The 230,686-nt window shown below is 33.3% G+C and carries 192 protein-coding genes, 1 tRNA gene and 3 pseudogenes (1 of these 196 cut by a window edge); 131 read left to right on the plus strand and 65 right to left on the minus strand.

The features are described 5' to 3' along the window. Positions 1–698: 698 nt before the first annotated feature. Positions 699–3,812, plus strand: coding sequence for a DUF7507 domain-containing protein (locus FLACHUCJ7_RS07400; RefSeq protein ID WP_180908455.1), 3,114 nt, complete (start codon positions 699–701; stop codon positions 3,810–3,812). Positions 3,813–4,001: 189 nt separating this feature from the next. Further along, on the plus strand, positions 4,002–7,844 hold the full coding sequence (locus FLACHUCJ7_RS07405) for a calcium-binding protein (RefSeq protein WP_180908456.1): 3,843 nt from the start codon (positions 4,002–4,004) through the stop codon (positions 7,842–7,844). On the opposite strand, the gene FLACHUCJ7_RS07410 is transcribed toward FLACHUCJ7_RS07405, so the two are convergent. Continuing rightward, positions 7,825–8,706, minus strand: a complete 882-nt coding sequence (locus tag FLACHUCJ7_RS07410) for a cupin-like domain-containing protein (RefSeq protein ID WP_180908457.1) — start codon at positions 8,704–8,706, stop codon at positions 7,825–7,827. The two genes, FLACHUCJ7_RS07405 and FLACHUCJ7_RS07410, sit on opposite strands and share 20 nt — an antisense overlap. Before the next feature lie 461 nt (positions 8,707–9,167). On the opposite strand from FLACHUCJ7_RS07410, the gene FLACHUCJ7_RS07415 reads away from it, so the two are divergent. The 8 genes from FLACHUCJ7_RS07415 to FLACHUCJ7_RS07450 all read left to right on the plus strand — a co-directional run bounded on the left by FLACHUCJ7_RS07415 (position 9,168) and on the right by FLACHUCJ7_RS07450 (position 17,393). Next, on the plus strand, positions 9,168–10,970 hold the full coding sequence (locus tag FLACHUCJ7_RS07415) for a type VI secretion system Vgr family protein (RefSeq protein ID WP_180908458.1): 1,803 nt from the start codon (positions 9,168–9,170) through the stop codon (positions 10,968–10,970). Between the two features lie 2 nt (positions 10,971–10,972). Then, entirely contained in the window at positions 10,973–12,880 is a 1,908-nt protein-coding gene (locus tag FLACHUCJ7_RS07420) for a hypothetical protein (RefSeq protein ID WP_180908459.1), read from the plus strand. 12 nt (positions 12,881–12,892) lie between these two features. Next, positions 12,893–13,651 (plus strand): toxin-antitoxin system YwqK family antitoxin, encoded by a 759-nt coding sequence (locus FLACHUCJ7_RS07425; protein WP_180908460.1) that lies wholly within the window; start codon positions 12,893–12,895, stop codon positions 13,649–13,651. A 223-nt stretch (positions 13,652–13,874) separates the two neighbouring features. Beyond that, positions 13,875–14,066 (plus strand): hypothetical protein, encoded by a 192-nt coding sequence (locus tag FLACHUCJ7_RS07430; RefSeq protein WP_180908461.1) that lies wholly within the window; start codon positions 13,875–13,877, stop codon positions 14,064–14,066. Beyond that, the gene (locus FLACHUCJ7_RS07435) at positions 14,063–14,653 is read left to right on the plus strand and encodes a toxin-antitoxin system YwqK family antitoxin (RefSeq protein WP_180908462.1); all 591 of its coding nucleotides are present in this window, start codon (positions 14,063–14,065) and stop codon (positions 14,651–14,653) included. The genes FLACHUCJ7_RS07430 and FLACHUCJ7_RS07435 overlap by 4 nt, the downstream gene beginning before the upstream one ends. 144 nt (positions 14,654–14,797) lie before the next feature. After that, on the plus strand, positions 14,798–15,544 hold the full coding sequence (locus FLACHUCJ7_RS07440; RefSeq protein WP_180908463.1) for a toxin-antitoxin system YwqK family antitoxin: 747 nt from the start codon (positions 14,798–14,800) through the stop codon (positions 15,542–15,544). Between the two features lie 99 nt (positions 15,545–15,643). Further along, positions 15,644–16,576 (plus strand): hypothetical protein, encoded by a 933-nt coding sequence (locus FLACHUCJ7_RS07445; RefSeq protein ID WP_219634072.1) that lies wholly within the window; start codon positions 15,644–15,646, stop codon positions 16,574–16,576. Between the two features lie 73 nt (positions 16,577–16,649). Beyond that, positions 16,650–17,393 carry a toxin-antitoxin system YwqK family antitoxin gene (locus FLACHUCJ7_RS07450; protein WP_219634074.1) on the plus strand — a complete coding sequence of 248 codons (744 nt, stop codon included), beginning with the start codon at positions 16,650–16,652 and terminating at the stop codon, positions 17,391–17,393. Between the two features lie 45 nt (positions 17,394–17,438). Here FLACHUCJ7_RS07450 and FLACHUCJ7_RS07455 read toward each other — a convergent pair whose 3' ends face one another. Further along, on the minus strand, positions 17,439–19,826 hold the full coding sequence (locus FLACHUCJ7_RS07455) for an outer membrane beta-barrel family protein (protein ID WP_180908466.1): 2,388 nt from the start codon (positions 19,824–19,826) through the stop codon (positions 17,439–17,441). A 237-nt stretch (positions 19,827–20,063) separates the two neighbouring features. Between FLACHUCJ7_RS07455 and FLACHUCJ7_RS07460 the strand changes: the two genes are divergently transcribed. From FLACHUCJ7_RS07460 to FLACHUCJ7_RS07470, 3 genes are read left to right on the plus strand one after another with little or no spacing between them, the layout of a single operon-like run. After that, the gene (locus FLACHUCJ7_RS07460; RefSeq protein ID WP_180908467.1) at positions 20,064–21,425 is read left to right on the plus strand and encodes a sensor histidine kinase; all 1,362 of its coding nucleotides are present in this window, start codon (positions 20,064–20,066) and stop codon (positions 21,423–21,425) included. Then, the gene (locus FLACHUCJ7_RS07465) at positions 21,425–22,114 is read left to right on the plus strand and encodes a response regulator transcription factor (RefSeq protein ID WP_180908468.1); all 690 of its coding nucleotides are present in this window, start codon (positions 21,425–21,427) and stop codon (positions 22,112–22,114) included. The genes FLACHUCJ7_RS07460 and FLACHUCJ7_RS07465 overlap by 1 nt, the downstream gene beginning before the upstream one ends. 10 nt (positions 22,115–22,124) lie before the next feature. After that, positions 22,125–22,544: a hypothetical protein gene (locus FLACHUCJ7_RS07470; protein WP_180908469.1), complete on the plus strand. Its 420-nt coding sequence runs from the start codon at positions 22,125–22,127 to the stop codon at positions 22,542–22,544. A 58-nt stretch (positions 22,545–22,602) separates the two neighbouring features. Here the strand turns inward: FLACHUCJ7_RS07470 and bioB are convergent, their stop codons facing one another. The 3 genes from bioB to FLACHUCJ7_RS07485 all read right to left on the minus strand — a co-directional run bounded on the left by bioB (position 22,603) and on the right by FLACHUCJ7_RS07485 (position 25,434). Then, positions 22,603–23,691 carry a biotin synthase BioB gene (gene bioB / locus FLACHUCJ7_RS07475; RefSeq protein ID WP_031455003.1) on the minus strand — a complete coding sequence of 363 codons (1,089 nt, stop codon included), beginning with the start codon at positions 23,689–23,691 and terminating at the stop codon, positions 22,603–22,605. 172 nt (positions 23,692–23,863) lie between these two features. Beyond that, positions 23,864–24,301 carry a hypothetical protein gene (locus tag FLACHUCJ7_RS07480; RefSeq protein WP_180908470.1) on the minus strand — a complete coding sequence of 146 codons (438 nt, stop codon included), beginning with the start codon at positions 24,299–24,301 and terminating at the stop codon, positions 23,864–23,866. A gap of 203 nt (positions 24,302–24,504) precedes the next feature. Then, entirely contained in the window at positions 24,505–25,434 is a 930-nt protein-coding gene (locus FLACHUCJ7_RS07485; protein WP_180908471.1) for a bifunctional riboflavin kinase/FAD synthetase, read from the minus strand. A 197-nt stretch (positions 25,435–25,631) separates the two neighbouring features. Between FLACHUCJ7_RS07485 and FLACHUCJ7_RS07490 the strand changes: the two genes are divergently transcribed. Further along, the gene (locus FLACHUCJ7_RS07490) at positions 25,632–28,301 is read left to right on the plus strand and encodes a zinc-dependent metalloprotease (RefSeq protein WP_180908472.1); all 2,670 of its coding nucleotides are present in this window, start codon (positions 25,632–25,634) and stop codon (positions 28,299–28,301) included. Positions 28,302–28,305: 4 nt separating this feature from the next. Here FLACHUCJ7_RS07490 and FLACHUCJ7_RS07495 read toward each other — a convergent pair whose 3' ends face one another. Next, entirely contained in the window at positions 28,306–28,989 is a 684-nt protein-coding gene (locus tag FLACHUCJ7_RS07495) for a ComF family protein (RefSeq protein ID WP_230408803.1), read from the minus strand. 195 nt (positions 28,990–29,184) lie between these two features. Between FLACHUCJ7_RS07495 and FLACHUCJ7_RS07500 the strand changes: the two genes are divergently transcribed. The 6 genes from FLACHUCJ7_RS07500 (at position 29,185) to FLACHUCJ7_RS07525 (ending at position 36,572) form a co-directional block, all read left to right on the plus strand. Further along, positions 29,185–30,618, plus strand: coding sequence for a T9SS type A sorting domain-containing protein (locus tag FLACHUCJ7_RS07500; RefSeq protein ID WP_180908473.1), 1,434 nt, complete (start codon positions 29,185–29,187; stop codon positions 30,616–30,618). A 172-nt stretch (positions 30,619–30,790) separates the two neighbouring features. Beyond that, a complete protein-coding gene (locus FLACHUCJ7_RS07505) occupies positions 30,791–32,329 on the plus strand; it encodes a glycine--tRNA ligase (protein ID WP_078229022.1) in 1,539 nt (512 codons plus the stop codon). A gap of 187 nt (positions 32,330–32,516) precedes the next feature. Then, positions 32,517–33,326 carry a LytR/AlgR family response regulator transcription factor gene (locus FLACHUCJ7_RS07510; protein WP_078229257.1) on the plus strand — a complete coding sequence of 270 codons (810 nt, stop codon included), beginning with the start codon at positions 32,517–32,519 and terminating at the stop codon, positions 33,324–33,326. A gap of 174 nt (positions 33,327–33,500) precedes the next feature. Continuing rightward, positions 33,501–33,734: a hypothetical protein gene (locus FLACHUCJ7_RS07515; protein ID WP_031455012.1), complete on the plus strand. Its 234-nt coding sequence runs from the start codon at positions 33,501–33,503 to the stop codon at positions 33,732–33,734. A gap of 107 nt (positions 33,735–33,841) precedes the next feature. Beyond that, the gene (locus FLACHUCJ7_RS07520; protein ID WP_180908474.1) at positions 33,842–35,887 is read left to right on the plus strand and encodes an ATP-binding protein; all 2,046 of its coding nucleotides are present in this window, start codon (positions 33,842–33,844) and stop codon (positions 35,885–35,887) included. Beyond that, on the plus strand, positions 35,877–36,572 hold the full coding sequence (locus FLACHUCJ7_RS07525; RefSeq protein WP_180908475.1) for a response regulator: 696 nt from the start codon (positions 35,877–35,879) through the stop codon (positions 36,570–36,572). Before FLACHUCJ7_RS07520 ends, FLACHUCJ7_RS07525 begins: the two co-directional genes overlap by 11 nt. Positions 36,573–36,653: 81 nt before the next feature. Here FLACHUCJ7_RS07525 and thiL read toward each other — a convergent pair whose 3' ends face one another. The 12 genes from thiL to FLACHUCJ7_RS07585 form a co-directional block, all read right to left on the minus strand. After that, complete coding sequence (gene thiL, locus FLACHUCJ7_RS07530) at positions 36,654–37,700, minus strand: thiamine-phosphate kinase (protein ID WP_180908476.1); 1,047 nt, start codon at positions 37,698–37,700, stop codon at positions 36,654–36,656. Between the two features lie 242 nt (positions 37,701–37,942). Then, on the minus strand, positions 37,943–38,488 hold the full coding sequence (locus FLACHUCJ7_RS07535) for a hypothetical protein (protein ID WP_180908477.1): 546 nt from the start codon (positions 38,486–38,488) through the stop codon (positions 37,943–37,945). 203 nt (positions 38,489–38,691) lie between these two features. Then, positions 38,692–39,402, minus strand: coding sequence for a hypothetical protein (locus FLACHUCJ7_RS07540; protein ID WP_180908478.1), 711 nt, complete (start codon positions 39,400–39,402; stop codon positions 38,692–38,694). Positions 39,403–39,578: 176 nt separating this feature from the next. Continuing rightward, the gene (locus FLACHUCJ7_RS07545; protein ID WP_180908479.1) at positions 39,579–39,950 is read right to left on the minus strand and encodes a DUF1801 domain-containing protein; all 372 of its coding nucleotides are present in this window, start codon (positions 39,948–39,950) and stop codon (positions 39,579–39,581) included. Positions 39,951–40,079: 129 nt separating this feature from the next. Beyond that, positions 40,080–40,592, minus strand: a complete 513-nt coding sequence (locus tag FLACHUCJ7_RS07550; RefSeq protein ID WP_180908480.1) for a DUF6210 family protein — start codon at positions 40,590–40,592, stop codon at positions 40,080–40,082. Between the two features lie 81 nt (positions 40,593–40,673). After that, the gene (locus FLACHUCJ7_RS07555) at positions 40,674–41,120 is read right to left on the minus strand and encodes a hypothetical protein (RefSeq protein ID WP_180908481.1); all 447 of its coding nucleotides are present in this window, start codon (positions 41,118–41,120) and stop codon (positions 40,674–40,676) included. Between the two features lie 212 nt (positions 41,121–41,332). After that, complete coding sequence (locus FLACHUCJ7_RS07560; RefSeq protein WP_180908482.1) at positions 41,333–41,908, minus strand: hypothetical protein; 576 nt, start codon at positions 41,906–41,908, stop codon at positions 41,333–41,335. Between the two features lie 201 nt (positions 41,909–42,109). Continuing rightward, a complete protein-coding gene (locus FLACHUCJ7_RS07565) occupies positions 42,110–42,337 on the minus strand; it encodes a hypothetical protein (RefSeq protein ID WP_123922052.1) in 228 nt (75 codons plus the stop codon). A 233-nt stretch (positions 42,338–42,570) separates the two neighbouring features. Next, the gene (locus tag FLACHUCJ7_RS07570; RefSeq protein ID WP_180908483.1) at positions 42,571–42,825 is read right to left on the minus strand and encodes a hypothetical protein; all 255 of its coding nucleotides are present in this window, start codon (positions 42,823–42,825) and stop codon (positions 42,571–42,573) included. Positions 42,826–43,163: 338 nt separating this feature from the next. Further along, positions 43,164–43,820 (minus strand): hypothetical protein, encoded by a 657-nt coding sequence (locus FLACHUCJ7_RS07575; RefSeq protein ID WP_123922054.1) that lies wholly within the window; start codon positions 43,818–43,820, stop codon positions 43,164–43,166. Beyond that, on the minus strand, positions 43,817–44,305 hold the full coding sequence (locus FLACHUCJ7_RS07580) for a hypothetical protein (protein ID WP_078229034.1): 489 nt from the start codon (positions 44,303–44,305) through the stop codon (positions 43,817–43,819). Before FLACHUCJ7_RS07580 ends, FLACHUCJ7_RS07575 begins: the two co-directional genes overlap by 4 nt. A 212-nt stretch (positions 44,306–44,517) precedes the next feature. Beyond that, positions 44,518–48,564, minus strand: coding sequence for a choice-of-anchor L domain-containing protein (locus FLACHUCJ7_RS07585; protein ID WP_180908484.1), 4,047 nt, complete (start codon positions 48,562–48,564; stop codon positions 44,518–44,520). A gap of 170 nt (positions 48,565–48,734) precedes the next feature. On the opposite strand from FLACHUCJ7_RS07585, the gene FLACHUCJ7_RS07590 reads away from it, so the two are divergent. Both FLACHUCJ7_RS07590 and FLACHUCJ7_RS07595 read left to right on the plus strand, forming a co-directional pair. Further along, positions 48,735–49,667: a 1-phosphofructokinase family hexose kinase gene (locus FLACHUCJ7_RS07590; RefSeq protein ID WP_180908485.1), complete on the plus strand. Its 933-nt coding sequence runs from the start codon at positions 48,735–48,737 to the stop codon at positions 49,665–49,667. Between the two features lie 203 nt (positions 49,668–49,870). Beyond that, the gene (locus tag FLACHUCJ7_RS07595) at positions 49,871–50,350 is read left to right on the plus strand and encodes a DinB family protein (RefSeq protein WP_078229037.1); all 480 of its coding nucleotides are present in this window, start codon (positions 49,871–49,873) and stop codon (positions 50,348–50,350) included. 53 nt (positions 50,351–50,403) lie between these two features. Here FLACHUCJ7_RS07595 and FLACHUCJ7_RS07600 read toward each other — a convergent pair whose 3' ends face one another. Next, positions 50,404–51,360 carry a helix-turn-helix transcriptional regulator gene (locus tag FLACHUCJ7_RS07600; protein WP_180908486.1) on the minus strand — a complete coding sequence of 319 codons (957 nt, stop codon included), beginning with the start codon at positions 51,358–51,360 and terminating at the stop codon, positions 50,404–50,406. Between the two features lie 109 nt (positions 51,361–51,469). On the opposite strand from FLACHUCJ7_RS07600, the gene FLACHUCJ7_RS07605 reads away from it, so the two are divergent. The 3 genes from FLACHUCJ7_RS07605 to FLACHUCJ7_RS07615 are packed head-to-tail and all read left to right on the plus strand — an operon-like array spanning position 51,470 to position 53,795. Beyond that, positions 51,470–52,213: a prolipoprotein diacylglyceryl transferase gene (locus FLACHUCJ7_RS07605; RefSeq protein WP_180908487.1), complete on the plus strand. Its 744-nt coding sequence runs from the start codon at positions 51,470–51,472 to the stop codon at positions 52,211–52,213. Further along, entirely contained in the window at positions 52,203–53,594 is a 1,392-nt protein-coding gene (locus tag FLACHUCJ7_RS07610; RefSeq protein ID WP_180908488.1) for a radical SAM protein, read from the plus strand. The genes FLACHUCJ7_RS07605 and FLACHUCJ7_RS07610 overlap by 11 nt, the downstream gene beginning before the upstream one ends. 3 nt (positions 53,595–53,597) lie before the next feature. Beyond that, positions 53,598–53,795 (plus strand): hypothetical protein, encoded by a 198-nt coding sequence (locus FLACHUCJ7_RS07615; RefSeq protein ID WP_180908489.1) that lies wholly within the window; start codon positions 53,598–53,600, stop codon positions 53,793–53,795. A 76-nt stretch (positions 53,796–53,871) separates the two neighbouring features. Here the strand turns inward: FLACHUCJ7_RS07615 and lepA are convergent, their stop codons facing one another. The 3 genes from lepA to FLACHUCJ7_RS07630 form a co-directional block, all read right to left on the minus strand. After that, positions 53,872–55,668: a translation elongation factor 4 gene (gene lepA / locus FLACHUCJ7_RS07620; RefSeq protein WP_078229041.1), complete on the minus strand. Its 1,797-nt coding sequence runs from the start codon at positions 55,666–55,668 to the stop codon at positions 53,872–53,874. 162 nt (positions 55,669–55,830) lie between these two features. Beyond that, positions 55,831–56,568, minus strand: coding sequence for an NUDIX hydrolase (locus FLACHUCJ7_RS07625; RefSeq protein ID WP_031455039.1), 738 nt, complete (start codon positions 56,566–56,568; stop codon positions 55,831–55,833). Positions 56,569–56,590: 22 nt separating this feature from the next. Continuing rightward, the gene (locus tag FLACHUCJ7_RS07630) at positions 56,591–57,307 is read right to left on the minus strand and encodes an NUDIX hydrolase (protein ID WP_031455040.1); all 717 of its coding nucleotides are present in this window, start codon (positions 57,305–57,307) and stop codon (positions 56,591–56,593) included. A gap of 637 nt (positions 57,308–57,944) precedes the next feature. Here FLACHUCJ7_RS07630 and FLACHUCJ7_RS07635 point away from each other — a divergent pair. From FLACHUCJ7_RS07635 to FLACHUCJ7_RS07700, 14 genes are all read left to right on the plus strand, one after another. Beyond that, positions 57,945–61,076: a SusC/RagA family TonB-linked outer membrane protein gene (locus FLACHUCJ7_RS07635; protein ID WP_180908490.1), complete on the plus strand. Its 3,132-nt coding sequence runs from the start codon at positions 57,945–57,947 to the stop codon at positions 61,074–61,076. 11 nt (positions 61,077–61,087) lie between these two features. After that, entirely contained in the window at positions 61,088–62,662 is a 1,575-nt protein-coding gene (locus FLACHUCJ7_RS07640; RefSeq protein ID WP_180908491.1) for a RagB/SusD family nutrient uptake outer membrane protein, read from the plus strand. Positions 62,663–62,684: 22 nt separating this feature from the next. After that, positions 62,685–64,094 carry a hypothetical protein gene (locus tag FLACHUCJ7_RS07645; protein WP_078229046.1) on the plus strand — a complete coding sequence of 470 codons (1,410 nt, stop codon included), beginning with the start codon at positions 62,685–62,687 and terminating at the stop codon, positions 64,092–64,094. Positions 64,095–64,328: 234 nt separating this feature from the next. Further along, entirely contained in the window at positions 64,329–66,803 is a 2,475-nt protein-coding gene (locus FLACHUCJ7_RS07650; RefSeq protein ID WP_180908492.1) for a glycoside hydrolase family 2 TIM barrel-domain containing protein, read from the plus strand. Between the two features lie 123 nt (positions 66,804–66,926). Beyond that, positions 66,927–69,326 carry a glycoside hydrolase family 31 protein gene (locus tag FLACHUCJ7_RS07655; protein WP_180908493.1) on the plus strand — a complete coding sequence of 800 codons (2,400 nt, stop codon included), beginning with the start codon at positions 66,927–66,929 and terminating at the stop codon, positions 69,324–69,326. 78 nt (positions 69,327–69,404) lie between these two features. Further along, the gene (locus FLACHUCJ7_RS07660; RefSeq protein WP_180908494.1) at positions 69,405–71,411 is read left to right on the plus strand and encodes a glycoside hydrolase family 97 protein; all 2,007 of its coding nucleotides are present in this window, start codon (positions 69,405–69,407) and stop codon (positions 71,409–71,411) included. Positions 71,412–71,492: 81 nt separating this feature from the next. Further along, the gene (locus tag FLACHUCJ7_RS07665; protein ID WP_180908495.1) at positions 71,493–73,049 is read left to right on the plus strand and encodes a GH39 family glycosyl hydrolase; all 1,557 of its coding nucleotides are present in this window, start codon (positions 71,493–71,495) and stop codon (positions 73,047–73,049) included. A 102-nt stretch (positions 73,050–73,151) separates the two neighbouring features. Then, positions 73,152–75,380 carry a glycoside hydrolase family 3 C-terminal domain-containing protein gene (locus FLACHUCJ7_RS07670; protein ID WP_180908496.1) on the plus strand — a complete coding sequence of 743 codons (2,229 nt, stop codon included), beginning with the start codon at positions 73,152–73,154 and terminating at the stop codon, positions 75,378–75,380. Positions 75,381–75,427: 47 nt separating this feature from the next. Continuing rightward, positions 75,428–76,924, plus strand: coding sequence for a cellulase family glycosylhydrolase (locus FLACHUCJ7_RS07675; protein ID WP_180908497.1), 1,497 nt, complete (start codon positions 75,428–75,430; stop codon positions 76,922–76,924). Between the two features lie 207 nt (positions 76,925–77,131). Then, positions 77,132–78,385 (plus strand): glycoside hydrolase family 5 protein, encoded by a 1,254-nt coding sequence (locus FLACHUCJ7_RS07680; RefSeq protein WP_219634076.1) that lies wholly within the window; start codon positions 77,132–77,134, stop codon positions 78,383–78,385. 23 nt (positions 78,386–78,408) lie between these two features. Then, positions 78,409–80,355, plus strand: a complete 1,947-nt coding sequence (locus tag FLACHUCJ7_RS07685; protein WP_180908498.1) for a sialate O-acetylesterase — start codon at positions 78,409–78,411, stop codon at positions 80,353–80,355. A 403-nt stretch (positions 80,356–80,758) separates the two neighbouring features. Further along, on the plus strand, positions 80,759–83,170 hold the full coding sequence (locus tag FLACHUCJ7_RS07690) for a glycoside hydrolase family 95 protein (protein WP_180908499.1): 2,412 nt from the start codon (positions 80,759–80,761) through the stop codon (positions 83,168–83,170). 129 nt (positions 83,171–83,299) lie between these two features. After that, on the plus strand, positions 83,300–83,761 hold the full coding sequence (locus tag FLACHUCJ7_RS07695; RefSeq protein WP_078229055.1) for a Panacea domain-containing protein: 462 nt from the start codon (positions 83,300–83,302) through the stop codon (positions 83,759–83,761). A 1-nt stretch (position 83,762) separates the two neighbouring features. Further along, positions 83,763–84,122 (plus strand): hypothetical protein, encoded by a 360-nt coding sequence (locus FLACHUCJ7_RS07700; protein ID WP_031455056.1) that lies wholly within the window; start codon positions 83,763–83,765, stop codon positions 84,120–84,122. A gap of 101 nt (positions 84,123–84,223) precedes the next feature. Here FLACHUCJ7_RS07700 and FLACHUCJ7_RS07705 read toward each other — a convergent pair whose 3' ends face one another. Then, the gene (locus FLACHUCJ7_RS07705; RefSeq protein ID WP_078229056.1) at positions 84,224–84,754 is read right to left on the minus strand and encodes a CvpA family protein; all 531 of its coding nucleotides are present in this window, start codon (positions 84,752–84,754) and stop codon (positions 84,224–84,226) included. A gap of 164 nt (positions 84,755–84,918) precedes the next feature. Here FLACHUCJ7_RS07705 and FLACHUCJ7_RS07710 point away from each other — a divergent pair, with 164 nt between their 5' ends. The 4 genes from FLACHUCJ7_RS07710 (at position 84,919) to FLACHUCJ7_RS07725 (ending at position 87,475) form a co-directional block, all read left to right on the plus strand. Further along, complete coding sequence (locus tag FLACHUCJ7_RS07710) at positions 84,919–85,275, plus strand: hypothetical protein (RefSeq protein ID WP_031455058.1); 357 nt, start codon at positions 84,919–84,921, stop codon at positions 85,273–85,275. A 46-nt stretch (positions 85,276–85,321) separates the two neighbouring features. Then, the gene (locus tag FLACHUCJ7_RS07715) at positions 85,322–85,849 is read left to right on the plus strand and encodes a hypothetical protein (protein ID WP_180908500.1); all 528 of its coding nucleotides are present in this window, start codon (positions 85,322–85,324) and stop codon (positions 85,847–85,849) included. 123 nt (positions 85,850–85,972) lie between these two features. Further along, positions 85,973–86,992, plus strand: coding sequence for a phenylalanine--tRNA ligase subunit alpha (locus tag FLACHUCJ7_RS07720; RefSeq protein WP_180908501.1), 1,020 nt, complete (start codon positions 85,973–85,975; stop codon positions 86,990–86,992). Positions 86,993–87,067: 75 nt separating this feature from the next. After that, positions 87,068–87,475 carry a hypothetical protein gene (locus FLACHUCJ7_RS07725; RefSeq protein ID WP_078229058.1) on the plus strand — a complete coding sequence of 136 codons (408 nt, stop codon included), beginning with the start codon at positions 87,068–87,070 and terminating at the stop codon, positions 87,473–87,475. A gap of 14 nt (positions 87,476–87,489) precedes the next feature. On the opposite strand, the gene FLACHUCJ7_RS07730 is transcribed toward FLACHUCJ7_RS07725, so the two are convergent. Genes FLACHUCJ7_RS07730 through FLACHUCJ7_RS07740 form a run of 3 tightly spaced genes read right to left on the minus strand, consistent with a single transcriptional unit; the run spans position 87,490 to position 89,631 of the window. Continuing rightward, a complete protein-coding gene (locus FLACHUCJ7_RS07730) occupies positions 87,490–88,050 on the minus strand; it encodes a hypothetical protein (RefSeq protein ID WP_180908502.1) in 561 nt (186 codons plus the stop codon). 44 nt (positions 88,051–88,094) lie between these two features. Next, positions 88,095–88,664 (minus strand): 5-formyltetrahydrofolate cyclo-ligase, encoded by a 570-nt coding sequence (locus FLACHUCJ7_RS07735; RefSeq protein ID WP_180908503.1) that lies wholly within the window; start codon positions 88,662–88,664, stop codon positions 88,095–88,097. Continuing rightward, positions 88,651–89,631 carry a succinylglutamate desuccinylase/aspartoacylase family protein gene (locus FLACHUCJ7_RS07740; RefSeq protein WP_031455064.1) on the minus strand — a complete coding sequence of 327 codons (981 nt, stop codon included), beginning with the start codon at positions 89,629–89,631 and terminating at the stop codon, positions 88,651–88,653. Before FLACHUCJ7_RS07740 ends, FLACHUCJ7_RS07735 begins: the two co-directional genes overlap by 14 nt. 134 nt (positions 89,632–89,765) lie before the next feature. On the opposite strand from FLACHUCJ7_RS07740, the gene uvrC reads away from it, so the two are divergent. From uvrC to FLACHUCJ7_RS07810, 14 genes and pseudogenes are all read left to right on the plus strand, one after another. Continuing rightward, the gene (gene uvrC, locus FLACHUCJ7_RS07745; RefSeq protein ID WP_180908504.1) at positions 89,766–91,559 is read left to right on the plus strand and encodes an excinuclease ABC subunit UvrC; all 1,794 of its coding nucleotides are present in this window, start codon (positions 89,766–89,768) and stop codon (positions 91,557–91,559) included. Between the two features lie 9 nt (positions 91,560–91,568). Beyond that, positions 91,569–93,923: a patatin-like phospholipase family protein gene (locus tag FLACHUCJ7_RS07750; protein WP_180908505.1), complete on the plus strand. Its 2,355-nt coding sequence runs from the start codon at positions 91,569–91,571 to the stop codon at positions 93,921–93,923. Between the two features lie 215 nt (positions 93,924–94,138). Continuing rightward, positions 94,139–95,299: a homogentisate 1,2-dioxygenase gene (locus FLACHUCJ7_RS07755; RefSeq protein ID WP_180908506.1), complete on the plus strand. Its 1,161-nt coding sequence runs from the start codon at positions 94,139–94,141 to the stop codon at positions 95,297–95,299. A gap of 139 nt (positions 95,300–95,438) precedes the next feature. Then, positions 95,439–95,749: pseudogene (locus FLACHUCJ7_RS07760) on the plus strand (four helix bundle protein). A gap of 137 nt (positions 95,750–95,886) precedes the next feature. Further along, positions 95,887–97,047 carry a 4-hydroxyphenylpyruvate dioxygenase gene (gene hppD / locus FLACHUCJ7_RS07765; RefSeq protein WP_078229063.1) on the plus strand — a complete coding sequence of 387 codons (1,161 nt, stop codon included), beginning with the start codon at positions 95,887–95,889 and terminating at the stop codon, positions 97,045–97,047. 294 nt (positions 97,048–97,341) lie between these two features. Then, entirely contained in the window at positions 97,342–98,112 is a 771-nt protein-coding gene (locus FLACHUCJ7_RS07770; RefSeq protein WP_031455070.1) for a DUF3108 domain-containing protein, read from the plus strand. Further along, complete coding sequence (locus FLACHUCJ7_RS07775; protein WP_078229064.1) at positions 98,112–99,053, plus strand: tryptophan 2,3-dioxygenase family protein; 942 nt, start codon at positions 98,112–98,114, stop codon at positions 99,051–99,053. Before FLACHUCJ7_RS07770 ends, FLACHUCJ7_RS07775 begins: the two co-directional genes overlap by 1 nt. A 21-nt stretch (positions 99,054–99,074) precedes the next feature. Beyond that, positions 99,075–100,295 carry a M23 family metallopeptidase gene (locus tag FLACHUCJ7_RS07780; RefSeq protein ID WP_180908507.1) on the plus strand — a complete coding sequence of 407 codons (1,221 nt, stop codon included), beginning with the start codon at positions 99,075–99,077 and terminating at the stop codon, positions 100,293–100,295. Positions 100,296–100,319: 24 nt separating this feature from the next. After that, positions 100,320–100,940, plus strand: coding sequence for a hypothetical protein (locus FLACHUCJ7_RS07785; RefSeq protein WP_180908508.1), 621 nt, complete (start codon positions 100,320–100,322; stop codon positions 100,938–100,940). Between the two features lie 37 nt (positions 100,941–100,977). Next, positions 100,978–101,634, plus strand: a complete 657-nt coding sequence (locus FLACHUCJ7_RS07790; RefSeq protein ID WP_180908509.1) for a hypothetical protein — start codon at positions 100,978–100,980, stop codon at positions 101,632–101,634. Positions 101,635–101,725: 91 nt separating this feature from the next. Beyond that, positions 101,726–103,363: a glucose-6-phosphate isomerase gene (gene pgi / locus FLACHUCJ7_RS07795; protein WP_180908510.1), complete on the plus strand. Its 1,638-nt coding sequence runs from the start codon at positions 101,726–101,728 to the stop codon at positions 103,361–103,363. Positions 103,364–103,682: 319 nt separating this feature from the next. Next, positions 103,683–106,940: a TonB-dependent receptor gene (locus FLACHUCJ7_RS07800; RefSeq protein WP_180908511.1), complete on the plus strand. Its 3,258-nt coding sequence runs from the start codon at positions 103,683–103,685 to the stop codon at positions 106,938–106,940. A 103-nt stretch (positions 106,941–107,043) separates the two neighbouring features. Next, the gene (locus tag FLACHUCJ7_RS07805) at positions 107,044–107,466 is read left to right on the plus strand and encodes a hypothetical protein (RefSeq protein ID WP_031455077.1); all 423 of its coding nucleotides are present in this window, start codon (positions 107,044–107,046) and stop codon (positions 107,464–107,466) included. 87 nt (positions 107,467–107,553) lie between these two features. Further along, positions 107,554–108,039 carry a septal ring lytic transglycosylase RlpA family protein gene (locus FLACHUCJ7_RS07810; protein ID WP_078229071.1) on the plus strand — a complete coding sequence of 162 codons (486 nt, stop codon included), beginning with the start codon at positions 107,554–107,556 and terminating at the stop codon, positions 108,037–108,039. A gap of 15 nt (positions 108,040–108,054) precedes the next feature. Here FLACHUCJ7_RS07810 and FLACHUCJ7_RS07815 read toward each other — a convergent pair whose 3' ends face one another. Beyond that, positions 108,055–108,510 (minus strand): DinB family protein, encoded by a 456-nt coding sequence (locus tag FLACHUCJ7_RS07815; protein ID WP_078229072.1) that lies wholly within the window; start codon positions 108,508–108,510, stop codon positions 108,055–108,057. Between the two features lie 73 nt (positions 108,511–108,583). Here FLACHUCJ7_RS07815 and FLACHUCJ7_RS07820 point away from each other — a divergent pair, with 73 nt between their 5' ends. From FLACHUCJ7_RS07820 to nadD, 5 genes and pseudogenes are all read left to right on the plus strand, one after another. Next, positions 108,584–108,940: an arsenate reductase family protein gene (locus tag FLACHUCJ7_RS07820; RefSeq protein ID WP_180908512.1), complete on the plus strand. Its 357-nt coding sequence runs from the start codon at positions 108,584–108,586 to the stop codon at positions 108,938–108,940. A gap of 442 nt (positions 108,941–109,382) precedes the next feature. Beyond that, a complete protein-coding gene (locus FLACHUCJ7_RS07825; RefSeq protein ID WP_078229074.1) occupies positions 109,383–110,243 on the plus strand; it encodes a YicC/YloC family endoribonuclease in 861 nt (286 codons plus the stop codon). Positions 110,244–110,307: 64 nt separating this feature from the next. Beyond that, complete coding sequence (gene gmk / locus FLACHUCJ7_RS07830) at positions 110,308–110,880, plus strand: guanylate kinase (protein ID WP_078229075.1); 573 nt, start codon at positions 110,308–110,310, stop codon at positions 110,878–110,880. A 121-nt stretch (positions 110,881–111,001) separates the two neighbouring features. Further along, positions 111,002–111,367 (plus strand): annotated as a pseudogene (locus FLACHUCJ7_RS07835) (four helix bundle protein). A gap of 92 nt (positions 111,368–111,459) precedes the next feature. Further along, on the plus strand, positions 111,460–112,041 hold the full coding sequence (gene nadD / locus FLACHUCJ7_RS07840; protein WP_180908513.1) for a nicotinate (nicotinamide) nucleotide adenylyltransferase: 582 nt from the start codon (positions 111,460–111,462) through the stop codon (positions 112,039–112,041). A 198-nt stretch (positions 112,042–112,239) separates the two neighbouring features. Here nadD and FLACHUCJ7_RS07845 read toward each other — a convergent pair whose 3' ends face one another. From FLACHUCJ7_RS07845 to FLACHUCJ7_RS07925, 17 genes are all read right to left on the minus strand, one after another. Then, positions 112,240–112,836, minus strand: a complete 597-nt coding sequence (locus tag FLACHUCJ7_RS07845; protein WP_180908514.1) for a rhodanese-like domain-containing protein — start codon at positions 112,834–112,836, stop codon at positions 112,240–112,242. A gap of 47 nt (positions 112,837–112,883) precedes the next feature. Continuing rightward, positions 112,884–114,353 (minus strand): nicotinate phosphoribosyltransferase, encoded by a 1,470-nt coding sequence (locus tag FLACHUCJ7_RS07850; protein ID WP_180908515.1) that lies wholly within the window; start codon positions 114,351–114,353, stop codon positions 112,884–112,886. Positions 114,354–114,358: 5 nt separating this feature from the next. Continuing rightward, the gene (locus FLACHUCJ7_RS07855) at positions 114,359–114,673 is read right to left on the minus strand and encodes a hypothetical protein (protein ID WP_180908516.1); all 315 of its coding nucleotides are present in this window, start codon (positions 114,671–114,673) and stop codon (positions 114,359–114,361) included. A gap of 24 nt (positions 114,674–114,697) precedes the next feature. Then, positions 114,698–115,636, minus strand: a complete 939-nt coding sequence (locus FLACHUCJ7_RS07860; protein WP_180908517.1) for an ADP-ribosylglycohydrolase family protein — start codon at positions 115,634–115,636, stop codon at positions 114,698–114,700. A gap of 1 nt (position 115,637) precedes the next feature. Next, a complete protein-coding gene (locus FLACHUCJ7_RS07865; RefSeq protein WP_180908518.1) occupies positions 115,638–116,369 on the minus strand; it encodes a metallophosphoesterase family protein in 732 nt (243 codons plus the stop codon). Between the two features lie 3 nt (positions 116,370–116,372). Continuing rightward, positions 116,373–116,933, minus strand: a complete 561-nt coding sequence (locus FLACHUCJ7_RS07870; protein WP_180908519.1) for a prolyl hydroxylase family protein — start codon at positions 116,931–116,933, stop codon at positions 116,373–116,375. A gap of 66 nt (positions 116,934–116,999) precedes the next feature. Further along, positions 117,000–117,554, minus strand: coding sequence for an RNA 2'-phosphotransferase (locus FLACHUCJ7_RS07875; protein WP_180908520.1), 555 nt, complete (start codon positions 117,552–117,554; stop codon positions 117,000–117,002). Between the two features lie 23 nt (positions 117,555–117,577). Then, a complete protein-coding gene (locus FLACHUCJ7_RS07880) occupies positions 117,578–118,048 on the minus strand; it encodes a macro domain-containing protein (RefSeq protein WP_180908521.1) in 471 nt (156 codons plus the stop codon). 11 nt (positions 118,049–118,059) lie between these two features. Beyond that, positions 118,060–118,755 (minus strand): DUF2971 domain-containing protein, encoded by a 696-nt coding sequence (locus FLACHUCJ7_RS07885; protein ID WP_180908522.1) that lies wholly within the window; start codon positions 118,753–118,755, stop codon positions 118,060–118,062. 8 nt (positions 118,756–118,763) lie between these two features. Next, complete coding sequence (locus FLACHUCJ7_RS07890; protein ID WP_180908523.1) at positions 118,764–119,291, minus strand: NADAR family protein; 528 nt, start codon at positions 119,289–119,291, stop codon at positions 118,764–118,766. A gap of 11 nt (positions 119,292–119,302) precedes the next feature. Continuing rightward, the gene (locus tag FLACHUCJ7_RS07895; protein ID WP_180908524.1) at positions 119,303–120,385 is read right to left on the minus strand and encodes an adenylosuccinate synthetase; all 1,083 of its coding nucleotides are present in this window, start codon (positions 120,383–120,385) and stop codon (positions 119,303–119,305) included. A gap of 149 nt (positions 120,386–120,534) precedes the next feature. Further along, positions 120,535–121,404 carry a hypothetical protein gene (locus tag FLACHUCJ7_RS07900; protein WP_180908525.1) on the minus strand — a complete coding sequence of 290 codons (870 nt, stop codon included), beginning with the start codon at positions 121,402–121,404 and terminating at the stop codon, positions 120,535–120,537. 2 nt (positions 121,405–121,406) lie between these two features. Beyond that, a complete protein-coding gene (locus tag FLACHUCJ7_RS07905; RefSeq protein ID WP_031455095.1) occupies positions 121,407–121,742 on the minus strand; it encodes a hypothetical protein in 336 nt (111 codons plus the stop codon). Between the two features lie 90 nt (positions 121,743–121,832). Next, positions 121,833–122,651, minus strand: a complete 819-nt coding sequence (locus FLACHUCJ7_RS07910) for a TIGR02452 family protein (protein WP_180908526.1) — start codon at positions 122,649–122,651, stop codon at positions 121,833–121,835. Beyond that, a complete protein-coding gene (gene prs, locus FLACHUCJ7_RS07915) occupies positions 122,648–123,475 on the minus strand; it encodes a ribose-phosphate diphosphokinase (RefSeq protein WP_180908527.1) in 828 nt (275 codons plus the stop codon). Before prs ends, FLACHUCJ7_RS07910 begins: the two co-directional genes overlap by 4 nt. A gap of 75 nt (positions 123,476–123,550) precedes the next feature. Continuing rightward, positions 123,551–124,243 (minus strand): NUDIX hydrolase, encoded by a 693-nt coding sequence (locus tag FLACHUCJ7_RS07920; protein WP_180908528.1) that lies wholly within the window; start codon positions 124,241–124,243, stop codon positions 123,551–123,553. Positions 124,244–124,420: 177 nt separating this feature from the next. Beyond that, positions 124,421–125,320: a LysR family transcriptional regulator gene (locus FLACHUCJ7_RS07925; protein ID WP_180908529.1), complete on the minus strand. Its 900-nt coding sequence runs from the start codon at positions 125,318–125,320 to the stop codon at positions 124,421–124,423. An 84-nt stretch (positions 125,321–125,404) separates the two neighbouring features. Between FLACHUCJ7_RS07925 and FLACHUCJ7_RS07930 the strand changes: the two genes are divergently transcribed. The 3 genes from FLACHUCJ7_RS07930 (at position 125,405) to FLACHUCJ7_RS07940 (ending at position 128,747) form a co-directional block, all read left to right on the plus strand. Then, entirely contained in the window at positions 125,405–126,169 is a 765-nt protein-coding gene (locus FLACHUCJ7_RS07930; protein ID WP_180908530.1) for a type 1 glutamine amidotransferase domain-containing protein, read from the plus strand. Between the two features lie 4 nt (positions 126,170–126,173). Next, entirely contained in the window at positions 126,174–127,331 is a 1,158-nt protein-coding gene (locus FLACHUCJ7_RS07935) for an iron-containing alcohol dehydrogenase (RefSeq protein ID WP_180908531.1), read from the plus strand. 420 nt (positions 127,332–127,751) lie between these two features. After that, complete coding sequence (locus FLACHUCJ7_RS07940) at positions 127,752–128,747, plus strand: NAD(P)H-dependent glycerol-3-phosphate dehydrogenase (protein WP_078229093.1); 996 nt, start codon at positions 127,752–127,754, stop codon at positions 128,745–128,747. A gap of 69 nt (positions 128,748–128,816) precedes the next feature. Here FLACHUCJ7_RS07940 and FLACHUCJ7_RS07945 read toward each other — a convergent pair whose 3' ends face one another. From FLACHUCJ7_RS07945 to FLACHUCJ7_RS07980, 8 genes are all read right to left on the minus strand, one after another. Next, the gene (locus FLACHUCJ7_RS07945; RefSeq protein WP_180908532.1) at positions 128,817–129,563 is read right to left on the minus strand and encodes a tetratricopeptide repeat protein; all 747 of its coding nucleotides are present in this window, start codon (positions 129,561–129,563) and stop codon (positions 128,817–128,819) included. Between the two features lie 84 nt (positions 129,564–129,647). Beyond that, the gene (locus tag FLACHUCJ7_RS07950) at positions 129,648–131,402 is read right to left on the minus strand and encodes a BatD family protein (protein WP_180908533.1); all 1,755 of its coding nucleotides are present in this window, start codon (positions 131,400–131,402) and stop codon (positions 129,648–129,650) included. A 124-nt stretch (positions 131,403–131,526) separates the two neighbouring features. Further along, a complete protein-coding gene (locus tag FLACHUCJ7_RS07955; protein ID WP_180908534.1) occupies positions 131,527–132,291 on the minus strand; it encodes a tetratricopeptide repeat protein in 765 nt (254 codons plus the stop codon). 41 nt (positions 132,292–132,332) lie between these two features. Then, complete coding sequence (locus tag FLACHUCJ7_RS07960; protein WP_078229097.1) at positions 132,333–133,367, minus strand: VWA domain-containing protein; 1,035 nt, start codon at positions 133,365–133,367, stop codon at positions 132,333–132,335. 150 nt (positions 133,368–133,517) lie between these two features. Beyond that, on the minus strand, positions 133,518–134,519 hold the full coding sequence (locus FLACHUCJ7_RS07965) for a vWA domain-containing protein (RefSeq protein WP_180908535.1): 1,002 nt from the start codon (positions 134,517–134,519) through the stop codon (positions 133,518–133,520). After that, on the minus strand, positions 134,519–136,153 hold the full coding sequence (locus tag FLACHUCJ7_RS07970; RefSeq protein ID WP_078229099.1) for a hypothetical protein: 1,635 nt from the start codon (positions 136,151–136,153) through the stop codon (positions 134,519–134,521). Before FLACHUCJ7_RS07970 ends, FLACHUCJ7_RS07965 begins: the two co-directional genes overlap by 1 nt. A gap of 130 nt (positions 136,154–136,283) precedes the next feature. Beyond that, positions 136,284–137,147: a DUF58 domain-containing protein gene (locus FLACHUCJ7_RS07975; RefSeq protein WP_078229100.1), complete on the minus strand. Its 864-nt coding sequence runs from the start codon at positions 137,145–137,147 to the stop codon at positions 136,284–136,286. Between the two features lie 80 nt (positions 137,148–137,227). After that, positions 137,228–138,232 carry an AAA family ATPase gene (locus tag FLACHUCJ7_RS07980; RefSeq protein WP_017497457.1) on the minus strand — a complete coding sequence of 335 codons (1,005 nt, stop codon included), beginning with the start codon at positions 138,230–138,232 and terminating at the stop codon, positions 137,228–137,230. A gap of 224 nt (positions 138,233–138,456) precedes the next feature. On the opposite strand from FLACHUCJ7_RS07980, the gene FLACHUCJ7_RS07985 reads away from it, so the two are divergent. From FLACHUCJ7_RS07985 to FLACHUCJ7_RS07995, 3 genes are all read left to right on the plus strand, one after another. After that, positions 138,457–139,329: an aldo/keto reductase gene (locus FLACHUCJ7_RS07985; RefSeq protein ID WP_180908536.1), complete on the plus strand. Its 873-nt coding sequence runs from the start codon at positions 138,457–138,459 to the stop codon at positions 139,327–139,329. Between the two features lie 128 nt (positions 139,330–139,457). Beyond that, a complete protein-coding gene (locus FLACHUCJ7_RS07990; RefSeq protein WP_180908537.1) occupies positions 139,458–140,210 on the plus strand; it encodes an SDR family NAD(P)-dependent oxidoreductase in 753 nt (250 codons plus the stop codon). 129 nt (positions 140,211–140,339) lie between these two features. Next, complete coding sequence (locus FLACHUCJ7_RS07995) at positions 140,340–141,479, plus strand: ATP-binding protein (protein ID WP_180908538.1); 1,140 nt, start codon at positions 140,340–140,342, stop codon at positions 141,477–141,479. 51 nt (positions 141,480–141,530) lie between these two features. Here the strand turns inward: FLACHUCJ7_RS07995 and FLACHUCJ7_RS08000 are convergent, their stop codons facing one another. Next, positions 141,531–142,274: a DUF3298 and DUF4163 domain-containing protein gene (locus tag FLACHUCJ7_RS08000; RefSeq protein ID WP_031455113.1), complete on the minus strand. Its 744-nt coding sequence runs from the start codon at positions 142,272–142,274 to the stop codon at positions 141,531–141,533. Positions 142,275–142,379: 105 nt separating this feature from the next. Here FLACHUCJ7_RS08000 and FLACHUCJ7_RS08005 point away from each other — a divergent pair, with 105 nt between their 5' ends. Further along, positions 142,380–143,522, plus strand: coding sequence for a cystathionine gamma-synthase (locus FLACHUCJ7_RS08005; RefSeq protein ID WP_078229105.1), 1,143 nt, complete (start codon positions 142,380–142,382; stop codon positions 143,520–143,522). Between the two features lie 46 nt (positions 143,523–143,568). Here FLACHUCJ7_RS08005 and FLACHUCJ7_RS08010 read toward each other — a convergent pair whose 3' ends face one another. Next, positions 143,569–144,354 (minus strand): THC0290_0291 family protein, encoded by a 786-nt coding sequence (locus FLACHUCJ7_RS08010; protein ID WP_180908539.1) that lies wholly within the window; start codon positions 144,352–144,354, stop codon positions 143,569–143,571. 323 nt (positions 144,355–144,677) lie between these two features. On the opposite strand from FLACHUCJ7_RS08010, the gene gdhA reads away from it, so the two are divergent. From gdhA to FLACHUCJ7_RS08070, 11 genes are all read left to right on the plus strand, one after another. Continuing rightward, positions 144,678–146,021, plus strand: a complete 1,344-nt coding sequence (gene gdhA, locus FLACHUCJ7_RS08015) for an NADP-specific glutamate dehydrogenase (RefSeq protein ID WP_031455116.1) — start codon at positions 144,678–144,680, stop codon at positions 146,019–146,021. A 158-nt stretch (positions 146,022–146,179) separates the two neighbouring features. Beyond that, on the plus strand, positions 146,180–148,450 hold the full coding sequence (gene porZ / locus FLACHUCJ7_RS08020; protein WP_180908540.1) for a type IX secretion system anionic LPS delivery protein PorZ: 2,271 nt from the start codon (positions 146,180–146,182) through the stop codon (positions 148,448–148,450). 17 nt (positions 148,451–148,467) lie between these two features. After that, positions 148,468–149,502: an acyltransferase family protein gene (locus tag FLACHUCJ7_RS08025; RefSeq protein WP_180908541.1), complete on the plus strand. Its 1,035-nt coding sequence runs from the start codon at positions 148,468–148,470 to the stop codon at positions 149,500–149,502. Then, positions 149,492–150,205: a DNA repair protein RecO gene (gene recO, locus FLACHUCJ7_RS08030; protein WP_180908542.1), complete on the plus strand. Its 714-nt coding sequence runs from the start codon at positions 149,492–149,494 to the stop codon at positions 150,203–150,205. The genes FLACHUCJ7_RS08025 and recO overlap by 11 nt, the downstream gene beginning before the upstream one ends. Positions 150,206–150,283: 78 nt before the next feature. After that, positions 150,284–153,928: an isoleucine--tRNA ligase gene (gene ileS / locus FLACHUCJ7_RS08040; RefSeq protein WP_230408804.1), complete on the plus strand. Its 3,645-nt coding sequence runs from the start codon at positions 150,284–150,286 to the stop codon at positions 153,926–153,928. A 9-nt stretch (positions 153,929–153,937) separates the two neighbouring features. Then, positions 153,938–154,318 (plus strand): TraR/DksA family transcriptional regulator, encoded by a 381-nt coding sequence (locus tag FLACHUCJ7_RS08045; RefSeq protein WP_031455121.1) that lies wholly within the window; start codon positions 153,938–153,940, stop codon positions 154,316–154,318. An 89-nt stretch (positions 154,319–154,407) separates the two neighbouring features. Beyond that, positions 154,408–155,004: a lipoprotein signal peptidase gene (locus FLACHUCJ7_RS08050; RefSeq protein WP_078229111.1), complete on the plus strand. Its 597-nt coding sequence runs from the start codon at positions 154,408–154,410 to the stop codon at positions 155,002–155,004. Positions 155,005–155,087: 83 nt separating this feature from the next. Beyond that, positions 155,088–158,246, plus strand: a complete 3,159-nt coding sequence (locus FLACHUCJ7_RS08055) for a UvrD-helicase domain-containing protein (RefSeq protein WP_180908543.1) — start codon at positions 155,088–155,090, stop codon at positions 158,244–158,246. A gap of 81 nt (positions 158,247–158,327) precedes the next feature. Continuing rightward, on the plus strand, positions 158,328–159,521 hold the full coding sequence (kbl, locus tag FLACHUCJ7_RS08060) for a glycine C-acetyltransferase (protein WP_078229113.1): 1,194 nt from the start codon (positions 158,328–158,330) through the stop codon (positions 159,519–159,521). Between the two features lie 112 nt (positions 159,522–159,633). Continuing rightward, positions 159,634–161,094: an OmpA family protein gene (locus tag FLACHUCJ7_RS08065; RefSeq protein WP_180908544.1), complete on the plus strand. Its 1,461-nt coding sequence runs from the start codon at positions 159,634–159,636 to the stop codon at positions 161,092–161,094. Between the two features lie 84 nt (positions 161,095–161,178). Further along, positions 161,179–163,944 carry a PD-(D/E)XK nuclease family protein gene (locus tag FLACHUCJ7_RS08070; RefSeq protein WP_180908545.1) on the plus strand — a complete coding sequence of 922 codons (2,766 nt, stop codon included), beginning with the start codon at positions 161,179–161,181 and terminating at the stop codon, positions 163,942–163,944. Positions 163,945–164,490: 546 nt separating this feature from the next. Here FLACHUCJ7_RS08070 and FLACHUCJ7_RS08075 read toward each other — a convergent pair. Further along, complete coding sequence (locus FLACHUCJ7_RS08075; protein ID WP_180908546.1) at positions 164,491–165,270, minus strand: alpha/beta fold hydrolase; 780 nt, start codon at positions 165,268–165,270, stop codon at positions 164,491–164,493. Between the two features lie 524 nt (positions 165,271–165,794). On the opposite strand from FLACHUCJ7_RS08075, the gene FLACHUCJ7_RS08080 reads away from it, so the two are divergent. Both FLACHUCJ7_RS08080 and FLACHUCJ7_RS08085 read left to right on the plus strand, forming a co-directional pair. Further along, positions 165,795–166,151 (plus strand): hypothetical protein, encoded by a 357-nt coding sequence (locus FLACHUCJ7_RS08080; protein WP_031455128.1) that lies wholly within the window; start codon positions 165,795–165,797, stop codon positions 166,149–166,151. An 89-nt stretch (positions 166,152–166,240) separates the two neighbouring features. Next, on the plus strand, positions 166,241–166,759 hold the full coding sequence (locus tag FLACHUCJ7_RS08085) for a ferritin (protein ID WP_180908547.1): 519 nt from the start codon (positions 166,241–166,243) through the stop codon (positions 166,757–166,759). A gap of 63 nt (positions 166,760–166,822) precedes the next feature. Here FLACHUCJ7_RS08085 and FLACHUCJ7_RS08090 read toward each other — a convergent pair. Further along, positions 166,823–167,227: pseudogene (locus FLACHUCJ7_RS08090) on the minus strand (M24 family metallopeptidase); the annotation flags it as partial. A 50-nt stretch (positions 167,228–167,277) separates the two neighbouring features. On the opposite strand from FLACHUCJ7_RS08090, the gene tnpA reads away from it, so the two are divergent. After that, on the plus strand, positions 167,278–167,724 hold the full coding sequence (gene tnpA, locus FLACHUCJ7_RS08095; RefSeq protein WP_180908548.1) for an IS200/IS605 family transposase: 447 nt from the start codon (positions 167,278–167,280) through the stop codon (positions 167,722–167,724). A 152-nt stretch (positions 167,725–167,876) separates the two neighbouring features. Beyond that, positions 167,877–171,392, plus strand: coding sequence for a T9SS type A sorting domain-containing protein (locus tag FLACHUCJ7_RS08100; protein ID WP_180908549.1), 3,516 nt, complete (start codon positions 167,877–167,879; stop codon positions 171,390–171,392). Positions 171,393–171,472: 80 nt separating this feature from the next. Here the strand turns inward: FLACHUCJ7_RS08100 and FLACHUCJ7_RS08105 are convergent, their stop codons facing one another. The 3 genes from FLACHUCJ7_RS08105 to FLACHUCJ7_RS08115 form a co-directional block, all read right to left on the minus strand. Then, positions 171,473–172,765 carry an aminopeptidase P family protein gene (locus FLACHUCJ7_RS08105; protein WP_180908550.1) on the minus strand — a complete coding sequence of 431 codons (1,293 nt, stop codon included), beginning with the start codon at positions 172,763–172,765 and terminating at the stop codon, positions 171,473–171,475. A gap of 97 nt (positions 172,766–172,862) precedes the next feature. After that, positions 172,863–173,261 (minus strand): hypothetical protein, encoded by a 399-nt coding sequence (locus FLACHUCJ7_RS08110; RefSeq protein WP_180908551.1) that lies wholly within the window; start codon positions 173,259–173,261, stop codon positions 172,863–172,865. A 6-nt stretch (positions 173,262–173,267) separates the two neighbouring features. Next, positions 173,268–174,164, minus strand: coding sequence for a hypothetical protein (locus FLACHUCJ7_RS08115; RefSeq protein WP_180908552.1), 897 nt, complete (start codon positions 174,162–174,164; stop codon positions 173,268–173,270). A 386-nt stretch (positions 174,165–174,550) separates the two neighbouring features. Between FLACHUCJ7_RS08115 and FLACHUCJ7_RS08120 the strand changes: the two genes are divergently transcribed. From FLACHUCJ7_RS08120 to FLACHUCJ7_RS08150, 7 genes are all read left to right on the plus strand, one after another. Beyond that, positions 174,551–175,075, plus strand: coding sequence for a hypothetical protein (locus FLACHUCJ7_RS08120; RefSeq protein ID WP_180908553.1), 525 nt, complete (start codon positions 174,551–174,553; stop codon positions 175,073–175,075). A 395-nt stretch (positions 175,076–175,470) separates the two neighbouring features. After that, complete coding sequence (locus FLACHUCJ7_RS08125) at positions 175,471–176,028, plus strand: hypothetical protein (RefSeq protein WP_180908554.1); 558 nt, start codon at positions 175,471–175,473, stop codon at positions 176,026–176,028. Positions 176,029–176,084: 56 nt separating this feature from the next. Next, positions 176,085–176,930: a tetratricopeptide repeat protein gene (locus tag FLACHUCJ7_RS08130; RefSeq protein WP_180908555.1), complete on the plus strand. Its 846-nt coding sequence runs from the start codon at positions 176,085–176,087 to the stop codon at positions 176,928–176,930. A gap of 7 nt (positions 176,931–176,937) precedes the next feature. Beyond that, on the plus strand, positions 176,938–177,309 hold the full coding sequence (locus FLACHUCJ7_RS08135) for a hypothetical protein (protein WP_180908556.1): 372 nt from the start codon (positions 176,938–176,940) through the stop codon (positions 177,307–177,309). A 75-nt stretch (positions 177,310–177,384) separates the two neighbouring features. Beyond that, the gene (locus FLACHUCJ7_RS08140; protein ID WP_180908557.1) at positions 177,385–177,564 is read left to right on the plus strand and encodes a hypothetical protein; all 180 of its coding nucleotides are present in this window, start codon (positions 177,385–177,387) and stop codon (positions 177,562–177,564) included. Positions 177,565–177,655: 91 nt separating this feature from the next. Then, positions 177,656–178,429, plus strand: coding sequence for an alpha/beta hydrolase (locus FLACHUCJ7_RS08145; protein WP_180908558.1), 774 nt, complete (start codon positions 177,656–177,658; stop codon positions 178,427–178,429). 30 nt (positions 178,430–178,459) lie between these two features. Continuing rightward, entirely contained in the window at positions 178,460–178,918 is a 459-nt protein-coding gene (locus tag FLACHUCJ7_RS08150; RefSeq protein ID WP_180908559.1) for an SRPBCC family protein, read from the plus strand. A 59-nt stretch (positions 178,919–178,977) separates the two neighbouring features. Here FLACHUCJ7_RS08150 and FLACHUCJ7_RS08155 read toward each other — a convergent pair whose 3' ends face one another. After that, positions 178,978–180,339 carry a hydroxymethylglutaryl-CoA synthase family protein gene (locus FLACHUCJ7_RS08155; protein ID WP_180908560.1) on the minus strand — a complete coding sequence of 454 codons (1,362 nt, stop codon included), beginning with the start codon at positions 180,337–180,339 and terminating at the stop codon, positions 178,978–178,980. A gap of 361 nt (positions 180,340–180,700) precedes the next feature. Here FLACHUCJ7_RS08155 and FLACHUCJ7_RS08160 point away from each other — a divergent pair, with 361 nt between their 5' ends. From FLACHUCJ7_RS08160 to FLACHUCJ7_RS08185, 6 genes are all read left to right on the plus strand, one after another. After that, on the plus strand, positions 180,701–181,366 hold the full coding sequence (locus tag FLACHUCJ7_RS08160; RefSeq protein ID WP_078229130.1) for a succinate dehydrogenase cytochrome b subunit: 666 nt from the start codon (positions 180,701–180,703) through the stop codon (positions 181,364–181,366). Positions 181,367–181,377: 11 nt separating this feature from the next. Beyond that, positions 181,378–183,378, plus strand: coding sequence for a fumarate reductase/succinate dehydrogenase flavoprotein subunit (locus FLACHUCJ7_RS08165; RefSeq protein WP_180908561.1), 2,001 nt, complete (start codon positions 181,378–181,380; stop codon positions 183,376–183,378). 91 nt (positions 183,379–183,469) lie between these two features. After that, positions 183,470–184,216: a succinate dehydrogenase/fumarate reductase iron-sulfur subunit gene (locus FLACHUCJ7_RS08170; protein WP_031455145.1), complete on the plus strand. Its 747-nt coding sequence runs from the start codon at positions 183,470–183,472 to the stop codon at positions 184,214–184,216. A gap of 399 nt (positions 184,217–184,615) precedes the next feature. Then, positions 184,616–185,218 carry a hypothetical protein gene (locus FLACHUCJ7_RS08175; RefSeq protein WP_078229133.1) on the plus strand — a complete coding sequence of 201 codons (603 nt, stop codon included), beginning with the start codon at positions 184,616–184,618 and terminating at the stop codon, positions 185,216–185,218. A gap of 131 nt (positions 185,219–185,349) precedes the next feature. Further along, a complete protein-coding gene (locus FLACHUCJ7_RS08180; RefSeq protein ID WP_180908562.1) occupies positions 185,350–186,387 on the plus strand; it encodes a hypothetical protein in 1,038 nt (345 codons plus the stop codon). Between the two features lie 70 nt (positions 186,388–186,457). Further along, entirely contained in the window at positions 186,458–187,225 is a 768-nt protein-coding gene (locus FLACHUCJ7_RS08185; protein WP_180908563.1) for an amidohydrolase, read from the plus strand. On the opposite strand, the gene FLACHUCJ7_RS08190 is transcribed toward FLACHUCJ7_RS08185, so the two are convergent. After that, positions 187,222–188,913, minus strand: coding sequence for an Ig-like domain-containing protein (locus tag FLACHUCJ7_RS08190; protein WP_180908564.1), 1,692 nt, complete (start codon positions 188,911–188,913; stop codon positions 187,222–187,224). The two genes, FLACHUCJ7_RS08185 and FLACHUCJ7_RS08190, sit on opposite strands and share 4 nt — an antisense overlap. Positions 188,914–189,096: 183 nt before the next feature. Between FLACHUCJ7_RS08190 and FLACHUCJ7_RS08195 the strand changes: the two genes are divergently transcribed. The 8 genes from FLACHUCJ7_RS08195 to FLACHUCJ7_RS08230 all read left to right on the plus strand — a co-directional run bounded on the left by FLACHUCJ7_RS08195 (position 189,097) and on the right by FLACHUCJ7_RS08230 (position 197,857). Then, entirely contained in the window at positions 189,097–190,101 is a 1,005-nt protein-coding gene (locus FLACHUCJ7_RS08195) for a hypothetical protein (RefSeq protein ID WP_180908565.1), read from the plus strand. Continuing rightward, positions 190,061–192,382: a hypothetical protein gene (locus FLACHUCJ7_RS08200; RefSeq protein WP_180908566.1), complete on the plus strand. Its 2,322-nt coding sequence runs from the start codon at positions 190,061–190,063 to the stop codon at positions 192,380–192,382. The genes FLACHUCJ7_RS08195 and FLACHUCJ7_RS08200 overlap by 41 nt, the downstream gene beginning before the upstream one ends. 33 nt (positions 192,383–192,415) lie before the next feature. Beyond that, entirely contained in the window at positions 192,416–192,820 is a 405-nt protein-coding gene (gene mce, locus FLACHUCJ7_RS08205) for a methylmalonyl-CoA epimerase (protein WP_078229138.1), read from the plus strand. Between the two features lie 135 nt (positions 192,821–192,955). Further along, positions 192,956–193,029, plus strand: a tRNA-Ile gene (locus FLACHUCJ7_RS08210). Positions 193,030–193,198: 169 nt separating this feature from the next. Further along, a complete protein-coding gene (locus tag FLACHUCJ7_RS08215; protein WP_180908567.1) occupies positions 193,199–193,360 on the plus strand; it encodes a hypothetical protein in 162 nt (53 codons plus the stop codon). 216 nt (positions 193,361–193,576) lie between these two features. Continuing rightward, positions 193,577–193,864: a hypothetical protein gene (locus tag FLACHUCJ7_RS08220; RefSeq protein WP_180908568.1), complete on the plus strand. Its 288-nt coding sequence runs from the start codon at positions 193,577–193,579 to the stop codon at positions 193,862–193,864. Continuing rightward, positions 193,865–197,320, plus strand: a complete 3,456-nt coding sequence (locus FLACHUCJ7_RS08225) for a hypothetical protein (RefSeq protein WP_180908569.1) — start codon at positions 193,865–193,867, stop codon at positions 197,318–197,320. It abuts the gene before it with no gap. A 306-nt stretch (positions 197,321–197,626) separates the two neighbouring features. Beyond that, the gene (locus tag FLACHUCJ7_RS08230; RefSeq protein WP_145953338.1) at positions 197,627–197,857 is read left to right on the plus strand and encodes a hypothetical protein; all 231 of its coding nucleotides are present in this window, start codon (positions 197,627–197,629) and stop codon (positions 197,855–197,857) included. Positions 197,858–197,891: 34 nt separating this feature from the next. Here the strand turns inward: FLACHUCJ7_RS08230 and FLACHUCJ7_RS08235 are convergent, their stop codons facing one another. Next, positions 197,892–198,482 (minus strand): riboflavin synthase, encoded by a 591-nt coding sequence (locus FLACHUCJ7_RS08235; protein ID WP_180908570.1) that lies wholly within the window; start codon positions 198,480–198,482, stop codon positions 197,892–197,894. 417 nt (positions 198,483–198,899) lie between these two features. Here FLACHUCJ7_RS08235 and FLACHUCJ7_RS08240 point away from each other — a divergent pair, with 417 nt between their 5' ends. From FLACHUCJ7_RS08240 to accC, 19 genes are all read left to right on the plus strand, one after another. Next, on the plus strand, positions 198,900–199,565 hold the full coding sequence (locus tag FLACHUCJ7_RS08240; RefSeq protein ID WP_180908571.1) for an HAD family hydrolase: 666 nt from the start codon (positions 198,900–198,902) through the stop codon (positions 199,563–199,565). Positions 199,566–199,567: 2 nt separating this feature from the next. Further along, on the plus strand, positions 199,568–200,374 hold the full coding sequence (locus FLACHUCJ7_RS08245; RefSeq protein WP_180908572.1) for a phosphoribosyltransferase family protein: 807 nt from the start codon (positions 199,568–199,570) through the stop codon (positions 200,372–200,374). Between the two features lie 3 nt (positions 200,375–200,377). Then, a complete protein-coding gene (locus FLACHUCJ7_RS08250; RefSeq protein WP_031455157.1) occupies positions 200,378–200,932 on the plus strand; it encodes a TerD family protein in 555 nt (184 codons plus the stop codon). A 3-nt stretch (positions 200,933–200,935) separates the two neighbouring features. After that, entirely contained in the window at positions 200,936–201,544 is a 609-nt protein-coding gene (locus tag FLACHUCJ7_RS08255) for a TerD family protein (RefSeq protein ID WP_031455158.1), read from the plus strand. A gap of 2 nt (positions 201,545–201,546) precedes the next feature. Next, positions 201,547–202,635: a toxic anion resistance protein gene (locus FLACHUCJ7_RS08260; protein ID WP_031455159.1), complete on the plus strand. Its 1,089-nt coding sequence runs from the start codon at positions 201,547–201,549 to the stop codon at positions 202,633–202,635. Between the two features lie 35 nt (positions 202,636–202,670). Then, entirely contained in the window at positions 202,671–203,639 is a 969-nt protein-coding gene (locus FLACHUCJ7_RS08265; RefSeq protein ID WP_031455160.1) for a hypothetical protein, read from the plus strand. 9 nt (positions 203,640–203,648) lie between these two features. Continuing rightward, complete coding sequence (locus FLACHUCJ7_RS08270; protein WP_031455161.1) at positions 203,649–204,200, plus strand: TerD family protein; 552 nt, start codon at positions 203,649–203,651, stop codon at positions 204,198–204,200. A gap of 19 nt (positions 204,201–204,219) precedes the next feature. Continuing rightward, complete coding sequence (locus FLACHUCJ7_RS08275) at positions 204,220–204,879, plus strand: TerD family protein (protein WP_078229143.1); 660 nt, start codon at positions 204,220–204,222, stop codon at positions 204,877–204,879. A 125-nt stretch (positions 204,880–205,004) separates the two neighbouring features. Continuing rightward, a complete protein-coding gene (locus FLACHUCJ7_RS08280; RefSeq protein WP_031455163.1) occupies positions 205,005–205,640 on the plus strand; it encodes a vWA domain-containing protein in 636 nt (211 codons plus the stop codon). Positions 205,641–205,856: 216 nt separating this feature from the next. Continuing rightward, the gene (locus FLACHUCJ7_RS08285; protein WP_078229144.1) at positions 205,857–206,909 is read left to right on the plus strand and encodes a TerY-C metal binding domain-containing protein; all 1,053 of its coding nucleotides are present in this window, start codon (positions 205,857–205,859) and stop codon (positions 206,907–206,909) included. 3 nt (positions 206,910–206,912) lie between these two features. Continuing rightward, entirely contained in the window at positions 206,913–208,322 is a 1,410-nt protein-coding gene (locus FLACHUCJ7_RS08290) for a PP2C family serine/threonine-protein phosphatase (protein WP_180908573.1), read from the plus strand. Positions 208,323–208,324: 2 nt separating this feature from the next. Continuing rightward, positions 208,325–209,836, plus strand: a complete 1,512-nt coding sequence (locus FLACHUCJ7_RS08295; protein WP_180908574.1) for a helix-hairpin-helix domain-containing protein — start codon at positions 208,325–208,327, stop codon at positions 209,834–209,836. Positions 209,837–209,865: 29 nt separating this feature from the next. Then, positions 209,866–210,864, plus strand: coding sequence for a TerC/Alx family metal homeostasis membrane protein (locus FLACHUCJ7_RS08300; protein WP_078229147.1), 999 nt, complete (start codon positions 209,866–209,868; stop codon positions 210,862–210,864). Positions 210,865–211,050: 186 nt separating this feature from the next. Beyond that, entirely contained in the window at positions 211,051–212,100 is a 1,050-nt protein-coding gene (gene pdxA / locus FLACHUCJ7_RS08305) for a 4-hydroxythreonine-4-phosphate dehydrogenase PdxA (protein ID WP_078229148.1), read from the plus strand. A gap of 106 nt (positions 212,101–212,206) precedes the next feature. Continuing rightward, positions 212,207–212,776: a YceD family protein gene (locus FLACHUCJ7_RS08310; RefSeq protein ID WP_180908575.1), complete on the plus strand. Its 570-nt coding sequence runs from the start codon at positions 212,207–212,209 to the stop codon at positions 212,774–212,776. A 9-nt stretch (positions 212,777–212,785) separates the two neighbouring features. Then, the gene (gene rpmF, locus FLACHUCJ7_RS08315; RefSeq protein ID WP_031455170.1) at positions 212,786–212,980 is read left to right on the plus strand and encodes a 50S ribosomal protein L32; all 195 of its coding nucleotides are present in this window, start codon (positions 212,786–212,788) and stop codon (positions 212,978–212,980) included. Positions 212,981–213,152: 172 nt separating this feature from the next. Then, a complete protein-coding gene (locus FLACHUCJ7_RS08320) occupies positions 213,153–214,151 on the plus strand; it encodes a beta-ketoacyl-ACP synthase III (protein ID WP_031455171.1) in 999 nt (332 codons plus the stop codon). A 23-nt stretch (positions 214,152–214,174) separates the two neighbouring features. Further along, positions 214,175–214,660: an acetyl-CoA carboxylase biotin carboxyl carrier protein gene (gene accB, locus FLACHUCJ7_RS08325; protein WP_031455172.1), complete on the plus strand. Its 486-nt coding sequence runs from the start codon at positions 214,175–214,177 to the stop codon at positions 214,658–214,660. Between the two features lie 95 nt (positions 214,661–214,755). Further along, positions 214,756–216,102, plus strand: coding sequence for an acetyl-CoA carboxylase biotin carboxylase subunit (gene accC / locus FLACHUCJ7_RS08330; RefSeq protein ID WP_078229150.1), 1,347 nt, complete (start codon positions 214,756–214,758; stop codon positions 216,100–216,102). 366 nt (positions 216,103–216,468) lie between these two features. On the opposite strand, the gene FLACHUCJ7_RS08335 is transcribed toward accC, so the two are convergent. After that, entirely contained in the window at positions 216,469–217,725 is a 1,257-nt protein-coding gene (locus FLACHUCJ7_RS08335; protein ID WP_180908576.1) for an OmpA family protein, read from the minus strand. Between the two features lie 558 nt (positions 217,726–218,283). On the opposite strand from FLACHUCJ7_RS08335, the gene FLACHUCJ7_RS08340 reads away from it, so the two are divergent. The 5 genes from FLACHUCJ7_RS08340 (at position 218,284) to FLACHUCJ7_RS08360 (ending at position 220,991) form a co-directional block, all read left to right on the plus strand. Continuing rightward, positions 218,284–218,580: a hypothetical protein gene (locus FLACHUCJ7_RS08340; protein WP_078229151.1), complete on the plus strand. Its 297-nt coding sequence runs from the start codon at positions 218,284–218,286 to the stop codon at positions 218,578–218,580. A 26-nt stretch (positions 218,581–218,606) separates the two neighbouring features. Then, a complete protein-coding gene (locus tag FLACHUCJ7_RS08345; protein ID WP_180908577.1) occupies positions 218,607–218,897 on the plus strand; it encodes a hypothetical protein in 291 nt (96 codons plus the stop codon). Between the two features lie 19 nt (positions 218,898–218,916). Then, the gene (locus FLACHUCJ7_RS08350) at positions 218,917–219,207 is read left to right on the plus strand and encodes a PepSY-like domain-containing protein (protein ID WP_078229153.1); all 291 of its coding nucleotides are present in this window, start codon (positions 218,917–218,919) and stop codon (positions 219,205–219,207) included. Positions 219,208–219,228: 21 nt separating this feature from the next. Next, positions 219,229–219,525, plus strand: a complete 297-nt coding sequence (locus tag FLACHUCJ7_RS08355) for a hypothetical protein (protein ID WP_078229154.1) — start codon at positions 219,229–219,231, stop codon at positions 219,523–219,525. A gap of 125 nt (positions 219,526–219,650) precedes the next feature. Further along, a complete protein-coding gene (locus FLACHUCJ7_RS08360; RefSeq protein ID WP_078229155.1) occupies positions 219,651–220,991 on the plus strand; it encodes a sigma-54-dependent transcriptional regulator in 1,341 nt (446 codons plus the stop codon). On the opposite strand, the gene FLACHUCJ7_RS08365 is transcribed toward FLACHUCJ7_RS08360, so the two are convergent. Both FLACHUCJ7_RS08365 and FLACHUCJ7_RS08370 read right to left on the minus strand, forming a co-directional pair. Further along, positions 220,988–223,426, minus strand: a complete 2,439-nt coding sequence (locus FLACHUCJ7_RS08365) for an ATP-binding response regulator (protein WP_078229156.1) — start codon at positions 223,424–223,426, stop codon at positions 220,988–220,990. The genes FLACHUCJ7_RS08360 and FLACHUCJ7_RS08365 overlap by 4 nt on opposite strands. A 134-nt stretch (positions 223,427–223,560) precedes the next feature. Then, on the minus strand, positions 223,561–225,462 hold the full coding sequence (locus FLACHUCJ7_RS08370; protein WP_180908578.1) for a S9 family peptidase: 1,902 nt from the start codon (positions 225,460–225,462) through the stop codon (positions 223,561–223,563). Positions 225,463–225,712: 250 nt separating this feature from the next. Here FLACHUCJ7_RS08370 and FLACHUCJ7_RS08375 point away from each other — a divergent pair, with 250 nt between their 5' ends. Next, entirely contained in the window at positions 225,713–226,825 is a 1,113-nt protein-coding gene (locus FLACHUCJ7_RS08375) for an NAD(P)/FAD-dependent oxidoreductase (protein WP_180908579.1), read from the plus strand. A 40-nt stretch (positions 226,826–226,865) separates the two neighbouring features. Continuing rightward, a protein-coding gene (locus tag FLACHUCJ7_RS08380; protein ID WP_180908580.1) for a T9SS-dependent choice-of-anchor J family protein crosses the window boundary here: on the plus strand, positions 226,866–230,686 show its 5' portion. The gene runs 1,063 nt beyond the window's last position; only the first 3,821 of its 4,884 coding nucleotides appear in the window; it begins with the start codon at positions 226,866–226,868; its stop codon lies off the right edge, out of view.

Raw genomic sequence — 230,686 nt, forward strand, 5'->3', positions numbered from 1 at the left:
TAATCTGCAGTTGCTTATTGAGAATTTGCCATCTGCCCAACAGGTTTTATTGGTAAAGGTGGTTTTGGACAATGGTTACCAGACTACAAAAAAGGTAGTCTTTAATTAAGATAACAGGGTAATAAAATTAAAAATCCGATAGCGAAAGCTGTCGTATTTTTTTGATTCGTTCCTAAGAACCTGAGTTCGATTATTCAATAATTTGTTATTTATTAGATATTCTGCAAGGTTTTTTAACCTTGTAGGTATAAATACTGATGAAGATACCTACATGGTCTCCAAAAAGACCTTGCAGGAACATTAACTGATATAATTTATTTGTAAACAAATTTTGTGCTGTCTTAATCGAACTCAGGTTAAGAGTATTAATCCAAAACAAAGTTTATTAAGGTGCTTTTGCCAGATTACTAGACTTTTATAAGTATAAATGCGTTTTTACTTACAAATTTTTAATTCTCTAAGACTAGAGAAAAGTATTACATCGAGTATTTATGCCTTTAATCGGATTTGCTTTTTTTGAGGTAAAAAAAATACAACAGAACTGCTATTTTTGCCCATTATTATACTTAATCTCAAGAATGTAAGGTTGATTTTCTTATGTATTTAATAGATAAGAGTTGAAAAATTAATCTTTTAATTCAAAACGGAAAGAATAAATTAATTGCCCAACAACAAATTTAACTAAAATAACCTGCTACATGATTCAAAAATCACTTTTGATTCTGCGTCCTTTGTTATTAAAGACCGCTCTCTTGTTTTTTTTATTTATTACTTCTAAATGTTTAAGTCAGACTACAGTTAACCGAATTTATACTGATTGGAATGGATACTGGACCTCTAATGCTGCTACGGGAGTAAATAATCAGCCCAATACTGAAAACAATCTTCTGGCATTTCAATGGAACGGGAAAACGTATGCAACCGGTGCTAATAATGCGGCTTTAACAGCTCATTCTGTTGTTTTTGAAAACTCTCTTTTTAGAGCTTTAAAAATTCAGTCTTTAGAATATACCTCCGCGACTTATTTTTTGCAAGGTTCTATGATTGATGGCTCTTTAACAAACAGGGTTTTAACTCCTCCGCTTTCGGGTCCTGCCTCTGTTCCTGCCGAGCTGGCTTCAAGACTTACTGACGGTATTAATGGTCTCGCTTTAGGAACCGGAATTGCCAATATAAAAGCAGCTTCTGCTTCATTTAAAGTGGGTACAAATAATGTTTTATTGAGTGCTATTGGAGATAATATACCGGATATTATTGTTACTCAGGTGGCTCAGCCAAATTCAAATGTAGATAAATTTAGATTTGTAGACAGCAATGATGTTACGGTTGGAGTTCCCGTAAACGTTAACTTTGCTTCTATTTCGGTAATGGGAAGTTACCGATTAGATTTGTTTAATGCGAATAATGGAACACCTGCTTCTGGTTTTACTGCAAATGATGTCCGTGATATCAGAGTATTGGCTATTGACTTAACTTCTTTTGGTATTACATCAGCGAATGTTGGTCTGATTGATAAGTTTGTCGTTGATTTTTCGGGAGATTCAGATTGTGCTTTTATTGCGTTTAACAAAAATTCATTAAAAACAGCTGAAGTTTCTTTGGTAAAAAAAGCCTCTATGACAGGATGTGGTGTAGTGGGAAGTGTAATTCAGTATACTTTTGAAGTTACCAATACAGGAGAAGTTCCTTTAACAAACTTAAGTGTTACCGATCCGAAGATAGGAACAATATCAGGATCGCCAATAGCTTCTTTGGCTGTGGGTGCCACTGCTATTTTAACCGCAAATTATACAGTTACAGCGGCAGATGTTAGTTTAGGAAGAGTTATTAATACTGCAAAAGTTATTGCAATCGATCCATCATTAAATACAGTTGAAGATATCTCAGGTCAGACCAATGGTGATGATATCCCCACTTCTATTAATTTATTAAATCCACCTATCATTGGCACGGTAAAAAATATTACCTGTAATTCATTAGGAACTATTAATTTAAGTGATTTACCTTCTACAGGTAGCTGGACATTAGAGAGAAATCCCGGAGGTATTACTTCAACAGGTACAGGATCTACAACCACAGTATCTGGTTTGGCGATAGGAACGTATAGTTTTAGGGTAACGAATAGTACAGGATGTAAATCTCCTTCCACAGCTACTATTTCAATTTCAGGTCAGACTACAAATACGTGGGATGGAAGCACCTGGTCAACAGGCTCAGTACCGACTTTAGATCAAAATATTGTTTTTACCGGAAATTATCCTCCGGCTGTAGATCCTAATGTTGATTTAAATGGTTGTACTTGTCTGGTTTCGGGTAGCAGTACTAAAGTTACCATAAAATCAGGTCGTACTTTGACTGTTACAAATTGGGTAAATGTAGCTACTAATGAAAATTTAATTTTTGAAAACAATGCGAGTTTAATGCAAACGACCAATGCTGTGAATTCAGGAGCTATTGTTTACAAACGTACTTCATTTCCGATGAAGAATTTCGATGCTACTTATTGGTCATCACCTGTAGTTGGACAAACCTTGGTTGGTTTATCTCCTAACACTTTGTCAGATAAGTATATTGCCTATTACGACAGTGCCTGGAAAACAGAAGCCCGTACCAATGTAATGAAACCAGGAATTGGTTACGCTATCAGGGTTCCTAAACCTAATTATTGGCCTATACCAACGGCTCCTACTTATGCCCAGCCTGTTGAGTTTAAAGGAGTACCTAATAATGGGAATATTACCAGCAGTCAGGCTGTTACAGCAGGGAAATATTACCTGATCGGAAACCCATATCCTTCAGCACTTGATGCAAGGGAGTTTTTATATTCTAATGCCAATAACAATGCAGTTTTAAACGGGACTATCTACTTTTGGACACATAATACGGGTATTTCACCAAGTGGAGGCAAATATGTATACAGTTCAAATGATTATGCTTCGTTTAATGCAACAGGAGGTACTGCTACCACAGGTGCGAACAATGCCATCCCTTCTGGTTACATAGCAGCGGGACAATCGTTTATGGCAAGTGCAAAAGCAAATGGAACTGTTCAGTTTGATAATTCAATGCGAGTTGGGGGAGCTGATAATGCACAATTCTTCAAACCCGGTAAAAGTTCAAAATCAACAGGCTTCGAGAGCCACCGTTTGTGGCTTAATATGACCAATTCAGGCGGAGCTTTTAAACAAACCCTGATAGGCTATGTTGAGGGTGCAACCAATAGTTATGATGTTAATTTTGATGGAGAGACTTTTGATGGCAATACGTATATCGATTTCTACAGTGTCAATACAACCAATAAGCTGACTATCCAGGGCCGTGCCTTGCCCTTTACCAATACAGATTTGGTTCCTTTAGGATATCGCTCTACCATTGCGGGGGACTTTACCATTTCAATTGATAAGGCCGATGGCAATTTAGCATCCCAAAGGGTTTACCTTGAAGATAAGCAAACCGGTACGATAAACGAATTAACGGCAGGTAATTATGTCTTTACCACAAAAGCAGGAACCTTCAATGATCGGTTTGTATTGCGTTATAGTGCCAATACACTGGGTACGGGTGATTTTGAAGTGGCAGATGATGCAGTTTGGGTTAAGATTGCCAACAAAACCGTTAGTGTAAATTCAACATCAGAAAACATAGATAAGGTATTTATCTATGATCTTTCAGGCAAACAATTGTATGTGAAAAAGGATGTAAATAATCTGCAGTTGCTTATTGAGAATTTGCCATCTGCCCAACAGGTTTTATTGGTAAAGGTGGTTTTGGACAATGGTTACCAGACTACAAAAAAGGTAGTCTTTAATTAAGATAACAGGGTAATAAAATTAAAAAATCCGATAGCGAAAGTTATCGGATTTTTTTGGTTTTGAAAGAAAGTTTGATCATGTACATAAATCACTAAATGTGGGTATTGTGGCAAGTTAAGGATAAATATAAATTGCGTGTAAATTCTTATTAATTGTAAAAAAATATCATCTAACTAAATTGTTTTTATTTTGAAATTAAAATTACATTATCTGCCTATAATTCTATTCTTCTTTTTATTAAATAATAGTAATGCCCAACAGGGAAAATTAGATACAACGTTTAACAGTTATGATAATGGCACCAATGGAGATGGGTTTGATAATGCCATAAGAACCACATCTATGCAAACGGATGGCAATTTAATTGTAGGAGGTGATTTTTTAAATTTTAATGGAAAACCACTTTCTTATTTGACACGATTAAAAACAGACGGGTCTGTAGATACCGATTTTGACACAGGTTCGGGCTTTAATGGGAAAATATATTCATCTTATATTCAGTCTGATGGAAAAATCATTATTGGAGGGAATTTTACCAGTTATAATGGAGAAAATGCAGGTAGATTGATTCGTTTAAATAGTGACGGCTCTCACGATACTACTTTTAATACATCATTAGGCGCAAGTTCAGGTATAATAAATCAGATTGTAACACAGTCAGATGGGAAAATTATTATTGTTGGAAGTTTTACAAAATATAATGGCATTACAGTAAACAGGATTGCCCGAATTTTGCCTGATGGAAATTTAGATGCCGGATTTTTAACCGGTTCCGGAGCTCCTTCAAATATCAATTGTGTTGAAATCCAGTCAGATGGTAAAATTATTTTAGCAGGCAATTTTATTAAGTTTAATGGTGTTGATGTGAACCGAATTACCCGTTTAAATCCTGATGGAAGTACAGATATTACTTTTAATGTTGGAAGTGGTTTTGATAACGATATTCATGCAATGTCTTTGCAGCCGAATGGTAAAATTATTCTGGGTGGAGAATTTACAGGTTATAATGGAAACACAGCAAACAGAATTATCCGATTACATCCGGATGGAACTCCAGATACGACTTTTTTGTCAGGAACAGGTTTGAATAATGGTATTGTATATGTTATAAAAACTGATACTTCAGGAAATATAATGTTGGGAGGTTCTTTTACAGATTTATATAATGGATTAGATGTAAACAGATTAATGCTCTTAAATCCTGACGGAATCATTAAACCTGATTTTGATATAGGCAATGGTCCAGGTTCTGCATCGGTATACAGTTTGGCTAATTCTTCTGAAGGAGGGTGGTATATCGGTGGTTCATTTTCAGTTTTTGATTCTCAAAATCAGGGTAAGTTAGCTAAAATTGATGCAAATGGAATCCATGACATTAGTTATTTATCGGCAGGAGTTGGGTTTGATAATTCCGTTTTAAAAGTATTGCCATTATCAGATAACAGAACAATGGTTTTTGGTAATTTTTCCAGATTTAATGGTGTTCCTTCTTCAAGAATTGCCCGCATTCTGCCAGATGGAAATTTGGATATTACCTTTAATTCTGCTCAGACAAATGCTAATAATAGTATAAAAACAGCAGCACAGCAATCAGATGGCAAAATAATCATTGGCGGAAATTTTACAAGTTACAACAGTACAACATCCAACCGTATTGCCCGCATTTTACCTGATGGAAGTTTAGACAACAGTTTTGTTTCCGGGATTGGTTTCAATGGTCAGGTAGTATCAGTAGCAATTCAATCAGATCAAAAAATATTGGTAGCAGGAAATTTTACGAAATACAACGGTGTTACATTTGGCCGGGTCGTAAGACTTATGCCGAACGGAACAATTGATGGTAGCTTTAATACTGTTGTTGGTGCAAATGGAGCTATTGACATAATATTAGTTCAGCCTGACGGAAAAATTATCTTAGGAGGAAGATTTGATATGTTTAACGGAACAGGATATTCCAGATTAGTACGATTAAATACTGATGGAAGTATAGACAGTAGTTTTTCTGTAGGTGCCGGATTCGATAAAAATGTATATGCACTTAATCTCCAATCTGACGGTAAAATTATTGTGGGCGGCTCTTTCTTAAACTATAATGGTGTTTCAAAAAGACGAATCCTGCGACTCAATTCAAACGGAACGTTAGACACAACTTTTGATTCAGGAACTGGTTTTAGTAATGGTGATGTGCGAAGTATTTTGATACAGTCCGATGACAGAATTTTAGCAGGAGGAGCTTTTTCTGGAAATTATAACGGAATAGCTTCTTTACGCTTATTACGTTTATCTTCAAATGGTATTTATGACTCTTCATTTTCAGTAAGTCTTAATAGTACCTTATATACAATGGAAATTACCGCAGATAACAAACTGATAATAGGAGGGAACTTTAATTCGGTTTCAGGAGTTGCCAAACATCGGGTTGCTCGTTTAAAATTGTGCACTGATAGTTCAAGATGGAATGGTTCCTGGTCTAATGGATCTCCATCTGAGGGAAAAGAACTAGTTTTTGAAGAAGATTATTTGTTTTCAGCTTCGGTAAATGCATGTAGTTGCAGTATCAATTCGGCTAAGACAGTGACAATTTCAAGCGGAAAAACTTTGGGATTGAGTTTCAATTATTCAGGAAACGGAATTTTAGTTTTAGAAGATACTGCTTCGTTGTATCAATCAGATGATGAAATGGTTAATACAGGAATTATTCATCTTAAGCGAAAAACGACTCCTATTCGAAAATTTGATTACACTTGTTGGTCTTCTCCTGTTGAAAATCATAGATTGATAGATGTTTCTCCGGATACATTATCAGATAAATTTTTCTCTTTTGATGCTATTTTAAGAAAATGGGCAGGAGAAGTTCCGACAAACATAATGACAGTTGGCAAAGGGTATATTATTCGGGGACCACAAAATTTCTCTTCTACAGTTCCTGAAAAATATGAAGCTATTTTTAAAGGCATACCGGTCAACGGAAAAATTACAATTCCGCTTGGCACTCCCGGTAACTCAAATTTAATTGGCAATCCATATCCTTCTGCAATTAATGCAGATTCTTTTTTAATAGATAATGCAGAAAATATAGAAGGATCACTTTATTTCTGGACGCACAATACAGCGCTTACCAATAATAAATACAATACAAACGATTATGCGGTTTATAATTTATTGGGAGGTGTAGGGACAAGATCTTCGGTATCTTCGGGACAAAATGAAACTGAACCGGACGGTAAAATTGCTTCGGGACAATCTTTTTTTGTAACAGGCTTAGTTGAGGGAGAAAAAGTGAAATTTGATGATAACATGCGAATCATAGAACAAAATTCCTCTTTTTTTAAACCGGCTAAAACTATTGAAAAAAAGAAAATAATAGAAAAAAACAGAATCTGGCTCAATCTGACCAGTGAAGAAAATTTTTTTAAACAGCTTTTAGTCGGTTATATTGAGGGTGCTACCAATAGTTATGATTTGTTTTTTGACGGAGAGTCTTTGGATGAAAATAGATATATTAATTTTTATAGCTATAACGAAGGTAAAAATTGGGTTATTCAGGGCAGACAATTTCCTTTTCATTCAGATGAAGTTACTTTGGGGTACAAAACAGAAATCAATGGAAATTTTACAATAAGTATTGATCATTTAGATGAAAGTTTTATTGGGCAATCAGTTTATCTGGAAGATAAAGAAAAAAAGATTCTGCATAATTTAAATGATGGATCCTATAGCTTTTCAACAGACAAAGGAATTTTTAATAGTCGTTTTGTTTTAAAATTTTCAGATAACACATTGCAGACCAAGGAATTTTCGATAAATAAAAAAGGTCTCGTTATTTACCAAAAGAAGGGACAATTAGTTATAGAATCAGAAGGCTCAAATATTCAAAAAATTGAAGCTTTTGATATTTTGGGGAAATTGATTTTAGAGCAAAACACCAATCAAAATTCCATAATAATTTCTAATCTGAAGCCCAAAAATCAGATTCTGATTTTTAAAATTAAAACTGAAAATAAGCTGGAAACTAAAAAGATAATCTATTAATTTCATTACGCAAATTTTTATTTGTGTTTTGAATTGCTTTTTCATTTTTATAATCTATCCATTTTTGACCTTTGAATTTTCGCATCAAAATATCAAAATGGCGCATGATCAAAACATTGTAAGCCGCTTTTGATAAATGGGTAATGTTTTTAGGAAATGAGCGTAAACTCATAGAAAATCCTGGAGTTAAATATTTCATATAGTGCCAGTAACCTTCCGGCATATATAACATTTGACCATGTTTTAGATTTGTAATGTAACCTTCGGCATTTTTCAAAGCGGGAAATTTATCATAATCCGGATTGTCAAAATCAATGTCTTCTCTCGAAATTAAAGCGTGAGGAACTTTATACATGTATTTTGACTGATCCGGAGGAAAAATCATGCACTGCTTTTCTCCATGAAAATGGAAATGCAGGATGTTAGAGTAATCAATGTCATAATGCATAAACACTTTAGAGTTTTCTCCGCCAAAAAACACCATAGGCAATTGTTTAACTAATTTTAGTCCAATATCAGGCCATAAAAAGTCATTTTTCAGAGCAGGTACATCTTTCATTAAGTTGTAAAGAAAAATTCGATAATTGGTAGGTTTTTCTTCCAGAAGATTAATGTAGTCACTCATTTTCATTGTGGTATGAGCTTCGTTAAATCCTTCTTCGTGATTAACGGGTCTGTCATCATACAAGGGTACGGTTTTGTAACCCGCTATTTCTTTAATATAGGACAATTTCCATTTATGGTAAGCAGGCCAGTCTTCTGTCAGTTCTTCAACAACAACCGGAATTTGTTTTTTTACATATTGGGAAATAAAATCAGATTTTGATATTTTCTTAACCCTTTCGATTTGTTTTAGTTTCATGTCTTATAAAAATTGTGTCTGACACTTGGCCAGACAGCAATTTAGAAATAGTATTGTACCTGAATTAACTCAATTGCTTAAATTTTTAACTTAATCGAAACTTAAAGATTTAATAAATTAATCCTGTTGGATGAAATTAAAAAATTGGCAATCTGAGCAGAGTCGAAGTCTTTTAAGCCAAAAGCCTTTGACGAAGTTTATTCTGAATAAAGTCTAATTGTTTTAGGATGAAACAATTACTTGAATTATTAAATGATGTTTACTGCCAATTTTACAAATCGGATCTGTTTTTTCATCAAATCAATTTTTATCAATTTCACTAATGAGTAAAGCTGAATGTTTCTGGTTGTAGAGTTCTGTAATAAAAAAGTTACACGGTTTTCTAAGCATGCGTTGTTTAAGTAATTTAAAATTCTATTTTTACAAAAAAATCTTACTTAATAATTAATGTAAAAATAGTTATGGGACATTTTTCAGAACAGGTACATATCAGCATAGGGAGCTTTACCCAAAATGTTGTTTATCATAATTTAGAACTGTCACAAAAGATGGCAGATCATCATCATTTTTCTTTTGTATGGCAGTATACAGGCAAGGCGATCATAAATCCCGCAGATCAGGCAAAGGCATTGCGAACGTATCTTGGAGATGAAGTTATCTTTACCTTTAAAAGTCTTACCGGAATCCGGTTGATGAGCAAAGGAATCATAACAGAACTCTCCTCTGTAGATCTTCACGGAAGCGCTGAAGGTTTACATGTAAAAGGTATTAGCCATACTATCGTTCTGGATGATATGAAAAAATCAAGGACCTACCAGCAAAGAGGTATGAATGATATTGTACTGGATATTTTAGCAGAAGGTCCGGGAGAGTTTTACGAAAGAGATGCTATAAAATCGACCTATCTTCAGGAATTCAAATATATGGCACAGTACAATGAAACCAATTTTGATTTCTTAAAAAGATTGGCCAGTCGTTACGGGCAATGGTTTTATTTTGACGGAATGCGAATGCAGTTCGGACAAACCAAAACCAGTAAAATAAAACTCATCAACGGATCTTCGCTGCATGGTTTTAAAATCCAGACCAATATGGCTTCCCATAAAATTTCTTTGGGAGGGTATGATTACAATGGTGCATCCAATATTCGTAATTCGGCAGCAAGAACATCCTCAGGAAGTAAAGACAGTTTCTCTGCCGTTGTAGGACATAACCAGGGAACCGTTACCCAAAACGATTTGAATAATGGAGCTTATACCACGAATGCCCAAAACAGTGAAGAAATCGAAGAAATGGTCAAACTGCAAACAGCAGGAAGTGACGCCAATAGTGTGTATTACAGTGGAACCTCTTATTTTCCGTTAGGACTTGGACAGGTTTTCAGCATCGTAAACCAGACTGTAGAACACGAACTGATTGTGACAGAGGTAACACACATCTCTCAGGTCCACGGAAATTACTCCTGTAATTTCAAGGCCATTCCGGCAGATGTTGCCGCACCACATTTTACAGACGTAAATGTATTTGCGAAAGCCGAAACACAGCCAGCCAAAGTAAAAGACAATAATGATCCGGAAGGATTAGGACGTGTAAAAGTACAGTTCAACTGGGCAGGCGGAAACAATTCAAGCGAGTGGCTACGAATGATACAGCCACATTCAGGCTCAGGGAAAGGATTTTATTTTATTCCTGAAATTGGTGAAGAGGTTTTAGTAGGTTTTGAAGGGAGCAATGCACAGAATCCGTATGTTTTAGGAACACAATACAATGGAAGCCAATCCAGCGGTTATGCGGATGGTCAAAATAATGTTAAGGCGATTCATACCCGCTCGGGAATCAAATTTATTTTGAACGATGGTGAAGGAAGTATTTTGATTGAAGATCCGAGTGGTAATACCTGGAAGATGGATGGTCAGGGAAATATTGATGTGAATGCGCCAAAAACTTTTTCTGTGAATGCTGCAGATATTAATTTGTCAGCAAGTAAAAATATTAGTGTGAACGCCGGAATGAATATTTCTGAAAGTGCCGGAGGTGATAAATCTACCACTGTAGGTCTGATGCATACACTATCCATTGGAGTTGATTATATGGTAAATGTGACCGGTAAATTATTTGAAAATGTGATCGGAGAAAGAAAATCTCAATCTAAAAAAATTATAAATAACCACGAAAGCCACGAAATGAATATTGAGAAAAATAAAAATGTCCATACAGAAGGTGAGTTCAAAATCAATTCAACTGAAAAATCTAACATGTTTTAATTATGACCATCTACAGATCATCAGGCAAGAATACAGAAATTTGCGAGGAATATGTACTGTACACCAGAAACTATGTCGAAAATGTAGGCGGGAAATCGACTATTACAGCTAAGGGAGGTACAACTTTTGGTGATAAACCAGAAACTGCAAAACCTTTAGAGATAACAAATCTATATGTAAAAGTAAGATTAAATGACAATTACAATGGAGAATTCGGTTTTGATTGGGTCGATGTAGATCCAGAAACCAAACAGATAGAGAAAATACAAGGCGTACTTTTTTCAGAGGTAGAATATTTCTATAAAAAAGATCCAGCTAATCCAGATTTAGGAGATATTGTTGCAACAAGTACAGATCCGATAGGAGCAAAACATGCTATTCAGGATCATTATAATTTCAATCCTGTAAGTAAGCATATAGATATTCCTTATGTTTTAATTAAATGTGACCAGGAAATAACATTGAGTGCCGAAATCATCCTTTGGCAAGGCGAAATAAAAGATGATGTAATTACGATAACCGGTGATGAATTTTATGAATTTGAAATCATTGGCGGAGAGAAAGAAGGTAAGACTGCCAAGATAAAAGTAACTAAGGCAGGAAAGATTGATTTCAAAGTAAAATGTTTAGAAGAAGGAACAGAAAAAAAATATGAATTTAAACATAGCAATCCAATCACAGGTTCTAACTCCGTGGGAGGTTTAACAATGATGGAAAACAACGAACTGAAATTGAAATTCAGAGTAATTGCTTTAGTTTCATCAGATGGTAACCAAAATGAAAAAGCGAAGACTTTGTTTAAAAAATTTAAGGATGCAGGAATTAAAGATTACCTTAACAAAAACTCACTAAACCAAGCAGGTTACAAAGTAGAGATTGAGAATTTTGATGCTATGGATAGCGCTGATTTAGATGATTATTTTTACGCTTTTGATAAAACAGATTGGACAAAAAAAGAGCTATTTAAAGACCATCATGTTAAAACCAAAAAACATATCCTAATTTCATACACACCTGATGGAAAAGAAATTAGGACGGAAACCGATAAAGAAGAAGTAAAAGGTGTAGTAAGTGAAGGAACAATTGATTATAAGACAGTTGCTTTTTATAATGAAAAATTGAAGTTAAAATCTAAAAGTTATAAGGGAGGGATTATCATTTTATCTGAGTATGAATCTCCTTCTGAAACTGGAGCTTTTAGTAGAACATCTCCCCTAAATCATTCTATTTTATTTATCTATTCAAATTCTGTTGAAAAAAAAGAAGATTATGCACACGAAATAGGACATATGCTTGGATTACCACACATTTTCTATAATCAAAAAGAAAAAAATGCGTTTAAGAATGCTAAAGAAAGTATTTTAGGTAATGGTGAATTAGAATTTATTTTTCAAAATTCTGTAAAAGTAAAAAACCCAAATTATAAATCAGGTATTAATAAAGATATTAGCGATGCAAATAATTACAACTATTATGATATGAATATTTTTAATTCTGATAAGAACACATTAACAAAATATCTAAATAATTTTATTAATGTATATCAAGTAAAATTGAATACTCTTAATTATTCAGAATTAAGTAAAAAAAATATTCAAAAACATATACTAGAAAATAAAAATGCGTTAAAAATTATAGAAAACATTACAGATATTAGTTATAGAGAATACAATTTAACATGTCATTTTTTAACAACTGATTTCATTCTTCATTTGAAAAGATACAAAATGTATCTTACGGATATAATAGAACAAATTAAATCAAATTATTTGACTTTTAAACAAGGAAGTACTAACAACATAATGGATTACGATAATACAAAATTATACTATTTGCATAATCAAATAAAAACATTGAGAGATGACTCTAAAAATTATGTATCGGATATTTTGTCTACGAAAACCATTTAAAAATAATAAATAATGAAAAAAGCAATAATTTATACAGTCTTATTCTTACTTCTTATTTCTTGTCATTTATTTAAAAAGGGGGTTGAAGAAGCGCCAAGGGTAGGTCAAGGAATGGGACTTACTGAGACATCTAATGACACCTATGTATTTGAAGATTTTCCTAATGAAAATCTTGAGTCGGGAGTAAATTATGTTGAAGAAAATTTTATAGGACGTACCGTATATCCAAGATATGGAAGAGTATATAGCAGTGAGGAAGGTAATTTCAAAGAAGGGAAATGGTTAAGCGGGTACGCTGGATTTGATAAAAAAGGGAATGTATATGCAAAAGGGGGGATTAATAAAGAAGAATATTTTAAACAAGGACTACGAGATAGTGTTTTTAGATTATTTGATTCAAATCAAAAAGTTATTTATGAAACCACATTCAAAATGGGGACAGGTTTATGGAAAGAATTTCATTATAATGGTAAACTTTATTTTGAAGCATACACTAGAGATGGCTATTTTACAGATACATTAAAGTTATACAATCCGAAGGGAGAGTTAACACAAAAAAGGTTATATCAAAAAGATACTCTAATTTATATTATAGATTCCATTCGGTGTTTGAAATTTAGATATAAACCAAATAAAGCAAAATATCTTGAAATTGATACTTTTAAACCTATTGCTTTAAAACAGGGCGAATTTATTGGTACCATAGACTTTAAAACTAAACAGGAATATGAAAATGATCTTTATACAAAATATACTTTAAAAAATCTTTAAATGAAATTATTGTTCATATATCTAGTTTCTACTGTTAGGGAAAAGAAAAACCAACTAAACATAATAGATTACTTTAAGACGAAGCTATCAAAAATGATATGATAGATAAAATGAAAATTCATGATATACAAAGAAAGCAAAAATTACTCAATTAGAAAGTTCAAAGAAGCCTTTTAAAAATTATGAAGATTCATATTCAATTACTTTTTCTGATGAAAGCAAGATGACAAAAAAAGAATATTTTGAATTATTAGATAAGAGGATTGAAGAAGGAAATATAGCTTTAAATGAAAATAAAATAGCTATCTCAGAACTTGAAAATAGAATAGGTGATGATATTAAAAATTATATGTCAATACTATGTGAGTTTTGCAATCCAAATACAAGTAAAAAATCAATCTCAGAAAAGAAATGAAAAAGAATATTTTTATATCAATTATCATCTTATGTTTTATTTCCTGCATATGCAAAAAAGAAATTTCAGTTAAAAAAAGAGATAATCCAGCTCCTATTTATTGTGATTTATGTTCATATAAATATAAAGACTTTCCAAATGATTACGATCAAATGGATGGGAAATATGAAGAAAATTTTAAAGATGGAGGTATGCGTTATGGTAACATTGTTAGCGGCTTCAAAGAAGGCAAGTGGTTGAGTGGTGATGCTGATTTTGATACAAATGGGAATGTGTATGCTAAAGGACTTATCTGGCGTGAAGAATATTTCAAAAAAGGATTGCGTGATAGTATTTTTAAACAATATGATGGAAGTGGAAAAGTAATTTATGAAACAACTTTTAAAATGGGAACAGGGCTTTGGAAAGAGTTTCATATTAATGGTGAAATTTATTTTGAAGCGTATACCAAAGACGGTTATTTTACTGATACCTTAAAGTTGTATAATGAAAAAGGAGTGTTAATGGAAAAACAACTGTATAAAAAAGATTCTCTAATATTTAAAGAAAATATGATTCATGATTATTTTCCCACTGATAATAAATGAAATTTATACAAATGACAGTTATACAAAAAGGATTCTCCTGTATCTCATACAAGTTTCGTAATTACTTTATAAAGATGATGAGGGATGATTCTAAAAACTTTATTGAAGAATTGTGCAAATGTGCAGTACCTAAAAAAAAATGAAATGAATAATAAAAGTTATGTAATTATATTTTTGGTATTAGCATCTTGTAGTTTTTTTAAAAAAAGAACGACTTCAACAGAAATATTTGAAGAGATAAAATGCTTAACTATCAGTAATAATATTAATAATTTTTTATACAATGATTTTCCAGATAGAGATAGAAATAATGGAGGATGTGATATAAAAGACGATTTTGTAGATGGTTATTGTGATAGATTTGGTACTATTTCAAATGAAGGATATAAAGATGGTTTTTTTGTAACAGGTATACACCATTATGATACTATAAAAAATATAAAAGTTTTTGATCGAATATTTAAAGAAGAATACTTCAAGCATGGCCTAAGAGATAGTATTTTTAAACAATATGATATAAATGGTAAAATAATTTATGAAACAATGTTTAAAATGGGAACTGGTTTATGGAAAGAGTTTCATGCTAACGGTAAAACTTATTTTGAGGCGTATACACAAGACGGTTATTTTACAGATACTTTAAAATTATATAATAGAGAAGGTGTAAATTTTGAAAAGCGATTTTATCAAAAAGATACATTAGTTTACTATGTAGGAAACGATAATTGGTGTTTAAAATACAGATATAAACCTGATAATGATACTTATTTAGAAGTTGATTCCTATAATCAAAAGGATTTAAAGCAAGGGACTTTTAGAAATACATTTCGTTACAAAACCAAAGAAGAATTTGAAGACGATTACTTTGCAAGAAATACGTTAAAAAGATAAGATAGAAGTCTAAAATTTTTATTTGTTGATAATTTATTCAACTTATACTTTAGATAAAAAAAATCTAAGCCTTTAACTTTAAAATAATGAGAAATGATAATGAAAATAATAAATAAACTGTTTTTAATACTGCTTATCAGCACTCATGTCGCTGTGTTTTCTCAAGGCACTATTCCGTTATTTAAACTGTCGATGAATAGTGATGTCATTGTAGAGAGTTCAGATTTCAGCTCTATTGAAAAGCCTCATACAGAATATTATAGTGAGAATACAATTGTATTTAAGTCCATTAATCATATATTAAAGAATCATTATAATGACAAAATTATAAATCAAAGTTATAAACTCAACACAAAAGGCGAAGATTATTATGATCTAAATGAGGGGGGATGTATAGCAAATGCTTACAATTTAGATCCTCATACCAAATATTATAATATTTATTTTATAAAAAAAATAGAAAAAACATATTATATTATAGGGCAATTGAGGGATGTTACTCAAAATTGTTTTTTATTTATTTCAGAAAATATTAAAAAACTAAATGAAATTGAAAAGATAAAAAATGATAATAAAAAATATGTCAAAACAGTAGACTGGTATATAGAATTGATGAATAATGATTGCCAATATAAAATAGAAAATATTTTTACTGTAGGGTTTATCAATTATTACAAGTCCAAAGGTGTGATTAAAGAAGAAATAATATTGCAGGAAAATCAGAAAATAAAAGCAAAAGAATCTTTTTTGCAGGGGAATGAAAATTTATACGAATTAATAAAAAAAGATTTCCCTGAAGAAACAGACCAATATTACTTATCTCAATTGTATAAAATAAAGAATATAGCGGATAAGTCCTATTCTGATTATTATGATTTTCAAAGCAAAGCAAATATTTTTTTAGAGCAAAAAGAAGATCTTAAAATAAAATTCATAAATGAAACCTTGACTTCTGACTTGGCGGATTATACAAAAAATGATGCAATAGATCTTATTTTAGAGTTTATAGAAACAAACATTAAAAAGAAATAATGTAATATAGAAGTTTGTAATGTTACGAAGATACTCCTTTAAAATAACCCTTATACCTTTTGTATTAATTTTTGTGATATGTATTTCATGTACAACTGTCAATTTTCCAAAACATCCTCAGTGGCTTTGTAGTAAGAAATATGCTTGTTTAAAGCATCCTAGATTTGAAGAACCAATTAAAAGTGAATTTGTTGGATTTTATGATAGTTCCATAAATGATAAAGTGTATGAAGATTTTCCTTATGAAGATACAACTTTTGATAATGTAGAATACAGAAATTCCATTAGAGAAGGAAAAATTATTAATGGTTTCAAAGAAGGTCTTTGGCAATCGGCAATTGTTAAATATGATACTATTACAAAAACGAAAGAAGTAGAAAGATTATTTACAAAGGAATACTTCAAGCATGGCCTAAGAGATAGTATTTTTAAACAATATGATATAAATGGTAAAATAATTTATGAAACAATGTTTAAAATGGGAACTGGTTTATGGAAAGAGTTTCATGCTAACGGTAAAACTTATTTTGAGGCGTATACACAAGACGGTTATTTTACAGATACTTTAAAATTATATAATAGAGAAGGTGTAAATTTTGAAAAGCGATTTTATCAAAAAGATACATTAGTTTACTATGTAGGAAACGATAATTGGTGTTTAAAATACAGATATAAACCTGATAATGATACTTATTTAGAAGTTGATTCCTATAATCAAAAGGATTTAAAGCAAGGGACTTTTAGAAATACATTTCGTTACAAAACCAAAGAAGAATTTGAAGACGATTACTTTGCAAGAAATACGTTAAAAAGATAAGGTAGAAGTCTAAAATTTTTATTTATATATAGAAATTGTCTTAAACTATAGTCTTTTTTGCTCTTCTGTTTGTTCTTTGTTTTTTTCGCTCAGTTTTTGATTTCCAATATTATATTTAAAACCTATTCTAAAATTTTGACTATCACTGTAATCAGTAAAATAATTATACTGATTTGCATATTTAGTAGTAACTGTTTGCTTCTCTCCGCGATAAACATCTGAAAAAATCGCAAAAAGCTCCCATTTGTCCTGAAATACCTTTTTTCGAAATGCAAAGTCTAAACTGGTAGATTGGCTAATGGTAAAAGTGCCCTGTACAGATTGGGAGTTGTAATAAAAATTGGCTTCGGCAGTAAAATCTTTTTTCTTGTTGAATGTAAATCGGTTATTAGTACTTCCGTTATACTGCAAACGTTTGTTTTGATACAATTTTTCATCAACTCCTAAAAAAGTATCCTGAGTATAATTGATACCGGTTTGAATTCCGGATTCCCACCAGTCAAAGAAAACCAGATTAGCATTGAATTCTAATCCTAAAGCAGTATTTTTTTCGATGTTGGTAAGATGATAGACAACCGTAGTCGTTTCATAATCCTGATATGAGATTTCCATTGAAGGATTTTTTTCGTGTCTGTAATACAAATCAAAATTGTATTTGTCTTTTAAAGTATAAGTCAAATCCAAATTATGAATGATGGTGGGTTGCAGTTTTGGATCCCCAACAAAATACGAATAGGAATTGTAATAAGATCGAAATGGGTTCATCCAGCTGTATTGCGGACGGCTAATTCGTTTTCCGTACGAAAATCCGATTTGATGATTTTCATTGGCTTTGTAAAGTGCATAAAAAGTGGGGAAAAATTTAAAATATTTTTGCTGGTTTATTTCAGTCACCGTAACCGAATTTCCTTTTAGCTGAGTATACTCTCCTCTTAATCCGGCTTTCAGCGTCCATTTTTCTATTTCCTTGTTATAACTTGTATAACCTGCAAAAATGGTTTCATCATATAAAAACTGGTTAGTTCTGGCTGTGTTTTCAATTAATTCGCCATTAATTTCATCTTTAAAAATAAGCTGGCTGTCTGCTTTTACTTTTCCAAATTTTATTCCCGTCTCAATTCCGTTGTCGTCATTGGCATAATCTGATTGTGCTGAAAATAGCTGAATTTTTTGCGTGTTGTCACTCACAAATCGCGTCTGTCGGTAAGGAGCACTGTCGGGTAATAAAAATGAAGAGAAAATATCCTGATTTTCATTGTAGTAGTAATGCGTATAATCTGAAGAAAAAAAAAGTTTCTCTTTCTCCTTAAATTTATGATCGTAAGAGAAATTGTAATCATTATTTTGTGATGTTTTTTTTCTGTTGTTTTGAGTCACATACAGAGAATCCAGATTTCTGTTACGATCATAAATATAAGTTGGGACATTATAAAAACCATGAACATTTGGAGTCATAGAACCAGTGACCCCAAAAGAGATTGTATTTGAACTGTTTATTTCATATTCTGAATCCAGACGAAATGAATTTTGTGATGCCGATTTGCTTTTTCTTCTCATGATGCTTTCCCAAATTGAGTTGGTTTCGCCTGAATTATCCAAATAATGAATAAAATCTTCTCCTTCTCTTACATAAGTACCGGAGCCAAAAGTATAACGTCCCGACAATGAAAGTTTTTCTCCTTTGTAAATATGGCTTGTAGAAATATTTGCTTTTGCATAAATAGATTGTGTGTAAGAACCGCTCATCGTTCCTTTATAACCTAATTTTACATTTTTTTTCAACCTGATATTTAAAACTACTGCCCCTTGTGCCTCATATTTAGCAGGGGGATTTGTAATCACTTCAATTGATTTGACATCTTCACCGTTTGTGTTTTCTAAAAATTGCTTTAATTCATCACCCGTTAAATAGACTTTTTTGTCATTAATAGTGACCAGAATACTGTTGCTTCCACGAACAGTCAGATTGCCGTTGCTCATGGTAGTCACGCTTGGTGTTTTGCCCAGTATTTCCCAGGCATTATTAGTAGAAAGTGAAGAGTTTTCTACAGTAAATTCTATTCGGTCGATTTTTCTTTTTAGAATTGGTTTTGATGTTGTGATGGTAACATCATTTAGTATTTCCACATTTTGCTCCAGTGTAATCGGGGAGAGTTGGAGATCTGACTGTACATCAATATTGAGATATTTTTCAGAATATCCATAAGAGCTGATTTTCAAAATGTATTTTTCTTTTTCAACATTTATTATTTCAAAAAAACCTTTTTCATCTGTTTGAGTACTTTTATAAAATACAGAATCTTTTTGTTTTAATAGAGACACAGAGTTAAATTCTACGGGATTATTCTTAGAGTCCAAAATCGTTCCTGAAATTTTGTGCTGACCAATTCCGATAAGTGGAAGTAATACGATTAAAAAAATATAATGTTTCATGGTGTGATGATTTGTTAGGAGCAAATCTCTGAAACCTCTCTGGAGTATTGGGTTAATAGAGGGTTAATGATGGGTTAACGGGTTTTGTGTTATTTAGTTTCGAAAAAATGAAATAAGCTGAGCTTCCTATTTTTAAGACATTCATTTCAGCATTCGGTTAATAAAGGGTTAATCGGTTGTTTACTAAAAGCCGTAAAGAATTATTAAGGTAAATTTGTTTTTGTTAATTGTTACATCATGCAAAACAAAAAGAAAATTGCGTATTTAATCGGGGCATGTATTTTTACGGTAATCGCATTGGCGGCTATTCAGGGTTATTTTATATACAATACTTATAAACTAACCGAAAGGGAAGTAAACACCAAAATCAGAAAGCAAATAACCGAGTTGGAAGACCATCCTGAATTCGATGCCATAAAAGACAGCTGGATGGAGCAAACCGGGAAATTATCCGAAGGATATGTTTATAAAAAAATAGCAAAAAAAGAATATTTAAGACTTATTCAGAAGAATCAGGATTCGCTCTCCGATGCTATGAAAAGATATATGGAAAAGTCTAAAAAACCGGAAGATTTTGAAATTGGTTACAGCGATTATTTAACGTCTCTGGTCATTATAAACAACAATAAAACGGATTCGGTTTACAATGGCAAATTGTTGATTTTTGATAACAAAGTAAAAAGTAACAATGAAATTTCTTCTTCAACCGGAAAGTGGCAAAATACTAATGAATCAGAATCTGATAATCCGGGTTCTGTAAAAAGTAAATATGTGCTATCGTTAAAAACAGAACAATATTACAGTTTTGCAAGCTGGCAAAAAACGATTTTGGGTCAAATGGCAGGGTTGTTATTGTTTTCTGTGGTCTTAATGTTTTTTGTCGTGTACTTGTATTATCTCTCCATTAAAAATTTAATTAACCAAAAACGGATTGCCGATATAAAAACAGATTTTGTAAACAATATTACACATGAATTTCAGACTCCTTTGGCAACAATGGATATTGCAATCAAAACATTACAGCGAAAGGAAAATCAAATGTCGAAAGAAGAATATGAAACAACTTTATCGTTATTGGAAAGACAGAACAACAGGCTTCAGAAATTGTTTCAGCAGGTTGCGAATGTTTCAGTTAATCCAGTCGCTGACAGAAGTTCTTCCATCGAAATAAGTTGTAAGGAAATTAAAGAAATAATAGACGATTTCAGACTTTCTAAACCTGATATTTTAATTGCATACCAGCCGAGCATGGAAAGCATCACTTTAAAAATAGACCGTTTTCATCTCAATACAATTTTGATTAATCTCTTGGATAATGCTGTAAAATATGGTGCTACGCAAATTGATATTGAAATGAACAGTATTGATAATACATTTTTACTCGGTATAAAAGACAACGGAAAAGGGATCTCTCCAAAAGAACATATTGCCATTTTTGATAAGTTTTACAGAGTCGAAAAAGGAAATCTTCACAATACCAAAGGCCTTGGTTTGGGATTGTTTTATGTAAAACAATTAGTGGAAGCATATCGTGGAAATGTAAAAGTAATAAGTGAAGAAAATAAAGGTGCTTTGTTTTTAATATCAATTCCGTTATAATGAAACATATTTTATTAGTAGAAGATGATTTTGATTATGCTTCAATTTTGAAACAGTATCTGGAATTTTCAGGATTTAAAGTATCCTGGAAAAAGAACGGTAAAGAAGCTTTGGAATCTCTTCCCGGAACGAAGCCTGATATTTGTATTTTGGATGTAATGATGCCGCAAATGGATGGTTTTACTTTAGCAGAAAAGATAGTGGACCAATTTCCGGATACGCCTTTTGTTTTTTTAACGGCAAAATCATTGAAGGAGGACAAAATCAAAGGGTTGAAATTGGGAGCGGATGATTATATCGTAAAACCTTTTGAAGTAGAAGAATTAATTTTGAGAATAGGTAATATTTTAAAACGTTCTCAGAAAAATGAAGAAAAAGTTGTTTTACAACAGACCTTCACAATTGGTAGTTACACCTTTGATTATGAAAACTACTTACTCAAACACCAGACAATCACACATCGGATTACTGAAAAAGAAGCACAATTGATCATTTTTTTACATGCGAACCGAAATAAACTTATTAAAAGGGAAGAAATTTTAAGGGAAATCTGGGGTAACGAAGATTTCTTTTCAGGCAGAAGCATGGATGTTTTTATCAGCAGGTTACGGAAATATTTTAGAGAAGATTCGACTATAAGTATTTCTAGTGTAAGAGGCCTGGGTTTTGAGTTTAAGATTAACAATTAAATCACAGATTATGAAAATTATTATAGTACTTATATTTATGGCTATTAGTTTTTTAGCGAATTGCCAAAGTAAACCTACTGTGCCAAGTCCTCCAAAAATAAAAAAATCAGAAACAAAAACCACGAGATCCAGTTCATCTGTTTCAGTTCAGGATTCAGATTCATCTTATAGTTTCAAGTCATCTTTTGATTCTGATAAAAATGATAAAGTAAAAAGAATGTTAATGGATCATCTGGATGAAAAATACCTGATTGCTAAAGGAAAAGTTTTGATTTGGAAAAAAATGGATGCAGATGAAATTGTCTATAGGGTCACTTTTAAAAAAGGAAGTTTAAAAATGCATGTTGACAAAGAATTAAGTTCCGGAAATGCGGTTAAAGAATTTGAAAAACTCGGAAATAAACTAAGAGAAACGATTTCAAATGATTAAAATAAAAAAATGCTTTTGACAAGAGTCAAAAGCATTTTTTTATGGATTAGAAGAAGTCTTAAACTTTTAGTTTTCCCGAAGCTTCAACGTTTCTTTCGATTGTGTGCCCTGGTCTTGACCATTTTGGTTTTTCACCTAAGGGTGCAAATTGAGAATCTGCTGCCTCAACCGTTTTAGGCTGTGATACTTTTGTAAAAGGTTTTTGCGGATTCAATCCTAGCATTTCGAACATTTTCATGTCTTCATGTACATCAGGATTTGGCGTGGTAAGTAATTTGTCTCCTGCAAAAATAGAATTTGCACCGGCAAAAAAGCACATTGCCTGTCCTTCACGGCTCATATTGGTTCTTCCTGCTGATAAACGTACCTGTGTATCCGGCATTACGATTCTGGTAGTGGCTACCATACGAATCATCTCCCAGATTTCAACCGGTTTTTCATCTTCCATAGGAGTTCCTTCTACAGCAACCAAAGCATTAATTGGCACAGATTCCGGTTGTGGGTTTAAAGTAGAAAGGGCAACAAGCATTCCGGCCCTGTCTTCGATGCTTTCTCCCATTCCGATAATTCCACCGCTGCAAACCGTAACATTGGTTTTACGAACATTTTCGATAGTATTTAAACGGTCTTCAAAAGCACGCGTAGAAATAACATCTTTATAATAATCTTCAGAAGTATCTAAATTGTGATTGTAAGCATATAATCCTGCTTCTGCCAGACGCTGCGCCTGATTTTCGGTAATCATACCCAAAGTACAGCAAACCTCCATATCCAGTTTGTTGATGGTACGAACCATTTCTAAAACCTGATCAAATTCTTCACCGTCTTTTACATTTCTCCAGGCAGCTCCCATACAAACACGCGATGATCCGCTTGATTTAGCACGCAAAGCCTGAGCTTTTACCTGGCTTACGCTCATTAAATCATTTCCTTCAACACCTGTATTGTAACGGGCAGCCTGCGGGCAATAACCACAGTCCTCGGGACATCCTCCGGTTTTGATAGATAGTAATGTTGATACCTGAACTACGTTCGGATCATGTTTTTGTCTGTGAATGGTTGCTGCTTCATACAGCAAGTCCATCATAGGTTTATTATATATGGCGATTATTTCGTCTTTGGTCCAGTTGTGTTTTGTAATGCTCATTGCTACATTGTTTTTGAAGCTTCAAAAGTAGTTAAATTGTTCTAATCAACCAATGCTGATTTCTGTAAATGAATATTTGGCAGTTATTTTCAAAAAAGAAACACCCTAAAATCATAGAATTGTACTTTTTTATGATTTTAGAGTGCTTAATAGCTCCTTTTATTTTCAAAAATTAATCGGCTATGTATTTGTTATTCCAGTATAACATTATCATCAAAGTAACAATTACAGAAGATGCCAGTCCTTCAAACAATAAACAAATACAATAAGTAGGTACCGAAGGGTTTCCTCCAAACATAAAAGTTTGTGATAAAGTTTCTACATAAGCGTCTCCGCCTCGTGCATAACTGTAAACCAGTAATCCAAAAACGCTCATCGATACTCCAACCACAGAGGTTGCCATAGCCGAAACAGCATTGGATACAAAATTAGTTTCTCCTTCGTGAAGGTTCATTTGCATGGTTCTGTTTACGCCATAAAAGATAAAAAATACATTCAGAGTACGTAAATAAAACAAATCTGCTAAGCCTAAAACATTCATGAGTAAAAAATAAATGCCTATTCCGAGGAATATTAAAGCCCCATTGGTTATTTCTTTAGGTAATTTCATGGTGGTTATTTTTAAAGAAGTTAATAGTAAATATTTGATAAACAGTAAAGTGTATTAAATTTACTAAAAATATAAATACGATGATTTAAAAATAACGAAAAGTATTTTTTTGAATTTTCTGTATTTAGCAGAACAATTTATGAATGGTTGTAAAAGAGGCTTTAAATGTTCTTGATTTATATTTAACTATTTGAAAAAACAGGCTATAAATTTTCTACAAATTCCAAGGCAGTTTTTTTGTCGAGATTCAATTGCTCTTTCAACAAATCAACCGAGCCAAATTTTTGTTCTTCGCGAAGATATTTTAACAATGAAATTTGAAGCTTTTCGCCATAAATAGCTTTATCGAAATCGAAAAGATTTACTTCAATTGTTTGTTTTTGCCCGTTTACAGTTGGATTGAAACCAATATTCATCATTCCGAAAACTTCTTTTTGATCAATAACAGTCTTTACAACATAAACACCATTTTTTGGAATCAGCTTGTAATCTTCTTCAATTTGAATGTTTGCCGTTGGGAAACCAATCGTTCTTCCTAATTGTTTTCCTTTTACCACTTCTCCGGTTAAAAAATAGGTGTATCCCAAATATTCATTGGCGAGAGCCATATTGCCATCCAGTAATGCTTTTCTGATTTTGGTTGAACTTACCGAAACATCCTGAATTTCCTGAGCAGAAATTTGTTCCACCTCAAAACCGTACTGAGCTCCAAAAGCAATTAAAATGTCAATATTAGCAGTTCTGTTTCGTCCAAAACGATGATCATAACCGATGATTATTTTTTGAATATGAAATTGATCTACTAAAATTGTGCTTACAAATTCTTCAGCAGTTAATCTCGAAAAACCTTCGTCAAAAGGGTGAATTACAAGATTTTCGATTTCTGTTTCTTTTAGAAGTCTCGATTTTTCAGAAATAGTATTTAAAAGTTTTATTTCTGATTTTTCCTGTAAAACCATTCTGGGATGCGGGAAAAAAGTCAGGACAAGACTTTCATATTTTCCGTTTTCAGTGTTTTGAGTAATTCTTCCCAGAATTTTTTTATGGCCAATGTGTACACCATCAAAAGTGCCAAGAGTTAAAATTGTTTTCTTGGTCGAGTGGAAATCGGTTATAGAATGAAAGAGCTTCAAAACAAATTATTTAAGATGCTGCAAATTTATACTATCTATTTGAAATCTGATAGCAACCAGAAATGATTTTTTGAATTGATGCGGCTTGTTTTTGTGAAAAAGACCCAATTCGTCGATGTGAAATAAATATCTGTCGATAATAGATAAGATTCTGACTTAATTAATTTAATTTTGATTTCTTTAATAACTTTTTGATTATGAAAAAACAACTATCTTGTTTGCTGTTTATTTTTTGTAGTATTACGATTCACGCTCAGACAAATATGCTTTGGGAGAAAGTTAATTCGCTTTCAGCTAAAAAAACAGATAATACTTCTTATCAGAATAAATTATATTATAAACTCAACGTGAGCTTTCTTTCACAGAAGTTAGAAACTACTACGAATAAATCTTCAAAGAATGCAAATTCTGAGATTACTATTCCAAATGCAGATGGTGTTTTAGAACGTTTTATAGTTTGGGAGTCTTCTAATTTTGATCCTGTATTGCAGGCAAAATATCCTGAGATAAGAGCTTACGAAGGAGCCGGATTAGATGATAAAACAGCAAAAATCCATTTTAGTGTGTCGCCAATAGGAGTTCAGACAATGGTACTTCGACCAGACAAAGCATCTGAATTTATAGAGCAAAATCCAGAAAATAAATCAGAATATGTTTTGTTTACATCAAAAAATAAGGATACTTCAAAATCGCTTATTTGTAAAACAAAAGAAGGAAATACCAACCGCATTTCTGTAAAAACTGCAAAAACAGCCTCTAATAATAAAGTATTCAAAACCCTTCGGCTGGCACTATCATGTACATGGGAGTATGCTGCTTTTTATGGAGGCACAAAAGCCGGGGCATTAGCCGGGATGAATGCCACTATGACAAGGGTTAATGCGGTTTTTAATAATGATTTGGCTCTAAAATTAATGATAATTGCGAATAATGAAGATGTTATTTATATCGATTCATCAGACCCTTATTCTCCAGCTGCAGCAGGTGCTAATGGAGCTTGGAACGTTGAGGTTCAAAAGACATTAACAAATGTTATTGGAAGCAATAATTATGATATTGGGCATTTATTTGGACGTTCAGGCGGTGGAGGAGATGCCGGCTGTATTGGCTGTGTGTGCCAGGATCCTGTTTCATTGACTGATGAAAATGCAAAAGGGAGTGCTTTTTCATCTCCTTCAAATGCAATTCCACAAGGAGATACATTTGATATCGATTATGTAGCGCATGAAATGGGACATCAGTTAGGGGCAACCCATACTTTTTCTTACTCAATTGAAGGAACGGGAACAAATGTTGAGCCAGGCAGCGGCTCTACCATTATGGCATATGCCGGAGTTACCGAGGATTATGATGTGCAAAGTAATTCTGATGACTATTTTGCCTATGCCAGTATCTTGCAAATCCAGGATAATCTTGCTACCAAGACATGTCCCATAAGTACACCTGTAATTAATAATAATCCTCCAATTATAGCTGCCGGACAAGATTACACGATTCCATTGAGTACACCGTTTATTTTAACCGGAACAGGTTCTGATCCTGAGGGCGATAGCATTACTTATTGTTGGGAGCAAAATGACAGTGCTACGACAGCATCCGGAGATAATAGTATTGCCAAACCAACAAAAACAGATGGGCCATTGTTTCGTTCTCTTCCGCCAACAAGCTCAGCCGTTCGATATATGCCGAGTTTAAGTACAGTTCTTCAAAATAAATTAACTACAACATGGGAGTCGGTTTCATCTGTAGGAAGAAATCTGAATTTTTCTTTAACAGGAAGGGATAATGCTGCTTTAGCACCACCTCAGACCTATACGGATAATATGATTGTTACTGTTAACCCAACGATTGGGCCATTTGTAGTAACATCCCAAAATACAAGTGATATTGGATGGCAAAAAGGTTCTTTTCAGCCTGTCACGTGGAATGTAAACAGTACTAATACGTTGTCAGGCTCTGCAAATGTAAATATTAAATTGTCTATTGATGGAGGATTGACTTATCCAATTGTTTTGGCAGCTAATACTCCAAATGATGGTTCACAGACAATTACTGTTCCATCAGATATTACCGCTACAAATTGCAGAATTTTAATTGAGCCAACGGGTAATATTTATTATGCAATAAATACAACTCCCTTCGCAGTAGGTTATAATTCGGCAACGACTTGCGCTTCTTATAATTTTGCCACTTCTTCTTTTAATATTCCTTTTGGGACAACTTTCACAACAAAATCAGTGGTAGTACCAGCTTCATCAGGAATAATTTCAGATGTAAATGTTGCAATAAACGTAACACATGCCCGCTTTTCAGATTTAGAAATTCAAATAGAGAATCCGCAAGGCACAGTTGTGAAATTGTTTGATAAAGAATGTGCTTCCACTAATTCAACTTTAATACTTGGATATGATGATTCCGGAACTAGTTTAGATTGTTCTCAAACAACGAGTCAGATTGTTTTACCGGCTGAATCATTAAGTGTTTTTAATGGGCAGAATCCACAGGGGACCTGGATTTTCAAAGTTCGTGATGCTGTTTCAGGAAGTTTCGGAACTATAAATTCAGCATCAGTAAATATTTGCACACAAACATTTACTTTAGACACATCTGAATTTGAAAAGACAGATTTTGCATTATATCCTAATCCAAACCAGGGTAATTTTACGATTGAATTTGATTGTGATTCTACTAAGGTCGTAGATGTAACTGTTCATAACATATTGGGTAAAAAAGTTTATAATAAAACGTTTGATAAAACAACTTATTTTTATCAGAATATCCAATTGCAAAATACTGTAGCAGGGTTATATCTGGTAACAGTAACAAATGGAGATAAAAAAATTGTTAAAAAGATAATCGTAAACTAAAAATTTACGAATTTGCCATCGCCATACAAACAATACTAATTTTTACTCCCGGAATTTTGAGCAAAGCTCTTGAGCAGGCTTCAAGTGTAGCACCTGTAGTAAGAACATCGTCAACGAGTAAAAAATGCTTGTTGCGATTTTGTTCTGAATAATTTACATCAAATACATTTTCTATCCCTTCTGACCGGCCCAGTAGATTTTTTTTGGATTGTGTTTTAGAATATTTTTTGCGAAACAAAATGGTATCATCATAGCCTATATTCAGCCCTTTAGCCAAAGTATTTCCAAAAGTGGTTACCTGATTGTAACCCCGTTCTCTGAATTTCTTTTGATGTAAAGGGACTGGTATTACAGCACTAAAAGGAGTTTTGAGTTGTATGTTTTTTAAGTCTTCAACATACCAGTTTCCCAGAACTGTTCCAATTTCTTCATTTCCTTTGTATTTCAAATTATGGATCAGTTCCTGAACCATACCTTTTTTGTTAAAATATAAAAATGCGGATGCATGTTCTATTTCAATTTTACCATAAAATTTCTTGACCGCTTCATTATTTGAGTCCAAATAATATTGTGTAAGAGGCATTTCATGGCGGCAGTTAGTACACAAAACGATTTCATTAGTCATTAAAAGAGAATGACATCCTGCACAAACTTTAGGGAAAAAAAGATTAATAAGGTAATTAAGCACAGTTGAATGATTTAGTTAAAAAACAGGAATACTATCATTTATAGTCAGAGTATTATTATAGCGATAAAATACTATTGCCTTTTGAATAAATATAATTAAAATATTAATTTTAATCAAAATATTTTTACAAAAAAATAGCTTTAGTTTTAAAATTTAACTAATAAATTTATAAGCTATTGAATCAATCTTCTTTATATGAAAAATAACCACCAAACTACCTGTTTTATTTTAACAGGAATCATTTTTTTAGTTTTTCAAAATCAAATAACAGCTCAAAAAGGTGGAAGTGTAAACAAAACGTTTTTTAAAAATGGATTAGTTGCCAGGGAATTTTATTTGGGAGCTGATCAAAAAACAGATAGTGTAAAAACCTATCATAAACAGGGAGGCCTGAATGAAAAATTTTATTATGATGATAACAGTCAATTTCATGGAATCTGTGAACAATTTACAAGTGAAGGAAAACTAAAAACTACCTGGGTTTTTGTTCATGGTAATTTGATTCATACCACACATCATATAAAAGAGTTTAATCTTAAAAATAAAAAAACTGTAGATTTTAACTATGACAATATTGATAAAATGGATTTACTTCTGAAAGCAAATCCAAATGATAAGCAGGCAATCTACAGTCGTGCAGCAAGTAGGGAATATCTTCAAAATAATGTTCTGGCAGAAATTGATTACTTAATTCTTAAAGCAGATTTAGAAAATATAAAAGCAACTTCGCTTATAAAAGATAAAGTACAGTTAGAAAATTTTAATAAAACTTTATCTGAAGTTTACAGTAGGCTTGGGTCAATATATTCCGGTTGGAATTATGTCAATATAGCTGTAGATTATAAGTTAAAAGCCATAAATGCTGATCCAGACGAAATCAGATTCATTTATAATTTAGGAAGTTATCTGGTTACTGAAGAAGAAGATTTTCGATTAGGGATTTATTTTCTGAATGAAGTTACAAGAGCGTTTCCTAATCATAATTTTGCACATTGGGTATTAGGATATAGTTATTTAGAACTCGAACAATATGATAAAGCAATCAAAAATATTGATATTGCTTTTGAAAATGAAGCGAATTTATATGAATATGGTTACGGAACCGCTGAGAGTGATCTAAGAACGATAAGAGGCCTGGCTTACCATAAATCAGGAAAAACAGATTTAGGTATTAAAGATCTAAACGAAGCTTTACATATCAATGATAAGAATTCTGTAGCCAATAAATATATGGGGATTGTTTATGACGATTTGGGGCAGTCACAAAAAGCCTGCGAATATTTTCAAAAAGCCAGAGCATTAGGTTATGAAAAAAAATATTACAATAAAGAACTGCAAAGTTTTATTCAAAAAAACTGTACTGCTGCTGAAAAAACAATTGTAACAAGTTATACGGCTACTAAGGATTTACCATACATAGCGCCTAATCCGGCTGATAATGAAGTAGAGGTTTTTAATTTTCCATTTTCTAATTTTAATTACGAAATATTGGATCCACAATATCAAAAATTGCGTAAGGGAATTTCTAATGATAAAATAATAGAAATTTCGGGATTGCCATCAGGGTTTTATATTCTTGTGTTGAGTAATGTTGATAAGACAGAAATTTTTAAACTGATAAAAAAGTAAAGGTTTGAAATAGTAATTCTATGTACTTACTGATATAAATTAATTGAAAAAATATGAATTTCTATTCTGAAACATAAAAATCAGGATTTATTTATAAAAATTTAAAAATCAGAGGTCAATCTTCAACTATTTTTCTTTTTTTTAAACTCACTTTTTATATTTTTGCATCATTATGGCAAAACAAGAAGATTTATTTAAGAATGTGGTTTCGCACGCAAAAGAGTACGGATTTATTTTTCCGTCAAGCGAAGTATACGACGGATTAAGTGCAGTGTATGACTATGCACAAAATGGAGTCGAGTTAAAAAAGAATATCCGTGAATATTGGTGGAAATCAATGGTTCAGATGAATGAAAATATTGTAGGATTAGATGCTGCAATATTGATGCATCCAACAACCTGGAAAGCTTCAGGCCACGTTGATGCTTTCAACGATCCGTTAATTGATAATAAAGATTCAAAGAAAAGATACAGAGCTGATGTTTTAGTAGAAGATTATGCTGAAAAGTTAAATCAGAAAGCTCAAAAAGAAATCGAAAAAGCAAGAGCCCGATTTGGAGACGCTTTTAATGAAGAAGAATTTGTTAGTACAAATGCACGTGTTGTAGAATATCTTTCAAAAAAGAAAGAAATTTTAGCAAGGCTTGCAAAAGGTATGAGCGAAGATCTTCAGGATGTAAAAGCGCTGATTGATGAACTTGAAATTGCTGATCCTGAAACCGGATCAAGAAACTGGACAGATGTAAAGCAGTTCAATTTAATGTTCGGAACAAAACTTGGAGCTTCTGCAGATTCTGCAATGGATTTATATTTGCGTCCGGAAACGGCACAGGGTATTTTCGTTAACTTTTTAAATGTTCAGAAGTCTGGACGTATGAAAGTTCCTTTTGGAATTGCCCAAACCGGTAAGGCATTTAGAAATGAAATAGTTGCAAGACAATTCATTTTCCGTATGCGTGAATTTGAACAAATGGAAATGCAGTTTTTTGTACGTCCGGGTGAAGAAATGCAATGGTACGAACACTGGAAAACAACCCGTTTAAACTGGCATTTATCTTTAGGTTTAGGAAAAGAAAATTACCGTTTTCACGATCATGAAAAATTAGCACATTACGCAAATGCTGCTGCCGATATTGAGTTTAACTTCCCATTCGGATTCAAAGAACTGGAAGGAATTCATTCCCGTACCGATTTTGATTTAAAAGCACACGAACAATACTCAGGTAGAAAACTACAATATTTTGATCCTGAACTGAATGAAAACTACGTGCCATACGTGGTTGAAACTTCTGTAGGTCTTGATCGTATGTTTTTGGCTGTTTTTGCAACATCGTTGCAGGAAGAAGTTTTAGAAGATGGATCAACAAGAACGGTGTTGAAATTACCGGCAGTTCTGGCACCAACAAAAGCAGCTGTTTTACCCTTGATTAAAAGAGACGGATTGCCTGAAATTTCCAAAAAAATTATCGATGATTTGAAATGGGATTTCAATGTTTCTTATGATGAAAAAGATGCAGTTGGCCGTCGTTACAGAAGACAGGATGCTCTTGGAACTCCATTTTGTATCACTGTAGATCATCAGACTATCGAAGATCAAACGGTAACCATTCGTCATAGAGATACTATGAAGCAGGACCGTGTTGCGATAGCTGATTTAAAATCAATTATTGAAAACGAAGTTTCAATGAAAAATTGGTTAATGAAAATGTAGTTTTTTCAATTTCAATATATTAAATCCCAAATTCTAAATTAAGAGTTTGGGGTTTTTTTATACCCTACTTTAGGCTGTTTTTTTTGCAAATGAAGATATGGGTTTAGATATTTTTTATAACTTTAGATGTTTTATTTTGAAAAAAATCCCCGCAAATTAATTGATTAACCCCAAAATTAATCCAAAAATGAATTACACCTACATTATTTTAGATGATGACCCGGACAGTGTTGAAAAAACAAAGGCAATTGCAAAGGAGTTTTCAGAGTTAAATTTTATAGCCTCTGCTAATAACTACACAGATGGATTGAACCTGGTATTAAAACATATGCCAGATTTGGTTTTTTTAGAAATTGACCCCAAAGATAAGGCCAGTGGGCTTGCTTTGAATTTAATTAATGGATTATTAATGTATCTGAAAGAACTGCCTAAAATTATTGTTACAACAAAAAGCAAGGAGTTGGCGTTTGATTGTATACAATATGAAGTAAATGATTATTTCCTAAAACCCCTGGCGGCTATAGATTTTGTAAAATTGATTCATAAATTAAATAAATTGTCTAATGAAGATGAAGTGCTTTTGGTTCAGAAATTAAAACCAAAAGAAAAACAAGATGTTGAGGGTATTCAGATTAATAAAAATCGGAAATCTTTCATTCTGTGTGTAAAATCATATGGAGATCATCGTTATATAGATTCAAGTGAAATATGTTACTTTCAGGCAGATAATAATTCAACAGATATTCATTTGAAAAACGGTGAGATGATTACCGCTTTTAAGACTTTGAAACATTTTGAAACCGTTTTGTCAAATCCTTTTATCAGAATACACAACAGTTATATAGTAAACAGGAATTATATTTCGAGAATACATACTGGAAACTCTTTATGTTATATAAAAAAAACGACTATCAAACTGCCGTTTTCTAAATCTTATAAAGCAAATGTTGATTTTATAATTAGTGAATTTGCAAATGAAAATTACATAGAAACTTAAAATAAAACCATCTGCCCTGATTTGCTATCCATTCACTCATGAACGGGTAGCATTGACCATAAACGCCTTTTTTTAAGGTGATTGTTGAGGTTTACTACTTAGTTTTACAAAAGAATTCCGAACGAAACGGAATCAAAAAATGTAAAAAAGTATAACAATATAAACTCAACAATCATGAAAAAATTAGCTTTAACAACAGGATTATTCTCTTTAGTAATGGTATTAACTTCATTTAATACAGCTGAAGCTTCAAATGATATTTTAGTAAACAATACAACAGTTGGAATTGATGGAAATCAATCAGCAGGACAAAGCAGAAAAGTAGATATGATGGGAACTGATTTATCAAACCAAAAAGTAAGTATTGATGGAAATCAGTCAGCAGGACAAAGTAGAAAAGTGGATTAATTAGCTGCAATTCATTTCAATATACAGAAGGTCGTCTAAATTAGACGGCCTTTTTGTTTATGCCTAATGTATAGTTTTGTATTTTTGAGTAAATTTTTAAGACAAAATTGAAAAAAAACTATCTGATATTACTTATATTTTTTATTGGTTGTACGAAGCAAAATGAAGGCACTCGTGTATCCAGTCAATCAAGAGATAGCCTGGATTTGTACTTGTCACTGGCTAATGAATACAAATTGCCGGTAGAGATAAAGCAAAAGTACAATCAAAAAGCTTTTGAAGTGATTATGAGCCAGCCCGATGACTCACTCAAAAGGGTAAATCTTTTTAAAGTTGCCAATCGTTATTTTAATATGAGGGATTGGAACAATTATAATAAAACGGTTAAAATTGTCTTAGAAAAGGCCCAAAAGGCAAAGGATTCGGTTTCAATGTCGAAAGCTTACATTTATTTAGGGGACTATTACAGTTCTCAGACTTCTTCAGACAGTGCATTTGCATTTTATTATAAAGCTGAAAAATTATATTTAGCTACTGATGATTTTTATAATTTAGCAAAGACAAGACTTAGCAAAGCATTATTGCAGTATAATGAAGGCGATTTTTATGGAAGTGAAAAAGCTATTTTTAATGCACTCAGAGTTGTTAAGGGCAAAAATAATAATGATATTTTATACGAAGCCTATAACCTGCTTGGAATTTTGTACAATGAATTAGGTGAATATGAAAAGGCAATCGAGTTTCATAACAAAGCAATTGCCAGTATCGATGACAAAATTATTCCTGTTGAGTTCCAATCAAAAGCAACCTCATTAAATAATATAGGATTTGTTTATCAAAATCTCAGTGATTACAAAAAAGCTAATTTTTATTTTCAGGAAGGATTAAAGGAGAAAAACCTGTTTAACCAAAAGCCCGAATTATATGCCATTTTGCTGGATAATTTAGCTTATTCTCAGTTTAAGTTAAACGAGACCAGTCAACTTCCAAATTTATTTTACAAAGCACTTAAAATAAGGGATAGTTTGCAGTTAACTGCAGGTATAACAGCTAGTAAAATGCATTTGTCTGAGTATTTTGCATCTGTAAGAGACACTGCTAAGGCGCTGCATTATTCAAATCAGGCATTGATAGTTTCAAGACGGACTAAAAATTTCCGTAATGTATTGGTGGCTTTGAAGCAGTTATCGTTAATTCAGCCTGAAAAAGCTTCAAAATTTTCAGAAGATTATATTAAGCTTAACGACAGTCTGCAAAAGGCTGAGCGTAAAATGGGAGACAAATTTACGCGGATAGAATATGAAACAAATGAAATAAAAAGCGAAAATTCGAGTTTAGAAATACAGAACAGGACTTTGGTATATGTTTTTAGTTTCTTTTTACTGATAGTTTTGTTTTTTTATATCTATAAAACACAACAGGCAAGAAACAGGGAATTGCTTTTTAAGCAGCAACAGCAAATTGCAAACGAGGATATTTATAATTTAATGATTTCGCAGCAAAATGCAATTGAAACCATGCGAATCAGAGAAAAGAAAAAAGTTGCACAGGAACTGCACGATGGCGTTTTAGGAAGGATGTTTGGTGTGAGGATAAGTTTGGACAGTCTTGATAAATTAGACGAAGAAACTGCAGCCGATAAGCGAAAAAAATATCTGCTCGAATTAAAGGAGATTGAACAGGATATTCGTGAAATTTCACATGATTTAAATAAAGAAAAATCAGGATTGATCAATAATTTTGTTGCGATTTTAGAAAAATTGTTTCAAAATCAAATCAATACATTTAGTGCTAAATTGATTTATAACATTGATTCAAATATCAAGTGGGATTTGGTAAGCAATGTTGTAAAAATTAATTTATACAGGATAATTCAGGAGGCCCTCCAAAACGCGAATAAATATGCAGAAGCAAAAACAATTACAGTTGAGTTTAAGAGTGAGATTAATTATTTAGTTTTATCAATATCTGATGATGGAGTAGGATTTAATACTCATAAAACAAAAAAAGGCATTGGGCTGCAAAATATTGTACAGAGAACGGCAGAGTGTAACGGAAATGTTGATATACATTCGGCTAAAAGTGAAGGGACATCTATTATCGTAAAGATACCAATTGACCAAAAAATAAATAAAATTCATAATGAAAGCTGATTCAACAACATCGTCGCTTAAACAAACAAGCAACATATTAATTGTAGACGACCATCCGTTTATTATTGAAGGTTATAAAAATGCTATAACACGTTATAATCCTGAAAGCCATGAGTTTTTGATCTCACAGGCAAAAGATTGCAAATCTGCTTATGAGATTATAACGAATCCTGAAATCTTACCTTTTAATATTGCCTTTTTAGATATAAGTATGCCTGCCTATGATGAAAAAGAAATTTTTTCAGGAGAAGATTTGGCAAAATTAATTCTCGAATACATGCCAAACTGCAAAATTATTTTGCTGACCATGTATACCGAATTACTAAAAATTAAAACCATCATCCGGACTATACAGCCCAATGGACTGATTATTAAAAATGATTTGACATTTGATGAATTGCTTTTTGCTTTTGATAAAGTGATAAAAAGCGATAAATATTACAGTCAGTCAGTTCAGAAAATGCTGAATCAATCACCTCATCATTCAATTGAAATCGATGAATTTGACAAACAGATTTTATTTCATTTGTCTAAAGGAACTTCTGAAGAAGAAATGCCGCATTATATTCCTATTTCTGTAAACGCAATAAAAAGACGAAAAAAAGGTCTTAAAGAACTGCTCAAAATAAAAACAGATTTAGATGATGATTTGGTAAAAGAGGCAAAAAGCAAAGGACTTTTTTGAGTTAAAACTCCAAAACAAAAAATCCAAATTCCAACGATATGATGAAGGGAATTTGGATTTTTTGTTTAGTTTTTTTAAAAATTATTCACTCAGGGCATCCCAGCCACGAGCTCTTAAGGCAATCTTAGTATTGGCGCGTGTTACGAGATGAATTCCTTCACTTTCATCAGCCATATGACCAATTATAGAAAAGTTTGGATTTCCTTTTATTTTGTCAAAATCATTAATGTCAATGGTAAATAGCAACTCGTAATCTTCTCCGCCATTAATCGCAACGGTTGTACTGTCGATATTAAACTCTTCGCAAGTCGAAATAAATTGTGGGTCTAAAGGTAATTTATCTTCGTATAGATTACAACCCACCTTTGACTGCTTGCATAAATGAATAATTTCTGAAGAGAGTCCGTCAGAGATGTCAATCATCGAAGTTGGTTTTATTTCAAGAGCGTGTAGTAAAGTGCGAACATCTTTTCTGGCTTCAGGTTTCAGTTGGCGCTCAATCAAATAGGTGTAAAGATCCAAATCCGGCTGATTGTTTGGGTTTACCTGAAAGACTTGTTTTTCGCGTTCTAAAACTTGTAATCCCATGTAAGCGGCACCAATATCGCCGGTTACAACCAATAAATCAGTTTGTTTGGCTCCGTTTCTGTATACAATTTCATCAGCGTCAGCTTCACCAATTGCAGTAATGCTGATGATTAACCCTTTTTGAGATGAGGTGGTGTCACCGCCAATAACATCTACTTTATACTCATTTGCAGCATGTGTAATCCCTTCAAATAATTCTTCTAAGGCTTCCAGAGGAAAACGATTAGAAACGGCTACAGAAACCGTTATTTGCGTTGGTTTAGCATTCATGGCGCAAATGTCAGAAACATTTACTACTACAGATTTGTATCCTAAATGTTTCAAAGGCATATAAGCCAGGTCAAAATGGACACCTTCAATTAATAAATCGGTAGAAACGACTACTTTTTTATCCTTAAAATCAAGAACAGCAGCATCATCGCCAATACTTTTTAAAGTCGATTCCTGTTTAACATCGAAATTTTTGGTTAAATGTTCTATTAAACCAAATTCGCCTAATTGCGCTATACTCGTACGTTGTGGGTTTTTATCTTCGATCATTTTGTCTCTTTATTGCTTTTTGGTTTTTACCAAGTTTGCAAAGGTACGAAGTTGAAGGTTTAATAACTATAAACGGAGTTCGATTATTATTTTGTAGTAGCAGCATTTGGCAACATTGGTTCCACTTTCCGTTGCAAACAAAGTTTCCTGAACTCGATTAAAATCAAAAGGATTTTTACTTCAATCCGGGCTAATGCAAAAATATTTTTTATTTTGTCTTAAAATTTTTACAAGGTAAAACATTATGCTTGGTTTAATAAATTGACATACTTAATGTTTCTGGCCAGTAATTTATTAAAATAATCGTTTACACTATCTTTGAATTCTCTTTTAGGCTTATCTTTTTCATAGGCTTCTAAAAGTCCCTTCTCTTTTAATCTTTTAGTCAATGCCTTACTTTTAAACTTTTTAACAGGGCCTGAGATAGTTTCTGAATAATATTCAGGAGAGCTTGAAAATCCAGGAGTAACATAGAAACAAAATTCGCCATGTGCTAAAATTATGTAGCTTTTATTTTTATATCTTCTCCATAATTGATCCTCTTCAGGAGAGTAAAAATCAGCACAAAAATGAGAAATTCCAACTCTTTCTGTTCCATTGTCGGTTTTTATCAACAGGCTTTCTCCTGCAAAAATGACATAAAGAAAAGAATTTTGAACTATTTTATATCCAGGTATAAATTTATCGTTGGAGTAATCTTCAATGGTTTTGTAAAATCTAAAATTTGTTTGACTAAAGGAAAGATTGCTAATGAAAACTAATAAAAATACAAATTGAATTTTCTTCATTTTTTTGGATGGTTAATTGAGCTTAATAAATTAGGGGTAGTTTTTTATTTTAGAGTCCTTTTAAATTTATTATCATAAAATAAGGCATTTTTTTTAGGATAGTAGTCCTTAATTCTAAAAAATACGAGTTTATAGTCGAAAATCATCATAAAGCCAATAAATTTTAAAAAGACACTCTTTGCAAACAACACCCAGAGTTGATTTTATTGTTCGATATAGAGAATTTTCTCATCGGAATTGTAGTTTGTTTTGAGATTAAAGTATCGGCCAATTTTAGACAAATTAACGACAATGAAATCTTTGGAGGAAAAAACCGTTTTGCCAGGATATGGATTCGATTTAAAATAAAAAGCATGTTTCTCACAATTTTTCACGGCTGTTTTTTCCCCGGTACTTGAATTGACTGACCAAATAATTGGAAATTTTTTCTTCCCATTTTCCAAAACCAATGAATTTTCAATTAGTTGAATTCCAATTTGTTTTGTTGATCTAATCCGTGTTTTTAAGTTGTTGGTGCTCATTGAATCTTGCGTAACGTATCCATCGACGCTAATGTCTTTGTAATCGTAGTATTTACAATTACCTGATAGCACACTACTGAAATTGCTGAGGTTCATTGGATCAAGGAAAATTTCGTCTCCATCTTTGTAGATCAATGTTGTTGCGATTACTGCCGGACTTCGTTTGTTTTTAATTGCATTTTCAACGATAAATTTACCCATGTTGGAATAGATGTACGATTTTCCATTCTTTTTCACAACGATATTTGCCATTTGGGGCGATGAATCGCTTAGTAGACTTTTTACCAAGAAAAAGATTCCAAAACCAAGTGGGATAATGGCGAAAAAAGGAATCCAGCCAACGATTTTACTTCTTTTCTTAATTTTTTTTTGACTTGTAGTAGCGTTTTGCATGCGAGTAATAATTGAAAACTTAGTGTAAATCTATAAAAGTTTATAGAATAATAGGATAATTAAGGAAATATTGCCTATGAACAATAAATTTAAGTGTTTAAAAAAATATTTAGTTTTCAGCAGACGTGTACCAAGTTGAAGGTTTTGTTCTCGTTACTTATGTGTTTTTCTCTCTGTTATTCTTTGATTTTTATTGTTCCGTTTCTGTATAAGTCTAACGCTTTTTGCAAAATGGTTTCTATTGTTTTTAACGGTAAGTCTTTGTTTGGATTAATTCTGAAAATCTTCATTCGGGAACGCGTACCTTCTTCCAGTTCAGGATAATCAAGATATTTGCCTTCTACCATGAGAATATAAGGTTCGTTTGTTTTTTTATCTGTCCACAAATAGCAAAACATTTTCTTCTTATAACAAAAACAGGGCATTCCCCACTTTTTCGTTTCGGTAATATTTGTGTCCTGATCAAGAATAATGCTTCGCAATGCAAGCAGACAACTCCTGTTTGGTTCTTCCTTTTTCAGATAGTAATTATAAAGTTCGTCTAACATTGGTTACCTGTTTTACGGCAATTAAAAAGTCAATTTTTGCATCTTCTGTATTTTGAGTTTTTGCTTTAAAAACTTCAAAGTGTCTTGTAAATGTTTATAAATGAGTTATTTGATTTTAGTTGAAGTAATTTAGTCACTATTATTCCACGTAATAACTCCGTTTAAAGAAGTTTTGTCGAAATTTTTTAAAAGTGAATTATTTTGTGAATCTACATTTATTTTTACCCATATCCAAGCTTCATGTGATTCACATAGTTTTGTATTATCAATACTTATAAAATCTTTTAAATTATACTTTTCGAGTATTGATTCAATTGCGTATACATCTTCAGGATCAATTCCATTCGTTGCACCAGTTCCTTGATATTTTGAAGAGAGAAAATATTTTGTTAGTTCGGTTTCTGGGCTATGAAGGATATTCGATTCAATAATAACTTCATTCCCAACAGGAATATAAATACCTTCCAGTTCTGCTTGTAAACATTTATTTCCTCCTGTTTGATTAGAGAAAGTTATACCAGTTGGTAAGTTAACTATCATCCCAAATCCAAGGCTATCATAAAGAGATATTCGCTTCATTATTTTTGTTGTTTTTAGCAGTTGGTTTTTTGCGATAGTCAACAGGCCCATTAAATTATCCAAATACAAAACATTTTGCATTAAGCTAATTGCACAAATCGATTGTAGCTGTTAGAAGGTTTTTTTTTATTCAAGAAAAACAATTTATTTTTTGTAGTCATAAATTTCTAACGAACTAATACTGGTTTTCGGTTTTACTTTTATGCTTTTCAAAGTTGAATTTGGTATAAGTTTATTGTCCACATTTACATATCCATCTCCATTTTTTGAACGTTTTTTATTTTGATTGGTAGCCATAATCTTTAATCCGTCCATAAAAGATTTTGTCAATTTGGTGTTCAAGTTATCTGTTCCAATATAGAAAGCGTGTTCGCCTTCTTTTCCTAAACCGTGTTCTACAAAGATTTCAAATGGCTTCAATTTGTTTTTCTTTTCAAAATTTTTGACATAATCCATTATCGGTTTTTCTGATGGTGATCCGCAACAAATGCTGGAATAACCAACAATAATATAATTTTTGTCCTTTTGAGAAAAAGCAAAAACTGGAATAATTACTAAAGCAATAGTTATAAGTTTGAGTACTTGTTTCACTTTTTATGGTTTTCTTTTGTGGTGGTAGGTTCAGTAAAATTACCGTCAACATTCTTCTTTTTGGTACTACAGTGAGCTTGCGACTAAAAGCACATTATTGTGCCTGGCCAGCGATAGCGAACAGGAGAAGTAAATCATTTTGAATACAAAACCAGCGTCAAATTTTGCCAATTACCCAACTAACTTGCGTGTGTTTTGCGTTTAGTTTTTGTTTACCATTTAGCATTGTTTTTTATCAATTCAATTGGTATTTTTCTTTTAATATAAATTTCATTACCAAATCTGTTGCCTTTTTTATTTACAATTAATGTATCGCCATAAAATTCAAATGTCTGCTTTATTATTCCAATTTCTCCCATTCCTGTAATTTGAGTTATTAAATCTCCTTTAATCACATTATTTTCAGAATACAAAATTCCACGCCACCCAGTAAATTCAGGGTCAAACATTTTACTTTCTAACAAAGGTTTCTCTCTGTCAAGCATAAACAAATTAAAATTTCCGTTATCATAAAATTTGTAAACGCCATAAATAGTATTTACGTTTTTATAATTTTCCCTTGCTAATCCGTTAACAGGTTTGTCTCCTGAATAATATGTTGTGTTATACTCTTCATAAATCACCAAAGTATCAATTTTCTTTAAAATGCTTTTATCAAAATATTTTTTATTTTGATAAACTTTTTGGTCAATTGCAACTTTTGAATGCCCATTTTTAAGTTTATATGTTTTTATCCCACATGAAATGGTTGAAATTAAAACCAATATTATAAATATACTTTTCTTCATTTTTAACATTCTCTTTTCGGTCTGCCAAACTGATGCCCAACTTTCTGTTATTACAGCGGGTTTGGGAGTAAATTAAGCCCATTCTTCGGATTTTTCACTCGATAGCGAACAGGCTAAGCAATCATAAGAAATACAAAACCCAACTTCCCATAAGCCAATTATCTAAATTCGTTCTGGCTGTTATAAGGAGTTTTTCTATTGTCAGTCATCATTTTTTATAAACTTTCTTATACTTCCTTTTTTTAATTTATGACTTAAATTTCCGCATTCTATCTTAATCATTTCGTCATTGTATTTAGTTTTTCCAAATTCAATGAGAAAACAACCTGTTTCGCCTGAAACTACTAAAGAATCATTATTCCAATAAGCTTCTGTAACGTTACTAACAAAACCTTGGTGTTCATTATGCAAAGAAACTGAAGAATACATTTCCAAGTATTCAATTTTAAATTCATCATTGATTATCAATGAGTTCGTACACGATGCCAATGTCATTAAAGTAAATAGTACTGAATATTTAAAAATTTTCATTTTAGACACTGTGTTTTAAAATTGTTTATATATAACGTTCTGTTGTTACAGAGAATTTGAAACTAAATTGAAAACCATTTTTTTATTAAGCTAATTTTCCAAATTCTTAGTAGTGGCTTTGTGCGATTTTTTTATTTAAATACAGAGGAAATTTCTTTTTTCTCATTTAACTTAAACATATAAAGTATTTCAATATCATTTTTTTTAATTTCAGTTAAAAAAGAATCTTGTGCACCTTCTTTAGTTATTTCCATATATTTCATTTCTTCGGTTGAATAATCAAAATTCTTTGATAATATTAACGAATTGTTTGTTTTTGAAATACACTCAATTTCGTTACTAATTGTGTTTTCTTTGTTTTTTTGAACGAAATCAGAAAAAGACATAAAAGAGTTTTGCATCGATACACATTTGAAAATCAATACAGTTTTGTCATTTTCAATTTTTAGACTAACATTTTTTGCGTAAATAGTTGATTCTGTTTTGAAATCTGCTACACAGTCGCAGCAGTTGTTGTTTTCAGAAATTTTAGCTTCGTTACAGCTTAAGAAACAGATAAAAAATATTAAAGAATAAAGTGTTTTCATTTTGTCTTTGCAAAATATCTCGTAACGTCTCGCCTGTAACCGTCAGTAGCGGATCAAAGCGGTCTGAGTTTTCTCTGCCAAGATAAACTTTCTTCGCGAAACGGCAACTTCCCGTTACCGAAATCTCGCGATTGCGGTTACCAGCTGTTTATTCGTTTTTTTTCTAATGTTTTAAAGAAATCAATGTATTCCTCTGATGGTACAAATGTTACTTCTTGAACAGTTGGAATGTTATACTCTTTTTTTGCTTTTTCACAATAATTGAAACCAAGATCACTAATGAAATGCAAAGCGGTATTAAAATTTGAGGAATTTGCTGTTTTAAAAATTACTTCCCCATTATCTAGTTTACCAAAGTTGTAAAATATTCCCGCAAGAAAGGATAATTTTTGATAGTTATAAATAAATTTATGCTCATCCAAAATAAGTTTGTGTACTTTGTAGGATTGCTGTGTCTTTTCATTATAATAATCCATTCCCTCGTCTAAATATTTCAAATAAAAATTATTGATTTGAGTTGCAATTTTTTCATTGAAGAATGAATTTTGCTTTTCTGTAATTTCTGATTTAGAAATTTTATAAACTTTACAAATCGAGTCTGAAAACATTCTGCTTAGTTCTGGTTTTGTACTTCCAATGTAACTTGCAGAGTCTTTGCTTTCAAAAGCTACAGTTCGCCCATTATAATCGTCCATTAAGCCTAATATAAAACTGTTTGTGTCAAATCTAAAATTAATCTGGCAATTTGCTTTTTCAAAGAGAATGAATGTCGCTATTAGAATGATTTTCTTCATAAAAATCGTATAAAGTAAAATAGGAGTAATGAGATTGTAAAAATCAATGTAATCGAATAAGAAATTATAAAAGCTCTAAAATGAAATTTTCCATCGGCTTCTTTTTGAAAACCAATTTTTAAATTGGACATATCGAAATTTGTGCTGTCGATATAGTAAGTTGCTTCTCTTAATGGTTTTACTGATCCGATGTAGTTATAGCTTTTATCATAAATTCTCATTGTCAAAGTTGGTCCTACTATGATGTCGTTTTCCACAGTTTTAAGAAATATTGTGTCATTTTGATAGTGAACATTATAAATGCCGGGTTTTTTATTATTTACAGTAAATATCGAGTAGCGTTCTGCTTCAAGAAATATTTTTGATTTTTTATATAAATCAAGTTCTACAATAGGCTCTTCATAAATGAACGTTATGAGTATCGAAAACAATAACGAAATCAAGGTTGCTGAGAGCAATATTTTTGAAGCAATATTTTTTTTCATTTAGGATTATGTCGTAATGTACAGTTTGAAATTGCAACTAATCGTATAACGCTGCTACAAAATAGCATTAACTGTTGATATAGGATGTATACACGAAGTTTTTACTTTTTCCAAATATAAAAAAATAATAATCTCAAACTTACAAAAATGTTCTTGTACGCGCGTGAAGGATGGGAGCAGGTTACCGAAGTAACGCGGATAGCCTGACAGCATTATCGTTTCATGCTAAAATGTGCCTTAAATACTTGTGTTGCCCCGTTTTTTGTGTAGGTTGCGTGAAACCAATAATCGGTGGTGGGAAGCGGGCTGCCGTTGTAATTTCCATCCCAACCCGTACCGGAAGGCTTGATCTGTATTAGGAATTTACCATAGCGATCGTAGATATTGATAACGGCATCTGGCTGAAAAGCGAGATCGGGGATATTCCACCTGTCATTAAAGCCGTCATTGTTTGGAGTGAAAAATTTGGGATATTTGAGCACATTAGCCGTTAAGGATAGATTTTGGCAATTTCCTTTGGTATCTCTTATTGTAACAATATGTTCTCCTGAATCAATATTGGAGAAGACATTACTAGTTTGAAAATCGCCACCATCCATTTGATATTCGTAGGTTCCAAAACCATTTGTGTTTACTATGATGTCTATATTTTCCTCAAAGTCATCCTCTACGGTTAATGAAGCAATCGCCGGGCTCGATTTGTCTACAATTATTGTTGCCGGTTTGTAACCACATTCATCAATTGTGGGTATTTTTTTGGTACTGACGACTGTGTAAGTTCCGTTTTTGGTTGCTGTATAATTGACTCCTGTACTTACTTTTTCTCCGTTCAGAAACCAGTCAATGGTGTAATCAGCAGAATTAAGTCCTGAACTCAATTGTACTGAATTGAGTGCTGTTCCTGTTTCGTAATCGACACAGATTATGGCATTTTTTAGTGTGAGATTTTTTAGTGGATAAATAGTAATATCAAAATCATCCTGTGCAGCACAATTGAAATTGGCAGGAGCCGAGGCATGGATGTACATTTTTTGGCTAAAGGTTATTTGTTCTCCCGCAAAATGAGGAGTTCCGGTTGCATTTGGGCCGCTATAATATTTTCTAACAGCTAAGGCAGGCAGTGTGTAGCTTTGACAAATGGCAACGTCTGCAGTACTGGTCAATATAGGTGTAACGGAAATAGTAACTGTAAAACTTTTTTCGCTGGTGCAAATCAATCGATTCCCTACAACAGCATATACATAAATAGTTTGTGAGGTTCGCAATATAGTCCCGCCCGGAATAACAGGGCCTTTTCCTCCGGGCTGTGAATAATAATTTCCTAAAGTTAAATTGGGGAGCGTATAGCTGTCGCAAACATTTATATTTTCGAAGTTTCCAACATCTATTCCGTTATAATTCACTTTAAAAAAAGTTTCATTACTGCAGCTTGCAAAATCAGCCCATTCATTATAGATATAAATAGTCTGGGTTGTGTTTATGAGCGTTCCTTCGGCAATTTGAATTCCCTGACCATGCGGGCCTCCGGTTGCCGTGTAGTATTTTCCGTTTTTCAATACAGGAAGTTTAAAAGTTGTACAGGTAACTACATCTGTAAAACTATCTACCAAAGGGCGTTTCCTGATTTCGACAATAAAACTATGTTCGTTGGTACACTCTGGTCCAACGGCATACACATAAATGGTCTGTGTTGTAGTGATGACCTCTCCGGCTTTTAATTGTTTTCCGCCGCCGTTGGTTTTGGTAAAATACTTTCCGTTTACTAAAGGAGGCAGGAAATAGCGCTCGCATTCCAATCTATTGGCAGGGGTATCTACCAAGGGCAGCGTTTTTATGGTAATTTCATATTTTAAGTTATCGGTACAATTAGGAGAAGTTGTGGTGACAGCATAATAGTAAACAGTCTGTGAAGCAGTAATGCTGGTTCCGGCAGTAATGTTTTGACCCTGTCCGGCCGGGGCAGTATAATAGCCCCCTACAGCAACAGGCGGTAAAATATAGTTTCCACATTTTGAAATGGGAACAAAACTTGATACATTAATAATGTTAATTCTGAAAGAATGTTCATTGGTACATCTTCCATCATCTGCAAAAACATATAGCGTTCGATTGGTAGTGATATTGGCTCCTGCATTTAAACGGGTACCTAAGCCGCCAGATGAAGTATAATAATTTCCGTTTGTCAAAGGAGGAAGTGTGTAGGAATTGCAAGTCACTACATTAGCAGGCTTCTCTATTAGTGGTAATGGGTATACTACAAATGGCACAGCAATGTCACGACAAACTGCTCCGTTTATTGTGGCATAATAGTAAATAGTCTGATCTGTTATAAATATAGTCCCTGCCGCAATTGCCTTTCCTTTTCCACCAGCGGCAGTAAAAAAACCACCTGCAGGTACACGTGGAACTATATATTGTCCACAGGCTTCTTTTTTAAAAGTAATTTCATAAATCAGGACTACATTAAAGGAATTCTCATTGGTACAACTGTTTGTATTAGACTTATTGAAAATATAATAAACACCACTTTTGGTGATAATATCCCCGGCATTCAATTTGGTTCCTGTTCCGTTTGACCCTGTATTGTATTCGCCAAATGTAATGGGGGGCAATGTGTAGCTGTAGCAGGCAACAACATTTGGAATATCATCTACTTGCGGGAGAGCGTAAATAATTATATTGAAATTTACTGTTGCATAACAAGTCGAACTTGAAATGTTTTCGACTCTTACCCAGATAGTTTGTGGTGATTGAGACAAGGAAGTGTTGAAAGCTTTTGGATTTGTTATGCTATTTGTCGCACTGTTTGCTTCTGTTTGGGTTTTGTAATATCTGATTTTATAGTCTAAAGGATTTAATCCATTAAGTATGGCGGTTTCCTGAAGAGTTAAATCAACACTTACTCCGGAATTATTATCACAAACACTCAGATCCGGTGGTTTTACAATGTTGATTGGAGCCGTCACAAGCAAATCAAATGCAAGTATAGTATTGCAATAGGTATTATTGTTGGAAACATGTACCACTTTTATGTATATCGTCTCATTACCGGCACTAGTGTAAGAAGTTAATTGATTATCAGGAATAGCCGGTCCGTTTGCATTGGCTGCTTGTAACGAATTGTAATAAAAAAGAGCATATTCTGCCGGATTCAGTTTCAATGCCGCCAAATTATTCTGAGTTAAGTTGTATTGATAAGCAGAGTTTCCGTTATAACATGTAGTTAGGTTTTTGGGAGCTGCAATGACTAAATTGCCAATACTAACTTCGTCTTTTATCACACAACCAGATAGTGTTGATGTAACACCATAAGTTCCAGCTTTATTAAGCGTGAGAGAGCTGTTTGTTTCTCCGGGAATTACAGCTCCATCCAGAGTCCAGATATAATCGTAATTTCCCACAAGCCCCGACTGCAATGTAACATTTTCTCCCTCACAAATGATTCTGTCCGGTCCTAAATCCATTGTGGTTATAAAACTGCCTCCTTTTATAAAAACTGCCGAATCATAATTACTGTCGTTATAATCACCAATAGCCAGCTTTATACTATAAGTCCTGTTCGGGATTACGGTTGAAGAAGCTGTTAAAATTTTAGTTTCTCCTCTCATATTGATTGCTGAGCCTCCCGGATTGGTTACATTATAACGGTCAAATAAATTGGAATTGGCAGATAAGCAGGCAGAATTGTACTGCTGATCCCGAATATTTTTAACCGAAACAGGTGTTGTTGTTCCAGGAACTACGGCAAGATTTTTAGAAACCCCGGTCGTTAAATCCGTCAGAATAAAGGCAAAAACATCACTGAAACCACACTGAAATTCTCCATATTCATTGGAAGCAAAAAGAAAATCAAAACTAAAATTTCTCGACAAAGGCGTAAAATCAAACTGAAGATAACTCACATCAGTAATGGGTACAATTTGCCCGTTTTCATTACTTATATTCTGTAAATCATTGTCACTCGAGGTGTTTAACCGACTGCTTTCATTAATGCCGGTATAAGAACCTTCAGTATGTTTGGCAATACCATTCCGGATAATAATTCCGTGTGTAATTGGGAAATTAGGATTGGTATTGGTGAATTTTCCAATGCCCAGTCGTGATGAAAATTTAAAATTGCTTTCATTGGCACAGGCATTTTGCATTAACTCTTGTCGAACTAGTTCGGGTATGGCCAAAGTTGTAGTGTCAACTATGATTCCTTGTGATGAAGATATAGCCGAATAAAATAATAAAAGGAAAAATAGAGCAGATCTCATAATCCGGATTTTATTTGGGTACTTAAAGATACGAATGATTTTTGTTTAATTAAATGGTTTTTAGTATTTTATGATTTAATCTATTGTTTAAAGAAACGCGATTAGTAAAATTAATTTTTGTTAAATTGCATAAAGAGTTTGATTTTAACCATTAATCCCAGTTTAGAAAAATGAAAACATTTGATATAATAACAGTAACAGTAAATCCTTCTGTAGATAAAAGCACACATTTTTCAGGATTGATTGCAGAACAAAAAATAAGATGCAAAGACCCATTATTTGATGCCGGTGGTGGCGGAATAAATGTTTCTAAAGCTATTTCCCGTATGCACGGAAACTCATTGGCAGTCTTTACAGCCGGTGGACCTGTTGGAGAAATGTTAAAGGATTTAGTAACCAAAGAAAAAATAGACTTTGAAGCCATTGAAACTAAAACCGCAACTCGAGAAAATTTCATCGCTGTTGATGATAATACCAATTCGCAATATCGTTTTGGATTTACAGGAGATATTTTAGCGGATTCAGAAGTTGAAAAGCTTTTGGAAACCATTTCGAATTTTAAACCAAAATACTTGGTAGCAAGCGGAAGTTTAAATGATGGCCTATCATCCGATTTTTATCAGAAAGTAGCTGAAATTGCCAAAACATCCAATTCTAAATTAATCGTTGATACTTCGGGAGAGGCTTTAAAAAAAGTTTTAGAAACAGGTGCGTACCTGATCAAGCCCAATGTTGGAGAATTGGCCAAATTAGTTGGTGTAGAACGCTTAGAAATTGATGAGGTAAACGAAGCTGCTAAAAAAATTATAGCTGATCGAGGAGCTGAAATTGTTGTAGTTTCACTTGGGCCTCAAGGAGCCGTTTTGGTTGCAAAAGACGAGTACGAATTTGTTCCGGCACCAAACGTTGCCAAAAAAAGTACCGTAGGAGCAGGTGATAGCATGGTGGGAGGAATGGTTTGGGCATTATCACAGAATAAAAGCCTGAAAGAAGTGATTCGATGGGGAGTAGCCTGCGGGTCAGCAGCGACTATGAACGAAGGAACTCAATTGTTTAAATTTGAAGATGCTAATCGTTTATTCGAATGGTTAAAAAACAAATAAAATTACAATATAGATTTTCTGTAGAGACACAGCAGTGTGTATAGCCTTAGGTGAATTGTCTGGTATTACTGGCTGTTAGATGCACAGCTGTGCATCTAACAGCAGGAAATAAAAATATATTTATTTTTTTATTTCCTGCTGACAAACTGTTGTCACCGACCCTCAATAATTTTGAAGTATCAACAAATTAAAACTTTAAAATCATGAAAACATTAGAAGCACAAGTAATCACTTCAGAAGATTTATTGAAACACTGGCAGGGGCACCGAGCATTAACGCGTCGTTTGATTGAACTTTTTCCGGAAAAAGATTTCTTCGAATTCTCAATTGGAGGAATGAGGCCTTTTGCAAAATTAGTCGATGAGCTTTTGGCAATTGCTGCTCCGGGGCTTAAAGCAATTGTAAACCGTGAAAGCCAGCCTTATAATGAAGCAGAAGAAAAATTGATTTTTAAAGCGCAATATCTTGAAAAATGGGACGAAGCGACAGCAGAAATCAATAAATACTGGGAACAATTAGCAGTCGAAGATTTCAGCGAAACTTTCAACCTTTTCGGGCAATATGAATTTCCGATTATTCAGAATATCTTATACTTTATAGATAATGAGGTCCACCATCGCGGTCAGGCTTATGTATATTTAAGAGCTTTAAATATTGAGCCGCCATTTTTTTGGGAAAGATAATTACTCATAAACAAAAAACTCCTAATGCAACTTAGTTTCTTTAGGAGTTTTTTCTATAAAAGCCTTTGTTTGTTGATTTCTAATAGTTCCAAAACTCTTGTTTTAAGACTTTCAGGCTCGAGAATTGTGGCGTAATCTCCAAACATCAAAAACCAACGAGAGAAACCATTATTGATATCACGACACATAAAAGTCATTTCGATTTGTCCGTCGACTTCTCTCTCAGAGATAAAGCCATGATATTTTCTTTCAGTAGATAAATAGCGCGCTATTTTTTTATCAATTAAGATTCGGACTTTTGTAGTCGGGCAGGTTTCTGTTTTAGTCAGATAGGTTTCCAGCGAATCATGTTCTATGGTAAAATCAGAATCAGTTTTTTTAATACACTGAATTCGGTCAGTTCTAAACTGTCGGTAATCTTTTCGTAAATGACAATATCCCAGAAAATACCAATTGTTATTGTCGTGAAATACACCTACAGGTTCTAAATTCCGTTGTGTAGTTTCGTCCTTGGCAAAAGTTTTGTACGTTAGCAGTATTTGCTTTTTCTCGGCAATTCCTTCAAAAAGAACGGCTAAAGTATTTGGGGAATTGTCGTTAAACAGCGGTTCGGCAGTTTGCATCATCACCCTCGATTCAATATTCGAAAGATAATCTTTATCGGTACTTCTCAAAACCGATTTCAATTTATACATCGCCGATGCATAGTGGCTCCCTAAAGACGGATCAGTAAATTTCTGCATCAGTTTTTCGGCAGCGATGAAACTGCTCACTTCCTCGCGTGTAAACATCACCGGAGGTAATCGGTAACCTTCCATCAAAGCATAACCAACTCCGGCTTCACTGTAAATAGGAACTCCCGAAGCTTCAAGAGTTCTGATGTCCCGGTAAATGGTTCTCAGACTACATTCAAAACGATCCGCCAGTTCCTGCGCTTTTACAATTTTCTTAGATTGCAATTGAATCAGGATGGCGACAATTCGGTCAAATCGTTTTGGGGTTTCGTCCATTTTAAGCTTTTTTTCAAAGATAGTATTTATCGTAAAGAGTTAAAAACAATAAATTTTCGCATCTTTACAGAATTGTATTATTAAATCAAAATCCGAATAATAATTATAAATGAAGATTCCGTTTGAGCCCGTATGGTTTGGTTATGAAATTAATATTCATTTAGTTTTAGAATATTTAGCCTTTTTTATCGGGTATAGATACTATGCTTTTTTAAGAAAAAGAACTGCTGACAGGATCATCACAATCAATCGGTTATCTATTATTTTAGGAGCAGCTATCGGGGCTTTTCTGGGTTCCAGAATTATGGGTTTTTTAGAGAATCCTGTTTTTGTTTCAGATCTCAAATCCTTGCTTGATCTTTTCAACGTAAAAACGATTATGGGAGGTCTCTTTGGCGGACTTTTAGGCGTAGAAATCGCTAAAAAAATTATTGGTGAAAAAGAATCTTCCGGTGATTTGTTTACGTTTCCAATTATCCTGGGAATTTTTATCGGGAGAATTGGATGCTTTTTATCCGGAACAAATGAATTCACATATGGTGAAGCTACTTCTTTTTTCCTGGGAATGAATCTTGGCGATAACCTAAAGCGGCATCCAATTGCTTTGTATGAATTGGTTTTTTTAGCTGTTCTGTTTTATTTCCTGAAGAAACTCCAAAGCAAAAATCTACCAAATGGCTTGTTATTTCAGTATTTTATGATTTCTTATTTTGCATTCCGATTTTTTATAGAATTTATAAAACCCAATCATTTTTTCGTGGCAGGAATAAGTTCCATCCAGATTTTATGTTTAATTTGTCTATTATATTATCACAAAACAATTTTAAATCTATTCGTAAAAAATGCCAGTTAGAAAGTATACTTATTATGATTTTACCTTAAGCCTTTGTCCCGAATGCTTAAAGCGTATTGATGCAAAAATTGTTTTTGAAGATGGGAATGTTTACATGCTCAAAAGATGTCCGGAACACGGAAGTTCAAAGGTATTAATTGCGGATGATATTCAATATTATAAAAATATCCGAAACTACAATAAGCCATCAGAGATGCCTTATACCTTTAATACCAAAACCCATTATGGCTGTCCGTATGATTGCGGTTTATGCCCGGATCACGAACAGCATTCCTGTCTGACTGTTGTTGAAGTTACAGACCGGTGTAATCTGACATGTCCGACTTGTTATGCGGGATCATCTCCTTCATACGGAAGACACAGAACGCTGGAAGAAATAAAAAGAATGCTGGATACGGTTGTTAAAAATGAAAAGGAACCTGATGTTGTGCAGATTAGCGGTGGCGAACCTACTATTCATCCTCAGTTTTTTGAGATTTTAGACTACGCAAAATCCCTTCCGATAAAGCATTTAATGTTGAATACCAATGGAATTAAAATTGCCAAAGACAAGGAATTTGCCAGACAGCTGAAAACCTATTCACCTGATTTTGAAATTTATTTACAGTTTGATTCTTTTGAAGACAGTGTATTGCAGGAATTACGCGGTGCCGATTTAAGCGAGATAAGAAAACAAGCGTTGGAGAATCTGAACGAAGTAAATTTGTCTACAACATTGGTGGTTACGCTTCAGAAAGGACTCAATGATAATGAAATTGGAAAAATAATTGAATTTGCGTTAAAACAAAAATGCATCAGAGGGGTTACTTTTCAGCCAACACAAATTGCCGGAAGACTGGAAAATTTTGACCCGGAAAAAGACAGGATGACATTAACCGAGGTCAGAAGGAAAATTTTGGAACAAACTTCCATTTTCAATTCAGATGATTTGCTACCCGTTCCTTGTAATCCTGATGCTTTGGTAATGGGATATGCCTTGAAATTGGGTGATGAGGTATTTCCGCTTACACGGTACATCAATCCAAATGACTTGTTAGACAATAGTAAAAACACCATCATTTACGAACAGGATGAAGTGCTTCGCGGAAAAATGATAGAATTATTCAGTACAGGAAATTCAGTAGAAGTAGCCGAAGAAAACCTGAAATCCATTCTCTGCTGCCTGCCCAATATTGATGCACCCAATTTGGGTTATGATAACTTGTTTCGCATCATCATTATGCAATTTATAGATGCCTATAATTTTGATGTCAGAGCGATTAAAAAATCATGTGTGCATATTGTCAATAAGGATAATAAAATAATTCCGTTTGAAACCATGAATTTGTTTTACAGAGACGAAAAAATAGAAAGATTAGAAGAACTTAGAACTAATATATAAATTATGATAGCATTAGAAGTAGGTAATTTAGACGGATTGGTTGCATTTTTTGTTTCGATTATGCTTGGGCCACCTGTTTTATTTACAATCATTGGATTTGCAGTAAAAAGAAACAATCCAAAAACAGCAAAAGTGCTTTTTATTATGGGAGCGGTATACTTAATCGTAGGACTGGGAATTTGTGGAGGTCTTATTTCGTAAAAAAAGAAAACCCAATAACTTTTTTATGTTATTGGGTTATATCTTAATACTTAGTACTTAAATCTTAATACAAAGTTTAGTCGTTTAATTTCAAAACAGCCATAAACGCCTCTTGTGGAATCTCAACGTTTCCTACCTGGCGCATACGTTTTTTACCTTTTTTCTGTTTCTCCAAAAGTTTACGCTTACGCGAAATATCTCCACCGTAACATTTTGCGGTAACGTCTTTACGAAGCGCTTTGATGGTTTCACGAGCGATAATTTTTGCTCCAATTGCCGCCTGAATCGGAATGTCGAATTGCTGTCTTGGAATCAACTCACGCAATTTCTCGGTCATTTTTTTACCGATGTTATATGCGTTATCTTCGTGAATCAAGGCTGAAAGCGCATCAACTGTCTGAGCATTCAAAAGAACATCCAGTTTAACTAATTTCGAAGTACGCATTCCAATTGGAGAATAGTCGAAAGAAGCGTACCCTTTAGAAACTGTTTTCAAACGATCGTAAAAATCGAATACAATTTCGGCCAAAGGCATATCAAAATTCAATTCCACTCTTTCTGTTGTCAAGTACGTTTGATTGGTAATTTGACCACGTTTTTCAATACAAAGACTCATTACGTTTCCAACAAAGTCAGCTTTTGTAATAATGGTTGCTTTAATATAAGGTTCTTCAACTCTGTCTAAACGTGAAGGTTCAGGCAAGTCAGAAGGATTGTTGACAACAAATGCAGTTTCAGGATCTTTTTTGGTGTAGGCCAAATACGAAACGTTAGGAACTGTAGTAATTACAGTCATATCGAACTCACGTTCAAGACGTTCCTGAATGATTTCCATGTGAAGCATTCCTAAGAATCCGCAACGGAAACCAAATCCTAACGCGGCAGAGCTTTCAGGTGTAAAAACTAACGAAGCATCATTCAGTTGCAGTTTCTCCATTGAAGAACGCAAATCTTCATAATCTTCTGTATCAACAGGATAAATTCCGGCAAATACCATTGGTTTTACGTCCTCGAAACCTGTAATCATATTGGTTGTTGGTGTCTTGGCATCTGTTAGAGTATCTCCCACTTTTACCTCTTTGGCTTCTTTAATTCCTGAAATCAAATAGCCAACATCACCTGTAGAAATTACATTTTTAGGAACCTGATTTAGTTTTAAAGTTCCCACTTCATCGGCAAAATATTCATTGCCGGTAGCCATGAATTTAATTTTCTGCCCTTTTTTGATTTCACCATTCATCACTCTGAAGATTACCTCAATTCCACGAAATGGGTTGTAATGTGAATCAAAAATCAATGCCTGTAACGGTTCATCCACATTTCCTTTTGGAGCTGGTATTTTTTCGATAATAGCTGCAAGAATGTTCTCTACACCAAAACCTGTTTTTCCTGAAGCATGAATAATATCTTCTAATTTACATCCAAGTAAATCGATAATATCATCACTAACCTCTTCAGGATTAGCACTTGGTAAATCTACTTTATTTAAAACCGGAATAATTTCCAGGTCATTTTCTAAAGCCAAATATAAGTTTGAAATCGTTTGTGCCTGAATACTTTGTGCTGCATCCACAATCAAAAGTGCCCCTTCGCAGGCAGCAATCGAACGTGAAACTTCGTATGAAAAGTCAACATGACCGGGAGTGTCAATTAAATTTAAAATATATTCTTCTCCTTTATAAGTGTATTCCATCTGAATGGCGTGACTTTTAATGGTGATTCCACGCTCACGTTCCAGATCCATGTTGTCAAGCAATTGTGCTTTTTCTTCACGTGCTGTAACGGTTTGTGTGGCGCCCAGTAATCGGTCTGCCAGTGTACTTTTACCGTGGTCAATGTGTGCAATAATGCAAAAGTTACGTATCTTCTTCATTTTAATATATCAATTCTCTAATTGAGTTTTAGTCTTTTTCGGGTATAAATTGCACTGCAGCAATTGCTTTAGCGCATAATATTAAGGCGCAAAGATAGCGCAAAGTTTTGGATTCTGGAATGTAGTTGTTGGATAGTTAGTTTTTGAAAACCAATTTCAGTCTTAAAATTCAAAATTGAACCCTTTTTCCGTCAGTTTTTTGTAGATTTCTGAATCAAATTTGTACAATTTAGCGGCTCTGTGGGACACGTCCTGCTGTTTTTCATCTAAGGCAACGAGCAGTTTCATATGCAGAATTTTTCTTCGGAAATTCGATTTATCCAGTTCAATTCCTAATATTTCTTCGTAGAGATGCATTAACTGCAATAAAGTGAACTTTTCAGGCAAAAGATTGAATCCGATGGGGGCCTGACGCACTCTGTTACGAAGTTGCATTAAGCTGAATTGTAAAATTTCCCTATGGTCAAAAATCAAATCGGGCAGTTCGTTAATTTTATGCCAGGTCGCTTCCATTAAGGTAAGACCGGCTTTTACATTATAATCTTCGCGATTAACCAATGTGTAATAACCAATGGTCACAACTCTTCTTCCGGGTACACGATTGGGATCTGTAAATGCTTTTAACTGCTCCAGATAAATGTTGTCCAGACTGGTTAGTTCATACAAAATTCGTTGTGCTGCATAATCAGAACTTTCTTCTTTTTTGAGCCAGCCTCCAAGAAGCCCCCATTTTCCAATACTTTCTCCTTCGGCATGATGGGCTAGCAGCACTTCGAGGTTTCCTTTGTTGAATCCAAATATGACACAGTCGATCGTAACTCCGTCGATGACCGGGTTTTGAATTGCAGGAGGTTCTCCGCTATACGTTTTGGAAGTTTTTTTAGAGTGTAAAAATGCCATTTGTTTGCTTTATAAGCTGATTTTAAAATTCAAAATTAAATCCTTTTTCAGTAAGTTTTGTATAAATCTCCGAATCAAATTTGTATAATTTGGCCGCCCTGTGCGAAACATCCTGTTGTTTTTCATCTAATGCAACAAGTAATTTCATATGAAGAATTTTTCGTCTGAAATTTGATTTGTCCATTTCGATTCCTAATATTTCTTCATACAAATGCATCAATTGCAACAGTGTAAACTTTTCCGGCAAAAGATTAAATCCAATTGGCGCCTGACGAACTCTGTCCCGCAAATGTTTCAGACTATAAGCCAATATTTCATTGTGATCATAAATCAAGTCCGGAATTTCATTGATCTTATACCATTTGGCATCAGATGCCGTAAAACCAGCCTGAATATTGTAATCTTCTCTTTTAATTAAGGCATAGTAGCCAATTGTAATAACACGTCTCAGCGGAAATCGATCCGGATTTCCAAATGCTTTCAGTTGTTCGAGATAGATGTGATCTAATGCGGTCAGTTCATTTAACAGGCGGTGAGCAGCATTATCAGTGCTTTCTTTTTTATTAATCCATCCTCCCGGGAGTCCCCATCTTCCTTTGCTTATTCCTTCTGCGTGTTGAATTAGAAGTATTTCAAGGCTTCCCTTGTCAAAACCAAATATAACACAGTCAATAGTAATGGCATTCATCACTGAAGAATCATTTTTTACGATAATATCATCATCTAAATTATCAGCCATGCTTGTTAAAATTTTGACAAATTAAATAAATAAAAAGAATAGATACTCTTAAAAGTTCACATATTTTTAAAATGATTATAAAAAGATTAAAATTTTTAAACTTAATGATGTAAAAATGAATAAGTGGTTTTAAAATAGTAATAATATAATGTATTAAATGAATATTTATCAATAATTATTGCTTCTATTAAATTAAATAATATGGTTATTCAATAAAAATAACTTCAAAATTATCTTAATAGTAAAAAAATGATGCTAATTTTTTGTTAATATAGAAAAATTGCGCTACACTTGTAGTCAAATTAACCATAAGATAAATTCTTTTTGACTATAAGTAAGCTGGTAACAAAAAACTATTAATTAAACCTCAAATTTTTTTACAGGAAGTAATTCGGAAAGTCTCATGAAAACATCATTTAGATACCATATCAAAAAAAATTCTGCCTAAGAATTAATTGTTACAACAGATTTAAATTAAGAATATAAAATTTCGGTCCATTGACGTAAAACAGAACGTGCAAGCGGAGAACTTCATTGCTTAGAGGCAGACTAAAAATAGTGGAACAAATTATTTAGAAGATTCATTAATCAGATTAAAAACAACTAACAACAAAATTTAACCAAATTATTAATTATTATGAAAAGCAATTATTGTATTAAACCAACAATGCTCCAGTTTTACCTGATGCTGTTGCTTAGCGTACTTACGATGCAGTCGGGTTTTGCACAAGAGCAATCCCAATTTGTAATCGGAAATGTAAAATCGGCAGACGATGGTATGGGAATTCCCGGTGCTAGTGTAACAATTGAAGGAACAAAAAGAGGAACCTCTACAGATTTTGATGGAAATTTCAGGTTGGAAGCAAAAACAGGTGATGTCATTGCAATCAGTTTTATGGGATTTAAAACACAGCGTGTCACGGTTGGAACTCAAAAAACAATTAATGTAACCTTACAAACCGAAGCGGCAGATCTTAAAGAAGTTGTTGTTATTGGTTATGGTACTCAAAAAAGAACAGCCGTAATGACTGCTATTACGCAGGTTTCTGGTGAAAGTCTGGCTAAAACAAATACTATAAATGCACTCCAGGGACTGCAAGGGCAGGCAGCCGGACTTCAAATTACATCTACTTCCGGACAGCCGGGAGAAAAAATGAATGTGGTTATCAGAGGTTTGGGGACTACTGGAGGCAGCAACCCGCTTTATGTGGTAGATGGCATACTTACCGGAGATATTACCTATCTAAACAACTCTGATATTGAGTCAATTTCGGTTTTAAAAGATGCCGCTTCGTCTGCTATTTATGGATCACAAGCTGCGAACGGAGTCGTTTTGGTAACAACCAAAAAGGGAAAAAGAGGTTCTCCGGGAAAAATTACTTTTGATCAGTATTATGGCGTACAGTCTGTAGCCAGAAAAGTTGATTTGTTAGATGCTAAAGAATATGCTGTTATTTTAAATGAAGCTGCTGTAAACTCCGGTAAAAATCCTTATTTCACTAACGACCAGATTGCCGGATTAGGAAAAGGCACCAACTGGATGGATAAAATGCTCACGGATAATGCAGCTACTAAAAACTTTTCATTTGGTGCTTCGGGAGGTTCTGATACTTCTGTTTATTCTACTTCATTATCTTATCTGGGGCAGGAAGGAATTGTTGGAGGTAAAGACTTATCAAATTATGATCGCTACAATTTCAGATTTAATTCAGAACACAAACTGTATAAAGATGTGCTTATTTTGGGACAGAATTTAAGTTTTGCTTATGTAGATAAAAACGGTATTGGAGTTGGAAACCAATACAATAATTCTTTAAGAAGTGCATTTCAGACCACTCCATTATTACCAATGTATGATGCCGATGGTAATTATTTTGATACTACAAAGAGTACCGAACTATGGCTGTCAGGTGTAGCAAATCCTTATGCGCTTATGGATTATAACAATCAAAACGAAAGTAATAATCAAAAGTTATTAGGGAATGTTTATTTACAGGTTGAACCAATAAAAAACCTAACATTTAAAACAACTTTAGGACTTGATTATTATGTGTCCGAAGGCCATTCTTACAAGCCTGTATATCACTTATCAATTTATGCAAATAATAATTATGATACAGTGAACCAAAATATGAGTAAAAACAGAAGTATTACCTGGGATAATTTATTAGGCTATAAATTTAATGTTGCCGAAAATCATCATTTTGAAGCCATGGCAGGAACATCTTATATTAATTACGCAGAAACTTCTGTAGAAGCAAACAATGCAGATTCTGTTTTTAATGATTTAGAACATGCCTGGATAGATACTACGACTAATAAGGACGGAACAAAAATAACCATTAAAGGTAAAAAAGAAGAAAATAGACTGATGTCTTATTTTGGAAGAGCAAACTATAATTATAAAGATACCTATTTCTTCAATGGAACTCTTAGGGCAGATGGTTCGTCAAAATTTGCTCAAGGAAATCAATGGGGATATTTTCCATCAGTATCTGCCGGTTGGGTTGCTTCAAATGAAGCATTTTTAAAAGATTCACAAGCTATAAATTTCCTTAAAGTAAGAGCGAGCTGGGGTCAGGTTGGTAATCAGAGTATTAGGTCATTCCAATATTTAGCCGAAATGAGATCCAAAAATACAAACTATATTTTCGGAGATAAAGAAGGCTCTCTTACACCAGGAACTTATCCGTACAGAGTTGCAAATCCTGATGCAAAATGGGAAACCTCAGAGCAGATAAACCTTGGTTTAGATGCCAGATTTTTAAGCAATGCCTTAAGTGTGACTTTTGATGTTTATCAAAAAACAAATAAGGACTGGTTAATTTTAGCACCTGTTTTTGCAACATTAGGAGCAGAGCCAGCTTATATTAACGGTGGTGATGTAGTAAACAAAGGGGTAGAATTGAGTTTGAATTATCAAAACAAAATTGGCGATTTCAATTATAGTGTGAGTGCAAACGGTGCTTATAATAAAAATACTGTTGGTAAGATACCAAGTAATGATGGTATAATTCATGGATTGAGTAATGAACTGTATGACAATGCAGGTGAATTTTACAGAGCAGAAAACGGATTTCCATTGGGTTATTTCTGGGGTTATAAAACAGGAGGCGTTTTCCAGAACCAGGAACAAATTAATAATTATAAATCGGCGAGTGGTGTAGTATTACAGCCAAGTGCAGCTCCGGGGGATATTATTTATCAAAACGTGAACGGAGATGATAAAATTGATGCCTCTGATAAAACCAGTATCGGAAATCCTAATCCGGACTTTACTTTTGGTTTCTCTTTATCTGCTAATTATAAAGCTTTTGACTTTTCAGTGATGGCAAATGGTGTTGCCGGAAACCAAATTGTACAATCGTATAGAAATCAATCAGGAGCTTTCGGAAACTATACATCTGCTATTTTAAACCGTTGGCATGGCGAGGGTTCTTCGAACTCAGTGCCAAGGGTAACGGAAGACAATAGAAACTTTACACAATTTTCTGATTTGTATGTTCAAAATGGTGATTTCTTAAGAATTAATACGGTTACATTAGGATTTGATTTAGCAAAAATGAATAAATCTAAAACATTCTTCGCAAGTCAGTTCAGACTTTACTTTTCAGTACTAAATCTTTACACGTTTACGAAATACAACGGTATGGATCCTGAGATTGGATTTGGTTCTTCAAATGATGATCAAAAATTTTCATCAGGAGTAGATGTAGGATACTATCCAAGACCAAGAACCTATATGTTGGGTTTAAATGTTAAACTTTAATAAATAAAACAATGAAAAATACCTATTTATATATTTTCTGTTTGAGTTTATTGTCTCTGGGTTCTTGTAGTTTAGAAACAGAACCATTGATAAATCAAACGGATACAAATTTTTACAAAACTACTGAGGATGCTTACAGTGCATTAGTTGGTTGTTATGATGGTTTACAGGTAGCTACGGGTGCTTCCGGATTGGGTGTTCCTGTAATAAGTGAAGTGATGTCGGATGATTGTTTTGGAGGAACCGGTGCTTCAGATGGGTACAATTATGCATTAATAGACGAATTTGATAAAAGTCGTTCCCCAGCAGACGTGGATCTTCTAAATGAAAACTGGAAAAATTATTATAAAGGAGTTCTACGATGCAATCTCTTTCTGTCTAAAATGGATCAGATTGAATGGAAAGGAGATACTGCTTTAAGAAATACCTATGAATCTGAAACTAAATTTATCAGAGCTTATTTGTATTTTGAAATGGTACGTTTGTGGGGGAATATACCACTATTAACAGCACCTTCTGAAGAGAATATCCCACAGGCAACTCCTGAAGAAGTTTATAAAGTAATAGCTGAAGATTTAGTTTTTGCAGCAAACAATTTACCAACAGCGGCATACAATTCTGTACCTAATGGAAGAATTACAAAATGGGCCGCAAAATCTTTATTAGGCCGTGTGTATTTATATTATACCGGATATTACGGAAAAACTGATTTAGCAGGAGTAGTAACCAAAGCACAGGCTTTAGGACATTTGGAAGATGTTATTTCGTCTAGTGGTCATGGTTTAGTTAGTGATTTTTCTACTTTATGGCCAGCCGCTTCGGTTGAAAAATATGCGGGTGAGAGTAATAAAGAGTTTGTTTTTTCTATAAAATACACTTACACCAGTGATTATAATGGAAATACGGATGGTAACGCCTGGTTAGTAATGTTTGGAATGAGAGAGTTTTCATCTTACCCTTATGCGCATGGATGGGGAGTAACGGTAAACTCAAAATTATGGGATGATTACGCTGCAAATGATACTAGACGCGGAGCAACTATAATTGGAATTGAAGAAGAAGATATAGCGTTCAACAAAATAAACAGTCAAAGAGAATATACAGGTTACTACAATAAAAAATACTGTCCAATGATTGATAAGGACGGAAAAGAACTTCCTATTGTTTTAGGTAGCCAGTTTTGGGATATCAGCCAGTTTCAGGATTATGTGGTATTAAGATACGCTGATGTTTTATTAATGGCAGCAGAATTAGGAAGCGGGAGCGCTCAGTCTTATTTTGACCAGGTGAGACAAAGAGCGTACAAAGCAAACTTTGCTTCATTACCCCCAACTCAAGAAAATATCATGGAAGAAAGACGTTTAGAATTTGCTCTTGAAGGTGTAAGATATTGGGATTTATTACGTCAGGGAATTGGTATAGCTTCGTCAAAAATTGCAGGAAATACAACTTTGTTAAGCGGTGGAGTTGCCACAACAAAAACAATATCGGCTGCTAAAATTCAGGAAACAAAAGGATTATCTCAAATTCCTAATACGCAGATTACATTGTCAGGAAATGTTTTAAAACAAAATGCCGGCTGGTAATTTTAACTAAAAACTAAAGAAAATGAAAAATATTAAAATAGTAATTACAACATTTTTGACGCTGGTACTCCTAATGTCATCTTGTTCACCAGATACCTATTCGTTAGATGCTGTGACTGATAAGTCGGATATTAATTATGAAATTACACAGGATTTTGCAGTAGATCCGGGAGGGAATACTGTAAAATTAACTAATAAAACTCCTGGAGTTGTGCTGACCTGGGATTACGTTACAGGAAAATCAAACAAAGCTACTGAAACGGTAAAATATGCCTTTAAAGGAAATTATACTATAAAAATTATAGCAGTAACAGGTGGTGGTATTGTAGAGTTGGATCCCTATACTGTGACCGTTACTCAGGATAATTTAAATTATGTAAACGACCCACTTTGGAATTTACTTACAGGTGGCGTTGGAAAATCTAAAACCTGGCTTTTGGATTTAAATGCAGATGGGGTTTCGAAATATTTTATTGGTCCAATGTACTTTTATGGTGCAGATAACGGATGGCTGGAAGGTGGAGATAATGGATGTTATGGTGCTAGTTGTTGGAATTGGCTTCCGGAATGGAAAGGAAACACATGGATTGCAGCTAAAGGTGATTACGGAAGCATGACATTTAGTTTGGAAGGTGGTCCATTTTTAAAAACAGATCACAAAATGATGCCAGGTTATGGTCAGGAATCAGGTACGTTTTTTTTAGATGCTGATGCAAAAACGTTAACTACCTCTAATGCTACCATTTTACATACCAATGAAAATGAAAATTGTGTGGATAATTGGCACTCTATGAAAATTATGTCACTAACAGAAAACACATTACAAGTTGGTGTTTTAAGAAAAGGAAGTTGTGATGGTGCTGCAACATTGGTTTTTAATTTTATCTCAAAAGACTATAGCGATAACTGGGTACCGAAAGATGTTCCGGATCCAAACCCGGCAATTGATTTAAATGGTGGAAGTGTCGATGATTTATTATCAACTACAACTACAACCACTAAGACATGGGCCTTAAGCAAAGACAGCCCTTTTAACTGGACAGATTTAACAGGAGCATTTTTAAATCCTTGGAATACTGTAGCTGATTATCCGGACTGGGCAGCATTTACAGCAGCAGATCAGGCAACTGTAGTGAAAAATAAAATCTCTTTTTCTGATGATGGAACTGTTAAAACCGTAAAGAGCGATGGTACTACAACTTCAGGGACTTATACAACAAGTACTGATGGAACAAATATTATCACTTTTGGCGGAATAAATCCTTCATTTGCGATAGGCAATTCCTGGGCAAGTGTATCTACTACTGCAAAAAACCAATGGAAAATTGTTAAAACAGCAAAAACTGGTAATGTAGTTACTGACATTTGGTTTGGAAAACGTGATGAGGTGAAAAGTGAGTATATGGTTTTCCACTTTGTATTAAGTAATTAATCATCTAAAACCACTTTTTAAAATAATAAAGTCATCTCTAAATACAATCTTATGTACTATTTTTTTGAAAGAGAGTGTTTAGGGATGTCTTATTATTTGTTGCTTTTTTTGACAAAATCAAATCAGTTTAAGATTAAAAAGTACAAGAATAAATACATGAAAAATAATAATTTACCCTCCAGTAATTAGTTGAAATAATTATCGGTAAATTTATTTGAACTAATCTAAAGAAAGATGAAATATTTGAATTTTTTAAAGACATTTACAATTTTGGGACTTTTTACAGTTTGTAGCTGTAATAAGAAAAATACTGATTTTGAAAACCGAAAAGTCTCTTTTAATTCAGATTGGAGTTTTCATCTAAATGACAGCCTTGTTGATAAAGATACTATAGGAACTTCTACAAAATGGAGAACTTTAGATGTTCCTCACGACTGGAGCATCGAAGGAAAATTTGATGAAAAAAGCCCGGCCGGATATGGAGGCGGATCGCTTACCGGAGGTTTAGGCTGGTACAAAAAAATATTTAAAGTCGCTGCAGAAGACAGCACAAAAATAACTTCAATCACTTTTGACGGTGTTTACAGAAACAGCCAAGTCTGGGTAAACGGACATTTTTTAGGAAAACGTCCAAACGGATATATTGGTTTTCAATATGAAATGACTCCATACTTAAATTACGGAGACAAAAACAACGAAATAATTGTTAAGGTTGACAATTCAAAACAACCCAATTCACGTTGGTATTCGGGTTCAGGAATTTTTAGAAATGTGTGGATCGAAACAACAGACAAACTTCGCGTTGGACAATGGGGAACTTACATTACAACTCCAAAAGTTACGTCTGAAAAAGCTTCAGTAAATATTGAAACAACGATTAAAAATCAATATAAAGAAGGTAAAAAGGTAAAATTAACGACAACTATTTTTAAAGAAGATACCAAAGTAACATCGGTTACTCAAGATATAACAATCAGTGCAAACGGAAATCAAATTGTAAAGCAATCGGCTGAAGTTGCAAATCCTGCATTATGGTCAGATCAAAAACCTGAACTGTACACAGCAGTTACCGAAATTTCGTTTGATGATAAAATCATTGATGAATACAAAACCAATTTCGGAATCAGAGATTTTAAATTCGATCTGAACCAAGGTTTTATTTTGAATGGAAAACAAGTCAAAATAAAAGGAGTTTGTATGCACCATGATTTAGGGCCGTTGGGTGCTGCAATTAATACGCGCGCAATTGAACGTCAGTTAGAGATTTTGAAAGAAATGGGGGTGAACGGAATTAGAACGTCACACAACCCACCTGCACCCGAACTCCTCGATCTTTGCGATAAAATGGGGTTCATCGTGATGGATGAAGCTTTTGATATGTGGAAACAAAACAAAACCAAATACGATTATGCGAATGATTGGGACAAGTGGCACAAACAAGATTTAATCGATCAATTGCTTCGCGACCGTAACCATCCAAGTATTTTTATGTGGAGTATCGGAAACGAAATTCCGGAACAATGGAACGAAACCGGAATTGAAATTGCGAAGGAATTAGCAGCAATAGTACGTTTAAATGATAAAACACGACCGCTTACAGCAGGAATGAATCCGCCGGTAAATATGAATATTGATGCAATGACTTTGCAATTCGAGAAAAAGAATGTTTCGATTAATCCGCTTGCCGGATCTGGTGTTTTAGATTTGATAGGATACAATTATGCGCATCAGACTTTCGAACATCATCAAAAAAACTTTCCAAATACACCTTTCATTGCAACAGAAACAACTTCAGGTTTACAGACAAGAGGATATTATGATGCGGTTTCAGATACCATCAAAAAATGGCCGGTTAGCTGGGATAAAAAATTTGAAGGAGGAAATCCGGGAAATACCGTTTCAGCTTACGATCAGGTGCAAACGCCTTGGGGATCTACGCATGAAGCAACCTGGAAAATTATAAAAAAACATGATTTCTTAGCCGGAATGTATGTTTGGACAGGTTTCGATTACATCGGAGAGCCAACTCCGTACGAATGGCCATCGGTAAGTTCGTATTTCGGAATTGTAGATTTAGCCGGTTTTCCGAAAGACGTGTATTATATGTACCAAAGCGAATGGACTAACAAAACGGTTCTTCACATTTTCCCACATTGGAACTGGAAAGCCGGACAAACTGTTGACGTTTGGGCCTACTACAATAATGCTGATGAGGTAGAACTTTTTGTAAACGGAAAATCAGTTGGAAAAAGAAGCAAAAAAGGAGATGATTTACATGTAATGTGGAGAATACCATTCGAAGCAGGAACGCTTAAAGCAGTTTCCCGTAAAGGTGGAAAAGTGGTTTTAGAAAAAGAAATCAAAACTGCCGGAAATCCTTCGCAATTAAAATTAACTGCCGACAGAAGCACCATCAAAGCAGATAAAAATGATTTGTCATTTGTAAACGTTGATATTTTGGATGCGAATAGAACTCTGGCTTCAAATGCCAATAACGAAATCCATTTTTCATTAAAAGGAAACGGAAAAATCGTAGGCGTTTGTAGTGGTGATCCGGTTAGTCATGAATCTTATAAAGGAACAAAACATACTGCTTTAGCCGGAAAATGTCTGGTCATTGTTCAGTCTGGAGATAAATCGGGAAGACTGGAACTGACCGCTAAAGCGAATGGATTAAAAAAAGCCACAATTGTAATTACAACTGAATAACGAGTCACCACTCCTGCAAGGTTTTTAAAACCTTGTAGGTATAAATTATAAGTTTCAAATAAATAAAAACCTACGAGGTTTTCAAAACCTCGCAGGAAAACTAACATCTAGAATTATTAACCAATGAAAAACTTACAACTAACCGCATTGTTTTCGGCCTTTATGTTTGGATGTGTTCTGACGCCAAAAGCATCAGCTCAAATTCAGAACGCAGACGTACTAAATGCACCAATAGATATCAGCAAAGATTTTCAGAATTATCTGAATACCTTTTATTTTGCGGATGAATTGGCCTCTTTTGATCCTGCAACTGGAAAAGGAACGATAAAATATTTGAGATACAACTACAAAACGCGTCAGGCTTTCAACAACATGATGATGAAACCTGATACAGAAAAACCAAATGAATTCCCGACAACAGAATATGAGGTTTCTCCGGTTTTGCCGTTCGAAATTCAGTTTGTTTCAGACAGAACAATTCGTATCAAAACGACTTCTGGTCCACAGTTTCACCCGCAAAAAGAATCTTTGATGCTGATTGACGGCGTTGCGCCTAATCATCCTGAATTATGGAAATATTCTAAAATCGAAGGCGGTCACAAATACACCAGCAAACATGGAGTTGTCGAAATTTTGACAAAACCATGGCACGTTAAAATTTACGATGAAAAAGGAAAACTGCTGACCAGCACGCTTCACGATACCGATTTTAAAAATACCTATACACCGACACTTCCGTTTTCTTATGTTCGCAGAAACAGCGATTATTCCAGAAGTATGGGCGCAGCGTTCAGTTTAGAACCTGATGAAAAAATATTTGGTTGTGGAGAATCTTTCACGCAGTTCAACAAACGCGGTCAAAAAGTAGTTTTATGGACAGATGATGCGAATGGAATCCAAAATGAAACGATGTACAAACCGGTTCCTTTTTATATGAGCAGCCGTGGTTACGGAGTTTTCATGCATCATTCAACACCCATTACAGTTGATTTTGGAAAATACTTTGGAAGTGCCAACGAAATGTATATTGGCGATGACGAAGCTGATTTGTTTTTCTTCATCGGCGAACCAAAAGATATTTTAGATCAATACACCGATTTGACCGGAAAAGCTGCTATGCCGCCACTTTGGTCGTTTGGTTTCTGGATGAGCCGAATCACTTATTTCTCAGAAAAAGAAGGACGTCAAGTTGCTCAAGACTTACGTAAATATAAAATTCCAACCGATGTTATTCACTTTGATACCGGCTGGTTTGATGTAGACTGGAGAAACAATTACGAGTTTGCAAAATCCCGTTTTCCGGATGCTACAAAAATGATGTCTGATTTAAAAGACGATGGTTTTCATGTATGCCTTTGGCAATTGCCTTATTTCACTCCAAAAAACACATTGTTCAATGAAATCATGGACAAAAATCTGGCAGTAAAAGACCGTAAAGGAAATCTTCCGTATGAAGATGCTGTATTGGATTTCTCAAATCCGGAAACTATTTCATGGTATCAGGGAAAATTGAAAAAATTATTTGATGAAGGTGTTTCGGTTTTCAAAGTAGATTTTGGAGAAGCCGCTCCGCCGGACGGAATTTATCATTCAGGAAGAACAGGTTTCTACGAACACAATTTATATCCGTTACGTTATAATAAGGCTGTCGCCGAAATCACACAGAAAGAAAAAGGATACACTTTAATCTGGGCGAGAAGTACTTGGGCAGGAAGTCAGCGTTATCCTTTGCATTGGGGTGGTGATGCTGAAACAACAAACGGTGCCATGTCGGCAGAATTACGTGGCGGACTTTCATTAGGTCTTTCCGGTTTTAGTTTCTGGAGTCATGATGTGGGAGGATTTGCAACAAAATCTCCTGAAAATTTATACAGAAGATGGGCACCCTTCGGAATGTTTACTTCACATGTAAGAAGCCACGGTGAACCTCCTCGCGAACCTTGGTTATACAGTAAAGATTTTCTGGAAGGATTTAGAAAAGCAGATAATATGCGTTACGAATTAATGCCCTATATCTACGCTCAGGCAAAAGAAAGTTCTCAAAAAGGATTGCCAATGATGCGCGCTTTGTTCGTAGAATATCCAAATGACCCGGGAGCATGGTTGGTTGACAATGAATATTTATTCGGATCAAGTATGCTGGTTGCGCCTCTTTTTGAAGAAGTTGGAGAAAGAGACGTTTACCTTCCAGCAGGGACATGGATTGATTACCAGACCAAAAAAGTATATGAAGGTGGATGGCACAAAATTAAAGCAGGCGAAGTACCAATTGTAGTTTTGGTTAGAGACGGTGCAGCTATTCCACATATTGCACTGGCACAATCAACAAAAGATATGGATTGGAGCAAATTGACTCTGAAAGTATTCGCAAGTGACAAAACCACTTCGGCGAAAGCCCAAGTATTTTTACCAGATGGAGATACTGTTCAGGAAATTACAGTTACTAAAAAAGGAAATGCTTTTGATATAACACCAAATACCTTAAACGGAAAAACCACTTTTAAAACCGAGTGGCTAAAATAGGTTTTGTTAGAGTTAGTTTTATAAATCGGGTGAAATCTGCGTCACCCGATTTATTTATAAAAGATTAAATAAAATACCATGAAAAAATACCTTTTCCTTCCCGCTGTACTACTTTCAATAACTTTTGGATATAGTCAGAAAAATAAAAATGCTTACGAACTGGCATCGCCAAACGGAAAAAACAAAATCAAATTTGAGCTGGTAAAAAATGCTCCGAAATATGCCGTTTCTCACGGAAAAACAGAAGTGATTTCTCCATCTGAAATGGGATTTGTACTGAAAGGAAACGAAGACTTAAGTGCTAACTTCGAAATTAAAGGAGCAAAAACATCTACGTTTGATGAAACCTGGGAACAGGTTTGGGGAGAAAAGAAAAACATCAGAAACCACTATAATCAGCTTGTAGTCGATTTACAGCAAAAAACAGGAAACAAAAGAAAACTGCAAATTCAATTCCGTGCTTTTGATGATGGAGTGGCTTTTAGATATGTGTATCCAAAACAAAATGTAAAAGACAGTATTTTCATCACGGATGAAAAAACCACTTTCAACCTGAAAGAAGACGGAAAAGCATGGTGGATTCCGGCTAACAGAGAAAACCGTGACGAATATTTGTTTGAAGTGGCGCCGGTCAGTAAATTGGATACTGTCTTAACACCGCTTACTATCGAAAGCAAAAGCGGATTGGCTTTAAGTTTTCACGAAGCAAATTTGATCGATTTTGCCAGTATGACGTTGGTGAATAATAAAGGAACAGAACTAAAATCAGATTTAGTGCCTTGGCCTGACGGAATTAAAGTTCGTGTAAAAGATACGTTCACTTCCTCATGGAGAACAATTCAGATTGGAGAAAATCCTGGAGAATTAATTACCTCGTATTTGGTTTTAAACTTAAACGAACCAAATAAATTAAAAAATATAAACAGTTATTTCAAACCTTATAAATATTTAGGAATCTGGTGGGGAATGCATATTGGGAAATATACGTTCTGGGAAAGCGACAAACAAGGCGCAACGACAAAACATGCTGAAGAATACATTGATTTTACAGCAAAAGAAGGTTTTAATCATTTACTAATAGAAGGCTGGAACAAAGGCTGGACGCCGGGCTGGTACGAAAACCGTATGCACATGTTCAGCTTCACAAAAAATGCCGATAATTTCGACCTTGAAAAGGTGGTTGAATACGGAAAGAAAAAGAACATAGAATTAATCGGATATCACGAAACAGGTTCAAATTTAATTAACTATTTAAAAGAAGTTGACGAAGGTTTTGCTTTGTACAAAAAATTAGGAATCCACACCGTAAAAATTGGTCATGTAGGTTCTAAATTAAATATGAAGCAAATGCACTTCGGACAATTTGGAGTGAACTATTTTAGATATGTTTTAGAAAAAGCAGCACAATACGATTTAGCGGTTTTATATCATGAATCAATTAAAGATACCGGAGAACGCAGAACTTTTCCAAACATGGTTTCAAGAGAAGCGGCAAGAGGTCAGGAATACAATGCCTGGAGTGAAGGAAATCCGCCAAATCACTTAAGCATTATTCCGTTTACAAGATTACTTTCCGGACCAATGGATTTTACACCTGGAATTTTCGATGTTGAGGTAAAACAAGGTTATCCGGGAAAAAGAATTCAGGGAACGGTGGGGCAGCAATTGGCATTGTATGTAGTACTTTATTCTCCAATTCAAATGCTAGCCGATCTTCCTGAAAATTACGAAGGAAAACCAGCGTTGCAATTCCTAAAAGAGGTTCCGACAGATTGGGAAGATACCAAAATCATAGAAGGTAAAATTGGGGAATACATTACCACAGCAAGAAAAGACAGAAACAGTGCCGACTGGTATTTAGGAACTTTAACAAATGAAAATCCAAGAAACGTAAATGTTTCATTATCATTTTTAGATCCAAATGCAACTTACGAAGCACAGATTTATGTTGATGCTGAAGGAACAGATCAAAAACACAATCCGGAAGCAGTAGCAATTTCGAAGAAAACAGTAAAATCTACAGACTCGCTGAAATTAAATTTAGGAGGAGCTGGAGGAGGTGTGGTGAGATTTAAAAAGTTGTAATCAATTCATTTTTTTCGTTATAGATACACAGCTAGAGACGCACAGCAGTGGGTCTAACATTCAGAATTAAAATATTTTTAGATGAAAAAGCTTCTTATAATAGCGGTTCTTATTAGTTCAATCCATTTGTTTGGACAAGACCGAACCATAAAAGTAGATTTCAACAAATCTTCGGGAAAAATAAACACCATGTTCAAAGAATGTATTGGTGCCGGAAGAGCAAATGAAGGATTACGTGCAGATTGGCAGCAGCAATTGGCAATGGCAAAAAAAGAATGTGATTTTAAATACATTCGTTTTCATGGTTTATTGTCTGATGACATGGCGGTTTACCGAGAAGATTCAAAAGGAAATCCGGAATACAACTATCAATATGTAGATGTTTTGTTTGATTTTATCGTGAGTCTTAAAATGAAACCTTTTGTTGAATTGGGTTTTATGCCTAACGCACTGGCAAGCGGAAGTGAAACGATTTTCTGGTGGAAAGGAAATGTGACACCTCCAAAAGATTATAAAAAATGGGAAGATTTGATTCGGAATCTAACAGCACATTTTACAGAAAGATACGGAGTCGAAGAAGTAAAGACCTGGTATTTTGAAGTTTGGAATGAACCGAATCTAACGCCCGGTTTCTGGACAGGTACACAGGCAGAATATTTTAAATTATACGATTATGCAGCCAGGGGTATCAAAGATGTAAATAAAGATTATAAAGTAGGCGGTCCGGCAACAGCCGGTGCTGGGTGGGTTCCGGAGACAATTGAATTTGCGGCTAAAAATAATGTTCCGCTGGATTTTATTTCGACACATACTTATGGAGTAAATCAGGGTTATCTGGACGAATTTGGAACCTCCGGAACTGTTTTGAGTCCAGACGTAAACAGCATTAGCGGAGATGTCATCAATTCGCGTAAGCAGATCACCAATTCGGTTAAACCAAATCTGGAATTACATTACACAGAATGGAGTTCATCTTATACACCGTCAGACCCTATTCACGACAGCTACCATTCGGCAGCGTATATTTTACAGAAATTAAAACAGGTTGGCAATGCGGCGAACTCAATGTCGTACTGGGTTTTTACGGATATTTTTGAAGAAGCAGGCCCTAGATTTACACCTTTTCACGGAGGTTTTGGTTTGCTAAATACACAGGGGATTAAAAAACCGGCCTACTTCTCTTATTTATTATTAAACAAATTAGGAGAAACAGAACTTCAAAATACGGATAAAGCTTCATGGGCAGCTAAAAATGCAAAAGGAGATTTTCAGCTTTTATTTTGGGATTTTACCAATACACATCCGGGTGACAAAGTTTGGAATCAGACTTATTACGTCAAAGATTTGCCTTCAAAAGAAAAAGGAAAAGTAAAAATTGAAATTGAAGGACTGCAAAAAGGGAAATACATTCTGGAAATCTACAAAGTAGGTTATAAATCAAATGATGCTTATGCAGATTATTTGGCGATGGGCAAACCGACGCAGTTAACCAAACAACAGGTTATTTCGCTAAAAGAAAAAAATAATGGAGATGTAATCGCAACAGAAAAAGTAACGATAAATACAACAGGAACTTATAGTAAGGATTTCAAGATAAATGAGAATGACGTTGTCTTGTTTAATCTGATAAAACTATAATTAGAACAATGAACATAAAATAAACCAATAATAAAATTTAAACACCACGATTTTAAAATTTTAGTGAGAATGGGATTTTAAATCTATTAACGAAAATGATCTATGAAAAACAAAATTTTACAACTGTCAGCATTCATGGCTTTTGTGGTTTTTACTTCCGGTAAAAATTACGCACAAAATTCAGGTGTTGCTCAAAAAGCATATACAGGTAAAGAAATACGGACAGGATTTGATGCGAAAATTGATAAGTTAATTTCTCAAATGACACTTGAGGAAAAAATCGGGATGCTGCATGGCAATAGTATGTTCACGTCCGGCGGTGTAAAGCGTTTGGGGATTCCGGAACTAAAAATGGCAGATGGCCCGTTAGGAGTTCGTGAAGAAATTTCAAGAGACAATTGGTCTCCGGCAGGTTTAACCAATGATTTTGCAACCTATTACCCGGCGGGAGGAGGATTGGCTGCTACGTGGAATGTAGAGATGGCGCACAAATTCGGAACCAGTTTGGGAGAAGAATTACGTGCAAGAGATAAAGACATGCTGCTTTCGCCTGCAATTAATATTGTGAGAACACCACTGGGAGGAAGAACATATGAATACATGTCTGAAGACCCATTTCTAAATAAAAAAATTGCGGTGCCTTTGATTGTTGGTTTACAGGAAAATGATGTTATGGCGTGTGTAAAACATTACGCAGCCAATAATCAGGAAACCAATCGTGATTTTGTAGATGTGCAAATTGACGAGCGTACTTTGCGCGAAATCTATCTTCCTGCCTTTGAAGCTTCTGTAAAAGAAGGAAAAGTCTATAGTATAATGGGGGCTTACAATAAATTCAGAGGTGAATATTTATGTGAGAATGATTATATGCTCAATAAAATACTTCGTGATGAATGGGGATTTAAAGGTGTTGTAGTTTCAGATTGGGCAGCGGTACATTCAACAGGAAAAGCTTTAAAGAACGGTTTAGATATCGAAATGGGAACACCAAAACCATTCAACGAATTTTTCCTGGCCGATAAATTAATCGCAGCAGTTAAATCAGGAGAAGTTTCAGAAACAGAAATTAATCTGCATGTAAAACGTATTTTACGAACCCTGTTTCAGGTAAAAGCGATAGATGGGAAAAACCGTGCTAAAGCAAGCATTGCAACCGAAGCACATTATCAGGACGCTTATAAAATAGCAGCGGAAGCAATTGTCTTACTGAAAAATGAAAATAATGCATTGCCTCTAAAATTAGACGGGGTTAAATCTGTTGCGGTAATTGGAAACAATGCAACCAAGAAAAATGCATTAGGCGGATTTGGAGCCGGTGTAAAAACCAAAAGAGAAGTTACCCCTCTTGAAGGATTACAGAACAGATTGCCTTCATCGATAAAAATTAATTACGCCGAAGGATACTTAGAGCGTTACGAAGAAAAAAACAAAGGTAATTTAGGGAATCTTACATCGACTGGTCCTGTAACAATAGATCAGTTAGATCCGTCTAAATTACAAGAAGCAATAGAAGCAGCTAAAAATTCAGATGTAGCTATCATATTCGCAGGTTCAAACCGTGATTATGAAACTGAAGCTTCAGACCGAAGAGATTTACACTTACCATTCGGACAAGAAGAATTAATCAAAAAAGTATTAGCCGTTAATCCTAAAACCATTGTGGTTATGATTGCCGGAGCTCCTTTTGATATTAATGAAGTAAGCAACAAAACTTCAGCTTTAGTCTGGAGTTGGTTTAATGGTTCTGAAGGTGGAAATGCTTTGGCTGATGTACTGTTGGGGAAAGTAAATCCATCAGGAAAATTACCATGGACAATGCCTAAAAATCTTATGGACTCTCCTGCACATGCAACAAACAGTTTTCCAGGTGACAAAGCAGTAAATTACGCTGAAGGGATTCTAGTAGGATATCGTTGGTTTGATACTAAAAAAATTGAACCGTTATATCCTTTTGGATACGGATTATCATATACCCGTTTTGCTTTTGAAAATGCTAAAGCAAATAAAACACTATATGCTTCAGGTGAAACGATTTCTGTTTCAATTAATGTTAAAAATACGGGTAAGACAGATGGAAAAGAAGTTGTTCAGTTATATGCTTCAAAATCTGATTCAAAAGTAACGCGAGCTGCAAAAGAATTAAAAGGATTCAGAAAAGTATTTGTAAAAGCCGGCAGTTCTCAACCGGTAACGATTCAGGTTCCGGTTAAGGAACTTGCCTACTATGATGTCGCTTCAAAGAAATGGATAGTAGAACCGGGAAAATATACACTGAGTCTGGGGAATTCTTCAAGAGACATCAAAAAAGAAATTATAGTAAACATTAAATAAAAATTCAAATAACCGCCACTTTATTAACTTAAACAACCAAATTAACAATGAAAAAAATAATAAAAATGTACTTATTAAACACGATTTTGTGTTTATCTTTTTTGGGTATCCTCGCCTGTAGTTCCGATAAGGAAACTTCGGAGGAAACAGATCCAATAGTAAAAACCCTGACCGTAAATGTCAATAAAGTTGAGCTTGACAGTAAAGCTAACAGTGCAGATGTAATTGTTGCCACAAACAGCACAGGATGGTCAGTAAGTACATCAGATGCAACCTGGATAAAATTTTCTCCAGCTACGGGTGTAGCGGGCAGAACAACAGTTACGATTTCTGTTTTAGAAAACACCAGTTCTGTAACAAGAACGGCAGATGTTACTATCAGTTCCAGCGAAGTAGCTTCGGTAAAAATAACCGTTTCGCAAGCAGGAAAGACAGGTTTATATCCGAGCTATAATACGAATCCAATTGCAGCAGATGCTACAGGTATGAGCAGTACTGCTGTACAATTGGCCGCTAAAATGAAATTGGGCTGGAATATCGGAAACACTTTAGAAGCGACTGGAAGTGAAACGGCCTGGGGAAATCCAAAAGTTACAAAAGCACTAATCGATCTGGTTAAAGCAAACGGTTTTAATGCTATTAGAATTCCGTGTTCATGGAATCAATATGCTAATGCTACAACAGCAAAAATTAATACAATATGGCTGGACAGAGTTAAAGAAGTTGTTCAGTATTGTGTTGATAATGATATGTATGTAATTGTAAACATCCACTGGGATGGCGGATGGCTGGAAAGAAATGTTACCGAAGCCAAGCAATTAGAAAACAACGCTAAACAAAAAGCTTTTTGGGAGCAAATTGCAACACACCTACGCGGATTTGATGAGCATTTACTTTTTGCAAGTGCTAATGAACCGGATGTTACGAATGCCACAGGAATGACTGTACTTAAGTCTTATCATCAGACTTTTATTGATGCTGTTCGTTCAACAGGAGGGAAAAATGCGTATCGTAATTTAATTATTCAGGGACCCTTGACAGATATTGAAAAAACAAACGAATTGATGACATCATTACCTACAGATCCAGCTGCAAACCGTATGATGGCTGAGGTTCACTTTTATCCGTATCAGTTTACCCTGATGACCGAAGATGCTGAATGGGGTAAAATGTTTTATTATTGGGGAGCAGGAAACCATTCCATTACGGATACTTCACACAATCCAACCTGGGGGGAGGAAGCTGATGTGGACAAATTTTTCTTAATGATGAAAACACAATTTGTAGACAAAGGAATTCCTGTAATCTTAGGCGAATTTGGAGCAATCAGACGTAATTTAACCGGTGATGCGTTAACCTTACATCTAAAATCAAGAGCAGCTTTTTATAAATATGTTGTTAAACAATCAAAAGCAAATGGTTTAGTTCCTTTTTACTGGGATGCAGGAAATCTGGGAGTAAACACAATGTCTTTATTTGACAGAAGCAATAATACCGTATACGATTCACAGGCATTAACAGCCTTACAGGACGGGTTGAAATAAAAAATTATTAAAAGCTCTACAGTTATTTACAAAACTAATGACTAATTAACTGTAGATTTCTTTTATCAATTTTAAAGATTATTTTTTACATCAGATTTTTTTAAGCCATTATTTCTTTTTCTTTCAGATTTGAAATAATGGCTTTTACTCCTTTAATAAAAAAATATTATACTTTAACTTATTCATTTAACGAAAAAATTAAATATCATGAAAAAAACATTTATGAATTGCCAAATTACATTTTTATTGTGTTTGGGGTTATTAGCAAATCTTTCCTGTAGTAATGATGTTCCTGAGCAAAAAAATACTGCAGAAACGAATTCAGCTGTATCAGTTTCAACTTCAAAATTACCAAATTATAATACAAATCCATTACCGGCTGATGCTTCAGGCATGGGGAGCGATGCCAAAACTATTGCTTCAAAAATTAAAATAGGCTGGAATATCGGTAATACGATGGAAGCTACCGGCGGTGAAACGGCTTGGGGAAACCCAAAAGTGACCAAAGCATTAATAGATTTAGTAAAAGCGAAAGGGTTTAATGCTGTAAGGATTCCATGTTCCTGGAACCAATATTTGGCTAATTCGACAACTGCTCAAATAAAATCAGATTGGATGAACAGGGTTAAGGAAGTGGTAAAATATTGTAATGATAACGGAATGTATTGTATTGTAAACGTGCATTGGGACGGCGGATGGCTGGAGAACAACATTACAGTAGCAAAACAAGCAGAAAACAACGAAAAACAAAAAGCATTCTGGGAGCAAATTGCTACCAGTCTTAGAGATTTCAACGGATTATTACTTTTTGCAAGTGCTAACGAACCAAATGTAGACAATGCAGAACAAATGGCCGTACTTAAATCTTATCATCAGACTTTTATTGATGCGGTGCGTTCTACAGGAGGAAAAAATGCTTACAGAACCTTAATCATTCAGGGACCGGGAACAGATATTACAAAAACAAACCAATTAATGACTTCTTTACCTACAGATAAATTAGCAGGTCGAATGATGGTAGAAGTACATTATTATGCGCCATGGCAATTTGCTGGTTTGACTCAGGATGAAAGTTGGGGAAAAATGTTTTATTATTGGGGAAATGGATTTAAATCTACAACCGATACCGGCAGAAATGCAACCTGGGGAGAGGAATCTGCAGTATCAGCCGATTTTAAACTAATGAAAACACAGTTCGTAGACAAAGGAATTCCGGTAATTTTAGGAGAATTTGGTGCCATTAGACGTTCTTCATTAACCGGAGATAATCTAACGAAACATTTGGCATCACGTGCTTATTATTTAAAATATGTAGTGCAACAGGCAAAGGCTAATGGTTTAGTACCTTTTTACTGGGATGAAGGAAGCATGACAAATAATGGTTTTGGAATAATCAACAGAACGAACAATACCGTTTTTGACACTAAAGCACTCAATGCTTTAATGGATGGTTTAAAGTAGAATCTGATTTATAAAAAATCAAAATGAAAAAAAACATAGTAACCTTTATATTGTTTTTTTCTTTGTTTGCAAGCGCCAATGTCAGAATGCCTTTGTTGTTTTCTGACGGAATGGTGCTGCAGCGCAATAAGGAAATTCCGGTTTGGGGCTGGGCAGATGCCAACGAAAAAGTAACGATTCATTTTAACAAACAAACCAAAACCATACAGGCTGATACAAACGGAAAATGGATGGTTAAACTAGCTGCAGAAAAAGCCGGAGGTCCTTTTGAATTATCCATTACAGGAAAAAATAAAATTACTATTAAAGATATTTTGGTGGGCGAAGTCTGGATTTGCAGCGGACAATCCAACATGGAATTCCAGATGTATAAATTGCCTGATTTTGAAACTCAAAAGAATCAGACTAATTATCCGATGATTCGTCAGTTTGTTGTGAATCAGGATTTAAGCGAAACTCCAAAAGAAGATTTAAAAGCAGGAAAATGGACAGTTTCGAACAAAGAAAATATTCGCGATTTTACGGCAGCAGGTTTCTTTTTTGCTAAAAAGTTATATACCGAATTAAAAATTCCAATCGGAATTATCAATACATCATGGGGCGGAACCAATGTAGAAACCTGGACAAGCCACAAAGCATTTCAAAATAGTGATGAATTCAAATCGATAATTGCCGAAGTTCCAACTGTTGATATGGATGCTATTTCCGAAAGCTATAAGAAATCCATTTTGCAAAATCTCAAAAAAGTTCAGGGTTTTGATGTTTCCATGGAAAATGAAAACCAATTTAAGGAATTCGGTTTTGATGATAAAAATTGGCCCGAAATAAAAGTCCCTTCACTTTGGGAAAATCAGCAAATAGGCAATATCGACGGAATTGTATGGATGCGAAAAATGATTGTTTTAACTGCTGAACAAGCCAAAAGTGAAGCCGTTTTGCATCTGGCAAAAGTCGATGATGAAGATCAGACTTTCGTAAACGGAATCCAGATTGGGACTAACAATATTTGGGACAAGCAAAGAATTTACAAAATTCCGGCAAATGTCTTAAAAGAAGGAACAAACGTAATCGCAGTCAGGATTACAGATTACAGTGGCGGCGGCGGAATTTACGGAGATCCTGCTGATTTGAAAATTCAATTTAAGGACAGTAATTTACCTCTCGAAGGATTCTGGAAATTCAATGTTGTTCAGGTAAAAATATCCGTTTCGCCAAACAGTTACCCTTCATTATTATACAATGCTATGGTAAATCCGCTGGTTCCGTATGCGATTCAGGGGGTTTTATGGTATCAGGGTGAAGCGAATGTCTGGAGAGCAAATCAATACAAAAAAGCATTTCCGTTAATGATTCAGGACTGGAGAACAAAATGGAATCAGGGCAATTTTCCTTTTTACTATGTACAGTTGTCAACTTTTGATGAATTTGGAGGGAATAGTAAAAAAGGAAGCCGTTGGGCAGAACTTCGCGAAGCACAATCGGAAACTTTAAAAGTACCCAATACCGGAATGGCCGTTACTACAGATATCGGAAACGCAAAAGACATTCACCCAACCAACAAACAAGATGTGGGACTTCGATTGGCAGCAATTGCACTGAATAATGTTTACGGTAAAAAGCAAGTTTTTAGCGGTCCTACTTATAAATCTCAGGAAATAAAAGAGAATCAGATTATTGTGACTTTCGAAAACATAGGAGGCGGATTATCAAAACCAAATAATTCCGAATTAAAAGGTTTCGAAATCTCCGGTGCCGACAAAGTTTTTTATTCTGCGAAAGCAATAATCAAAGACAACAAAATTATCGTTTCAAGTACTGAGGTTTCAAATCCCCTAGCAGTTCGTTATGGATGGGCGGATGATGATACGAATATCAATCTTTACAATAAAGAAAAATTTCCGGCTTCGCCCTTTAGAACCGACAATTGGGAAATGATTACGGCCAATGAAAAATATAAAATCAGCAAATAAGACCTCAGATGAAAGAACAATTTTATTATGCATCTCCCTGTTTCGTTTCCCTGAAAACCTGAACTACGTTATTAATTGATTGGTTTATAGTTTTAGCTAAATTAATTAGAACTAAAAGGTCTAAAGAGACCATGCAGATTTAGCTTATTCTTGTTTCTGACGATAAACAGTTAACGTGAAGGTTTGGTCACATAAATTAAAATGCGCCTGTCAGGATATATGCCCCAATTTATCCTTCATAATCATCATACTCTGCAGTCAGTTTTACTTTCCAATGAAAATTAATTATCAGTTGAAATATAAAATTCAGCAGGAATGATTAATATTGTAGGAACGGATTTTTATCCGTAAAAATGGTAATCATAATAGGTTCCATCGGAACGGCACATTTAAAATGGAATACATGAATTTAAACATCATAAAAAAAGCTTTTTTTATTGTACTTTTTACTTTTTTCTATGCAAAAATGACGGCCCAGTCGAGCCATGTTTTATGGTACAATCAGCCAGCCGAATTTTTTGAAGAAACACTGGTTTTAGGAAACGGAAAGATGGGGGCTACCGTTTTCGGCGGAGTCAGTTCAGACAAAATTTATCTAAATGACATTTCGCTTTGGTCGGGAGAACCAGTAAATAGGAATATGAATCCCGAGGCCTATAAAAATGTACCGGCTATTAGGGCAGCATTGAAGAATGAAGACTATAAGTTGGCGGATGAATTAAATAAAAAATTAGAAGGCTCTTATTCTCAGTCTTTTTCGCCACTTGGCACATTGCATATTTCGCATTTTAAAGAAGATACTAAAGCCACTAATTATTATAGGGAATTAGATATAAATAATGCGGTTTCCAAAATTAGTTATGAAATTGACAATGTAAAATATACTCGTGAGTATTTTGTTTCAGCCCCTGATCAAATCATGGTTATTAAGATAACATCTGGTAAAAAGAACAACCTGAATTTTTTAATAGATTTTGAAAGTTTATTGAAATTTAAAACGGATGCGAGTAAAAATCAATTAAAAATTAATGGTTATGCGCCGTATCATGCTGAGCCAAGTTATGTTAAAAGTGATAATCCCATTCTATTTGATGAAAATAGAGGGACTCGTTTTACAAGCTTAGTTCAAATTAAAAATACAGGTGGTACAATTATTACTGACGAGAATAAAATTGGAGTAAAAAATGCAACTGAAGCTTTGATTTTTGTTTCTATAGCTACAAGTTTTAATGGTTTTGATAAAAATCCTAGTACAGAAGGTTTAGATAATAAGGCAATTGCAGCAGAAAATATGTCGAAAGCTATTTCTAAATCGTATAAGTCATTAAAAGAAGCTCATATTTCAGATTACCAAAAATTATTTAAACGTGTGCGTTTAGACTTAGGAAAGACCACTGCCCCTAATTTGCCCACTGACGAGCGTTTATTGCGTTATTCAGATGGTGAAGAAGATAAAAATTTAGAGACTCTGTATTTTCAATACGGACGATATTTACTAATAAGTAGTTCTAGGACATTAGGTATCCCTGCTAATTTACAAGGTATATGGAATCCTTATATGCGTCCGCCCTGGAGTAGTAATTATACCACAAATATCAATGTTGAAGAGAATTACTGGCTAGCTGAAAACACAAATCTTTCTGAGCTACACCAGCCTCTTTTGAGTTTTATAAAAAACATTTCTGAAACCGGTAAAATAACAGCAAAAACATTTTATGGAGTGGATGGCTGGGCGGTGGCTCATAATTCTGATATCTGGGCGATGAGTAATCCTGTTGGAAATTTTGGTGGCGGAGATCCTAACTGGGCTTGCTGGAATATGGGAGGTGCCTGGTTGAGTACACATATTTGGGAACATTATATGTTTTCTCAGGATTTAAATTATCTTAAAAATCAAGGTTATGATTTAATGCGTGGAGCAGCACAATTTTGTTTAGAATGGTTAGTTGAAGATAAAAATGGTTATTTAGTTACTTCTCCGTCTACTTCTCCCGAAAACCTGTACATTACCCCGAGCGGTTATGTGGGTGCTACTTTGTATGGCGGTGCTGCTGATTTAGCCATGATTAGACAGTGTTTCTCTAATGCAATTGAAGCTTCTAAAGTTTTAAAAACAGATGCAGAATTTAGAATAAAACTTGAAAAGGCACTTTCAAAATTATATCCTTACCAAATTGGTAAAGCCGGAAATTTACAAGAATGGTATTTTGACTGGAAAGATCAGGAACCGAAACACCGTCATCAATCTCATTTATTTGGATTGTTTCCGGGGAATCATATTTCGCCTTTAACAACACCTGAGTTAGCCAATGCTGCCAGAACAACTTTAGAAATAAAAGGTGATGAAACCACAGGTTGGTCAAAAGGATGGCGTATTAATCTATGGGCCAGGCTTCTTGACGGAAACAGAGCTTATAAAATGTATCGTGAATTACTTCGTTACGTTGATCCTGATGGGAAGAAAACAGAAAATCCGAGGAGAGGTGGAGGAACATATCCTAATTTGTTTGATGCCCATCCGCCATTTCAGATTGATGGGAATTTTGGAGGTGCCGCAGCAGTAGCCGAAATGCTGGTTCAGTCTGATGAAAACGAAATCCGATTACTTCCTGCTCTTCCAGATGTCTGGGAAACCGGTTCTGTAAAAGGGCTTTGCGCGCGGGGAGGATTCGAAATTGAAATGGAATGGAGTAATAAAACAGTAAGTAAAATTTCAGTTTCTTCTAAAAATGGAGGAAAAACAACTTTAATCAGTGGAGATAAAAAACAAAATATCACATTAAAAAAAGGACAGAAATTAGAGATAAACTGGTAAGAATAATAGAGGTAGCTAATTAACTGCCTCTATTTTTTTTAATAACTATTCTGATTAGCAAAACAATACAACCCATAATTGTAAAGCAATCTAATTTTAGCTAACTTTGATAAATAATATTCTATAATTATGTCTTATAACCCAACAACAGTCGCTAATTATTTCATAGATAAATATTCCAAAACAGGGAATCTTACTCCTATGAAAATAATCAAGCTTACTTATATTGCCTATGGCTGGTATTTGGCCCTGACAGATAAAAAAGAAAGGCTAATTGATGAAAACCCGATTGCCTGGGATTTTGGGCCGGTTTTCCCTTCATTGTATTATAGTATCAAACAGTATAAGAAAGAAAAAATTACTGAAAAAATTCCGAATGCTACTAAAAACGAAAAAATCAGAAGTGAAGATGAAAAGTTTTTAGATAAAATCTGGGACGTTTATGGAAGATTTGATGGAATATATTTGAGTGCTCTGACCCATATTGAAGGGACACCATGGCAAAAAGTATATCGTAAGGATTCTAATGCGGTTATTTCTGATGATGATATTTTTGAGCATTACAATAATTTAAAACCAATTTCTACTTAAGATGTCTTTACTCAATTTAAGCAATATTTCTATTGAAAATACTGCTGCAGTCAGACCTGTTGATATTGATAATGCCCGCATTCAAAACCAAATTCTGGAAGATAGACTGGGAAATGCAAAAGTGGGAAGGTTTTTAGAAGATACAATGCTAAGAAGATATCTTACTTATATTTTTTCGTTCATTATTTTTCTGTGGCTTGCAGCTGTTATCTCCATTTTATATTTCAATCACAATCTGTTGGAACTGAATCTTTCAGAAAATGTACTGATAACTTTACTGACTACTTCATCAGTGAATGTCATTGGAATGATGTTGATTATTCTGAAAAATTTATTTCCTCAGGCGCCTAATCAGGGTTAATAAAAGTAAGGATTAATGATGTGTCAGGCTGAGCGGAGTCGAAGCTCATTAATATTTAAAAAGCCTTGACTCCGTACAGGATGATAATGGTATTTATAGCACTATTCTTTTTCTGCAGACTTTTCAGCATTCGCTTTTTTCAATTTTTCATATCCTTTTTCAATCGAAGGATATACAAAAGCCGCTATTTTTTTAATCGGATTATAAAAAATATAATGGTCTAAAGTTTGTTTTTTGGCAAAAGTCTGGTTGAAGTTTATTTTTTCAAACAGTGAAATAAAAATACTTACGATCAAAACGGTTTTCAAAACTCTGAAAAAGCCTCCACCCAATTTGTTAATCCATCCCAAATAAGCAAAATCAGCTATTCCGGTTAAAATTTTGGCTAAGAAATAAACGCCTATTACCACTAAAATAAAAGTCAGGATAAAAGCTGTAACCTGAACCGTGTTCGGATTCCATGAAACATATTTTACAATAATGTTTTTTAGAAAAGAAGAGAATTTAATGGCTATATAAATTCCTAAAAGTAAAGAAATAAAAGAAGCAACTTCTACAAAAAGACCATTTTTGATGCCCTTGTATAAACTGAAGGCCAAAAGTGCCCCTAAAAGCATATCGAAAAAACTCATAATTAACGTTATTTTAATGAGACGCAAATATAAAAGAATTTATCAGGGATGTGTTCTCAAATTTCAACTCCGTATCTTTGCAGCAATAATTTTAGAGTTTAAAACAGAATCAGATTTGAAACAATCTGAAATATGCAGTCTAAAATCACAAATCACAAATCATAATGTCCAGAGATACACAACTAAAAGAGCGCTGGGAAAAGCTCGTTAATATATTATCTAATCAGTTTTCGCAGGGAGAAGACTTAGATTTGGACGCCATAATTTACCTTATTGGAGTTCAGGAGCTGGGAAAAGTACACCGCGAATTCAAAAAAGATGAAAAACTGAACCTGATGCACATCGCCATTTGTCGATTATTAGAACCTTACGGGTTTTATGAATTCGAATATTTTGATGACGAAGGCTGGCCACATTACAAAGTAAAAGAAGAACTGCCACCATTAAAAGCAGGTGAACAATCCGTTTTGATGAAAGAAGCGATTGTAAATTATTTTTTGGAAAGAGAATTGATTGAGTAAAAATTGATTTCAAATTGCAATTTTGGATCAAATAAAAGACCTGAGAATGTGTAGATATGGAATAACCCAGTATAAGCCTCATTATGCCTGCTTTAACTGTCGGAAAACATTCAAAAGAAGATTCAGAAAGGATGTGAAAAATGGAGAAAGCTTTGTTTTTGAAGCCAAATGCCCGGACTGTAGAGGATTAATGGCAGATATGGGACTTGATTTTGAATCACCAAAAAAGGACGATTTAAAAAAATGGAAACATTTGGAAAGTCTTTATTCAGTAGGAATTACATTTCATTCCTGTGGATGCAGTGGACCGGGATATATTCCAAATTCAAAAGAAAAACTAATAGAGTATTTTGAAGAGTTAAAACAAACTTATTTTAAAAACATCGATTTTTGGCGTACAAGAGTAGAACCATCAACTAAAAGTGAAAAAGATCGGGACTCGACTAAAAACTGGATTGAATTAAGTAAAGTTTCGTCTAATTATAACAAAGAGTCAGTTAAAAATCAAGAGGGAATAGATTACTGGATAAAACGAATTAAGGAAATAGAAGGGAAAATTAGTGTGATAAAATAGTGAGAAAAGAGCAATTTTGCATTAAGATTGAAGATATTCTTAAGCTTTAGAAATACTTCTGACTTCTTACACCTAATATCTGACTTTTTTCCTTAAATTTGTACCCTCAATTGTAGAATGGAAATGATAGACAAGATAAAAGAACATATCGAGGAAGCTAAAGCCTTTAATGATAAAAATAAAGAATCTTTAGAGAAGTTCCGTGTTAAATATTTAGGAAGTAAAGGTTTGGTACGAGAGCTTTTTAATGAGTTCAGAAATATTCCGAATGACCAGAAAAAAGATTTTGGTCAAGTCATGAATACCTTAAAAGCGGTTGCTGAAGAAAGAGTAAAAGCGATTCAGGAAGAGCTTGAAAGTAAGGAAGAAGTAAAAGGTTTTTTTGGAGACTTAACGCGTTCGCCTGAGCCTGTAATTATTGGTTCGCGTCATCCTATTTCGATTGTTAAAAATCAAATTATAGATATTTTTGCCAACATTGGTTTCAACGTTTCCGAAGGTCCGGAAATCGAAGACGACTGGCATAATTTTACTGCACTGAACTTACCTGAATACCATCCGGCACGTGATATGCAGGATACCTTTTTCATTCAGACCAATCCTGATGTGCTGTTGCGTACGCATACATCATCTGTTCAGGTACGTTATATGGAAAATCACAAACCGCCAATCCGTACCATTTCTCCGGGACGTGTGTTTCGTAACGAAGCGATTTCGTCACGTTCGCATTGTATTTTCCATCAGGTAGAAGGTTTGTACATTGACAAAGATGTTTCTTTTGCCGATTTAAAACAGACCTTGCTTTATTTCACGAAAGAAATGTTCGGTAAATCTAAGATTCGTTTGCGTCCGTCATACTTTCCATTTACAGAACCAAGTGCCGAAATTGATATTTACTGGGGCTTAAAAACCGAAACGGATTACCGTATCACAAAAGGAACCGGCTGGCTGGAAATTGGAGGCTGCGGAATGGTAGATCCAAACGTTCTTAAAAACTGTGACATCAATCCTGATGAATTCAATGGTTTTGCTTTCGGAATGGGAGTAGAGCGTATTGCGATGCTGCTGTACCAAATTGGAGATATCCGTATGTTTTACGAAAATGATGTTCGTTTCTTAGAGCAATTCAAAGCAAATATATAATTAAGTCAAAAGTCAAAAGTCGAAAGTCTCAAAGTTTGGGACTTTCGACTTTTGACTTTATAACTTTTGACTAATATGAAAAAAGATATTACAATCCCCGAAGTAGAAAACGTATTCTTAGCCGCCGTTCAGGAATGGAGCGACGATTTTATGGAAAAAGTTTGGTACGCTTATCTGGTAAACGACAGCGACTTTAATTTAGACAGCGTGATGGTGGTTTCAAAAGCTTTTGGAACAATTGAAGGAGAAATGAAAAAAACGTCTATTTTACGTCATGCCTTTGTTGAGGTTCCTGCGGTTTCTGTAGTTAAAATCGAAATGGTTGAAAAAAGTCTTTTGGTTTTGAACAATGAATTTATGGTGACTTTCTTTATTGGGAACACTTTATACGATAAGAAATTCATTTTCAAATCGAACTTAATCAACGAAAACAATACCGAAGAAGTGCCGATTTTGTTTGTTGAAGGAATTATGGTGAAATAGATTAAAAACTGCTGTTAGCGGTAACGGTTGTTTTTTTCGTATTCTTTTTCTAGTTCATTCTGTTTGAACCAGAGTGGTATTCCAATAAGAGAGACAAATATTGAAGCCAAAAAAAGGAATATTCTTGTTCCAAAATTATCTAGTTCATTTATTTCGAATTTATACCGAATGTTATTATTGATTATTTCAAATGTCTTATCATTAGCTTTTTTTTCAATAATTGCATTTTTTACTATCTTATTTTTGTTTTTACTATTTATTAGATTTAAACGATATACTGAACCATCAATCAATTGAATAGCAAAATAAGTATTAAAACGAGTTTGTTTCATCGGAAGTATAATCGTATCAAAAATTATTTGTGGTTTAATTTTTGCCTTAATAAATTTTTCATTTTCTATATTATCTGATTTATAAGGGTCAGAATTTTTGGCAATGATTTGTCCAATTGTTACAACTATAATGATAGCAAAAATATAGTAGAATAATTTTTTTACACTTAACCTATTGTCATCTTTGTTTTTTAAAAACCTATAAAAATCAGTTGAATATTTGCTTGGTTCTGTGTTATACATTTTTTTCTATAAATAGCCGTTATGTGCAGGTTAGTTTCAAGTTTTCAAAACCTATAAACCTTCTCAGGCGTCACACAATAATTCAATTTTATATCCGATTCAAAAACATCATCAATCTGGACTACGGCTTCAAAAAAGGAAAGCCCAATTTTGATGGTTTCGGGTTTGCATTCAGCTAAAAATTTATCGTAAAACCCTTTTCCGTAGCCAATACGGTTTCCAAAAATATCGAAAGCTAAAAGCGGTACAAAAACGACATCAATAGTTTGAGAAGGAACCGGTAAGCCATTTACAGGTTCCGGAATATTGTATTGATTTTTCTTGATTTTGGTATTATCTGTCAGTAAAAAGTGCGACATGATTCGGGTTTCAAAATCACTTTTTGAAATTACGATTTCTTTGTCCTTTCCGGAAAGCAGATGCAGAATAAACTCGGTATTTACTTCTTTTTGTTCCTCTATTGGAAGAAAAACATGATAATACGTTTTGTCCCAAATAGATAAGGAGATCAATTGATTACTTATTTCAAGGCTTTTTTCTTCAATATTTTCCTCAGTAAGTTCTTTTCGGAGGTTTTTATAATGTAATCGCAGTTCTTTTTTAGTCGTCGGCATTTTCATCTACATTTTTAGAGATATGGTAAATAGCATCACCTTCATAAACAATTGGTGAATGATTGGCGTTAATGACAAAACCGTCATGTGGTGCTTTTACTTTTTGCTCGAATTTACCAAACGGATCAGTAATAATGGCTAAAATAGTTCCTTTAGTAACAAATTTACTGATCATATTATAATCGTGTAATAATCCTGACTGTTTTGCCCGTAACCAAACGGAATTTTTAATATAGATAGATGGGAAATCAGCTTTTTCAACTATGTTTTTTGGGTCGAGCATATTGAGATAATGAAGCAAACGTTTGACTCCTTTAACACCTTCATTAGCAATTGGATCATTGATGTCCAATGATTTTCCGCCTTCAAAAAGTAACATTTTGACATTGGCTTTTTCAGAAGTATTTCTAAAAGAACCATTAATGTTTTTAGAATACAATGTAAAAGGAGCATCAAAAACATCAGCCAAAAGCTTTAATTCGGGATTGTTTTCTGTAATTCTAATCTGAGGAGCGTTGAATCGACTTGCTCCTCCTGCATGAAAATCTACCGCATAATCAATAAGAGGCAATACCTGATTGGTGATATGAAAAGCAAACCGGCTGGCAAGAGAGCCTTTTTTGCTTCCGGGAAAAACACGGTTCAGGTCGCGACCATCGGGAAATTCCCTCGATTTATTTACAAATCCGTAAATATTGATAATCGGAATGCAGATAATAGTTCCTCTCGTTGGGCGATTGATTTTTTTACTGATGATTTGGCGGACAATTTCGACACCGTTTATTTCATCGCCATGAATTCCGGCCGAGAACAAAACTACGGGTCCGTCAATTTTAGAACGCCGAACTATAATCGGAATATTAAGTTTGGTTGTAGTGTGTAATCTGGCGATTTCTACATTTATCGTTTTGTTTTCTCCGGGCAAAATCGATTCGCCAAAAAGAACTATTGGGGCGTTGTTTTTCATGTCGAATTATAAAATCTAAATATAGAAATTATTCTTTTGATTTCGTAAATTTGAAAAGATTTCATTGTTAAGCTTTCCGATTTGAATCGGAATGATTTTTGACAATACTTTTTACATCTTCAGAAACAAATATAATGCAAATACCGTCTTTAGAACTTCAAATTCAAACCCTTCCGGACAACCCTGGAGTGTATCAATATTATGATAAAGAGGGAAAGATATTGTATGTTGGAAAAGCAAAAAACTTAAAGAAAAGGGTTTCTTCTTATTTTAATAAAATTCACGACACGAAGAAAACAAATGTACTGGTCAGGAAAATTGTAACTATCAAACATATCGTTGTTCCTACCGAAACAGATGCACTTTTATTAGAAAATAATCTGATCAAAACGTTACAGCCCCGTTATAATGTACTGCTTCGTGATGATAAAAGCTACCCTTGGATTTGTATTAAAAGAGAACCTTTTTCCAGAATATTTTTAACCCGAAGAATGATAAAAGACGGATCTGAATATTTTGGTCCGTACACGAATTTCAAAATGGTCTACACCATTCTGGATTTAATCAAAGAACTTTATCCGTTAAGGACTTGTAATTACGATTTGAGCGAATCAAATATCAATTCCGGTAAATTTAAAGTATGTCTGGAATATCATATTGGAAATTGCAAAGGGCCTTGTGAAGGAATAGAATCATTAGAAGATTATCAGAGACAAGTTGATGCAATCAGAGAAATTTTAAAAGGAAATTTCAAGGAAAGCATGAAGGATTTTAAGCGTTTAATGAACCAATATGCCCAGGATTTGCGTTTTGAGGAAGCACAGAAAATTAAGGAAAAAATAGAAATTCTGGAAAACTATCAATCGAGATCAACTATTGTAAATCCGAAAATTACCAACATCGATGTTTTTTCAATTGTATCTGACGAAAGTGCGGCTTATGTGAACTTTTTACAAATTTCTCATGGGTCGATTATTCGTTCGCATACCATGGAAATCAAGAAAAAACTGGACGAAACTGATGAAGAATTACTGGAACTGGCGATAATCGAACTTAGGGAGCGTTTTCAGTTATTATCAAAAGAAGTAATTGTTCCTTTTGATGTAGATTTAGGTGAAAATATAAAAGTTACCGTTCCGCAATTAGGCGACAAAAAACAAATTCTCGATTTGTCAGTCCGAAATGCCAAGTTTTATCGAATTGAACAATTAAAACAATTGCAAATTGTTGATCCGGACAGACATGTTAACCGTATCATGGCGCAAATGCAAAAAGATCTGCGTTTGCAGGCTGAACCCAGACATATAGAATGTTTTGATAACTCAAATATTCAGGGAACCAATCCAGTTGCAGCCTGTGTTGTTTTTAAAGACGGAAAGCCAAGCAAGAAAGATTACCGACATTTTAATGTAAAAACCGTCGTAGGACCTGATGATTTTGCTTCAATGACCGAGATTGTATATCGCCGTTACAAAAGATTGTTAGACGAAAACGAACCGCTTCCACAACTGATTATTATAGACGGTGGAAAAGGACAGTTATCCGCTGCACTTAAAAGTATAGACGAACTGGGATTGCGCGGTAAAATTGCTATTATCGGAATTGCGAAACGACTAGAAGAACTGTTTTATCCCGGTGATTCGATTCCGTTATATTTAGATAAAAAATCCGAAACATTAAAAGTAATCCAGCAATTACGAAACGAAGCACACCGGTTCGGGATCACTTTTCATCGTGACAAACGAAGCAAAGCAGCTCTCAATTCGTCTGTAGAAAGTATTCCGGGTATTGGCGAAAAAACAATGCTTGCGTTAATTCAACATTTCAAAAGTGTTAAAAGATTAAAATTGGCTACTGAAAAAGAAATATCTGATGTTGTGGGTGTATCAAAAGCCAAAAAAATTGTCGACTTTTACAAAACAAATTAGTATCTTTTTATGCGCCTAATCCAGTTATCCATTTCAAATACCCGGCCTAAAAGTTTTTTTTCTGCAGTAAAAAAAGGAGCTTCGGCGGTCGCTTTTTTTTTACAGGGAAAAATAGCTTTTTGTCTCTTCCGGTTTTCCATTCCTGTCTGGGGCAGAGCATTAGTGTTTTTAATACTTTTAGTACTTATTTCGCAAAAATCTTTTTCACAGGAAAAAAATACGGATAGTATAAAAAGACCAAAAATTGGTTTGGTTCTAAGTGGAGGCGGAGCAAAAGGCTTTGCTCATATTGGGGTATTAAAGGTGTTGGAACAAGCAGGAATAAAAATTGATTATATTGGTGGAACCAGTATGGGTGCTGTAATTGGAGGGCTTTATGCAACAGGATATAATGCAGAGCAAATTGATTCGATTTTTAAGAGAACCAATTTTGATGAACTAATTAATGATTATATTCCCAGAGGATCCAAAAATTTTTATGGCAAGAAAAACGACGAATTATATGCCATTGTTTTGCCTTTTAGCAATTTAAGAGTAGGTATTCCCGAAGCGCTTTCAAAGGGAATGTACAATTATAATTTATTGAGCAGTTTGACCAGAAATGTTCGTCATGTAAGGGATTTTAATCAATTGCCGATTCCTTTTTTATGTATAGGAACTAATATTGAAACTGGCGAAGAAGTTTTGCTGAACAAAGGTAATCTGGCTCAGGCCATGGTGGCCAGTGCCGCCTTCCCTTCATTATTTTCTCCTGTAGAGGTCGATGGAAAGTTATTGGTAGACGGGGGAGTTGTTAATAATTATCCTATTAAGGAAGTTCGTAATTTAGGTGCTGATATTATCATTGGAGTTGATGTACAGGATGATTTACTAAGCCGTAAAGGACTAAAAAACGCTACCCGTATCCTGGTTCAGATTACCAATCTGCAGTCTATCGAAAAAATGAAAGGAAAAAGGGCAGATACTGATATTTATATCAAACCGGATATTCGTGATTTTGGGGTTATTTCATTTGATCGAGGCGGAGAAATAATCAGAAGAGGAGAAGATGCCACATTTGAGGTTTATGAAAAAATTAAAACTTTGGCAGACGAACAACATTTTTATAAAAAACCCAAATTAAAAATAGCTTCGGATACTCTTGAAATAGAAAAAATAAACAATACAAAGCTAAGAGATTATACGAAAGAGTATATAACAAGTAAACTCCGTTTTAAACCATCCAGTACGATAACGTATGAAGATCTGCGCGTAGGAATAAATAATATAGATGCAACACACAATTTCAGCGCAATTTCCTATTCTCTTGAGCCAAACGGCAATAAAGATGATTTGAATCTTGTCCTGAAAGAAAATCCTACGCATACCTATCTAAAGCTGGGACTGCACTATGACGGACTTTACAAAAGTGCTGTTTTAGTAAATCTGACTCATAGGAAGACATTTTTAAAAAACGATAATACTTCACTAGACATTATTCTGGGAGATAATTTTAGGTACGATTTTAATTATTATGTCGAAAATGGTTTTAATATCAGTTTTGGCTTTAACTCCCGACTTAATCAGTTTAATCGAAATGTAACAGAGAGTATCAGCAATCAAACTGTAGGAAATTTAAGTAACAATCTAATTAATGTAGATTTTATAGATATCTCTAATCAGGCTTATTTTCAAACTATTTTTGTGCAAAAATTCCTTATGGGTGGGGGATTGGAATATAAGTTTCTAAAAATAAAATCGCCTACATTAGATACCAATTCAACAATTGATGAAAGTAATTATTTTAGTGTTTTTGGATATTTAAAATACGACTCTTTTGATAACAAAAGCTTTCCCAGATCAGGCTGGTATTTCTCGGGTGATGTTCAAACTTATTTAGCTTCATCCAATTATACACATCAGTTTAATCCTTTTTCTACTGCAAAAGCCGAAATCGGAATTGCAAGAACCATTTTTAACAGAGCTACAATAAAATTCCAGTCAGATGCAGGCTTTACATTTGGGGATGACAGCGTTCCGTTTTTTGATTATATATTGGGAGGATATGGCTACAGCAAGATAAATAACTTTAATTATTTTTATGGATATGATTTTCTGAGTATTTCCGGTAATAGCTATATAAAAGCAGGGATAACTTTTGATTATGAAATATTCAGAAAGAATCATCTTAATTTTTCTGCCAATTATGCCAATCTGGGTGACAATCTTTTTAGTACAGTAGACTGGATTGATATGCCTAAATATTCCGGTTATGCAGTGGGTTATGGTTTAGAAACCATTATTGGACCTATAGAAATAAAGTATTCATGGTCACCGGAAAACCCAAAAGGATATACTTGGTTTAATATTGGATTTTCGTTTTAATTTGTAATTTAAATCAATAAAAATTACGATATTTGTTGTAATGAAAACAAAATGGACAGGTTTATTAGAGTATCTTCAATTCCTTATCAAGAGAAATCCTGAGTAAAACGGCCGAATTGAGATAATTTGGATCATTCAAAAAATGATCAGATTATCTGTTCACACAATTCTAATTTTCGAATTATCTAATTTATAAATTATCTAATTGAAAAGCCATGCCATTATATCATAAACTCGGAGACTTTCCGAAAAAACGACACACCCAATTTGAAAAACCAAACGGAGGTTTTTACTACGAACAATTGTTTGGAACCGAAGGTTTTCACGGACATTCGTCATTGTCATATCACGTACACAGACCAACACAGGTTAAAGAAATTTTAAATTCCTATTCGGTTGAACCAAAAATTGCAATCGGAAAAAATATAAAATCTTTGCTTTTTAAAGGTTTCGAATTAAAGTCTGAAAACGACTTTTTAGATAGTCGAAAAGCAATGTTAGTCAACAAAGACTGTATTATTGGATTAGCTGCACCCAAACAATCACTTCGAAATTATTTCTACAAAAATGCAGATGCTGATGAAATGCTTTTCATTCATAAAGGAAAAGGTAAATTAAGAACCATGTTAGGGAATATTCCGTTTGAGTATGGCGATTATTTAATTATTCCCCGAGGCATTATTTATCAGATCGACTTCGAAACAGAAGAAAACCGATTATTTTACGTAGAATCCTATTCTCCTTTTTATACTCCAAAACGTTATAAAAATCAATCCGGCCAGCATTTAGAACATTCGCCATTTTGCGAGCGCGATTTTATTTTGCCAAACGAATTGGAAACACACGACGAAAAAGGTGATTTTTTAATTAAAATCAAAAAAGAAGGCATGATTCACGAGGTAGTTTATGCTACGCATCCTTTTGATGTTGTGGGCTGGGACGGATATAATTTTCCATACGGATTTTCGATCCATAATTTTGAACCTATAACCGGACGTATCCATCAACCGCCACCGGTACATCAGACTTTTGAAACAGCAGCTTTTGTTGTTTGTTCTTTCTGCCCAAGACTTTACGATTATCACCCAATAGCCATTCCGGCGCCATACAATCACAGCAATATAGATTCAGACGAAGTACTTTATTATGTAGACGGAGATTTTATGAGCCGTAATAATATCGAGCAGGGTCATATTACTTTACACCCAAAAGGAATTCCACACGGACCTGCACCTGGAGCAATGGAACGCAGTATTGGTCATAAAGAAACTCAGGAATTGGCTGTTATGGTTGATACTTTCAGACCGCTTATGGTTACTGAAGAAGCTATGGGATTGGATGATGGGCTGTACTACAAATCCTGGACTGAGTCTTAATTAGTAAATGTGGCAATTAGAAAATTAGATAATGTTCTTAAAAACGTATAAATGAAATATTTCAAATAATTATTGTAATTTTAAACTTACAAAATAAATTATCTCATTGACACATTTACAAATTATCTAATCAACAAAAATGACCTTTAACGAAAAATACAAAGACAACGTTCTTTTAATTAAAACTTTCAATTTCGCGTTAGACATAATTAATTATACGACTGAACTTCAAGAACAAAAAAAGTTTGTTATTGCTAATCAATTATTAAAAAGCGGAACATCAATTGGAGCCAATTCAAAAGAATCACAAAATGCCTAAAGTAAAGCAGATTTTATCCATAAATTAAAAATTGCAATCAAAGAAGCAGACGAAACAGAATATTGGTTGTTTTATGTGATGCTCATAAAGAGTATCCAAATTGTAAAGAACTTATAAATCAGTTATCATAAATATTAAAAAATTTAAATAAAATAATAGCAACATCAAAATTTAAAAATTAGATAATTAGTCAATGTGTCAATTAGAAAATTATCACATTCGCTCATTTCAAAATTATCTAATTATCTAATTGACAAATTATCTAATTATGAGTAAAGAAATAAAATCAGTAGAATACGGATTAGAGAAAATATTTGAAGGAGCACAAGATTTCCTTCCATTATTAGGGACAGATTATGTCGAATTTTATGTAGGAAATGCAAAACAATCTGCGCATTATTACAAAACAGCTTTTGGATATCAGTCATTGGCTTACGCCGGATTAGAAACCGGAGTAAAAGACAGAGCATCTTATGTTTTAAAACAGGACAAAATCAGAATTGTATTGACAACACCTCTTACGGTAGATTCTCCAATAAACGAACATTTGAAAAAACACGGAGATGGCGTAAAGGTGGCGGCGCTTTGGGTTGAAGACGCCACAAAATCGTATGAGGAAACCATGAAAAGAGGCGCCCGCTCTTTTATGGAGCCAACGGTTGAGGAAGATGAATTTGGTCAGGTGGTTCGCTCCGGAATTTATACTTATGGCGAAACGGTTCATATTTTCGTTGAGAGAAAAAATTATAATGGCGTTTTCTTGCCAGGTTATAAAGAATGGAAATCCGATTATAATCCAGAACCAACAGGTTTGAAATATATTGATCACATGGTTGGAAATGTAGGCTGGAACGAAATGAATACCTGGGTGAAATTCTACGAAGACGTTATGGGATTCGTGAATTTCCTGTCTTTTGATGATAAACAAATCACCACAGAATATTCAGCATTGATGAGTAAAGTAATGTCTAACGGAAATGGAAGAATAAAATTCCCAATTAACGAACCTGCTGAAGGAAAGAAAAAATCTCAAATCGAAGAATATTTAGATTTTTATGGAGGACCAGGTATCCAGCATATTGCCATTGCAACAGACGATATAATTAAAACAGTATCCCAACTAAGAGCCAGAGGTGTTGAGTTTTTATCTGCACCACCCCATACTTATTATCAGGCAATTCCGGAAAGATTAGGTGTGCACATGGAGATGATGAAAGAAGATTTAAACCAAATCGAAGAGTTAGCCATCATGGTCGATGCTGACGAAGATGGGTATTTGTTGCAGATATTTACTAAGCCAGTGCAGGACAGACCGACACTTTTTTTCGAAATTATACAAAGAATGGGGGCAAAAGGCTTTGGTGCAGGTAACTTTAAAGCCCTTTTTGAATCTATTGAAAGAGAGCAGGAATTAAGAGGAACTTTGTGAAAACGCATTTTTTTTACATTATGTAAAAAAACACGCTATAAATTGATGATTTATGTGCAAATGTTTTGTTAAACTCACTTTTTGCTATTTATTATTTAAACTTTGTGTTTATCTTTGCACTCGCAAATCGAGAAGGGGTGGTTTCCTTCCGAATTGATATAAATTTTCATAATTTATAGTTTTTTGGTTAGTTAATAGCATAAAAACTCAGTCATTCGTTGACTGAGTTTTTTTGTTTTGGTATATTTGGAATAAAATTTGCGTTTGTGGCAGTAAACGATCAAATATCTTACTATGAAAAAACTAGTTCTATTCATATTAATTCTCACCACACTAAGTTTTGATACCTTTAAAGAAGATTCCTTTGATGTGGGAGAATATTTCAGATTCAGGATTCATTACGGAATTGTAAATGCAGGCTATGCTACTCTTGAGGTTAAAGATGCTGTTGTAAATAACAAAAAAGTCTTTCATGCAGTGGGAAAAGGATATACAACCGGGATGTCAAAATTTTTCTTTAAAGTGGAAGATTTATACGAAAGCTATTTTGACAAAGAAACAAATCAGCCTTATCGATATGTTCGAAAAATTAATGAAGGAGGTTATACTAAAAATCAGGAAGGCTTTTTTAACCAGTCCCAAAATCGGGTTTTAGTAAAAGATTATAAGCGTAAAACCGAAAAAACAATTGTGGTTACAGAGGAGGTACAGGATATTATTTCGTCTTTTTATTATTTAAGAAATCACCCTAATATCGATAAATTAAAATCGGGCGAATCTATTACAATCGATATGTTTTTTGATGATGAGATCACAAAATTTAAGTTAAAATATATAGGTCGTCAGGATATTACAACTAAATTTGGCACCGTTGCAACAATGGTTTTTAAGCCTTTGGTACAAACAGGCCGCGTTTTTAAAGAAAAAGAAAGCGTAACGCTTTGGATAACAGATGATAATAATAAAGTTCCTGTTAGAATAAAAGCGGATCTTGCAGTAGGCTCACTTAAGGCTGATATTGATGAATATAAAGGATTAAAATATCCATTTAAAGTAAAAAAATAATGAATACCACAGATAATTCTGAATCAATCCTAAAAGAAATTGATCTTAAATTTCAAGCTATAAATCAAAAAACAGATGTTCAGCTTGAAGGCTTGCTTTGGTCAAAACCAATCACTTACTGGGATTATATTCAGACTGATGCTCTTTTAAATCTTCAAATACAAAGAACAACCCTGCCTGACGAAATGGTTTTTATTATGTACCATCAGGTCAATGAATTGATTTTTAAAATGATCCTTTGGGAAATTGATCAGATTGCAGATACAGAAAATATACAGGTTGATTTTTTTAGAGAAAGACTTTCCAGAATTACCCGCTATTTTGATATGTTGACGAATTCATTCAGTATTATGGAAAACGGGATGGAGGTAGATCAGTATATGAAATTTAGAAACACTTTGACTCCGGCAAGTGGTTTCCAGAGTGCTCAGTACAGAATGATCGAATTTGCTTCAACAGATGTTATCAATTTAACTGATAGAAGATATAAAGCTAATTTTGATGAAAACACCGATTTAGAAACTTCTTTCGAACATTTGTATTGGCAGGCCGCAGGCAAAGATTATCATACTGGTGAAAAATCATATTTGCTGCAGGAATTTGAGAAGAAATATAAAGGACAATTTCTGCGTCAGATAGCAGACTTCAAAACTAAAAATATCTGGAAAAAATTTACTCAGTTGCCGGTTGAAGATCAGCAAAATTCTGAATTGATCAAAGCAATGCGTCATTACGACCATACTGTAAATATTACCTGGGTAATGCAGCATTTAAATACAGCCATTAAATATATTCTGGAAAGCGGAAAAGGAAACGGAGAAGCAACAGGTGGAAGCGACTGGCAAAAATATATGCATCCAAAATACCAAAGACGCATCTTTTTTCCTAAATTGTGGAGCGAAGAAGAATTGTCTAATTGGGGAAATGAGCCAGGAGCTTAGTTTCTGAAAAAAAATAAAAATTTGAAAAAAGCATTCGTAATTATAATTCTCTTATTTTCAATTATTTCATGTGAAAAAACAGAAGAAAAAATTGAAACTAAAATTAGTAAACCAAAAACTAAAAAGGTTGAGTTTGGGTTTAATTACGCTGATTTTAATGTCGTCCATGATACAGTACAAAAAGGGGATTCTTTCGGGTCAATAATTCAGGGTCAAAATATAGGAGAAAAACAGGTTTATGATATTGTCGAGCAGGTAAAAGATTCTTTTAGTGTCAGAACTATTCGCTACAATAAGCCTTATACCATTCTTCGGTCCAAAAATAAAACCAATAAACTGCAGGTTTTTATTTATCAGCCAGATGCGCTTACTTATTATGTCGTAGATTTTAGAGATAGTATTGCAAAAGCTTATAAAAAAGTAAAACCCGTTACCCTCAAACGAAAAATTATAGGTGGTGTTTTAAAAAGCTCACTTTCAGAAACCTTAGGGAATAATAGTGTTGAGGCTGCTCTTGCCAGCAGAATTACCAAAGTTTTTTCCTGGTCTATCGATTTTTTTAAACTTAAAAAGGGCGATCGTTACGGACTAATTTTTACCGAACGTTTTATAAATGGTAAAACATACGATGGAGTGGAGGAACTCGAAGCTGCTTTTTTTGAATACAAAGGAAAAATTGTATACGCTTTTCCGTTTGTGAAAGATACCCTTTCAGGAAAAATTGAATATTATGACGATGAAGGAAAAACACTGAAAAACTTCTTCTTAAAAACACCAATCAAATTTAGCCGAATCACTTCAAGATTCACAATGAACAGATTTCATCCAGTACAGCATACCTGGAAAGCACATAAAGGGACTGATTATGCGGCTCCCAGAGGAACTCCAATTTCGACAACCGCTTCCGGAACAGTGGAGCAAACAGGTTATACTGCCGGAAACGGAAATTTTGTAAAAGTAAAACACAACGGAACTTATTCGACTCAATATCTCCATATGTCTAAAATTTTGGTCCGCCGAGGTCAGCGTGTTAATCAGGGCCAAACGATAGGGCTTGTTGGAAGCACAGGTTTGGCTTCAGGACCACACGTTTGCTATCGATTCTGGAAAAACGGAATTCAGGTTGATGCCTTGCGACTTAATTTACCAACCGGCGAATCTCTGGCCGGCAATTATAAAGAGCGTTTCTTTAAACAAATCGAACCTTTAAAAAGAGAGTTAGACAGTATTGGTAATCTTTAGCAATTCTTAAAAGCAAGAGAAAAAATGAAGAATAAACGTATTAAAGAAACTCTTGATGAAACTTTTTCAGATTTGAAACTCTTTTACAGAGATACTAATCTGACTGATACCTTAATTGAGAATTATAAAGTTGGACAGATAATTAAGGAAAAAGGATTTACCGACATGACTTCTATGGGCGGTGGCCTTTCGGGAAATTTGAGGTATTTAATTGCCAGTGCAAATGCAAAAGATATATCGAAATTTAATCCTGATTCTTCGAAAATTGGTCATTTTCTTTTGGATGAGATTTCGTTTTTTAAGGTTTTGTATATCCAAAAAAGCGAAAATAAGACACAGATTTTCCTGCTTCATATTCCGGATAATGCACTTTCACTTTTTAAGAATTCAACTTCCAATATTGAAGAAGAAATAATAGAAAAAGCGAAACAGAAATTTAATGCAAAAATAAATTCGCCTTTAATTCCGGAATTGCAAACAGAAAACTGGAAGGAAAGGACAAAATCACCAATTGGGATGAGTAATAACGGTGAACTTTTTTTTGATGATTCAACTATAAAAACTGAAGAGCCAAAAAGAATTGAGATTAATAAGGTGCAGAAAACTATTGAAATTAATAAAAAACCCTGGTGGAAGATTTGGTAATTATATTGCCTTCTAAAACTTAAATACCTATATAATTATGACTGAAAATCTGACTGTTTTTCAAAGTTTTCCAACATTGAGTCAGGCTCGTGAAGTCGAGTCATTATTAAACGAAAACAATATAAAAACTGTTTTGGCAGATAACATTCCTCCATTGGATGTTACTTTTTCGGGAAGCACTTTGCAAAATCAATATGAAATAAAAATTGATTTATCAGATTTTGAAAAAGCCGGCGCTGTCATTGAAAAAGATGCCGAAAATATTCTTGATAAAATTGATCAGGACTATTATTTGTTAAGTTTTACCAATGAAGAATTATATGAAGTTCTTTTGAAATCTGATGAATGGAATATTTTTGATTATAAACTGGCTCAAAAAATCCTGAAGAGCAGAGGCAAATCGATTGATTCAGAAATGCTTGCTTCTTTAAAAAAGCAACGTTTAGAAATTTTAGCAAAACCGGATGAAAATCAAAAACCCTGGATACTAGCAGGTTATTTGTTTTCGTTTTTAGGAGGAGGAATTGGAATTGTTATTGGATATTCATTGTGGACTTCAAAAAAAACGCTGCCAAATGGAGACAGAGTTTATTCCTATAATGAAACTGACAGAAAACATGGTAAAACTATATTTATAATAGGTCTTATCGTTTTTCCATTGGCACTTATTCTCAAAATACTAACCAATGTATAAATCGTTTTCGTAACTAATTGCCCCGTAAAGAAGTATTAAATAGTTATTTCAGTATTTTTGTATTTCTAAAAAAAACTACAATTTTATAAAAATGGCTTTAAACACAACAAACCCAACCGGGACTGAAGCGTGGAAAAAACTGCAAAACCACTTTAACGCAATTCAGAACACTACAATACAGGAATTATTTCAGCAAGATGATAATCGTGTCGCAAAATTCAACTTGCAATGGAATGATTTTTTGGTCGATTATTCTAAAAACAACATTAGTGAGGAAACTATTTCGCTTTTGTTGGAATTAGCTAATACAATTGGTTTAAAAGACGCGATTGCTGATTATTTTGGAGGAGAAATCATCAATCAGACTGAAAACAGAGCGGTTTTGCATACAGCTTTACGTGCGCCTGAATCGGCAGTTATAAAAGTAGACGGAGAAAATGTAATTTCGGAAGTTTACGAAGTAAAAAATAAAATTAAAAACTTCACAAACGAGGTAATCTCAGGAGAAAGAAAAGGTTTTACCGGAAAAGCGTTTACAGATATCGTAAATATTGGTATTGGAGGTTCGGATCTTGGTCCTGTAATGGCAGTTGAAGCCCTGCAGTTTTATAAAAATCACTTAAATGTACATTTCGTCTCTAATGTAGACGGAGACCATGTGAACGAGGTGATCAAAAAATTAAACCCGGAAACAACTTTGTTTTTAATTGTTTCTAAAACATTTACTACTCAGGAAACATTATCGAACTCAGAAACCATAAAAGAATGGTTCCTGAAATCGGCTTCTCAGGAAGATATAGCCAAACATTTTGTGGCGGTTTCAACTAACATTCAAAAAGTAACCGAGTTTGGAATTAATCCTGACAATGTTTTTCCAATGTGGGACTGGGTTGGCGGAAGATTCTCTTTATGGAGTGCAGTTGGTTTAAGCATCGCTTTGGCAGTTGGTTTTGATAACTATAATGACTTACTAAAAGGTGCTAATGAAATGGACGAACATTTCAAATCGGCAGAATTTGATCAAAACATTCCGGTAATTTTAGCTTTGTTAAGCGTTTGGTACAATAACTTTTATGGTGCCGAAAGTGAGGCTTTGATTCCGTATACTCAATATTTGCAAAAACTGGCTCCATACCTGCAACAGGCAACAATGGAAAGCAACGGTAAAAGTGTTGGGCGTGACGGAAAACCGGTTAACTATCAAACCGGAACTATTATCTGGGGAGAGCCTGGAACAAATTCGCAGCATGCCTTTTTTCAGTTGATTCATCAGGGAACAAAATTAATTCCAACTGATTTTATCGGTTTCATAAAACCATTATACGGAAATAAAGATCATCACGATAAACTGATGTCTAACTTTTTTGCACAGACAGAAGCATTACTGAACGGAAAAACTGCTGAGCAGGTACAGGCAGAGTTTGACAAACAAGGACTTGCTGCTGAAAAAGCATCTTATTTGCTGCCGTTTAAAGTTTTTACAGGAAATAAGCCAACCAATACAATCCTGATTGAAAAGCTGACTCCTAAAAGTTTAGGATCTCTGATTGCGTTGTATGAGCATAAGATTTTTGTACAAGGAGTAATTTGGAACATTTTTAGTTTTGACCAATGGGGAGTAGAACTAGGAAAACAACTGGCGAATTCAATTTTAGATGAAATTAATTCTAAAACGGTAAAAACTCACGATAGTTCGACAACTTTTTTACTTAACCATTTTTTAAAATAAAGAAATAGTTCCTGTTAATTTTTTAAAATACTAACGCCTTGATTTGAGCAAATCAAGGCGTTTTTTGGTTTAAAATGTAAGATTAATATAGTGTAAATGCTTGTTTTTGAAACTTTAACAGATTTATACCCTGTGTTTTTTTATGTTTTTAACAAAAATAAGCAGTTTAAATTTAAAAAATGATTCTTTTATTTATTGAAAAAATGAAAATTCGTTTTAATACTTAACAGAATAGACAAAACTCATGTTTCTTAACACTTTGATAACATTATCTGATTAAAATGTTATAATTTTGCCAAAAACAAATAACAAAAAACAGATGAAAAAATTGTCAAAGTTTCTCTTAATGCTTTTAGCATTTATTTATGCAGGAGATATTTATGCGCAAGGTAACACTACTTCTTCGATTAACGGAGTTGTAAATGATTCTCAAAACAAATCACTTCCAGGAGCAACAATACTTGCTGTTCATGAAGCTTCAGGGAGCCGTTACTCAACTACCACGGATTTTGATGGTCATTTTAGGATTTCAAACATGCGTGTAGGTGGTCCTTATAAAATTGAAGTTACTTTTGTTGGTTTTAAAACCTATACTGAAACAGGGGTTTATCTTCAATTAGGGGATTCTAAAAGCTTGAAAGTAAGCTTAAAAGATGAGGCTAATGAACTTAATGAAGTAGTTGTAGTTGGAAGAAAAGATCCAATGTTTAACTCTAAAAAAACAGGAGCTCAAACCGTTATTGATCGCGATAAAATTAATGAATTACCTTCATTATCAAGAAATATTGCTGATTTTGCAAGACTTACGCCTCAGGCGCAATTACGGGGTGATGATCAAATTTCTATTGGTGGTCAAAATAACAGATTTAATGCAATTTATATTGATGGAGCTGTAAATAACGATGTTTTTGGATTAGCAGCCAATGGTACGAATGGAGGTCAAACAGGAGTTAGCCCGATTTCATTAGATGCAATTGAGCAATTTCAGGTAAGTGTTTCTCCTTTTGATGTTAAATTATCAGGGTTTGCGGGAGGTGCGATTAGTGCAATTACACGTTCAGGAACAAATAATTTTGACGGTTCTGCTTACTTTTTATACAGAGATCAATCTTTAGCAGGAAAAACTCCAACTCGTTCCGGAAGTGATATTGAAAGAACCAGATTGGCTGATTTTACGGCACAAACATATGGTGTTAGAGCAGGGGGAGCAATTTTAAAAGATAAATTGTTCTATTTCATTAACTATGAAAAACAAGAAAACGATACACCGCAGCCTTTTGAGATTGCAAATTACACAGGAAATACAAAAGCAGACGGATTAGAAGCTTTAAGTAAATATTTAATTGATACATATGGGTATAATCCTGGGTCATATCAAAATAATAAAGCTTCATTGACAAGTGATAAATTAATTGCAAAAATTGACTGGAATATTAATGATAACAATAAATTATCTATTAAAAATAGTTATGTAAAATCTATAAACTTTTCTCCAAACCGTTCTTCAAGCACTGCAATTAATTTCTTAAACGGAGCTCAAACTTTTGAATCTATTACAAATTCGGCATCGTTAGAATTAAACACTAGATTCAATAATAAATTCTCGAATAACTTAGTTGTTGGATTCACAACTGTAAATGACGATAGAGATGCATCTGGAGATCCATTCCCAACTGTATCTATTAGAGATGGTTCCGGAACGATTTTTTTTGGATCTGAAGCAAGCTCAACTGCAAACTTGCTAAATCAAAGAGTATTAACTATCACAGACAATTTTGAAATTAATATTGGTAGACATAATATTTTAATTGGTACACACAATGAACTATCTCATGCGAAAAATGTATTTATCAATAGAAATTTTGGAGCGTATGATTATAATAACTTAAATGAGTTTATGAGACCAGATTTAGGTTATAAGGCATACCGTTACCGTTTAGGATATTCATTATTTGGTGGTTCAGGAGACGATTCTAATGGAGCTGCTGATTTTAACATGAATCAATTTGGTTTATATGTTCAGGACAATATCAGAGTATCAGACAACTTTCGCTTAAATGTTGGTGTTAGAGCCGATATGCCAGTATGGTATGATGGACTTGTGAATGAGGATTTTAATACCAGAACAATTGGCTTGTTAGAAGCTAAAGGGAAAGATTTAAAAGGTGCAAAGGTTGGTCAGGCAATTAAAAATACAGTACATTTCTCACCTAGAATTGGTTTTAACTACGATGTTGATGGTGATAAAATAACTCAGGTTAGAGGAGGTATTGGTGTCTTTACTTCCAGAGTTCCATTGGTGTGGCCAGGAGGAGCATATAATAATAATGGTATTTCTCAAAATAGTATCCTAATTAATAACTCTGCTGGTACTCCTACACCAAACTTCAATCCTAACACAAGTGTTGATAGCCAATTATATTCTAATGGTGTTGCGCTAGGACCATTGCCAGGAAGTGGAAAAGTGGGTGGAAATGTCGATTTATTTGCTAAAGATTTTAAGCTTCCACAAGTTTTAAAAACTAGTTTAGCCTTCGATAGAAAATTAGGATCTGGCTGGGTTATATCGGCTGAAGCAATTTGGAATGAAAATCTTAACTCAATCCAGTACCAAAACTTAAACATTGCTGACCCTGCAATCAATTTAACAGGTGCAGATAACAGACCAAGATACAATGGAAATGCTCGTATAGATAACACTTACCAAGGTATTTATTTAGCATCTAATAAAAAAGCAGGAAGTTCATGGAATACAAACTTTACTGTTGCTAAAAACTTCTACTCAGATTTCATTGATGCAAATATTTCAGCAACTTATGCTTATGGGGAATCATATGTTTGGATGGATGCAACAAGTTCACAAAACAGTTCACAATGGCAGTTCATAGAAACTGTTAACGGTTCAAATGCAATTTCTGGAGTGTCTAGATCAGATTTTGATCAAGGATCAAGAGTGCTTGCTAATTCTTCTTTAAAATTCAAATGGAATAAATCAATTAAAACTACGATTGGTTTTTATTATGAAGGTACTCAGGGAACACCATTTAGTTATGTTTATGATGACACTGGTAATTTATTACGTGATACTTTTCAACCTTCAGCTTTAATTTATGTTCCTAGAAACAAAAATGAAATAGTTTTCACACCTTCTGCAACAATGACGGCAGATCAACAATGGGAAGCACTTAATAATTTTATCTCTAATGACAAATATTTAAATAGCAGAAGAGGTAAATATGCAGAACGTAATGGAGACCGTTTAGATTGGAGTCATGTTATCGATGTAAAAGTTGCTCAAGAATTCTCAATAAATGTTAATAAGAAAAGCCATAAATTAGAGTTTACAGCTGATATCTTTAACTTTACAAACTTGTTAAACAAAAACTGGGGAAGAAGATACTTTATGACAAACGATCAACTATTGCTTATTAAGCACACTGGATTCTTAGCAGATGGTACAACGCCAACATTCAATTTTAATCCAAATATTACAAAGAATATCAATCAAATTGATGATGCTGGTTTGCAATCATCAAGATGGCAAATGCAAATTGGAGCTAGATACTCTTTCAACTAAATAAGAACCAAAATAAATAATTAAAAACGGCATTGACTTTTAGTTTAATGCCGTTTTTTTTTAACCTTTTTTGTTATATTTGTTTCAAACAAAATATTAATCTATGTATCATTTTATTCAAAAACTCCACTCCGGCTGGGCTTATTTGGCATTATTACTTTTATTAGTCGCTGTTGTAAATGCCATTCTAGGGTTTACTTCAAAAAAAGAATTTACAGCCAGGGATCGCAAAATTGCTTTATTTGCATTAATAGGTACTCATACACAATTGTTAATCGGATTGATACTTTATTTTGTGTCTCCGTTAGGGAAAGATTCTTTAGGACAAATGTCAAATGCAGCTCTTCGATTAACTTCATTAGAACATCCGTTAATCAATATCATTGCTATTATTCTAATTACAATAGGATGGTCAAAACATAAAAAATTAATCAATAGTGAAGCAAAATTTAAAACATTTTCTATATTTTACGGAATAGGTTTAGTGCTTATTTTAAGTAGAATTCCCTGGAACTTATGGTTCTAAAAAAACCAAAATAAGCCCTTATTCAGGGCTTTTTTTATCTCGGCATATTATTTGTACAAACTCCCCAAGTCTGAAAAAAAATAAATTATGAGGAATAAAAAAAACATTCTGCTCTCTATTCTTTCAGTAACTCTCTTTAGTTGCTTTACCTACGTTATGAGCCAGAGTAAGCCGGTTGAAAACAAGGTTTCTCAGGATACTTTAAAAACAGATAAATTAAAAATGCTGCCTTTAAGCGATTCTGTTTTTAGTATTGAAGGCTTAAAATTAAAAACCTATAAAAAATCGGCTCATGCTTCCTACTACCATGATCGGTTTAATGGGAAAAAAACTGCAGACGGCAGCAGATTTAATAATAATAAATATACAGCTGCCCACAAAAAACTCCCTTTTGGTACTAAAGTAAAAGTAACAAATGAAGCCAATGGAAAGTTTGTTATCGTTAAAATAACCGACAGAGGTCCTTTTGTAAAAACCAGAGAAATAGATTTGTCGAAAAGAGCTTTTATGGATATTACCAATAGAAAAGGAGCAGGAGCAATGACTGTAACAATAGAAACTATTGAGAATTAAAAAATCCGAAAGTTTCTAAACAAACTTTCGGATACTCATTATTATTCCGGTGTGGGTGCCCTCATGGTAATTGTTGAAAGATAAGGCATCTTCAACGTTTCGAAGTGTAAATCCCATGCTTGTAGTATACTCTCTATAATTCACAAAAATTTTATCTGCATAATCTTTTTGGACCTGATGAAGTGTTTCTGAAAGTAACCGTCTGATTTCGTCCACTTCCGCTTGCGAAACATCGCCTTCCGGTTTGGTTCCTTTGCTGTATCGGGCAATAAAATCTTCTGAAACTTTTGACGGCAGTCCCGATAATTTATAGACTAAACTCTGTTGTGCAGCTATACAATGTGCGATATTCCAAATCAAATTATTGCTAAATCCTTCCGGAATTTTATTTAATTGTTCTAATGAATGATTGTCTAAAATCTTCAATAAAATTTCTCTGATTGTCTTTTGTACTTCGAAAACTGAATTCATAATTTTTTTTTAATAAAATTAGACAATTTTAAGTTGCAATGATTTTTCTTTGTACCGAAATAAACTAAAAATTATGAACAAAATATACTACTTAGCCTCCTGCGATACCTGCCGAAAAATTATCAAAAGCTTACCAAAAGACAATGATCTGGTTTTTCACGATATCAAGCAAAATCCGATTACTGAAACTGAGCTGGAAGAAATGTACCAACTGTCCGGAAGCTACGAAGCGTTATTCAGCAAGAAAGCACAACTTTACAAATCAATGGATTTAAAAAACAAATCACTAACCGAAGCTGATTTCAAAAAATACATTCTGGAGCATTATACTTTTATAAGCCGTCCGGTTTTTATTATTGACGGTAAAATTTACATTGGGAACAGCCAGCAGAATATTCTGCAGGTTATGAAAGCTTTAGGAGAAAAATAAATCCGGAATTTTCTCAGGATTAGGGTTTGCGTTAGGAATTACTTCACATGATTTTTATTTTTTAATCAGTGAATTTTATTTAAAGTGGAAATCCTTTTTTGTGCTTTTCTGCCTGAAAAAAGATTACTTCGTCAGTTCGCTAGCGCTCGGACAATGTCATTTAGTTAAGGATTAAAAGATAAAATGATTGCTGAATTTTGATTTCTGATATAAAAAATCTCGCAAAAAGGACAGTCTAAATATTTAGTTACAACAAATCTGAAATCAAAAATGGTTAACCCTCAATCTAAAATCTCTTAACTTAATTACATTGAGTGATCGTGTGCAGTGGATAGCCCGGCCTTTAGGCAACGCCCAATAAATTTCAAAACTTATTCGTCATAAAACTAGAAACCTTCTCTGTAAAGTTTTTTAGTATCTTTGCGCCTTTATACTCAATTATATGATACAATCGATGACGGGTTTTGGTAAAGCTTCTTTGCAATTGCCAACGAAAAAAATTACTGTAGAAGTAAAATCTCTGAATAGTAAAGGTTTAGATCTGAATGTGAGAATGCCTTCGGTTTACCGTGAAATGGAATTGGGTTTGCGTACCCTGATTTCGACCAGACTGGAAAGAGGAAAAGTCGATTTTGCGATTTATGTCGAAAGTACATCTGAGCAGACTTCTACCAAAGTAAATGTACCGGTTGTAAAAAATTATATTGCCCAGTTAAGAGAAGTTTATCCGGATGCTGATGAAACCGAGCTGATGAAAATGGCAGTTCGTATGCCGGACGTTCTAAAAACAGAACGTGAGGAGATTGACGAAAACGACTGGGAGCAGATTCAGGTAATCATTCATGAGGCTTTACAAAATATTTTGAGTTTCAGAAAAGACGAAGGAGAATCGCTTGAGAAAGAATTCAATCTTAGAATAGGGAATATCCGTCAATACATGGAGGATGCTTTGGCATTAGATCCGGAAAGAGTTCAGGCTATAAAAGACCGTTTGCACACAGCAATTTCTGAATTGCAGGTTAATGTTGATGAAAATCGCTTCGAGCAGGAACTGATTTATTATTTGGAAAAACTGGATATTACAGAAGAAAAAGTTCGTTTAACCAATCATTTGGATTATTTTATTGAAACTTTAAACGGGAGTGAAGCAAATGGTCGTAAACTAGGCTTTATAACTCAGGAAATGGGTCGCGAAATCAACACAATGGGTTCAAAATCAAATCATGCCCAAATGCAGAAACTGGTGGTGATGATGAAAGATGAACTGGAAAAGATTAAAGAACAGGTACTAAACGTATTATAAAGTAATCAGTAAGTGAATACTAATTAGCTGTTCACTAATTACTAATTACTAATTACTAATAAAAATGAATAAAGGAAAATTAATTGTTTTCTCTGCACCATCAGGATCAGGAAAAACAACGATAGTAAAACATTTACTGAAACAGGAAGATTTAAATTTAGAATTTTCAATCTCAGCAGCTTCACGCGACCCACGCGGAGAAGAAGTCAACGGAAAAGATTACTATTTTATTTCGCTGGAAGAATTCAAAAAACACATCAAAGCTGAAGATTTCCTGGAATGGGAAGAAGTGTACCGCGATAACTTTTACGGTACTTTAAAATCGGAAATTGAAAGAATCTGGGCTTTGGGTAAAAATGTAATTTTCGATATTGATGTTGCCGGAGGATTGCGCATCAAACATAAATTTCCGGAACAGACTTTAGCCGTTTTTGTAAAACCACCAAGTGTTGACGAACTAAAACGCCGATTAAAAGAACGCTCTACAGAAAGCGAAGATAAAATCAATATGCGTATTGCAAAAGCTTCGGTTGAACTGGCTACTGCGCCACAATTTGATGTGATTATTAAAAACTATGATTTGGCTGTGGCTTTGGAAGAAGCGCATCAGTTGGTGAAGGATTTTGTTTCTAAATGAGTGCTTAGTCCTTAGTTTTTTAGTCCTTAGTCTGTTGTTGAAAGTACTGAGTTATTAAGTGGTGGATATTATATTCCTAAGTTCTTAGTCCTTAGTTTGTAATTAGAAGTTTAAAAAATATATGAGCGGAGTTAAATCGTATAAAGAATTACTTATTTGGCGAAAGGGAATCAGGATTGTTGTTCTGGTTTATAAATTAACAAGAGACTTTCCGAAAGAAGAAATATATGCTTTAACAAGCCAGTTAAAAAGAGCGAGTGTTTCAATTCCTTCAAATATTGCTTAAGGTTTTGGACGACAAACGGATAAATCCTTTAATCATTTTTTGAATATAGCCAGAGGCTCATTAAACGAAATAGAAACCCAATTAATTATCGCAAAAGAATTAGAATTCATTTCTAATGATATCTTGTTTAATGAAATTATGTTTTTAATTGAAGAAGAAAGCAAAATGATAAATGCTTTTTCAAAAAATCTAAAAGAATAATTTATCATTTTAGTCCTTAGTATTAATGATTAAGAAGAATACATTAAGTTTTAAAACTAAGGACTAACAACTAATAAACTAAGGACTAAACAATGAAAATAGGCCTCTACTTCGGAACATACAACCCCATTCACATTGGTCATTTGATTATTGCGAATCATATGGCTGAATTTGCCGGTTTAGATCAGGTTTGGATGGTGGTTACGCCTCATAATCCGTTAAAAAAGAAAGCTACTTTGCTCGATGACCACCACCGTTTGCAAATGGTGTATCTGGCTACTGAGGATTTTCCAAAAATAAAACCTTCGGATATTGAGTTTAAATTGACACAACCAAATTATACGGTAAATACACTGGCGCATTTGCATGATAAATATCCGAATCATGATTTTTCATTGATCATGGGAGAGGATAATGTGAAAACACTTCACAAGTGGAAAAACTATGAAGTACTTTTGAATAATCATGATATTTACGTTTACCCGCGCATTTCAGATGAACCGGAAAATAGCGAACTAAAATCACATCCTAGAGTTCATATTATTGATGCGCCTGTTGTAGAAATTTCATCTACTTTTATTCGGGAGAATATTAAGAAAGGGAAAAATATCCAGCCGCTTTTGCCTTCAAAAGTCTGGGAATATATTGATCATAATAATTTTTATAAGAAATAATTTTCCATACAGTTTTACGCAATCTTGTCATTCCGACGAAGGAGGAATCTTCGTTGCTAGATCGACACAGATTGATATTCTTTGTGGAGCTACTTACGAAGATTCCTCGTTTCTCGGAATGACAAACATAACGCAAAAAACAAGTCATAAAAAAAGCCTGAATGGATAAAATTCAGGCTTTCATTTTTATGATGTTTGTTATTTCACTTCAGTTCCTTCAAACGTTATTCTCGAATCATTTACATTGACCAGTTCATCCAGTTCATAGATATTTTTATATCCGTAGCCATAAAGGTTAATATGCGTTGGAATGTTTAATGCCAGCATAATGGGTTTTCTGTTGGACAGAATTTGGGTTTCTATATTGGTTTTTGGTTTCGCCATTTTAGAAGCAAAATCTATTGGATCCCCATCGAAATTATTATTACAGTAAATCAATATTCTGGTATTGGGATCCGGAATTAACTTTAAAAGGTTTTCCTGTGTAAAGTCAGTAAAATCCAGATGAATCGCACCTTTTAAATGTTTTCTGTTGAAACGAAAATCTGAACGGGAATCCAAAATTACGGTGTTTTCTTCCTTTGCCATTTTCAAAAAAACATCCAGACTCACTAAGTTTTTTTCTCGTTGCTTTTCTAATTCGGAGACAAGATTTTTAAAATCATCATAGTCAACCAGTGCTTTTGGATACTGTTCTTTCTCTGCCATCTTTTTTGTTTGATTTGATGTTTGTGAATGAGCAATTCCGGTTATAAAAAGGCTTCCTGCTAAAGTTATAAGAGATGTAATTTTCATAGTTTATATTTTTAAGGATGGACTTTTTTATAACCGGATTGTATTATTTATGCTTCGATACTGATTCCTGTACTAACACGGATTCTAATATCATTTAAAGACTGATCAATTAAAAGTTTCCCGTCTCTGAAAACTTCTTTCAGTTCGCCTTGTTTTTCTTCTTCCCATGAAACATTATCTTTTAAATTATATATTCCATCAACTAAATCAATTTTCATCAATCCTTTAGCTGATTTTTTAGTTCCGTCATCTGTAATAGGATCTTTGAAGATCGCTCTTCCTTCGCCATCAACTTCTCCGTAAGTCGCTTTCATGGCAAAACCAAAAGTATCCCTTGTATTGTATTGATACGTGAAAGATCCAATTCCTAAAACCACATTAGTAGAAGCGAATCCTTTTGCTTTTAAACGCTCACAAATCTGAATCGCTCTGGCAACTGTAATACTGTCGCCGTAAATAGCACCAATTTGCGGAACTAATTCTTTAAAACCTTTCTCATTTATGCTTCCGCCAAAAACATCCCAAAGCAGTTCAATAACACCTTTCTTCTCTTGTTCTGTTTTGCCGTTTGGATTTCCGCAGATAATATCAACCGGATCACCGCTGTCAGGACGAATAACTACTTTACCTTCACGGGCTACAATATCTTCTTTAAGGCGAGGCAGATAATCGGTCAAAACTTTCCATAAATCCCAGGTGTCAGAAACGATAGAGACAATTCCTTTTGGATATACTTCTGTGATTAACCTTTTAAACGTTTCACATTCGCCTTCCGTAGTTCCCATACACATTACAGAATGCTCAGTTGCGGCAACAGAACCCGCGATTAATTCGGTATCTGAATTGGCGTTGTAATATTCTTCGAAGAAATCAATTGCCGGAATGGTATCAGATCCTGTAAAGCTCAATAAATGTCCGGCTGCAGAGGTTATGGCTGCTTCGATTCCGCCCATTCCCCGCATAGAGAAATCATGTCCCTGCCAGTTGACAAAATCAGGAACTGATGATGTTTCATCAGCATATTTGTCTAATACTTTTCTATATTCCCTTGCAATGGTAGCAGAGTTACAAGGCAGCCAAATCACCGCAGAAAGCAAGGTTTCAAAATAATTGGTCAGCCAGAAAAAGTCCGGAATCGTATTGTACATCGTAAACATGGGTACTCTTAATGGCACACTCGCACCTTCCGGCAACGCTTTAAAAACCATTGGAATGTATCCTAAATCATGTAAATCCTCAATATGTTTGGTGCCTACCTGGTTTTCTCCCAAATAATTATTGATTCTTCGGGCGTATTTTTTAACCACTTCCTCTTTTGGCTGTTTAAAAAAATACGTATCAAAATCATGAATAATGTATTTTTTGATAAAATACTGCAATCCGAAAAACACAACTTCTTCAAGACCTTCGATTCTTGATTTTCTGGGTGTCCAGTTAGAATATACTAAAGTAGTTTTGTCCGGGTATTGCCTTCTGTGGTCAACTTTGTAACCGTCGGTTAATAATAGTGGGTTCATATGTTTTATTGTTGTTTTAAATGTTCATGTAATATGTCAAATTCTAAAGATAAATTCAGATATTCCTGGATCCAGTCATTTTGCATTGAGATTTCCTGAAAAGTTCCTGTGGGTGCAAATAAATATCCCAAATACTCTAAACCTTTTTTATCGTTATTTCTCAGCAAATTATCAATTTTATTTATTTCGGCAATTACTTCTTCTGCCGAATTATAATTTGTCCACAATAAATCTGTATCAGGTGTAATTTTAGATTTAATTATTTTCAATAGTTTTATTACAGCGTCCCAATCATCAAATCTATCTTTCTTTTTTATCATGTTCCTGACCAATCATTGTGTTTATTATATTAACTTTTTTAATAATCGTTCTGCTAAATCTTTTATATCATTTGTTCTAACCAAATTTTCAATCCATTTTTCAGGGATATTTTCGATTCCATAATAAATTCCTGCCAAGCCTCCGGCAATAGCACCGGTTGTATCTGTGTCTTCGCCGAGATTAACTGCTTTTAAAACCGTTTCTTCATAAGAATCCGAATTCAGAAAGCACCAAATACTAGCTTCTAAACTATGTAGCACATAACCAGAAGAATGAATTTCGTCTTCCAAATATTCTGAAATATCATTTTTCAGAATTCTGTCAAATAACTGAATTTCTGCTGGATTAAACTTTTTATCTTTCAAAAATACCGAAACCGTATTTTTCATTTCGATATAGGCTTCGAATTTATCTTTCTCCTTTAAAATTTCCAAAGAATAAATCACATAAATAAAGCAGGCAAATATTGATCTGAAATGTGCATGCGTTACAGATGAAACTTCTTTGACTTTTTGGTAAATTACTTCAATATCATTTTCTTTTTGAAGATAAAAAACCAACGGCAAAATACGCATTAATGATCCGTTTCCGTTATCACTTTCAGAAAATCCTCCGCACAAATCGGGTTGATGTCCCTTTGCGATATTAAGAATGGCATGTCTCGTTGCAATTCCGATATCGAAAACTTGTCCGTGTGGTGTCCATAATTCTGCTGTATACCATTTAACGAAGTTCCTTCCGATATCATTTAAATCATAGCCTGAACATAAACTTTCTGCCAGACAAAAAGCCAAAGAACTATCATCGCTCCAGGTTCCGATTGGCTGATGATGTGTTCCAAAACCAAACATTTCGGTAACCGGATTTTGTTTTAAATACGTTCTCGACTTAAATTCAACCGGAACTCCTAAAGCATCACCAACAGCTAAACCGAATAAACCTGATTCTATTGTGTTTTTCATTTTATTTATTTCTTCCTTTTTCATTTGGATAAAACGTCTGTACTACATCACTCTGCCAAAATTCTTTTGTTTCAACATCAATACATGAAAGTTTTCCGTAAAAACCAGCTCCGGTATCAATATTCCAGACATTACAACCCTGCATTGGAATTTCTATATCATAATGAAGCGTTGGTGTATGACCGATGTAAATTTCATTAAAAAGTAATAACCTTTTTGGGTATAAATTCGAATCTTTTTTAATTCGTTTATCCATTATCAGCGCCATTTCCCATAAAGTTCTGTCCCATGAAAAATTGGTTTGATAATGTTCTTTTTCTGGTCCGTGCATCGATGAAAATCCGGCGTGAATGAAAAGGTTATTATGCTCATCAACAAAATAATCTTTTATTTGATTAAAGAATTCCAGATGTTTCTCTTTTGCCGAAAGATCTACATTATTATAACTTTCTATCGTTGATTTTCCGCCATGCAAAAACCAGATGTCGTTTATTACATCTTTTTCTAACCATTCCTGGCACCATGCATCATGATTTCCTTTTATAAAAATGCATTCCTGTTTTTGGGATAGCCTGATAAGAAATTCAATAACCTGTGCCGACTCGCTCCAGCCATCTACATAATCGCCTAAAAAAATTAACCGGTCAGTTTCAGATAAAGCGATTCGGTCCAGCAACTGAACTAAAGCTTTTAATCCTCCGTGGATGTCTCCAAAAACAAGTGTTCTTTTCATCAATTAGATGCTGTCTTTAAGTTTATACATAATATCACTTCTTAAAACATATTTTATTCCCGAAATCAAAGCTGCCCCTTCATGACGCTGTCTATGTTCAAAAATTAGCGCTGTTCCGGTTTTTGGTGTAATAATTTCACCCGAAGCAAATTTTGTTTCTCCTCCTTCATAGTTGTCATTCAAATAAATCATAAATGTATAATAGCTAAATTCAGTTTCACTGCGTTTATAACTTCCGTCAATGTGCATTTTAAAACGCTGCGTCGGATTATATTTGTAAAACCGGAACATTTCGTTTAATCCGATGGCTGTACTGTTTTTTACTTCAGATTTTATATAAGGTTCCAGTTTCTGCCATAGTAAAAAAGCGTATTCATCATCCTGATACATGATACGTTCGTTATTACGTACCATTTTCATCATCTTTTGAGCGCCATCAACATTTACTTCAGCTTCTTCAAAGCCAATCTGCTCACTTCTTTCTATTAACTCATTACACTCATCAACCGTAAGGAAATTATCAATCGTGTAAATTTCCGTTTCTTCATTAATAATGTTCAACATGATTATACATTTAGGAATTACTAAAATTGTTTTTTGGAGAATCTTATGTCTAAAGCAGTATTTTTATTACGATGTGAACTCAATATACTTCGCCGGAACCTCATCTGTAAGCCAGACATTATTCTCGGATAAATAAAATTTATATCCATCTCTGCGCATTGCACCACTTCTGATGGTTAAAATCTGAGGAATTCCTCTTCGGCTTCCTACTTTTACTGCCGTTTCTTTGTCTTTTGAAAGATGTACATGCTGACGGCTCATTTTTTTCAAACCTTCTTTGCGGATACTTTCCATAAACTTTCCAACTGTTCCATGATACAAATATTCAGAAGGTTCTGTTTCGGCCAGATTCAGTTCTACCGAAATCGAATGTCCCTGACTTGCTCTGATTTTGGTTTTATCTTCGTTAAAAGCAAAACGTTTTTTATCGTTATTTTCTACAACATAATCCAAAAGTTCGGCCGTCATCTGATTCTGGCTTCCTTTTTTATTACATTTTAGAATCAATTCTTCAACATCCGCCCATCCATTTTCGTCTAATTTTAATCCGATAGTTTCAGGCGAATGTCGCAGCACCAGACTTAAAAACTTGCTGACGCTTTTTGCTGTTTTTTCATTCATCTTTATTAATTTTTATTATGGATTTAAAAATCATAAACTACGACTTCTATATCCTGATAAGACAGCGTTTTAAGAATTATAGGTTCGATCATTTCCCATTTTCCGCCGGCTAATCCGCATCCGATTCTTGGCATGTGAACCGATGCATTATTTGTTTTTGCAAAATCAGAAACTGCTTCTAATCCTTCTTCAATAGCATTGTATCGAATTGGAGCTTCTCCGTTTTCATCTTTATTGATTTTATGCTGTCCGATTAAGTTTGCTACCCACAAATCTTCTTCAACCTGCACAAACTGCACTCTTCCTAATTCAAAATCATTTTTAGATTTGAACCATTCACGATATTGTTTTTCTGGTGTTTTCCATCTTTTTGAAATTGCCATTACAAATCCTTTTCCCCACCCGCCAATATCATTGCAAACGTGAACAATTATTTTGTTTCCTGATGTTTGAGGAGATGTTGCATCGCCTTTTATATATTGAATGTCTTTCATTTTTTTTTATTTCAAATGCTAATAATGATAATTTCATCATTTTGCTTTGTAGCTTTTTTAAATTCAATTGCCAAATTCTGATTTGAACAAGTATCTTTAATTTCTTTAATTGTGCTCTCTGGCATATCCCAACCAAATACAATTTCTTTATATGCTTCTTTTTCTGTATGAAAATCATCATTATAAAATATATCTGGTAATTTTTCATGATAAATAACCTTACCTCCACCACCTAAAAAGCTAAACATTATTTTGGGATTAAAGCCTACGCAGAAGCCCTTGCCGTCATCAGAATATTTATTCCACATCTTTAAGTTTGAAGGATTTGCTGTTAAACTTAATACACCAAACCTTCTATCGAATTCTAAAAAGTCCTGTTCTTGACGATCTTTTATATAATTTCTATTTTTCATCGGACTATTTTTACTCATTGTCTTTGCATGTTGCCGATGTTGTTGTCTACTCCAAGTTGGGTTTGCTTCTTTTGATAAATCAACATATTTGTTAAAAATATCTTGATTTGTCATTAGATCGTATCGTTTTAATAATTTACAATCTTTTTTATCTTCAAAATCAGTCGGCTTGGCCATAAAAACTGTTTTTTCAGTAATTATAGTTTTTTGAAATATATCATCCCACTTGCGGTATTTATAAACGATTTCTGGGAAATCTGGAGCTTCATCTATTGTTATTTTACGTACTTCCATAATCATTTTTATCTCAATTCATCCCTAACTTCCATCAAAGCAAAACCCAAAAGATTCAAACCTCTCCATTTCTCCGGATTCAGAACATCTTTATGATCTCCCGCCATTCCAATTCCCCAAATTGGATCTACCGGACTTGCTTCTACTAAAACTCTTTCTTTTGTGTTTAATAAAAAGGTTTTCAAATCAGCATTTTGACTGAACTTGTGAAAGTTTCCTGCTTTTACAATTTCATATCGGTTTTCTAACCAGATTTTGTCATCGTAATTTCTCACTTCACGGCCTAATTTTTTGGCTTCTGCCGGAGAATCGGTATTGAGGATTTTCTCTAAAATTTCCCAATCTTCGAATAATTCTGCTTTCTTCGCCATCATCCAGTGTTCGGCGGTTTTATAAGTTATTTTATCTACTTTAAAAGAACTTAACCACCATTGACTGAAACAGGTTTTGGTGATTTTTCCGTCTTTGTTTGGCTGATGTCCCCAAAAAAATAAAAACTTACTTTCCGGAGCTATGGTATCTATAGTGTATTTCATTTTTTCTCTTTTTATTGAAACAAAGAAGTAATCTCTTTAAAATCTTTCGAATCAGGTGAAAATGATCCGTAGATTTCATTGAACTCTGTTGTGAGACTTTCGAATTCATAATCCTGCTCCAGCTGATCCATACAGGTTACAACCAAATTTCGTTTTGCCATTGGGCTGTAAGCTGCATCGAGTTTTAGAGCATAATTTAAAAGTTCATAATTCAGACTTCCAAAACGTAAATGTTTTTGGTATTCGTTAAAAACACAGGTTTCTTCTTCGTTGTTTTTTAATTTAATTTCTCCTTCATTCGCCATCCAGCCTTTTCCGTGTCGGGTTGCATAACTTCGGGTTACGTAATAAATGGCTACATCTTCAATTTTTAGTTTGTTACAAATTTCAATCGCATTTTTTGAAGTTGTATTGGCATAGGTTACATTCGGAAAAATACCGTGATCCATATCGAGCAGAATTCCCTGACTGCCTTCAAAAATGAGATTTTCGTATTTTGAAAGTAACGTATAATCAACAATGTTCCATTGTATTTTATCGATTGCTTCCAGATATTGACCGACTTCTTCGTCAATTTCACTTTCGTTTAAAAAACCATAATAATAGGCGATTTGGTTTAACTTTTCTAAAAGCATTTCGCGTGGCGCAATCAAATCGATGGCAAACAATTTATACGGGCCTTCGTTTCTTTTCATGGTAGAACCAATGCCTTTTCCGCAGGTTCCGTTTTCGATGTTTCGCACATTTCCTCTGTTGTGCCAGACATCGAAAGGGGTTGTGATTTTTGCTAAAGGATGAATGTACAAATTCAGATTAGCGTCTTTTTCTTTTAATTCTTCTCTTTCATTATATAAAAAAAGCGGATGAATGGTGCAATGCTCGCTGTAATAAGATGGGAATCCCCTAAGAGCACCGCTTGCAAAACTCGAATGCACATGTTTTTTATCCCCAATCATTACGGTATGCGCCGCCTGTTGTCCGCCAGAAAACCGAATAACTATAGATTCAGGATTTTGTTTCGCCAGAAAATCTGTTGTTATGCCTTTTCCTTCATCACCAAATCCTAAACCTATAACTATTTGAGCTGTTTTCATTTTGTTCTTATTTTAATCTCGCAAAGTCGCGAAGCCGCAAAGTTCTTTTCAAACTTACTTTTTAATTAAAAATCTTTGCGCCTCTGCGTCTTTGCGAGTAAATTTATCCTTACTGAGAAAACTTTTAATCTTGCAAAGCCGCAGAGTTTTTAAAGCATTTGTATATTATCTAAACCTGTACTTGTTGCATCAGAAACTGGTATTGTTCCTAAGCCAGAACTTTTATGTTTATCACAAATTATCCTGGTAATGATATTTGGAATTTCCCTGTGATCTTCGATAGACAAACAATTTTGCCCCAGTAATTCTTTCCACGCCACATTTGCTCTTACTGCCTGATCAGAATGTAAAACGCTGATATGGTATACATCGTATCGTTTTTGTACTTCCTGTAATAATTCAAGATGCGTGTATGTTTGCTGTCCGGCTCCCATAATTTCCTTTATGGCTGATGCGGGAAGTGTCGGCAAATTTGGCTCATCACCTACGGTAAACAACAATCCTTTTTGACCTCTTTTTTCGAAAGCATCGGTTTTAGTATGGAAAGCTGCAAAATACCAGGCAAGAAGATAACTTTCGCCGGCATTTCCTCCACCTCCGGATTCAATATACGTTCTGGTTAACCACATGTCCAGCTCTTCGTCTCCAGATTCAAACTGACCGACCTGAAGCGGATATCTGTCGCATTCGTGATCGCCAATTCCTAAGAATAAAAGCGCCGGATCCGGAACGCCGCCCTGAATAATTCCGCCCATCAATTTTGGCAATCCTTCTTTGATCAGTTCGTGTGGAATGTGACCCATACTTCCCGTAACATCCAGTCCTAAAATAATCGGAACTGAATTGGGATGCACTTCAGAATCTCTGGCTTCCCGAAAAGTAATGCCATTCGGATTCATAGATTCATGCGCCATTCGTAAAGAATTCTGCGTAAAAATTTCACTTGCAGATTTTTTTCCATAACCTGCTGCTTCTGCTCTGCTCAAACGAGCTCCTAAATCATATCTTGTACCTCCCATGACTAAAATGTTTTACCAAATAAATATTCGAATCGTTTTTTTGTCACTTCAAACTGAATATTTAGATTTCTGATTGTTAATGATAATTCCATGTCTTTCTGAACAAAAGCTTCCGGCTGAAAATCGGCAAAAGTCAGACTGTTTTTATCCAGTGGACTAATATCAATTAATCCTTCTTGTTCTCTTTCGAGTCTTTTGATTTTTAATTCAATATCTTCGACTCTTCTTCTGTAAATTAATTCAGAATCCTCACCAATTGTTTTGGCTCTGTCTTCTCTAATCTGATCATTGTTTCTTTTTAAAGATTCAATAAATCTTGGTTTTAAATCGTCGCTCATTATCTTTTGGTTTATTGTTAATAGTTTGTTGTTTCAGGTTTTCTTTGTTTCAAGTTACTGTTTAGAACGTGAAACCTGAAACTTTTCAACTTAATTTAATATCTCTTCAAATTGTTTGAAATTGGATTTCTTTTCAGAATTGTCAAATATGGCAAAGATTATTTTTTTAAAAGCACCTGCATATTTTTCTGTAATAATTGCTTTGAATAAATGTGCTACATCTTTGGGTTCATTTCTAAAAACGCCACAACCCCAAGCTCCCAAAATAAGTGTATCGCTTTTTTGTTTTAAAGCTATTGCCAACACTTTAGCCATCCTTTTTTTGAAAATATCTTCTGTTTCAGCAATTTCTTTTTTTCTGTTATGTTGCTGCATCGCACCTTTGTTTGGTGCTGGTGCGGTAATCATATCTACAAGAAATGGTTTTTCAAAATAATTTCCATTGTTATCATTCCAAAACAAAACATTCGGACTATAAATCATGTAATCTGAATATAAAAACGAGGACTGATTTCTATTAAAATCGTACATCGTTTTGTCTTTGATTTGTGTTGCATAAAGGTTTGAAGATCTCGCCAGACTTTCTTCCTGAGCAGAAGCTCCTCCTAAGAACCCACCACCCGGATTTTTTGCAGAAGCAAAATTCAAAACGCAGATTTTACCATTTTTCTCCTTAACAATTGCTTCAATGGTTGAACAATTCTTTATAACAATTTCTGTTTCAAACTTATTTTCGATTGGTGTTTTTAAGATTTCATTCCAGTCATTTGGTGCAATTGTAAATGTATTTTGTATGGAATCTTTGAGTTCTTTTTCTACCGCAATCTTTTTTCCTTTATATTCATAAAAACCATTCTGTATGATTTCTAATGTTTTATTTGCTATTTCTACTCTATAATTTTTATTCATAATTCTAATTTTACGACCTGAACATTTTCACCTTCAAAATCTTTAAAAGAGTTTGTTGTAAAAATGCCGTCGAAGCAATTTAAAACTTCAAAACCTTTATTAAAGATTCCGTGGCTTACTGCTAAGTATAGCTTTCCGGCGTTTTTCTTTTTAAGTTCTTCGCCTAATCCTACGAAAGTTCCTCCTCCGTCGCATATATCATCTACAATTAAACAATCCATTCCTTGCAAATCATCATTGTAAACTTTAAACCCAGACAATTTTCCGGTTTTTACGTCACGGCTTTTACTGCATTCTACAACTTCAACTCCGCCTAAGAATTCAGAAACTTTATAGATTTTCTTCAAAGCGCCACCATCGGGAGAAATCAATTTTACGTTTTCGCCAATTACCTTTAAAACTTGTTGGATAAAAGTATGATTCGGAATGACTTCACAGTTGTTTACCAATGCCGGAGTAACTTCAGAGTGTGCATCAAAAACATAAACTTTATTTAATTGAAGCGTATTTATAATATCCGCATACACTTTTACAGATAAAGATTCTCCTTTTATCATCACACGATCTTGTCTTGCTGCCGGGAAATACGGAATAAAAAGATCAATGATTTTAACGTCCATTCTGCGTAAAGCATCAACAGTAATACACAACAAACCTAAATCGTTGAATGAATTTAACCGGTGAGTTATGGTTACTTTTTGTGTTGTATCAAAATCAGGATTGATTTTAATATGTGGTTCTCCGCCAGAAAAGGTAAAACTTTGAAACTGGATTTCTTCCTGGTTAAGTATAGGAGCGAATTTTGGGTCTAAATTTAGTATCATAGTTTTTTTAGTTTGCGTTAATTATACGCAAATATAGAATTATATTTTTGATTGACAATTTATTTTGTGTAAAAATTACGCAAACTTTATTTCAAAGTGAAAGCCTTTTTTGGTTAATTCATTATATTTCAATTTGTTAAACTTGAAAAGTTTTGCCGGACGTCCGCTTTTTGAGGATCCAAATTGTTCTGTTTCTTCAATGATTTCAAAACTTAATATTTTTTTTCTGAAATTTCTCCTGTCAATTTCTTTGTCTAAAATGGTACAGTATAAGTTTTCAAGTTCAGAAAAAAGGAATTCTTTTGGCAGTAAGTCAAAGCCAACCGGCTCATAAGTAAGTTTTGCTTTTAGGCGCTCGATAGCCTTTTTTAGAATACTGTTATGATCAAAAGCTAAGGTTGGAACCTCATTAATTTTGAACCACTGTGCATGTTCGGCATCAGAATCTGCTTTGATGGTTAATTTGGAAGGATCAACCAGAGCAAAATAGGCCACAGAAATCACACGATTTCTGGGATCTCGATTTACATCATCACCAAAAGTAAAGAGCTGTTCAAAATAAGTTACGGTAACATTGGTTTCTTCTTTTAATTCTCTTTTTACTGCATCCTGCAACGATTCGTCATTTTTGACCAAACCGCCAGGTAAAGCCCAATATGATTCCTGAGTACCAAATTTCTGCTGTATCAAAAGGACATACAATTGGTTGTGCTGGTAGCCAAATACAATTGCATCAACAGCTACTCTGATATTTTGAATGTTAGTCATATTCTAAATGCGTAAGATTTACACAAATATAAAGTTTTATATTTCTTACGCTGAGCAATTTAAATTTTAACCCACAAAAAAATTGGGATAAACCTGATTTTGCTATAGAACAAATTTAATGTGCAATAGAATATCCATGCTCATCATTTTTGATGATTTTTTTTGAAGCAATGATTTTTAAGTAGATAAGGCTATTCTAACTTCGTTGGCAATGGTGTCAAAAAAAGTCTTTAGGTTGTTGTTTTTAGCAGCCAGTAAATAGACATATTCTTCAGGCACGTGGAAACTATTCCAAACCAATTGTAGTTTGTTTTGCTGGATAAATTTTCTCGCATTGCAATTCCACGTTACAGCGACACCGGAATTTTTAGAGAGCATTTCCAGCATTTCATATTCTGACGGAATGATATAATTGGGAACCATTGAAGGTCTTTTTTTGTGAAAAGCATGCAGCCAGAATAGTTTTATATGTGGAATCCTGGCGTCATGAGAATACCATTTTTGTTCGTTTAGCCATTGTTCTGCTCCGGTAAAATCATCTGACTTGAGTTTCTGGCGAAATTCAGTAATATCTAAATTCGTTGGTCCAACCATCACCAGTTTAATTTTAGCAACCGTTTCCTGAATCGTATCAAACGTATCATATTTTTTAGAAACAATTGCAAAATCAAGTTTTTTAGAATCGACTAACGAAAAAAGAGTATCATCGTCGGCAAAAGTAAAATCGATTAAATCAAATTTTGCAATTAAACTATTTCCCACACTGCTGAAAAGATGTTTTGAGATTCCCACAGAAATTAACCGGGTTGCATCTTCTGCTTTAGCCCTGAATGTGTTTTCCACATTTTCAAGCCGATCAAGTGCGTCTATTATTAAGTTATTCAGTAACTTAGCATACTCGGTTGGTTCTACACCTTTAGATTTTCGAATAAATAATTTGTTTCCAACATGAGCTTCGAGCATAGAGATCTGCTGACTAACTGCCGGCTGGCTCATAAATAATTCCTTTGCAGCAATAGAAAAATTTCCGTTTTTATAGACAGCTTTAAACGTTCTGTACCATTCCAGATTTACCATGATATAGTTTTATTTATAACAAAAATAGTTTATTTTATTTTTACAAATATCACATAAGCCGTAAATTTGTTTAAAATTAATCAAATGAACAAAATAGCATTATTTGCGATAATCGCTTTCACAGCAGGTAGCATTTCGACTACTGCTCAAAAATTAAATAAAAAACAGATGAAAAAAGTATTATTTGTGCTTACGAGCCATGACAAATTAGGAGATACAGGTGAAAAAACAGGATTTTGGACAGAAGAATTTGCTGCTCCCTATTATACGCTGATAGATCAGGGATATATTGTAGAGATTGCAAGTCCTTTAGGTGGTCAGCCGCCAATTGATCCAAAAAGTAATGATCCGAGTGCTGCTACAGAAGACACTAAACGTTTTGATGCAGATTTAGCTTTACAGGAAAAGTTAAAACATACGCATAAAATTACAGATGTGAATCAGAAAGATTTTGATGCAGTTTTTTATCCGGGTGGTCACGGACCAATGTGGGATTTGGCTGTAGATCAAAATTCTATTGCTTTGATTGAATCTTTTTACAATCATAAAAAACCAGTAAGTTTTGTTTGTCATGCACCGGCAGCATTAAAAAATGTAAAGATTGATGGTTCTTATCTGGTTAAAGGCAAAAAAGTTACCGGATTTTCAAATACCGAAGAAGAAGGTGTTGGATTGACAAAAGTGGTTCCGTTTTTATTGGAAGATGCTTTGAAAGCCAATGGTGGTGAATATTCAAAAGGAGCTGATTGGGCACCTTATGCCGTAGAAGACGGTTTGTTGATTACAGGTCAAAATCCGGCTTCATCAAAACTGGTAGCTGAAAAATTAATGGCACAATTAAAAAAATAAGCAGATGTTAAACTTTGAATTATACAATCCGACGAATTTAATTTTCGGAAAAGGACAAATTGAGAAACTTTCGACTTTGGTTCCAAAAGATGCTAAAATACTATTGGCATATGGTGGTGGAAGTATTTTTAAAAACGGAATTCACGAACAGGTAATTAATAACTTAAAAGGGTTTGATATTGTCGAATTTGGAGGCATTGAGCCCAATCCACATTTTGAAACTTTGATGAAAGCGGTAGAAGTGATAAAAGCCGAAAAAATCGATTTTATTCTCGCAGTAGGAGGAGGATCAGTTATTGATGGAGTAAAATTTATTTCGGCAGCGGTTCATTTTGATGGGAATCCGATTGATATTTTGCAAAAGCGTTTGTTGATTAAAGAAAATGCAGTGCCTTTTGGAACTGTTTTGACATTGCCGGCAACAGGAAGTGAAATGAATTCAGGTTCTGTGGTTACGATTAAAGCAACCCAGGAAAAACTGGCTTTTGGCGGAAGTGCTATGTTTCCGAAGTTTTCTATTTGTGACCCAACTGTAATTGAATCTTTGCCAAAAAGACAAATTCAGAATGGGGTTGTAGACGCCTATACACATGTAATGGAACAATATCTAACGTATCCGCATGAAGGTTTTTTACAGGACCGGATTGCAGAAGGAATTCTGCAGACTTTAATTGAAATTGGTCCGGGAGTTGTTGAAAATCCAACCGATTATGCTTTGGCTTCGAATTTTATGTGGAGCTGTACGATGGCATTAAACGGATTAATCCAAAAAGGGGTTCCCTCAGATTGGGCAACACACATGATTGGTCACGAATTAACCGCTTTATACGGAATTGATCATGCGAGAACTTTGGCGATTATTGGCCCAAGTTTATACAATGTAATGTTTGAAACTAAGAAAGGAAAATTAGCGCAGTACGGAAGAAGAATTTTTAACTTAAAAGGTTCAGATGATGAAGTTGCAAAAGAAGCTATCAATAAAACCGTAGAGTTTTTCCACACTATGGCAATGGATACTAAACTTTCTCAATACACAAATGACTATGACAAAACAGCTGATTTTATTGTAAATCGTTTTGACGAAAGAGGCTGGAAAGGTTTAGGAGAAAAACAACTGGTAACTTTGGATAAAGTAAAATCTATTGTTGAAATGAGTTACTAAAAAATAAAATTTCAAGTTTTTTTAAATTTCAAATTCCAACAGTAACCTAAATTATTGGAATTTGGAATTTTTGTTTGAAGTTGAAATATCTATTTAATATCAAGAAATAGAAATTGTTATTTGGAGCTTAAATTTTGGAATTTGAATTAAAAAAAAGGCGTTCTTAAATTTTTTAGGAACGCCTTTTAAAATACTAAAACAAAACTAACTAACTCAATTTTTACTAAATTCATTTAAAAATCTAATTTATAATGTGTTACAACGTAATGATTTAGTTTTTATTGTGATAGAAGAAAAATAGTTGCTTTTTTTAAAGAAACTTGAAACCATCGTGTTTAAAGGCTTTTTTATGAAATTCTTAAACTACATTTTGTGATATTACTGCATTATTAAGTACTTTTGCTTTAAATTAATAAAATAATGAGCCAAAATTTAAAATTTGCAGTAATTGGTGGTGGGAGCTGGGCAACAGCTATTGCAAAAATGTTGTGTGTGAACCTGGATGAAATTTCGTGGTATATGCGAAATGATGCAGCGATAGAACATATTCAGAAATATAAGCATAATCCAAATTATTTAAGTTCAGTTGAATTTGACACAACAAAACTTAAATTAACTAATAATATAAACGAAGCAGTTGAATATGCAGATTACTTAATTTTTGCTATTCCTTCGGCCTTTCTTAACGCAGAATTAGAACCGTTAACGGTTTCTTTAGAAAATAAAATTATCTTTTCGGCGATTAAAGGAATTGTTCCTGAAACAAGTTTAATAGTGGGTGAACATTTCCACATTCAATACGATATTCCATACTATAATATTGGCGTAATTACAGGTCCTTGCCATGCTGAAGAAGTAGCTTTGGAGAGGCTTTCTTATTTAACGATTGCCTGTGGTGATCCCGATAAAGCCTGTACTGTTGCCAAAAAATTATCGAGTAATTATATAAAAGCTAAAATTTCTGACGATATTATTGGAACCGAATATGCAGCAATGCTGAAAAATATTTATGCTATAGCTGCCGGAATTGCTCATGGTTTGGGGTATGGAGATAATTTTCAGTCGGTAATGATGAGCAACGGAATCCGCGAAATGCGAAAATTCATCAAGAAAGTACATAAAATGAAACGTGATATCAATGATTCAGCTTATTTAGGCGATTTATTGGTAACAGGATATTCGGTATTTTCAAGAAACAGAATGTTCGGAAATATGATTGGAAAAGGCTATACCGTAAAAAGTGCCATGATGGAAATGAGTATGGTTGCCGAAGGTTATTACGCGACGAAAAGTGCTTATAAACTAAATCAGGGTTATGGAGCCAAAACGCCTATTATTGATGCGGTTTATGCAGTATTATATGAAGGGAAAAATGCCAAAACTGTTTTCAAAAAACTAACAGAATCTTTAGATTAAATAACTTAATCACATAAAAAAAGTCCGTTTCTAAATTCAGAAACGGACTTTTTTTATGCTATAATTTTATTATTTAACTTCCCTGATAGCAGAGGCATCGATCCAGCCTTCTGTACCATCTGTCAATTCGATTTTTTTCCAGTTTTCTAAAGCCTCTTTTACATAAACTTTTGCGCCTTCATGTAATAAGAAAATGCTTGATCCTGCTTTTTGAGGTTCGCTTCGCACTTCTGTCATTTCGGCAAAAACGATTGCAGGACGATCATTATTATAGTGGTCTTTTTCAGTTATTCCTGCTGAAACGCTCAATAACAAAGCAAACAATAAAATAAACATTCCTATAAAATATATTCTTTTTGAAAGCGTAAGCTGTGAAAAATAATAGCCAATAAAGCTCAGTAAAAAAGCAAATGCAATGCCCACCGAAATCCAGGCCCAATTATTATAATTAAAAATACCTGTAAAATTCTGAATGAGTTTTGCGAAACCAACCTTTGGAACTTCTTTAATCTCATCAATGGTTAGTTTTTTGGCAAATTTCAGATTGTTTAAAGTTTCGGGATCATGTGGTTTCAAAACAAGAGCCTTTTCATAATTATAAATCGAAGGCGCGACTTTATTAAGTTTATAATAACAATTTCCTAAGTTAAAATACAATTCAGCCGAATGTTGCTTGTCTTCTTTAATTATACTTTCATAAGTTTGGGCTGCTTGCTGGTATTGTCCTTTTTGATATAAGGCATTACCTTTTTCAAAGCTGTTCTGAGCAAAGAAAACCTGAGAGATTAATAAAAAGAGATATAGTATGTTTTTCATTTTTCTATTTGTAATATTTTCAACTTTGCGAACTTTAATTCAGCGAAAGCTAAATCAATTCTTAGCGAACGTTGCGGTTAAAAACTAAACAATTTGTTTTTCTAATTCTGAAATAATTAAAACAGCTTTGTCATAATCCTGCTGAATTGATGCGCCTGATGCCGGAGCATATCGTGCAAACTCGCAGTTTTCAGTTAAATTAATAAAGCTTTGAACCGTTTCCGGATTCGAATTTCTGGATAATAACAATTCACGTATATTGTCTTTGCTCATTTCTGAAGTTTCAATATGCAATTTAGCTTTCAGGAAATTATGCATTGCTTTTTCCAGGGCAATGTAAAATGGCTCTTTATTGTTAAGTTGTTTTTTGGCTTCAGATAAATATTTCTTCGCAAGCTTATTATTCATCTTAATTCTATTACCGGTGACATCACTGTCAATGGCTTCTTTTTTCTTTCTGGCGATTACAATAATTGGCAAAATAACAAAAGGCAGCAATAACAAGGTATAATATAAATCAGACCCGTAAAAATCATCTTTGGCTATAGCAACTAAAATCGTTTTTGGTTTAATATATTTAAATTGCTCCGATTTTGAAATCACATTTTTCGATTTATTTGATGCAACGGCTTCAGCCTGCATCGGGCCATCCAATACATCAATCATAATTTCCGGTGAAGTTATGGTTTTGTAGCTGCCTGAATTCAAATCGAAATACGAGAATTCCATTGGTTTTATAGCATATTTCCCTTTATATTGAGGGATAATCGTATACTTGTCCGAAATTGTACCGGACATTCCTGCAAGTGATGTATTCACTTTTTCATCATGTACAGGATCATACATTTCTAATGCATTTGGAACAACAGGCTTAGGTAAAGTAAACAATTTCATGTTTCCTGTACCGGTAGCACTTACAACCAAATCAAGGCTCTCCCCATTTTTTAAAGAAGTTTTTGATGGGGTTACTTTAAAATCAAGTTTACCAACAGCTCCTGTAAATCCAATTGGCTTATTTACTTCTGGTAGTGCTCTTACGTTGATCGTTTTGGCACCTGCAGAAACGGTTTTATTTCCATCATCAGTAACGATTCGTCCAAACATATCACGACCCCTTGGTACCTGAATACCGATGTCTAAAGAAAGAGGTTCAATAGTAAGATTTCCTGATTTTTGAGGGTATAGGATCGTTTTTTTAAGAACAACAAAATAACAGCGTTCCCCTTTATACAATCCTTCTTCAACTAGTAGTTGCTTGATATCGATGTTCTGATTCCAAAAGTCTTTGTATTTAGGTTTAGCCAGTTCTTTAAAGCCTGTTACACCAATACCATTAAAATATAATTTATAAACAACAGTTATGGGCTGATTTATATAAGGATTTGTTTTTGAAATTTCTGCTACCAAGTTTAAAACTTCATTTCCGTTTACGCCTCCTTGCTGTTGTTGCTGCACGTTTGGATCTCTTTCCTGAGCAACCGCATTGGTAACCGTTATTTTGATAGGAGATGTTTTATAAACCTGACCATTATATTCAATTGCAGCCTGTTTGATTATAAATGTACCTTTTTGATTTGGCAATAAATAATAAGAATAAACTTTCTGAAAAGAGCTTCTCCCATTTACCCAGGACTGACTTATTTGTTGACTTGGCCCTCCAACAATTCTGAAACCGTCAAATGAAGGCTGTTCAAAATTATCGCCATCGACATTCATGATAAAGTCAATTCGAAGTCTTTCGTTAACTCCAAGCGTATTTTTGCTTACTCTGGCCTCAAATTGAACCTGAGCCATAAGCCCCTGAAAAGTGAATAGTAATAGAATTAAATATCTTTTCATTACTTGTTTAATCGTTTTTTAAATCTTTTTAAATTAAAAAATTACATCGTTTATTATTTGTGAAGCTAAGGGAGTCAAAGCCATTCCTTTTTCAAAAAACCTGATATTTATTTAAAAATAAAATCTACCAGTCTTTTTCATTTTTTTTAGGACTTCCTTTTACTTTTTGGGCATTTACTTTGTCCTGAATTTTCTTTTCTTCATTATTTACCGCATCTAGTAAATTCTGGACACGATCTTTAGAAATTCCTCCGGGCATAGGTTTTGGCTCTCCGTTATTGTTAGATTTCTCATCTTTTTTCGGATCGTTTTTTCCATCTTTTTTATTCTTGTCTTTATCGCCTTTGTCGTCTTTCTTTTGATCGTCCTTTCCGTCTTTCTTGTCTCCGTCCTTTTTTTGGTCGTCTTTTTTATCGTTTTTCTTGTCCTTATCCTTGTTGTCTTTTTTATCGTTTTTAGGAGGATTCTCTTTTAATTTTTGTTTTGCATATGCATAATTGTACCTTGTTTCATCATCGGTAGGGTCATTACGAAGTGCATTTTTATAGGCTTCAACTGCTTGAGAATAATCTTTCTCTTTCATAAACACGTTTCCTAAATTATGGAAAGCCTTGTGTTTTTCCGGTCTGGTTTTGGCATTTTTAATAGCTTTTGCATAAGCAAATTTTGCCTCTGACGCCTGATTTTGTTTGTATATAGTATTTCCTAAATTATAAGAAGCTATAGCCTTTTTAGGAAATTTTGATTGTGAAATTCTATAATTTGCCTCAGCATCAACAAATTTATTCTGTTTATATTCTTCATTGGCGTCTGGCAATGTTTTGTCTTTTTCCTGGGCGGAAACTGCCAAAGAAAAGGTTAGTAAAATATAAAGAAGTAAATTTTTCATTCTGTTTTTTATTTTTTTGTTTCCGTATTTATCCGAAACAATTATTTCTTTTCGTTAAATAAATTCAACTCGTTTATCCAGTTTGTTTTTCTTTCCAGTAGAAAGATGTCAAGGAATAATAGTAAGAAGGCAAAACCTAAAAACCATTGAAATTGCGATTGAAAGTCTGCCATTTGTGTAGCTTCAAATTCTGTTTTCTGAATATTATTCAATGCATTTTTTACGTATTCGAGGACTTCTTTAGTACTTCCTCCGTAAACATATCCGCCTTTGGTAGCTTTTGCAATCGCTTTTAAACCTTCCTGATTTAGTTTTGTAATAACAACTTCTCCGTTTTGATCTCTTTGAAAGCTTTTTACAACTCCATTTTCTTTTAATGGAATAGTTCCCCCTTTTTCTGTTCCTACACCAATTGTAATAATTTTCATTCCTAATTTGTTGGCTTCTTCCGCTGCTGCTGAAGCTCCTTCAGAATGATCTTCTCCGTCAGAAATCAAAATTAATAACTTGCTGGTTTTACTTTTTTCATCAAAATATTTTGAAGATAAAAGAATCGCTTCGTCTAATGAAGTTCCTTGAGATGATACCATATCAGGATTCATGCTTTGCAGGAACATTTTGGCTACACTATAATCTGTTGTAATGGGTAAAACCGGGAATGCACTTCCGGCGTAGGCCACAATTCCAATTCTGTCACTTCCTAAGTTATTGATGATTTGCGAAACCAACTGCTTGCTTTTTTCTAAACGGCTTGGTGCCACATCCTCGGCAAGCATGCTTTTTGAAACGTCAACTGCAAAAACAATATCAATTCCTTCACGTTTTACAGTTTCCATTTTGGTTCCAATTTTTGGATTAACCAAACCAATAATCAAACAGACCAATGCCAAAAGAAACAATACTAATTTTAAAGCAGGTTTAAAAACAGAACGTTCGGGGCTTAGTTTTTTTACCATTTCCAAGTCACCAAATTCACGCTGTTTTTTTCTTTTCCAATACATATTGAAAAGAAAAACACATACCACAATCGGGATAAGAAACAATAGATATAAATATTTTTTTTCGTCTAATTCCATAAATATTTTAAAATTCCAATCTCAATAATTGTTGAGATAAATTCCAAATTCCAAATTTTGCTTTCGTACTAAATTAATTCCCAAATTTTAAATTCATAATTCCAAGTTGGGAGTTGGAATTTAAAAATTGAAATTTTTTGATTTGAAAAATCAAATAAAGCTTCTGTAAACTGTATTTCTTAAACCAACCTCCAACAATAATAAAATCCCGGCGAGTAATACAAAAAACCTGTATTTTTCATCATAATCGTAGAATTTTAATTCCTGTATTTCAGTAGTTTCTAATTTATTGATTGCATTGTATATCTCCGCCAATTTATCATTACTGGTCGCTCTAAAATAAGTACCGTCTGTTTTTCTGGCGATGCTTTTCAGTAATTGTTCGTCAATTTCTACTTTTTGCATTTTGAATAAAAAACCGCCATTTGGAGCATATGCGTAAGGAAATTCAGCCATTCCGTTAGTTCCTATTCCAATGGTATATACTTTTATTCCGTATTGTTTTGCAATATCAGAAGCTGTTTCAGGCTCGATGAATCCTGCATTATTTACACCATCGGTAAGCAGAATAATTACCCTGCTTTTTGCTTTACTGTCCTTAAGTCGGTTTACGGCAGTTGCAAGACCCATTCCAATTCCGGTACCGTCTTGTAATACATTATCGTATTTGATTTCTTTTATAGCTTCCAAAATAATGGCCTTATCACTCGTTACAGGCGTTTTAGTGTAGGCTTCAGAGGCATACAATACTAATCCGATTCTGTCATTTGGTCTTTCGTTAACGAAATCAGCCGCAACCCTTTTTAGAGCTTCCATACGGTTGGGCTTTAAATCTTTGGCGAGCATACTTCCCGAAACGTCCATCGCCATTACAATGTCGATTCCTTTTGTTGTTTTAGTCTCATTACTGATGTCAACTGTTCTAGGCCTTGCCAAAGCAATAATCAAAGAACACAAAGCGATAATCCTGAAAATATATAAACAAGGTTTTAATTTTGTCAATAGAGATTCGCTATTTTTGAAACCCTGAGTTGAACTCATTTTTAAGGTAGCCGATTGCTGATTGCGTTTCCAGAAAAACCATCCTATTGCAATTGGGATTAGTAAAAAAAGCCAAAAAAAATCCGGATTTAAAAAAGTTATTTTTTCCATTAGTTGCTTGCTCTTTTAAGTTCTACCGAATTTAAAATTCTTTCCGAAATATCATTAGCATAGGTGTCTCCTTCTTCATGGAATATAGCTATTTGCTGTAATCCGCCCTCTTGTTTAAACATCAGGACTTCATAGTAAATTTTAGTGCTCGATTTCAAAGTGTCGTTAATAAGAGTAAAAGTTCCATAACCTTTTATACCAGTAATTCCTTCTTTGGTTTCAAAATCTTCCTGTTTCACAATCATATTTCTGGCTCCCTGAGTTTCGATAATTTTTAAATTACCTTCAAGTGCTTTTGATAAATCAATTTCTGTCTGGGCTTTAAATTTTGCTGTAGAAACCGTAATGTAGAAGTTATCCGTTAAACTTCCATAACCAAAAAGCTGCATTTCTTTAATAAGAGCCATCGCTTCTTTTGGGAGTACTTTTTGAGTATCCAGTCGTTTTAAAACTTTTGGAGTTTCAACTAAAATGCCCGGATTACCGTATTCGCTTTTTACCCATTCTCCTTCCAGTAATTCCTTAGTTGGATGGCCAATTAAGTTGTCTTTTACAAACTTGAATCCTTTTGTAACCACAAAATAAGTAGTAGTAGCAGTTATTAAAAATACTACTGTACCCACTGCAATTGCAATACGTTTGTTTTTTTGTTTCTTTAACTGAAGCTTAATTTGTTTCTGTTTTTGTGCTTCATTTAATAACTGATCTGCTTCCTCAACAGGAACTTCGGTTGGGATGGCATTATCTAGCGTTAAAATTGCTTTCTGAATTTTATTTCTGTCTTCTGTAATTTCAAACTCTAATGGTTTTGATTTTGCAAATTTCACTAAATCCGCCTGTCTTAAAACTCGTTCCAGATTTTCGACAGTTTCAGTAGTCAGGCTCATTTTCTTTTTGGCAGAAGCCGTTTTAAGTCCCTGAATCAATTCAGAAGTTGTGCTTTCCATAGCTGGAATCTGAATTGCTTCTTCAATATAATTTCGCGCAATATCAGTCAGTTCGCTATAATATTCTTTTACTTCACCTTTTTGCCAAAGTTCTTTTTTCTCTAATACGTTTAACAGGCTGGTTGCTTTTTCGATTGGTGTTTTATAGACTTCCTCTTCAATTTTTTTCTTTTGGTGTTTTTTCATGTACCAATAAACAAAAACACCAATTGCGATAATTAGAATTACAATCAAAAGATAAATCCACCAGTCTCCAATGCCATTTTCAACAGTTGAAATATCTTTAATGTCATACATTTTTTGCTGCAAAGTATCCACTTTCACACTGGCTACTTCAACAGTAACAGGATCGCTCAAATGTGGCTTTTTGTCAATCAGAATTTTAACCGGAGGAATAATATATCTTCCGGAATCAAATTGCGTTAAACCATATTTTTTAATAAGTTCATAAGTACCGTCTTTTTTAACGGTGTCAATCGGGTACGATTGAATAACTTCTAACGGACCAATGTTTTTTAGAGCAGGAAATACAACTTTAGATTTTGAACTCACCACCGTTTTAAGCATTAACTTAAACTCGGCACCAATTTTATTTTTTGTGTTATCAATACTGGTTTCTACTTGTTTTTGTTGTGCAAAAACAGCTGAAGTAAGTAAAAATAGAAATATGTAAAATTTTAATTTCATTTGATTTTTTGATTTCAGATTTTAGTCTAAAATGAATGCTTAAAACAGATTCAGCTTAAGCGATTTTATTTATAATTATTCTTCAAATTAATCTAATATTCTAACAATCTAAGATGTCTGATAATCTAAATTATCTCGATTTAAAATACCCCAATAATTTAGTTACGTAATTTTCGTCGACTCTTGTGTTTACGACACCGGCACCCGATTTACTAAAAATTTCCTTGAAATAATTAACTCTTTCCTGATAATGTTTTTCGTAATTCATTCGGACTTTTTTAGAGCCTGTGTCTACGAGCTGAATTTTTCCGGTTTCGGCATCGAGCATCGTTACCATTCCTAAATTTGGGATTTTTTCTTCACGGATATCGTAGACACGAACGCCTGTAATATCATGTTTTTTAGAAGCAATTTTTAAAGTATGCTCATAATTTTCAGACATGAAATCTGAAATCATAAAAACAATTGCTTTCTTTTTTTGAGTCCCTGATAAAAATTTTAAAGCTTCGGCAATGTCGGTTTTCTGGCTTTTTGGTTCAAATTCGATTAACTCACGAATGATTCTCAAAACATGCGAACGACCTTTTTTGGGCGGAATATACAATTCGACATTATCCGAAAACAATATTAAACCAATCTTGTCGTTATTTTGTGTAGCCGAAAAAGCCATCGTTGCAGCAATTTCGGTTACGATGTCTTTTTTAAACTGACTTTTTGAGCCAAAACCTTCAGAACCCGAAATATCGACCATTAAAACCATGGTGAGTTCGCGTTCTTCTTCAAAAACTTTTACGTGGGCTTCATTATAGCGTGCGGTTACATTCCAGTCGATGTTACGAATATCATCGCCATACTGGTACTGTCGTACCTCGCTAAAAGTCATCCCGCGCCCTTTAAATGAAGAATGGTATTCTCCCGAAAAGATATGATTGCTCAGTCTTTTGGTTTTGATTTCTATTTTCCGTACTTTTTTTAAAAGCTCTTTTGTATCCATTTTTTATTTGGTTTATGGTTATTGGTTGTTGGTTGATGGGGTATGTGCCATCAACCAAAAAACTATCAACCATCAACTTTTTAAGGTACTTCAATCTCGTTTACGATTTTGTTGATAATGTCTACAGAAGTAATGTTTTCAGCTTCAGCTTCATATGTTATTCCAACTCTGTGACGCAATACATCATGTACAACAGCACGAACATCTTCCGGGATTACATATCCACGGCGTTTGATGAATGCATAACATTTTGCCGCATTGGCTAAATTGATACTTCCACGTGGTGATGCTCCAAAACTGATAAGAGGTTTTAAGTCGGCTAGTTTGTACTTCTCCGGATAACGGGTAGCAAAGATGATATCTAAGATATATTTTTCGATTTTTTCGTCCATGTAAACTTCGCGAACCGCTTCCTGTGCGCGCAGAATTTGTTCTACAGAAACTACAGGGTTTACTTTTTCGTAAGATCCTTTTAGGTTTTGGCGAATTACAAAACGTTCTTCGTCAATTTTTGGATAATCAATTACGGTTTTGAGCATGAAACGGTCAACCTGCGCTTCAGGAAGCTGGTATGTTCCTTCCTGTTCAACAGGATTTTGAGTTGCCAATACTAAAAACGGACGATCAAGTTTGAAAGTTGTATCGCCAATTGTAACTTGTTTTTCCTGCATTGCCTCAAGTAAAGCTGACTGCACTTTTGCAGGAGCACGATTTATCTCATCAGCAAGTACAAAGTTGGCAAAAATTGGTCCTTTTTTAATAGAGAATTCGTTTGCTTTGATGTTGTAAATCATCGTTCCGATAACATCGGCAGGTAATAAATCCGGCGTAAACTGGATACGGCTGAAAGAACCTTGTACTGCCTGAGACAATGTATTTATCGCTAAAGTTTTGGCCAGACCCGGAACACCTTCGAGTAAAATATGCCCTTGTCCCAAAAGACCAATTAATAAACGTTCGACCATGTGTTTCTGGCCCACAATAACTTTGTTCATTTCCATTGTAAGAAGGTCTATAAAAGCACTTTCTCTCTCAATTTTTTCATTTATCGCTCTAATGTCTAAAGTCGTTGTATTTTCTTCCATATAAATATTTTTAAAAACCTTTTAAAACTCCTGATTTTTATACCTGATTTTTGAGAGTGCAAATTGAATATTTTTTGAGAAGTAGGATGTTAAAAAATGGTTAAAACTTCGACCAAGGACCTAATTTTAAGGACGAATTGTGAATCTATTTTTATATTTTTAAGAACTTTGATGATTATGCTATAAATAAGCATCATTATTACTAAAAATAATACAGCAAAACAATGAGCAAAACTTTATTATCGCCTGTAATTTCGGGTATTAGGAATTGGGGCGTTTGGGACAAAAATCTTACTTCAAAAGAAATGGAAAGTATGATACAGCTCTGTATCGAAAACAAAATTACAACATTTGACCACTCTGATATTTACGGAGATTACACCACCGAGGCAGAATTTGGAAAGGCTTTTAAAGACAGTAAAATTTCCCGCGAAAAATTGCAATTAATTACCAAATGCGGTATCCAGATGGTGACTGAAGACCGTCACAATAAAATAAGACATTATGAACATTCGAAAGAATACATTATCTGGTCTGCAGAAGAATCACTGAAGAAATTAAAAACAGATTATATTGATGTTTTTTTACTGCAAAGACCAAGTCCGTTAATGCAGGCTGAAGAAATTGCCGAAGCGGTTGAAAAATTAAAATCAGAAGGAAAGATTATTGATTTTGGAGTTGGAAATTTCAGCAATTCGCAAGTTGAATTAATTCGTCAGAAAACAGAAGTTAGTTATCATTCAGTTCAATTCTCGGCTACAAATTTTGAACCGATGACAGATGGGACTTTTGATTATGCACAAATTCATGGAATCAGTCCATTGGCATGGAATCCTCTTGGAACCGTTTTTAGGGAGGATACCAAACAAACACGCCGTTTGAAAAAATTACTTTCGACATTAGTAGAAAAATATCATTTAGGCTCTGATACACTTTTACTGGCATGGATTTTAAAACACCCGGCTAAAGTAATTCCGGTTGCAGGAACTGTAAATGTTGCCAGAATTCAATCCTTGATGAAGGCAGTTGAACTTGAAATGGATAAAGAAGATTGGTTTGCAATCTGGACAGAAAGCAGGGGAGAAGAGTTGCTTTAAAACAAATAGTTTACAAGCATAAAAAATTTTAAAATTCGCTTTAAGCGAAAAAACATTTGCCACAGATTAAAATTGGATTTTTCAATCTAGTAAGGTTTTTTAATTTGTGGCAAAATATAAGAGTCAAAATGAAAAAAACAGTTCTAATTACCGGAGCGACCAGTGGGATTGGTAAAGCAACCGCTAAAATATTTGCGCGCAATCATTATAAAATTATCGTTTGCGGAAGACGAAAAGATCGTCTGACTGAACTTGAAGAAGAACTTTCAGAATATACAGAAGTACATTCTTTGTCTTTTGATGTCAGGGATAAAAATGCTGTTTTTGAAAGCATAAATTCATTGCCGGAATATTTTTCTGCAATTGACGTTTTAATTAATAATGCAGGAAATGCACATGGATTAGATCCAATTCAGAATGGTGATATTGACGATTGGGATGCTATGATTGATATTAATGTGAAAGGGCTTTTGTATGTTTCGAAAGCTATTATTCCGCAAATGGTTGAAAGAGAATCAGGACACATCATCAACATCGGTTCAACAGCTGGAAAAGAGGTTTACGCCAACGGAAATGTATATTGTGGATCAAAACATGCGGTAGATGCTATTACGCAGGGAATGCGAATCGATTTGAACCCATACAAAATTAAAGTAAGCGGAATTCATCCTGGTTTGGTTGAAACAGAATTTAGCGAAGTGCGATTTAAAGGCGATACAGAAAGAGCTTCAAATGTATACAAAGGTTTCGATCCTTTAAAAGCAGAAGACATTGCTGATATTATTCATTTTGTGGTTTCACGACCGTACCATGTTAATATTGCCGATTTAATTGTCATGTCTACTGCGCAGGCATCATCGACGATTGTTAAAAAGGATTAATTAGATTTTAGAATGATTTAGACTTCTTAGATTTAGCTGTTTAAATAATCTGAAAGTTTTAAGTACAAGATATTAAAAGTCCAATCTAAAAAATCTAAAATTCTAAGTCAGTCTAACATCTAAAAAATAATGATCAATAAACGCCTTTTAATAAAAAATCTGCTTGCTCACAATGATGAGAGCAGTTTTTATGATAAAAAAAGACAGCTGAATTTGCATTCACGTGAAGGAAAAGGAAAGTTCCTGAAACATATTTGTGCATTGTCAAATTCAAACCCAACCAATAATTCGTATATCGTTGTTGGTGTTGAAGATCATGATAACGAAATCGTGGGTGATGATTTTTTTGATGACAGCCGGATTCAGAATCTTGTTAATGCGTTTTTAGAAAACCCGCCTAAAATTCAGTACGAAAATGTGCCTTTTCCAAATCTTCCAAAAGACAAGGTAATAGGATTGGTTACCATTAAGCCTAAAAGCCAGATTTCGTTTTTCAAAAAGGGAATCCATACCATTGCGGCGAATAGTATTTTTGTCAGGCGCGGAAGTAATTCGGTCCCTGTAGAAGGCGAAGTCGAAAAAAATTATCAGAATACCGAAACTGTTATCGGAATCGAAAACAGTTCCCGAAACAGTATTCAGTATACACTTGACGGCGTATTCGATTTTATGAATTTCAGGCATAAAGACATGATGCCAAAATATCGTGTTTTTAAAGAATTGTTTGTGATTTGCTGGGCTGGAGTACCTAAAAAGTCAAGAGATAAAACCTTTCTTTCACGTGTTGATATTGAATTGATAAATGAACAGATCAAGCTTTTTTATTCGGCTCAGGACGTTGTTACGATTGTTTTTGATGATGATACTTTTACCATAACCGAATATGTTCCTCTTGGATTAAATGATAAAACAAGCTATTATCCGTTAGAAAAACAGACTATACATTTTTTTGATAACGGTTATTATAAAATTGACCGTCAAATGTTGTTTCAGCCTCCTGAATTCAATAAGAGAATGCTGTTTCATATTTATAATTCGAATATCGCATTGCTTCAAAAACTGCAGAAAGGTTTTGCTTTATCTGAACGTGAATTAAAAGATTTAGAAAACCTGCCCTCTACTTTTATGATTTGTTATTTGAATGGTTTTGATGAAGCCAAACAAAAACTGATCGATGCTAAATTACTTTTAAAGCCTTTTGGACAGATATATTTATCTTTTAAGGAAGCATTACGGGTTTTACGTAAAATGAAATATGATATTCAATGATTTTCTGTAGAGATACACAGCAGTGTATCTAAATTAATTTATATTTAAGAATTATAGAAGTTTCAAATATTTACTCACCTGTTCATACGGAAACAAGACCTCTTTTGGACCATCTGCATAAGAAGCCGCTTCGTAAGAGTTGTAATATAAAAGCAGGCCTTCATTCGTATAAAATATATTTTGTGGTAATTGAAATTTATCATTTTCAAACATTAATCCTGTTGCATTAATATTTGATTTCGATGGGATTTTATATTTGTTTCGAAACTCTTTTTCGGCAAAATCCTTAAACTCTTTTTCGTTTTTAAATAATTCATCGCAAAAAATAGTTTTTCCTGTATTTGGGTTAAAAAGTAATGAACGGTATCCCTGATAGCCATGAGCTCCGCCAGTAAATGTATAATGATCCAATTTGATGTTTAATATCTGATCAGATTGATATTCAACATCTCCTTTAACTTTGGCTTCCCAGCCGAATGTTTCTGTTGGAAATTTTTTATGCATTTCTTCATAAGAAGCAATAAAAGAATCAGCCAGACTATTGTAATCTTTTGCGTTTGATGGTTTTTCTCCAAAATAGAGGATTTCTTTTAAAACACTTAGTATTTTTTTATTAATGCTGTCTGCTACAACAGGAGCATTTCTTGCTACTGGTACATTTATTGTAATTTTAGGACAATCTTTTTTGCAGGGTATCTTTGATTCTTTTTCAATAATCTCGTTTTCAATAGTTAATGTTTTAGTGCAGCCATTAACTAATATAAGCACTATAACAAGAAGAGAGTAGTGTTTCATCTTAAAAAGTGTTAATTATATACAAAGGTAAGAGGTTGAGTCAGGATTAAAATAAATTAAACGGTAAATTTGTGAAAGAATTAAGTTTTAAAAATTTGTAACTATATGAAATTCAATACTAAAGTAATACATGGAGGTCAGCATCATGACCCGAGTACAGGAGCCGTTATGCCTCCCGTATATCAAACTTCAACTTATATTCAGACAAGTCCCGGACAGCCTTTGGGTGATTATGAGTATAGCCGTGCTTCAAATCCTACCCGTACTGCGCTGGAAAATGCATTGGCTAGTATCGAAAATGGTACTCGTGGACTGGCTTTTTCATCAGGTTTGGCAGCGACCGATTGTATTTTAAGATCTTTTAAAGCAGGTGATGAAGTTATTGCTATGGATGATTTGTATGGAGGTACCTATAGAATGTTTTCAAGGATTTATAAAGATTCGGGTATTAAATTCCATTTTGTTGATATGACGGATGTTACAAAATTAAAGTCTTTGATTAATGAAAACACTAAATTGATCTGGGTTGAAACACCTACGAATCCTTTAATGAAACTTGCCGATATTGAGGAAATTGCCAAAATCACAAAAGAAAACAAAATCTGGCTGGCTGTAGACAATACGTTTGCAACACCTTATTTACAAAAACCACTTGATTTAGGTGCTGATATCGTGATGCACTCAGCAACTAAGTATTTAGGAGGTCACTCAGATGTTATTGCCGGAGCTTTAATTGTAAAAGATGAGGCTTTAGGCGAACAATTGCATTTTCAGCAGTTTGCAACCGGGGCAACATTGGGGCCAATGGACAGTTTTTTGGTTTTAAGAGGAATAAAAACACTATCGTTAAGAGTTCAGAGACATTGTGAAAATGGAGAGAAAGTTGTGGCTTTTTTAAATAATCATCCAAAAATTAAAACGGTTTATTATCCAGGTTTGATAAGTCATCCGTTTCATGAAATCGCTAAAAAACAAATGAAGGCTTTTGGCGGAATGGTGTCTTTTACATTTGTTTCAGGTAAAAAAGAAGATTCAATCGCTTTTTTAGAGAAATTGAAAGTTTTTACATTAGCGGAATCTTTAGGAGGTGTTGAATCATTAGCTAATCATCCGGCTTTAATGACCCATGCTTCAATTCCGGCGGATAAAAGGGCTGAAGTTGGAATTACAGATGACCTCGTTCGTCTGAGTGTAGGGATCGAAGATGCCGAAGATTTAATAGCCGATTTAGAACAGGCTTTATCGTAAAAAAAACAAAGCCCCAATTCTTTCGAGTTGGGGCTTTTATATATATTTAGAATTCTAAATAATGGGAGTATCCAAAATTGAACCAGACTTGAGAATCTTTTGATTTGTTTTCTTTGTAAATATCTCTATTAGGATTTAATCCGTCAATCCAGTCTGAATCAAAGCCCTGATAACGTACTTCAAATAGTAAATCATTCATCTCATCTAATTTATATTGAACTCCAACCCCAAGAAGCACAGAGAATGTTATGCCGCTTTCACTTGAAAAACCGTATTGATGACCGTCTGAAGGGACTAAATATTTGTCAAAAGTTGTAGCTGGTGTTCCTAATGGCCCTAGTGAAGAACTTGCAGTAGTACTGTAGTAACTCGCCATAGCGCCTACACTTAAATAGGGATAAAAACTGCCTACATATTTTTCAAACTCATGTATTGTTGTAAAAGGCGAAAAATTTAACTGAGTTCCAATGTTTAACATGCTTGTTTTTCCACTCATGGCTTTTAATTTTTCTTTTCCAGCTGATGGTTTACCTTCTATCCATTTTCCAAAATGCTGGAAATTGGTATGAGTGAAAGAAAGTTCAGAACGAACTTTAAAATGTTCGTTAAAATATTCGTTTCCATTTGCAGCTGATGAAAAGTTTATCCAATGCACCGCACCAATACCAAATCCTGTATTTCCGATGTTTGTTGATTGATCATGCCTTTGTCCATAATCAGACTGAAAAGCTACAGGACCACCTATGAATCCAATTTCGTAGGCTAATTGTGCATTTGATACCGAGGAAATACCAAATATTGTAAAAAAAGTTAAGGCTATTTGCTTGAGCATGAGTTTTTCGGCTTTCAAATGATTGCAAATATATAAAAAACATATTCCATTTAAAATAATTTAATTTCTTAATTAAAAAATAAGTAACAAAATGCTTAAAAAGATAATTATAATATTGAGGTTAGATTCTAAAAGAATAGTTGTAAATGCTAATTTTAAATTTGTTTGAAAAATATGCAATTATGATAAAAATGTTATAAAATTAATTTCTGGATTATGATTTTAATCTACCTTTGTTGTAATAACGAAAACGTTTTCTTAAGCATATTTTCTTATGTAATTAATACAAATAATGATTTATTTGAATAATTTATTTCAAAATGATGAAACAAAAAATAAATGAGTTTATGGCTCTGGTAGAGTCAAAAAATCCAAATGAGCCTGAATTTCTTCAGGCTGTCAGAGAGTTTGCTGAAACGGTAATTCCGTTTATTGCCGAACAAAAAAAATACGATGGAAAAAACTTACTTCTTAGAATTGCTGAGCCGGAGCGTTCTATAATATTTAGAGTTCCCTGGGTAGATGATAAAGGAGAAATTATTGTAAACAGAGGTTTTAGAATTCAGATGAATTCAGCTATTGGACCATACAAAGGCGGAATTAGATTTCATCATACTGTAAATCTTTCCGTTTTAAAATTTTTGGCTTTTGAACAGGTTTTTAAAAACAGTCTGACAACACTTCCTATGGGAGGTGGTAAAGGAGGCTCTGATTTTGATCCGGAAGGAAAATCAGATGCTGAGGTAATGCGTTTTTGTCAATCATTTATGACCGAATTATGCCGTCATATAGGCCCGGATCTGGATGTGCCTGCCGGAGATATTGGTGTTGGAGCCAGAGAAATTGGTTATTTGTTTGGGCAATATAAAAGAATTAGAAATGAGTTTACTGGTGTTTTAACCGGAAAAGGAATTGCATACGGTGGTTCTTTAATAAGACCTGAGGCTACAGGATATGGAGTTGTTTATTTTACAGAGCAAATGTTGCGTACTATTGGGCATGAAATAAAAGGCAAAACGGTCGCAGTTTCAGGTTTTGGAAATGTTGCCTGGGGGGTTGCTTTAAAAATAAATGAATTGGGAGGAAAAGTGGTAACTATTTCCGGTCCAGATGGCTATATTTATGATGAAGAGGGGATTTCAGGAGATAAAATTGACCATTTGCTCGAAATGAGAGCAAGCGGCGATAATCGTGCAGAACTTTATTTGAAGAAATATCCAAAAGCAATTTTTTATAAAGGGAAAAGTCCATGGGAAGTAAAAGTTGATATTGCAATTCCGTGCGCTACTCAAAATGAATTAAATGGAGAAGATGCTCAAAAACTCATTGATAATGGTGTTTTGTGTGTAACAGAGGCTGCAAACATGCCTTCTACATTAGATGCAATTAAATTATTTTTAGATAATAAAGTTTTATTTGCGCCTGGTAAAGCAGCAAATGCAGGTGGTGTAGCGGCATCCGGTTTAGAAATGACCCAAAACTCAATTCGTTTAAACTGGACAAGTGAAGAAGTAGATTTGAGGCTGAAAGATATAATGATTGGAATTCATAATCAATGTAAGAAATACGGTAAGGGCGAGGATGGTTATGTTAACTACGTCAAAGGAGCTAATATTGCCGGATTTGTTAAAGTTGCTGATGCCATGCTTGCTCAGGGAGTTGTATAGTGTTTTTTAAAATTTAAAAATGCCTTAATTCGTCTTTTAACAAGGGATAGAATTGAAGGCATTTTTGTTTGTTTTAAATTTTGAAAATAATAATTTAAAACAGAACAAAAATCAAATACTTTCGTTTGTATTATATTTGTGAATCTGAATTTGTCAAAATGAAAAAGAGTTTTCTGTATATTTTATTTTTAATAGTTTTTCCAAACTGCTTTTGCCAGGGGACTTTATCCTGGGAGAGCTATTTTTCATATTATGAAATTAATGACCTTTCTGTAAGTTCAACTTCAATAATAGCAGCTTCAGAAAACGCCTTGTTTTCAAAAAATTTAACTACAAATATTCTTAAAACAACTACAACTGTCGATGGGTTATCCGGTCAGACTATATCGTCAATATATCATAATGAGGTTTTAAATAAAACTTTGATAGGGTATGAAAATGGTTTGATGATTGTGATTAATGAAAAGGATGGAAGTATGCTCAAAGTGGTGGATATTATCAATAAACAATTGCCATCGAGTATAAAAAAAATCAATCATTTTATGGAATATAATGGATTGATTTATGTTTCTTGTGATTTTGGAATAGTGCAGTTTAATTTAGCCACTTCAAAATTTGGAGACACTTATTTTATTGGCGATACCGGTGCGGAAATTAGTGTAAAACAAACCGCCGTTTTTAATGGTTTTATATATGCAGCTACATCACTCGGAATTAGGCGTGCAAACAGTACCAGTACAAATTTGGTCGATTATAATCAGTGGTCAGTTGTAAATTCTGGAGACTGGTCTAGTGTTGAAACTTTGGATTCAAATTTGATTGCTGTGAATTCTGCAGGTTATATTCATAAATATAATTCAGGTTCTTTTATTGGTTTTTTGCAGCTTTCTCAGTCTTCTACAGATATGCGGTCCGTAAATCATAATTTATTTATTACGACGCCAAGCTCAGTTTATGTTTATAACAATCAGATGGCTCTTATTCGTCAGATTTCAAATACTCAGGTTTTAGATGGTAGTTTAAGTTTTACTTGTGCAACATCAAAGGGAGATGTTATTAGTATAGCTACTAAGGAAAATGGTTTATTTAATTCTTCGCTTTCTGCTTCAGCTTCTTTTGAAAATAGTATGCCGTCAGGACCATTACGAAATAGTATTTTCGCGCTTCAAACAGGAGAAAATTCTTTATGGGCTGTCTATGGAGATTATGGAGGAAATTATAATCCTTATCCAAAGGATAGTTATGGGATTAGTAAATTTACTCAAAGTGGATGGCTAAATATACCTTATGAAAAAGTCTTAGATGCCAAATCCTTAATAAGGGTCGCTATTGATCCTAATGATGAAAATAAAGTTTATATTGGATCATTTGATACGGGGCTTTTGAAAGTAGAGAATGATGTGCCAACGTATTTATATGGTAAAGCAAATAGTTCTTTGGAACCTATTCCAAATACCCCAGATGTTTGGGTTAATGGACCTGTATTTGATAAATCAGGAAATCTTTGGATGAATAATAGTCAGGTTGATAACGGAATAAAAGTTCTTAAAGCAAATGGCAGTTGGGAGATTTTTTCAACAAAATCAATAATACCAGATATATCGAGTTGTACTTTCGGCAGAATGTCGATTGATAAAAACGGAACAAAATGGATGGCGACTGTTAATAATGGAATTATAGGTTTTAATGAAAAAGGGAATGTTTTCAAAAAAATAACATCCGGTACCGATTCCGGGAATTTACCTACAGTTGATGCAAGGGTCGCCGTTCCAGATAATAATGGTCAATTATGGATAGGTACTACAAGAGGACTTAGAGTTTTAGCAAATGTGAATAGCTTTCAAACGGAAAACCAATTAACGACCAAACCGATTATTATTGTTGAAGATGGTTTGGCTCAAGAATTACTATACGAACAGTTTATTACAGATATAGTTGTAGATGGTGCTAATAATAAATGGATTGGCACTGCTGACTCCGGAGTCTTTTTAGTTTCGTCAAATGGTCAGGAAACAAAATATCATTTTACAATAAATAATTCACCATTGCCTAGCAATACTATAAATGACATAGAAATTAATAGTAGAACAGGCGAGGTATTCATAGCTACTGATAAAGGCATGATTTCTTTCAAGGGAACAGCCACTAATGCAAAAGAAAATTTGAATAATGTGTATGTATACCCTAATCCTGTGAGGCCAGAGTTTCTAGGAACGGTAAAAATTGCAGGCTTATTAAATAAAGCAAATGTAAAAATTACAGATATTGAAGGTAATTTAGTTTATGAAGCTATTTCAGAAGGAGGTACAATAGAATGGGATACAACTGCATTCGGAAGGTATAAAGTCGCTACAGGAGTTTATATGATTTTTGTTTCGGCCCAGGACGGTAGTGAAACCAAGGTTAAAAAAGTAATGATTGTTCGATAATTGTAGATAAATTAACCATGAATAACAAGAATTGTTTTGACTTTTTAAGGTTTTTCTTTGCTATAAATATTTTATTATCACATCTTTCAGAGCTTTCTCAAAATAAAAATTTGTTTTTTTTGTCTCATTTTTCTAATGCAGTTATTGGTGTAAAAGGTTTTTTTATAATAAGTGGTTTTTTAGTTGCTAAAAGTTATGTAAATACACCTTCCCTAAAATTGTATTTTATTAAGAGAATAAAGAGGATTTTGCCTGCATATTTCGTTTTGATTTTTCTTTCTACTCTAATTTTTTCGGTTTTTAGTACTTATGAATTTTCTGCTTATTTTTTAGATACAGCTACTTATAAATATTTAGGGTGGAACTTGTTTTTTTTGAATTTTATGCATCCTTGTCTGCCTGGGCTTTTTGATAACAATCTTTTGTGTTCTGTTAATGGGTCATTATGGACTTTAAAAATTGAAGAAGGATTTTACATTGTTTTGCCATTGATTTTTTACGGAATAAAAAAAACACAAAAACCACTTTTAATACTCGCAAGTCTTTATCTTTTTTCATTAGGATATTGGTTCCTGCTCAATTATTTAGATGAGCCTTTGCTGGCAAAACAATTACCGGGTTATCTGTCTTATTTCGTAACAGGAATTTATCTTTTTTTGACTTTTGATTATGTGATGAAGAATAAAAAAGTACTTTTGGGTTTATCTGTTGTGGTTCTAATTAGCTATTATTTTTTAAGTTTTCATGTTGATTTTTTATACCCTGCGGCTTTTGGTCTTATTGTGATAATTGCAGCATATAATATTCCTTTTTTTGATAATTTTGGGAAATATGGTGATTTTACATATGGCCTGTATATTTATCATTTTCCAATAATTCAGTTAATTAGGCAATATGATTTATTCGAAAAATACAATCCTTTTATTGTTGCAATAGGTGTGATTTTAATTTCATTGTTTTTTGCTGTATTGTCTTGGTTTGTGATTGAAAAAAGATTTTTAGACAGGTTTAAAAGCAATAATAAAAAGATAACTCCAGGTTATGTTGGTTAAAACCAAAGCAATCGTTATTTCGGCTTTAAAGTTTAAGGAAAAAAGCCTCGTCGTAAAATGTTTTACACTTTCAAACGGCTTGAAATCTTACTTTGTACGCGATGCTTTTTCGAATAGGAAAGCCAGTCAGAGAATTGCTTATTTTCAGCCTTTGTCTATTTTAGAGATCGAAGCAGTTCATAAAAACAAAGGAACTTTAGAAAATTTCAAAGAAATAAAAATAGCTGTCCCCTTTCAAAGTATTCATACTGATTTTGTAAAAAGTACAATGGTTATGTTTTTATCAGAAATGCTGTACTATTCAATACAGGAAGAAGAAAAAAACGAATCACTTTTTGTGTTTTTAGAAACTGCATTAACATGGCTGGACCATCATGACGAAATTTCTAATTTTCATTTGATTTTGCTTTTAGAAACAACAAAATATTTAGGTTTTTATCCTGATGTGTCGGATATTGATCTGCCTTATTTTGAAATGAATGATGGTATTTTTACTCTTTTTCATGGAATGGGAAGTTTGACAGAACATGAAACAGGTTTACTAAAGAAGCTAATCGATTTAAAATTCGATAATGACCAAAAAATATTTCATGTTATTGAAAGACAAATGCTGTTAAAAATTCTGATTGATTATTACAGTTTTCATTTAGATGGATTCAAAAGACCTAAATCTTTAGATGTTTTAAGAGAAGTTTTTTCTTAATCTGCAACTTTTGACTTTCGACTTTCAACTTCTGACATAATTTTAGTATTTTCGCACCTCGATTAAGAAAAGGATAAAATGAGCACAAAATTTACTGAATACAAAGGACTTGACTTACCAACAGTAGCGTCAGAAGTTCTTGATTTTTGGAAGAAAGAAAATATATTTGAAAAGAGTGTAACGACTCGCGAAGGTGCTGAGCCTTACGTGTTTTTTGAAGGTCCGCCTTCAGCAAACGGATTACCGGGAATTCACCACGTGATGGCGCGTGCGATTAAGGATATTTTTTGCAGATATAAAACTCAAAAAGGTTTTCAGGTAAAAAGAAAAGCCGGATGGGATACACACGGATTGCCTGTAGAATTAGGTACCGAGAAAGAACTTGGAATTACAAAAGAAGATATTGGTAAAACGATTTCCATCGAAGAATATAACGAAGCGTGTAAAAAAACCGTAATGCGTTATACCGACGTATGGAATGATTTGACTGAAAAAATGGGTTATTGGGTTGATATGGAAGATCCATACGTGACCTATAAACCAAAATACATGGAATCGGTTTGGTGGCTTTTAAAACAAATCTACGATAAAGGTTTGTTGTACAAAGGTTATACTATTCAGCCGTATTCTCCAAAAGCAGGAACGGGATTATCTTCTCACGAAGTGAATCAGCCAGGAGCTTATAGAGATGTTACAGATACTACGATTGTAGCACAATTTAAAACATTGCCGGAAACATTGCCAAGCTTTTTACAAGGTTTTGGAGATATTCACATCTTGGCATGGACGACGACACCCTGGACATTGCCATCAAATACGGCTTTGACAGTGGGGCCAAAAATCGATTATGTTTTAGTGAAAACTTTTAATCAATATACTTTTGAACCAATCAATGTTATTTTGGCTAAAAACTTAGTTGGAAAACAATTCGGAAAAGGATTTTTTAAAGTTGATGATTCTGTTAGTTCAATTGATATAGATGATTTTTACATTAATAATTGTAATAGAAATTTCGAGAATGATGAAATTTTAGATGAAGAAGGTAGAAAAAAGAGAATTGAATTAATCTTAGGAAAAGAATTAACTAATGAGCAATTTGGTTTAATAATTAATATTGTTGGAGCAAATAAAAGGATTGGTAGTTTAAAAGAGCTCTTGGAAGTTGATTTTAATAATGTTTTGACTGAAGATGATATTGATCTTTTGGTAAAAAATAAAGTTAATTATACAAATAAAAACATTCCATACAAAATCTTAACTGAAGCAAAAGGTGCAGATTTAGTAGAAATCCGTTACGAACAATTATTACCTTACGTATTACCATATCAAAATGCTGAAAACGCATTTAGAGTAATTGCCGGAGATTTTGTTACCACAGAGGACGGAACAGGAATCGTGCACACGGCTCCAACTTTTGGTGCTGATGATGCGAAAGTTGCCAAAGAAGCAAAACCTGAAGTTCCGCCAATGTTGGTTTTGGATGAAGAAGGAAATGCAGTTCCTTTGGTAGACTTACAAGGGAAATTCACATCGCATTTAGGAGATTTAGCTGGGAAATACGTTAAAAACGAATATTACAATGCCGGCGAAGCCCCGGAGAAATCTGTTGATGTTGAAATTGCTATTCGATTAAAAGAAGAAAATAAAGCCTTTAAGGTTGAAAAATATGTTCACAGTTATCCACACAGTTGGAGAACAGATGAGCCGTTATTATATTATCCACTAGACTCCTGGTTCATTAAAGTAACCGATGTAAAAGATAGAATGTTCGACCTGAACGAAACTATCAACTGGAAGCCTAAGTCTACTGGTGAGGGACGTTTTGGAAACTGGCTGAAAAATGCCAACGACTGGAACTTATCTCGTTCTAGATATTGGGGTATTCCGTTGCCAATTTGGAGAACTGAAGACAAAAAAGAAGAAGTTCTTATTGGTTCTGTTGAAGAATTGTACAATGCGATCGAAAAATCTATCGAAGCCGGTTTTCAAAAAGAAAATCCTTTCAAAGGTTTTGAAATCGGAAATATGTCTGAAACAAATTATGATTTAATCGACTTGCATAAAAATGTAGTGGATCAAATTACTTTAGTTTCGGCTTCAGGCCAGCCAATGAAACGTGAGAGCGATTTAATTGATGTTTGGTTTGATTCAGGAGCAATGCCTTACGCCCAATGGCATTATCCTTTTGAGAATAAAGATAAAATTGACGAGAATAAAGATTTTCCTGCGAATTTCATCGCTGAAGGTGTCGATCAGACTCGTGGATGGTTTTATACTTTACACGCTATCGGAACTTTGGTTTTTGATAAAGTAGCGTATAAAAATGTGGTTTCAAATGGTTTGGTTCTGGATAAGAACGGACAAAAGATGTCTAAACGTTTAGGAAACGCAACAGATCCTTTTGAAACGATTAAAGAATATGGTCCTGATGCCACACGTTGGTATATGATTTCAAATGCAAATCCGTGGGATAACCTGAAATTTGATATTGAAGGAATTGCTGAGGTACGCCGTAAGTTCTTTGGAACACTTTACAATACGTATTCATTCTTTTCGTTATATGCTAATATTGATGGATTTAAATATGCAGAAGCAGAAATTCCGCTAAACGAAAGACCGGAAATCGATCAATGGATTATTTCTGAATTACATTCTTTAATCAAATTTGTTGATGAATGTTATGAAGATTATGAGCCTACGAAAGCAGCAAGAGCTATTTCTGACTTTGTTCAGGAAAATTTAAGTAACTGGTATGTTCGTTTATGCCGTCGTCGTTTCTGGAAAGGAGAATATGCTCATGATAAAATTGCAGCTTATCAAACGCTCTATACTTGTTTATTAACCATAAGCAAATTAAGCGCTCCAATAGCTCCATTTTTCATGGATAAATTGTACCGAGATTTAACGAGTTCAACACAAACCGAGCAATATAGCAGTGTTCACTTGGCTGAATTTCCAAAATTTGTCGAAAACTTTGTTAATAAAACGTTGGAAAGCAAAATGCAAAAGGCGCAAACGATCTCTTCACTGGTTTTATCACTACGTAAAAAAGAGATGATCAAAGTGCGTCAACCGCTGCAAAAGGTAATGATTCCAGTACTTGACGAGTATCAGCGTGCTGAAATTGAAGCTATTTCTGACCTAGTGAAAGCTGAGGTAAACGTTAAAGAAGTGGAGCTTTTAGACGATGCTTCTGGTATTTTAGTTAAGCAGATTAAGCCTAATTTTAAAGCATTAGGTCCACGTTTTGGAAAAGATATGGGGTTGATTTCTAATGAGATACAGTCTTTTTCTGCAGATCAGATTAATCAGTTAGATAAGGAAGGCTCGTTAGATATTGTTATTGCTGGAAATAGTGTAACTTTATCTCTGGAAGATGTCGAAATAACCTCTCAGGATATTGAAGGATGGCTGGTTGCAAATTCAAACGGAATAACAGTTGCACTTGATATCACAATTTCTGAGGAATTAAAAAATGAAGGTATCGCGAGAGAATTGGTAAACAGAATTCAGAACATCCGTAAAGATTCAGGATTTGAAGTTACTGATAAGATTAAGGTACAAATAAAGAGAAACGGCATTTTAGAAGATGCAGTTTCAAAAAATGATGACTATATTAAGTCTGAAACATTAACAGATAGCTTGACTTTTGCTGATACTTTAGAAAGCGGCACAGAAATTGAGTTTGACGATATTAAAACATTGATATTAATTTCAAAATAATAGAATACCATGATAGATGAAATTACAAGATACTCAGACGCTGATTTAGCGGAGTTCAAAGAAATAATACAAGCAAAAATACAAAAAGCACAAGCAGATCTTGATTTGATCAAAAGTGCTTATATGAATGATTTAAATAACGGAACGGACGATACATCTCCAACTTTCAAAGCATTTGAAGAAGGAAGTGAAACAATGTCTAAGGAAGCAAACTCTCAATTGGCTATCAGACAAGAGAAGTTTATCCGCGACTTAAAAAACGCTTTATTCCGTGTTGAAAATAAAACATATGGTATTTGCAAAGTAACAGGTAAATTAATAGGCAAGGAAAGGCTTAAAATCGTTCCGCATGCAACAATGAGTATCGAGGCTAAAAACATGCAGAGATAATCACCTTCAAATTACAAAAGAATTAACGCTCCATTAGGGGCGTTTTTTTTGATTTAATTGTTACTTTTGCCAACATTAAAATTCACAAGATGTCATTAAGAAAAGCGTATCTCCTTATATTTATAATATTATTGATTGATCAGGTTTCTAAAATCTATGTAAAAACTAATTTTATATTAGGTGATGAATATCCGGTTTTTAGCTGGTTTAAAATCCATTTTATAGAAAATGAGGGAATGGCTTGGGGAACCAAAATACCAGGTGAATATGGAAAATTAATTTTGACTGTGTTTAGGATTTTTGCTGTTTGCGGCATTGCGTATTGGTTGTATGATTCTGTAAAAAAGAATGCGTCGTCTTATTTGGTTGTAGCTATTGCACTTATTTTTGCCGGTGCTGCAGGGAACATTCTGGATTCTGTTTTTTACGGTGTTATTTTTGATGGCAGTTATAATAATTTAGCCACTCCTTTTTCTCCTGAACCTTATGGAACCTGGTTTCATGGTTTAGTTGTAGATATGTTTTATTTTCCGATATGGAAAGGAAATTTGCCTGCTTGGGTGCCATTCTTTGGAGGAAAACCATTTGAGTTTTTTAATGCTATTTTCAATGTCGCTGATGTGGCAATTTCTACGGGTGTTGGAATTTTGCTTGTTTTTAATAAAAGGGTTTTTCCAAAACACTAAGGAATCTCAATTATTAATTTTCTGATTTTTGTAAAGTATTAGTTTAACAGAAATGTTATTTTTACCATACAAAAATTAAACTTATGCAAAGTCCGTCTTTTTCTATTTATGATGCTTCAGCCGGTTCAGGAAAGACGTATACTTTGGTTAAGGAATATCTCAAGATTGTTCTTTCTTCACCCAAAAATGATGCTTATCGAAATATCCTGGCCATAACATTTACCAATAAAGCAGTTCATGAAATGAAAAGCCGTATTGTGGGTAGTTTGTCTGAATTTACCAAAGACGAGCCTTCAGTGAAAGCTATTGAATTGATGGAAGATTTGTCTCGCGAAACAGGACTTTCTGTAATTAAAATCAAAACAAAATCTCAAAATATTATTAAGCATCTTATTCATAATTATGCTGCTTTTGATATTTCTACCATCGATAAATTTACGCATAAAGTAATTCGTGCTTTTGCCCATGACCTGAATTTACCCATGACTTTTGAGGTAACTCTTGATACTGAGAATTTATTAGTAGAAGCAGTTGATGCTATTATTGCGCAAGCAGGTCAGGATGAAACTTTGACAAATTTGCTGATTGATTTTACGATGGAAAAAACCGATGATGATAAAAGTTGGGATATTTCGCGTGAAATTCTGGAAACAGGAAGGTTGGTTTTAAATGAAAATAACCGAAATGAAATTTTGCATTTTCATGATAAATCGATTGAAGAATTTGTTGTCATAAAAAAGAAAATGTCGGTCTTGTGTGCTGATTTAGAAAAAGAAAATGCTGGGTTGGCTGTTGAGCTTCTTGAATTGATTGATAAAAACGGAATAGATTTAAAATCATTTTCAAGAGGAACATTCCCTAATCATTTAGAAAGTATTCGTGACGTGAAATTTAATCCAAGAAATAAAACCTTTCATGAATTCGAAGATATTGCAATTAATAAAACAGCAAAAGACAAAGCTTTAATCGAAAATCTTATTCCTGAATTTCTTCAGGTGCTAAGTAAAATATATAAAAACTTTGAAAAAAGAGATTTTTACAAAGCATTCCTTAAAAATATAACCCCGCTTTCTTTACTGAATACTGTTAGTAATGAATTAGCAAAAATTCAATCTGAACAAAATATTTTATCAATTTCAGAATTCAACGCGATTATTCATCGTGAAATCCAGAATCAGCCTGCTCCCTTTATTTATGAACGTCTGGGAGAGCGTTACCGTCATTTTTTTATTGATGAATTTCAGGATACTTCAGAAATGCAGTGGCAAAATTTAATTCCGCTTATTGATAATGCGCTGTCTGGTCAGGATGATTTTGGCAATAAAGGGACTTTGATGATTGTTGGAGACCCGAAACAATCAATTTATCGCTGGCGTGGAGGAAAAGCAGAACAGTTTATTGAATTAAGTAAAGACAATAATCCGTTTAGTAATAAGGATAAAAAGATTGAACATTTAGATACTAATTACCGTAGCTATAGTGAGGTAATTGATTTTAATAATGCCTTTTTTAAATTGATTTCAACTGAGTTCTCCAATGAAGATTATAAAAATCTATATGAAAATCACAGTTTTCAGAATACAAATTCTAAAAAAGGAGGATATGTCAATATTTCTTTTCTTCCAATAATTGAAAAAAATGATTTTGCCGATGATGAAGAAGTGGTAGAAAAGTCAGATTTATATGTTTTGGCGACTTTAAATACAATTCAGAAAGTTATTCGTGAAGGTTTTGAATATAAAGACATCGCGATTTTAACCCGCAAAAGAGATCAGGGAATTGCTATTGCAAATTATCTGACAGAACAAAATATTCCGCTTTTATCATCAGAAACACTAATGATTCAAAATGCTACAGAAGTGAGAATGATTATTCATTTGCTAAAATATCTTAATAACAGCATTGATTTAGAGTCAAAAGCAAACTTTCTGCATTTTTTAGCTAACACAAAAGAAATTGAAATGCCAATTCACGATTTTATTGCTAAGGGAATGAAGCAAACCTTAGAAAGTGATTTTGAAAAATGGCTTTTAACTTTTGATGTTTTACTTTCGTTTGAAGATATTCGAAAAAAATCACTTTATGAGGCTGTGGAAATTATCATATCTAAATTTGTTCTTTCTTCAGACGGAAATGCTTATGTGCAATATTTTCTTGATATTGTGCTCGAACGGGATATTAGAAATCAGGCAGGAATAGCTGATTTTTTAACTTATTGGAATAAAAATGCTGAGAAATTCAGTATTCCATCTCCAGAGGGGAATAATGCAGTTCGAATTATGACCATCCATAAATCAAAAGGTTTAGAATTTCCGGTTGTGATTATGCCTTTTGCAGAAGAAGATTATAACAGAAAGCCAAAAGATAAATTATGGCTTGATGCTGAAGAAGCAAATTTAGGTGTTCCTAAAGCTTTAATTGATAATAGTAGTGCTGTGGAGGGTTTCGGAGAAAGTGCCTCAGCTATTTTTAATTTGAAAAAGCAAGAGGAACTGCTCGATAATATTAATGTTTTGTATGTAGCATTAACACGTGCCGAAGAACAATTGTATGTAATTTCTCAATCGTTAAAAGAAAGAAAAGACGGAGAGTTTCCGAATAATATGGCTTCTTTTTTTATTAAATATTTAATGAATAAAGGCGTTTATGATTCAGATAAATTCGAATATGAATTTGGAAACTCGATGAAACTTTCTCCACCGGGTAAAACTTTAGATTTGGTAAAAACAATTCCGATTGTTTCCGAAGTTTTAAATCCGAAGAATATTAAAATTGCGCAACGCGAAGCTTTAATGTGGGGTACGCATCAGCAGGAAGCAATTTCATACGGAAATATAATTCATGAGATTTTGGCTTTTGTAAAAGATAAATCAGATATTGATTTAGCGATTACAAAAGCAATAGAAAATGGATTAATAACTTATAATCAAAAAGAAATAGTTTCGAATACGCTTCAGGAAATAGTAAATCATCCTGAAATAAGTATTTGTTTTGATGGTGAGAATGTTGTTTTAAATGAGCAGACAATTGTTCAGCAACAAGGAAAAACTTTAAAGCCAGACAGAATTGTGTTAACCAAAGATATGGAAGCCTATTTGTTGGATTATAAAACTGGTGCCAGAAATCCTAAATACGTACATCAAATTCAGGAATATCAAAATGCAGTTGAAGATTTAGGATACAAAGTGTTAAAAAGGGTCTTGGTGTATATAGGAACCGAAATCGATGTAGTAAATTTGTGAAAAAATTAATCAGATGTTAAAGGATTTACGTAGCTTAAATTTGGCTAACGTATTAATTTTTAACGTTTTAAAAGGGTAAATATGTACGGAAGAATTAAAGAATATCTGCAAAATGAGCTGCAGATTATTGAAGAAAACGGTATTTTTAAAAAAGAACGTATTATAACTTCAGCACAAGATGCTGAAATTACTATTTCTACAGGAGAAAAGGTTTTGAATTTTTGTGCCAATAATTATTTAGGACTCTCTTCACATCCTGAAGTTGTTCAGGCGGCAAAAGACGCAATGGATACACATGGGTTCGGAATGTCATCTGTTCGTTTTATTTGTGGTACACAGGACATTCATAAAACATTAGAAAAAAAGATTGCTGATTTTTATGGTACCGAAGACACAATTCTTTATGCGGCTGCCTTTGATGCTAATGGAGGGGTTTTTGAGCCTCTATTGGGAGAAAATGATGCGATAATTTCAGATAGCCTAAATCATGCTTCGATTATCGATGGAGTTCGTTTGTGTAAAGCCGCTCGTTATCGTTATGAAAATAGTAATATGGAAGATTTAGAGCAGCAATTAATGAAAGCTAATGAGGCTGGAGCGCGTTTTAAGCTGATTGTTACCGATGGGGTCTTTTCTATGGACGGACTTGTAGCGCCTTTGGATAAAATTTGTGATCTGGCTGATAAATATGATGCAATGGTAATGGTGGATGAATGCCATGCTGCAGGATTTATTGGAGCAACCGGAAAAGGGACTCTTGAAGCAAAAGGCGTTATGGGCAGGGTTGATATTATAACCGGAACACTTGGAAAAGCTCTTGGTGGTGCTATGGGAGGATATACAACTGCTAAAAAAGAAATTATTGAATTGCTTCGTCAGCGCTCACGCCCATATTTGTTTTCAAATTCTTTAGCACCCGCAATAGTAGGGGCTTCGATAAAAGTGTTTGAATTATTAGAAAAAGATACTTCTTTAAGAGATAAATTAGAATGGAATACAAATTATTTTAAAGAAGGAATGAAAAAAGCAGGATTTGATATTATAGATGGAGATTCTGCAATTGTCCCTGTAATGCTTTATGATGCAAAATTATCTCAAACTATGGCAAATGAGCTGCTAAAGCAAGGAATTTACGTAATTGGGTTCTTTTTTCCTGTAGTTCCAAAGGAAAAAGCACGAATTAGGGTGCAATTATCTGCATCTCATTCTAAAGAACATTTAGACACCGCCATCAATGCTTTTGTGAATGTTGGTCAAATGTTAAAAGTTATATAATTACCATTTTAATCCATTTTTGTAGGTTTTTTTTAACATTACATTTTGTATTTAAAAAATTAGGTGTTACTTTTGTCTGTAATTAACTAAATTGTAATTAAAAAAAATTAGTATGAAACATCTTAACAAACTTTTAGTTGCTGTGATGATGGTGATGGGTTTAAGCTCTCACGCACAAGACAGTAACAATCCATGGGCGATCTCTTTTGGAGTAAACGCCGTTGATACTAGAACTAGTTCTGGTTCAGGAAGTGGGTTCTTTGATCAACACTTTTCTCAGCCATTCGCTGTGAAAGACAATTGGAATATCCTTCCTTCTTTATCTTACATTGGTGTGTCTAGATATGTAGGTAGTGGTTTCTCTCTTGGTTTACAAGGTTCTGTAAACAAAATAGATAAATATGTTACTTATGATCCGACTAACGCAGAAGCTGATTCAAGAGGTAATGTTGTTTCTAATCCAGGGGATTTAATGTACTACGGTATTGATGCTACTATCAAATATAGCTTCCAGGAATTAATTAAATCTAAAGTAATTGATCCTTCGTTATCTGTTGGTGGTGGTTACACTTTCTTCGGAGATAGTAGTTATGGAACACTTAATCCAGGTATTGGTTTAACTTTTTGGTTTACAGATGCTATTGGTCTTGAGTTAGCTTCAAGATTCAAATGGGCTGTTGGTGCTGGTGATAGTGGTAGAGAGGATGCTGCTGGTGTTCCTGATGCTCCATCTCATTTCCAACATACAGCTGGTCTTGTTTTCAAATTTGGAGGTAAAGATACTGATGGTGATGGAATTTATGATAAAGATGATGCTTGTCCAGATGTTGCTGGTTTGAAGCAATTCAACGGATGTCCTGATACTGATGGAGACGGAATTGTTGATGGTAGTGATGCTTGCCCAGATGTATTTGGTTTAGCTGCTTTAAACGGTTGTCCTGATACTGACGGAGACGGAATTGCTGATAAAGATGATGCTTGTCCAGATGTTGCTGGTTTAGCTGCTTTAAAAGGTTGTCCTGATTCTGACGGAGACGGAATTGCTGATAAAGATGATAAATGTCCTACTGTTGCAGGTCCAAAAGAAAATGGCGGTTGCCCTTTCTTAGATGCTGATAAAGATGGTGTTTTAGATAAAGATGATGATTGTCCTACTGTAGCTGGTCCAGCTAGTAACAGAGGATGTCCAGAAATCACTTCTGAAGCTTTAGAAGAACTTAAAGTTCAGGCAAGAGCAGTATACTTTAATTCAGGTAAAGCTACTTTCAAAACAGGAGACAAAGAAACTCCAGCTAGATTAGATGCAATTAAAGAAATCCTTAAAAACTATCCAAATGCGAAATTCAGTATTGAAGGACACACAGATAGTGATGGTGCTGATAAATTGAATTTAAAACTTTCTGAAGACAGAGCTGCTGCAGTTAAGAATGCCTTAATTGAAAGAGGTGTAAATGCAGAAAACTTAGAGTCTAAAGGTTTTGGTGAAACTCAGCCAGTAGCAAGTAATAAAACTGCTGCAGGTAAAGCTCAAAACAGAAGAACAGAAATTAAACATATTGGTTCTAAGTTCTAAAATATTAAGGTAAATTATAATTTACTTTTCTAAATAATTTTAAAAAGCCATTCTTAATTGAATGGCTTTTTTTATTTTTATAATATGATAAATACTTCTTTTTTAGAAAAAATTGCTGCTACTATTCTTGAAGATTATTCTGATAGACTATTTGAAATTACTATTATTCTGCCTAATAAAAGAGCAAAGGTTTTTTTGATTGAAGCTTTGAGAAAACAAATTGACCAGACTATTCTTTCTCCAAATATTGTTCCAATTGAAGATTTTGTTCAAGAGGTTGCTTCTGTTCGTTCAATTGATCCAATTGAGTTGTTGTTTGAATTTTATGAAGTATATCTTTCGATTACAGAAAAACAGCATCAGCAATCATTTGAACTATTTGCAAATTGGGCAAAAACACTTCTTCAGGATTTTAATGAAATTGATCGTTATCTTCTGGAGCCATTACATGTTTTGTCCTACTTAAAAGATATTGAAGATATAAAAAGATGGGGAATTGAAGTTGAGAATAAAACAAAACTTCTTGAAAACTATATTGATTTCTGGAAGTTACTCCCACGATATTATGAGGCATTTTACAGTCACTTGGTAAATAAAGGTTTTGGTTATCAGGGATTAATTTACCGTGAGGCGGTAAATAATCTAAATCATTTTTCGAATACTATTACAAATAAAACGTATGTTTTCGCCGGTTTTAATGCTTTAAACGCAGCCGAAGAAAAAATTGTGCAACATCTTCTGGCTCTTGATCAGGCAAAAATTTTTTGGGATATAGATCAAACTTTTCTAAATGATCCTTATCATGATGCAGGTCTTTTTGTTCGACGATTTAAAGAAAGTTGGAAACATTACAAATCAAATCCCTTCGAGTGGATCGTAGATGATTTTTCTCAGTCAAAGAATATTCAGGTTATTGGAACTCCCAAAACAATTGGTCAGGCAAAACTTTCCGGGAGTATTATTGAAAATATAATTAAGGATAATACACGTTCTTCTCTTGATAAAGTGGCTGTAGTACTTGGAGAAGAAAATTTATTGATGCCAATCTTGTATTCGTTACCGGATTCCGTTGGAGCGCTCAATATTACTATGGGGTATTCGGGTAAAAACAATCCTTCACAAATTTTAATTGCAAAATTGTTTAAAATGCATACAAATGCAATTTCAAGAAATAGTACGAATTACGTTTTTTATTACAAGGATGTATTAGATATTTTGACACATCCACTAATTGAACCGCATGCGAAAACAAGTCAATTGGTTAAAATTATAAAAGAGAATAATTATACTTTTATTACGTATTCCAAATTAAACGAGCTCAATTTGAATTCATCTGATTTGTTTAATTTGTTGTTTCAAAAATGGGAGAATGGCTCTTTGGCTGTTCTCGAAAGTATCTCAGCACTTTTGCTTTTAATAAAAGAAAATTTTAATAATGAAAACGAGGAAGAAAAAATTGCAAAAACTTTTGTGTTCTCCATTTTTAAAGTTATTAATAAATTAATCAATTATTATTCTCAACATAGCCATATAGATAATATTCAAACTTTATATGCAATTTATAAGCAAGTGATAGATATTGCGGAAGTTTCGTTTGAGGGGGAGCCTTTGAATGGTCTTCAGATTATGGGAGTTTTAGAAAGCCGTGTTTTGGATTTTGATACTGTAATTGTAACCTCGATGAATGAAGGGAAATTTCCTGCTGGGAAATCTCAAAATTCTTTTATTCCATACGATGTAAAAAAAGAGCTTGGTTTGCCAACTTTTAAGGAAAAAGATGCAATTTATACCTATCACTTTTATCACCTGCTGCAAAGAGCCAAAAATATTTATTTGATCTATAATACTGAAAATGATGGATTGGATGCTGGTGAACGCAGTCGTTTTATAACGCAGTTAGAAGTAGAAAAACAACCTAAACATAATTTAACTTTTGATATTTACAATCCTGTTCTGCCTGCGACAGCTTATAAGCCAATGGTGATTCCAAAATCGGATGCTATAATGGAACGTTTAAAAGAAATTGCCGAAACAGGATTTTCACCTTCTGCTTTGACAAGTTATATTCGGAATCCGATTGATTTTTATTTTCAAAAAATACTCCGTATCCGTGAAGTAGAAGAAGTGGAAGAGAATATTGCGTTGAATACACTTGGGACCATAATTCATGAAACATTAAAAACACTATATGATCCGTTGATTGATAAATTTGTTTCAGAAGAAGATCTTTTAAATTGTTTCAAATTATTAGATGATGAAGTTTTAAGACAGTTTAAATTGGTTTATAAGGAAGGAGAAATCAAAAAAGGACGTAATCTTTTAGCTTTTGAGGTGGCTAAACGAAATGTTTTCAATTTTTTGAAAATGGAATTAGATGCAATTAAAAATGGAGATACAATTAAAATCATTGCTTTAGAAAAAACTTTTGAGCGGGAACTTAATCATCCTAAGTTGCCATTTCCTGTTTTAATTAAAGGAAATGTGGATAGAATTGAGTTGCGCAACGGAAAAATACGAATCATCGATTATAAGACAGGAAAGGTAGAAAAAGCTAATGTAATCCTGAAATCATGGAATGGATTGACACAGGAGCTTAAAAATGACAAAATTATCCAGGTACTGGCATATGCTTTTATGTTTGAAAAAGTAGCGTGTGATATTCCTATGGAAGTTGGGATTATTTCGTTTAAAAATTTAAAGTCAGGTTTTTTGTCATTTGGATTTAAAGAAGATAAAGAATTAAATAGTACGGTTACAAAAGAAATTTTAAATGATTATTTAGATGAAGTTGTATTGCTGTTGAATGAGATCTTCAATGCCAATATTTCTTTCGAAGAAAAGATAAATTAAATATCAGAAAGCTATTAAACATATTGCACTCGTTTAGTTTTGATTAAAGATGGTAAAATCCATAATATTAATCAAATAGAAAATCTTGTTGAGAAAGGTTATTTATGAATAGCTATTTTTCTATAAAGGAGTTAATTATTTTACTCTCAAAAGCGACTTTTTTTTACTTTTTTAAAGAATTGTATAGCTTAATGGTTTCAAATAGCCCTGATTTCTAAATTAAGAATTAAACATCATTAATTTATCTGCTTGTTTTTTAATGAGATATAAATTATTTATTAAGATTTTTTACGCAGTTTATTTTAAAAATAAAGAATTAGTGTGTTATTAATAAAAGTAATTAAAAGCTCGTTTCAGGGTCTTTTTTTAACAGGAGTTGAATCAAAAGTTATATTTATTAGATATACCTTTGGCGAATCAAAAAAAAGATTTTTTTTAGAAACCTGACACAATATGTCAATTAAAATTGTTTAAAATTTTTGCCCCCGATAATTAGGGAAAGACCGTTTCAAATTCATGAGCGGTCTTTTTTTTTGGAAGGCTTTTTTAGATATTAAAAAAAATCTCAAGGACCTTTTTCAATTCTTCTTTATTTTCAATTTGACTCATATGTCCGTCTTCAAAAGAAATAAGTTGTGCAGATGTATTATCAATTTGAGAAATACTTTCATTATAATTTAATACCGGATCCCTTTTTCCTAAAACTAATAAAATTGGAAAAATATTTTGTTTTAAAAGACTCTGTCTTTCTTTTCTGATTTTCATGCCTTCGAGAGAAGCAACAATTCCTTGTAAAGGCGTTTTTAATGCTTCTGTTTTTACGTTTTCAATTTCTTTTGAAAGCCTATCTCTGTTGTTTTCGCTGAATAAATTTGCGATTGCCAAACTAACAAAGTTGACATAGTTTTGCTTTACCGCTTTAATAGCTCGTGTTCTGTTTAGTTTCTTTTCGGCACTGTCTTCTTTGGAAGTTGAATTCAGTAAAACTAATTTCTGGATTTTTTTTGGATATAATTCGGCTAAAGCCAGACCAACATATCCGCCCATAGAGTGTCCTACAATAATAGCTTTTTGAATATATAACTCTTCTAAAACCTCGTGCACCACATTGGCATTAGTTTCCATCGAATGCACATAGCCAAAACAGTCTGATTCTCCATGACCTAATAAGTCAATAGTAATTACACGATAGTTTTCAGAGAATAAAGCAACATAATCCTGCCACATTTTTTTGTTTTCCAGAAAGCCGTGAAGAAATACAATGGTATTTCCGTCACCCGAATCAGTATAAGATATTTTGGTGTTTTTGTATAGAAGAGTTTTCAAAATAGAATTTTATAATATGAGAAGCAAAGATAAGAAACGTTAAACATATAAGGAATTTAAGTTCAAAGGAGATAATGTGACACATTGTGTTATAAGTTAAAGATATAACAAATGTTTTACTGATATAAATAAAGCTATTATTGGTTAATAAAAGCGGTTTCTGTTTGTTATCTCACAAGACAGTTAAAATTATTTATTACTATAAGCTCTTAGCATTGGCTCTAATCTAATTTACAAGTTCATTTAACATAACATTGTTCATGTCTTGTGATAAAAATTTAGTTTCCGCAAAAATGCCAATAACCTTAGTTTTTACTTCCAGTTTCGATGCTTTCCCTTTTTATGGAATTACTATAATAATCTGATGAATACATACACGAAAGATGCTTCGAATATTACAGTTTTTAATGATCTTAAGCTATTTTTAAAAATATAAACTGTTTTTGTTATTTTAAATTAGTCTTAATTATGTGTTTATTTGGTGTAAATTATATATTTTTGCACCGTTATAAATTTATATCAGAATGGCATTAGTTAGCGATTTGACCACCAAAGTATTATTTGAAACCGAAAAAGGATACAGTTATCAGTGTGATTTGACTAATAGCATCATTATCAATTTTATTGATACGGTGTCAAGTTATAAAATTCATGATTTTTTGATTTTCCAAAGAAAGGTCAATAGTGTCGATATTTTAGATATGCTTTATGACTTGTCTGATCAGTCGGATGCACAGCTGATTGAAACTACAAAAAGAAATTTTTCCAGAAATCTTACCATCTGCGAAATAGTACAGCTTCGTGAATTATTAAACGGGACTAAATTTACCCTCAATTTACATTCTATGCTCTGCAACATTGTAAATGTTGAGCTTATTTAGAATCTTACTTAGATTAAATCCAAATTTTCAGACATTTAGGGCTGTCTTCTTTAATTTTAGTAATTTTACACTTCTAAAAATTAAAGGTTATGAAAGATTTACTAAGAACAAGCACGTCATTAACTGAAGGCGTAGAAAATATATTGAATTTACAGGCAAAATTAGAAAGCGACGCTTCTAACAAATATTTAGCGATGGCTGCATGGCTGGATAGAAATGGTTATGCAAATACAGCATCGTATTTGTATAAACAGGCAGAAGAAGAAAGAGAGCATTTTCTAAAAGTTTTCAAATATATTACAGATATGGGAGGGATTGCAATTACGCCATCTGTTCCTGAAGTTCAGCAGGAATTTGCTTCTTTGAGAGAAGTATTTGAAATTGCTTTGCAAAATGAAATTGCAGTTACTCAGGCAATCAATAAAGTAATCGCAAAATGCAGAGCTGAAAATGACTATGCTACAGAAGATTTTATGATGTGGTATGTGGCTGAACAAAGAGAAGAAGAGAAAAACGCAAGAAGAGCTTTAGAGCTTTTTGAACTAATCAACGAAAATGTAGCTGACGGCAAATTTCAATTGGATGTGCAAATAGCAAAAATCGGGTAATAACCGATTTTATATAATTAAAAAAGCCCTTAATGATTTGAAATTATTAAGGGCTTTGTTTATTTATGCATTCATCAGTGTTTCGATTTCGTCAACTTCAACCGGAATATTGCGCATCAGGTTAAAAGGCTCTCCTTTTTCCTGAACTACAACATTATCTTCTAAACGGATTCCGAATTTTTCAGATGGAATGTAGATTCCAGGTTCAACGGTAAAAACCATATTGGCTTTCATTGGCTCATGAAGCAAACCATAATCGTGCGTGTCAAGTCCCATGTGGTGAGAAGTTCCGCGCATGAAATATTTTTTGTAAGCTGGCCAGTCCGGATTTTCGTTCTGAACATCGGCTTTGTCAATCAAACCTAAACCAAGCAATTCCGAAGTCATGATTTTACTTATTTCAGCATGATATTGTTTCCAAAGCGTACCCAGAGTCAGCATTTTTGTAGCTTCATTTTTAATCTCTAAGGGTTTAATTCCCCGAAGCTCTGCTTCGTTTTTTTTCTTATTATTGTTATGTGAGTGAGTATATCCATAAGAGCCATAATGTTTCTGTTTTGTTGTATCATTTTGTTTGTCCAGCAAAATATAGGCGTTTTGTTTTTAGTTCAGCTGTAGACAAGACGTTGAAAGATATTTGTTTGGAAATCGCTAAGCGTTATGACATATCGTTTATAGAGATTGGCACTGACCAAGATCATGTTGATTTTCTGATTCAAAGTGTTCCGACAGAGAGTCCGACAAAAATTATCATGACAGTAAAAAGTATTACTGCAAAAGAAATCTTTAAGTTTCATCCAGAAGTAAAGCAGAAATTATGGGGAGGTGAATTTTGGTCTAAAGGTTATTATGTAAATACAGTTGGTCGTCATGGAGATGAAAATACGATTCAAATTTATGTGAAATCACAAGGTAAAGAGAAAGAATACAAGAAATTACATTCTCAACAGCTCTCGTTGTTCTAATACCTCGGTGGCTCTGCCCCGAGGTAGTTTATTTTTATAAAGCAATGTATTGAGGTTGTAAATCAAATCAATTACTAGGAATTTTAATCTTGTAGATTAGTTGGAATTGATTAGTTTTGTCGATATTTTTAATAATCAACCTACTACAATATATGAGGATAATTTTACTTCGCATTTTCTTATTACTTAATGTTCAGCTTGCCTTCTGTCAATGGGAAAGTTTAAATACTGGCCTGAACGATGATTTAACAGGCGTTGTTTTTTTTGGTAATAATGGTTTGGTGTCTGGAAAAAAGGGACTTTATTATACAACTATTGGTGGACAAGGCGGTTCGAGCTGGAAAAGATTTGAGATAACAGATAACCCAGTGAATGCGACAATCTACGAAAATACCAGTTTTACACACTGTTATTCAAATCCTGCCGGCTCAGCAACAACAGGATTTGTTTATGCTTGCGGACAAAACACTCTTACGAAACAGGCTATTATAATAGAAATTGAATTGCCATCACTTAAATATAGTATTTTATATATAGGGAAAGAAGATTCTAAGTTAAATAAAATTGATTATGGTAGTTCTTATGTAGCTGTAGGAGATAAAGGATTGATAGTGAGGTTTAATCCGGGTGAAGTGATGGAAGTCAAGAATATAAGTACTGATAACTTTTCTTCTGTAAGTTTTTATTATGATAAGTGCAAAATTGGTAGTGATGGGAAAATATTATTTTTTAATTATTTTGATAGTAGTTATTCTTTTGTTGAAATGCTCACACCTGGCGTAGATAATAAAGCTGTTGTGTACGGATCAGGAACCTACAATACTGGTAGAAGTTTTTCTGTTGGTAATAAATTTTTATATTATAATACTTATAATGAACTTAGTTATAGTCATACAAATTATTTTGGAGGACCGTTGAACGCAAGATCTATTTCTGCAAGCTCAACTAGTGAGTATGTAGGAACTGATCACGGAATTTATCGTAATTCAGGTAATGTTTTAGAATGGCAGTCAACATCTTTAAACTATGCAATTAATTCTTTTTGGCAGCAGAGAGGCACTAATACAGTTTATGCAAGCGGAGATTTGGGAGTAATTTTAAAAACTACCAATGGAGGAGGAACCAGCATACCTTACGTTAAAATTTCAGATACAGTATTAGGAGGCTGCGCAGGAAATTATTCGCAATTAGATGCTATAGCAGGTTCTGTTTCGAGTTGTAAATGGTTTGTAAATAATGTTCAGGTTAATACTTCGTGCAGTGGGAGCTTGTCTTATCGTTTCAGTACTGCCGGTACTTATGAAATTAAGTATACAGTTAAGAATTCCTTTGGTGTTGAATCCACAAGTATAAAAAATATTTCTATAGTTTCAGTTCCTGTAATTAATTTACCAGTAACGGTCAGTGATAATATTTTGTGCAAAAGTGAATCAATAGATGTGAAAATTCAGAATTCTGAAAAAGATGTAGTTTACACATTAAAAAATGAAGATGGTACAAAATCATATGGAACAAGTGAACCTGGCAATGGACAAACAATTTCTTTTAAAACCACATTAATAAGTCAGTCCGGAAACTATCGTTTACAGGCTAAAAATGCAAACGCAAATTGTTATGCTAATTTTAGTGATAAATTCTATATTACGGTTGAAAAAACACAGGCAAAATTTCATGCTGATTTAATAAATGCAACACCTGGAGAAAGCGCTACTTTTTATCAAAAAGCAGTAGATGCACAAAATTATAAATGGGATTTTGCTCCCAATGCTTCGGTGGCGACTTCAAATGGAGAACAGGAAAAAGTAAGCTTTTCAAAAGAAGGAGATACAAAAATTAATTTGGAAGTTTGGTCAAATAATGGTTGTTATGATCAAATAGAGCAAAATGGACCATTTGTCTATAATGCTTCTCAAAACTCAAATGGCTGTTGGGCACTAATCAATGATGGAGTTGATTCTTCATGGAATAAATATGAATATGAAGGGATAGACCAGCTAACTCCTACAGAGGATGGTTTTTTAACTTGTGGAGGATTCAATGATCAAACCTTTGATTCGAAAATTGGATTAAAAGCTAATTTTAAAAATAAAATAGGAAGTTATTTAGCAAAGCATGATAGAGATGGAGCTTTAAAATGGATAGTATCTACAGAACAGAGTCCGTTTTCTGATGATAGAACTAGAGACGTAATATATTCTTCAGTCGTTGATCATGACGGGAATATATACCTGTCTGGTGTAAGTGAAGGATATTTTATAGACAATAAAGGAGAGAGAGTTAAGATCAACAATAGTTATAGCAACTACATAATTAAACTGGATAAGCAAGGTAAAATTATTTGGAAACTTACTACCGATGCTGGAAAATATTCGAATCAAAAATTATATATAGATAAAGAGAATAATTTAATTACAACAATTCTTTTGAGTGCTCTTTCGCCAAATAAGCATCATATTTATTTAAATGGGGTTGAATCAACTGTTATTGATCCGGCGATGAACTATTCAACAGCGGGTAATTTAACAATGCTAAAAATATCACCTGCCGGAGTTATTATTTGGTATACAGGGATTAGTCTTGGAGGTGTAAATGGAGGCGGAATTAATGATATTGGTTTTGATAATGATAATAATATTTATTTAGGAGGAAATTATAAAGACAACGCAATTTTCTATTCTGAGAGTAATACTGTTACACCTCAAGTTTTGACTGATTTTACCGGAAGCAGCTCTAAAATATTTTTAACAAAATACAATAAGGATGGTATTGTGCAATGGAAGATAAGAAGTGCTGCCAAAGGTGCTTTTTTTAATGATACTTACTTAAATTCAATGGTTACAGATAAAAACGGAGACAGTTATATTACTGGAAATAATGGGTGCAAAGATGCAAAAGCTGTTCATTTTTTCGAAAATAGTGATGGAACAACAACTCAAAAAAGCATAGGTGGCTTTTATTTAGCAAAAGTTAATTCTCTTGGAATATGTCAATGGATAACAGGAAGTCAATACGCTAATAGTGTAAATACTGTAGGTGGGAGTGTAATCATTAAGGATAATGATAAGTTACATATTATTGGTGAACTTTCAGGAAGTGGAACTTTTATCACAGGTGATGGGCAGAATTGTAATCTGTCAATGAGCTATTATGATTTCTTTTTAGCTACTTATGATTTATCAGGTAATTTAAAAAAGATAACTGCTAATGGAGATAATGAAAACCATGCTACTGTGCCTTACAAGGAAAAGTTTAATTTTTTCAAGGCTGAAGATGGAACGTTTTACTTAAGCAGTAATATGAGAGCAAATAATTACACTAGTTTTGGTAGCATAATAAGTACTAATGGTGTTGATGGAACAGTTATTCATTTTGATGAAGATTGTGGTATTGTCAAGTATGAAAATACTTTGTCAACAGAAGATTTTACAAAAAATTTAAATGCAGTTATTTATCCTAACCCAACATCGGGTAAGATTTCTGTCGATTTGGAAAGTTATGATGGAAATGCAAATGTGGAGATATACGACGCAAACGGAAAAAAAATGAGCGAAGAAAAAGCAGTTGATTTATCTAAAATTAATTTGACAATAAATGGCAGTCAGGGATTGTATTTTGTGAAAATTAAAACTGATAAAAAAACACAAACATTTAAAGTTTTAAAACAATAATACTGTTCATAAAATATAAAAAGACGGCTTCCATTTTCTGGAAGCCGTCTTTTTTATACTACTCTTGATTCTATATCTTCTTATGCATTCATCAAAGTCTCAATCTCATCCACTTCAATCGGAATATTACGCATCAGGTTAAAAGGTTCTCCTTTTTCCTGAACCACAACATTATCTTCCAGACGAATTCCGAATTTTTCTGCCGGAATATAAATTCCAGGCTCCACCGTGAAAACCATATTGGCTTTCATTGGTTCATGAAGCAATCCGTAATCGTGCGTGTCAAGTCCCATGTGGTGAGAAGTTCCGTGCATGAAATATTTTTTGTAAGCTGGCCAGTCCGGATTTTCGTTCTGGACATCGGCTTTGTCAATTAATCCCAAACCTAATAATTCAGAAGTCATGATTTTGCCCACTTCTATATGGTATTGTTTCCAAAGTGTTCCTGGCGTCAGCATTTTTGTCGCTTCGTTTTTCACTCTTAAAACCGCATTGTAAACTGCTTTTTGTCTCTCAGAGAATTTTCCCGAAACCGGAATCGTTCTCGTCATATCGCTTGAATAATTAGCGTATTCTGCCGCTACATCCAGTAGAATTAAATCTCCGGCCTTACATTGCTGATTGTTTTCGATGTAATGCAAAACGTTGGCGTTGTTTCCCGAAGCAATAATGGGCGTATAAGCAAAACCTTTAGAACGGTTACGAATGAACTCGTGAATCAATTCGGCTTCGATTTCATATTCCGTAACATTGGGTTTCACGAAAGGAAGCAATCTGCGGAAACCTTTTTCGGTAATATCACAGGCATGCTGAATCAAATCGATTTCTTCGCTTTCTTTTACAGAACGAATACGCTGTAAAATCGGGTTGCTTTTCGCCACATTATGTGCCGGATATTTTTCTTTCCACCATTTTACAAAACGGGCTTCGCGAGTTTCAGTTTCAACAGCTGCGCGGTAATGCTCATTGGTATTGATATACATCGTATCGGCATACGTCATCATTTCATTCAAAATTTTATGAAAATCCTGTAACCAGTAAACCGTTCTGATTCCCGAAACCTGAAAAGCACGTTCTTTGGTCAGTTTTTCACCTTCCCAAATCGCAATATGTTCGCTGGTTTCTTTTAGAAAAAGAATCTCCTTTTGGCTTTCATAAGGCGCATCCGGAAACAAAAGCAAAATACTTTCTTCCTGGTCCACACCGCTCAGGTAAAAAATATCCCTGTGCTGTGCAAAAGGCAAAGTACTGTCCGCACTAATCGGGTAAATGTCGTTTGAATTGAAAACGGCAACAGAATTAGGTTTCATTTCTGTCGTAAATTTTCTGCGGTTTTTTACAAAAAGATTGCTGTTTATTTGATGATATTTCATAATTGTTTCATTTTGGAACTTAGAATTTCAAAATTACATATTTTAAGTAATCAACGTAAAATTGATTTCTTAAAGTTTTATTATTTGTTTGGGAATTTTATTTGACACTAAATACTCCCGCAATAGTTATATGAGTTATAAAAAACACTAAAAAAGGAGTGCTAAGTTCCAGCCAGTATGCTGTAAAAGAAAATTGATGAAAATGATCTACAATCTCTATATCATTTAAAATGCAATAAAAAACAGAAGCAATACAGCAAAACGAAAAAGGTACGGAGAAACGGCATACAAAGTTTGGAGCAATAACTTTTACCTGTTCCAGAAAAATGAGTAAAAAGCAATAGACAAACGTACCAATAAAAGTAATTGGAACTCCAATGATTATGCCCATTGTCTGATTGAAAGACTCGCTTACGGATGAAACGATTATGAAAAAAGTAAGGGTAGCTGCTGTGGCACAAAACAAACTTTTCAGTACCGGATTTTGAACTTTCATAATCAATTACTTTTTTTTAGGTTTAATGATGAAATTAGTACCTTCTATTATGCAGAATTCAGGATTTGCAGGCGAGCAGTAATAAACCCAATCTGACCGGTCACTCCAAACTTCGCGTTTTATTTTCAAAGTATCATTTTTTATAAACAGATTGTAATAGGCATCCACTTGCAATAAATTAGCACCATGCTGGCTTAGCTTGTGTGTGTAAACAGGGACAATTGTTTTTTGTCCCTCATTTTTTTCTTCGGGTTCCGGGTAAACATAGATTTTTTTGCCATAAAGAGCGTACCATTTTTCGTCTATCAAAAAAATAGCTTTATCAAAAAACTCTTCAGTGTCGCCATTGTATTTTTTAAATACCGATTTAAAAAAATAAACAGAACTTGCTTTTTTCGACAATCGTTTAAACTCCTCAAACGTGCGATCAGCATCCCAGTCTGCTTTTGGATTTAATTCGGTATAGTCATGTCTTGTAGTGTCGTTGTCAATAATCCACGAGATGTAATTGTCTTCAGAAATTAAATATTTTTTATGGACTTTATAGTAATCAGAACTATTTACAATCAGGCTGTCAATTAGTTTTCCGTTAATATTGAATTTATAATACAATCTAAGCGGATCGTTATCATAAGAAAAACCATTTTTATTCGACTGTATAACCACCGTTTCAGAAATTGGCGAAAAGTAGAAGTTGGTGAGGTTTAAAAAGTCGTCCGGTAATTTTATAATCTCAAAGTGGTCTGATGTAGGTTTGTTTTCAAGGTATTTATAAGTCAGGTATTCTTTTGGCAAGCCAGGCTGTGTGATAAAATTTCTAAAAAAATAACCATACAAAATGTAGCATACCGTCAGCAATAATGAAATGCACACAAAATACAGGTTTTTTCTATAAAGGGTCATAGATATAATGGCAATTAATTTAAATCCAAATCTAAAACCTTTTTCGGATTATAAGGTTGTTTTTGTAGATAAAGAATTACAAATCTAATGGATATATAATTTGACTGAAGAATACTTTTAATCTTTTGGGCGTGTCCCAAGGGCCGGGCTTTCGGCTATATCTTTTATTCCGCTGTCGCTTCATAAAAGGATGCCGCCTCTATCCCTCACGCGAGTTTTGGTTTTATGAGAAAATTTATTGTTCACAATTGCAAATGTATTTAACAGTGTGATTTTGTATATTGTCATGATTTTGATTTTATAAAAATGAAAGAACTGCTAATTGAAAGTAAAGGAATAAGAACCGACAATATTTTATACCGCCTTTTGAGTTAAGAGAAGGAGATTTGGTCTTAATTCATTTGGATTGCCATGTTGCTTCTTCATATGTCCAAGAAAAATTAATTGCTATTTTGACGGGAAAAGAAAAACATAAAAATGTTAGGATTAACAAACCTCATACTTTTGTAAAACATTTTAGAGAATCAAGATTTAAAGACAGGTTTTTGCCCGCTACAGTAGGCGAATATTTATCTAAAAATGCTAATCCCAAAAGTGAATTTGCTAATAAGATCTATGAAATCGATTGGATTAATAAAGACATAAAAATAAAGACACTTGCTGGAAATCCTAGAAAATTAATTTCGTTGTATTCCGTATTATCAAAAACAAATAATATTATTTTTGATCTGGCGGCACAGGATTTTGAAGGTATGGAACATGTTGCTAAAATTGTAAAAGACGAAATAAGGAACAATGGATCAGCAATATTGATTGAGCAGAATGATTATTTGAAAAAGTACAGCACAAAATATATAAAAATTGAATGGTTTATAGATTTAGATGAATATGAAAAGAAATTTAAATTTTAAATCCAAAATCCGATAGCGCAAATTTGTTATTCGTTTCCGAAACTATAATCAAACCAGAATATGATATAATTCTATGATAAAACGTTTAGTCACTATTTTTTTTATAACAACAGTATTGTTAGTTCTGCTTCATGGATTTTTTAGAATATATGAAGTTTTTTATCCATCCTACTTTAATCAAACAGAATATACTCAAACTGTATTTATTGGAAATGGGAAGATACCTGAAAAATATGAATTATTGTTTTACGGATTTATTAGTTTTAAAGTTTTAACTGTTAGTATAATTCTGAGCGTTATTATTTGCATTTTTAAATTAATAAAAAGGTGAAAAATAAAACTTCTATGCTGTAACAAACTCCAATCCCACAAGTCTTTACAATAAACTAAAATTTATGAAACCAAAAACCATTTGCTTAATTGGATTGTTCTTTTTCGTTCTAAGTTATATTATGTTTTCAAACAGTGCTGCTTTTGAGTATTTCAAAAAACCTGTTGATTTTGCACATTGGTTTAATTTAATTGGGGCTTGTTTGCTGTTGTCATTCAATTATTTGTTTCCCAAAAACAGATTAAATTCGGTTGCATCTGTCTTAACCGCTTTTGGAGTTGTGGCACATATCGGACTTTGTACAATCGATTTTATCATGTGGAGTTATGGTGACAACGAAGCTGCAAAAGCTGCGTTGAGCGAACATTTAAGCAATACACCTTCCATTTTGTTTCCGTTTGTTGTTGTGGGGCCGTCGTTGCTTTTTGTAGGGTTGGCGGTACATGCTGCAAATTTTATCAAAACACATACAATAAGTGCTTTAATGGTAATTGTTGGTGCGCCGTTGGTAGGCGTTTCATTCTTCATATTAAAAAATGGAATTTTGATGTTGTTGAGTTGTCTGGTTTTTTCTTTAGGACTGACCTTACTTATTTGTAAGAATGATAGTAGTGATTTATAATGAAATTGATATATTTGAATTTCTAACGACTATCACCTTAAACCCTGTAAATTAATATGAATAAGATTTTTACCATTCTTTTTTTAGTTTTAACATTCAATTTATCAGCACAAAGTCAGCTTCAATTTGACAAGAAGTTTGTTGAGTGTGAAGATAAGTGGGTTGTTTTTCCGGCAGATAGTATTGGGAATTATAATTTCGGATTCATATATATTGATGCTCAGGCTGGTCTAACATTGGAATATGAAGGTTTTTTTAAAATTGATAAAACTGGAAAATTTATAAGTGATAGAAAAGAAAAAACAAGTTCGATGAAGTATCGGTTACAGCCAAACAATACTTTAGTTGCATTTATGCCAGAATCAAAATTTGACGAGTTACATATTCAAAAAATACCTGACTGGCTCAAAATTTATAAAGGAGATGAAAATTCAATAGGACATCTTTATAGATGGGGCTTTATGTATAACGGTTGGAATGAATGTCAAAAAGCTCTTGAATACCTTGAAAAAGCAAATAAAATTGATCCAGATTATAAGGGGCTTCGGGTTGAATTAGCTTTTTCTTATAATTATCTAAAGCAATATCAAAAAGCAGTTGATGTTCTAAAAATTGCTTTGAACAAAGATCCTCTTGATGCCTATACGAATAAGGAATTAATTTATGCTGAAACTAAAAATGGCAACATCGAGGAAGCGGAGAATGTATGTCGAAAAGTATTTAAAGAGTGTAAAGACAAGACTTATAATTCTGAAAATGCCTACAATATTTTACAAGCCTATTATACCAGGAAAGATATTAAAAATTTCAATAATTGGTTTGCAGAGGCAAATTCATACTTGATGAGCCATGAAAAAATTAAATCGCTTTCCGAGCAAATGAAAACTGAATTAAAACAATAATCCAATAGTGAAAAACCATTTAAAATACCTGATTTCACTCATTCTGGCTTTGGCCGTGATGACAGGCGACGGTATTTTGTGTTCTCAGTCTAATGCTCCCGAATATTATCAGTCATCTTATCTTGATTCAGGAAAAGAAATTGATCTGAAGAATATTCGGTTATACGTTTTCAATCGTGTAAAATCATTCGGCAAAACTTTATTTCCGATACTTTTAAGTTACCTTGAATTTAAAGAGCTTTTCAGTCTTCATACTAAGGTTCTTTTGCAGGTTTGCAACAATCTTCATCAAAACATAATTTCATTTATAAAGCAGTCTGTTTTTATAAACGAACATAGTATTTCAACCGACTTCAGAAAAAGTTTATACAACGCTTAAGGAATTTCTTCCTTAACAATTATGCTATTCAAAGCATAAGATGATTCATAATGTCTAATCATTTATCATTTTACAATGTATAAACACAATCATAAAAAAAGTTTAGCGCAATCTAAACAGCCGCTTCATTGGCTCAAAAGAAAAATTATTGTAATACTTACAGCCTTCATGTTAGGAATGGCAAACGGAATGCATACCGAAGATACCAGAATTAAAGGCAATCAAAATTATACAGAACAGCATAAGAAAGATTGATTTCAGCGGTTCACAATTCCAGAGAAAACCGAAGCAATTTCCGCTTCGGTTTTTTTATGGAGTTATTCAGAGAAATGCTAAATTTGAATGTTTGCATTTAGATTTACAACTCAGTAAACATCAATTGAATATGGCAGGAAAAACATGGAAGTTGAAAAAAGTTTTAAAAACAATCTGGATTACAACAGGTGTATTGTTTACAATCTGGCTGTTTTACTCTTATGAATCGGATGGTGTGGACAAGTCTTTTTTGCAAAGCAATGATTCGGTAAATGTAGAAGATGCTTCTGATTATTATGTATTTACGCCGAAAAAAGAATTCAAAAACGTTGTAATTTTTTATCCCGGAGCAATGGTAGAAACAGAAGGGTATGTTCCGCTTTGTCGAAAATTGGCTAATCAAAACATGAAGGTCTATTTGATAAAAATGCCATGGCGACTAGCTTCAAAAGGATATAACAAACCGAAAGATTTGCATCTTTTTGAAGATACTTCTAAAACCTATATTTTGACAGGACATTCACAGGGCGGAAAAATGGCAGCGCAGTTTGTCTATGAAAATCCTAAATTGATTGATAAACTGATCTTGATTGGAACTTCACATCCCAGGGATATTTCTTTAGCAGATGCTGAAATCCCAATCTTAAAAATTTACGGTTCAAAAGACGGTGTGGCAGATGAAGGATCTATTTTGAAAAACAAATCGAAATTACCAGAAACAGCAAAATTTTTAAAGATAGAAGAAGCAAATCATTGTCAGTTTGGTTATTATGGGTTTCAGTTAGGAGATGACAAAGCTGAAATTAGCAGAGAACAGCAACAGCAACAAACTTTAAATGCGATGGTTTCGTTTATAAAGGAATAAATCATTTACTCATTAAAACAATAGAAGATTATGGCATTAGATAATATTTCGAAAAAAGTGGAAAGTGAAATCGTATCAACCAGAATTGTAAACTTCGCCCAGGAACTTGTTTATTTGGCATGGACAGAGCCTGAACATCTGAAAAACTGGTGGGGTCCAAAAGGCTTTACCAATACTTTTAATGAATTTGATTTGCGTCCCGGCGGAAAATGGAGTTTTATTATGCACGGACCTGATAAAGGGAATTATGCTAATGAATGTGAATTTCTAAAAATAGAAAAACCAGATTTTCTGAGCTGGAAAAGATTTTCGAAACCACTTTTTCAGGTGGCCGTGTCATTTGAAGCCGTTTCAGATAATGAAACAAAAATTGTTTTTAAAATGATTTTCGATACACCGGAAGAGTGTAATAAATTGAAACCATTTGTAGTCGATAAAAACGAAGAGAACTTTGATAAACTGGAAACTGAATTGTTGAAAATGCTTTAACAAAAAAACCGAAGCAATTAAACTTCGGTTTTGGAATTTGGACTTTTTTAAATTGGAGCTTAATCCACCCATTTATAATAACGCGCCCCAACCAAAGTTGGAATCTCATTTTCGATTCGGTCTAAAACCCATTCGTTTTTTGGAGTTCTCACGCTTTGTTTTTGTTCTTTTTTGTGAAGGCTTTCGTAAGTTTCAAAACCAATTTCTACACTTTCTGCTAAGTTTTCAAAAAGTTTCACATTCACTAAAGCTGATTTCCATTCCGGCTGAATCGTTCCTTCAAAAACTTTTGATTTCGATCCGCTACCGTAAGCCAGAAATCCGAATTTAGTTCCGGCAACTTCTTTTTTGGTATCATAAAAATGTGCCAGCGTCGACAATAATCCCATGAAAATTGATCCGGTATAAAGATTTCCAATTAAAGAAGATGCTAATTCAGCAGGCTGTAATTTCTCGTTTACAAAAGTTTTGTAATCATCAGATTTTGCTACTTCTTTAATTTTACCCTGATAATCCGTAGGTGCAATATCACCAGCAATAATTTTATCAGTATGATCTAAAGCATAGATTTCGGACAGCATTCGACGACCCTGAAATGAATAGGGAAGGTGCATGATAATACTGTTCCACATATTGTATAACGTTTCAGTAGTGTTTTTTAGTTTTTTGAACGAAAAGTAGGCAGCACGCGTACGATCCATATAACATTGATTTGAATACTGACCATCAAAAACCGGCTGGTCTTTATGGATTTCGATTTCTGATTCTAAATTGTCAAACCAGGAGTCGTTATTTGTATTTTGTGTAATGGCTTCTTTCGAAAGACTTCTGTACGGTTTGAAAAAGTCAAAAACACCTTTTGTGCTTGTTGCCCAATTGTCATCAAAAGCAATGATTTTTGGGTTTGCCGTAATTAGCATGGCAACAGCTCCGGCACCTTGAGTGTATTCTCCACCGGAGTTTAAGTCGTATTTTGCAAAATCACTGGTTACTACGATTGCTTTTTTCGCCGGATTCAATTTTACAAAGTCAAGACAGTTTTGTAGGGCATCAACTCCTCCAATACAAGCGAAAGTAAAATCAACAACGTCACATTCAGCCAAGGTATCTTCGCCAAATTTCTGCTCCATTAAACTAATTAAATAAGAAGCAATTGGTTTCGAACTGTCAATCCCGCTTTCAGTACCAACATAGATTCGGCTTATTTCGTTAAGATTGATTTTATTGTCAATGATAAGTTTTGTCAGTGCGTTTGCTCCAAAAACTACAGTGTCCTGATGAACATCCGGGAAAGTCATTTTTAGTAATCCGAGACCTTTTTCGAGTTTTTCGGGTTCTATATTTCTGGCAGTGGCCAATGTTTTTATGGGTAAATGTATGTTGGCTACATCAAAAGAAATAGCATCAATTCCTGTTTTCATTTCATTTTTTTTGAAGCCCGTAAAGGTAAAGTTATTACAATGGAATGGCAATTTTTTATGCCTATAAAATTCTTGTTTGAAGGTACTTTTTGTGAAAACCAATCAAAACTTTAATTAAAATAATAATTTAGTAAAAATTTGTTATTTTTTTCGGTGTTGCATATTTTCTTAAATTAAACACCTTAATTATGTTTTTGAAAATTTTTAATATAAAATAATGTGTTATTTGTTTTTTTTATACGTAAAAATACGTATACGTAGTCTATTTTAAAATCATTATAAATAACAACGAAATGGTTGTAGTTGATGTCTATTTGCGCTATTTTTGCTTAATTTTTTAAAACAAACTACTTAAACAATTATGGCACAATCTGCACTATTGAATGCTTCCATTTTAAAGAAAGTGGCTATGGCTCTTTCGGGAATATTCTTAATCACGTTTTTAGCGCTGCATGTTTCCTTAAATTTTATTTCTATTTTGAGTGAAAATGTCTTCAATGAAGCTTCTCACTTTATGGGTTACAATCCGCTGATTCAGTATGTAATGCAACCAGTTTTGGCAATCGGTGTAATTTTCCATTTTATTATGGGATTTGTACTGACTATCCAAAACAGAGCTGCAAGACCAATTCCGTATGCAAATTACAACGGAGCTGCAAATGCTTCATGGAGTTCTAGAAATATGATTATTTCTGGTTTGGTTATACTTGCTTTCTTAGGATTGCATTTTTATGATTTTTGGTTTCCAGAAGTTGCCTACAAATATATTGCAGGTAATGAGCCAGATGCTACAAGATACTACGGAGAGTTAGTTCATAAATTTCATGATCCAATTCGTACAGGATTATACTGTGTGTCTTTTATCCTTTTAGGATTTCACCTTTGGCACGGTTTCGCATCTTCTCTTCAATCTGTAGGGATGCATAATAAGTACTCTCGATTTTTAAGTAAAGTGGGTTACTGGTTCGCAGTTGTTGTACCGGCACTTTTCGTAATTATCGCATTATTTCATCATTTCAATAATTAATATCAATTATAATGGCATTAGATTCAAAAATTCCACATGGCCCAATTGCGGACAAATGGACAGATTATAAAGATCATATTAATTTAGTAAATCCTGCAAACAAACGTAATTTAGATATTATTATCGTTGGTACAGGTTTGGCTGGAGGTTCTGCAGCAGCTACTTTGGCTGAGTTAGGATATAACGTAAAAGCATTTTGTTTTCAGGATTCACCAAGACGTGCGCACTCAATTGCAGCACAAGGTGGTATCAATGCAGCAAAAAATTATAAAGGTGATGGTGATTCGGTTTACAGATTGTTTTACGATACTGTAAAAGGTGGTGACTACCGTGCCCGTGAAGCAAACGTTCACCGTTTGGCTGAAGTTTCGGCAAATATTATCGACCAGTGTGTGGCTCAAGGGGTACCATTGGCTCGTGAATATGGAGGACTTTTGGATAACCGTTCTTTTGGAGGAACTTTGGTTTCCCGTACTTTTTACGCACAAGGACAAACCGGTCAGCAATTATTGTTAGGAGCTTATTCTGCAATGAACCGTCAGATTGGCCGTGGAAAAGTAAAAATGTACAACCGTCACGAAATGCTTGATTTAGTAATCGTTGACGGAAAAGCAAGAGGTATTATCGCTCGTAATTTAATTACCGGAGAAATAGAAAGACATTCTGCTCATGCTGTAGTTATTGGTTCAGGAGGATACGGAAATGTATTTTTCCTTTCAACAAATGCTATGGGAAGTAATGCAACAGCAGCCTGGAAAATTCATAAAAAAGGAGCGTTTTTCGCCAATCCTTGTTACACACAAATTCACCCAACATGTATCCCGGTTTCAGGAGATCACCAGTCAAAACTGACTTTGATGTCTGAATCGTTGCGTAATGACGGTCGTATTTGGGTTCCTGCAAAATTAGAAGATGCTCAGGCAATTCGTGAAGGAAAGAAAAAAGCAACGGATTTATCTGAAGCTGAAAGAGATTATTTCTTAGAAAGAAGATACCCTGCTTTTGGTAACTTAGTGCCTCGTGACGTTGCATCTCGTGCTGCAAAAGAAAGATGTGATGCCGGTTATGGAGTTAACAAAACAGGTGAAGCAGTTTATCTTGATTTTGCTGCTGCTATCGAGCGTTACGGAAAAGAAGCGGCTTATGTAAAGGGTTTAGATGCTAATGATAAAGCTTTAGTAACTAAATTAGGAGCTGACATCGTGAAAAGTAAATACGGAAACTTATTCCAAATGTATTACAAAATCGTTGACGAAGATCCATATACTACGCCAATGATGATTTACCCGGCGGTTCACTATACAATGGGTGGAACATGGGTTGATTATAACTTGATGACTACAATTCCGGGATGTTTCTCAATCGGGGAATCTAACTTCTCTGATCACGGAGCAAACCGACTTGGAGCTTCTGCCTTAATGCAAGGTTTGGCTGATGGATATTTCGTATTACCTTATACTATCGGAGATTATTTGGCTCCGGATATCAAAATGGGGTCAATTTCTACAGATTTACCGGAATTCGTTGAAGCTGAGAAAAATGTAAAAGATCAAATCGACAGATTTATCAATAATAACGGAACACATTCTGTAGATTATTTCCATAAGAAATTAGGAAAAATCATGTGGAATAAAGTGGGTATGGCTCGTAACGAAAAAGGATTAAACGAAGCTATTAATGAAATAGCTGCTTTACGTGAAGAATTTTACAGAGACGTAAAAGTTCCTGGAAGCGCTAACGAATTTAATCAGGAATTAGAGAAAGCAACTCGTGTTGCCGATTTTCTTGAATTAGGAGAATTGTTTGCGAAAGATGCTTTACACCGTAATGAATCTTGTGGAGGCCACTTCCGTGAGGAATACCAGACAGAAGAAGGAGAAGCACTTCGTGATGATGAAAACTTTGCATACGTAGCAGCCTGGGAGTACAAAGGAAAACCAAGTGATGCCGTATTACACAAAGAACCTCTGGTTTACGAAAACATTAAATTAGTACAGCGTAGTTACAAATAGCAATTAGTCAAAAGACAAAAGTCTTAAAGTCTAATGGCAATTGTCAAGTGACTTTCGACTTTCGGCTTTATGACCTTCAAACTAAAACAGTATGAAACTTACATTAAAAATATGGCGTCAGAAAAACGCCCAAGATAAAGGGGGAATTGTTGATTACCCAATCGACGGAATCGAACCGGATATGTCTTTCCTTGAAATGCTTGACGTTCTTAACGAACAATTAATCAATAAAGGAGAAGAGCCAGTTGCATTTGATCACGATTGTCGTGAAGGAATCTGCGGAATGTGTTCTTTATTCATCAATGGAGAAGCACACGGGCCAGACAGAGGAGTAACGACTTGTCAGTTACACATGCGTATGTTTAAAGATGGTGATACGATTTTTATCGAACCATTCAGAGCAAAAGCGTTCCCTGTAATTAAAGATTTAGTTGTTGACAGAAGCTCTTTCGACAGAATTCAGCATGCAGGAGGATTTATCTCGGTAAATACTTCAGGAAATACAATCGATGCTAATACAATTCCAATTAACAAAGACGATGCAGATAAATCATTTGATGCTGCAGCGTGTATTGGTTGTGGAGCTTGTGTTGCAACTTGTAAAAACTCATCAGCAATGTTGTTCGTGGGTGCAAAAGTATCTCAATATGCTTTGTTGCCACAAGGTAAAGTTGAGGCTACTGAACGTGTACTAAACATGGTTCACCAAATGGATTTAGAAGGTTTTGGTAACTGTACCAACACCGGAGCTTGTGAAGTAGAATGTCCTAAAGGAATTTCTCTTGAAAATATCGCGCGTATGAACCGTGAGTATTTAGCAGCAAGTTTAAAAGGATAATTGAATTTGCCTTTCAGGCTATTAATAATATAAAAACGCCGCGAGAAATCGGGGCGTTTTTTTGTAGTATAAATAATCTTAATATTTTGTTTATATTTGAAAAAAATGCTTTAGTATTTAATAAAAAAGCATCTGTAAAATCAATAAAAATATATGAAAAACAAATTACTATTATTGTTGCTAACTTCTTTTTTAATTGCTTGTTCAAGTGATTCATCATCAGATGATTCCTCAAATTCATCTTCTCACAAAATAAAAAAAATAGAAGAAATTTAAAACGGTGTCGTAATAAAAACAACAGATTATGAATACAATAGTACAGGAAACATTTCTAAAGTTACTGTAAAAGATCAGGCGAAATTTTACCAGACAACATTTAATTATGACTCGGGGAATAAAATGATTAGTTGGAATTTAAAACAATACTATATATCGAGTCCTTCTGATGTAATTGAGCAATTGAATTCGCTGGAATATACCAACGGACTGATTACTAATATTTGTATTGACCGAACAGAAAAAGAGTTGGGTTATGTAACAAATTCAGCTGATAGAATTAGTCAGAGCTATTCAGGTTCTAGTCTGACTTCTATAAAACATTATATCCAAATTACGGGAGGAGAGAACACATCATGTGATGAAGTTACAAATGTTGATAATGAGGAACTTTTTGAATACTCTAATGGAAATTTAATTCGTTATGAAGCACCAGGGTTAGGTTTCTTTGATGAGTATTATAAAATAGAATATGACGAAGGGAATAATTATTTATCAGGAGTAAAACCAGACGCATTTCGATACTGTTATGGAAGTCAGGTATCTGTCAATAATTTAAAAAAGATAAACATATATAATTCTGATACAGATAAACTCACGGCAACAGTTCAATTTGAAAACACTTATGATAAGAATAAAAACATTATAAAAGCTGTAGAAAAGTATTATTATACAGGCAGTTCAACTCCTTCTAATACAACAACGATTAATTATCATTATTACTAATCCAAAGTCAAAAACAGACCAAGGTTTATGTAGAAAAAATAACTGTTTTTAAAAGCGCATTCATTAATTTGGATGCGTTTTTTTGTACTATTTTTACATTCATTTAAATAATTGTAAACGAAATCATTTAAATGAAAAGTATTTTATTGGTAATAATGTTTGTTCTAAGTGTTGAAAATTATACTCAGGTAGCGGTTACTCCATCAGAACGAGGGGCTAATGAAGAATTTAAAAAAGGGCAATTAGAAAATTTTAAAACAACAACAACAGTTTTTGTTTTACCTGAAACGTACAAAAAAGAAGAATATGAAAAAATTTTAAAAGAGGTTTGGACGGTTACCTCTTTTAAAGTGGTAGATTTTAAAGATTTTAAGCATTTAGATTTTGTTAACGGGAGTTACTCGTTTGCTGAAATTTTTGGTGACCTTTTAAGAACTTCAAGTGGAACGATGTACCTTCATACTAATTTAGGGATAAAAGTTTTAAGTAAAGAGAAGTTTGAAAAAGAGTTTCGAAAGCTCAAAACCGATGACAAAAATTATGATAAGAAATTAAGAGATGTTATTAATGAAAGTTTATCATATGTAGCAAGAATTCCACTTTGTCCTACTAATGAATTCTTAAGGAATGCTTTAGGGTCTTTGGATCTTATGAAATTAAAATTCCCCGAAGAAAAAATGGGAAAATTATATGGAGAAATGTATGCTAAAGTAAGTTTTACAAATGTGAACTTAGGAATGCTTAAAAATTATTTTCAACAAATTAATCAAATTATTACTAAAGGTGAACATTGTGGGCTTTATGAAGATTTTGTTAATGCGAAAATAAAAAACTTAAAGGAAAGTATACTTTATATTCCTGAAGTTTATATGATGAAATATGATGCATGGAGATTTAGTGAAACGCTTAGAGATGAAAAAGAGATTAAGAAACTTTTAGAAGATTATAAATATAAGTTTCAGTTTATAAAAGATGAAGATTTGGAGAAAAAAATTTTAGATAATGAAGATATTTATTATTTAAGATATGTTAGTATGAATGGAAATAAATACTTACAAATTGTAAATGCAAAGTCTGGTGATCCTGCATATTATATTTATGATGCGATGAGTTATAATTTAAAAGATGATGATTTTAAGAAAATTAATAAAGCTATAGAAGCTAAATGATTTTAACTGTAAAGAGGACGTATTCATTAATTTGGATGCGTTTTTTTATCTTTATATAAAATTAAGTATTATGAAAATTGCACTTATTCAATCCAGTCTTGTTTGGGAAAGTCCAAGTGATAACAGAATTAATCTTGAGGCTAAAATAACCGAAATAAAAGCTTCTGTTGATTTGATTGTGCTTCCGGAAATGTTTTCGACTGGATTTAGTATGAATGCCTCTAAAATAGCTGAAACTATGCAGGGAGAAACTGTTTTGTGGATGCAGACTTTAGCGAAAAGCCAAAATTGTGCGATTGCAGGAAGTCTGATTATTTCTGAGGAAGATAAATTCTATAATCGGTTATTGTTTGTTTTTCCGACTGGAGAAATCCAATATTATGATAAAAGACATTTGTTTACACTGGCAGGAGAAGATAAGATTTATACTGCTGGGGCGAAAAAGCAGATTATTGAGTATAAAGGCTGGAAAATTTGCCTGCAGGTGTGTTATGATTTGCGTTTTCCTGTATTTGTCAGAAATGTAGAAAACTATGATTTACTCCTGTATGTCGCCAACTGGCCTAAGGTAAGGATAAATGCGTGGGACATTCTGATGAAAGCCCGTGCAGTAGAAAATCTTACTTACACAATTGGAGTCAACAGAATAGGTGTTGATGCGAATAATCATCAATATAATGGTCATTCGCAAGTTGTTGATTATTTGGGAAATTATATTTTAGAACCTCAGGAAAACGAAGGTGTTTTTATAGTTAAATTAGATACAAACAATATGCATGAAACCCGAAAAAAAATGGATTTCCTTAGGGATAAAGACAGGTTTGAAATTCAAGACTAAAAAGCAGTTTTCTTTCTCTTTTTTTCTGCCTTTTGCTTGTCCTCTTCCTTCTTTTTTTCTAGCTCAGGACTGTAAGGTATACTTAAATCCATGGATTCAATTTTGTCCCAATTGGCATGCAGATCAATTTCTTCCTGATAATAAAAAACTTCCTCAGCATATCTTTTCTCCAAATAATTACCAGGGTCATATCTTTTGTTGTTGTTATCATCATAAATTATTCGGACTGAATATACACTTGGTTCTAAAAGCAGAAAATCAAATTTAGTCTTGGATTCAGAATAATCACTGGCTAACACAATATCCCCTTTTTTATTGGTTAGTTCAACAATAATCGGGAAACGTTTTACATTTTGTAAATTCAGCGTAAGATTTCCGTACTCTTCTATTTCACGTGTGTTCAGCTTATAGGATAAAGTATCATTAGATTTTTCATTAAGATCGGTTAAAGCACCTGGTAAAAACGTGAAATTATATTTTTGTGCGGGTTCTTTTTTAAAATCGAAATATAGTTTTTGTTCAAACTCATCATATTCTGTTGTATAAGGAACTGCAGTTGAATCTTTATTAACTAATTGTATTTTGGACTTATCAAATTTGATAAGAGGAGTTGCAGTTTCAAGAGTAAATTTGTCTCTAAAATGTATCACACCATTTTGTAAAGCAGTAATATTCAGAGAGTCTTTTTTCTGGTTTTTGATTTTAAAATTAAACTTTTTCTCATAGTTATCTTTACTGATTTCAAGTGATAATGAATCTGCTTTTATTGGTTTGTACCAAACTTGCAGCGAATCCTTTTTTGGAAATTGCGTTATGATAGTTTCAAGAACTTCATTACCGTTTTTAAGTACAATTTTAGGTTTCGAATCTTTAAAGTTTTGTTTTCCTTCATACGGAAGCAATAATCGGTTTCCGGATGCCTGAATTGGTTTGAAAGCCTTTAACGGAAGCCTTTCCTTAAATAATTCCAATTCAAAAACCGTATCATTAGGTATAGTTATAGGCTGTTTAAAAAAACCAATTTTATCATCCTTTGGGTTAAATTTATTGTTGTTCCCTTTGTCTTTTAAGGCTACTAAAAGATATTTTCCTGCTTTTAGATTTTCTAGTCTAAAAGTGGTTAAGCTGTCTAAAGTATTGGTTATATAACGTGGATTTTCTTTATAAATAACAGAATCTTTAAACTTATCATTAACCTCATAAAGCATAACAGTTACAAAATTATCGACAGTTTTGTCGTATGAATCTTTGATTTTTCCGTTTACGGCAAGAGAATCAATATAAGTTCCTGTTGAAAATACATATTTGAATTGATTATACGGATTTCCTTCGTTATTATCTGCAATACTTTGCCCGAAATTCAGACTGTAAGTTGTGTTAAGCTTTAAAGTATCTAAAATTTTTATATTGATAAATTTACTTGCATTTGTAGGTGTAATAACAGGCGGATTTTTCATTGGTGGAGAAATAATCAACTGTTTATTGGCATTTTTAAGTTTTACATATTCATCAAATGTCAGAATGATTTCATCGGCCTTAAAGTCAGTACTGAAATTTTTAGGAGAACTTGATTTTAAAATAGGAGCAAGTGTATCTTTTAAACCTCCGGTTATGCTGCCGCGCTTTGCGCAACTTATCATTAAAAATACCAATAAAAAAGTAAAATATTTTAAGTTGTTTTTCAACATAACGATTTGTGATTTAATTCCACAAAATAACAATTATATTTGCTTTAATCGAAATTTTTTATCGTTTTATTAGGTTTTAGAAGTTTGCGTAATGTTGTTTTTAAATTTAATAAAAAGTTATATGTGCAAAATTACAAACGGCATATAATTTCTTACATTTGGCTTCAATTTAATTTACAGGTTTTGAAAAAGATTTTCTTTTTAGTATTGCTTTCCCTTTTGTTTATTTCGTGTAATGAAAATACTAAACCGACTGTTTCTTTTTACTATTGGAAAACCATTTTTAAATTATCTGAAACAGAAAAAGAAATTCTCCGGGGAAATAATGTCCGTAAAATTTATATTCGTTATTTTGATATTGATTTAAATCCAAACGATACAAATCCAATTCCTGTAACTCCAATTCGTTTTCAGGAAACAATGAATAATTTTGATGTTGTTCCGGTAATTTACATCAAAAATAAGGTAATGCTAAAACCGAACATTGATATTGAAGATTTAGCCAAGAAAACTGTTCGATTGATAAACGAAATCAATTCTAAAAATAAAATTTACAGTAAGGAAATTCAAATTGACTGCGATTGGACACTTACAAGTAAGGAAAATTATTTGAAGTTTATTGATATATTCAAGAAGTTTTCAGGAAAGAAACTTTCAGCAACAATAAGGCTTCATCAGATAAAGTATTTCAAAAAAACAAAGATTCCCAATGTAGATTCAGGAATTCTGATGTATTATAATATGGGAATCGTGGCTTCGGATTCTTTAAATTCTGTTTATGACAGGAAAATTGCTGAACGTTATCTTAAAAGTTTAAAAAAATATCCTCTACATCTTGATTTTGCTTTGCCAATATATTCCTGGGCTGTTCATATCAAAAATCATAGAGTAGTTGGATTACGGTCAAAATTAAATATTTCAGAACTTAAAAAAGATGGAAATTTCAAACAAATAAGCTCTGTTTTTTTTAAGGTTATACATTCTAATTATAAAAACGGCATATTTTATGAAGAAAATGATGTGCTGAAAATAGAAGCCATTTCATCAGAGGATTTAATCGAAATGGCGGAAGATCTGAATGACAATAGCCCTCAAAAACCAAACGAAATTATTTTTTACGATTTAGACGAATACAATTTAAAAAACTATGAAAAGAATATTTTTGAACAAGTTATTTCTTGTTTCTAGCGGCATTTTACTTTTTGCTTACAGTATTATTTACGCTTGCGCAGATGGTTATGACTGGGATTATTTTGGTTATAATTCAAATTTTACCCCGGAAACATTTGCAGATAAATCGTATTCGCCGCTTTTTTTATCAGGTGATATTTTCTACGGAATTAGGTTTGATAGTGAACACAATTCTCGTTTTAATGACAACATAAAATCAGATTGGGAAACGTTTTTAAAAGGAAAAGCAGATGCTCCAACAGTAAAATATTTCATGATTGGTCTGGATGACGAGAGATCGTATGAAAAACGAGATAAACGGCCAGAAAATAAAGTTGAGATTGAGCAGCTTCATGTTTTTTATAAAACAAAAAAAGAGAATAAAGCTTCGCTGAAATGGGGTAAAAAAATTAGTTTGAAAGATAATAAAATAAAGAGTTTTATTGAATTTCTATATTTAGCTCAAAAAATAGAAACTGTTTCTTTAGGCGATAGTTATTGGAGTTATGAGCCGGTTGTCGCGAAAACATTTGATGATGCAAAAATGATTCAGTCGATCGAGAATGTTTACAATACGACCTCAGATCCCTTTCTGAAAAACCGATACTGGTTTCTGACAATGAAGGCGCGTTTTTATAGTACGGACAAACAAAAAGCGATTTTGTTTTTTAATAAAACTGAAGCTAATGTTGTTAAAAATACCTTGTATTATCGTGCACTTGCTTATGTGGCAGGTATCAATTATAAACAAAAAAAATATGCAGTTTCTAATTATTTGTATGCAAAGGTTTTTGATAAATGCCCAGAAATGAGAGTGGTGACGGCATATTGTTTTAATCCAAAAAGTGAATCCGATTGGAACAAATCATTGGCAATGGCCAAAAATAATAAAGAGAAAGCTGCTCTTTGGGCCATTCACGGTTATCATAAAGATGAAAAACAGGCTATTGAAAAGATTTACGAACTGGATCCGAAAAGTGAACACTTAAATTATCTCGTAACGCGATTGGTTAATAAACAGGAAGAAGGTATAAATAATTCCTTTAAACAGAATGCCGGAGAAAATCTTCCGATGAAAGAACAGTCAATCGAAGAAAATAGAACTGAAAATTATGCAAAACTGGATAAAAATGCATTTGATTTAATTGCTAAAATTTCCGCTGCAGGAAATACAGAAAGACCTTATTTGTGGGATATTGCATTAGGGTATCTGCAAACATTAAAAGGAGATTTTGCAAATGTAGACAAGAATTTTGATAAAGCCGAAAAAACACTTCCAAAAACTGAACTGGCAGGTTATCAGTTAAGATTGTTAAGATTTGTAAATAATATGAGTAAAATTGATAAACTTACAGATAAAAATGAAAAAACAATTCTGGCTGATTTGAATTGGCTTTATAATGAACTTCCAAAAAAATATAGAGGACAGGAATTTCGTTATGAAAATGCAGTACAATGGAGCAAAAATTATTTAGCAGTTCTGTACAGCGCAAAAGCAAATCCTGTAATGGCTGAACTTTTTGGTTCTTCTAATTATGGATATTGGAGTTCGGGAAGCACTTTTTATAACAATGAAAAAGATTTGTTAGACATGAAAGCATTCCTGAGTAAATCCAATAAAACCGAAATGGAGAAAATTGCTGCCGGAATTTATCCTTTAAAATTAAAAGATATTAATAACTTTCAGGCAGTTCAGGCCACTTATAAGAATAAAATTCCTGAAGCTATTGTTTTTATGCAACAGGCAGATTCTGTTCAATATTTTACTTTTTCAGGAAATCCGTTTAATGGAAATATAAAAGACTGTCATGATTGTGATCATGCGGCGTATCAAAAAAAGAAATATACCCAAATCGAATTTTTGACTACCATAAAAGCGATGCAGCATAAAATAACTCAAAAGGAAGATGTTTACACCAATAGTTTGTTGTTAGGAAACGCATTTTATAATATTACTTATTTTGGAAACGGAAGAAGCTTCTATGAAATTAGTATTTCAAGTGAAAATACAGGGGCTTATTCTTGTGATGTTTCTAAAATGTATTATAAAAAAGCATTTGATGCAGCAACAACTAAAGAGCAGAAAGCAAAATGTATTTATATGATGGCAAAATGCGAACGAAATGAATACTACAATACCAAATATAAAAATGTTAGCTGGTGGGACAGACAGGATGATAAAGTGAATTTTATTGCCTGGGAAGGATTTAAGACATTAAAAAAAGACTATTCTGATACGAAATATTATGAGGATGTAATCGCTGAATGCAGTTATTTTAATACTTATGTCAATCAATAATTAAAAAGTTTTTTTACTCATGAATTTTATATTATGGTGAATAAAATTGAACATATAGGAATTGCAGTAAAAAATATAGATGAAGCCAATATTTTGTTTGAGAAATTATTGGGTGTTCCGTCTTATAAAACAGAAATTGTGGAGTCAGAAAATGTAGTGACTTCTTTTTTTCAAACCGGAACAAATAAAATTGAACTCTTAATGGCAACAGACCCCGAAAGTCCAATTGCAAAGTTTTTAGAAAAAAAAGGAGAGGGAATTCATCACATTGCTTTTGATGTTGAAGATATAGAATCAGAAATTGTAAGGTTAAAAAGTGAAGGTTTTGTTTTGATAAATGAGAATCCAAAGCCTGGAGCAGACAATAAAATAGTAGTTTTTCTGCACCCTAAAAGCACAAACGGCGTTTTAGTAGAGCTTTGTCAGGAAATCAAATGATTTTTAAGATTGAATAATTGGTTGATAATCAATTTAATTTTAAATAAGAATCGTTAATATTGAAATTAAGTGCAAATGATAGTCTAAAATATTTGGAGCAAATAAAAAATAGTAGTAATATTGCATCCTCAAACCGGTCCTATAGCTCAGCTGGTTAGAGCACCTGACTCATAATCAGGTGGTCCCTGGTTCGAGCCCAGGTGGGACCACATAGAAAGTTTGTAAAGCCTTGATAATCCTAGAGATTGTTAAGGCTTTTTTATTAGAGCTCAAACATATGCTCAAACTTCTTCGGAAAGCCTTACCACCATTGACTTTTATATACAATATATGTTTTTCAAAATAAAATTTAAAATGATATTGTTAAGTCAATATTACATGAAATTAATAGATCAAATTAATAATACAGAAACAGAGATAATGACATCTCAAAAGGATGTAACTGAAAAATGGTTAAACGCTAAATCGAAAGTGAAAAATAATGTTGTAGATTGTAGTAATAATTCTTTTGAGTTTACAAAGTTTATAGATAAAAAATAATTATTTGGCTCTCCACTAAGCAATATATTGTTAACAAGTTTATTAGTCATTACGGAAAGTCCTTTTTCAAAAGAGGACTTTTTTAATTAAGTTTACACAGGAATCTCTTTTAAAAACTAACTGATGGTTAAATAATTTATTTTGTGTTTTATTGTTTGAGATTTAAAAATTATGAGTTATCGAATCTAAAAATTTAATGTAATTATAACTAATCAAATGAGTAATAAAATTAAGAATATATCAATAATAATAAATCTTCTGATTTTAGTTTTGGCAATCTTTTGGATTAAGAAATCTAATTTTGATTATGAGCCAATTACTGTTGTTTGTGGACAATCGTTATCTTTAATTGTATTGGTTTTTGGCGAATCTATACAAAATAAATTTTTTGTAAAAGATGTTTCTAAATCAAAAGTGAATTTTGATATTGATAAAGAAGATAAAGGAGAGTATAATATTTCTAATATTACTGATAGTTCAGAAATAAGAATTAAAAAAAGATAAATGGTTATTGATTTTTTTAGAAATCTTTTTAAACAAAATACTAAAAATGAAAATATTGAAGTTAAAAACTTAACTAATTCTAATGTTTTTATTTTACAAACTACTTCTGATAAAGATATAGTAGATATATCTTCTATATTAAAAAACAATCCCTATAATAACATTGTAATCAACAATCCACATTCATATAGTGGCTCGTTGGCTACACTCTCTAAAAACATAAGTAGGAGAGCAGTAACCATAGAAAAAATTAAAGCAGAATGGGGAGAAAAGACCTGGCTAAACATATATGGGGGTTATGATACAGGAAAATCACAGTTGTCTTTATTGTTAAGTGAAAACCTAAATAATAATAATTGCTTAAGTTATAACTTTAAAGATTTATCAGATAACGAATTTAAGAATATTATAGTATTAGTTTTTAAAGAAATATTGACTAAATATTTTGAAAATGAAAATAGTAAATTAATAATTTTTGATGATTTACCACAATTAGGATTTGATGATAATATAAACAAACTTTTTATTGAATTATTGAATTATTGTTTGGTAAGTAATATAAAAATATTATCTACATCAAATTTTAAGATTAATAATAAAATTATAAATCCAATTAAAGATAATTTTATTGAGTTGTCTATTCCACTGCTTAATAAACAAGAGATAGAAGATATAATCTCGACTTATACTGAAGAGTCAAAATCTTTAAAATATTCAACAATAATTAAAAGCATTTCAGAAGGCTATCCTGTTTTTGTACAAATAATTTGTCAATACTTAGAAAATAGTGAGTGGACTATTCCATTAGATGAATTTACAGATTTTTTTTCTGGGAAGGCATTTACTGAGTTAAATGAAGAAACATATCAAAAATTACTGCATACTACACAAAACGAATCTGCAAGAGAAATTTTATATAGATTAAATATTGTTTTAGGTACGATATCAAATGATACGATTGAAATTATAAGTAATGTGAATCCTGCGATAAATTCGCCCTATGAAAAAATAAATAGTTTGTCGGGGACATGGTTGCAAAAAAACGCTGATGAAACGTATTTTATATCACCATTGATTAAAAATTTAGGAACTAATAACGTATTACAAGAGACAAAAAAAGAGATAAATAATAGATTAGCACAACATGTCTTATCTAAAAAAAATCTTTCGCAATATGATTCCCAAAGAGCAATGAATTATTTTTTAGCAGGAGAATCTTATGATGATGCTGGAATGATAATGATCATGGCATTACAAACATATTTTAAATATCCTGAAATTTTCACTGATACTATTTTTGGAAGCTTTTGGGTTAGTACAAGTCTTCCTGAACAAATGAAGTCTTTAACAAAATTAGCTATAAGATTGCTACAATTACACATTTTTAACGATTTGCAATTAAAAAAGCATCCTAAATTTAGTTTGGAAAATAAAGTTTTAATAAGAGAGGATTTAGAAAATATAATTAAAAGTAACTCAGATTTACAGATTGAAATTATTAATACTTCTACATTAATATTATTTAAGAGTTATATTCTGGATGATGTAAAAAAAGCACTTTTGTATTTGGAATCTTTAAATGAAATTGACTTTAAAGATTTTGAAGAATCTGAAGAGAATTTATATAACAACTTGTGGGTGATTTTTGATAAGATAATTTATGATGATGAAATAGAAGCATGGTTTGACTGTTTTAATAAAATTGGTAAAGAAGAATCTTTCTTCGACCATAGTAGGATGCATCTTTTTTCACGAAGATTATTTGATAATATATTAGAAAAAGAAAATAGTTGGGAAGAAAAAATGCAATCTATTGAATTTGTTGAAGCGAAAGCAATAGAAAATAATTTACAAATATTAGGGGCATATTCTGTAAAAACTAACATATTTATAATTGCTGAGAAGTTAAATAAATTATCTGATGCGGAATTGTATTATGAAAAGGTTAAAAGCAAATATGTATCGCAAGAAGCTATATTTTTAATAAAGGACGAGCTAGGAAGACAGCAATTTTATAATGGTAAAAAAGACGAAGCTTTATTAATTCTTTTAGATATTGAAGCAATAAATATTTCTGTAATAACTAAACTTGATACCTATTTAACTATTGCGAAAATATTTGGAGATAAAGATAAAGTTGTCGCGCACGAATACACAAAGAAAGCTCTTGAATTTGCACAAAATGAAATAAAAGTCTCAAGACTTTCTATTGCTAAGTTATGGGGAGAATATGCAATATCTTTTTGGTTATTAGGTGATTCTAAAAAGGCTATTTATAATCTTGCAGAGTGTTATGAATTATTGCTAATAGCATATAAAGAAATAGATGATTTTGCTGATATTAATGATTATAACATTGTTGTAGTACAAATTGGTAATGCCTTAAATTATATATTCCAAATTTTAAGTTTTAATAGACCGCCAGAAAAATCACAAAGTGGAGATTCCTATGTAGTGCCTTATCGAGGGATTTTAAATAATAATTATAATCCGGTACTGCTTAAAGAATGGTATTATGATGAAAGGAAGTATTTGAATGTTTTTTTATTAATACAATGTTTTGAATTCTATAATGATAAAGATAATGCAGTGAAATGGGCCAATAAAGCTTTTGAAATGGATAAAGAAATTTTCTTATACAATTTCAAAAACAGTTTAAGAAGTTTTGTTGTTTATAAAATTTTGCAAAATAAGTATCAGGAATCTGCGGAAATTGAAAAAGAAATAACTGATTATGAAGACACTGTTAATATTGGAATGGCTGATGAGTTGCATAACAGCCAACAGAAGCAGATGTTTTTAAATATGTTGGAGAGACTTCCTTCCAATAAGGATAAAGATTATTATTATCTCACGTACAATTTAATTCCAATTTTATTAAAAGAACTAACTTTAATTATTGAGAATAAGAATACTGAAGAGCAATGTGTAAAAAATATAAAAGAGCATTTGTTTAGGAATGATTTTCTATATCAAGATAAAGATGTGATAACAAACATATATTACATTTTAGATAATTTTCCAAGGGATTACATTAGCAGTAGAAAAATAATTGATTGGGTAAATGGAATTGAAAATGAAAATAAGAAGCCTTTACAAATAATATGCTACCTAATTTGTTCCTTGAAAGCGCCATCAAGAGAAGCTCTTAAAATACATTTGGCATTAATGCCTTATTTGGAAAAAGCAATTAAAGGATTTTCAGAAGGTACATTGTTGTTTATACTTTATCCATTCGTAAGTAGATTTTGGACAACTCGAATTTTCACTAATCCTCAAGATTTTTATTTTCTTGACTTGTGGCATAAAAACTTAAATAAGAGTATTGAGGTTAAAAATAAATATAAAGTAATTTCATTTTATTCTTTAATTTGTATGCACATGGCTTACAGACCAGATATAAATGAACAAGATTGGATGCAAGAATATATAGATTATGTTATAAAAAATAAATAATTTTAAGTGATGCTCAAACCCACATACATGGATAAGAGTCCATAGTAATGTATTTTTGATTTCTTGTGTAATGAAAGCTCTAAAATTCCATATGTAACTCTTTATTAGTTATATAATTGAGATACAGGTGGGACCACTTAAAAAAAGCTTCATAATTTTTTATGAAGCTTTTTTTTTAGACGCTATTTTTTTTGAATAAAAAGCAATACATTTGTTGCAGATTTAGTGGAAGAACCATGCTTTCATTAATTACAAAGAACATTTTTAAGTTTATACTAAGATCTAAAGTATTTGTTTCATATGAAAATGATAAGTAAAATTGTAATTGTGTTTCTGATGTTGTTTAGTGTAATAACTGTATTTGCTGCGCCAGAACCACCAAATCCATCTACTGCTAAGGCGGCTAGTACAACTGCGACCGATCCTTTTCCTGAAACAGATATAGATGATAATTTGATGTTATTAATGTTTTTTGGACTTTCCTTAGGTGCATTTGCAATATATAAACATAAATTAAAAACAAAAGCTTCAGTTTAAACTGAAGCTTTTGTTTTTTTAAATCGTTTTATTACTATTTATTTATTGAATAGAGTCTCGAAATGTATTTTCCAACTACATCAAATTCTAAATTTATCTTCGTTCCTATTTCGAAATTTTTAAAATTTGTATTTTCAAAAGTATAAGGTATTATTGAAACACTAAATTCGTTTGTTTTAGAGTTTACTACCGTTAAGCTAACTCCATTTACGGTTATTGAGCCTTTTTCAATGGTTATGTTGTTCAGGTTCTTCTCATATTCAAAAGTATAATTCCAACTACCGTTGGCTTCTTCGATTTTAATACAAGTACCGGTTTGGTCTACATGACCTTGTACAATATGTCCGTCAAGTCTGTCGCCAAGTTTCATTCCTCGCTCAAGATTAACTACGTCACCGGTTTTCCAGTCCCCAATATTTGTTTTTAAAATCGTTTCCTCGATCGCTGTTACAGTATAAAAAGAATCTTTTACAGCGACAACTGTGAGGCAAATTCCGTTATGAGATACACTTTGGTCAATTTTTAATTCGTTTGTAATAGAAGAATCAACTGTTATATGAAGATTATTTTGGTCTTTTTGTATTTCGTGAATCCTTCCTAAGGTTTCTATAATTCCTGTAAACATATTGCTTTTGTTTTACTAAATGTTAATTATAAGGCAAAGTTATAATTAAAAAGCGAAAGCAGATGTCAGGAAAACACATTTGCCGTCCTGGCTTCCTTCTTTGTTGATAAATATTTCTGTTTTCCAGAATTCCTCATTTATACTTAGTACGCTTTTTCGTATTATTGTAAGTTTTAAGATTTCAACAATAGTGCTAGTAGTAAATTTTCAAAAGATCAAACAATTGACATCTGGTTGTCAAAAATGACTATTGGAAAAATCATTTTGTAAAGAGATTTGCTGAATTTGATTTATAGATAAAAAATATAAAATTTAAGATATTGCAGGAACTGATTTAAGTAAAATATTTTTTGAGTTTAAAAAAAAACAGGATTGATTTTACTCAACAGCATACTTGCCGACTAAAAATACATACCATTGAAAATAAATTATGAAAATTACAGTCACCTTTCTTTTGATCTGTGGCTTACATTAATAAAATCGAATCCTGAATTTAAGCAAAAAAGGAATTTATTGTTTCAGGATTTTTTTGAAATCGAACAACCAATTGAAAAAGTCACTGAAGTTGTACGATATTATGATGTTCTGTGTAATAATATAAATGAAAACACGGGATTAAATATAGAAACATTCGAAATATATTATTTAATTTTAGGAGCTCTAAATGTAAATCTCAGTAATTATGGAACCGAGAAGCTATCTCAGTTTTATAATCTCACAGAAGAATTGTTTTTAGAAAATAAACCGGTTTTAATTTTTACGGATATTCAAAAAATGTTTGATAAAGTTACCAGTGAAGGAAAATCGATCAGTGTTTTGAGTAATACGGGTTTTATTAAGGGTTTTACATTACGAAAATTATTAAAATATTACGATCTGCTTGATTATTTTAAGTTTCAGATTTACTCGGATGAAGTTGGGTTCTCTAAGCCGAATATAGAGATCTATCAATTGGTGTTTGATGAAATTAATAAATATAAAAAAATAGAGAAAAAAGATGTTTTACATATTGGCGATAATAGTGTTGCCGATTATAACGGAGCATTGAAATTTGGTTTTAACGCTCATCTCTTAAAAATATAACAGTGAATAAAAGTTACAGTTTATACAAAATAACAGAAAAAGAAAGCTGCCCATTTACGGAAGCAGAATACAGCAGGTTTAAATTTGGAGATAAGTTCTTTGCAGAGAAATTTGCAGAAGAACTCTTTGACGGATTTGTGGCACAATTTAAAGACGTAATCTTATCTGAAAAAGATATTGTAATCTTACCCAGCCCTTATTTGTCTATTCCTACGGCATCCAATTTTTTATGCTACTATTTTAAAAAAGAGCTTAATAGCTTCTTGTTTAAAAATGGTAAAAAAGCCTGCATTGAATCTAAAATTTACAGAAACCAAACTTATGTAACAGATTATGGAAATTTGGATTTTGAACAGCGTATTAAATTAATTTCTAATGATACGTATTATATAGATCGTAATTTTATTGAAGGCAAACTTTGCATATTTGTTGATGATATCAAAATAACAGGAAGTCATGAACATACCGTAAATAAAATCCTGGACCAATATGAGGTAAAGGGAGATTTTGTGTTTGTGTATTTTGCAGAATTAATAAACAAAGACATTCATCCCAAAATAGAAAATCATTACAATTATTTTGCTGTTAAAAGTGTAGAAGATATTGTTTCAATAGTAAATAGTGAAGATTTTCAATACAACACCCGAATCGTAAAATTTATTTTAAGCATGGATGATAAACAGTTTGCTTATCTGATCTCTAATATTTCAAGAAAGAAAAGCAACGAATTATTTCATCTTGCGATAAGTAATAATTACCATCAAATTTTAGAATATAAAAAGAATATTAACGTAATAAAAATAGATTAGACTATGGCTATCAATTTGCAAAAAGGACAAAGGGAAAATATAAATGCACCAAAATTTACTATTGGTTTAGGATGGGACACGAATAACAGCAGTACAGGTTCAGGTTTTGATCTTGATGCCTCTGTTTTTATTCTGGGTGATAACGGAAAAATTTTATCTGATTCACATTTTGTTTTTTACAATAATTTAAAATCACCGGATGAAGCTGTAATACATACGGGTGATAACCTGACAGGAGAAGGAGAGGGAGATGATGAACAGATTAAAATTGATTTAACAAAAATCAATCCGACAGTAAAGGAAATCTGCATTGTTGTAACCATTCATGATGCTGTAAGCAGAAAACAAAATTTTGGTCAGGTTCGAAATTCATTCATTAGAATTGTGGATGACAGTAATAATACAGAATTGGTTAAATATGAACTAGAAGAAGATTTTTCGATAGAAACAGCAGTTGAATTTGGAAGAATATACAATAAAGACGGACAATGGAAATTTGAAGCCATTGGAGTTGGAATGAAAGGCGGATTAGAGGATTACTTAAATAAATATAACTAAGATATGGCAATTAATTTAGAAAAAGGACAACGTATAAATCTTGAAAAAAGTAACGGTACAAAATTACAAAACATTTGTGTTGGAGTAAATTGGGGAGCAATTGAAAAAAAGGGATTCTTTGGGACAAAAAAAGAAGCAGTAGATTTAGATGCAAGCTGTGCAGTTTATGATGATAAAAAAAATCATATTGATTCAGTAAATTTTAGAAAACTGATTTCAAACGACCGCGCAATTAAACATAGTGGAGATGATTTAACAGGAGATTTAAATGGAGATGACGGATTAGATAACGAAGTTATAACCTTAGATTTTTCTCAATTAAGTCCGGCAGCTAATCACGTAGCGTTTTTTATAAATAGTTTTAGAGGTCAGGATTTTAAAGATATTCCATTTGCTTCTATTCGCATTTACGAAGGGACACCAACCAAGGTTAGTCAGGAATTTGCACGTTTTGATGTTGCAAACGATGCTACTTTTGCCGGAAACGTTTCTATGGTTTTAGGTGTTTTTTACAAGAGAAATGATGAATGGAAATTTAGTGCAGTTGGTGTACCAACAAACGATAAGAAACTAGAGCAGACAATCGTAACAATTCAACAGAATCACTTATAGTCATGTCAGAAAATCAATTAGTTACTCAGGAGAATTCTGCTTTAATTGATAAGGATGGAAATGTAAACTTAGCTTCGATTACAGAAGCTGATGTAAATAATTACAAGTCTATTTCTAATCAGTTAAATGAGAATGATGCCAATTCAATTCTGAATTATGGTGCCGAAATTCAAAACTCTATTGCAAAGCAGAGTGATACTTTCTTAACAAATGTCAGAACTTATAATTCCGGCGAAGTAGGAACTCTTATCAATGATCTGCTTACTGAATTGAATTATGTAGATGTTGATCAATTAGATCAGGGGCCATTTAAGAGATTTATCTCTAAAATTCCTTTATTGAATAAGTTAATTACCGATGTAAAAAAATTATTCCAGGAATACGATCGAATTACTGTAAATATTGAAAAAATCAGTAATAAGGTAAAAGCCGGAATGATCAACTCTGTGAAAGATAACAGTGCACTTCAGACGATGTTTGATGGTAATGTGAATCTGATCAAAGAAATGGAAAAGCACATTATTGCAGGGCAAATTCGATTTAAGGAATTAAATGAAGAACTTGCTGTAATGGAAGGCAATAGTGCGCAATATCAGGATTATCAGATTTCGGATAAAAGAACTTTCATTAACAGACTGGACAAACGTCTTGCCGATATGAAAATTGTTCGTTTTATCATGTTGCAGTCTTTGGCGCAAATTAGAGTAGTTCAGAACAATAATACTTCTATAGCAGAAAAAGCACAGTCTATTTTGACTACAACAATGCCGGTTTGGAAAAACCAATTGACACTAGCGGTAGCATTGCAAAGACAAAAACAGAATATTGAAGTTCAGCGTAGAGTTTCTGAAACAACAAATACAATTTTGCAGAAAAATGCTGAAATGCTGAAACAAAACAGTATTGAAGTTGCCAGAGAAAACGAAAACACAATTGTTTCACTTGAAACGCTGAAAATGACAACCAAATCATTGATCGATACTTTGACAGAAGTAAAACAAATACACGATCAGGGTACAGAAACCAGAAGACAGCTGGACGCAGGTTTACAAAGTCTTGAGCAAGAATTAAAAAAAGGCGTTGTAAGCTAGGGAATTACAAAAATCGAATATTGGAAATTAGATAAATGCAGGAGGAAGAAGAAGAAAGATATCTTCAAATAATAAAAGACAGTAACAGAAAACTTGTGGTTTTAGAATTGTTATCCAATTTCTTTAACCACAAGGATCTTGTCGGGATTTTGGTAAGGACAAAAATTATTCATACTCTTTTTGAAAAAAACCGGATATTAGATATTAATAAATTAGAACTGTTTCACATTCAGTTTACAAGCAGTCTTATTGATTTGTTTCAAAAAATAAAAAAATCAAAAGAACAGCAATATGTTTTAATCAGTGATGAAATCTATATTAATGAAGATATTTTATCAAAATTAAAACAGGAAATAGGAGAGAGTAAGTTTGCCAAACAAATGCAGCTGCATGCTCAAAATATGTCCAAAAAGATAGAAGAACTCTATGAGTTATTTGTTTCAGAAAAAGATGTTTTTTTTAATTGGAATGATATAATGATTTTTTCTCAGAGTATTCAGGCCGAATATTACAGGGAGATTACAATTGATCAGTACGAAAAGCTTTCACAATTGAATAAAAGTGTATATGAAAATCCATATGCCAAATTTGAAAAAAAACTTTTAGGACGTTTGAATATTCTGAATTTTAAAATTAAGTTTTTGTGCGGACTGGTTTGTAATAATGAAATAATTGAGGTTTATGAATTTAGGGATTCTAATGATAAATTTGTTTTTGTAGCCAATGAAAAATCATTTTATTTTTTGAATGAAGAAAATACTAAGGATATTGATATTTCAAAAAACGGATCTGCAAAAGAAGAAATTATAATAGATCTGAAAAACAAAAATGCAGAATTGAAGAGAGAACTCAGTGTCGTAAAAACAACGCTGCCCGAAAATGTTTTAGAAGTACTAAAGGAATATCATGACAAAATTTCATCAGTAGATTTTCTGGAAGAACTTCAAAATGTTGATGAACAAACCAATATTTTAAAAACAATGTTGAATATAAATATTAATTAAAGAGATAAAATGGCAATTAACTTAGAAAAAGGACAAAGACAAAGTATAGATGCACCAAAGTTTACTGTAGGTCTTGGATGGGATAGTAACTCAAGCAATACCGGATCAAGTTTTGATGTGGATGCTTCAGTATTTTTAGTTGGTGCAAACGGAAAAATTCCGAATGACAACCATTTTGTTTATTACAATAATTTAAAATCGCCTGATGGAGCAGTAACTCATGCAGGAGATAATTTAACCGGTGATGGTGACGGAGATGATGAAAAAATCCAGATTGATTTATCTGTAATCTCTCCCGATGTGCACGAAATTTCTTTTGTAGTAACGATTCATCAGGCAGATACAAAAAGACAAAATTTTGGACAAATTAGAAATTCATTTATCAGAATTCTGGATCAGACAAACACAGAATTGGTTAAATATGAACTGGATGAAGATTTTTCTATTGAAACTGCAGTAGAATTTGGGAGAATTTACAAAAGAAACAACGAGTGGAAATTTGAAGCAGTAGGGATTGGTATGAAAGGTGGTTTGCAGGATTATTTAAATAAATATAACTAATTAAAACCTGATTAAAACTATGGCAATTAACTTAACCAAAGGACAAAAGATTGATTTAATAAAATCAAGCGGCGAGTCATTAACAAATTTTTGTGTTGGTGTAAACTGGGGAGCAATTGAAACGAAAGGATTTTTAGGATTATCAAAAAATGTAACAGAAGTTGACTTAGATTTAAGTTGTGTTTTAATTGATGACCAAAATAAACTTTGTGATCATTTATATTCTCCTTTATACAAAATTGAAGTCTTACAGCAATTTGGCCTTCCAAAAGGGAAGTTGTCGAGTGTAGATGGTGCCTTAAAACACACCGGTGATGATCTTGCCGGAGATAGTGGAGGTGATGATGGTTTGGATAATGAAATTATTACTGTAGATCTTTCTAAAGTTGATGCTAAAGTGAATCAGATATTTTTCTTTCTGAATAATGCAGGAAAAGAAGATTTCTCTCAAATCCCGTATGCAAAAATCAGAATGTACGAAGGTACTCCCACAAAAGTAGTTTCAGAATTTGCAGCTTACAATGTTTCTGCAGAAGCCCAATATGTAAATAAACGTTCCATCATTATGGGAAAATTATACAAGCGTAATGGTGAATGGAAATTTAGTGCCATTGGAGATCCTACAGATGATACTTTCTTAGGACAGACTATTCATAAAATTGTAGAGTCTTATCTGTAGAAGGTTAAATACTATTGGAGTGCTAAATAACAGGAATAACATGTCTCTGATATTCATGTGTGATATTTCGGGATATAATGGAGAAATAGGGTTAGATTAATTATTATGAAATTTTTTCACGTGATATGAGAAGACTACCGGTATATTTTTTATTAGACACTTCCGGTTCTATGTACGGAGAACCAATTCAGGCATTAAACAATGCTTTAAGCGGCATGGTCAATACTTTGCGTTCAGATGCTCAGGCCTTAGATTCACTCTGGATCAGTATTATTACTTATGATCGTGAAGTAAAAGAAATTGTTCCATTGACAGAACTGGTTCACTTTCAATTACCTGAGATAACCTGTCCGCAAAGTGGTCCTACAAATACAGGAGCAGCACTGGATTTTGTTATTCAAAAAGTAAATAAGGATGTTATAAAGGGTTCAGCTACCCAAAAAGGAGACTGGAAACCTTTACTTTTTGTATTTACTGATGGGAAACCTTCAGATATTCAGCTTTACAGACAAAAAACTCAGGAAATAAAAAGCCTAAGTTTTGGAGCTGTAGTTGGTTGCGCGGCCGGACATATGGCAAACGATGAAATTCTAAAAGAATTGACAGACCATGTGGTTCATCTGGCCTCTGCCGATAGTTCGACACTAAAACAATTTTTCAAATGGGTATCAGAAACCATCGAACAAGGCAATAAAAGTCAGGGAACTGGCGAAAGTGTTACGCTGCCTCCTCCACCAAGTGAAATAATTGTAGTGATTTAATTTGAACTACATATTGAGATATTAATCATTCTAAGTAGATGTAAAATAAATTGAATATTGACTTCATCTGTTTTGATTTTTTTGCGATCGTATTTTCTTATACATTTAATTTTATAAACTACTGATAAACCTTCTAAGTTTGGAGTTGGTTTATCTGTTAATATAACTCAGATTGTGCTTTCAATTATATTTTAATGATATTAAATTTCCTTTAAAATGAGAAGATTACCCATATATTTTTTAATCGATATTTCTGAGTCAATGGTTGGAGAGCCTATTCAGGAGGTTGAAGAAGGATTGGCTACTATTATTCAGGCATTAAAAACAGATCCTTATGCACTTGAAACCGTATTTGTATCAATTATAGTATTTGCCGGTCAGCCTAAAACATTGGTTCCTCTTCAGGAGATAGTGAGTTTTTATCCTCCTAAATTTCCAATTGGCAGCGGTACATCCTTAAGCAAAGGCTTAGGACATTTAATGTATGAATTGCGCAGTAATATTGTAAAAACAACATATGAAGTTAAAGGTGATTGGAAACCTATTGTTTTTTTATTTACTGATGGAGTTCCAACTGATGATACTAAAATGGCAATTAACGAATGGAAACGAAACTGGCAGCGAACAGCCAATTTAATTGCGATTTCTTTCGGAAACGAAACAGATACAAAATTATTAGGTGAACTTACAGACAATGTTTTGCATTTTAAAAATACAAATGTCCAGTCATACAAAGAGTTTTTTAAATGGGTAACAGATTCTATTAAGACCAGTAGTATAAGTGTCGAAAATAATTCTAGTGGTTTTGAATTGGCAAAATTAGACGGAGAAACACTTTCGAAAATAGACTTAACCAAAGAGGTGCCAAACCGTCAATATGTCGATGATAATTTTGTGGTTTTAAATGGTAAATGTCAAAATACTAAAAGGCCGTACTTAATGAAATATCGCAAAAGTATTGCGGAGTCTATTTACGCCGGAATTGAACTATCTTCTAAAAGTTATAAATTGGTCGGAGCCTATCAGGTCGATAATTCCTATTTCGAGTTGGCTGATTCTACAAATTTTAGCACTAAAGTAAATACAGATGAACTTATCGGAGGGCCAACGTGTCCCTGCTGTGGAAACCAAATAGCTTTTGCGGTTTGTGTTTGTGATAAAATACATTGTATTGGCGATGAAGAAATAAGTACTTGTCCATGGTGCAATAATCAGGGAAGTTACACTTCAGGAGAAGGCGGATTTGATGTGAGCAGAACACAAGGGTAATTCATGAAGGAAGTCAAAAGATATATTCAGTCTTTTTTATCCCAGCATAAAATAGACATTTCTTCAGATAAAGCAGCTCTCTTTGATGAGTTTATTTCCGATGAAAAAAATGTCAATGCAGTAAAAATAATTCAGGAAAACCAAAAAATGATTATGCAGAATTGGATATTGAAAAATAGAATTGATGATATTTTGACGCAGACTGTCTCAATTCCGAACGGCATCGTAAATAAAAAATATCAGGCAAAAATTGATTTCAATACTTTGGGTTGGAATGATTTTATTTCCTTTGAAATAAATGGTTTAGAAAATACAGGACTTGAATTTAATGAGGCGGACGAAATGCTTTTTGGAATTCCGAAAATAAGCGGCGATTTAAAAATAAGCATATTATTTAAAATTGATGGTGAACCGGAAGATTCGGTTTTAAATAAAAAAACACTAACACTTATCATAAATCCTGATCCTAAATCCTTATGGAAAAATCTTGAAAGTGATAAAAATGATCCATTTTGGAAACGGGATAACGAAGCAGTTTTTTTGGGATTTTTGGACAAAAATATTGTAATATCTTCAAAAAGAGGACGAAGCCATGCAAATTCCGGATCTTTTAGAGAAGATGATTTTGTATTTAAAAATTTTGATCAAATTGGCTGGAGTGTAGTAGCTGTTTCAGATGGAGCAGGTTCTGCGAAATTATCCCGTAAGGGATCAAGAATAGCGTGTGAGTCTGTAATTCAATATTTTGAAGAAAATTTGAACCCGGAAAACCTAAAAGAATTTGATGAGGTATTGGCCAATCATCATAATAAATTAAGTGACGTAACATCAAAAAAAATAAATCAGTTTGTTTATGAAAATCTTTCAAAAGCAGTACATTTTGCACATCAAAAACTAGAAGAATTTACAATAAAAAACAAAACAGAATTAAAAGATTTACACACAACTTTAATTTTTGCCCTGGTTAAAAAATACGATTTTGGATATGCTATTCTAACTTTTGGAATTGGTGATTGTCCAATAGGATTGTTAAATAAAGAGCTCACAGAAATCAAATTAATGAACTGGCTTGACGTTGGTGATTATGGAGGCGGAACACGATTTATTACCATGCCTGAAATTTTTCAAGATGATAAATTTTCTTCAAGATTTGGTTTTAAATTAATAGATGACTTCTCTTATTTAATGCTGATGACAGACGGTATTTATGATCCTAAATTTGTTGTTGAAGCTAATTTGGAAAAAATTGAAAACTGGAGAGGATTTATTGATGATTTGAAAGGGAAAAATGAAGATGGAATCCAAGTTGAATTTGATAAAAATAATCCTGAAATTGCGAAGCAGCTTTCTGCCTGGATGGATTTTTGGAGTCCGGGAAATCATGATGACAGAACCCTTGCTATAATTTATTAAAAATGAATACGATTACAGTAAAATCAATCAATGATGCTGCAAAAACCTATCAGTTTGTTGATAATGATGAACCCATGCGTGGTGGTGTAAAGGATGTTTATTTTAGTCCCGACAAAAAATATGTTGTTGCATTATTTAGAGATAAATTAGATTTTAATCAAAAAGAAAGATTACAAAGAATAACCAATAAATATTTAGCACAGATTCAAAACGGCGATGCAGGCGATTACTATTTAAACGAAGTGTACAGATGGCCAACAGATGTTGTTGAATATAAAGGATTAACCGGAATCATAGTCCCGACTTACAATTCTAAGTTTTTCTTTAATAAAGGATATGAAACGAGCGATTTAATTCGGGGAAAAGAGAAAAACGGGAAATGGTTTGCAGGTGCTAAATTTAGAAATCCGCATTTTCCGCTACGTGTTGCAAAATCAGAGTTGGGCGACTGGCTAAGTTATTTTCAGGTTTGTGTTAATCTGACCCGCGGTGTAAAAAAGATGCATGCAATGGGATTGGCGCATTCTGATTTATCATACAATAACGTTTTGATTGATCCCGTCAATAAATCGGCTTGTATGATAGATTTGGACGGATTAGTGGTTCCGGGATTGTTTCCGGCAGAAGTAATTGGCACGGCAGAATTTATTGCTCCGGAAGTACTTTCGACCAAGCATCTCAATAAAACCGATCCAAACAGGAAATTGCCAAACCGATTAACCGACTTACATGCATTGCCGGTTTTAATTTATATGCTTTTATTGCACAGGCATCCATTAAAAGGAGGGAAGGTACATGATTTAGATACTGAAAAAGATGACTTGCTGTCAATGGGCGAAAAAGCAATGTTTATAGAGCATCCGACAGATCCAATGAATAGGCCAAAACTTAATCAGGTTTCGAAATGGGATTTGCCCTGGGCAGATATTGTCAAATTGCCCTACACAATCACAGGGCCTTATTTAAAAAACCTGTTTGATAAAGTTTTTATTGATGGATTACACAATCCAATGCAAAGACCAAATGCCGAAGAATGGGAGGTAGCATTGCTGAAAACAACTGATTTAATGCAGAAATGTCAGAATGTCTCATGTGAGCAAAAATGGTATGTTTTTGATAATACAAATACGCCAATATGCCCGTTTTGTAATACTGCTCACAAAGGGACGCTGCCAATTTTAGACTTGTATTACCAGTTCGAGGAAACCGTTTGGAAACCTGAAAATCATAGGTTAATGGTTTATAATGATCAATACTTGTTTCAATGGCATGTTAATCGTAATATTGCCAGAAATGAGAAACTAACCCAGCTTCAAAAAGTGCCGGTTGGTTATTTTACTTTTTTTAATGATAAGTGGGTGTTTGTCAATCAAAAACTAACCTCATTAAAAGATGTTACAAACGACAAAGAAATTCCAATTGGATCAATGCTGGAACTTACCGATGGTAAAAAAATACTCTTATCAAAGGAAGAAGGCGGCCGGGTTTTAGTAGTTACAATGGCTAATAAATAATTTAAAATCTAACTTAATTAATATTTAAAATGAATCAACACCCTATTTTTTCAGAACATCCAGGACTTATAATAGTTTTTGCGGTCGCTGTACTAATCATGCTATTACTGGATTTGGGAATTTTCAACAAGAAGAGTCATGTTGTGACGAATAAAGAAGCGATTACCTGGTCATTAGTCTGGATAAGTTTAGCCATGATTTTTAGTGGTTTAATTTATCACTTTGCAGGTGCTGCTAAATTTTATGAGTTTCAGTCAGCATACTGGATCGAAAAGGCGCTTTCTGTAGATAATCTATTTGTTTTTATATTAGTTTTTAAGTTTTTTGATGTACAAAACGAAAACAAACACAAAGTTTTATTCTGGGGAATTATTGGAGCCCTTGTTTTAAGAGCGATTTTTATATTTTCGGGAGCTTTCTTAATAGAACTTACTTACTTAAATAAATTGCTAAATCTTGCTGGTTTAGAAGGGTTTAAATATGATATCAACCTTATTATGACCGCTTTTGGACTGTTTCTGGTGTATGCAGGAATCAAATCTTGGTCTGCGGGCGATGACGATGACGAAGAAGATTATAACAACACAAGAGGAGCAAGACTGATCAGAAAGTTTTTCAGCGTTTCTGATAAATACGATGGGGATAAATTCTTCACATACGAAAACGGAAAAAAATTAGCTACTCCGCTTTTAGTAGTTGTTGCGGTAATCGAATTTACGGATTTATTATTCGCAGTAGATTCTATTCCAGCAATTTTTGCTATTTCAAATGATCCGTTTATTCTTTATACGTCTAATATTTTTGCAATTTTAGGATTAAGAGCATTATTCTTTTTATTGGATAACTTTATTCACCTATTCAGTAAACTGCAATACGGGCTGGCAATTATCCTTTCTTTCATTGGTATAAAAATGATTATTGCTCCGTTTTATCACATCGAATCAATTTATTCGCTGATTGTTATTGGAGGAATCCTTATAATTTCAGTATTATTGTCAATTATGCTGCCAGAGAAGAAAGAAGTTTAAGTAAGAGCACTTATTATAATCTAATAATGAAAGGGCTGAAAATTAATTTAATTTTCAGCCCTTTCATGTAAAACTAATTCTTTTAAATGGATTGAATTTGAATTGATATGTTACCCGATTAGGCTATTTATAAGCTTAATTATTTATATCTTTGCACATTAATTTAGTAATAAATAATCTGAGCTCATGAATAAAAAAGCAGAAAATATAATTGTTGGAATTTCTATTGGAGATTTAAACGGTATTGGAAGCGAAGTTATATTAAAAACATTCGAAGATTCTCGTATGTTAGAATTATGTACGCCGGTTATTTTTGCCAATGCCAAAATACTTTCTTTCGTTAAAAAAAGCTTCACATCTACAGTTCAATTTCATGGAGTTGATAAATTAGATCAGGTTTTGCCAGGGAAATTGAATGTTCTCAATCTTTGGAGAGAAAGTGTTGACATAAATTTAGGCACAAATGATGAGAAAATAGGCGAGTATGCTATAAAATCGTTTGTCGCTGCGACAAAAGCCTTAAAGGATGGAGATGTAGATGTTTTGGTGACTGCCCCAATAAATAAATATAATATTCAATCAGAAGATTTTAAATTTCCTGGTCACACAGATTATTTGGATCAGGAGTTGGAAGGGAATGCATTAATGATGATGGTTCATGATGATTTAAGGGTTGGATTACTGACAGATCATGTTCCTTTAAGTGAAGTTTCTTCTCAGTTGACAGAAGAATTAATTACAAGAAAAATCGAAACAATCAGAAAATCATTAATTCAGGATTTTAGTATTGTAAAGCCAAAAATTGCTGTATTGAGCTTAAATCCGCATGCCGGTGATGGAGGTGTAATTGGGAAAGAAGATGATTTGGTATTAAAACCTGCTTTAAAGAAAATATTCGAAAAAGGAACTATGGTTTTTGGACCATTTCCTGCAGATGGTTTTTTTGGAAGCGGTCAGCATGAAAAATATGACGCTGTCGTGGCAACCTATCACGACCAGGGATTAATCCCTTTTAAAACATTATCATTTGGGAAAGGAGTGAATTATTCAGCAGGTCTGAACAGAATCAGAACCTCGCCGGATCACGGTACAGCTTATGATATTGCCGGGAAAGATATGGCAGATTATAATTCATTTAAGGAAGCGGTTTATCTGGCAATTGATATTTTTCGTTCGCGTAATCTGTATGAAGAGATTAGCCAAAAACCTCTTAAAATAAAAGAAAAACAGTTATAAACAAAAAAAGGTGAATAAGATTATTAGTTTTATAATAATTTTATATCTTTGCACCCCAATTCAGGTATCTGAGTTTTAGATACTAATTGGACAAATTGATGTTGAAATGAGCAAAACAAAAGAATTTTTAATTCCTTTCGTGGGATTAAAACTAGGAAAACACCATTTTGAGTATCAAATAAGTAAGAAGTTCTTTGAGGACTTTGATTATGATGAATTTCAAGCTTCGGATATCAAAGTCAGTTTAGTTTTAGATAAAGGGAGCAACCTGTTAGAGTTAAATTTCAAACATAAAGGGACTGTAAATGTGCCATGTGATTTAACAAGCGAGGATTTTGATTTGCCTATAAAAGGAAAAATGAGACTCATCGTTCGTTTTGGAGATGAATTTAATAACGACAATGAGGAATTGCTTATTTTGCCACACGGTGAGTTTGAAATAGATGTAGCACAATACATCTATGAAATGATTGCATTGTCAGTTCCGCTTAAACGCGTTCACCCTGGTGTAAAGGATGGAAGTTTACAAACTGAAGCCCTGGCAAAACTAAATGAATTAAAAGTCAAAGACTCGAGCGATAGCGAACAGGCGAAGCAAGTCAAAGAAGAGAGTAAACAAGAAGAAGATATTGACCCGCGTTGGGACAAATTAAAGAAACTATTAACGGATAAATAATATAGTAAAATGGCACATCCTAAGAGAAAAATCTCGAAAACAAGAAGAGATAAGAGAAGAACACATTATAAAGCTACTGTAGCTCAGATCGCTACATGTCCTATTACAGGTGAAGCACATTTATACCACAGAGCTTACTGGCATGAAGGTAAAATGTATTACAGAGGGCAAGTTGTTATCGATAAATCTGAAGCGGTTGCTTAATACGTTTTTGTAAATGATATGAGAACTCTCACTATGTGAGAGTTTTTTTTGTTTGTTATAACTTTCTTTTTTAAGGAAATTTACGACAATACGTTTAGAATTTTTTTTGTAATTTTCAAGTCTTTTAAGAATTTTTCAAATAGCAATATTTGAGAGGAAATAATAGAATATAATGAATACAATCACAGCCGCAATTACCGCTGTTGGAGGATACGTTCCTGATTTTGTGCTTTCTAACAAAGTGCTAGAAACAATGGTTGATACCAATGATGAATGGATTACTACCCGTACCGGAATAAAAGAAAGAAGAATTCTTAAAGATGCTGATAAAGGAACTTCCTACCTTGCAATAAAAGCAGCACAAGATTTAATAGCAAAAGCCAATATTGATCCTTTAGAAATTGATATGGTAATAATGGCAACAGCAACACCGGATATGATGGTGGCAGCCACAGGTGTCTATGTAGCCACAGAAATTGGAGCGACTAATGCATTTGCTTACGACCTGCAAGCAGCTTGTTCCAGTTTTTTATACGGAATGTCTACGGCAGCAGCTTATGTACAATCCGGACGTTACAAAAAAGTGTTATTAATTGGTGCCGATAAAATGTCATCAATTGTAGATTATACAGACAGATCGACCTGTATTATTTTTGGTGATGGAGCGGGAGCGGTTTTATTTGAACCAAATTATGAAGGTTTAGGTTTACAGGATGAGTACTTAAGAAGTGATGGTGTAGGACGCGATTTTCTTAAAATTCCTGCAGGAGGTTCTTTGATCCCTGCTTCTGAAGAAACCATTAAAAACAGACAGCATAATATTATGCAGGATGGTAAAACAGTTTTTAAATATGCTGTTACTAATATGGCTGATGCAAGTGAATTAATTTTACAAAGAAATAATTTAACAAAAGAAGATGTAAGCTGGTTAGTGCCACATCAGGCAAACAGGCGTATTATTGATGCTACTGCAGGCAGATTAGATCTTGATGAGTCTAAAGTGCTTGTAAATATCGAAAGATATGGTAATACAACTTCAGGAACCTTGCCATTAGTATTAGCTGACTTTGAGGACAAGTTTAAAAAAGGAGATAATGTTATTTTTGCCGCTTTTGGAGGTGGATTCACATGGGGATCTATTTATCTGAAATGGGCTTACGATAAGAAATAAATTAAAACTAAAAACGAATCATTATGGATTTAAAAGAAATTCAAAACCTAATCAAATTTGTAGCAAATTCGGGAGTTGCAGAGGTAAAGTTAGAAATGGATGATGTAAAAATCACCATTAGAACAACTTTAGAAACAAATGTAACTGAGGCTACTTATGTACAACAATTACCAGCTCAGGCGGCATTGCCACAAGCAGTTGCTCCTCAACAAGCACCGGTAGTTGTAAATGTAAATAGTGAAGCAGCAGCTCCAGCTGAGAATTCTAAATTCATTACTATAAAATCTCCAATTATCGGAACTTTTTATAGAAAACCATCTCCGGATAAACCAGTTTTTACAGAAGTAGGAAGTGTTATTTCAAAAGGTGATGTTCTTTGTGTAATTGAAGCAATGAAATTATTCAACGAAATTGAATCAGAAGTTTCAGGTAAAATAGTGAAAATTCTTGTTGACGATATGTCTCCTGTAGAATTTGACCAACCTTTATTCTTAGTTGATCCATCTTAATTTTAGATCTTAGATTTTTAGATTTTAACTTTTCGAAAGTGTCTAAATCTAATCATTCAATTATCTAATTATCCAAATTATCTAATTTTAAAAAGATGTTTAAAAAAATATTAATTGCGAATAGAGGGGAAATTGCACTTCGTGTAATTCGTACTTGTAAAGAGATGGGAATCAAAACTGTTGCAGTTTATTCTACAGCTGATGCAGAAAGTTTACATGTTAAATTTGCTGATGAAGCGGTTTGTATTGGTCCTCCTCCAAGTAACTTATCGTATTTGAAAATGTCAAATATAATTGCTGCTGCAGAAATTACTAATGCAGATGCAATACATCCGGGATACGGATTTCTTTCGGAGAATGCTAAATTCTCTAAAATTTGTCAGGAACATGGAATCAAATTTATTGGTGCTGCCCCTGAAATGATTGACAGAATGGGAGATAAAGCTTCTGCAAAAGCTACAATGAAAGCAGCAGGAGTTCCATGTGTACCAGGTTCTGACGGATTGTTGGAATCTTTCGAACAAACACAAAAATTAGCTAAAGAATTTGGTTACCCGGTAATGCTTAAAGCAACGGCCGGTGGTGGTGGAAAAGGAATGCGTGCTGTCTGGAAAGAAGAGGAACTGCTGAAAGCTTGGGAAAGTGCGCGTCAGGAAGCTGCAGCAGCATTTGGAAATGACGGAATGTACATGGAGAAACTTATCGAAGAGCCACGTCATATTGAAATTCAGGTTGTTGGGGATTCATACGGAAAAGCATGTCATCTTTCTGAAAGAGATTGTTCGGTACAACGTCGTCACCAAAAACTAACTGAAGAAACACCTTCACCTTTCATGACCGATGAATTGCGTACTGCAATGGGAGAAGCTGCTGTAAAAGCTGCTGAATACATTAAATACGAAGGAGCCGGAACAGTAGAATTTTTGGTTGATAAACACAGAAATTTCTATTTCATGGAAATGAATACACGAATTCAGGTAGAACACCCAATCACAGAGCAGGTTATTGATTATGACCTGATTCGTGAGCAAATTATGGTAGCTGCAGGAATTCCAATTTCAGGAAGAAACTATTTGCCGGAATTACATGCTATAGAATGTCGTATTAATGCTGAAGATCCTTATAACGATTTTCGTCCTTCACCGGGAAAGATTACTACGCTTCATATGCCTGGAGGTCACGGAGTTCGTTTAGATACTCACGTTTATTCAGGGTATACTATTCCGCCAAATTACGATTCAATGATTGCCAAGTTGATTACGACTGCTCAATCACGTGAAGAAGCTATCAGTAAAATGCGAAGAGCTTTGGATGAATTTGTTATCGAGGGTGTTAAAACTACAATACCTTTTCACAGACAATTAATGGATGATCCAAGATATATTGCAGGAGATTATACAACTGCATTTATGGATACTTTTAAAATGAATCCAATCGAATAAATACTAAAACCTCATTGAAAAATGAGGTTTTTTTATGTCTTAACTTATCTAATTTATGTTTTCGAAACTTCTGATTCGCATTGATTGAAATTTCAGGAATATCGTTTATTGATTTTTTGGTTAAATAGGATTTTTTATTTAACAGACTGACGCTGATTATTTAATTCAAATTTAAAATTAGAATACTATAAAGACGGTATTTTTGCCGTTAAAAAGAGCATGAAATTTTGTTTGTCCCTCTTTATTGCAGTTTTTATGGGATATGTAATACTCTTCGCTGAAAGAGATTTCTAATAAAAAAAGCTACATCTTGTTTGATGTAGCTTTTAGTTTTTTAAGCAGTATTTTAAAACTTAGAAAGTTATTTTAGTTTTTTATTTTGAAAGTAACTCTTCTTGCCAGCTTTCTCGCTAAAGCAGATTCTTTATCTACAGAAGCATCTACACCGCCACTAGTAACATTTATTCTCTCAGAAGCAATCTTTGCTTTAAGAAGGATGTCTTTTACACTATTAGCTCTTTCATTAGCTAATTTTTCATTGTATGAAGCGTTACCAATTTCATCAGCATAACCTGTAATTTCAACAGAAGCTGAAGGATTGTTTCTTAAATAGTTGACTACAAAATTAATACCGTCTATAGAAGAATCGGTAGGTGTAGATTTGTTAAAGTCGAAATATGCAGCAACATAACCTCCGTTAACTAATTTTGTAATTGATTCGCTATCGCTTATCGGATCATTACCGTTAATTTTGTTTGGGTAAGTTTTTGTTAAATAACTTTCTAATTCATCAGGTATACCATTATTGTTTAAATCAACAGCTCTTCCTTTAGAATCTACCATAAGTCCTGCAATGGTATTAGGTTCAAGATCTAAATAATCTGCCACACCATCTTTATCACTATCGATTAACATTTTTTCAAGATTGTCAATTCTTTCTCTTTGCGCTAATGCATCTTTGTCAATAAGTGTAATCCAGTCAGCGTGTTTTTCGTTTTTGCCTAAGTATAAAGTTAGACCTATTGTACCATTAAATAATATTCCTGAAAAACCAGCTACCTTGTTCGTACTTGCTGCATCAAAAGAATAATCTTGACTGGCATTTAGAATTGTTGTTAAATCTCCAGTTATGGCTAATTTGTTTGATAATTTAATTTGGGCAGTAACTCCAGCAATAAAATTAAACATTTTGTCTTTTATTGGAGAATTTTGATCTTCGAAATGTGCAGCTCCAAAGCCTCCATGCCCTAACAAACCAATTGTATTTGTCCAGTTTTCAAAATTCATGATTCTTCCTAAATTTGCTACTCCCTGAAGACCAATTCTGTAATATTTTGTACTGAATTCAGGTGTATTTTTTCCCTCTTGAAAGCTGTTGTAACCAAAGTCAGCTTTTAAACCAAATTTATTATTGAACATGTAACGTGCTCCTAAATCAAAAACGTAAAGGTTTGGAGTTGAAGTAGAAAATGTCATAGGCTTTTGCGGTTTATTAAATCCGCCTGCAAATTCGATAGACCATTTATTATAATTTCCATCTGTTAAACTTTCACCAGTGCTTGTCTGAGCAGTAACGTTCCCCAATGTCGCAATTAGGACAAGTAATAGTACTATTTTTTTCATTATTACAATTTTAAAATTTTGACGCAAAATTACGACTTAAATGTTAATTAAAAGGGAAGATGAAGTAATTGTAATGCTATTGTTGATAATTATGTGAAAAAAAAGGAGATGGGATGTTTTTTTTGATAATAAAGCTGTTTAAGCTGTCTTTTTTTGATTAAAATAAATCATGTAATTTTCTGTTTATCAAATATTTGATTCATTAAGTAAGGTTAATATGTCAAATTAAATAAATTTCAAATTTTCAGTAATTCTAAATTTCGAAATACCATAAAAACCGAATAATGTTTTAGAATGATTATTCATACAAAAGAGTGTTAGTCTAGTACATTTTGAAATAATTTGGATTTAGAAATCAAGTAATACATTCGTGTATACTTTTTACGCACTGTTTTTTAAAAATTACACACTATGTAGCTATTAAAAAAAAATGTTTATATTTACTAATTAATTGAAAAACAGTAATTTATTATTGATTGGCTGTCTTGTTTTTGTTGTGGCACAATAATTTCTTTATCTCATGTATAAAACAACTATAAATAATTAAATATATACATTATGAAAAATTTATTTTTATCAGCCGCAATCATTTTGGGAGGTTTAACTTCATTTGCATCAACTTCTCCAATTTCAAATAGTATAGTGAAAACAATTTCTATACAGGATGAATATACAGAAATTAAATTAGAAGAAGTGCCGGCAGCAATTACCGAAGCTTTAAAAAAAGCATATCCTGATGCAGTACTTTCTAAAGCATATAAAAATGCAAAATCTGAATATAAACTAGATGTTGCTGTAGGTGACAAAGTTGGTAATCTGTTTGCGAATGCTGATGGAACCTGGATCAAAAAATGATTTAAATAATCCTTAAAACAGTTATTATGAAAAAGTTAATCTTATCAGCAGCCATCGTTTTAGGAAGTTTGTCAATTCAGGCAGCGACATTTAATCAAACAAATACAACTGCCAATTCAGTAAATGTTCAGGACGAATATAAAGAAGTTGATTCTGTCCCGGCAGCTGTTAAAACGGGATTAGATAATGCTTATCCAGGTGTAAAACTTGACAAGGCATATGTAAATGACAAAAAAGAATATAAAATAGAGATAACAGTAAGAAACGAAAAATCTACTGTTTATACAGATGAAAAGGGAAACATCATCAAAAAATAATTTTAAAAAAAAAAATATTATGAGAAAATTAATCTTATCTGCAGTAATTATTTTAGGAGGTTTGTCAGTTCAGGCATCAATTCCTGCAGGAACGATGGTTAATTCAGTTATTATTCAGGATGAATATACTGAAGTCACAGCAGATTCGATACCGGCAGCTGTAAAATCCACAGTTGAAAAATCTTTTCCAAACACGAAACTTGAAAAGGCATATAAAAATGCTAAAAACGAGTACAAATTAGAAATTACAAATGGAGATAAAAAGTATACTATTTTTACTGATACATCAGGAAATATTATTAAAAAGTAACCCTTATAAAAAACAAATATCATGAAAAAATTAATCTTGTCAACGGCAGTAATTCTAGGAAGTTTGTCAATTTATGCATCGACAAATGTAAAAAATGAACCTGTAAAAATGGAAACGGCTTACCAAAGTGCATTCACTGAAATAGCAATTTCAGATGTGCCTGCTGCTGTAATAACAGCTTTAGAAGATTCTTACCCGGGCGCTGTAATTGTAAAAGCGTATATAAATGAAAATGGCGAATATCAGTTAGATATAGCAGTAGAAGACCAAACGGCTAGTGTCTATTCAGATGCTGAGGGTAACTGGTTGAAAATGTAATTAGGTGAATTAGATTTATGTTTTTGGTGAAAAAGAGATTGCTCATGGCAATCTCTTTTTTTTGCAAAATTTTGTGAAAATACTGTATTAATAGTGGTATTTTAGCAAAAAAGTCCCAAAAAGCGATGCTAAAGATATTATTAATCGAAGACGATATTTCATTCTGCAAATTATTAGAAAAATTTCTGATAAAGAGAGCATACGAGGTAACCATTGCTTTTTCAGCAGAGGAAGCGAGATTGTGTGTCAAAAAAGAATCCTTTGATTTAATTTTGATGGATCTTCGTTTACCTGATGCTGATGGTATTGTTTTGATGACCGAATTTAAGATTTCGCATCCTCAAATTCCTGTTGTGCTTATGACAGGCTATTCAGATGTAAATACGGCCGTAAAAGCAATAAAAAATGGAGCTTCTGATTACATCTCGAAGCCGTTTAATCCCGATGAGGTTTTACTGGTTATTACAAATGCATTGCAAACCGTACCTGCTCAAAAAGAAATAGTAAAAGAAAAAAGAATTCCAACAAAAGAGGTTTCTTCTGATAACGAATTTGTACGAGGAATTTCTGTTGCCTCAAAAAAATTGTTAGAACATATTAAATTGGTCAGTCCTACCGATATGTCTGTTTTAATTATTGGTGAAAGCGGAACCGGAAAAGAGATTATCGCTAAAAGTATCCATCAGCAAAGCCATCGTAAAAACAATAATTTCATCGCTGTTGACTGTGGTGCTATTCCGAAAGAGTTGGCTGCCAGTGAATTTTTTGGACATTTAAAAGGATCTTTTACAGGAGCAATCAGTGATAAAACCGGTTATTTTGAAGCAGCAAATGGAGGAACCCTTTTTTTGGACGAAATTGGAAATCTTTCTTATGAGAATCAGATTCAATTGCTGAGAGCACTTCAGGAAAGAAAAATAAAACCGGTTGGCAGCAATAAGGAAATCAATGTTGATATTCGAATTATTACAGCAACTAACGAGGATTTGCGTGAAGCTGTAAAAAATGGCGATTTCCGTGAAGATTTATATCACCGTATTAATGAATTTTCTATTCAGTCTCCTTCATTAACAGACAGAGGAGAAGATTTGATGGTTTTTGCAGATTATTTTTTAGACAAAGCAAATCATCAGTTAAACAAAGATATTATCGGATTCTCACCGGAAGTAGTGGCTATTTTTCAAAAATATAGCTGGCCTGGAAATCTCCGTGAACTTCAAAACTGCATCAAACGAGCCACACTTTTATCTCAGGGAGACTTCATTGAAAGTGATGTTTTGCCTATTGAGTTTTTTCAGATAGAAAAACAAAGTAATTCCGGTAGTTTTTCCTTATCAGATAATGAAAAAGAAGCTATCATTCATGCTTTATCCAGAACTCAAAACAATAAATCAGAAGCAGCAAAGCTTTTGAAAATAACCCGAAAAACACTTTACAATAAATTGAAACAATATAATATCGATTAAAAATTTTCCTTTTTTAAAGTTTCAAAAAGTAAATCGATTTTGACTTTTAAATTATTATAAAGAGAATCTAGTTCTGAATTATCTAAATTATTTTGTTCCAGTGTTTTTAAAATTTCTCCAATTTCATCTGCCTGAATCTGTCTGAACATAGGGGCTATCCGGTGTGCAATTGAATTTATTTCGGATATATTTTTTTCTTGCACGGCATTTTTCAAAGCGCTTAAATTGAGCTTTGTGCTTTCTATAAATGATTCTATAAACTCTTTCGAAGCATCATTATCATTTCCCAAAAACTCTTTTAAAGATGTTAAAGAATACGATTTTGAAGATAATTCCTTTTTAGTTTTTACAATTTTATCAGAAAGAATATTGTTGTCTAAAACACGCTGGATAGTTTCAAGCAGAATTTTTGGAGAATATGGTTTTTTTATCACAGTTGAAAAACCAGCTTTTGAATAGACATAAAAATCTAAATCTGTTCGTCCGGTTATAGCAATAATGGGTTGACCTTTATAAAATGAATTGGTTTCTTGTTTTAATTTTTCAATAAACAAAAAACCATCAACTTCGGGCATTTGAATATCAGTAATTATAAAATCAAAATCAGTGTTTTGAATTGATTCTAAAGCTTTTGTAGCATGTGTAAAGGAGAATACCTGATGATTTTGCTGTTTTAATACAGTACTGGTTAAATTCAATAAATTGATGTCGTCATCAACAACAATAAAAGTTAAGTTTTTAGAAATCGGAATAATTTCTTCTGATTTAGTTTCTGTTAAACTTACACTTGAATCGAATAACAGTGGAAGTGTAATTTTAAAAGTACTTCCTTCTCCAAACGTACTTTTAAGGTTTAATTTTCCACCTAAAATCGAAATTATTTTTTGACAAATAGCCAGTCCCAAACCAGTTCCGCCATATTTTTTTTCGATGTTTTCATTTGCCTGAGCAAATTCTTCAAAAACTAATTTCTGGTCTTCTTTCTCAATTCCAATTCCTGAATCTTCAATAGTAATTGTAAAAAAGTCATTACCTTCGGCTACATAAGCACTAATTTTTATAAAACCTTCTTCAGTAAATTTATAGGCATTCCCGATAATGTTGCTCAAAATTTGTTTTAAGCGAAACGGATCTCCAACGATTTTTGTGCTCAGTTTTTCATCAGCATTGATAATAAGGTCGATATTTTTTTGTTTGTAAACAGTCTGAATGTTTTTAGCCACTTCATCAATGATTTCAGGTAACAAAAAAGGAACTTTCTCAATTGTGATTTTTCCGGCTTCAATTTGAGAAAAATCCAATAGATCCTGGACCAATTGAGTAATATATTCAGAGGAATTCTTGATATTTTTGATAAAGTAGGATTGTTTGGTAGTAACATCAGAATTGCCCAAAAGTTCTGAATACCCTACAATGGTACTCAACGGTGTTTTTAAATCATGACTTACTGTCGAGATTAGCTGTTCCCGGCTTTTAAGCAGGTTTTTGGTTTTAAAATTGGCAATTTCTAACTGCTTTTTATACAATTGCGATTTTGAATAATCGCTTACAATTATAATTGAGAAGACTACCGTAAGTAATAAACCGATAATGGCCGAAGCGGTAACAATTTCGTTCACTTTTTTAAGAGATTTTTCTTTTAGTGAATTGTTTTTTATTGAGTTGATGATAATTTCCCGCTCAATAATCCGAAGCACTTTTCGAAGTTGTTCAGAAATGGCAATTTCGTTTTTAAGCAGTTTGTTTTCTTCGAAATTTAAAGATTCTTTTTTCTTTTCGGCTTTTTGTTTTACATCGCTCAGAAGTTTTTTTGAATTGGCCAAAATCGAATCAGAAGCTTGTTTGCTTAAAGTATTCGTGCTGTCATCCGGAATATTCTGATTGAGGTAATCAACGTATTTTTGCAAAACATTTCGTTGATAACTCCCTAGATCATTCGGACTTTTGGTAAAATCCTGAAGTTCCAGTTTTCGTAGTTTAAACTCCATTTTGGTAATTTCATCAATAGCAGTGTTTACAGAAACTTCATCTTCGGCTTTGTTTTTTATGGTTTTTAATTGTCTGATGTTTTCTGTTTTTTCAGATAATAAGTAAGTTACGCTATCCAATAAAACTTTTTGATATTCTGTTGTAACAATTTGTTTTAGAGTGTCTATTCGGGAACGTAAAGAATCAGTTTCAATCAAATAACTTTTGAAATCTTTTTCAGAGTTGGTCTGAATTGTCTTTCGGGCCAAACTTTCTGTTTTATATACATTCGAAAAAAGTTTGCTTACCCGTAATATTTTGGTTTTTTCATGGGCAATTTTATTTTCTAATTTATTGTATACTACATTTTCAGAATATAAAAACCATCCTACGGTAACAACAAGTGCCAGTAATGCAGCATAACTAAAGAGAACCTTGATGGGCATGTAGCTTTTTTTACTTTCCATAAATTGTTAGTGTAGCTTTTTTGAAATGATTACTGCAATTTATTTAATATTATCTGTTTTAAAAAGCCAAACTTTCCTAAAAAAAAAAGACCACAGACTATAAATCTGTGGCCAGTTCTAATTTAGTTTTTTAATTAAAGTGTTTCGTCTAACCATTTAAAAAATTCGTTTTGCCAAACCTGTGCATTCTGAGGCTTTAAGACCCAGTGGTTTTCATCAGGAAAATAGAGTAAACGGCTTTTTATGCCCCTTAACTGTGCTGCCTGAAAAGCCTCCTGACTTTGCCCGATTGGTACACGAAAATCTTTTCCGCCCTGAACAATTAAAATAGGCTTGTTCCAGTTTCCAACCAAAGTTGCCGGATTAAATGTTGTGTAGCTTTTTTGTGCAACCGCATTATCTTTTTCCCAGTAAGCACCGCCAAAATCCCAGTTATTAAAGAAAACTTCTTCGGTAGTGCCAAACATGCTTTGTGTATTAAAAACGCCATCGTGAGCAATGAATGTCTTAAATCGGTTTTTGTGAATTCCGGCTAAATAAAATACAGAATATCCTCCATAGCTTGCGCCCACACATCCTAAACGGCTTTTGTCAACGTAGTTTTCTTTGGTAACATCATCAATAGCAGACAGGTAATCATCCATAACCTGACCGCCCCAGTCTTTGCTGATCTGCTCGTTCCATTCTACACCATGACCCGGCATTCCACGACGGTTTGGCGCTACAACCACATAACCTTTCGCAGCCATTAAAGAGAAATTCCAACGGAAAGAATATGATTGTGTCAACGGACTTTGAGGTCCTCCCTGACAGAACAATAAAGTTGGATATTTTTTTGAAGCGTCAAAATTGGGAGGCAAAATTACCCAAACCAGCATTTTTTTACCGTCAGTTGTAATCACATAACGCTTTTCGGTTTTGCTCAGGGCTAACGTTTTGTATGTTTCTGTGTTAATGTTTGATAATTGCTTCCAGGTGTTTTTCTTCAAATTAAAAGAATAAATTTCAGAAGCGTGATTCATATCAGATCGCGTTGCAATAATGTCATCACCAGAGAAACCAACTAAGTCATTTACGTCAAAATCACCATTTGTCAATTGACGAACTGTAATTGCAATTCGGGTTACTCCCGGAAAATTGACAATAAAAAGCTGTTTGGTTCCATCAACCGGAGCTGTAAAATATACATTTTTACCATCCTTGCTCCAGATAAAATTATCTACAGTTCCATCCCAGTTTGCGGTTAAGTTTTGTTTGATTCCTTTAAACTCAACAATAATATCATTTTTATCAGACTCGTAACCGTCACGTTTCATTTGCAGCCACGATAAATTTCCTGTTGGAGAAAATTGAGGGGCCGTATCGTAACCCAAATTGTCCTCAGTTCTGTTTACTGTTTTTTGGGTTTCTAAATTGTACTCGTAAATATTTGTATTTGTAGAAATAGCATATTCAGTTCCGGCTTTTTTCTTGCACACATACAAAATGCTTTTGCTGTCCGGAGACCAGATATAATCTTCGTCACCTCCAAAAGGTTTTTGAGGGCTGTCAAAATTTTCACCTTTTAAAATGTCAATTCCTTTTGCGCCGTCTTTGTTTTCTTTATAAAAAACATGATTAAATTTCCCTTCGTTCCAGGTATCCCAATGGCGATAATCCAGGCCATTATAAATTTGGGCCTCCGCTTTGTCAAGATTTGGATAGAAATCTTTTCCTAACACTTTTTCCAGTTTTACTTCTTCATTATACACCAGATATTTTCCGTCTGGCGAAATGTTTTTGTCGGCCAGAATTTCTTTAGTGTCTTTAATTTCAGTTGCATTTCCTCCGTTTACCGGGAGAACATAAAATTTAGAATGTGATTTGTTTTCTTCGACAGAAGGGGTCGAAACCTTAAAAACAATATTTTTGGCATCTTTTGAAATTCCAAGTGGTGTTACTCTTCCTAATTTCCATAGTAATTCCTGCGACATTACATTTTGCCCGATAGCGTTTAAACTCATCATTATTAAGGTTATGAATAATACTTTTTTCATAATAAAAATTTTATTTTTTTATGGTGCTAAAAATACAACATTTCAGTTCCGATTAGTTAAATTTCAAATACTATATAATTGTTAAAGTTTAGGAGTTTAAATGCTGGTTCTTAAATTCAAATTTCAAAAAACTACAGTAAGAGTTTTTTTGTCATGAATAAATTTAAAATTAAGTTTGGGATTTGGAATTTCAGATTTGGAATTTATTTTTTGGCACAAAAAATCATTATTTTTATAAAAAATTGAGGTGATGGAATTAAGTTATTGGGAACTTAAAAATTGGTTTACGAACGTAGATTATACCATAGTTGGAAGCGGCATTGTAGGTTTGCATGCCGGATTGCGCTTACGCGAAAGATTCCCAACGGCAAAAATTCTCGTATTGGAAAAAGGAATGTTACCACAAGGAGCCAGTACCAAAAATGCAGGTTTTGCCTGTTTTGGAAGTATTTCTGAAATTATGGATGACTTAAAAACACATACAGAAGAAGATGTAGTACAGCTAATTCAAAAACGCTGGCAGGGTTTGCAGCTGCTTCGAAAAAGGCTTGGGGATGATGTAATAGATTTCAGGCCTTACGGTGGTTATGAATTGTTTTTGAAAGAGGATGAATTTGGTTTTAATGAATGCGTGAACAGATTGCCTTTTATTAATGAAATTTTAAAACCACTTTTTAAAGCAGAGGTTTTTACCAAAGAAGTAGACCGTTTTGGGTTTGAAAATATTCAGGAGTATTTAATTTTTAATCCTTTTGAAGCGCAGATTGATACTGGAAATATGATGCAGGAATTGCTAAAACAGGCTGTCGCTGCCAATATTTTAATCCTGAATCAGCAAACCGTAACTTCTTATGCTGATGCCGGAAACCATGTTGAAGTTGTACTGAATGATTTTAGTTTTAGTTCTAAAAAAATACTTTTCGCTAATAATGGTTTTGCAGAATCTTTGACAAATGGAGCTGTAAGACCTGCTCGTGCTCAAGTTTTAATAACAAAACCAATTGAAGGCTTGGATATCAAGGGAACTTTTCATCTCGATCGGGGTTATTATTATTTTAGAAATATCGGAAATAGAATTTTATTAGGAGGTGGTAGAAATCTGGATTTTGCAGCAGAAAACACAACAGAATTTGGTCAGACAAAAATTATTCAAAATAAATTGGAGAATTTACTTATTAATGTAATTTTGCCACATCAAAATTTTCAAATTGAACATTGGTGGAGCGGTATAATGGGGATTGGAAATAGTAAGAATCCAATCGTTACGCAGTTATCAGAAAATGTCTTTTGCGGAGTGCGTTTGGGTGGAATGGGAGTAGCAATAGGAAGTTTGATAGGAACAGAATTAGCAGATTTAATATAACACGTTTAAACGAAACCACTAACTAAAAAAAATCCCAAACATGCAAAAAACTACACTTGTTGTTCTTTTTTCTATTTTTAACCTACTTTTTTTACGAGCAAACCCAATTGCCGAAACCAAAATTGCAGAACCTAATTTTAGTGTTACCGTTTCTTATACCGGAGATGTTGAGGTTACATTTAATGATTATGACTTTATGTCAACTTATGAATGGCAATTTGAATACGGTCCAATTGGTTTTAAATCCGGACAAGGCACCGTTAGAAGTGTTTCAGGGATTCACTTTTATAGATTTACCGTAAATCCTTTATATGGCTATGATTTTAGAGTCAGACAAAGATATTTAACCAACAATAATCTTGTGTGGACAGATTGGTCTGCAGCAAAAACAATTTTTCCAACAAGTGATAAAGTTTTTTCGGTAGGATATACTACAAATTTTGATACTCAAAGTGAAACAAAATTAGAATGGAGGGGATTAATTTATAAAAATTCTTCCAGCACTGCAGGAATCTATCCGAGCCAGGACAATCATAGTGAGAGTAATAAACCAGGATTTTCAATGAGCATGACAAATTATAATTATGCTACTGGTTCTGAAATAGCTTTAGTATCTCCAAAATTTAATGATTTGGCAACTGACCGAAAAATAAAATTTTGGACTTATGGCTATGGTAGTGACAGCGAATTGCTCGTTGGAACAATGACAAACCCAAATGATCTAAGTACTTTTCATTTGCTTTCACGTCCAGAAACTACACAGGGCTATGGCTGGAATCAGAAAACAGTTTATTTTAATAATTATAAGGGCGATGATCAATATATTGTGTTTTTATTTAAAAGAAAATATTATGGTGCCAATGAGGATATAAGTATTGATGATTTTAGCTACGAAACGGCTTCGAATTGTTATGATCTGACTAATTTTTCGCTGACAAATGTAGAACAGAATTCGGCTCAGATAAATTTTGATTCTCAAAATCAAAATGATTATGAAATTAGTTTAACCAATGTTGTTCGTCGTACGACCGAAATTGTAAAGTTCCAGGGCAGTTCTTATACTTTAACAAATTTAATTGGGAATACAGATTATGAAATTAAAGTAAGGGCTCATTGTATTGATGATTTATATTCTAACTGGACAAAAACGATTAGTTTTAAAACTCCTTGTACAGTAATTTCCACATATTACAGTACTTCGTTTGAAGGTGCAAAATATGTTGATCCCTGCTGGAGTACAATTGAAAATAATTGCTTAGTAAGATCTAGCATGGAAAATCTGGGCGAAACACCAAAACTTATAGCTAAAACAGGTGAGGCAAGCATTAGAATGTCGAATTTTGTAGGGACTTTAAATGTAGACAAAGCTTATCTTATAACGCCATATATTGGAGATTTAGATGCTGATAAAAGAATAAAATTTAGTTTGATAACTTATAGTAGTGAGGAAACATATAACCGTACAAGTCTTACAATTGGGACAATGTCTGACCCTAAAGATGCCTCAACATTTGTAGCCTTAAAGTCGATTTTGCCTTCAGAAATGAATGAGCTTCAAAATGATAACAAATCTTCAGAATGGAAAGAGCATACCGTTTATTTAGATAATTATATAAAAAGCAATAATCATCATTACATTGCAATTAGGTATAATAATGAAGGTAAATCACAATTTAATATTGATGATTTTATATATGAGAAAGCTCCTTCTTGTAATGAACCCCTAAACCCAGCGACAGTCGATTTTGGATATGATTTTGCAATAGTAAAATGGGATAACTATAAACCAGCCTCAGAATGGCAGGTCGAATATGGACCAAAAGGTTTTGAGCATGGAAAAGGAACAATTGTTACGGCAACGGGTTATCCTTTTAAAATTACAGAATCGATATTAGGGGGAACTGATTATGACTTTTATGTGCGTTCTAAATGTGGGAGTAATTACAGCCCATGGTCAGATAGGGGATACTTTAGAACAAATTGTGAAGGTTTTACGGCCGGTTACACTGACGGTTTTGAAAATGTTTCTTTTGAAAAGACAGGATGCTGGACCAGAATAGTACCATACTTTAATCAAAGATGGTATAATAAAAATCGCTACATTTCTGAAATAAAGGGGAATGCGGGAACTTTGATACATAGTGATACCAAATCTATTTGTGTGACCAACGAAACAGATGATCCTTTTCCGGCTGGTACAGGTGAGGATGCTGACCGTGTTGTATTAGTATCACCAAGGCTGAAAGATCTTGACCACTATAAAAAAATTGTTTTTTGGTTAAAAACCAGAGCAGTAATTTCAAAAAAACCAATAGAAGTTACCATTGGTACATTAGCTGATCCTAGAGATTATAATACGTTTACGACCTATAAGGTTTTAACTGTTCCTGTCGAAAATAATGATAAGTGGATCAAATATGAAATAGAGTTTTCAGATTACTACGGAACAGATAAGTTTGTTGGTTTCAAACATAGTTCCAAAAATCAGCGATTGGATTACTTTTATATTGATGATTTTGAATATGTTCAAAATGAATGCCCAAGATCAGGACTATTAGGTGCCAGACAATCAGGATCTGATAGCGCTTCTTTGGATTGGAGAGATAATAATACAAAAAAAGCATCAGAAAGCTGGGATATAGAATATGGACCAAAAGGTTTTGCAGATGGTCAGGGAACTCTTGTCAATGTAAATACTAACCCTTATAATTTGACAGGTTTAGCGCCAGGAATCTACGACTATCGGGTGCGGGCATATTGCGAAAAAGCAATAGTAAGTGAATGGTCAGATCGTTATACCTTTAAAATTGGATGCACAGAAAAAGCGCCGTTTATTGAGAATTTTGATCAATATCCGCTGTCTAATGAAATTCCTAATTTTTGCTGGACTAAAAATAGTTTTCTTGATACTCAGCTCTACGAATATTATTTACCAAATATAAATAGCGGACCAAATGTCTTTTATCTTCAAAACAATGAGGAAACTGCACTTTTGGTATCGCCTTATTTAGATGATTTTGATCAAAATAAAAAAATTAAATTTTGGCTTAATCAGCAAATAACTGCTGCCGATTTGAAATTTGCTAACTTGATTATTGGAACTATTAAGAACCCTATTGATATAAGTACTTTTGAACCGTATCAATATATTTCATTAGAAGAATTACGAAATCTCCCTGTATACGGAAAAGAGATAAACGTTGATTTTTCTGAATACAAAGGAGCTAATAAACAAATCGCTTTTCTATTTGTAGCCGAGAATTTAGAATTTCAAGGAACCAATCGGGTTTTAATTGACGATATTTATTACGATCAGACTTTGTCATGCAAGGATCCTGTTGATGTTGTGTTTTCAAATATAAATAGTGAATCATTGCAAATAAACTGGACTTCTAAAAATAAAACATCAGAAAAGGTCGAGATAGAATATGGCCTGACAGGTTTTATTCCCGGAACAGGTAAAATTGCTGTTGCCAATACAAATGAAATTAAGATTTCTAATTTAGAAGAAGGAACTTCCTATCAGTTTTATCTAAAAACAGTTTGTGATTCTGGAAATTCGATTGTGGTGGGACCAAAGAAAATTGAAACTACCTGCAAAGGTAAATCACTGCCGTGGATGGAAAACTTTAGCAATTTAGAAAATTATGGGGCAAATGTATTGCCGGACTGCTTTAAGCTCTTGTATGGAGATCTGACCTTAGAAAAGACTGCTGTTTCAGATAATTATTACAGTTATGGCCCAGATTATATACGTACCGGATATGATGATACAAGTTATTTGCATATAAGAGGGAGTCATCGCACAGAATTGATGACGCCAATGTTTTTTCTGACTGCCGGCACAACATATAAATTTAG

The organism is Flavobacterium salmonis (assembly GCF_903819435.1).
Lineage (GTDB): Bacteria > Bacteroidota > Bacteroidia > Flavobacteriales > Flavobacteriaceae > Flavobacterium > Flavobacterium chungangense.

What these genes read in the sequence shown, in the direction of transcription:
- FLACHUCJ7_RS07400 (WP_180908455.1), top strand. Translation starts at nt 699, where the DNA reads ATGATTCAAAAATCACTTTTGATTCTGCGTCCTTTGTTATTAAAGACC.
- FLACHUCJ7_RS07410 (WP_180908457.1), bottom strand. Translation starts at nt 8,706, where the DNA reads ATGAAACTAAAACAAATCGAAAGGGTTAAGAAAATATCAAAATCTGAT.
- FLACHUCJ7_RS07415 (WP_180908458.1), top strand. Translation starts at nt 9,168, where the DNA reads ATGGGACATTTTTCAGAACAGGTACATATCAGCATAGGGAGCTTTACC.
- FLACHUCJ7_RS07420 (WP_180908459.1), top strand. Translation starts at nt 10,973, where the DNA reads ATGACCATCTACAGATCATCAGGCAAGAATACAGAAATTTGCGAGGAA.
- FLACHUCJ7_RS07425 (WP_180908460.1), top strand. Translation starts at nt 12,893, where the DNA reads ATGAAAAAAGCAATAATTTATACAGTCTTATTCTTACTTCTTATTTCT.
- FLACHUCJ7_RS07430 (WP_180908461.1), top strand. Translation starts at nt 13,875, where the DNA reads ATGACAAAAAAAGAATATTTTGAATTATTAGATAAGAGGATTGAAGAA.
- FLACHUCJ7_RS07435 (WP_180908462.1), top strand. Translation starts at nt 14,063, where the DNA reads ATGAAAAAGAATATTTTTATATCAATTATCATCTTATGTTTTATTTCC.
- FLACHUCJ7_RS07440 (WP_180908463.1), top strand. Translation starts at nt 14,798, where the DNA reads ATGAATAATAAAAGTTATGTAATTATATTTTTGGTATTAGCATCTTGT.
- FLACHUCJ7_RS07445 (WP_219634072.1), top strand. Translation starts at nt 15,644, where the DNA reads ATGAAAATAATAAATAAACTGTTTTTAATACTGCTTATCAGCACTCAT.
- FLACHUCJ7_RS07455 (WP_180908466.1), bottom strand. Translation starts at nt 19,826, where the DNA reads ATGAAACATTATATTTTTTTAATCGTATTACTTCCACTTATCGGAATT.
- FLACHUCJ7_RS07460 (WP_180908467.1), top strand. Translation starts at nt 20,064, where the DNA reads ATGCAAAACAAAAAGAAAATTGCGTATTTAATCGGGGCATGTATTTTT.
- FLACHUCJ7_RS07465 (WP_180908468.1), top strand. Translation starts at nt 21,425, where the DNA reads ATGAAACATATTTTATTAGTAGAAGATGATTTTGATTATGCTTCAATT.
- FLACHUCJ7_RS07470 (WP_180908469.1), top strand. Translation starts at nt 22,125, where the DNA reads ATGAAAATTATTATAGTACTTATATTTATGGCTATTAGTTTTTTAGCG.
- bioB (WP_031455003.1), bottom strand. Translation starts at nt 23,691, where the DNA reads ATGAGCATTACAAAACACAACTGGACCAAAGACGAAATAATCGCCATA.
- FLACHUCJ7_RS07480 (WP_180908470.1), bottom strand. Translation starts at nt 24,301, where the DNA reads ATGAAATTACCTAAAGAAATAACCAATGGGGCTTTAATATTCCTCGGA.
- FLACHUCJ7_RS07490 (WP_180908472.1), top strand. Translation starts at nt 25,632, where the DNA reads ATGAAAAAACAACTATCTTGTTTGCTGTTTATTTTTTGTAGTATTACG.
- FLACHUCJ7_RS07500 (WP_180908473.1), top strand. Translation starts at nt 29,185, where the DNA reads ATGAAAAATAACCACCAAACTACCTGTTTTATTTTAACAGGAATCATT.
- FLACHUCJ7_RS07505 (WP_078229022.1), top strand. Translation starts at nt 30,791, where the DNA reads ATGGCAAAACAAGAAGATTTATTTAAGAATGTGGTTTCGCACGCAAAA.
- FLACHUCJ7_RS07510 (WP_078229257.1), top strand. Translation starts at nt 32,517, where the DNA reads ATGAATTACACCTACATTATTTTAGATGATGACCCGGACAGTGTTGAA.
- FLACHUCJ7_RS07515 (WP_031455012.1), top strand. Translation starts at nt 33,501, where the DNA reads ATGAAAAAATTAGCTTTAACAACAGGATTATTCTCTTTAGTAATGGTA.
- FLACHUCJ7_RS07525 (WP_180908475.1), top strand. Translation starts at nt 35,877, where the DNA reads ATGAAAGCTGATTCAACAACATCGTCGCTTAAACAAACAAGCAACATA.
- thiL (WP_180908476.1), bottom strand. Translation starts at nt 37,700, where the DNA reads ATGATCGAAGATAAAAACCCACAACGTACGAGTATAGCGCAATTAGGC.
- FLACHUCJ7_RS07535 (WP_180908477.1), bottom strand. Translation starts at nt 38,488, where the DNA reads ATGAAGAAAATTCAATTTGTATTTTTATTAGTTTTCATTAGCAATCTT.
- FLACHUCJ7_RS07540 (WP_180908478.1), bottom strand. Translation starts at nt 39,402, where the DNA reads ATGCAAAACGCTACTACAAGTCAAAAAAAAATTAAGAAAAGAAGTAAA.
- FLACHUCJ7_RS07545 (WP_180908479.1), bottom strand. Translation starts at nt 39,950, where the DNA reads ATGTTAGACGAACTTTATAATTACTATCTGAAAAAGGAAGAACCAAAC.
- FLACHUCJ7_RS07560 (WP_180908482.1), bottom strand. Translation starts at nt 41,908, where the DNA reads ATGAAGAAAAGTATATTTATAATATTGGTTTTAATTTCAACCATTTCA.
- FLACHUCJ7_RS07565 (WP_123922052.1), bottom strand. Translation starts at nt 42,337, where the DNA reads ATGTATTCTTCAGTTTCTTTGCATAATGAACACCAAGGTTTTGTTAGT.
- FLACHUCJ7_RS07570 (WP_180908483.1), bottom strand. Translation starts at nt 42,825, where the DNA reads ATGTCTTTTTCTGATTTCGTTCAAAAAAACAAAGAAAACACAATTAGT.
- FLACHUCJ7_RS07575 (WP_123922054.1), bottom strand. Translation starts at nt 43,820, where the DNA reads ATGAAGAAAATCATTCTAATAGCGACATTCATTCTCTTTGAAAAAGCA.
- FLACHUCJ7_RS07580 (WP_078229034.1), bottom strand. Translation starts at nt 44,305, where the DNA reads ATGAAAAAAAATATTGCTTCAAAAATATTGCTCTCAGCAACCTTGATT.
- FLACHUCJ7_RS07585 (WP_180908484.1), bottom strand. Translation starts at nt 48,564, where the DNA reads ATGAGATCTGCTCTATTTTTCCTTTTATTATTTTATTCGGCTATATCT.
- FLACHUCJ7_RS07590 (WP_180908485.1), top strand. Translation starts at nt 48,735, where the DNA reads ATGAAAACATTTGATATAATAACAGTAACAGTAAATCCTTCTGTAGAT.
- FLACHUCJ7_RS07595 (WP_078229037.1), top strand. Translation starts at nt 49,871, where the DNA reads ATGAAAACATTAGAAGCACAAGTAATCACTTCAGAAGATTTATTGAAA.
- FLACHUCJ7_RS07600 (WP_180908486.1), bottom strand. Translation starts at nt 51,360, where the DNA reads ATGGACGAAACCCCAAAACGATTTGACCGAATTGTCGCCATCCTGATT.
- FLACHUCJ7_RS07605 (WP_180908487.1), top strand. Translation starts at nt 51,470, where the DNA reads ATGAAGATTCCGTTTGAGCCCGTATGGTTTGGTTATGAAATTAATATT.
- FLACHUCJ7_RS07610 (WP_180908488.1), top strand. Translation starts at nt 52,203, where the DNA reads ATGCCAGTTAGAAAGTATACTTATTATGATTTTACCTTAAGCCTTTGT.
- FLACHUCJ7_RS07615 (WP_180908489.1), top strand. Translation starts at nt 53,598, where the DNA reads ATGATAGCATTAGAAGTAGGTAATTTAGACGGATTGGTTGCATTTTTT.
- lepA (WP_078229041.1), bottom strand. Translation starts at nt 55,668, where the DNA reads ATGAAGAAGATACGTAACTTTTGCATTATTGCACACATTGACCACGGT.
- FLACHUCJ7_RS07625 (WP_031455039.1), bottom strand. Translation starts at nt 56,568, where the DNA reads ATGGCATTTTTACACTCTAAAAAAACTTCCAAAACGTATAGCGGAGAA.
- FLACHUCJ7_RS07630 (WP_031455040.1), bottom strand. Translation starts at nt 57,307, where the DNA reads ATGGCTGATAATTTAGATGATGATATTATCGTAAAAAATGATTCTTCA.
- FLACHUCJ7_RS07635 (WP_180908490.1), top strand. Translation starts at nt 57,945, where the DNA reads ATGAAAAGCAATTATTGTATTAAACCAACAATGCTCCAGTTTTACCTG.
- FLACHUCJ7_RS07640 (WP_180908491.1), top strand. Translation starts at nt 61,088, where the DNA reads ATGAAAAATACCTATTTATATATTTTCTGTTTGAGTTTATTGTCTCTG.
- FLACHUCJ7_RS07645 (WP_078229046.1), top strand. Translation starts at nt 62,685, where the DNA reads ATGAAAAATATTAAAATAGTAATTACAACATTTTTGACGCTGGTACTC.
- FLACHUCJ7_RS07650 (WP_180908492.1), top strand. Translation starts at nt 64,329, where the DNA reads ATGAAATATTTGAATTTTTTAAAGACATTTACAATTTTGGGACTTTTT.
- FLACHUCJ7_RS07655 (WP_180908493.1), top strand. Translation starts at nt 66,927, where the DNA reads ATGAAAAACTTACAACTAACCGCATTGTTTTCGGCCTTTATGTTTGGA.
- FLACHUCJ7_RS07660 (WP_180908494.1), top strand. Translation starts at nt 69,405, where the DNA reads ATGAAAAAATACCTTTTCCTTCCCGCTGTACTACTTTCAATAACTTTT.
- FLACHUCJ7_RS07665 (WP_180908495.1), top strand. Translation starts at nt 71,493, where the DNA reads ATGAAAAAGCTTCTTATAATAGCGGTTCTTATTAGTTCAATCCATTTG.
- FLACHUCJ7_RS07670 (WP_180908496.1), top strand. Translation starts at nt 73,152, where the DNA reads ATGAAAAACAAAATTTTACAACTGTCAGCATTCATGGCTTTTGTGGTT.
- FLACHUCJ7_RS07675 (WP_180908497.1), top strand. Translation starts at nt 75,428, where the DNA reads ATGAAAAAAATAATAAAAATGTACTTATTAAACACGATTTTGTGTTTA.
- FLACHUCJ7_RS07680 (WP_219634076.1), top strand. Translation starts at nt 77,132, where the DNA reads ATGAAAAAAACATTTATGAATTGCCAAATTACATTTTTATTGTGTTTG.
- FLACHUCJ7_RS07685 (WP_180908498.1), top strand. Translation starts at nt 78,409, where the DNA reads ATGAAAAAAAACATAGTAACCTTTATATTGTTTTTTTCTTTGTTTGCA.
- FLACHUCJ7_RS07690 (WP_180908499.1), top strand. Translation starts at nt 80,759, where the DNA reads ATGAATTTAAACATCATAAAAAAAGCTTTTTTTATTGTACTTTTTACT.
- FLACHUCJ7_RS07695 (WP_078229055.1), top strand. Translation starts at nt 83,300, where the DNA reads ATGTCTTATAACCCAACAACAGTCGCTAATTATTTCATAGATAAATAT.
- FLACHUCJ7_RS07700 (WP_031455056.1), top strand. Translation starts at nt 83,763, where the DNA reads ATGTCTTTACTCAATTTAAGCAATATTTCTATTGAAAATACTGCTGCA.
- FLACHUCJ7_RS07705 (WP_078229056.1), bottom strand. Translation starts at nt 84,754, where the DNA reads ATGAGTTTTTTCGATATGCTTTTAGGGGCACTTTTGGCCTTCAGTTTA.
- FLACHUCJ7_RS07710 (WP_031455058.1), top strand. Translation starts at nt 84,919, where the DNA reads ATGTCCAGAGATACACAACTAAAAGAGCGCTGGGAAAAGCTCGTTAAT.
- FLACHUCJ7_RS07715 (WP_180908500.1), top strand. Translation starts at nt 85,322, where the DNA reads ATGTGTAGATATGGAATAACCCAGTATAAGCCTCATTATGCCTGCTTT.
- FLACHUCJ7_RS07720 (WP_180908501.1), top strand. Translation starts at nt 85,973, where the DNA reads ATGATAGACAAGATAAAAGAACATATCGAGGAAGCTAAAGCCTTTAAT.
- FLACHUCJ7_RS07725 (WP_078229058.1), top strand. Translation starts at nt 87,068, where the DNA reads ATGAAAAAAGATATTACAATCCCCGAAGTAGAAAACGTATTCTTAGCC.
- FLACHUCJ7_RS07730 (WP_180908502.1), bottom strand. Translation starts at nt 88,050, where the DNA reads ATGTATAACACAGAACCAAGCAAATATTCAACTGATTTTTATAGGTTT.
- FLACHUCJ7_RS07735 (WP_180908503.1), bottom strand. Translation starts at nt 88,664, where the DNA reads ATGCCGACGACTAAAAAAGAACTGCGATTACATTATAAAAACCTCCGA.
- FLACHUCJ7_RS07740 (WP_031455064.1), bottom strand. Translation starts at nt 89,631, where the DNA reads ATGAAAAACAACGCCCCAATAGTTCTTTTTGGCGAATCGATTTTGCCC.
- uvrC (WP_180908504.1), top strand. Translation starts at nt 89,766, where the DNA reads ATGCAAATACCGTCTTTAGAACTTCAAATTCAAACCCTTCCGGACAAC.
- FLACHUCJ7_RS07750 (WP_180908505.1), top strand. Translation starts at nt 91,569, where the DNA reads ATGCGCCTAATCCAGTTATCCATTTCAAATACCCGGCCTAAAAGTTTT.
- FLACHUCJ7_RS07755 (WP_180908506.1), top strand. Translation starts at nt 94,139, where the DNA reads ATGCCATTATATCATAAACTCGGAGACTTTCCGAAAAAACGACACACC.
- hppD (WP_078229063.1), top strand. Translation starts at nt 95,887, where the DNA reads ATGAGTAAAGAAATAAAATCAGTAGAATACGGATTAGAGAAAATATTT.
- FLACHUCJ7_RS07770 (WP_031455070.1), top strand. Translation starts at nt 97,342, where the DNA reads ATGAAAAAACTAGTTCTATTCATATTAATTCTCACCACACTAAGTTTT.
- FLACHUCJ7_RS07775 (WP_078229064.1), top strand. Translation starts at nt 98,112, where the DNA reads ATGAATACCACAGATAATTCTGAATCAATCCTAAAAGAAATTGATCTT.
- FLACHUCJ7_RS07785 (WP_180908508.1), top strand. Translation starts at nt 100,320, where the DNA reads ATGAAGAATAAACGTATTAAAGAAACTCTTGATGAAACTTTTTCAGAT.
- FLACHUCJ7_RS07790 (WP_180908509.1), top strand. Translation starts at nt 100,978, where the DNA reads ATGACTGAAAATCTGACTGTTTTTCAAAGTTTTCCAACATTGAGTCAG.
- pgi (WP_180908510.1), top strand. Translation starts at nt 101,726, where the DNA reads ATGGCTTTAAACACAACAAACCCAACCGGGACTGAAGCGTGGAAAAAA.
- FLACHUCJ7_RS07800 (WP_180908511.1), top strand. Translation starts at nt 103,683, where the DNA reads ATGAAAAAATTGTCAAAGTTTCTCTTAATGCTTTTAGCATTTATTTAT.
- FLACHUCJ7_RS07805 (WP_031455077.1), top strand. Translation starts at nt 107,044, where the DNA reads ATGTATCATTTTATTCAAAAACTCCACTCCGGCTGGGCTTATTTGGCA.
- FLACHUCJ7_RS07810 (WP_078229071.1), top strand. Translation starts at nt 107,554, where the DNA reads ATGAGGAATAAAAAAAACATTCTGCTCTCTATTCTTTCAGTAACTCTC.
- FLACHUCJ7_RS07815 (WP_078229072.1), bottom strand. Translation starts at nt 108,510, where the DNA reads ATGAATTCAGTTTTCGAAGTACAAAAGACAATCAGAGAAATTTTATTG.
- FLACHUCJ7_RS07820 (WP_180908512.1), top strand. Translation starts at nt 108,584, where the DNA reads ATGAACAAAATATACTACTTAGCCTCCTGCGATACCTGCCGAAAAATT.
- FLACHUCJ7_RS07825 (WP_078229074.1), top strand. Translation starts at nt 109,383, where the DNA reads ATGATACAATCGATGACGGGTTTTGGTAAAGCTTCTTTGCAATTGCCA.
- gmk (WP_078229075.1), top strand. Translation starts at nt 110,308, where the DNA reads ATGAATAAAGGAAAATTAATTGTTTTCTCTGCACCATCAGGATCAGGA.
- nadD (WP_180908513.1), top strand. Translation starts at nt 111,460, where the DNA reads ATGAAAATAGGCCTCTACTTCGGAACATACAACCCCATTCACATTGGT.
- FLACHUCJ7_RS07845 (WP_180908514.1), bottom strand. Translation starts at nt 112,836, where the DNA reads ATGAAAATTACATCTCTTATAACTTTAGCAGGAAGCCTTTTTATAACC.
- FLACHUCJ7_RS07850 (WP_180908515.1), bottom strand. Translation starts at nt 114,353, where the DNA reads ATGAACCCACTATTATTAACCGACGGTTACAAAGTTGACCACAGAAGG.
- FLACHUCJ7_RS07855 (WP_180908516.1), bottom strand. Translation starts at nt 114,673, where the DNA reads ATGATAAAAAAGAAAGATAGATTTGATGATTGGGACGCTGTAATAAAA.
- FLACHUCJ7_RS07860 (WP_180908517.1), bottom strand. Translation starts at nt 115,636, where the DNA reads ATGAAAAACACAATAGAATCAGGTTTATTCGGTTTAGCTGTTGGTGAT.
- FLACHUCJ7_RS07865 (WP_180908518.1), bottom strand. Translation starts at nt 116,369, where the DNA reads ATGAAAAGAACACTTGTTTTTGGAGACATCCACGGAGGATTAAAAGCT.
- FLACHUCJ7_RS07870 (WP_180908519.1), bottom strand. Translation starts at nt 116,933, where the DNA reads ATGTTGAACATTATTAATGAAGAAACGGAAATTTACACGATTGATAAT.
- FLACHUCJ7_RS07875 (WP_180908520.1), bottom strand. Translation starts at nt 117,554, where the DNA reads ATGAATGAAAAAACAGCAAAAAGCGTCAGCAAGTTTTTAAGTCTGGTG.
- FLACHUCJ7_RS07880 (WP_180908521.1), bottom strand. Translation starts at nt 118,048, where the DNA reads ATGAAAGACATTCAATATATAAAAGGCGATGCAACATCTCCTCAAACA.
- FLACHUCJ7_RS07885 (WP_180908522.1), bottom strand. Translation starts at nt 118,755, where the DNA reads ATGGAAGTACGTAAAATAACAATAGATGAAGCTCCAGATTTCCCAGAA.
- FLACHUCJ7_RS07890 (WP_180908523.1), bottom strand. Translation starts at nt 119,291, where the DNA reads ATGAAATACACTATAGATACCATAGCTCCGGAAAGTAAGTTTTTATTT.
- FLACHUCJ7_RS07895 (WP_180908524.1), bottom strand. Translation starts at nt 120,385, where the DNA reads ATGAAAACAGCTCAAATAGTTATAGGTTTAGGATTTGGTGATGAAGGA.
- FLACHUCJ7_RS07900 (WP_180908525.1), bottom strand. Translation starts at nt 121,404, where the DNA reads ATGGGAGGTACAAGATATGATTTAGGAGCTCGTTTGAGCAGAGCAGAA.
- FLACHUCJ7_RS07905 (WP_031455095.1), bottom strand. Translation starts at nt 121,742, where the DNA reads ATGAGCGACGATTTAAAACCAAGATTTATTGAATCTTTAAAAAGAAAC.
- FLACHUCJ7_RS07910 (WP_180908526.1), bottom strand. Translation starts at nt 122,651, where the DNA reads ATGAATAAAAATTATAGAGTAGAAATAGCAAATAAAACATTAGAAATC.
- prs (WP_180908527.1), bottom strand. Translation starts at nt 123,475, where the DNA reads ATGATACTAAATTTAGACCCAAAATTCGCTCCTATACTTAACCAGGAA.
- FLACHUCJ7_RS07920 (WP_180908528.1), bottom strand. Translation starts at nt 124,243, where the DNA reads ATGACTAACATTCAAAATATCAGAGTAGCTGTTGATGCAATTGTATTT.
- FLACHUCJ7_RS07925 (WP_180908529.1), bottom strand. Translation starts at nt 125,320, where the DNA reads ATGGTAAATCTGGAATGGTACAGAACGTTTAAAGCTGTCTATAAAAAC.
- FLACHUCJ7_RS07930 (WP_180908530.1), top strand. Translation starts at nt 125,405, where the DNA reads ATGAACAAAATAGCATTATTTGCGATAATCGCTTTCACAGCAGGTAGC.
- FLACHUCJ7_RS07935 (WP_180908531.1), top strand. Translation starts at nt 126,174, where the DNA reads ATGTTAAACTTTGAATTATACAATCCGACGAATTTAATTTTCGGAAAA.
- FLACHUCJ7_RS07940 (WP_078229093.1), top strand. Translation starts at nt 127,752, where the DNA reads ATGAGCCAAAATTTAAAATTTGCAGTAATTGGTGGTGGGAGCTGGGCA.
- FLACHUCJ7_RS07945 (WP_180908532.1), bottom strand. Translation starts at nt 129,563, where the DNA reads ATGAAAAACATACTATATCTCTTTTTATTAATCTCTCAGGTTTTCTTT.
- FLACHUCJ7_RS07950 (WP_180908533.1), bottom strand. Translation starts at nt 131,402, where the DNA reads ATGAAAAGATATTTAATTCTATTACTATTCACTTTTCAGGGGCTTATG.
- FLACHUCJ7_RS07955 (WP_180908534.1), bottom strand. Translation starts at nt 132,291, where the DNA reads ATGAAAAATTTACTTCTTTATATTTTACTAACCTTTTCTTTGGCAGTT.
- FLACHUCJ7_RS07960 (WP_078229097.1), bottom strand. Translation starts at nt 133,367, where the DNA reads ATGGAATTAGACGAAAAAAAATATTTATATCTATTGTTTCTTATCCCG.
- FLACHUCJ7_RS07965 (WP_180908535.1), bottom strand. Translation starts at nt 134,519, where the DNA reads ATGGAAAAAATAACTTTTTTAAATCCGGATTTTTTTTGGCTTTTTTTA.
- FLACHUCJ7_RS07970 (WP_078229099.1), bottom strand. Translation starts at nt 136,153, where the DNA reads ATGAAATTAAAATTTTACATATTTCTATTTTTACTTACTTCAGCTGTT.
- FLACHUCJ7_RS07975 (WP_078229100.1), bottom strand. Translation starts at nt 137,147, where the DNA reads ATGGATACAAAAGAGCTTTTAAAAAAAGTACGGAAAATAGAAATCAAA.
- FLACHUCJ7_RS07980 (WP_017497457.1), bottom strand. Translation starts at nt 138,232, where the DNA reads ATGGAAGAAAATACAACGACTTTAGACATTAGAGCGATAAATGAAAAA.
- FLACHUCJ7_RS07985 (WP_180908536.1), top strand. Translation starts at nt 138,457, where the DNA reads ATGAGCAAAACTTTATTATCGCCTGTAATTTCGGGTATTAGGAATTGG.
- FLACHUCJ7_RS07990 (WP_180908537.1), top strand. Translation starts at nt 139,458, where the DNA reads ATGAAAAAAACAGTTCTAATTACCGGAGCGACCAGTGGGATTGGTAAA.
- FLACHUCJ7_RS07995 (WP_180908538.1), top strand. Translation starts at nt 140,340, where the DNA reads ATGATCAATAAACGCCTTTTAATAAAAAATCTGCTTGCTCACAATGAT.
- FLACHUCJ7_RS08000 (WP_031455113.1), bottom strand. Translation starts at nt 142,274, where the DNA reads ATGAAACACTACTCTCTTCTTGTTATAGTGCTTATATTAGTTAATGGC.
- FLACHUCJ7_RS08005 (WP_078229105.1), top strand. Translation starts at nt 142,380, where the DNA reads ATGAAATTCAATACTAAAGTAATACATGGAGGTCAGCATCATGACCCG.
- FLACHUCJ7_RS08010 (WP_180908539.1), bottom strand. Translation starts at nt 144,354, where the DNA reads ATGCTCAAGCAAATAGCCTTAACTTTTTTTACAATATTTGGTATTTCC.
- gdhA (WP_031455116.1), top strand. Translation starts at nt 144,678, where the DNA reads ATGAAACAAAAAATAAATGAGTTTATGGCTCTGGTAGAGTCAAAAAAT.
- porZ (WP_180908540.1), top strand. Translation starts at nt 146,180, where the DNA reads ATGAAAAAGAGTTTTCTGTATATTTTATTTTTAATAGTTTTTCCAAAC.
- FLACHUCJ7_RS08025 (WP_180908541.1), top strand. Translation starts at nt 148,468, where the DNA reads ATGAATAACAAGAATTGTTTTGACTTTTTAAGGTTTTTCTTTGCTATA.
- recO (WP_180908542.1), top strand. Translation starts at nt 149,492, where the DNA reads ATGTTGGTTAAAACCAAAGCAATCGTTATTTCGGCTTTAAAGTTTAAG.
- ileS (WP_230408804.1), top strand. Translation starts at nt 150,284, where the DNA reads ATGAGCACAAAATTTACTGAATACAAAGGACTTGACTTACCAACAGTA.
- FLACHUCJ7_RS08045 (WP_031455121.1), top strand. Translation starts at nt 153,938, where the DNA reads ATGATAGATGAAATTACAAGATACTCAGACGCTGATTTAGCGGAGTTC.
- FLACHUCJ7_RS08050 (WP_078229111.1), top strand. Translation starts at nt 154,408, where the DNA reads ATGTCATTAAGAAAAGCGTATCTCCTTATATTTATAATATTATTGATT.
- FLACHUCJ7_RS08055 (WP_180908543.1), top strand. Translation starts at nt 155,088, where the DNA reads ATGCAAAGTCCGTCTTTTTCTATTTATGATGCTTCAGCCGGTTCAGGA.
- kbl (WP_078229113.1), top strand. Translation starts at nt 158,328, where the DNA reads ATGTACGGAAGAATTAAAGAATATCTGCAAAATGAGCTGCAGATTATT.
- FLACHUCJ7_RS08065 (WP_180908544.1), top strand. Translation starts at nt 159,634, where the DNA reads ATGAAACATCTTAACAAACTTTTAGTTGCTGTGATGATGGTGATGGGT.
- FLACHUCJ7_RS08070 (WP_180908545.1), top strand. Translation starts at nt 161,179, where the DNA reads ATGATAAATACTTCTTTTTTAGAAAAAATTGCTGCTACTATTCTTGAA.
- FLACHUCJ7_RS08080 (WP_031455128.1), top strand. Translation starts at nt 165,795, where the DNA reads ATGGCATTAGTTAGCGATTTGACCACCAAAGTATTATTTGAAACCGAA.
- FLACHUCJ7_RS08085 (WP_180908547.1), top strand. Translation starts at nt 166,241, where the DNA reads ATGAAAGATTTACTAAGAACAAGCACGTCATTAACTGAAGGCGTAGAA.
- FLACHUCJ7_RS08100 (WP_180908549.1), top strand. Translation starts at nt 167,877, where the DNA reads ATGAGGATAATTTTACTTCGCATTTTCTTATTACTTAATGTTCAGCTT.
- FLACHUCJ7_RS08105 (WP_180908550.1), bottom strand. Translation starts at nt 172,765, where the DNA reads ATGAAATATCATCAAATAAACAGCAATCTTTTTGTAAAAAACCGCAGA.
- FLACHUCJ7_RS08110 (WP_180908551.1), bottom strand. Translation starts at nt 173,261, where the DNA reads ATGAAAGTTCAAAATCCGGTACTGAAAAGTTTGTTTTGTGCCACAGCA.
- FLACHUCJ7_RS08115 (WP_180908552.1), bottom strand. Translation starts at nt 174,164, where the DNA reads ATGACCCTTTATAGAAAAAACCTGTATTTTGTGTGCATTTCATTATTG.
- FLACHUCJ7_RS08125 (WP_180908554.1), top strand. Translation starts at nt 175,471, where the DNA reads ATGAAACCAAAAACCATTTGCTTAATTGGATTGTTCTTTTTCGTTCTA.
- FLACHUCJ7_RS08130 (WP_180908555.1), top strand. Translation starts at nt 176,085, where the DNA reads ATGAATAAGATTTTTACCATTCTTTTTTTAGTTTTAACATTCAATTTA.
- FLACHUCJ7_RS08140 (WP_180908557.1), top strand. Translation starts at nt 177,385, where the DNA reads ATGTATAAACACAATCATAAAAAAAGTTTAGCGCAATCTAAACAGCCG.
- FLACHUCJ7_RS08150 (WP_180908559.1), top strand. Translation starts at nt 178,460, where the DNA reads ATGGCATTAGATAATATTTCGAAAAAAGTGGAAAGTGAAATCGTATCA.
- FLACHUCJ7_RS08155 (WP_180908560.1), bottom strand. Translation starts at nt 180,339, where the DNA reads ATGAAAACAGGAATTGATGCTATTTCTTTTGATGTAGCCAACATACAT.
- FLACHUCJ7_RS08160 (WP_078229130.1), top strand. Translation starts at nt 180,701, where the DNA reads ATGGCACAATCTGCACTATTGAATGCTTCCATTTTAAAGAAAGTGGCT.
- FLACHUCJ7_RS08165 (WP_180908561.1), top strand. Translation starts at nt 181,378, where the DNA reads ATGGCATTAGATTCAAAAATTCCACATGGCCCAATTGCGGACAAATGG.
- FLACHUCJ7_RS08170 (WP_031455145.1), top strand. Translation starts at nt 183,470, where the DNA reads ATGAAACTTACATTAAAAATATGGCGTCAGAAAAACGCCCAAGATAAA.
- FLACHUCJ7_RS08175 (WP_078229133.1), top strand. Translation starts at nt 184,616, where the DNA reads ATGATTAGTTGGAATTTAAAACAATACTATATATCGAGTCCTTCTGAT.
- FLACHUCJ7_RS08180 (WP_180908562.1), top strand. Translation starts at nt 185,350, where the DNA reads ATGAAAAGTATTTTATTGGTAATAATGTTTGTTCTAAGTGTTGAAAAT.
- FLACHUCJ7_RS08185 (WP_180908563.1), top strand. Translation starts at nt 186,458, where the DNA reads ATGAAAATTGCACTTATTCAATCCAGTCTTGTTTGGGAAAGTCCAAGT.
- FLACHUCJ7_RS08190 (WP_180908564.1), bottom strand. Translation starts at nt 188,913, where the DNA reads ATGTTGAAAAACAACTTAAAATATTTTACTTTTTTATTGGTATTTTTA.
- FLACHUCJ7_RS08200 (WP_180908566.1), top strand. Translation starts at nt 190,061, where the DNA reads ATGAAAAGAATATTTTTGAACAAGTTATTTCTTGTTTCTAGCGGCATT.
- mce (WP_078229138.1), top strand. Translation starts at nt 192,416, where the DNA reads ATGGTGAATAAAATTGAACATATAGGAATTGCAGTAAAAAATATAGAT.
- FLACHUCJ7_RS08215 (WP_180908567.1), top strand. Translation starts at nt 193,199, where the DNA reads ATGAAATTAATAGATCAAATTAATAATACAGAAACAGAGATAATGACA.
- FLACHUCJ7_RS08220 (WP_180908568.1), top strand. Translation starts at nt 193,577, where the DNA reads ATGAGTAATAAAATTAAGAATATATCAATAATAATAAATCTTCTGATT.
- FLACHUCJ7_RS08225 (WP_180908569.1), top strand. Translation starts at nt 193,865, where the DNA reads ATGGTTATTGATTTTTTTAGAAATCTTTTTAAACAAAATACTAAAAAT.
- FLACHUCJ7_RS08230 (WP_145953338.1), top strand. Translation starts at nt 197,627, where the DNA reads ATGATAAGTAAAATTGTAATTGTGTTTCTGATGTTGTTTAGTGTAATA.
- FLACHUCJ7_RS08235 (WP_180908570.1), bottom strand. Translation starts at nt 198,482, where the DNA reads ATGTTTACAGGAATTATAGAAACCTTAGGAAGGATTCACGAAATACAA.
- FLACHUCJ7_RS08250 (WP_031455157.1), top strand. Translation starts at nt 200,378, where the DNA reads ATGGCTATCAATTTGCAAAAAGGACAAAGGGAAAATATAAATGCACCA.
- FLACHUCJ7_RS08255 (WP_031455158.1), top strand. Translation starts at nt 200,936, where the DNA reads ATGGCAATTAATTTAGAAAAAGGACAACGTATAAATCTTGAAAAAAGT.
- FLACHUCJ7_RS08260 (WP_031455159.1), top strand. Translation starts at nt 201,547, where the DNA reads ATGTCAGAAAATCAATTAGTTACTCAGGAGAATTCTGCTTTAATTGAT.
- FLACHUCJ7_RS08265 (WP_031455160.1), top strand. Translation starts at nt 202,671, where the DNA reads ATGCAGGAGGAAGAAGAAGAAAGATATCTTCAAATAATAAAAGACAGT.
- FLACHUCJ7_RS08270 (WP_031455161.1), top strand. Translation starts at nt 203,649, where the DNA reads ATGGCAATTAACTTAGAAAAAGGACAAAGACAAAGTATAGATGCACCA.
- FLACHUCJ7_RS08275 (WP_078229143.1), top strand. Translation starts at nt 204,220, where the DNA reads ATGGCAATTAACTTAACCAAAGGACAAAAGATTGATTTAATAAAATCA.
- FLACHUCJ7_RS08280 (WP_031455163.1), top strand. Translation starts at nt 205,005, where the DNA reads ATGAGAAGACTACCGGTATATTTTTTATTAGACACTTCCGGTTCTATG.
- FLACHUCJ7_RS08285 (WP_078229144.1), top strand. Translation starts at nt 205,857, where the DNA reads ATGAGAAGATTACCCATATATTTTTTAATCGATATTTCTGAGTCAATG.
- FLACHUCJ7_RS08290 (WP_180908573.1), top strand. Translation starts at nt 206,913, where the DNA reads ATGAAGGAAGTCAAAAGATATATTCAGTCTTTTTTATCCCAGCATAAA.
- FLACHUCJ7_RS08295 (WP_180908574.1), top strand. Translation starts at nt 208,325, where the DNA reads ATGAATACGATTACAGTAAAATCAATCAATGATGCTGCAAAAACCTAT.
- FLACHUCJ7_RS08300 (WP_078229147.1), top strand. Translation starts at nt 209,866, where the DNA reads ATGAATCAACACCCTATTTTTTCAGAACATCCAGGACTTATAATAGTT.
- pdxA (WP_078229148.1), top strand. Translation starts at nt 211,051, where the DNA reads ATGAATAAAAAAGCAGAAAATATAATTGTTGGAATTTCTATTGGAGAT.
- FLACHUCJ7_RS08310 (WP_180908575.1), top strand. Translation starts at nt 212,207, where the DNA reads ATGAGCAAAACAAAAGAATTTTTAATTCCTTTCGTGGGATTAAAACTA.
- rpmF (WP_031455170.1), top strand. Translation starts at nt 212,786, where the DNA reads ATGGCACATCCTAAGAGAAAAATCTCGAAAACAAGAAGAGATAAGAGA.
- FLACHUCJ7_RS08320 (WP_031455171.1), top strand. Translation starts at nt 213,153, where the DNA reads ATGAATACAATCACAGCCGCAATTACCGCTGTTGGAGGATACGTTCCT.
- accB (WP_031455172.1), top strand. Translation starts at nt 214,175, where the DNA reads ATGGATTTAAAAGAAATTCAAAACCTAATCAAATTTGTAGCAAATTCG.
- accC (WP_078229150.1), top strand. Translation starts at nt 214,756, where the DNA reads ATGTTTAAAAAAATATTAATTGCGAATAGAGGGGAAATTGCACTTCGT.
- FLACHUCJ7_RS08335 (WP_180908576.1), bottom strand. Translation starts at nt 217,725, where the DNA reads ATGAAAAAAATAGTACTATTACTTGTCCTAATTGCGACATTGGGGAAC.
- FLACHUCJ7_RS08340 (WP_078229151.1), top strand. Translation starts at nt 218,284, where the DNA reads ATGAAAAATTTATTTTTATCAGCCGCAATCATTTTGGGAGGTTTAACT.
- FLACHUCJ7_RS08345 (WP_180908577.1), top strand. Translation starts at nt 218,607, where the DNA reads ATGAAAAAGTTAATCTTATCAGCAGCCATCGTTTTAGGAAGTTTGTCA.
- FLACHUCJ7_RS08350 (WP_078229153.1), top strand. Translation starts at nt 218,917, where the DNA reads ATGAGAAAATTAATCTTATCTGCAGTAATTATTTTAGGAGGTTTGTCA.
- FLACHUCJ7_RS08355 (WP_078229154.1), top strand. Translation starts at nt 219,229, where the DNA reads ATGAAAAAATTAATCTTGTCAACGGCAGTAATTCTAGGAAGTTTGTCA.
- FLACHUCJ7_RS08360 (WP_078229155.1), top strand. Translation starts at nt 219,651, where the DNA reads ATGCTAAAGATATTATTAATCGAAGACGATATTTCATTCTGCAAATTA.
- FLACHUCJ7_RS08365 (WP_078229156.1), bottom strand. Translation starts at nt 223,426, where the DNA reads ATGGAAAGTAAAAAAAGCTACATGCCCATCAAGGTTCTCTTTAGTTAT.
- FLACHUCJ7_RS08370 (WP_180908578.1), bottom strand. Translation starts at nt 225,462, where the DNA reads ATGAAAAAAGTATTATTCATAACCTTAATAATGATGAGTTTAAACGCT.
- FLACHUCJ7_RS08375 (WP_180908579.1), top strand. Translation starts at nt 225,713, where the DNA reads ATGGAATTAAGTTATTGGGAACTTAAAAATTGGTTTACGAACGTAGAT.